This is a genomic window from Paenibacillus sp. MB22_1, from assembly GCF_047200555.1.
GTDB lineage: Bacteria > Bacillota > Bacilli > Paenibacillales > Paenibacillaceae > Fontibacillus > Fontibacillus phoenicis.
The window spans coordinates 804,177-1,034,862 of sequence record NZ_JBLADV010000001.1; the positions used below are offsets into that span (position 1 = coordinate 804,177).

A 230,686-nucleotide genomic window follows, 5' to 3' on the forward strand; every position below is an offset into this window, starting at 1 on the left:
GGTGGCGCTTCGGGCTGATATGGACGCGTTGCCAATCCAGGACGAAAAAACGTGCGAGTACGCCTCTCAGCACCCCGGCGTGATGCACGCCTGCGGTCACGACGGCCACACGGCAACGCTGCTGGCACTGGCGGAGTACTACAGCCGCACCAAAGCGAAGCTTCGCGGGGAGATCCGTCTGATCTTCCAGCCGGCGGAAGAGGTTTGCCCGGGAGGGGCCAAGTCGATGATCGAGGAAGGTGCGCTGGACGGCGTGGACGTTATTTACGGAGTGCACCTGTGGACGCCGATTCCGGTCGGCACGGTGGCGAGCGCACCGGGACCGTTGATGGCTTCGACCGACGAGTTCTTCATCGATGTGCAGGGACGCGGGGGGCATGGTGGCATGCCGCATAAAACGGTGGACAGCGTGGTGGCCGCTTCGTCGCTTGTGCTGCAGCTGCAAAGCGTGGTGAGCCGCTCGGTGGATCCGCTGGACCCGGCCGTTGTGACGATCGGCTCGATCCAGGGCGGCACGGCGCAGAACATCATCGCCGACCGCTGCAGATTGTCCGGCACGGTCCGCTGCTTCCGCGAGGAGACGCGGGAGCTCATCCGCGAGCGGATTCATGTGTTGGCCCAAAGCACGGCGGAAGCATACGGTGCGAAGGCGCAAATCAACTATATGATGGGCTACCCGAGCTTGGTGAACGATGAAGGTGAATACCATCGTTTTACGAAGGTGGCTCCGGGGGTGTTCGGACTGCGGGCCGAGCTGTCGCCGAAGATCATGCCGGCGGAGGATTTTGCCTACTATTTGCAATGGGTTCCGGGCTGTTTCATGTTTGTTGGCGCGGGAAATCCCGGCAAGGGCGCAATGTATCCGCACCATCATCCCAAATTTGATATCGACGAAGACGCCATGCTGCATGCGGCGGGGCTGCTGGCGGCGATGGCGGAATCCTATCAGGACGAACACGCATAATCGGATTCCTACTTTGGCACGCTATGTTCAAAGTCCAGCGGTATGATGTCAAGTCCTAGATTCGAGTAAATTGGAAATTTTCTATGTGAAAAGTGCTTTGAGTCTAGAAAAATGACAATATCAAACTAATCCCAGCCCAAATCAAGGATAATTCCAGATTTTTACTGGGAATGAGTAAGGACTTTGGCAAAGGGGGCGTCAATCCTTCGCAGTCGTTACCTTCTTCCGTGGCGTATAGAGTTGGCCGTTGCGTAGCAGCACATCGACCAGACGCACAAGTTTTCTTGCCGTTAAGACGAGGGCGCGTTTGTGTTGGTGCTTAGGAACTTCTTTGTACTTCTTCCGGTAATACTCACCGAATTCCTCATCGCGGTTTTTCACCGAGTTGGCAGCTTCAACCAGGTAATAGCGAAGGAATCGGTTGCCGGATTTAATGCGTTTGGTATCTTCGGCTTCAAAAGGGCCAGACTGATGTTTACGCCAGGAAAGGCCGGCATACTTGGCCACAGCCGCTTGATCACTGAAGCGATCGATGTCTCCAATCTCCGCGAGGATACCGGCGGCATACACCCGGTCAATCCCAGGGATGGAGCGCAAGCATTTGGATTCAGGCAGGCCTTCGAGAATGCGCTCTATGGCTTTGTCCAAATCTTTGAGCTGTGCCTGGATGCTTCGAATCACTTGAATGGATGTGCCAAGCACCAGGTCGATGGAGTCCTCAACCACTTTGGAAAGTCGATAAGAGGCTCTGGCAGCCTTCTGAATGCAGCGTGCGACGTTCTCCGGATCAGGGAAGCGATTGCGTCCCTTGTCCCTTAAATAGTCGGCCAATTCGGCGACATCCATCGTGGCAATGTCGTCAAGGCTGTACTTCTCGGAGAGCATCTCCATGAGCGCGTGACCGAATACCGAGCTGTCTACTTCGGTCGTAAAGGCGTTGCACTTGTAGAACAGGTTCTGCAAAAAATATTGCTTCTCACGCGCCAGGTTGTGGATCAGGTGGAATCGCATGCGCGTGAGGCGCTGGAGCGCAACATATTGCTCTTGCATGACGATGGTGGTGGTCAATCGTCCAAAGCGCAAGCGATCCGCAATCACCCAGGCATCAAGACGGTCGGTCTTGTCCATATCCGGGTAGGCTTCTCTGAATTTGCTGACCAGCTTCGGGTTGATGGTGAACACTTTGGCTTTACGGGCTTTGAGCGCCGGATCCTCATGCATGAACATGGCAGGATGCCAGCTGTAGACCGAAGTCGCTTCAAGGCCAATGTGAATCTCGGAAGACGAATGCTTGTCCGCTACAGCGACGATGCGATCTCTCAGATGAGAAGCGCCGTCGAGATTATTCTTGACGGTGAGCGTTTCCAGCTTGTCTCCGTCGGGATTCATAAAGCACGCTTCCAGTTCTTGTGAGCTGACGTCAATACCGACAAATAACTTCAAATGGAGTTCCTCCTTTCTGTTGAGGGATTCAGGGAATGGACGCTCCGGGATGCCTCCGGCGCACACGCAGATCAATCACCCTCGCCTATGAGAACACACTTCAGTCCATGAGCTGCCCCGGCACTGCTATAGCCGGGCATGGGTTGCCGAAGGGAACAGCCAGCGGGTAAGAAGTTCAGACGTGTACCGGAGAAACAGACTTTTAATGTAGACGTGGCTACAGGAGGGATACGAATTTCCCCGAATGGACCCTAAGTTCCATTGTCCAGAGACATTCCAGAAAGTCCAGTCCCCATTCAATTTTCAAAGAACGATTTGCTGGAAAATTTCAAGGAATCTCTCCAGCCCCTACGGGGCTGGAAGCTGAAAGAAAAGAGCTTTCAAAAGATACTATACGAGGAGGGATTTATGTTGAGAAAAGTTAGCGAGATTATGACCCAAAACGTCGTTACTGTGACGCCGCAGGATAATGTTTACGAAGTAGCGGTTAAAATGAAAGAACACGACACGGGTTTCATTCCGGTAGTTGAAGGCGGAGATAAGCTGATTGGCGTCATCACAGACCGGGATTTGGTGATCCGCGGTATCGCCGAGAAGCGTCCCGGCTCGACGGCAGTCTCCGAAGTGATGACCAAAGGGATCAAAACCGCTTCCCGCGACATGTCGGTGGACGAGGCCGCAGAACTGATGGCCGAGCAGCAAATCCGCCGGCTCCCGGTATGCGAAGGGGATCGCTTGATCGGGATCGTATCGCTTGGCGATTTGGCGGTACGTAATATTTTTGCCGACAATGCCGGGGAGGCTCTGTCCGAAATCTCGGAGCAGGTACATTAATGACGAAGAGAAAGTAAGCGGGAGAGGTTCGCAGCCTTGGCGGCGGACTTCTCTTTTTGCTGGTTGCAAGAGGCTGATCTAAAGGAGGGCATAACCGATGATAGAAACGGGAGCATGTATCGTTCAGCGAGATTTAACGGTGCTGCTGGAGAAGGAGCATCCCGGCTTCGAAACGGCGCGGGAACAGTTGTCCCATTATGCCGAGTTGGTGAAGAGCCCGGCTTATTATCATACATATCGAATTACTCCGCTCACATTATGGCATGCCGCTTCCTGCGGGATCGATGCGGATCGAGTGCTGGAAGAACTTCAGTCTATGGCCCGATATGGACTGCCGAGCGGCGCGGCTGAAGACATCCGCAACTGGATGGGAAGGTTCGGGCAGCTGAAGCTGCGTCCGGTTCCAGGTGAATCGGACCGATTGGAACTGGAGTACGTTGGAACCGAAGAAGAGGGTTTTCTGGAGCAGTTATCCCGACAACTGGATTTACCGGCGGGGACTTGGAGCCTGGTGGACAAGCGCCATCTCCATCTGCCGGCCGCATGGCGCGGCAGCTTAAAACGAGAACTTGCCCGGCTGGGTTATCCTGTCCTGGACGAAGCAGGCTACCACCAAGGCCGCAACCTGAAGTTTGCTCTCCGGGAGGAACTGGAAGGAGGAAGGCCGTTTCGGCTCAGACCGTACCAACAGGAAGCGATCGCTGCATTTGCCGGCAAGGCTGGTGAAGGCGGAAGCGGTGTTGTCGTACTTCCCTGCGGAGCGGGAAAGACCGTAGTTGGACTGGCCGCCATGGAACGGTTCCAGTGCGAGACGCTGATTTTAACCTCCAATGTGACCTCGGTACGTCAATGGATTTCCGAAATGATTTCGAAAACGACTTTGCCGCCGGAAGCGGTTGGAGAATATTCAGGAGAGAAAAAACAAGTCAAACCGGTGACGGTTTCGACCTATCAAATATTGACCCATCGAGCCCGCAAAGAGGAGGGCTTCAAGCATATGTCCCTGTTCCAAGAACGGGATTGGGGATTAATCATTTACGATGAAGTTCATCTTCTTCCGGCGCCGATTTTCCGGGCAACCGCCGATATTCAGGCGACCCGTCGGCTTGGGCTGACCGCCACCCTGATTCGCGAGGACGGTTGCGAGCGGGACGTCTTCTCCTTGATCGGACCCAAACGGTATGATGTCCCATGGAGAACGCTTGAAGAGAGCGGTTTTATCGCGCAGGTTGATTGCCAGGAGATCCGGGTGGCGATGCCCGAGCCACAACAGAATCAATACGCCCGGGCGGAAGGGCGGGAGAAGTTTCGAATCGCCGCGGAGAACCCGTATAAGAACGAGATCGTGCGGCGATTGCTGGACCGGCATCGGGACCGTCAGGTACTGATTATCGGGCAATATTTGGATCAGCTGCAAAGCATCGCTGCGGAACTCCACGTTCCGCTCATTACCGGGAGTACGCCGCAGGCGGAACGGAGCAGATTGTTTCAGGCGTTCCGCGAAGGGGAAATTCCGGTTCTGGCCGTGTCCAAAGTAGCCAATTTTGCGGTGGATTTGCCGGATGCGTCGGTGGCGATTCAAATCTCCGGCAGCTTTGGTTCGCGTCAAGAGGAGGCGCAGCGTCTCGGACGGATTCTGCGGCCGAAGCGAGACGGCGGCAGGGCTTATTTTTATACCCTCGTGTCGGAGAACACCCGCGAACAGGAATTTGCCCTCCGGCGGCAATTGTTTTTGCTGGAGCAGGGTTATGAGTATGCCGTGCGGCGCGAGCAGGAGGGGATCGAAGCATGAGCAGGCGGTCGGAAATGCCAGCTTACGAAGATTCTTTGATAGATGGGCCAGTTAGGGAGCCATTAAACGAAGCGGAGATGGAGGCGCTCCGGCTCCTGTTTCGGCGTTATGCAGGACAGCCGTTTCGGCTGGAACAAGCTAACGCCGCCGCGGCTGGCAGCTTGAGCGGAGCCGACATTCGCGCTGCATTGCCGGTGCTCCTGCGCTCTGGAGAAATCGCTGCGGTACGCAAGGCTTGGGGAGAGAAGCTGTTTTACATCCCGCTAGACCGCCAGCTAGAGATGTGGAAGATATGGGGGTACGCGGAGCTGCGGGAGCAGAACCCGGTGCGCGTGGAACTTGAACGGGAGGCCAAACCTGGATTGGCGTTGGATTTGTTCCGCGCTTTGACCTGGATTGCCGGCAATGGACTGCGGATGACGGCGAAAGGGACGATTCACCAGAAGGAACACAGCAAGTTGGAAGACCGAATTGCGCTGAAAGCGGAAGACATCGCAGGTCTGCAGCTCAACTATCCGCATCCGGACGTATATTCTCCCGCACTTGCGGTTGTGATGGATCTGCTGCTGGCGCTAGGGCTGATCGCCAAGGAGAGGGCGGTTTGGCGGGCGGATGTCCCGGGAATGGCGGCATGGTTGTCCTTGGATGTGCCGGCGATGAACTTCGTTCTAATGCGCGAGCTGCAGCGCTATGTTCCGGCTGACGTTGGACTGCAGCATGTCGCCTTGCGACTAACGGCACCGGATTTAAAACCCGGCGCGTGGTATTCGGTGGAGGAACTGCTGGGTTCGCTCCAAGACCAGGGGCTGCTGGGGGGGGAGAGCGGCGATCTGTCACCGGAGCGCGCCGCTTGGATCGAAGGATGGCTTGAAGCTTTGTGCGGCTGTGGCTGGATGGAGCTTGGCCGCCATCCGGAGGATGGCCGGATGTTCCGTTGGCTGATTGAACGGGACGCTTCTTCGCCGACGGCTTCCCCATCGGCGAAAGGGAAGCTGATCGTGCAGCCTGATTTCGAGCTGCTGGTTCCGCCAGACGTACCGTTTACGGTCCGGTTTGAGCTGGAGGCTTGCGCTGAACTGGCCTCGTCAGGCGTAATGAGCGTCTACCGTTTGACGCGTGCGGGCCTGGAGCAGGCATGCAAGTTGGGTCGTACGCCGCAGGAGATCCTGCAGCTGCTGGAGGAGCATTCTGCCGGTGTACCAGCGTCTGTTCGCGACGGCTTGCTCCAATGGGGGCGGGAAATCGGCCGTACCACGCTCACCGAAGTGAAGCTGCTCAGCTGTGCGGATACGGAAGCCGCGGATCGCATTGCAGATTTGCCATCGCTGGCCGGCAAGCTGGAGCGGATTGGTCCGCTTCATTTTCTCGTAACGACGGACAGCGAGGCGGAAGTGATCAAGATTCTAGAAAGTGAGCGATTGGCTCCGGTTCACCGGGGCACTCCAGCCCCCAATGAACCGATTCTTCCGAAGCTTACGGAAATGGAAATCACCTGGTCAAATGATGAGGGGCCGAGCGGGCAGAAGGGTCAAGGCTGGATTTATAAAGGAGCGGATCTGCACTTTTATGAGCCGGAAACCCGTCCGCCAGAAGTAGACGAGCTGTTCCCGGGTTTGTCGGAGATCCCCGTCATGTGGTGGAAGGAATTGCGGCGTTATCACGCCTCGACCGCCCGTGAACTGATCGAACGGGCTTTGGCCTGGTCTGCCAAGCTGATGCTGCAGATCGGAGGAGAGAGCGTTGTTTGCGTGCCGCTGGCAGTCGTGGAAAGTGAAACGGATTGGCAAGTCAGAGTGCGTAAGCTACCCTCATCTGAGGCACAGGGAAAAGAGACTCCAGGAGAGGAAGTGCTGCTGTCACCCCGAGATTGGCAGGCGATCCGCCTAATTCTCCCAACAGGCTTACGCAAATGAGAGCTTAGGAAGGATGAACCTCTTCTGCTCGCTAAAGGATTGTGGTATGATAGTGACGTCTACCTGTTGGGTGGAACAATAACCACAAAAGCGAGATGAAATTCATGAGCGTAATCGCGAAGAATACGGTCGACATGGCCGAAGTGCTGATCAACGCCTATGAATTGGGCGATATGATAAATCAATCCGCCGCCGTTTCCGAATATTTGTATTGGAAAAAGCGCGTGGAAGAAGATAGTGAGATTCAGGCATGGGTCAAGAAGCTGGAAGCTCAGAAGGAACTGTTCCGGGAAACCGAGCGCTTTGGACATTTCCATCCGAATTATCACGAGGCCAAGGATAAAGTGGCCGAGGTGGAGCGGGAATTAGAGCGCTTCGAGGCGGTTCGGAAGTTTAAAGCCGCTGAGAACGAACTCGACGATATCCTCCACCAAATGTCGGAAATGATCGCTTATGCCGTTTCCGATACGATCAAGGTGCCAAGCAATGATCCGAATCCGAAAGGCGGATGCGGCGCCGGTGGAAGTTGCAGCTGCGGCTAAGAGCATAAGCAGCCGATCATTCCGGAAGATTGGTTTCCGGAAGTTCCAGGTAGTTAAGCCACGGGAGGGGAAAGTCATGTTTCCGGAGCGTACAGGATATATCATATGGGTAAGCGACTTGAAAGCGGCAAGGAACTTAGAAAAATACGGAAGCGTGCATTATCTATCCCGCCGCATGCATTATGTGGTTATGTATGTGAATGCCGATCGGGCGGAAGAGACGATGCGGAATATCCGTAAGTTATCCTATGTTCGCAAAATTGAGCGGTCTTACCGTGGGGAAATTAAAACCGAATACAGTAAGGACGTCCCGGACAAAACCCGCTTCTACGGACTCTAACCGAAGGTTAGACCAAGCGATTCGAATGCCAAAGCCGCGCAGCGAGCTACTCGTTGCGCGGCTTTTTTGTGTTTATACTGTCTCCTATGGATTTATAGTTCTAGAGACCTTATTTTTGACAAAAAACACTTGAATCTTGTAGAAAATTAGGGAATGATGTAATATAATAGGCAAAAGAGCTTAGTTAAAAAGACCTAATTATTGGCAAATCACTTACTTATCTATTTACAAAGACCCATACAATGAGAGGTGCGGCATGAGAGACAAGGCAACGGAACGCTGGAGAACCTATGAATCCTTCTATATTCAACTAGGGGACAAGAGAGTTGCCGATATCGTAGTAACGAACCATGCCAAGCTCCGATACCAGGACAGAATTGATCGGGATAATGTCGGGGTTGAACAGATTGCCGGATGGGCTTGGGAATGTTTAAAGCAGGGACGCATAACGCCATATTATCGCAAGGAAGAGGACGTCTATTTAATTGATGACGATCTCGTGATGGTGGCTGAATTTGCGGAAATTCCCGGAGAGTTCGACCTTGCCGGACGCCCGATGCACCGCATGATCATCGTTACCTTTCTTGGACGGATGTCGGAAACCATTGAATTGCGCGATTTGAAATCTTATTATTCCTGGCTTCGCCATTCCCGGCGAATGACGCTGATGAAGAACAGCCGCAAGCACCGCTAGGAGCTGCGGGAGTAGGTCAAGACAGAAACTAAGCCGAAGCCGAAGATGAGAAAGAAGACGTAGAACGATTTGGAAAGAAGCATGCCGTTAACCGGTCTGCTTCTTTTGACATTTTAGCCTGTTGTGTCAAATCCGATTTCACTGATTTTTCTGCAACTCAAATACACCGCTCCTCCGCTCCTCCGTTCCTCGCATCCTTCCCGTCTCCTGCATCCCTGGCGTCCCTCACGTCCCTCATGGCCCTCACGTCCTTCCCAGTGCGGGGGTGGCAGTGGCAGGATAACGTAGTTTCTCCGCCCCTTTTTAACGATTATCCCGTTGCGTCAGGTCATGGAGGAAGAGAAACTGGGAACAGGAAATGCTCTGAAGTTGATAAAGTTAAAAATACGTTGCAAAAAAGCGGATCGGGTGGTTTATTGCGAAAAATATAGATATGTTGATAAGCATCTCGATTAAGCCGCATCTGCAATGGTTGAGATCCGGCGGATTACGATTAGCTGGCGGTACGAGATTGCTGGAATGGACAGGCACATCTGCAGCATGTTCTGGCGCATTTCTTCCTCGGAAAAGGACATGCGCAGGTAACGGCGTACGGTGTACTCATTCAAATACGCCTGCAAATGTGTTATTCCCAAGGCGACATACGTGCGTCTGATAGAGTCCCGTGCTTCTCTCACGACTTTCCGTAAGGGCAGATACATCCCATAAACGAAAGGGAACCACCGCTTGGTTGAGGTATGGACGTCTACATGCTTGTTGATGAACGTAGCGAGATCGTGCCGGGTAGCCCATTGCTCGCCTCCTCTTTTATGCGGTATCAGTTGAATCTTCACACGCTCGGGCTCACCAGACTCCGTGACCGTGCAGCCGGCGACGACTGCGGTGGCATAAGGTTGAGAAGCTGGATGAAAGCGGTTGGGATCCGTCCCATACTGATCGCGGTTCACCTTCACCTCTCCAGAGAGCAGCTCCCGGGCATCACATTCACCGAGGGTATGGCGGATTTTGTGCAGCATGAGCCACGCGGTCTTGTAGGTAACTTGGATCACCTGACTCAACCGCAGCGCTGAGATACCGTCGGGAAGCAGGAACAGCTCCATAGCTTGAAACCATTTCACCAAAGGCAGATGGGTTCTTTCAAAAATCGTACCCACCAAAGGCGAGGCTTGATAGCCGCATCTTCTGCACTCAAACAAAGGAAGTCGTCGGGAGGACAGACGGGTGCATTTGGTATAAGCGCAGCGCGGGCAGACGAAGCCGTCTGGCCACTTCATAGCGATGATCGCCTCGATACAGTCGGCCTCACTTTGAAAACGGCTGCTGATAGGTTGAAGCAGCTCTTTATTCATACCTAACTCCATGTCGGATCCCTCCAATGTGAATCTTCCCAACTCCAAAATTACGAACTAATGTTCTCTTTTTAAATTATACCAAACATATGTTCTGTACACAAGAAAAAACTCCCAAAAAATCAACTTACTCAATTGACCCCAATTAATCCTGAAGGGTCAGCTTTCTGGGACTGTCTCATTTAGAAAACCTCCTTCCACAATTCCTAATTTCTGAGCGAAAGGGATAATGGTGCAAAAGAGGCGCGAACAAGACCATATGCGGGCACATAAAGGGCACAGAAGTGATAAGAGCCATCGGATGTAGGGCAGGCGTTTTTTGATAGGGCAACAATTCATGGGACTAGCACTTTATGTAGTTGGCCCGGGCATGCTATTGTTAATGGAGAGCTTTGCAATGGAAAGAAAGGGGAGTGCCGGACGATGGCGTTAAACTATCACCAGCTTCATATTTTCTATACGGTGGCGCAGCGTGGCAGCTTCTCGGCTGCAGCCCAGGCACTGCACATGACTCAGCCTGCGGTTACGATGCAAATCCAATCGCTGGAAGATTACTTCGGCACGAAGCTACTGATCCGTTCTACGAAAAAGATCGAATTAACGGAAGCCGGCCAAACTTTGCTGCCGTTTGCTCGCCAGAGCGTGGAGTTAATTCGTGAAACAGAGCAGGCCATGTCGCGGCATACATCGATGCTGGAGGGGCGGCTGCAGCTCGGCTCCAGCTTGACGATCGGGGAATACGTCCTCCCTCGGCTCCTTGGGCCGTTTGGACAGCGATACCCTCATATCTCAATCGTGATGAAGGTGATCAACACGACGCAAATCATCGAGGAGATCCTGAATCACCAGCTGAGTTTCGGGTTAGTTGAAGCGCCGGTTCAACATCCGGACTTGGTATCCGAGCCTGTCATGGAGGATGAGCTCAAGCTAATTGTTCCCGCAGGCCACCCGTTGTCGGGGAGAAGGTCTGTAACGGTGGAGGAAGCGATTCATTACCCTTTTGTACTGCGGGAAAAAGGCTCTGGCACTCGTCAGGTGATGGAGGATGAACTGCGGAGATGCGGTGTTGACATCAATCAAATTCGTACTGTTATGGAACTCGGCAGCACGGGGGCGGTAAAATCGGCGGTCGAGGCCGGGATTGGCATCACGATTATTTCACCTTCTTCCGTTAAGCATGAGCAGGCGCTGGGACTGCTGGAGGTGCTGGATATTGAAGGGTTGTCTTTTAAACGGATGTTTTATTCGATCCACTTGAAATCGACGCTGTTGCCGGTCACAGCGGTGACGTTTTTGACTTTCCTGCGGGAATATCCGCAAACTACGTAAAAGACATTGCGAAAATGAAGGATGGGATAACATGGAACCACATATGGCAAACGAACGTTACGACCTTCATTCACATACCCAAGCTTCGGACGGGATGAATAAGCCGGCGGAAAACGTAAGGCTGGCCAAGGAGAAAGGGCTGACGGGCTTGGCCATCACAGATCACGATACCGTTGCCGGGATTGAGGAGGCTTTGCTGGCCGGGAAGGAGCTTGGCGTGGACGTTGTCCCCGGCATCGAAATCAGCACCCGCGCCGGGGGCAAAGACATCCATGTGTTGGGGTACTTCCTGAATTTCGAGGATGAACACCTTCTGGAGCGCTTGGCCCGGCTTCGGTCGGTTCGGGAGGAGCGAAATACCCTAATTATCGCGAAGCTGCAGCAATTAGGCCTTGAGATTACGATGGAGGAAGTGAAGGCTGGGGTGGCCCGGCCGCTGCGTCCGGGTGAAAGCTTGGGCCGGCCTCATATCGCCGATGTTCTCGTCCGCAAGGGGTACGTGTCGGATATGCGCGTGGCCTTTGATCGGTATTTGTCCGAAGGCAAACCAGGATATGCTTCTCTGCCGCGTATATCGCCGGAGGAGGCGATCACGTGGATTCATGAGGGAGGCGGCGCGGCGGTGTTAGCGCATCCGGGCTTGTACGGGGACGACGAGCTGGTGCGGTCGATCCTGGAGCGTGGGAAGCCGGACGGGATAGAAGTGTACCACTCTGACCACGGGGCGGAGGAGGAGATCCGTTATGCCGCCATGGCCGAGCAGTACGGGCTTATCGTGACCGGGGGATCCGATTATCACGGCGTGCGGCAGGGTGTTGTTTTTCACGGTGATTTGGGTGGACGCACGGCACCGCCGGGTACGGTGGAACGGTTGAAACAGGCGGCGGAGGCGGCCAGACGGGCTGAGAAAAACTGAAAAAACGGTGGTCCAAAGGGTCAATGAATCTATGATCCCTTTTGGAGCACCGTTTTTTATTGGGCAAATGTAAAAGTGCAGTCCGTTAGGCGTGAATCCGTGCAAATCCCCAGGTGAAGCTGAGAATCTACTGTACTTTTGCATCTGATTGATTCAATTCGGCGGTTTTGGATGGGGTTCAACTGCACTTTTACATTTGAGACTTTGCCAACAATCATCAGCCGTTCTTCACTGTGTTCGGCAACGATTTAATGAGCTGCTCATCTGGCGTGACGTACAACGTCCGCTGGTGATCGTAAATGACGAAGCCAGGCTTGGCGCCGTTTGGTTTGCGGACGTAGCGGATGAGGGTGCAGTCCACCGGGACGCTGCTTGATTGCTTCGCCTGGCTGAAATAGGCGGCAAGCTGCGCAGCTTCGTTTAACGTCGCATCGCCATATGAGTCGCTTCGGATTAGCACGTGTGAGCCCGGGATATCTTTCGTATGGAGCCAGGTATCGTTGGGTTTGCCGAGCCGGTTGGTGACGTATTCGTTTTGCAGATTGTTTTTGCCCACGTAAATTTCGATGCCCTCCGACGAAGTATAGACGTGCAACGTCGGACGGTCGTTCTTTTTCTTCTTCTTGCCCCGTTTGGCCCGGTCCCGCAAATATCCCTGCTGGGTCAACTCCTCGCGGATCTCGTCGATATCGCTTAACGTCGCATCGTTCAACTGCTGCAGCAAGCCATCGAGGTAAGCAATTTCCTCTTTAGCCAGCTTCATCTGTTCCTCGATGACGGCGAGGCTGTTTTTGAATTTGTTGTACTTCTTAAAGTACCGCTGGGCGTTCTCCGAAGGGGTCAGCAGCGGATCCAGCGGGATGGTCTCCATTCCCTGCGCTTCATCGTAGTAGTTGACCAACTCAACGCTGGTGTCGCCTTTGCGGATCGTATGCAGCGAAGGCAGCAGCAGCTCGCCCCAGATGCGGTAACGTTCGGCATCTTCGGCTTCGCTCAGATCTTTCTTCAGGTTAGTTAGCTTCTTTATGTTCTTGTTCCGCTCGTTTTGCAGGAAGCGCAGCAGGTCGTTCGTTTTCTGCTTGACCGTATCCCGCAGCGCTTTATCCCCGTAATAGTCCTCCATGCATTCGCTGATCGAAGGATAGGTTCGAATCTCCCCGTGGGCGCTTGTGAGCCGAATGGCGGAGAAGATGCTTTTCCCTTTGGCGTTTTCGCCGGTCATGGGGGCATACTTCTGGCTGCGAACCTCCTCCATCAATCCGTCAAAAGCTAACCATAACCGCTCCGCTTCCTCCGGATTCAGCCCGATCTCCGCTGCAACGCCGCTGACCCCGGTGCGGGCATAGATTTCGCCGGCGATCAGCGGGCTCAGCCCGGCGAAGGCATCGACCAGCCAGCCGCTGCCGGTGCCTTTGCCTTCGGCTGTTGCCGCTTGCCAGGCGGCCATAAAAGCCGCACGATCCGCTTCGAGCGGATGAAGCTTGTGCTGCTCCGGCGGCGCTGTATAGGCGAAGCCGGGCATGACGATCCGATAGCCGGAAATGGCCGGCGTCACGTGATGAATTCCGTCCAACTGGGTACCGGTGGCCGGGTCCACCAGGATGATGTTGCTGTGCCGTCCCATCAATTCGATGATGATCCGCTTGATAGACAAATCGCCGAGCTCATCGCGCGTGCGGACGTCGATATGGATGATCCGCTCCATGCTGACCTGCGTCACCGCTTCGATAGTCCCACCCTCGCAGTGCTTGCGCAGCAGCATGCAGAACATCGGCGCCTCCAGCGGATTCGGAAACGAGGCTTCCGTAAAATGAACCCGCGGGTACGTCGGATTCGCCGACAGTAGGAGCCGCTTATTGCCGGCCTGCGTGCGCAGGTGAAAGACGAGGTCGCTTTCCGCGGGCTGATGTATTTTATTGATGCGACCGCCGATGCAGGTTTGCAATTCGTGTACGATCGCTCGGGTTACGATGCCGTCGAGTGCCATTTTATGATAATCTCCTGTTCTGAAACTTTTGTATGAAAGCGGCGGCTTCACGAGAAAGCCCTCCTCTATGATGCCATACTTCGGGCAAAAACTTAAGGGCTCCCCTGTGATAATTTGGGACTGGCTAGAATACATTTACCCTAGGTGGAAAAGCCTTCACGCCGATACTGCATAATAAACGGAAGGGGAATTAAGGAGGATGGAACAAAAAAACTGGCACCAGTGGAGCAGTGATGCGCTTCTGCAACACTTCGGCGTCACGCGTGAACAGGGCCTGACCGATGAAGAAGCGCAGAAGAGACGCGAGGAATTTGGCTGGAACGAACTGCAGGAAGGAGAGCGCATCTCCCCGATTCTGCTGTTCCTGAACCAGTTCAAGGATTTTATGATGCTGGTGCTGATGGGTGCCACGCTGATTTCCGGTTTTCTCGGCGAGTATCTGGATGCCGTCACAATCATCGCCATCATCATTCTGAACGGGGTGCTTGGATTCATCCAAGAATTCCGTGCGGAGCGTTCCCTGCGGGCATTAAAAGAGCTGTCCGCGCCCCATGCCAATGTGCTGCGCCAAGGCGTCGTCAAGAACATTCCAGCCAGAGAGCTTGTTCCAGGGGATATCGTCCTGCTGGAAAGCGGGGACCGGATTCCAGCTGACATCCGGTGGTTATCTACGAACAGCCTGGACGTGGAAGAATCCGCTTTGACCGGCGAATCGCATCCGGTGGGCAAACATGCGGGGGTGCTGAGTGAAAGTGACGTTCCGCTGGGAGACCAGAAGAACATCGGCTTCATGGGCACGATGATCACCCGCGGTACGGGCCGGGGGATCGTGATCCGCACGGGCATGGACACCGAGATGGGGAAAATCGCCGATTTGATTCAAAATACCGAGGTCCAGGAAACCCCGCTGCAACGGCGTCTGGAGCAGCTCGGCAAAATTTTGATTTATATGGCGCTTGGCTTGACCGTCGTTGTGGTGCTCCTGGGGATTCTGCAAGGGCAGCCGGCCGCCAGCATGTTCTTTGCCGGAGTGAGTCTTGCCGTTGCTGCTATACCGGAAGGTCTGCCGGCCATCGTGACGATTGCGTTGGCGCTGGGTGTGCAGCGCATGATCAAACGCAAAGCAATCGTTCGCAAGCTGCCGTCGGTGGAGACGCTGGGCTGCGCTACGGTCATCTGTTCGGACAAGACCGGTACGCTAACCCAAAACAAAATGACCGTAACCCGGTTGTGGCTGGAAGGCAGATCGCTGGAAGTGACGGGCGAAGGCTACGAGCCGGTTGGCAATATTCTGGACCAAGGCGTGCCCGTCGATTTGCGCAATGACCAAAGCTTGCGCCGGATGCTGCAGATCAGCGCGTTGTGCAGCAATGCGGTCATCTATGACGACGATCCGGAGAAGCGCGGCCGCCGCAAGACGAAGGAGGACGCCGCTGCAGGCGGATCGGTCTGGAAGCTGAAGGGCGATCCAACCGAGGGGGCGCTGGTGACGCTGGCGTCCAAAATGGGCATGACGCCGGCAGCCTTAAGCGGAACGTATGTCCGCGATCTGGAGTTTCCTTTTGATTCCAAGCGGAAGCGGATGTCCGTCATCGTCTCCCATCAAGGCGGCAAAATGGCGCTCGTCAAAGGAGCACCGGATATGCTGCTCGAGCGCTGCTCCTATATCCTGTGGGATGGCAAAGTGGTGCCTTTCACGGGCACATTCCGGCAGAAAGTGCAAGCGGCCAACGAACAAATGGCCCGCAGTGCACTCCGCGTGCTTGGGTTGGCCTACCGCGACTTGAAGCCAACCGAAGGGGCGGAGCATGAAGATCAAGTGGAATCGCAGCTGATCTTCGTGGGTCTGACCGGTATGATCGACCCGCCGCGCCGCGAAGCGCGGGACGCGATTACCGTCTGCCGCCGCGCAGGCATCAAAACGGTGATGATCACCGGCGACCATGGGCTGACCGCCGAAGCGATCGCTGCCGATCTGGGGATTTTGCCGCGGGGCGGTACCTCGATGTCGGGCCAGCAGCTGGAGGCGCTGAGCGATGAGGAGCTGGAGAAGCAGGTAGACAACATCTACGTCTATTCCCGGGTGTCGCCGGAGCATAAGCTGCGGATCGTGAAGGCACTGCAGCGGAACGGGCATGTGGTGGCGATGACCGGCGATGGGGTAAACGACGCGCCGGCGATCAAAGCCGCTGATATCGGCATCGCCATGGGCATGACGGGCACGGACGTCTCCAAAGAAGCGTCCTCGCTGATCCTCAACGACGATAACTTTACGTCAATCGTTGCCGCAATCGAGGAAGGACGCAGCATTTACGAGAACATCCGTAAATTCATCCGTTATTTGCTGGCCTCCAATGTCGGCGAAATCCTGACGATGTTCTTCGCCATGCTGGCGGGCTTGCCGCTGCCGCTGCTGCCGATCCAAATTTTGTGGGTCAACCTGGTGACCGATGGTTTGCCGGCGATGGCACTGGGCGTCGATCAACCGGAAAAAGACTTGATGGAGCACAAGCCGCGCGGCGCAAACGAAAACATTTTTGCCCGCCGGTTAGGTTGGAAAATCATCAGCCGCGGAGTGCTGATCGGCGTATGCACGCTGGGCGCGTTTTGGTTGACGCTGCGCTATGCGCCATCGGATCCGGCCCAACTGGTCAAAGCGCAATCGGTCGCCTTTGCCACCCTGGTCATGGCGCAGCTGATCCATGTGTTCGATTGCCGCAGCTCGCGGTCGATTTTTCACCGTAATATTTTGCAAAATAAATATCTGGTTGCCGCTGTCCTGTCGTCGATTGTGTTGCTGCTTGGCGTAATGTACATTGAACCGCTGCAGCCGATCTTCAAAACGGTACCGCTTGGCACGCGGGAGTGGGCGATCACCCTGGTGGCCGCTGGCATTCCGACCTTCCTGATGGGCGCGGGCAGCGTCTGGTCAGGCAATCGGAAACGGCGCAGCAGCGGGCCGCGTCCCTTTGTCACCGCGAAAAGTACAAATATTCGTGCATAAAATCAATAGCTTTTGAACCTGGCAAAAGCTAGACTAACCCTATCATCCAACGATGCAGGAGTGGGGTTAGCATGGAATTTACAAAAATGCATGGACTAGGTAACGACTTTCTCGTATTTTATGGTGAACAACAGCTGCCGGATAACGTATCTGAACTGGCGATTCGGTGGTGTGACCGATATTTTGGCGTCGGCGGAGACGGATTGGTGTTTATTCTCCCGTCGGACAAAGCGGATTTCAAAATGCGGATCATTAATTCAGACGGCACGGAAGCTGAACAATGCGGCAACGCGATTCGCTGCGTAGCCAAATACGTCTACGACAACCGTCTGGTGGATAAAGACAGCGTAACGATTGAAACGTTGGGAGCAGGCGTTCAGCAAGTGACCTTGCAGGTCGAGGACGGTGTGGTCAAAACGGTGCGGGTCGACATGGGCGAACCGATCCTGGACGGCCTGACGATCCCAACGACGCTGAATCAGAATCCGGTGGTGAGCCAGCCGATTGAGACGAACGGCCAGGAATTTAAGTTTACGGCCGTCTCTATGGGCAATCCGCATTGCGTCATCTATGTGGATGATGCGCCGAATTTCGATGTGACGACATGGGGACCAAAGCTGGAGGTACATCCGTACTTCCCGCGCAAGATCAACGTAGAGTTCGCCACCGTGACGAACCGCCAGCGGGTGGAGATGCGCGTATGGGAACGCGGGGCGGGCCCAACGCTGGCTTGCGGTACTGGTGCTTGCGCCACACTGGTATCCTCCGTACTGAACGGATTGACGGATCGTGCCGCCTGGATTGGACTCAAGGGCGGAGACCTGTTTATCGAATGGGATGAACGCGACAATCATGTATACATGACGGGGCCGGCCGAAGCGGTGTACAAAGGCAGCGTCGAAATATAAGAGGTTCATTAAATTAGGATGGAACGATTGCCGGGATCCCTGATCGGGGACCCGGCTTTTTTTACGATAACTGCCAGCGATATTCGGGAACGATACCTTATCAATCGGAGCGATTTATGATAAATTAATATGATAATAGTTTGCGCCGGGATTGATTCATACAGCGATATAACATCACGGCAGTCAGGGGGCAGAAGCATGAAACCGGATTTGCGTACGACTTTGGAGCGCGAAATTATCGTCGGCGACGGGGCCATGGGGACGTATTTGTACCAGTTGGGTTTTCCGGTCGGCATTTCTTATGAAGAATTTAATTTGCTGCGCCCCGACGTGATCGGCGACATCCATCGCCGTTATCTCGATGCCGGGGCACGGCTGCTGGAAACCAATACGTTTTCGGCGAATTACTATAAATTGTCCAAATTCGGACTGGAGGCCAAGGTGGAGGACATCAACCGGGCTGCGGTACGGATCGCCAAGCAAGCGGCGGGCGAACGTGCGTATGTCGCGGGAGCGGTTGGTTCCATCCGCGGCGGCAAGCGGGCGAACGTCACCGTCCAAGAGCTCGGGAAATACTTCGAGCAGCAAATTGCTGCCTTGCTGAGCGAAGGGGTGGATGCGCTGCTGTTCGAGACGTTTTACGACCTTGGGGAAATGCGGATCGCTTTGGGACAAGCCCGCAAGCTGACGGATGTTCCGGTCATTTGCCAGTTCGCCGTCGATCAAATCGGACGCACGCTGGACGGATTTACGATTCCGCAGGCGTTTGGAGCGCTGGTTGAAGAAGGGGCAGACGTGGTTGGCTTCAACTGCCATTCCGGTCCAAAAGGAATCATGGGTGTCATGGACGACGTGGAGGGGCCGCTCAACGTGCCGATGTCCGTTTTCCCAAATGCAGGTTTGGCGGACTATATCGATGGAGAATATGTATATGGAGCGACTCCCGATTATTTTGGGGAGTGCGCCCGTGCTTTTGCCGATTTGGGGGCGAGATTGATCGGAGGCTGCTGCGGTACGACGCCGGAGCATATCGCCGCCATGGCGAAGGCCTTGGAAGGGTATGCCGCTCAGCCGCTGGCGAAGGAACGGAAGCTGCCTGAACCGCATCTATCCGCTAGCGTATCGCTCAACGAGCAGCCGAATGCGGTGCCTGCGGGCTCCAGCGAAACGGGTGCTGTTTCCGGCGGCGGGGAGAATCGCAAGCTTCCGAGCTTGACCGAGCTCGTGAAAGAGCGGCATACCGTCATCGTTGAGCTGGACCCGCCACGCGACCTGGATATCGGGAAATTCATGGAGGGCGCAGCCGCTTTGAAAGAGGCGGGCATCGATGCGCTCACGCTGGCAGATAACTCGCTGGCCGTAACGCGGATGAGCAACATGGCGCTTGGACATCTCGTCCAATCTCAGCTCGGCTTGAGACCGCTGGTGCACATCGCCTGCCGGGACCGCAATCTCATCGGCACACAATCGCATATGATGGGCTTCGATGCGCTGGGCATCGACCACGTGCTCGCTGTGACGGGCGACCCTGCCCGCTTTGGCGATCTGCCGGGAGCGAGTTCTGTGTACGACTTGACGTCGTTTGAGATCATTCGCATGATCAAGCAGCTGAACGAAGGGATTTCTTTTTCCGGGAAGCCTTTGAAGCAAAAAGCCAAATTCGTCGTAGGCGCTGCGTTTAATCCGAATGTGAAGCATTTGCACAAAGCGGTGGAGCGATTGGAGAAGAAGATCGCTTCCGGCGCCGATTACATCATGACCCAGCCAGTATACGATCCGGAGCTGATCGTGGCGATCAAGCAGGCGACGGCGCATTTGGACGTGCCGATCTTCATCGGCATTATGCCGCTGGCCAGCGGCAAAAACGCCGAATATTTGCATAATGAGGTGCCCGGAATCCAGCTGTCGGATGAAGTCCGCAAGCGGATGGAAGGACTGCAAGGCGAAGAGGGGCGGGCGATGGGCGTCGAGATCGCCAAAGAGCTGCTCGACACGGCGATGGAGCATTTTAACGGAATTTATCTCATGACGCCGTTTATGTTCTATGAAATGAATGTCGCTTTAACGAATTATATTCGCGAGAAGTCCAAACGGGACTCGGCCCACTTGTCTCGGTTGTCATAATCAATTACAATAGGGTAACGGATGTGATGCCTATGTCGCACAGTATGACTGGGTACGGTGGGGCCGTCAGATCGTATGGCGGTTACGTCGTCCAATTTGAAATCAAGTCCGTCAACCATCGGTATGCTGAGGTTGTTCTGCGGATGCCGCGGGAATGGACGTGCTACGAAGACGGACTAAGGCGCCTGGTTCAGCGCCATATCAAACGGGGACGCATTGATGTATACATCAGTAAAGAACGCGATGAATCCGGCACCCTTCCTTACGTATTAAACCGTCCGGTCGTCGAAGCGTACCTAAAGGCAGCGGGTGAGCTCGCCAAGCACTATGGTGTCGACGCGAAGCTAAGCGCCAGAGATTTGCTATCCCTGCCGGATGCCTTGACGACGCCCGAGGAAGCAGCCCCGGCCGGCAGTGCTGATCCCGGGTGGGAACAGGTGCTGACCGAAGGCTTGGAGGAAGCGCTGATTGGGCTTTTAGGTATGCGGGAACGGGAAGGGAAGCATTTGGCCGCCGATTTGGGTGAGCGACTGCAGCGGCTGGAAGCGATCCACGGCGAAATGGTTCGGTTGGCTCCGGAAGTCGTGAAAGAGTACCGGAGCCGTCTGAAAAATCGGCTAGCCGAACTGTTGGAGGGGAACTACGACGAGCAGCGATTTGCGATGGAAGTGGCCGTGTTTGCGGACCGGTCTAACATCGATGAGGAGCTGATTCGGCTGAAGAGCCACTTCGAACAGTGCCGCAGTCTGCTTCAAGCTTATGAACCGGTAGGGCGCAAGCTGGATTTTCTCATACAGGAAATGAACCGGGAAACCAATACGATTGGATCTAAAGCCAATCATTTGGCTCTAGTCAACCTGGTTGTCGAGTTGAAGGCCGAGTTAGAGAAGATCCGCGAGCAGGCGGCGAATCTCGAGTAAGCCATCTACCCGGCGCCGGGTGAGTCAAGCAAATTAGGGGGAACTACCTGAATATGGCAATTAAACTTATTAACATCGGCTTCGGTAATATCGTATCGGCCAACCGGATCATATCGATCGTCAGCCCCGAGTCTGCGCCGATCAAGCGGATCATTCAGGAGGCGAGAGATCGCCACATGCTGATCGATGCTACATACGGGCGGCGTACGCGCGCGGTGATCATCACGGACAGCGATCATGTGATATTATCGGCGGTACAGCCAGAGACCGTCGCTCATCGTTTGTCCACCAAGGAAGAAGACAACGACGAATAAAATGGAGAGAGCTATGTCTAAAGGGTTACTTATCGTATTATCCGGACCGTCTGGCGTTGGCAAAGGAACAGTATGCACTGAGCTGCGCAAGCGGATGCCGGAGCTGGTTTATTCCGTCTCGGCCACCACACGGCAACCCCGGGCGGGGGAAGAGAACGGCGTCAATTATTTTTTCAAAACCCGTGAGCAATTCCAGGAAATGATCGAGAACGATCAGCTTCTGGAGTATGCGGAGTACGTAGGCAATTTTTACGGGACTCCCCGCGATTTCGTGGAGGAGACGCTGGCTGGCGGGAAAGATATCATTTTGGAAATCGAAGTTCAGGGGGCGCTCAAGGTTAAGGAGAAATTCCCTGAGGGCGTGTTCGTGTTCCTGCTTCCCCCGTCGCTTGATGAGTTGAAAGGCCGGATTCAAGGTCGGGGAACGGAGAACCAGGCGACGATCGATCACCGCATGAGCGTGGCGGCCCATGAGATCGGACTGATGGAGAATTATGATTACGCCGTCGTCAATGACGAGATCGATTTAGCTTGCCAGAGAATACAATCCATTATCATCGCTGAGCATTGCAGAATCCGAAAGTCGTGCTAGCTAACGCTTCATATGGCGATGAGTCCAAATAAGAAGAGGTGTTTTTGAACATGCTGTATCCATCGATTGACAAGATGCTTGGAAAAGTCGGCAGCAAATACTCTTTGGTTGTTGCGGCTTCCCGGCGCGCGAGACAGCTGCGCGAAGGCGAGAAGAGCGAACTGAAGCAACCGAAGTCGCACAAGCCAGTGGGCATTGCCCTCGAAGAGATCTACGGGGACTACATTAAGCTGAAACAAGATGACGTAGTGTCGGAAGAGATCAACAAAGACTAATTCCAGACTAACTCAGAGAACAAAGCATATACGAAAGGCCTCCGGGCTTCTTTTTACGACAACCGCGAGGTTGTTATTTTTTTCGTTTGGGGAAAGCGAGGGGTAGCGATGTTAACCGGCAAGAAGGTTTTATTAGGCGTGACCGGCGGCATTGCCGCGTTTAAAGCGGCATCCTTGTGCAGCAAGCTGGTGAAGGAAGGCGCGGAGGTCCGCGTCATTATGACCCAATCTGCAACCAAATTTATCACAGAGCTGACGATGCAGGCGTTATCGAAAAATTTCGTATACACCGATACCTTTGACGAAAAACACGCCGAATCCATCGCACATATTAATTTAGCGGATTGGGCTGATCTGGTGCTGGTCGCTCCGGCCACCGCAAACATCATCGGCAAAATGGCGGCGGGGATCGCAGATGAGATGCTCTCGACGACGCTGCTGGCGACCCAGGCGCCGATTATGCTGGCACCGGCGATGAATGTGCACATGTACGAGCACCCGGCGGTTGTCCGCAATATGGCGGAGCTGACGGCGCGCGGCGTCATGATGATCGAGCCCGGCGAAGGCCTCCTGGCGTGCGGATATGTCGGGAAAGGACGGATGGAGGAGCCGGAGACGATCGTCCGGGTGGTGAAGGATTATTTTGCACGGGAAGCTCGCATCGCGCAGAAGCCTTTGGCCGGCAAAAAAGTCGTCGTCACCGCGGGAGGGACCGTGGAACGAATTGACCCGGTTCGCTATATCACCAACGATTCCTCGGGAAAAATGGGCTTCGCCATCGCCAAAGCGGCGCAGCGCCTTGGTGCCGAGGTCGTGCTGATCGCCGGGCATACGCAGGTGGAGCCTCCGGTCGGCATTCCGGTTACCCGCGTACAGTCGGCTCAAGACATGTTTGAGGCGGTGCAGGCGGCATGGGCGAATACCGACATCCTCGTTAAGGCCGCCGCCGTAGCGGATTACCGGCCGAAGGAAGCGGCCGTACAGAAGATCAAAAAAACCGGGGATTCGCTTGTGCTGGAGCTCGTAAAAAACATCGATATCCTGGAGACCCTAGGCAAGCAAAAAACAACGCAGTTCCTGATCGGCTTTGCCGCCGAAACGGAAAATGTGGAGCAGCACGCCATGGATAAGCTGAAGCGCAAAAACTGCGATCTTCTGGTTGCTAACGATGTGACCGTGCAGGGAGCGGGATTTGGTTCCGAAACCAACATCGTGAACATCTACGACGCATCCGGCTTAGTTCGATCTGTGCCGCAGATGACCAAGGATGAGGTGGCGTTGCAGATTATGGAGCTGGCTGCCGAACGGTTGGCGGGAAATGACCGATGACCTACCGTATGGCCAAAGTGATTGTTGATGTGCCGAGCCGGGAAACCGACCGGCCTTTTGACTATTTAATCCCTGAATCGATGGCCGGCTGGATCGAGGTGGGCAGCCGGGTAGGTGTTCCGTTCGGGCGCCGTACGGTTCAGGGCTTTGTCGTGTCCTTACATGAGCAGCCGGAGATGGACCCGGCGCGGATGAAGCCGATTCAGGAATTGCTTGACATGATGCCGCCGCTGCCGCCGGACCTGGTGGAATTGGCGGAGTGGATGAGCCGCAAATATGCCTGCAGTCTGATTGCAGCGCTGCAAGCGATGATTCCAGCGGCACTGAAGGGCAAGGCCGAGCGGTATATTCGTGTGGCGGATGACGCAGCTGAAGAAGGGGCATTGACCGGGGCGGATGGACGGGCAGAAGGCGAAAACCATGCCTTTACGTTCCCACATTTGCTCACGCCTAAGGAAGAGGAAATTTTACGTTTCGTCCGGGCCTCCGATACCGTCACGATGAATCAGCTTGGGGCCAAATATCCGGAGGCTGCTGGCCTCATCAAAGATATGCTGGCCCGGGGCGTGCTGACGGAAAGCCAGGCGATCAAGGACAAGGTGCGCAAGAAGACGGTCAAAACCGTTGCTGCCGCTGTCAGCGGTCAGGCGGCGCAGGAGGCGCTCGCGTCGTTTGGCCCGCAGGCGCGCCGGCAAAAGGAAGTGCTGCAATACTTGCTGGAGGTTGGGTTGCCGCAGTCGCTTCAAGATGTCCTGTCGACGCTGCAGGTGACCGCCGGTACCGTGAAGAAGCTGGCGGAGAAGGGCTTTGCCGTCATCGAGGATGTCGAGGTGTTCCGCGATCCATACCAAGGCCGGCGCTTCCAACGCAGCGAGCCGCTGCCGCGCACGCCGGAGCAGGAGCTGGTGTACCGCCGTCTCGCGGAAACGCTGGACGCCCAGCGGCATGAAGTGTTCTTGCTGCACGGCGTGACGGGCAGCGGCAAAACCGAGGTGTACTTGCAGACGATCGAACGCTGCATCGCTTCGGGTCGTCAGGCGATCGTGCTCGTGCCGGAAATTTCGCTGACCCCGCAAATGGTTGAACGGTTTAAGGGGCGCTTTGGCGCGAAGGTGGCGGTACTGCACAGCCGCCTGTCCACCGGCGAACGGTACGACGAATGGCGCAAAATCCGCGAAGGCCGCGTGGAAGTGGCGATTGGCGCGCGCTCGGCCATCTTCGCCCCGTTCAGCCGGCTTGGTCTGATTGTGATGGACGAAGAGCATGAAACCTCCTACAAGCAGGAGGAAACGCCAAAATACCATGCCCGCGATGTGGCGGTGAGACGGGCCCGCCAGCATGGGGCCGCCGTGATTCTAGGTTCGGCCACGCCGTCGCTGGAAAGCTACCACGCGGCGCGTTCCGGAGGCGGCGAGTTCGGGGAGTTTGCCCCGATCCTGCTGGAGATGAAGCAGCGTCCGGCTGGCAGCCGGCTGCCCGGCGTTCAGATCGTCGATATGCGCGAGGAGCTGAAGGAAGGCAACCGCTCGATGTTCAGCCGCGCGCTGCATCAAGGCATTGCCGCCCGCCTGGAGCGCGGCGAGCAAACCGTGTTGTTGCTGAACCGGCGTGGGTATTCGACGTTTGTGATGTGCCGGACCTGCGGATATGTGGCGAGTTGTCCGAATTGCGACATCTCGCTGACCTATCATCAGAAGTCAAACAACCTGCGTTGTCATTATTGCGGTTATGCGGAAGCCGCACCGTCTGTTTGCCCGGAATGCGGCAGCGAGCATATCCGTTATTTCGGTACTGGAACCCAGCGGGTGGAAGGGGAGCTGGCCAAGCTGTTTCCTGGCATCCGCGTTATTCGCATGGACGTTGACACGACTAGCGAAAAAGGCGCCCATGAGAAGCTGTTGCAGGCGTTCCGCGAGAAAAAAGGCGATGTACTGCTAGGCACGCAGATGGTAGCAAAGGGGCTGGATTTTCCTGACGTGACGCTGGTTGGCGTAATCGCGGCGGATACGGCGCTGAATTTCCCGGATTTCCGTTCGGCGGAGAAAACGTTCCAGCTGCTCACGCAGGTTGCCGGCCGCGCAGGGCGGCACCAGCTGCCCGGAGAGGTATTTATCCAGTCTTACATGCCGGAGCATTATTCGATCGTACACGCCAGCGGCCACGATTATATATCGTTTGTCCGCGAGGAGCTGAAGACGCGTAAGACGATGCATTATCCGCCGTACAGCCGGCTGATCATGGTTACGCTGTCGCATGAGAAGCTGCCGCTGCTGCTGCGGATGGCTGAGAATTTTGCCGGCGACCTGCGGGCGAAAGCCCAGCGCCAGGGATGGTTCGGCAGCCTGGACCGGTTCGTGCCGGCGGCGCTGGACATTCTTGGCCCGGTAGCTTCGCCGATCCCGCGTATCAAGAACCGCTATCGGATCCAGTGCATGGTGAAATACCGCGGCGACCTTGATGCGGTGAGCCTGGTCCAGGAGACAGCAGCGGCGACGCTGGACCAATGGCGCGATGCATTGCTTCAGATCAGTATCGATGTCGATCCGCAAATGCTGATGTAAGCACGGAAGAAATGATCCATTTTTCATCCGCTAGCATATATTTGGGATAAAATAGGGAAAGAGCAAAAGAAACTATGAAAGTGAAGACGGGAAAGGGAGTGCCATCATGGCGATTCGGATTATTGTTAAGGAACCGGATGAAGTGCTACATCAGGTAGCTAAAGAAGTGAAGAAGATTACGCCTAATATTCAAAAACTGTTGACGGATATGGCGGATACGATGTACGACGCGGAGGGCGTAGGTCTGGCTGCACCGCAAATCGGCATCCTCAAGCGGGTGATCGTGATTGATGTCGGCGATGAGCACGGGCTGATTGAGCTGATCAATCCCGAGATCGTGTCCAAGGAAGGCGAGCAATTCGGACCGGAAGGCTGCCTCAGCATTCCGGGGTATCGCGGAGATGTTCGCCGTGCCATGACCGTCACCGTCAAAGGGCTGGACCGCAATGGCAACGAAGTGACTTATACGGGCTCCGAGCTGCTGGCGCGCGCGTTCCAGCATGAAATCGACCATCTGAACGGCGTATTGTATACGGACATTGCGGAAAGAGTGTACGAGATTACCCCTGAGGGTGAAGAGAAGGAGTGAACAGCGCCCGATGAATATCGTATTTATGGGGACGCCAGCGTTTGCGGTGCCTTCGCTGGAAGGACTGCTGCGCGAAGGGTACAACGTCGTAGGCGTGGTCACGCAGCCGGATCGGCCGCAGGGGCGCAAAAAAGTGCTGACGCCAACGCCGGTCAAGGAAGCCGCTTTGCGTCATGGGCTTCCCGTGCTGCAGCCGGCGCGGATGCGTGCGCCGGAGGCGGTGGCCGAGGTCGCCGCTTTGCAGCCCGATTTGATCGTCACTGCGGCGTACGGGCAAATTCTGCCGAAGGGCGTGCTGGACCTGCCGAAGTACGGCTGCCTGAACGTGCACGGCTCGCTGCTGCCGAAATACCGCGGCGGGGCACCGATCCAACGGGCGATTATGGGCGGCGAGAAAGAAACGGGCATCACCTTGATGTACATGGCCGAGGGGCTTGACACCGGCGATATGATCGCCAAGACGGTGGTGCCGATCGACGATGAGGATACGTCGGGGACGTTGTTCGAGAAGCTGAGCGAAGCCGGGGCGCGGCTGCTGCTGGAGCAGCTTCCGCTGATCCTTGAGGGTAAGGCGGAGCGGATTCCGCAGAACGATGCGGAAGCGACTTATGCACCAAATCTGACACGGGAGGATGAGCGCATCGATTGGAGCGCGACCTCGCGGCAAATTTATGATCGCGTGCGGGGGCTGGTGCCTTTTGCCGGCGGGTTTACGACTTGGAACGGTGAGGTATTTAAGGTTTGGGCGGTGGCCAAGCCTGCGGAGGCAGGAACTTCTGCGGGCGGGGCCGCGTCGACGTCTGAACCAGCGCCGGGGACGGTGCTTGAGCTTTCGTCACAGGGCATCAAAGTGAAAACCGGGGACGGCGCGGTATGGCTGACTCGGGTTCAGCCCGCAGGCAAGAAGGCGATGGAGGCCAGCGATTTCATTCGCGGCGGCGTGATGCAAGTCGGGACGGTCTTGTCATGAGCGGCGCAGGAAAGCGGCCGGGTTTAGGCTCGGGCGGAGGCAAGGGACCTGGAACCGGTGCGAAAGCAGCTGGACAAGCCAGCCGCGGCCAGGGTTCGGTTCAGCCGTCTGGCACGCCTTCATCCCGCGGGGGCGGCCGAAATCAGGCGGCTGCGTCGGCCCGCAGCGTAGCGCTGCAGGTGCTGACCGCCGTTGAGCAGGAGGGCGCCTACAGCAATCTGCTGCTCAACGGGGCGCTGCAAAGGTCCGGATTAACCGGACCGGATGCAGGTCTTGCAACCGAGCTGGTCTACGGCACCATTCAGCGGCTTAACACGATCGATTATTTTCTCGAGCAGTTTGTGACGAAGGGGCTGGCGAAATTAGCGCCTTGGGTGCGAAATCTGCTCCGGCTCAGCTTCTATCAGCTGCAATATCTGGACCGGATCCCTCCGCATGCGGCCGTGAACGAAGCGGTGAACCTGGCGAAACGCAAGGGACATCAGGGGATTTCCGGCATGGTGAACGGTGTGCTTCGCAACGTGCTGCGCCGCAAAGAGGAGCTGCGTTTGCCGGAGGGGCTGGACCCTGTGCAGCGCATCGCCCTGGAGCATTCCCATCCGGAATGGATGGTCGCGCTCTGGATCCAGCAATACGGCGAATCTGCCGCAGAAGCGATTTGCCGTGCCAACAATGAGCCACCTTCGGTCAGCGTTCGGGTTAATCGCACGAGAGCGAGTCGGGACGAGGTGCTGCGCCTCATGGAAGAGCAAGGGCTGCGAGCCTCGGCCTCGCCGATCTCGCCGGACGGCATTGTGGTCCACAGCGGCGGCAATATGGCGCTGACCTCCTGGTACCGGGAAGGCTTGATTTCCGTACAGGACGAAAGCTCTATGCTCGTTGCCGAAGCGTTGGATCCGCAGCCGGGGATGAATGTACTGGACTGCTGCGCTGCGCCCGGCGGCAAGACATGCCATATCGCTGAGATCATGGAGGGCCGCGGCCGGGTGCTGGCGAACGACATCCATCCGCACAAGGCGAAGCTGATCGAGGACCATGCCAAGCGGCTAGGGCTGGACAACGTGGATACGTTATCGGGCGACGCCCTGCAACTCGCGGAGCGGCTGAAGGCAGCTTCCTTCGACCGGATTTTGCTGGACGTTCCTTGTTCCGGACTTGGCGTGATCCGCCGCAAGCCGGATTTGAAGTGGGCGAAGAAGCCGGAGGACGTGACGGAGATCGCCGGCGTCCAGCGGACTTTGCTCGACTCGGTGAGCGGGCTGCTGAAGCCGGGCGGCTTGCTCGTCTACAGCACTTGCACGATTGAACCGCGCGAAAATACCGAGATGGTCACCTCCTTCCTGAGCCGCCATCCGGAATTCGAGCTGGCGGATGAGCCGATAAGCTGGAAGGAACGCGGTGCTTTGGCAGCTGCCGCTGGGCGGGTCGAGGCTGGGCTGCAGATTTTGCCTCAGGACGCCCATTCGGACGGATTTTATATTGCTCGACTCCGCAGGAAGTTGATAGAGAAGGATTGACATGACAAGGTCAAGCAGCCGCTCGAAACGGCGGGCTTGGCCTTTTTGCGCCGCTGCGGCGGGAAGTTAGTGTAAAATCTCCGTGGGTGTAGGAATTGGAAAAAGCGGATATAGAAAAAGAGCTTCTCCCTTGGTAAAGTGATGTTTGCGTACAACACACCAAGAAGGAGGAAGCTCCTGTGAGCCACTTTACCACAACAATGCCGACGATGAAAGAGATTGAGCAATGGATTTTCCGGAAAATGCAGGAGGAATTCGCTCGTGCGATGAAGCAGGTACTGGAGGCGCTGGATCAGCAGATCCTGGAGCAACGGGACCGAGAGCGTTATCGAGTAAAGGACGAGCGTGAAACAAGCGTCAACACAGTGTTCGGGAATGTGCGCTTTAAGCGGAGATTGTACTGTGACCGTAGAAGCGGCAAACACGTGTATCTGCTGGATCAGCTGTTGCAATTCGAAGGGCGCGGGAAAGTCAGTCCGCATTTGGAAGAGACAGCAATCGCATTCGCAAGCCAAGGACCGTCGTACCGGGACAGCGCAAAGCGGCTGGAGCAGCTTTTGGGCTACAATGTGCTGAGCCACCAAGCGATCAGGGAAAAACTGATGGAGCGTGCGCAACAGCCGATGCCAGCGGTGAAACGGCGCGCTGCCCGCGTGCTGTTCGTGGAAGTGGATGGGCTGTACACGAAGCTGCAGCGGAGCAAAAAGCGCGGGATGGAGAACGCAATTGCAGTCGTACACGAAGGCTGGGAGAAGAACGGCAAGCGGGTACAGCTGAAGAACAAACAGCATTACCTGCATACGAGCGGCGGCGACTTCTGGGAAGGGTTCGGGGACTTTCTGGTGGAGCGTTACGAAATCGACGAGAACACGTGGCTTGTGGTGAACGGAGACGGCGCGGCGTGGATCGGGGAATGTACATCCTACTTTCACCAATGTCTGTACATGCTGGACCGCTTTCATGTGGCGCGTGATTTGAAACGCTTTGTTGGTCATTTGCCGCAGGTGTGGGAGACCGTGAGACGGTCTTTGGCCAAACAGGATGCAGCCGCGCTTATGGCGGTCCTGGAAGGCGTGTCGGAGCAAGAGATAGCGGAAGAGAACCGGAAGGATTGGAAGCCGTATAAAAGATTTCTAAAGCGGCATGAGAAGCATTTGGACGACTACCGAAAAACACTCCAGGCGAAGGGGATCGACACAAGCGGTATGCGCCCGATGGGAAGCGCGGAATCGCAGATGCGTATATTCGCCAAGCGGACGAAGCGTGGCGGGTACAGTTGGAGTGAGCGAGGCGTCAGGGCGATGCTGAGGACGATGATGAGGATTCAAGAAGCGGGCACGGTGGTAAGAACGGTTGAAGGACAAGCGAGTAAGCAGGCAACGCCGCAGCAGTCGATAAACATGCGGCAATTGCTCAAGAACGTGACGCAACCGGTCAAGGGTTGTATCGCTGGAATGATTCGCATGCTGCAAGGACCGAAGCAAAGCAGCACAACGGGTATGGCACTCAAAGCACTTCGCGGATAACGGCAAAAAATTCTGACAAATCACTTGTGTTTGATGAAAGAACGAAGCAAAGCGCTTACAAGGAAGAGGTTCCTTCGGGGTTCGCGTTCCAGGCATCTTAAATGACTGCCCACGCTAGCTTGACACTGACGGCGGGAAGGTCGACTTTAGTCGGAAGTCAATTTATGATAAAATGGGAAGAATGAGTGGGCAACTTTTCAAAATAGATATGGACAGGTGTGTGAAAATGAAACCTTTTATATATGATTATACGTTGGAAGAATTACAGGAATGGGCCGTATCGCAGGGAGAACCTGCGTTTCGCGGCGGACAGATCTTCGATTGGCTGTACGTGAAACGCGTCAGCTCCTTCGATGAGATGACCAACCTGTCCAAGGCGCTTCGGCAGAAGCTGGCTGACGAATTTGCGTTCGTTACGCTGCAGGAGATTACGAAGCTGGAATCCAAGGACGGAACGGTGAAGTTCCTGTTCGGGCTGCATGATGATCATGCTATTGAAACGGTCATTATGAAGCATAACTACGGCAACAGCATCTGCGTGACCACCCAGGTCGGCTGCAAGGTCGGCTGTACGTTTTGTGCCTCGACATTAGGGGGGCTGAAGCGGAATCTGACGCCGGGAGAAATCGTCGCCCAGGTCGTGCAGGCGCAAAAGATTCTGGACGCCAAAGGCGAACGCGTCAGCAGCATCGTGATCATGGGGACCGGCGAGCCATTTGAAAACTATGATGCCACGATGAAATTTTTACGGATTATGATCCATGAAAAGGGCTTGAACATCGGACAACGGCATATTACTGTATCAACGAGCGGGATTGTCCCGAACATTTACCGGTTTGCGGACGAGAACACGCAAATTAACTTGGCGATCTCGATCCATGCGCCAAATGATGCGCTCCGCTCGAAGTTGATGCCGGTCAACCGGCGCTTTCCGTTTGACGACGTGATGGAGGCGCTCCGCTACTACATCGCCAAAACCGGCCGCCGCATTACGTTCGAGTACGCGCTGATCGGCGGGGTGAATGACCAGCCGGAGCATGCGGAGGAACTGGCCGACGTGATCAAGGATATGCTTTGCCACGTCAACTTGATTCCGGTCAACTATGTGCCGGAGCGCAAATACGTGAGAACGTCGCGTAACGATATTTTTAAGTTTCAGCGCATACTGGCGGATAAAGGCATCAATGTGACGATCCGCCGGGAGCAAGGCCATGATATTGCCGCTGCCTGCGGACAACTGCGGGCGAAGCACATGGAGTCTGGTGCGAGGTGAGCGAATGTGATGAATTGTGTGTTTGTAAGTGATGTGGGACGAGTCCGTTCCGTCAATGAAGATTGTACCTGGGTGGACCAGCTGGAATCCGGATACACGCTGGCGATTGTTGCGGACGGAATGGGCGGCCATCAGGCTGGAGACATTGCCAGCCGCATGGCGGTAGATACCATTACCGAGGATTTGGTATCGCTGCCGGCAGGGTTGTCGGCGGAGGCTTGCGGGGAAGAATTGAAGAAGGCGATTCTTCACGCGAACGAAGCCGTATTCCGCAAAGCGTCAGAGCATGTGGAGTACCATAGCATGGGCACCACAGTTGTTGCGGGGATCTTCGCAGGTCGCGACGGCGTGATCGCCCATATCGGTGACAGCCGGGCCTACCATTTCCGGCAGGGCCAGCTCGTCCAACTGACGGATGACCACTCGCTGGTCAATGAGCTGCTCAAGAACAACCAGATCAGCGCGGAGGAGGCGACGGTGCATCCGCATCGGAATGTCGTAACCCGCGCGCTGGGAACCGATGAGCAAGTTGAGGTCGACTTGAACCGGGTGTCGTTGGAGCCGGGGGATATTTTGCTGCTCTGCAGCGACGGTCTCAGCAACTACGTAACACCGGAACAAATGGCTCTGACGCTAGGATCAGAAGATCTTGGGTTACAGGGCCGGGCCGACCAATTGCTCCAGCTGGCGCTGAACGCAGGAGGCGACGATAACATTAGCGTTGCTCTGCTGGAACAACATGAGGATGCCGGGTCGGGCAAAAAGGAGTGGAATTCATGATCGGACACGAATTGGGCGGTCGTTATCAAATTATCGAGAGGATCGGCGGAGGGGGCATGGCGCTTGTCTACAAAGCGCAGGACCTGCTGCTGAACCGCTACGTGGCCATCAAAGTGCTGCGTCAACAATTTGTGAACGACGAGGAATTTATCCGGCGATTCCGCCGGGAGGCGCAGTCTGCTGCATCCTTGTCGCACCCGAATATCGTCAGCGTGTATGACGTTGGACAAGAAGATGAGATTCATTACATCGTGATGGAATACGTTGAAGGGCAGAATCTCAACGAAATTATTAAGGAGCGGGCCCCGCTGCAGGTTGAAGAAGCCGTTCGCATTGCGTCGCAAATCGCCGATGCGCTGGACCATGCCCATCATAACCAAATTATTCACCGGGATATCAAACCTCATAACATATTGATTGGACGAAACGGACGCGTCAAAGTGACCGATTTCGGGATTGCCCGTGCCGTCACGTCGGCGACCATTACGCAAACCGGCTCAGTGGTGGGCTCGGTGCATTATTTCTCGCCGGAGCATGCGAAAGGCGTAGCCACTGGGGAGAAATCCGACCTGTACTCGCTGGGGATCGTGTTGTACCAGATGCTGACCGGTCGGTTGCCGTTCCTTGGTGAAAGCCCAATCAGCGTAGCATTAAAGCATTTGCAGGAGCAATTCGATGAGCCGCGTATGGTGAATCCGATGATTCCGCAAAGCGTGGAGAACATCATCTTGAAATCGATGCGGAAAAATCCGAACGAACGCTACCAGTCTGCCAAAGAGATGCTGCGCGACCTGGAAACCTGCTTGTTGCCGGAACGAAGAATGGAATCGAAATTGGCCTTTATAGATGATCATGACGAAGACAGCACGCGAATCATTCCGGCGATCCGTCCGCAGCATCAACCTCAAGGTGTGGCGGCAGGGCCGTCCAAACTGTCCCGCGACAGCGGAGCGGCGATGGTGGAGGAACGGGAGAGCGCTCCTAAGAAAAAGGCTTGGAGCAAGCCGGCGCTTTGGGTCAGCCTGACGCTGGTCGTCCTGCTTGCCTTGGCCGGCGTTGCCTGGTACGTGACGAAATTGGTGACCGTCCCAGAAGTCGCGGTGCCAAACGTGCTTAATCTGCACGAGGAACAGGCGATTCAGACCCTGACCGATAAAGGGATTGCCGTTGGGGAGATCACCCGGGAATACAAAGAAGGCGTGGACGAGGGGATCGTCTATGAGCAGAGCAAGCCGGAGGGGACGATGGTCAAGGAAGGCTCAGTCATCGACTTGAAGGTGAGCACGGAGAAGCCGCTGGCAAAAATGCCGGCATTAACGGGAAACTATGATGATGCGCTGCAGCAGCTGAAAGAGCTTGGCGTAGACGAGGCCCGCGTGCGGAAAGTGGAGGAAAACAACAGCGAGATTGAGCCAGGCATGATCATCAGCCAATCGCCGGAAGCCGGAGAGGAATTTGATCCCGAGACGGATACGATCGTGCTGAAGGTCAGCAAGGGACCGTCTGAGGTGAAAATGCCGGACCTCGTGAACAAGACGCAAGCGGAAGCGGAAAAATTGATCCGAGACGCAGGGCTGGTGCTGGCTGAAGACGGAATCAAAGAGGAATCGAGCTTTGAGGTCGAGGCGGGCAGAGTAACGAAACAGTGGCCTTATGCCCCGGACGACCTGGTGGTGCCAGGCTCGAAAGTGACGTTGTTTATCAGCACCGGTTATCCGCAGGAAGCGATCAACTATACGTTCCAAGTACCGGCTGCACCTGCACAGGAAGGCCAAATCAGCAAATATACGATCGTGTATGGGGATGCTCGTGGAGAAGGGCGCGAATGGGGCACGCAAAAGGTAGGCAAACCGCAATACCTGTCGGTTGACCTGGTTCTGGCGCCGAACAAGAACGGTTACGTGACAGTAACGCGCGACGGCGTCTTGCTGGATACTTACCCGATCTCGTACATCGATGCGAAGCAAGGAACTGTACCTGTGCCGCAATTCCCGGATCAAGGCGGTACGGAAGATGAGGACACAATGGACATGAACTCGGGTGATAATCCACCCGATACCGGCATGATCTTATCCGGTAAGCTGGCTTCGCTCCAGAATGAGCAAGGCGCAGCCCAAGGTAAAGGAAAGGCGGGTAAACGAAACAAACATGGCAATGGCAATTAAGTCAGACCGATATGAAAGCGAGGCCGGCGGATATGCCTGAAGGCTTGATTGTGAAGGCATTAAGCGGATATTACTACGTGAAGCCGGCGACGGCACAGGACGGGGCAGCGGATGCTTATATCCAGTGCCGCGGACGAGGGATTTTTAAGAAGAAAGGCATTACTCCCTTGGTAGGCGACAGGGTGGTCTATTCCCCCACCGAAAACGGGGAAGGCACCGTGGACGAAATCCTGCCAAGGGAAACCGAGCTGATCCGTCCGCCGATCGCCAACGCCAAGCTGGCGGTGCTGCTGTTCTCCCTGCGGGAGCCGGATCTCAATTTGCAGCTGCTGGACAAGTTTCTGGTGCATATCGAGCACGCTGGTCTGCAAGCATTGATCTGCCTCACCAAGGAGGATTTGCTGGAGGAGGACGGGGCGGAAGAAACTCCCGAAATCATTCGCCAGGTCAAAGCAATGTATGAATCAATCGGCTATGAGGTCATTGTCACCAGCTCCGTGACCGGCATGGGAACCGAGGAGGTAAAATCTCGTTTGGCTGGGGAGATCAGCGTCTTCTCGGGGCAGTCGGGGGTCGGAAAATCCTCGTTGCTTAACGCGATGCTCGGGTTATCGCTGGAGACAAGTGAAATCAGCCTCAAGCTGGGCCGGGGACGTCATACGACGCGGCATGTCGAGCTGATTGAGCTGGAGAACGGTGGTTACGTGGCTGACACCCCGGGCTTTAGCCAGCTGGATTTTCTCGAGTTAGGGATCGAGGAGTTATCCAGCTGCTTCCGGGAATTTGCCGATTACGCGGAGGGCTGTAAATTCCGCGGCTGCAGCCATTTGCATGAGCCGGGCTGCAAGGTCAGAGAGGCTGCGGACAATGGAGAAATCGCCGCCAGCCGTTATGAGCATTATGTACAGTTCTATGAAGAGATGAAGGACAAGAAGCGGAGGTATTGACGTCATGAGCAACAACATCTATATCGCGCCGTCGATTTTGTCGGCGAATTTCGCCAAGCTGGGCGAGGAGGTCGCTGACGTAGAGCGGGGAGGCGCTGACTGGCTGCATGTGGACGTGATGGACGGCCATTTCGTCCCGAACCTGACGTTTGGTCCGCTGGTGCTGCAAGCGATTGCTCCGCAGACCAAGCTGCCGCTGGACGTCCATCTGATGATCGAGAAGCCCGAGGAATATATCCCGGCCTTTGCCAAAGCGGGCGCGCATCTTATCACCGTACATGCGGAAGCTTGCGTGCATCTGCACCGGGTGCTGCACCTGATTAAGGAGCAAGGGGTTAAGGCGGGCGTGGCGATTAATCCAGCCACACCGGCTTCGGCCGTTCGCGAGGTGCTGGAGGACGTCGATCTCGTACTTGTGATGACGGTAAATCCCGGCTTTGGCGGACAGGCGTTTATTCCGGGAACGCTGCGCAAAATTCGGCAGCTGAAGGCCTGGAAGGATGAGCTGGGCTTAAACGATTTGCGGATTGAAGTGGACGGCGGGATCGCCGCTGCGACGGCGCCGCTGGTTGTAGAAGCGGGAGCGGATGTGCTGGTTGCCGGCAATGCGGTGTTTGGCCAAGCTGACCGGCGTGCTGCGATGGCAGAAATCCGCGAGAGCCTGGCCGGATTGGCATAGGCGCCTTAAGATGCGCATACATTGGTTACATGAGCGAAGGTTCTCATGTAGCCTTTTTTTTGTGGCGGGAATACACGGGTAAATGACATCAAACATAGAATATGGGTGAAGGCATGAGCACGATGGGGAGGGTGAACGATGAAATTTTACACATTCAAGCTGCCTAAGTTTTTGGGAGGATTCGTTAAGGCGGTACTGAACACGTTTCACAAGAACTAACGGGCGGGGCCTGAATACCCGCCCCGAGCAGCGGAAGGCGCGCCTGGCGGTTCCCGCCAACAAGGATTGCTTGGGCGCTGACTTCAAGGGAAAATGCGCAGTAAAAAAGCACCTCCATAGGAAAAGGTGCTTTTTGTCTATAATTCGTCCCGTCTGTTACACGCGGGTCACTTTACCGGATTTCAAAGCCCGAGTACTAACGTATACGCGTTTCGGTTTGCCGTCTACCAAGATCCGGACCTTCTGCACGTTTACGCCCCAAGAGCGCCGATTGCGATTGTTTGCGTGAGATACATGGTTACCGCTGCCTGGCTTCTTGCCAGTCACATAACATTTGCGAGCCATTCATTACACCTCCTGTTCCAAATACACCTGTCTTGAAAATAACACTAACACTTCAATATCACGGTTATTGACAATACTTAAATATAATATCACAGTAAAAAAAGCTCCGTCAACAGCTCGCGATCACTCAGTTAAAATGTTACTAAAGAGGCATCGGTTCACTCACATCGAAATGTTACCGAAGGGATGTGTTTTGAAACTGAGCATGAAAACACGACGTGAAGTAATCCGTACCTTGGCTGATCAATACATGAGAGCGAAATCGCGAAATGAGAAATCTGCAATCCTTGACAACGCCGTGAAGGTGCTGGGGTGCCATCGGAAGCATGCTATCCGCGCTCTCACGAACCCTCCTGCGCTGACACCAGCGAAATCGAAACGTAATCGGCCATTAGCTTACCAGGAGGCGATGCCCGTCATTGAGCGCGTTTGGGAAGCCCTGGATTATCCTTGTGCCGAGCGACTGCATCCTGTTCTGCTCGATACAGCCCAGAGCCTTGCCCGGCACGGTCACCTGCACCTTACCGACCTTATCATATCGCAGTTGCAAAAGATCAGCCGCCCGACATTGGCGCGCAGGTTATCCACACTTCGTTGTCCAAAAGCCAGACCAGCTGTCAACAAGCGAAAGCCGCTCGCCGAACTCCGTTCACAAGTGCCCATGATCGCCTACGATTGGGATGAAACGCGTCCGGGCGCGCTGGAAATCGATTTGGTCGAACACAACGGCGGATCGTCGCTCGGCCACTTCGCCTATACGCTGACTGTGACCGACGTGGTCTCCGGCTACACCCGCAGACGCGCGCTGCTCGGCAAATCCCAACTTGCCGTGCTTCGTGAGCTCAAGCACATCATCGCGGAGTGGCCCATGCAGCCTTGGGGGATCCACAGTGACAACGGCCAAGAGTTTTTAAACGCCCATTTGAAAACCTTCTGCGCTTCGAACAACATTCGTTTCACGCGCAGCCGCCCTTATCGCAAAAACGACAATGCTCACGTGGAGCAGAAAAACGGCTTTCTCGTCCGCCAGCTGGTCGGCTACGAACGCTATGACCGCACGGAACAGGTGGAGTGGCTCAACTCCATCTATGCTCTGCATGATCGGTACTTCAATTGCTGCTTGCCCACTCGCAAGCTGATCGGCAAGGAGCGTCGCGGGGCTCGTGTAAAGAAAACATTCGACACGGCCAAAACACCCGTTGCCCGGTTAATCGAATTGGGCGTGCTACGACCAGAACAAACCCAACGGTTACAGGCGTATCAGACTTCCCAAGATCCGCTTGCATTACACAATCAGTTGGAAGCGCTGCTTTCCCAACCCGTGACGCCTGCCTCCGCTACGCGCCCAGTGGAGGCTATGTAACAGCCTCCACTGGGTAACAAAATTACGTGAGTGAACCATTATCCTTCGGTAACATTTTTATATGAGTTGACACGCAGCTATTGACGTTCGACTCTTTTATTTATTTCTCTCTGCTCTTATAGTACAATATAGTTTAGTCCATAATAATTTCTATGGAAGGAGTGAGATAGGCGTGGCTGTAAATCTTACGACCGAATATGGACGAATCGATATTTCGGAGGAAGCCATTAAGGTGATCGCCGGATCGGCCGCCATGGAGTGTTATGGACTGGTTGGAATGGCAAGCCGAAAGCAGTTCAAGGACGGCATTGCCGAATTGCTGGGGCGCGAGAATTTGGCCCGGGGTGTGGAAGTGAACCTGGATAATCATCGATTAGCTATTTATCTTTATATTATAGTCAGTTATGGCACGAAAATTTCCGAGGTCGCACACAACATACAGCTCAAAGTGAAATACGTATTAAATGAAATCGTTGGACTCGAAGTGGATCAGGTGAATATCGTAGTCCAAGGTGTACGCGTATCAAGCTAGGAAGGGGAATTTTCATTGAGTAAGCGTTCTTTAACTGGAACAGATTTCACCGCTATGGTATTGGCAGGCGCGAAGCGGCTGACAGAGCATGCTGAGCACGTCAATTCCTTGAACGTATTCCCGGTACCCGATGGGGATACTGGAACGAATATGAATTTGACGATGACCGCCGGTGTAACGGAATTGAAAGATCACGGAACCGGAGGTTTGGGCAGCAGAGCAGCCACTTTATCCAAGGGCCTGTTGATGGGCGCGCGCGGGAATTCCGGCGTGATTTTGTCCCAACTGTTCCGTGGCTTTAGCCGTTCTGCTGCATCATTGGAAGAGATGAATGCAGCCCAATTTGCCGCTGCGCTGCAAAGCGGGGTAGATACCGCTTATAAAGCGGTCGTCAAACCGGTGGAGGGCACGATTCTGACGGTAGCCAAGGAAGCAGCTAAGCATGCCGTCTATTATTCGCGCAGAACAACGGATATCACGGAATTGATGAGCGAGGTGCTGGCCAAAGCGAAGGAAGCGCTCGCGAATACGCCGGAGCTGTTGCCGGTATTGAAACAGGTTGGCGTCGTGGATTCGGGCGGTCAAGGACTTGTTTATATTTATGAAGGATTTTTACAATGGCTGCAAGGCGGCGCCAGCAGTGAAGCCGCTGCGACATTGGGACAAGCCCCCGCACCCGTTGCCAAACCAGAGCTGCGTGCTCCAGCGGCCGCACCGGTGCATGCTCCAACTTCGGCACAGGCCAAGCTCGAAACAGAGGATATCGAATACCTCTATGACATGGAATTTTTCATTAATCGAAAAATCGGTGAAATCAAGGATGCTGTTTTTGACGAGGATCAGTTCCGGAAAGCGCTTTCGGTCAATGGGGATTCGATTATCGTGATCGCTGACGACGAGATTATCAAAGTCCATGTCCATTCGAAAACGCCGGGCGACGTGCTGAATCTGGCACTGCGTTACGGTGAAATTACACAAATTCATATTTTGAACATGCGTGAGCAGCACCGGGATCTGTTGATTGCAGGGATGGATGCCGCGCCGCCGATGCCGGAGCTGTTCGCCGAAATTCCGGCAGAACCGGCCCAACCGGTGGATCCGGCAGGGATTCCTGCGGATGAGCTGGCGCCTTATGGCTTTATCGCCGTTGCTTCTGGAGACGGGATTTCGGAAATTTTCAAGAGCTTAGGCGTGGATGTCGTCCTGTCCGGCGGGCAGACGATGAACCCAAGCACGGAAGATTTCGTGAAGGCGATCCGGTCGATTTCGGCTCAGCACGTGTTCGTTCTGCCGAATAACTCGAATATTATTCTGGCTGCACAGCAGGCGCGTGATTTGCTTGAAGGGGAGCGCAATGTGACAGTCATCCCAAGCAAGAGCATTCCTCAGGGGATTGCCGCAGCGTTTGCTTTCCAAGAAGAAGAAAGCGTGGAAGTCAACACGGATAACATGCAGAACGCCGTGCAACACGTAAAGACAGGTCAAGTGACGTATGCGGTCCGTGACACGATGTTTGATGATTTGGAAATTACCGCAGGTCATTATATCGGTATTGCCGATTCTAAAATTGTGGCCACTGAAGAGGGCTTGCTGGAAACGAGTCAGGGCTTATTAGCCAAGATGCTCGCTGGCGGCGATGAAATCGTTACGGTACTCGCCGGTGAAGAAGCTGACGAAGAGATGACGAATGCGCTGGTGGCCTGGATTCATCAGGAATATCCCGACGTCGAGGTAGAGGTCCATAACGGCGGGCAACCGATTTATTATTATCTGTTTTCGGTAGAGTCCTAATCCCCATGAGAGGATGAAGATACCTATGAATCAGGCTGTCATTATTGCCGACAGTACGGCGGATATCCCGCAGGCGACCGTCTCGGAATACGGAATTCACATCGTACCGATGCGGCTGGCCTTCGGAGACCAATCTTATCTTGAAGGCATCGACATCACCGCGGAAGAGTTCTACGATAAGTTGATCAAATCGAAGGAACTGCCTACCACTTCGCAGACCTCGCCGTCTCAGTATGTGGAGGTATACCGCAACTTGCTTGCCGCCTATCCCGGTTCACCGATCATTTCGATCCATATCTCCTCCGGGATGAGCGGAACTTATCAATCCGCAGTGCTGGCGAAGGAGATGCTGGAAGAAGAGCTGGGGCATCCGGTCGATGTCACGGTCATTGACTCGCTGTGTGCGACGTACGGTTTTGGCCTTCAGGTTGTGCATGCCGCGCGGATGGCGAAGCAAGGGGCTTCGGTCGAGGAAATTCGAGCTGAGGTTGAGCGGCTCGGGAAGGCGCGTCGGTTATATTTTCTCGTCGATACGCTGGAATACTTGCAAAAAGGCGGACGGATCGGTAAAGCCGCAGCCATTCTGGGCAACCTGCTGAACATTAAGCCGATCTTGTCGGTGGACCAGGAGGGCGTGATTTACGCTGTCGATAAAGTCCGAGGCCGCAAGAAGGCTATGGCCCGCGTCATCGAGTTGTTTGTGAATGATTTTGCCGGGGTGAAGGACATTAACGTGGCCGTTTGCGATTGCGTGAATCCGGAAGGCTCCGAGGAGATCCTGGCTCTGCTGCGGCAGCACTTTACGCTGCATGAGGTTGTCCGCAACAGCATCGGTGCCGTGGTTGGCACGCACGTAGGTCCGGGGACCGTGGCGACGTTTATTTGGCCGGCGAAGTGATGTTTGGAAGTTGCGGTGTGGGTGCGGCTGTGGCTGTGGTTGTGGCTGTGGTCCGTGGCCGTGGCTCTGGACGATTTTAACGGAACTGAGGGCCCTTATTTGACCATTTCCCGGCGATTTCCCGGTGTAACGGAACTCAGAGACCTTATTTGGCTCGAAAGGCTGATCATAAGCTGCTAAAGCTCCAAATAAGGTCTTTCCGTTCCGTTAGCCACAGTAATCGCTGCAAAAAGGATAAATAACGTCTCTCAGTTCCGTTAGGCTGCTGTCCGGGTTGCGTCTGAACTACGTGATCCGAAGATGCGTTTTTGAACTACCTCTATAAAGTGAGGGGATGAAGTTGGATTTACATCACATCCCCGTAAAGCAAGTCAGCGGCGTGAGCGCTCTTAAACAAGAAGAGCTTCACGCCTTTGGCATCTTTACGGTGAATGATTTGATTGAATATTATCCGTTCCGGTACGAGGATTACCGGCTGCGCTCCTTGACGGAAGTGAAGGATGGGGATAAGGTGACGGTGCAGGCCCAAATCATGGGTCTTCCGGTACTGCAACGGTACGGGCGGAAATCCCGCCTGACCTGCAAAATGATCGCCGATGACTGGATGTTTACGGCGACATGGTTCAACCGTCATTTCCTCAAGGATCAGCTGACGACGGGACGGGAGATTATCCTGACCGGCAAATGGGACATGCGCCGCAGTCAGCTGACGGTGTCGGAGTCGGAGTTCCCCGACCGCGGGACGCTCCGCAGCGGCAGTTTGCAGCCGGTCTATTCCGTAGGCGGCAAAATTACGCAGCAATGGATGCGTAAGACGATTGGACAAGCGTTGCAGCAATACGGGGAGATGATCCCGGAGATCCTGCCGCCCGAACTGCTTCGCAAATATGGGCTGATGCCCCGCAAGACGGCGATTTTGCGGCTGCACCAGCCGCAGGACAGCGAGGAGGGACAGCAGGCGCGGCGCCGCATGGTGTACGAGGAGCTGTTCTTGTTCCAACTCAAGCTGCAGGCGTATCGAGCGATGAACCACGAGCGGATGGACGGGGTAGCGCATGTGGTTGATAACGCCACGATTCGGGAATTTGTGCGTAGCCTGCCGTTTGAGCTGACCGATGCCCAGAAGAAGGTGGAGCTGGAAATTCTAAAGGATATGCGCTCACCCTATTGCATGAACCGGCTGCTGCAAGGTGACGTCGGTTCCGGCAAGACGGTAATCGCCGCCATCGCCTTGTACGCGGCGGTGAAGTCCGGGCACCAGGGCGCCTTTATGGTGCCGACGGAAATTTTGGCCGAGCAGCATATGCGCTCACTGTCCCGGCTGTTTGAGCCGTTTGGCATCACGGTCGGTCTGTTGACCGGCAGTGTGACGGGGCGCAAACGCAAGGATTTGCTTGGCTCGCTGCAAATGGGGCTCACCGACATCGTGGTTGGTACGCATGCGTTGATCCAGGAGGACGTGTTTTTTCGGTCGCTGAGCCTGGTGATTACCGATGAGCAGCACCGGTTTGGCGTGAATCAGCGCAGCATTTTGCGGCGCAAAGGCTTTAACCCGGATGTGCTGACGATGACGGCGACGCCGATTCCGCGCACGCTGGCGATTACCGCCTTTGGCGATATGGACGTATCCACCTTGTCGGAGCGTCCGAAGGGGCGCAAGCCGATCACGACCTATTGGGTGAAGCACAGCATGATGGACCGCGTGCTTGGCTTTATTGAGCGGGAGGTGTCGCAAGGCCGGCAAGCCTACGTCATCTGCCCGCTGATCGAGGAGTCGGACAAGCTGGACGTGCAGAACGCGATCGACTTGTACGTGTCGATGCAGCAGGCGTTCCCGAACATGAAGGTCGGGCTGCTGCACGGGCGGATGACGGCGGCGGAGAAGGACGAAGTGATGCGCGCGTTCTACGAGAACGAGGTGCAGCTGCTCGTCTCGACGACCGTCGTTGAGGTCGGCGTCGACGTGCCCAACGCCACGCTGATGATCGTAATGGACGCCGACCGGTTCGGCTTGTCCCAGCTCCACCAGCTGCGCGGGCGTGTAGGCCGGGGGGAGCACGCGTCGTATTGCGTGCTCATCGCCGATCCGAAGTCGGAGGTAGGTCAGGAGCGGATGAAGGTCATGACCGATACGGACGACGGCTTCGAGGTGGCCCGGCGGGACCTGGAGCTTAGGGGTCCCGGGGATTTCTTCGGCACGAAGCAAAGCGGCGTGCCGGATTTTCGCGTCGCGGACATGGTCAGCGACTACGCGGTGCTGGAGGCGGCGCGGGACGATGCCGCCCGGCTGGTTGCGGGCGAAGCGTTCTGGACTTCGCCCGAATACGGACCGCTGCGGGAATATCTGCGGCGGGAGCAGGTTTTTCAAGGTGAGCTGATCGATTAAATTGATACGGCAAGCAAGCATCAAACCGTTCGCGGGATCCGCGGACGGTTATTTTTTTGCACAAAATACATCATAAGAAAAACGTCTATCGATGTACATTCAAAGTTGACAGACCGCGTTTAAGTGGAAGTTTTTCTTGCGATATCAGGATGCCAATGCCCCGAAGTTTATACTTTCTGATAACTTAAAAAAACAGGAAGTAACACGATTTGACATATTATTTCAATAAAAAAGTAATATATTGAAATAAAATATCAAATAGATTATAATCATGTCGAAAGCACTTACAACTAGGATTGACGCAAACAAAGGAGTGTATCTTATATGCTGGAAAAACTGACAACCGAGGCGAGAAACGAGCGAACGATGCGCTTGGATGAAATGGAAGTGACCGAGCTGCTTACGGTGATGAACGAAGAGGATGCGAAAGTAGCCGGAGCGGTTAAAAAGGAAATTCCCAAAATCGCCCAGGCCGTGACTGCCATTACGGAGTCGCTCAAAAAAGGGGGCCGGCTGATTTATATGGGGGCTGGCACAAGCGGACGGATCGGTTTGCTGGATGCGGTGGAGTGTCCGCCGACATTTGGTACTTCCCCGGACCAGGTGGTTGGGCTGATCGCAGGCGGCAGCAACGCTTTTATCAAGGCCGTTGAGGGAGCGGAGGATCGGGCCGAGCTCGGTCGGACGGATCTGCAAAACCTCGGGCTTACCGCCAAGGATGCGGTCGTCGGAATCGCCGCGAGCGGTCGTACGCCTTATGTCATCGGCGGATTGGAATACGCCAAGCAAGTTGGTGCAAAGACGATTAGTATCAGCTGCAACAAGAATGCGGTGATCAGCACCATTTCTGACATCGCGATCGAGATCGAGAACGGTCCCGAGGTGCTGACTGGGTCGACGCGGCTTAAAGCGGGAACCTCGCAAAAGCTGGTCTGCAATATGCTGTCTACCGCGTCGATGATTGGCTTAGGTAAGGTTTACGGCAATTTGATGGTTGATGTTCAGCCCACCAATGAGAAGCTGGCCGATCGGGCGAAGCGGATTGTGATGGAGGCAACTGGCTGCGATGCATCAACCGCTGAGAACACCTTGCGCCTTGCCGAAGGGAAACCGAAACCAGCGATCCTGATGATTTTGACAGGATGTTCGTATGAGGTAGCCTTGGAGAAATTGGAGGAGAACCAAGGGTTTATCGGTAAGGCTGCGAAGTCTGCGTCTGCAATACGTTGAAGAAACAAGTAAGCCCATCCTATAGAGAGCAGGAGGCTTCCCAATGAGCAAATATGAAACTATGGCGAAACGGATCTTGGAATCCATCGGCGGTTCTGACAATGTGGAGCAATTTACGAACTGCATGACCCGGTTGCGGGTGTCGGTCCGGGACCGTAGCCAAATTGACGAAATCGGGCTCAAACAGATCGAGGGCGTACTTGGTGCGGTTGATGATGAGACGTATCAAGTAATCCTCGGACCGGGTGTTGTGAATAGTGTGGCGGAGGAATTTGGCAAACTTCTGAAAGCGGAGGGGCATGGCGGCCAAGGAGCAGCAGCTGGCGGCCAAACGGCGACGCTCCGCGAGGGCTCGGAGATCAAGGCAGAGCTCAAAAAGAAGAACAACACGCCTTTCAAAAATTTCTTGCGAAAAATCGGCAACATCTTTATTCCACTGATTCCCGCGTTGGTAGGGGCCGGGATTATCAACGGTATCGCCGGCTTGATCAATAACCTGATTACTTCCGGCAACGGGGCGGACTGGCTGCTTACGCTCCAACCGATTATTAGTGTCATTGGCTCGGCCTTCTTCGGGTATTTGACGATCTTTGCCGGGGTGAATGCCGCGAAAGAGTTCGGGGGAACGCCCGCGCTTGGCGGTGCCGTGGCCGCGATCATCGTTGCACCGGCGGTGGCGAATATCTCTTATACCTATCCCCTGTTTGGTGAAATTAAGCTGAATGCGGGGCAGGGCGGAATCATCGGGGCGATTTTGGCCGCAGGGCTGATCTCTGTGTTGGAAAAATGGATTCGTAAACGGATGCCGGCAGCGATTGATATCATCGTAACTCCTACCATTGCGCTGTTGCTTGCAGGCTTGGTTACCGTGTTCTTCCTGATGCCGGTCAGCGGTATTATCTCTCAAGGCATCGGACAGGTAACAACTTGGCTGTTGGCCCATGGCGGACCGCTGTCCGGCTTCGTTCTCGCTGCGCTGTTCCTGCCGCTGGTCATGTTCGGCTTGCACCAGGCGCTCATTCCGATTCATGCCGAATTGATTTCGCAGGTCGGATACACGGCGTTGCTGCCGATCCTGGCCATGGCGGGGGCGGGGCAAGTCGGCTCGGCGATCGCCATTTATATCAAGCTGAAGCATAACGCGAGAATGCGCAACATGATCAAAGGGGCGTTGCCCGTCGGATTTCTTGGCATCGGCGAACCGCTCATTTACGGGGTCAGCTTGCCTCTGGGCCGGCCGTTTGTAACCGCTTGTCTTGGCGGTGGGTTTGGCGGGGCTGTGCTTGGTTTGTTCGCGATGACGGGGAACTTCATCGGCTCGGTGGCGATTGGACCTTCCGGCCTCGTCCTGATCCCGCTGATTCAAGGCCCAATGGGAATCGGCATGACGATTCTCGGTTACTTGGCCGGGTTGATCGTCTCCTATGTCGCCGGATTCTTGCTCACGTATTTCTTTGGTTTTACAAAGCAGATGCTTATAGAGCATAATAGATAATACAAGCCAGCAGAGAAACGTTTGGCTGCCTTTAACCAGGCCGCCGCGTTTCTTTTGCGTTTTATGGGAATGGAAATAGCATCAGACGGATTGGGAATACGGAGGGGATGACCGTGACGACGGGAAGCGTACTTACGCAAATGGAGGCCATGCTGGAACAACTGCCTGAATCGGAAAGAAAGGCGGCCCAATATATTTTGACGGCTTCGGCGGAAGTCTCCGGCTTAAGTATCCATGCGGTCGCCGATAAAGCGGGGACCAGTGCGGCGGCGATTACCCGGCTATGCCGTTCGCTGGGGCTGAGCGGATTTCCTGATTTGAAAATGCGTTTGTCGGTCGATAATGCCAAACCGCAAAGACCAGGCTATTATGACATCGAACGCGGGGAGACGATTCAAAACGTCATTCAAAAGACGGTCTCCAACAGTCTCCAAGCCATTCAAGATATGATGCTTCACCTGCAGCCCGAACTGATCGAGCAGGTGGTGGACAGCTTCCGAGAGGCTTCCGTCATCCATATGTACGGGGTAGGCGCTTCGGCGATCGTCGCAGCGGATGCCGCACAAAAGTGGCTGCGCCTGGGGAAGCAAGCGTTCGCTCTGCAGGACGAGCATCTAATTGCGGCCGCGCTGGCCAGCGCTCCGCCGGGGGCCTTGTTTATGGGCATCTCTTACAGCGGGAACACCAAGGAAGTGCTGCAATTGTTCCGGGTTGCCCAAAAGTACGGCGTGCGCACCATCGGCTTGTCCCGTTTCGGCAATCATAAAGTAGCCGAGCTGGCCGATTTGATGCTGTACACGCCGCAGGCGCCGGAAGCGACCCTGCGTAGCGGGGCGTCCAGCTCGCGGTTGGCACAATTGGTCATGATCGATATTTTGTTCTTCGCGTACGCCTCGACGCAATACGAAGAGACGATCCTCAGGTTGAGTCAAACCCATGAGGCAACGGCGTTCCTCAAACAGAACTAGCGGCTTTCCCGCGTGCTTTTGGATTTTCAGGCACTATGGACAGCCTTACCGTCATATATTAGGGTTGAAGTCCGGAAATGACGGGACAGGAGGTGCTAGTCACGATGCCCAGCTATTATCAGTATGGAATCAGTCCGCAGCTGGTCGAACGGGTGAAGTTGAAAATGAAAAATCCGGCGATCAAAGAGCGGATGAAACAGGTCGTCGACGGCCTCACCCGCGCGGATTTGCAGGATCGCGTTAAGGTGCGCAGGCTCGTTAGAACGGCCGCTTCTGTGCTTGGCGAAAGATTGAGCGGCGTTCAGGAAGAGCAAATCGTCCAATTCGTCATCGATCAGCGAATCGACCCGCGGAATACGCTTCACTTGCTGCGCTTATGGGGAATGTTCCGCTAGAGCAAGCGCGCAGAGATGCGGCGGGACGGGTGATAAGGCCCTGGGGACCGGTACCCCGGCGGCCTTTTGCTATTTTCTCGGAGGGATGATCCGGGGCCAGGCGAGATAAGCTAAACGATACATGAGCGGGGCACAAAGCGCCGGGAGTCATTTCTGCTTGCCAATCTCCATGTTTTGTTTTATATTGACATGAGAGTAGGTCAAAAATAAAAGGAGGTTGTGGCGGATGACCCCGCGTACGAAGGAACAAAATGAAGAGATCAGGCTGCGCCGGCTTGCTCAAATTCGTGTCGCGGCCGCCGATGTGTTTCTTGAGAAAGGCCTGACGTTAGAGATTCGGGACGTGGCGACCAAGGCCGGGCTTGGTTACGGCACGGTCTACCACTATTACAGTAATAAAGGGGATCTGCTGCATGACGTGCTGTGGACGGCGATGGACCGGGCCGGGGAATGGATCGACCTGAGGACGGAGGAGCAGGAAGCGGCCGCCGATTCCCTTGTTGCGGCAGGTACCCGGCTGCTGAAGCTGTGGGCCAAGGATCACGGCGTTTATCTGTTGTATAAGCTGGCGGCGGATGGCTTCCAGCTGCTGCCGGAAGCCCGGGCACTGCCGCTTGCGGAGACGTTCCGCCGCGAGGTGTTGCTGCCGTTCGCCGCGGTGCTGGAGCGCGGTTTGCCGCCGGGTTCCGGAGAGACCGCTGCGACTGCGAGCTTAGCGGCGGGACAAGGCGCTGGGGGAGAGGGCGTCCGTCAGGCGGAATTGTTGCTGGCTGCGCTGGCCGGCTGCGCCGGCTCTCCGCTGCGCCAAGGCACGCTGGACCACGAAGCGGCAGACATTGCGCGTCTGCTATTGTATCGGCTGTCGGAGCGAACCCGATGGACCCTCGAAGGAGTGAGAGCTGAATGATTATATTGAAATCGCCGCGGGAAATTGAAGAGATGAAACGGGCGAATCAGATTGTTGCGGATTGTCACCGGGAGGTCGCCAAAATGATTCAACCCGGGGTCACGACAAAGGAAATTAATGATTTTGTAGTCCGGCATATTACGAAGCTGGGCGGCAAGCAGTTTACGAAAGGGTACAACGGGTTCCCGGCCGAAACCTGCGCTTCAGTAAACGATGTGGTAGCCCATGGTTTCCCTTCCGACCGGCCGCTGCAGAACGGCGATCTGCTCAAGCTGGACATCGTTGCGGAGGCGGACGGCTGGTTTGGCGATTCGTGCTGGTGTTATGCGGTAGGTCAGGTGAGTCCTGAGGCGGAAAAGCTGATGCGGGTGACGAAGGAATGTCTGGAGCTGGGGATCGCCCAAGCGATTCCAGGCAACCGGCTGGGCGATGTGACTTCGGCGATCCAGAAGCATGCGGAGGCGAACGGTTATTCCGTCGTACGCGATCTGCTCGGTCACGGGATCGGACGCAGCCTGCATGAGGAGCCCAACTACGAGCATGTCGGCGTAGCGGGTAAGGGCATTCGGCTCAAGGAAGGCATGGTGTTTACGATCGAGCCGATGATCAATGAAGGCACTTTCCGCATCGTGATCGACGATGACGGCTGGACGGCGCGTACAGCGGACGGCAAATTGTCGGCCCAATTCGAGCATACGATCGCGCTGACGGCGGACGGGCCGCTGATTTTAACAGCTCAATAAGCAGCCAACAGGAAAGGAAGGCGGATTCCCAAAGTCCGAAGGGACAAGGGATCCGCCTTTTTTGCATGCTTTCGCTCTGCCGAATTATCCAACATAAACCTGTTGCGAAAGGGAATGTTTGTTCGTATTATGAATATAATATGAACAAACGTTCTGATTGGAGGGTGAGCATATGACAGACAGCATGAAGAAGGGAGCCGCATGAGCCCTATTCCTTGGCAAACGCAGGAGGAGGCGGAGATGATCAAGCAATACGTGCTGCTTCCTCTGCTGCTTGATGTGCTGGAACGAGACCAGCGCGCGCTGGCATCCGCTTCGTTGAAGCTGCCTCAGGTATACAAGGGGCTGATCCGCTTGCTGCAGAACGCCGCAGCCGCGGATTTGGCCCGGGTGCGCCAAGGCATGCGTGAGCATGGACTGAAGGTATTCGAAGAGCGGCGGACGAACCTGGGGATTGAAGCCCGCTATTTATGCCGGGGGTATACGTATGAGTTCTCCATGCTCTGGGGATTGGTGAAGGCGGAACTGATCCGTCGACTTTGCGCCTATCTAGGGATCGATGGGACGAAAGAGGGGATGTCCTCATGAAAGGTATCCCTCCAGCGCCCTTGGAGACGGAAGAAGATCTTCAATTGGTCAAAGAATACATTCTACTCCCTCTTCTCTTGGATGTGTTGGAAAGGGATATGAGAGCATTAGGGACCGTAAAGCTAAAGATGGACGTGGTGTACGCAAGAGCCTTACACACTGCCCAAGATGTGATCACTGCAGATTTGACGTCGGTTCGGAAACAAATGCGCGACAGAGGGATCAAGGTGTTCGAGCAACAACGTACTGAATTGGGCATGGAGGCCCGCTATTTGTGCAGGGGCTATCAACATAGATTTTCCATGCTTTGGAGCTTGGTGAAAGCGGAGCTTAATCAATATTTGAGTAAGTATCTTAACGTCGACTTAAGGAGCGGCCTATGAAAAGCGATAACAAAAGCCGAGTCGTAATGCTGGCGGATTGTCAATCCTTTTACGCAAGTGTTGAGAAAGCGGCCCACCCCGAGTATGAAGACAAACCTGTTGTGGTTGCAGGAGACCCCGCCCGTCGCTCCGGGATCATTCTCGCCGCGTGTCCCCTTGCCAAGCAGCATGGGATTACTACAGCAGAAAGGCTGGGAGAGGCACTTGCAAAATGCCCGGATCTCGTGGTCATTCGTCCCCGTATGGAGGAATACATCAGGGTATCCTTGCAAATTACAGAAATTTATCAATCCTACACGGACTTGGTAGAGCCGTACAGCATAGATGAACAGTATTTGGATGTCACGGGAAGCTTACAGCTTTTTGGCGGTCCTGATAAGATTGCGAGGAGCATTCAGGATAAAGTCATGAAGGAGACGGGCGTTCGTGTACGCATTGGAATTAGTGAAAATAAGGTGCTCTCCAAAATGGCCTGCGATAATTTCGCCAAACGTAATGCTTCGGGGATTTTTCACTTGCCTGTGAAAGATCTGCAAGAAGTGCTTTGGCCGTTGCCGATTCATCAGATGTTTATGGTGGGCTCCCGGATGCGCCGGCATTTAATGAAAATGGGGATATATACCATTGGCCAGCTGGCCCAGACTCCCCTGACCAAATTAAGAGCCAAATGGGGAGTGAACGGGGAAGTTCTGTGGCTCATTGCCAACGGCAAGGATCATTCCCCGGTAACGCCAAGTACACACGATTTGCAAAAAGCCATCGGCCATCAAATGACCCTTCCCTACGATTATTGGGAGTTTGACGATATCATGGTTCCCCTATTAGAGCTCTCAGAGTTAGTATGTCAACGAGCTCGAATGAAAGGCTATATGGGCTGGGTGGTTTCGGTAGGGTGTCAAGGAGCGGATTTTGATCACCCTTCCGGCTTCTACAGACAAATGAAATTACCCGACCCGACGAACCTCACGGATGAGGTGTTCCATGCAGCGAAAAAACTATTTAAACGACATTGGGACGGTTTACCCATTCGAAAAATTGGGGTCACTTTAAGTCAGTTGGTAAGCGACCAGGAATATCAGCTTACTTTATTCAATAACCGCGAAGTAAAGTTAGCGTTGGAAAGAACCACGGACCGAATTAAAGAGAAATACGGAAGCACCGCGATTATGAGGGCCTCTTCTTTAAAAGCGTCGGGCCAAGCGCGGGATCGTGCGCAAAAAATTGGAGGACATTATAAATGAGCAAAAAATTGAAAGGAAACGGCTTGTTCGAATCGTCCAGAATGATGCTCCCAGAGCACAAGGAAGCTTATCTCATGCACCAGCAGAATTTGCGCAAGAATACACGGCCGCAATTAGATGATCAAGAGATGGAACGGATCTCCATGCTCATTGCTGAATCCATGCAGCTCAGGAAAGAGATCACTTTAGTATTATTTGGCGAATTGAATCGAGCGGAAATAACCGGAGTCGTGACGAAGATCGATCTGCAACAAAAAAACATCAGAATCACTGATGGAAATGATTTTCGTTGGATCAAGCTATCGGACATTATTGATGGTATGTGGAAATGATATGAAATAAAGAATGCCTGAAGAGCTATCCTTAAAAGTCGTCGTAGACGGCTTCCGGGATAGCTCTTTTTTACTGAAATATGCAAAGGTCTGAAAGGAGCCAATAGATACAGAGGAACAATTAGTGGATCTCGAACCTGAATATTTTAGATGCCCTTGGGAAATAATCAAATGAGTATTTGAATAATCGATGGATTTATTGTATGATGATAATCAAATATTGATTTGATTGTTGAGGTGAGGATATGAACAGGAAAGAAAAGGATTCATGTGAAATTTACTGTTACGACGAACCTAAAGTCCGAAAGGTACAAAATGCGCTCGAAAGACAAAATATTCAAGGCATGATTAAGATGTTCAAGGTTTTAGCTGACGAAACAAGAATGAAAATCGCCTTTGCCCTGTGCGAAGAGGATGAATTATGTGTTTGTGATGTGGCTAACATCATCGGCTCTTCAATGGCCACAGCCTCACACCACCTTCGCACCTTAAAACAGCTTGGCCTAGCCAAATACCGCAAGGATGGTAAATTAGTTTTTTATTCGCTGGAAGATGACCATGTTCGTCAACTGGTGCAGCTAGCTTCTACTCATTCGAGGGAGTTGATCATCAATGGAAAATAAAATTGAAAACACCGAAGATAAAAACGTCTACAGGGTTCAAGGCTTTACCTGTACGAATTGCGCAGGCATTTTCGAGAAAAATGTAAAAAATTTGCCGGGCGTAAAAGACGCGCAAGTCAATTTTGGAGCATCTAAAATCACCGTTTATGGAAGGACTACAGTTGAGGAATTGGAAAAGGCCGGCGCGTTTGAAAACCTGAAAGTTACACCTGAAAAGCAACGATCTATTGAAAAGAAAAAGCCTTTCTGGAAAGAACATTGGAACGTACTGCTTTCGGCTATCTTGCTTGTCGCAGGGTACTTATTAGGTGAGCAGTACGGTGAGGATAGCATCTTATCCGCTATTTCTTACGCGGCTTCTATTATTATCGGCGGTTATGAATTATTTAAAAAAGGAATCAAAAATCTTTTCCGGCTTCAGTTCGATATGAACACCCTAATGACGGTCGCCATCATCGGTGCCGCGGCGATCGGAGAATGGGGCGAAGGCGCGACTGTCGTTATCTTGTTTGCGATCAGTGAAGTTTTGGAACGTTACTCCATGGAAAAAGCGCGTCAATCCATTCGTTCCCTGATGGATATTGCACCGAAGGAAGCTCTGATCCGACGCGGTTCCGAAGAAATTACGGTAAACGTCGATGATATACAGGTTGGCGATGTCATGATTGTAAAGCCAGGTCAAAAACTTGCAATGGATGGTGTTGTTATTAAAGGAACATCAACCATTAACCAAGCCGCGATTACTGGCGAATCGGTTCCCGTGACGAAAACAATTGACGATGAAGTGTTCGCTGGTACATTGAACGAAGAAGGTTTGCTTGAAGTCAAAGTAACGAAGCGCGTCGAGGATACAACGATTTCTAAAATTATTCACCTTGTTGAAGAAGCTCAAGCTGAAAGAGCGCCATCTCAAGCGTTTGTTGACCGATTCGCGAAATACTATACACCTGCGATTATGATTTTGGCATTAGGTATTGCGGTTGTTCCACCTCTGTTCGTCGGTGCAGATTGGGGCGATTGGGTATATCGAGGATTAGCGTTGCTCGTCGTCGGCTGTCCTTGCGCATTGGTCATTTCGACACCTGTTTCGATTGTTACAGCCATCGGCAACGCGGCGAAAAATGGCGTTCTTATCAAAGGCGGCATTCACCTTGAGGAAGCCGGCAGACTATCCGCAATTGCGTTTGATAAAACAGGTACTCTGACGAAGGGGGTTCCAGAAGTAACAGATGTCGTTACTTTCGGAACGAAAAACGAAAATGAATTGCTTTCAATCGCGGCAGTTATCGAAAAAGGTTCGCAACATCCGCTCGCATCCGCGATTGTTCGTAAAGCGGAAAACCTCGGAGAAGACCTAACCCTAGTCGTTGAGGATTTCCAATCGATCACCGGGAAAGGTGTTAAAGCCAATGTAAACGGGGAATTGTATTACGTCGGTAGTCCGAAACTCTTTGCTGAACTTCATTCCGACATCAGCGTTGAAACGAATCAGCGCATTGAAGAATTACAAAAACAAGGGAAAACGGTTATGGTATTAGGCACAGAACAACAGATTCTTGCCTTAATAGCAGTCGCTGATGAAGTGCGTGATTCCAGTACAGTCGTAATTAAGCAATTACACGAAATTGGAATCAAGAAAACGATTATGCTTACGGGTGATAATCAAGCAACCGCCGAAGCAATCGGGCGGCGTTTGAATGTTACAGACGTTAAAGCTGATCTAATGCCCCAAGATAAATTAGATTACATCAAGCAGCTTCGTAAAGACTATGGTAAAGTTGCGATGATTGGCGACGGCGTTAACGACGCGCCTGCGCTCGCGGCTTCAACGGTTGGTATCGCTATGGGCGGCGCGGGTACGGATACTGCCCTCGAAACCGCAGATATTGCTTTGATGGCTGACGATTTAAGCAAATTACCCTATACGATTCGACTAAGCCGAAAAACCCTTGCAATCATCAAGCAGAACATTACGTTTTCACTTGGTATTAAGCTCTTAGCTTTGGCTCTAATTGTCCCTGGATGGTTGACGTTATGGTTGGCCATTTTCGCAGATATGGGGGCCACGCTTATTGTTACATTGAATAGCCTTCGTCTGTTAAAAGTCAGAGGTAATAATCGGATATGAATAACCGTTGGAATAAAGTGATTTATCGGTTATGGGCACCCTTTTATGATTCTCTTTTCAATTCCGGTCCTTTTTTAAAGGCACGGAAAAAGATCTTTGAGAACCTCGACATTAAGCCTAAAAGCAAAAGTTCTTTTTGTTTGTAGGCGTCGGGACAGGAGCAGATTTGCAGTTCATTATGGACAAAAATATTTCTGTATCTGCAATTGACTTATCATCCGAAATGCTTGATCGAGCTAGGAATAAATATGACTCCCCCAATTTTAAGTTCATAGAAATGGATGCGCAAGAATTGACCTTTTCACCGGAATCGTTCGATATGGTTATTGCAAATCTGATCTTATCCGTTGTCCCCGAGCCGAATCGATGTTTTCAAGAAATGATTCGGGTTACGCGAGCTGGGGGGCGAATAATCATTTTCGATAAATTTGCCCCTCCCTCGCAGGATTTGCCGGTAATAAAAAAATCCTTCGTCCCATCGTAGCAACGATGGGTACGGACATCGGACGACATTTCGAACAAATCATCATGCCGTATGAGAAACATATTCGAGTGGAGGAAGATGCATCAGCATTGTTTAACGGAATGTATCGAAAAATTATATTACAAAAAGTATAGAGTTACCAGTACCGCCCAGGGGTTGGGGTAGTACCAGCGAAGTTGATACTACCCGCAAAGTAGATATATATAAAGGGAATCATTTTCTGCTCTTCGAGGACTCCGCCTTGGCTTCGTCGTTCCGAAGGCTGATGATCGCCAAACAAAAAAGCGTGCCATAACGCTGCACGCCTTTTCTGTAATTTTAGCAACCTTCGGCAAGAAACTTTTCGACACGCGACTTAATCGCGTCCCGAACCGCTCGAAATTGGCTCATGATTTCTTCCTCGGTGCCGGTTGCCTTGGCTGGATCATCGAAGCCCCAATGCCATTTCACGACGTTTTTATTCGAAATCACCGGACAATGTTCGTCTGCATGGCCACATAACGTAATCACATAGTCAGCCCGATTCAAAATCTCCGGATCGATAACATCCGATGTATGACCGCTAATATCGACGCCAGCTTCCTTCATCACCTGGACGGCACGCGGATTCAGCCCATGTGCCTCCAACCCGGCGCTTTTTACTTCGTACCTATCATTACCGAGCGCCTTCAACCAACCATCCGCCATTTGGCTGCGGCAAGAGTTTCCCGTACAAAGAAAATAAACGAGTTTTTTGTTATCTGACATGATGATTCCTCCTGTTTATGTTAAGCTGCTTCCTTCGAAAAGTACTTTCGCTGAAATCGGAGCGCGACGTTGACCAAGGCAATCATCACAGGGACTTCTACAAGAGGTCCGATCACGGCCGCAAATGCAGCGCCGGAATGAATTCCAAAGACCCCAACGGCAACAGCGATTGCCAGCTCAAAGTTATTCCCCGAGGCGGTAAATGCCAGTGTAGAAGTCACCGGATAATCAGCTCCGGCTTTTTTGCCCATGAAGAACGAAATCAGGAACATAACGACAAAGTAAATCAATAGCGGAATCGCGATCCTCACGACATCCAAAGGCAATTGGATGATCATCTCGCCTTTCAGCGAGAACATGACGATAATCGTAAACAGCAATGCGATAAGTGTAATGGGACTGATTTTCGGAATAAAGACCGTTTCGTACCAGGATCGCCCTTTTGCCTTCACAAGCGAATAGCGCGAAATCATCCCGGCCAAAAACGGTATCCCTAAATAAATAAACACGCTCTTGGCGACTTCGGCCATCGTAATATCAACAACGACGCCCTCCAACCCGAACCATCCCGGCAAAATCGTAACAAAGATATAGGTGTAGACAGAGTAAAACAAAACTTGAAAGATCGAGTTGAAAGCAACGAGTCCCGCCGCGTACTCGGCATCCCCTCTGCACAAATCGTTCCAAACGATAACCATTGCAATACAACGGGCTAAACCGATCATAATCAGGCCGACCATATATTCCGGATAGCCTTGGAGAAAAATAATAGCCAAGAAAAACATTAAGATCGGACCGATAAGCCAGTTTTGAATCAATGAAATGGTTAACACTTTGCCATTTCGAAAGACACGGCCGATTTCTTCGTATCGTACTTTCGCCAGCGGCGGATACATCATTAAAATAAGGCCAAGTGCAATCGGTATCGACGTGGTTCCAACTTGAAATTCATTCAAACCGGCGACAAAGTTAGGAAATACGTAACCCAAGCCAATTCCTATCGCCATCGCAATAAAAATCCATAACGTCAAATAGCGATCCAGAAATGAGAGTCGCTTTTTCTTTTGTTTACTCAATTACTGTACACTCCCTTTACTCGCATGTAACTGTCATTCCTCGTTGCTCCAATTTCCGCAGCTCCTCGGACAGATCAGGCAAATGGGACAGAGCATAACCAATTTCCTCTAACCGCTTCTCGTTGATCGAATAGAACACCCATTGCCCCTTTCGCGTTTCGCGGACCAATTCAGCCGTTTTTAGACGGCTTACATGTTTAGAAATGGCTGGCTGGGAAATGTTAAAGATGGGAACCAGTTCACACACGCAGCAATCGCGAATACGGAGCAAAGAGAGGATTTTCAACCTTGTCGGATCGGCTAGAGCTTTCAGAATATCCGCTATCTTTTCAAATTCCATTGTCATGATTATCACCCCATATTAAAACCATATAACCATATTGTTATTTGTATTAAAAAAAGTCAATACCGAAATTTACGCCCTCCTCATAACCCATTTCCTGAGATAAAGGTAAAGTTAATACTTGCAAATTGCAAATAAATGCGGTATAACTGTTTCATGAGAGGTGAGGCACCGTGGAAAATGTGGAAAATGTACGTGAATTATTTCAAATCATGACTCGTCGCTTTGGCTTTCTGAATAAAAACTGCTGTTCTGCCGGCGGCTGTGACATCTCCGTCATTCAAAGCCATATCCTTTACGAAATTGATCGTCAGCATAAGCCTTCTATTCAGCAAGTAGCAGAGACATTAGGGACAGATATCACGACATTTAGCAGACAGGTCCAATCGTTAATCAAGATGAATTTAGTCAAGAAAACGCCCGATCCAAACGACCGGAGGGTGCATCTTCTTTCCTTAACGACGGAAGGCAAATATGTTGCGGGGGCGATTGACCAGCAAATGAATGACTATTTCAACGAAATCTTTTCACACATGAACGATTTTGAAAAAGATACGGTCATACGCTCGATCAAACTATTAAACGAAGCGATGGCGAAATCCAGCCAATGCTGTTCAGCCCCTTTTTGAGGGTGTCTTTTTTCTATAATACTTGCAATTTGCAAATATTTAAAATGAAGGAGAGAGGATTCATGAATCAATTAAAGAATGATCAAATTCGCCAAAATGTACGCAGCCGGTATAAGGAAATCGCCTTGCAAGAAGTGGAGTCAGGCTCGTGCTGTTCACCAGCTTCAAGCTGCTGCGGATCGGCTAATGGCGTATCTTCGCAGCTGGGCTATTCTACTGAAGAATTAACGGCGGTTCCGGCCGGCGCGAACCTTGGCTTAGGTTGCGGCAATCCGCAAGCCATCGCGGAGCTGAAACCGGGAGAAGTCGTATTGGATCTTGGCAGCGGCGGCGGTTTCGATTGTTTTCTGGCGTCTCGACAGGTTGGGGACACCGGCTATGTGATCGGGGTCGATATGACGCCGGAAATGGTGAGTCGCGCTCGCAGCAACGCCGTCAAAGGAGGATTCACGAACACGGATTTTCGGCTAGGGGAGATCGAGCATTTACCGGTCCCGGATCAAACGGTGGATGTGATCATTTCCAACTGCGTCATCAATCTTTCGCCGGATAAACAGCAAGTCTTTGACGAAGCATTCCGTGTCCTGCGATCCGGCGGGCGTCTGGCCATTTCCGATGTTGTCACAACGGCAGAGCTTCCGGCGGAAATCAAAAACGACCTGGATGTTTTATATTCAGGGTGCATATCCGGAGCTTCGTCGGTTGACGAACTAAAAACGATGCTTGCACAAAGTGGATTTAAGGATATCGCAGTCGAGCCAAACGAGGAATCCCGGACGTTTATTAAAGATTGGGTTCCTGAGTCGAAGGTAGAAGACTATATCGTCTCGGCAGTCATTAAAGCTGTCAAACCATAAGATTCATTGGGAATGGCAGGGGCGAGAGGTCCTAGGAACTGTGCCGAGAGTCGATCCCGGGGCACGACGGGCGCGCCTTCAGACCGAGTCTGGACCAGAAGGGATTGCGTTTGCGGATATTATTGGAGCCGACATCGATTCGCCGGATTAACGACGAGTAAATTTGTGCAAAGCTAAAGTAAAACCAATGAAGCTGCTGATCTGCCGCTGGCGGATCAGCAGCTTTTTTTGGTGTGCCACGCATGGCGATTAACTAGGTGGTGAAAGTCCACTGTGGGGGTTTGTAGTTACCAACCACTAGCCAAGAGCAAGGGTGTCCACCGCGAGGTGGAATCCAAAGGAAGCTGGAGGCAAACTTCCGGCCCAAGGAACACGAACATCATCAGGCATAGGATACGGGATGAGTCTGCTAAACAAGACGAAGTCCAATTAACTACACGGACGTACCAATGTAAATGATGTGGGTATATGGAAGGAAAGTGAATCGTCTTACCGTGGGAGGTCTCATGGACGTGAGGAGATACACTTCGAATCACGGTTGAAACAAGATTTATCATGAGAAGTCAGCAGACGCCATAGTACTGCGAACAGTCGACGGTTCGAGGGAAGGGCTGAACCTTAGGAGGTGAAGTCAATGAAAGTTACCGAAACAGGAGCCAAGGGCAGCCAACTTCCAACGGAAGACTCTCTGCAAAAGAATAGTGCGGAACACGAAGGATATGCGGGAGTGCACAGTCCTGCGAGGATAACCGAAACCGACGACACCAACGCAACCGAGTCGAAGGACCGGTTGCTTGAGAAAATCGTTAGCAGGGACAACTTGAACGAAGCATTCAAGAGAGTCAAAGCGAACAAGGGATCGCACGGAATCGACGGGATGGGAGTAGATGAACTTCTACAATATCTCAGAGACAATGGCGAGACCATCAAGCAACTGATCTTGGGCGGCAAGTACCGCCCGAATCCCGTTCGAAGGGTAGAGATTCCCAAAGAGAACGGAAAGAAGAGAAACCTTGGCATTCCAACAGTGGTTGACCGAGTCATCCAGCAGGCAATCGCCCAAGTGCTTACGCCAATTTATGAGAGGCAGTTTTCAGACAACAGCTACGGATTCCGACCCAAACGGAGCGCACACCACGCGATGAAACGAAGCCAACAATACGTGCAAGAGGGATATCGTTACGTGGTGGATATGGACTTGGAGAAATACTTTGACACCGTCAACCAAAGCAAGCTCATCGAAGTGCTTTCAAGAACGATCAAAGACGGACGAGTGATCTCGCTCATCCATAAGTATCTCCGGGCGGGAGTCGTCGTGAAGCATAAGTTTGAGGACACGGAAATCGGCGTACCGCAGGGAGGGAACCTAAGTCCGATTCTCAGCAATATCATGCTGAATGAATTGGACAAGGAACTGGAAGCAAGAGGACATCGATTCGTGCGATACGCAGACGATATGCTCATATTCTGCCGGAGCAGGAGGAGTGCGGAGCGTACCCTGACGAAAATTCTCCCTTACATCGAGAAGAAGTTGTTTCTCAAGGTAAACCGGGAGAAAACGATCGTGGACGATGCGACAAAAGTTAAATTTCTTGGCTTCTCATTCTACCAGAGCAAAGGGGAAACGCGGGTCAGAATCCATCCCAAATCCGTATCCAAGATGAAAGCTAAAGTGAAAGAGCTAACGTCGAGAAGCAACGGAATGGGCAACACCGACCGGGCGCTGAAGCTTAGGCGTTACATCATGGGATGGGTAAATTATTTCAAGCTTGCTGACATGAAACAACTACTCCAAACCACTGATAAATGGATGAGAAGGCGTATCCGAATGGTCTTCTGGAAGCAATGGAAACGAGTGAGGACGAAACTCGAAAGGCTTATATCGCTCGGAATTCATGAACAGAAGGCGTGGGAATACGCAAACACAAGAAAGGGCTATTGGAGAATCTCCAATAGCCCAATCCTCTCGAAGTCCCTCGGTAACAATAGGCTGAAGAACCTCGGATTCCTTTTCTTTTCTGATTATTATCGACAAGTTACTGCGCATTCCTAATGGAACCGCCGTATACCGAACGGTACGTACGGTGGTGTGGGAGGTCGGCTGCCCAATTAATGGGTAGCCTCCTACCCGATTTAACGGAAGGTGAAAAATGGATGGGCTGGGATCGGAAGGGAGTGGGCGGGAAAACGTCATTTTTTAGGAAGGAAGTCGCCGATCAAGTCAGGATGGCATGACGCAAAAACGTCTTCCGAGATGCTGAAAAAACGATAGTCCCAAGCTGGGACCTGGGAAGCTTTTTTTGTGAGGGGCTGTAACGGAAGCAAATCGCGAAAAACCGCAGAATGACGCGATTTTCGGACAAGACTTTGGTATCAATTTTGTAACCATTATGGAAAAGGGTGTAAAAATTGAGCGAAACCTAGATGAATTTCGCACGTCTATTATCACGAAATGAACCAACCGGACAAGGGTGCCGAAAATCCGTATCCCCCCGGAAAACAGGCCCAACTGTAAAACACTCCCAACAGCCTAGTTACACGACAGGTCCGGTTGGTTCATGATTAAAAGTGATTTTGAGAAGCGGAGGTGCGAATCGGCCATACTGCATCATCACCTGCATAGCTGCATAGAAAAGCGGCCGTACGTAAGGTTGCTGCCCTTATTGCTCATTGGAGGCCAGACACAGCAGGGGCACCGATCTTAAACGGAACGTGCACGAGAAGAAGAACAGCGAGGTGAACTAAGAGGTAAATCCGATGACGACATTAGCGAAGAAACGATTAGCGATCGGGCTCGTTCTGGCAGGCCTCTTGATCGCAGGCTGCGTGGTGCTGGTCGTATTAAACTGGCCGCCGCCCCATTACAGCTATGCGGCAGAGGACGGAACCGAGCTGAAGTTCCGCACCGAAGGGGACAAATTTCTCGCCTATGACGGCGAGAGCCGCTGGGAGGAACTGTTCGTCAAAGGCGTCAACCTGGGGGCGACGGTGCCGGGACATTTTCCTGGGGAATTTCCGATCACGGAAGACGACTACTTACGCTGGTTCCAACAAATTGACGATATGGGCGCAAACGTCATTCGTATTTATACGGTGCATAACCCGGTGTTCTACAAGGCGCTCGTCAAATACAACCGGGACAAAGGGAAGGATCCCCTCTATTTCATTCAAGGGATCTGGTCGCCGGAAGAGCAGCTCATTGAGCAGCAGGACGCTTATATTCCGGGGATCAAGGAAGCCTTTCACAAGGAAATTGAAAAAGCGGTCAAAGCTGTATACGGCGATTTGAAGGTGCCCAAGCAGCCGGGAACATCGGGCGGCAAATATACCGCCAACGCCGCTCCTTATCTCATGGCTTGGCATATCGGCACCGAATGGGACCCGGAAATGGTGGATAATACGAACCGCAAGCACGCGGATGTTACGCCGTATCAAGGACAGTATTTTGCGGCGACCGAGGAAGCAACCCCGTTTGAGAGCTGGCTCGCGGAGCTGGTGGACGACACGGCTCAGAAGGAGCGGGCTTACGGTTGGGAGCATCCGATCACGTTTACGAATTGGGTGACCACGGATGTGCTGGAGCATCCTGGTGAACCGTTGTTCGAGGAGGATCTGGCCAGTGTGGATGCCACCCATATTCGGCCGGTGAAATGGGAAGCAGGATACTTCGCTGCTTATCACGCGTATCCGTACTATCCCGACTTTTTCCATCTGGATAAGACGCTCGAGACGATTCCGGACGGAAATGGGGATTACAACACCTATAAAGCTTACTTACAGGAGCTCAAAGCTTACTATAAGGACATTCCGGTTATGATTACCGAATATGGCGTCCCGTCTTCGCTGGGCGTCTCCCACCTCGGCCGAGGGGGGCGGAACCAGGGGGGCCACAACGAACAAGAGCAAGGCGAAATCAACGTCTCCCTGACGAAGGATATTTACGATACCGGGTATGCCGGCGCGATCTTGTTCATGTGGCAGGACGAATGGTTTAAGAAGACGTGGAATACGATGCGCTTTGAGATCCCAGAGGATCGGCGCGCCTTTTGGCTGAATGTGCTCACCAACGAAAAACAATTTGGCCTGTTGGCCATGGGCCCCGGGAAAGAAGACGACCTCATCATCGATGGCAAGCTGGACGATTGGGACGCGCTGCCGGAGGGAGAGGTCCAAGCCTGGGATCAACCAGCGGCTGGAATCGACCGGCTGCAGGTAACGCACGATGAAGCTTACGTTTATGTCGGGCTGCGGCTCAGCGAGCCGTTCGCCCCTGCTAAGCGGTTGATCCGGCTGGGTGCGAATACGCAACCTGGCGGCAACCAGCCGGTGTCGGAGATGCCGGGGCTGCGGTTAAACGACGGCCTCGAGGCGATCGTAAATATCGGGAGCGATGAGGAGACCGAAGTGCGGGTGGCGCCAAGCTACGATTTCCACCGCCGGCTTTATGGGCGGTACGGGTATTGGATGCTGGACGATCCCACCGAGGAGCAAACCGTGCAGTTTCAACCCTGGAAGCTGGCGGTCAGCTTGACCATGACGCCTCCTGATACCCGATCGGCCCATCCGTTTCAGGACATGACCGTCGGTCAGCTGATTCGCGGCACAACCGACCCGGGGAGCGGTGATTTCAACTCACTTGCTTCTTGGCAGTACAGCGGCAATGAGGTAGAACTGCGCATCCCTTGGATGCTGCTGGGCTTCGCGGATCCCAGCTCGCGCCAGGTCATCGACTACCGGCCTTTGAAGGAGGACCTCGCTTTCTCGACGACCGAGACCGACGGCATCACCTTCGTGCCTTGGATTGAGGAGCGAAGTGAATCGGGCACAGATCACGGTGACAGCGGGGAGAACGTTGCTTTGGACACGTTCCCCAAATACGTATGGCAGCCTTGGGAAACCGTGCAGTACACCGAACGGCTTAAGTCCGGTTATTACGCCTTGCAGGCGTTCTACCGCACCTTGCCAGATCGCAGGACCACGGGAGAATAACCAGGCGCCGAGAGGAGGAAATGAAGATGGCGGGTCAGCATCTTGGCCTGGCAATTGCCTTTATTTATGTATGCTTGGGGCTGATCGGCATAGGCATACTGCTCTTGTTTTACTTAAAAATCCGGCATTTGCGCATTCAGCGTAAAACGAAGGAATACTTGCAGAAGCACCAAGACTATTTCATGTTCCTTCAGGCTCATTTGGGCGATGCTGAGGAGCTTCCGCTGCCGCCGGGCAAGCTGACTGAGCTGGAACGGCGGGTGATCCAACAGCGGGTAACCGAATGGATCGAACAATTTAAGGGCGATCTGCAGCAGAAGCTGATCGCATTATGTTACAACGCTGGCTTTGTCCAGCAGGACCTGAAGCTGCTCGACAGCTTGTTCTACGGCCGGCGGATCGCCGCCGCCTACCGGCTTGGCGGGATGCGGGCGGTGGAGGCGGTGCCGCGGCTGCTCACGATGCTGAAGGATCAGAAATACAGCCCGCTGAGCATCGTCATTGCCCGCTCAATTGCCAAGAGCGCGGAGCATGAGCAGCAGCTCAGAGATATGCTGGTCTATCTGTTGCGTCATGGCAAACCGATTCACCATCTCGCCGCTGACATTCTGATGGAGACGCGGCTTGACACCAGCCGGCTTCTGCTTCAGTTGATGAAGGAAGACAATCCGGATCTGGTGAAGGTGGCGATGGCTGCGATGCGCGGCCAAGAAATGCCGGGGCAAGTCCCGGCGCTGGGGCGTTATGCGTTTGCGCTTGAGAGGAGGGAGACCACTGCTTAGAGATATTTTGCTGATTTATGGTCTGTTTGCGACGTATTACGTCATGTCGGTTAACTTGATTTATTTTTCGATTATGACGTTCTCGTTCCGCCAAATTTTGACGATCTTCCGCCGGGCGGCCTATTCGAAATACAACACGCTGTCCGGTTCTGAACTGGTACCGCCGGTCTCGCTGCTGGTGCCTGCCTTTAATGAGGAACTCACGGTTATTGAGAACGTGAAATGCTTGATGACCCTGAACTATCCGACTTATGAAGTTATCGTTATTAACGACGGATCGAAGGACAACACGCTGGGCGTGCTGCGGGAAGAATTTGAGCTGATGCCGCTAGAGAATCCAGACGTTCGTCACACGATCGACTGTCAGCCGATTACGGCGGTGTACCACAATCCGAAGTACCCGCATCTGTACGTCATCGACAAACCGAACGGCGGTAAAGCCGATTCGCTGAATGCCGGCATCAACCTGGCGCATTATCCGCTCATTTCTTCGATTGATGCCGACTCGTTGCTGGAGAAGGACGCGTTGATCCGGATGGCCCGGATGTATATGGAAAATCCGGAGGAAACGGTGGCCATCGGCGGCGACGTGCGGATTGCCAACGGCTGCGTGATTGAGAACGGGGCAGTGAAAGAGGTTTCGCTGCCTCGCAAAATCTGGCCGATGTTCCAGGCCACGGAATACTTGAAGGCGTTCCTCGGCGGCCGGATCGGCTGGAGCTCCATCAATGGGCTGATCATCGTCTCGGGAGCGTTTGGCCTGTTCCGCAAGGATTACGTTATTGCCGTCGGCGGTTATCGCGGCGGGTATCCCGGCGAGGATATGAACATCATCATTAAACTTCATCGGTACATGCTGGAGAACAAGCTGAAGTACCGTATCGCCTTCTGTCCGGAAGCGGTGTGCTGGACACAAGCGCCGGACACGTACCGGATTCTGTCGAACCAGCGCAAGCGCTGGGGCCGCGGGAACCTGAAGAACATGATCGAGAACTACGACATGGCCTTTAATCCGAGATACAAGGTGATGGGGCTTCTGACGATGCCGTACAACATTATTTTTGAAGCACTGAACCCTTATTTTAAAATCACGGGGTTACTCGCCCTGATTGGGTACACGCTGATGGACATGACGCACTGGCGGATTCTTGCGATCTTCTGGCTGATCAACTTCCTCAGCGGTTACGTGCTCAGTATCGGGGCGCTCTTACTGGAGGAACTGGCGTTCAAACGCTTCGACAAGCTGTCGGATTTGTGCAAGCTGTTGTTGTTCTCGGCGCTAAAGTTTTTCGGTTACGCGCAGCTCGGGGGATTGTGGCGCATTCAGGGACATATCCAGTTCATGCGCAATAACAACTCCTGGGGGACGATGACCCGTCAAAGCTGGCAGGACAAAGGAGATTCGGCTGCCAAAACAGCCAAGCCGGCCAAGTCAGCCTAGGGATCGGGGAGCTCCCTCCCCCGCTTTGCGGCGGTTGCCGGAAAGGAGATGATAGGGCAAAGGAAGGCTTGGATCCAAGAAGTAACCAAACTTAAGGATAAACTTACGGAAGAAGAAAGGCGGGAATGAATGATGTCAAACCTGACAGCACTGCATAACCAAACGGAACAATCCGGCTTATACGCCGGCATGGGGCAACGCGTGAGGGAAACAGCCAGCGAGGTAAACGGGGTGGTATTCATTTATTCCGCAGGCGGCCCCTCTTACGTGGCATCCCAGGTGCGGGGAATTTTGGAGTCTGAACCTGGACTTCAGTTTGATGTATGGAGCGGGGATGAGCCAGGAAGCGTGGCGGTACTGCTGCCAGGCCTGACACTGGATGCCGTTCACTATCAAGGCTTGCGCCTGAAGCAGCAGCTGCAGGAGCGCATTGCCGATTACCGTCCGCGGATGGCGCTGGCCAGCTTCACTTCGCAGGCAGCGATTACCCCGCAGGTGCTGAGTCAAATCGAGGAAAAAGCCAAACAGAATTACTCCGATGATATTTATATTTTTACCAAGGCTGACATGCTGGTTGTCAAAAGCCGAGTCCTAATCGTGGAAGGGGATCCGGCGGTACGCGAATTCCTTCAAATCCGGCTGAATATGCAGGGCTATGAAACGATGACAGCCGATAACGGCTTGACCGCCCTGGACTTGATTGCCGATTGGAAGCCGGATCTGGTGCTGACGGAGCTGAACCTTTACGGGATCGATGGACTGCCGTATATCCATCAAATTCAGAAGGTCGGCAACGAGCAGATGCCTAAAATCGTTGTGTTAACGGAGCAGCGGGTCGAGAAAACGATCAGCTTATGCTTCCAAAACGGGGTAGACGATTATATCACCAAGCCGTTCTCCCCGGTTGAACTCGACGCGCGAATTCGCCGTTGCATCCAATAATATCTGATTCCAATATAGAGAACATAATGGAGGTAGAAACCTGTGAACAATCATTACCAGAAGCTGATGAATGCGATTGAATCGAAGACCGCCGTACTGGGCGTAGTGGGTTTAGGTTATGTCGGCTTGCCGCTGGCCGTGGAAATGGTGAAGCAAGGATTCCGGGTGGTGGGCATCGATCTGGATACAGCGAAAATCGAGAAAATCCACCGCGGGGAATCGTATATTCACGATATCCCGTCCGAAACTCTGGCCGAAGTGATGGCCACAGGGCGATTCCAGGCAACCACGGATTACGCGGTATTGTCCGAGATTAACGCAGTCAGCATCTGCGTGCCGACGCCGCTGAGTGAAAATCAGGATCCCGATACCTCCTATATCGTCACCGTGGTGGATCAGTTGAAGCGGTATATGAAAAAAGGCATGCTGATTACGCTGGAAAGCACAACTTATCCGGGGACGACGGAAGAGCTGATTCAGCGCGAGCTGGAGAAGCTGGACTATACGGTTGGCGAGGACTTCTTCCTCTGCTTCTCGCCGGAGCGGGTCGATCCGTCCAATCCGAAATTTAATACCTACAACACGCCGAAAGTCATCGGAGGAACCACCAAGGCTTGCTTGGATTTGGGGACGGCACTGTATTCCCAATATGTCCAAACGGTTGTTCCTGTGTCCTCGCCTAAAGTGGCGGAAATGTCCAAGCTGCTGGAGAACACGTTCCGCAGCGTGAATATCGCTTTTGTGAATGAAATGGCCATGATGTGCGATCGCATGGGCATCGACATTTGGGAAGTCATCGACGCGGCGAAGACCAAGCCGTTCGGCTTTATGCCGTTCTATCCGGGACCAGGCATCGGCGGCCACTGCATCCCGCTGGATCCGATGTACCTGAGCTGGAAAGCGAAGGGCTTCCGGTTCTACAGCCAATTCATCGAGCTGGCGCAGTCGACCAACGACAACATGCCTTATTATGTCGTGAATAAAACGTCCAAAATCATGAACGAATACGCCAAATCGATTAAGAAATCCCGCATCTTGATCCTTGGCATGGCGTACAAGCCCGATATCGCCGACCTGCGCGAATCGCCGGGATTGTCCGTGTACGAGCTGTTTAAGGACAGCGGCGCCAAGGTGGACTATTACGACCCGTATGCGACAAGCTTCCGTGAAAAATCCGGCGGCGTGGTGCACAGCGTCGAATACGATCTCGATAAATTCAAAGCCTACGACTGCATCGTCTTGGTGACGAATCACAGCAACTTCGATTATGAAGGAATCGCTCACCTCGGCGTGCCGATCGTGGATACGCGCAATGCGTTCCGCGATTATCCGCTGCCGCATGTGTATAAGATCGGCCACTCCGTTGCGCATATCAAGGAAGAGTCCCCAGCGCTGATCGTAGGTTAAGGATACGAGGATTGATGCTCAAAAAACCGATCTTCGTCCGCCTTCGGGCGTTGTCGGGAAGCAAGCGGCCGGCCCTGCTTGCGCTTGGCGGGATGCTGTTGATGGCTTTGCTTATGTTATTGGCCTTTATCCGGCCATCGGGTTCACATGCGAAGGCGACCTGGATTTGGGAGACGAAGGTTATCGAACAGCAACCGGGTGAGCTGCTGAACTTTGTCCGCGGGCAGGGTGTGGACACGATCTTCTTGCAAATTGGCAGCGGGGTGGAGCAGGACAGTTACCGCAGCTTCATCCGTGCTGCCGCCCAAGCAGGCATCCAGGTGCATGCCTTAAGCGGTCATCCGGAGTGGGCGCTGCGGGAGCACCGGGATGAAGCCGAGGCGTTTCTGAAATGGGTGATCGACTTCAACCGGGAAGGGAAGCCGGAGGAGCGGTTTGCCGGCGTCCAACTGGACGTTGAGCCCTACCTGCTGGACCGATGGCAGAAGGATCAAGAAGCCGTGGTAGAGCAGTGGATGGAGGGCGTCCGCGTCTGGACCGAAGAGGCGAGATATAACGATCTTGCGATCGGTGCGGCCGTTCCGTTCTGGCTGGATCGGATCGACCACCCGAGCGGGGCCTTGCAGCTGCCGCTGGGCGATTGGATGGTAGATCAGTTCGATTATTTGGCAATTATGGCCTACCGGGATGCCGCAGGTCGCATCTATGAAATCTCGCAGCGGACGCTGAATGAAGCGGATCGGCAAAAGAAACGGGTCTGGGTGGGCGTCGAGCTGGGCGAGAGCCGGGAAGGGCCCGGCGTTTCCTTCCATGATCAGCCGCTTGCTTCGCTAGACCGGGAGATGAAAAGGTTGGAGGAGCTGGGGAAAAGGCACGGATCGTTTGCCGGCATTGCCGTTCACAGCTATGAAGCTTGGCATCGTAAACTCAATGGGCCGTAATAACAGAAGGCTGCCCCATAGAAATAGACGGGGACAGCCTTTGTTTTGATCTTGGTTAGGACAGTCTTCTCTGTTTTTGCTATAATAAAACTAATTGGCAGTTGTGGAAATGGAGAGATTGGCATGATCCTACATAAAGGCGAAATCTTGTTCCGTCAAGGGGACGATGGTTCTTTTCTATACCATATTAAGAGCGGGCTGTTTAAGGTAACGCGTCTGCACCCGAACGGGAACATGGTTTTGTTTAATATTTTGTACCCGGGGGAAACGGTACCGCATCATTCCTTGATTACCCCGAAAGAGGTGCACGGGACGGCGATCGCTCTCATGCGCAGCGAGGTTGAAGCGATCCCTGCGCAGGTATGGTATCGCGAGCTTCAGGAGGATCCGAAGAAGCCGCTGGAGGTCGCGCAGCTGTTGCAGGAGAAGGTTCGGTTCATGCAGGAGCGGCTTGACCATTTGACGATAGGGACGCCGGCTGAACGTCTGGAGCTGCTGACGAAATGGCTGGGACAGCATGCTCATGGCGTACCTTTGACCGATTATTTGACTCAAGAAGAGATCGGACAGCTGATCGGCGTACGGCGAGAGACGGTGAACCGGTTGCTGCGCAGCCATGGTCACGACCGGTCGTAAACCGGCTTCACGAACAAAAGCGCGGATAACGGGAGGTTCCTCCTGCTGTCCGCGCTTTTTGTATGTCTCAAGGCTGATTTTCTGTTAGTTGAGCGTATCTTCCAGGCTGTCTGCCGGGCCAAAAAATTCGAAGTGAATCCGCTCGTCCGGTACGCCCCATTCCTTCAAGGCGCGGCGAACCGCCTTCATGAACGGAACCGGGCCGCAGAAGTAAAAGTCGCTGTCAGCTGTCGTAATCGTCTTCAGCCAAGGCAGATCGATATAGCCGGTTTTGTCGCAGCCTTCGCCGGCTTCTGACGTTTCATATACGGTGTAGGCACGCAGATTGTCGTTGATCCGTGCGAGCTCGGCAATATGCTCCTTCATCGCATGGTGCTTCGCGTTGCGAGCGGCGTGGACATAGACGATATCGCGTTTGGTTTCGCCTTGCAGCGCCGCTTCCAGCATGCTGACCATCGGCGTAAGACCAACGCCGCCGCTTAGCAGCACGAGCGGCAGGTTCGACGTTTGATCCAGCGTGAAATCGCCAGCCGGCGCGCTAAGTTCGAGCACGTCGCCTTCTCCGATGCGGGTATGCAGATAGGTGGAGACAATGCCTGCCGGGCGATCTTCGGCGGCATCTTCCCGCTTCACCGAAATCCGATAATGTGGCTTACCCGGTGCCGTGGACAGGCTGTAATGGCGCAGATGGGTAAACTCCTGGCCTTCCGGTTTCACACGGACAGTAATGTATTGCCCCGGTTCATAGGAGGCAATCGCTTGGCCGTCCTCCGGCTTTAGATAAAAGGAGGTGATGACCTCGCTCTCCTTAACCTTCCGGTCAACGATGAAGCGGCGGAATCCGCGCCAACCGCCTTCTTTCTGCTCGACTTCGCGGTACATCTCCGCTTCTACGCTGATAAATACGTCCGCAATGACGCCATACGCCTTGGCCCAAGCATCGAGGATTTCTTCGGTGGCGGCGTCACCCAGCACCGTCTTGATGGCGGCGAGCAGGTTCTCGCCGACAATCGGGTATTGATCCGGCTGGATTCCTAGCGCGCGGTGCTTCTGGGCAATGCCGCGAACGACAGGAAGAATCTCTTCCAGGCGGTCGATGTGCGCCGCGGCGGCATACACCGCATTGGCCAGCGCGGTAGGCTGTTTGCCTTGGCGTTGGTTGGCATGGTTAAACACGTTCAGCAGCTCGGGATGATTTTTGAACATGGTCTGATAGAAGGTTTTCGTAATCGTTTGTCCATGAACTTCGAGAACCGGCACAGTGGATTTAATGACTTCGATCGTTTTTGAATCAAGCATCGGTGAACCCTCTTTCCTTGATTTTTCGTTCCACCTCAGTATAGGAAGCCTTGAATCGTAAAAAGGTGACTTTCGTCACATCGAAAATTGCCAAAGTGTGAACTGCTACTAAAATGCAATGACATCTATCACATTGTTCGCAGAAAATAAAATAGCTTGTCGTCTGTCCCGTGGAGTCATGATTCGTTTTGTGATATAATATGAATAGAAGAAATTCTAACAGAAAGGATCAGGATACCATGTGTCCCCGAAGGACGAAATCCCAAAGGACGATTTGGAAACGTTGTGATCTCTCTTATACTTAGCTCCTTTCGTAGCTAGTCGGTATTTCGGCGACAAACCTACGAAAGAAGCGTGAAATCATGCGAAGGATGAACTCCTCATGGACTCACTCCGTAGGGTGTTGCCGGATGGTCAACCAAACTACGATAAGAGGGATTCCAAATGAGGACAAAAGCAAGATGGCAAACGTACGGTACTCGGTTATTAATGATGTTAGCAGGGTCTAGTTTATTGGCGTTTACGTATTACCACATCAATTTTCAGAACGGACTGTCGGAAGGCGGATTTGTTGGCCTGGCGTTGCTTGGCAAATACTTGTTTAACCTGCCTCCGGCCTTAACCATGATCGCACTCGATTTGCCGATCGTGGTGCTTGCTTGGTGGCTGAAGGGCCATCGGTTCGTGATGAATACGGTGGTGGCATCACTGACGTTTTCGCTGGTTTATGAGCTGTGCGAGCAATTCTCGCCGCTGACGATGAACCTGCACGGCAATCTGCCGTTGGCCGCATTATTGTCGGGTCTTCTCACCGGTTTCGGGGCGGGACTTGTACTGCGGGCCGGCGGAGCGAGCGGCGGGGACGATATCTTGTCCATGCTGCTAAGCCAGTGGTCCGGCATTAAGATCGGTACGATGTTTATTATCATGGATGCGGTCGTGCTGACGGTCTCATTGTTATATTTACCATTCAAAGAAACGATGTTTACCATATTGGCAGTGCTGATCGCCGGCAAAGTGATCACCTGGACCGTCCATTACGGTCAGGGACAGCTGTCGCCGATGCGGCTGCCTTACCACCCAATCAAAGAGAAAACGGCTCGAGCTTAAGGCTCGGGCCGTTTTTTTTAGATTTATTAGGATCTCCAGGATCCCTGCTGCCGGCGGATCAATACGATTTGTCCGGCATGATAGGCATCATGCAGCATCCAGCGGGAGAGCTCGCGTCCGAACGATTCGCCCGTATTGGCGTATGGTGCCCCTAGGGCTTCATCGGTTAAAGAAGCGATCGCCTCGCGCAATTCCTGTTGGATTCGTTTCGTTTCGGCCAGAACGTCGGCCCATGCCGCTTCATCCGAGGTCCCGCCGGTTCCGGCGAAGGTGTCTTCGTTTTTTTCTAAGGCCGGGCCCGGATTGATTCCTCTTAAGCGGCTGAGGATCCGCCCGTTATAATAATTGATGTGATTGACGGTTTGCCAGATCGTATTGCCGCCTCCCGGCGGAGCCCAAGCGGCTTGCTCGGCGGTCAAACCTTCCAATGCCGTCGACAACGGCACGATCCATTCCTCTACATCCCAAGTATTGTCCTTTTGCACGACGAGTAAATCCACGGGGTTAACGCTCATCTCATTTCCTCCTTCATCATTGTAACTGGCTAATTACGATTTAAAGGGTTACAATGGTATTGTAGCAGAAGAAATGAGAAATGTAACCATTTATTTATGAATTAGGTCGTTACAAATTTGGAGGCTTCGAAGTGGAGACATTGTGGAGCGATTTTTTGAACAGCGAGTGGCATGACTGGCGGGGAAGCGGACGCAGCGAAGATCGGCTGGAAAAGCTGAACTGGCAGCAGTGGTTCCTTAATCAATGGCAATTGACTGCTCCTGTGCCGATGCCGGCGGAAGAGGTCTTGGCCATGCGTCATTTTCGGGAACGCCTGCATGCCTTAACGGTCAAACTGGCGGGAGGCGGTAAGATGGAGGAGGCGGATTGGCAGGTGCTCAATAAACATTTGGCGCAGGATCTGGTTACCCGCAGGTTGTCCGGAGAACCGGGAGACATCCGGCTGCAATATGTTCCAGTGACGGAGGACTGGCGCCATGTGCGGGCAGAGATTGCCGCCAGCTTCGGTGAAACGCTGCTTCACGGGGAAACGTCAAGAATTCGCCTGTGTGATAACCCGGATTGCCGCTGGTTTTTTTACGATGACACGCGCAACCGGACGAAGAAATACTGCGAAGACAAGACGTGCGGCAACCTGATGAAGGTACGGCGGTTTCGCGCCCGGAAGAAGACTGGAATCGATCAAAGCGAGCAATAGCGATTCTTCTATAAATAACAAGAAACAGGCGGCCGAGAGGGGCTGCCTGTTTCTTGTTGGGGTATTTACTTTTGCGATTTTGGCGCGTCTTCAAACAGATACAGATATTCGCCGTACCCTTCCTTCTCCAGATCGGCCTTCGGCACGAAGCGGAGCGCTGCGGAATTGATGCAATAGCGGAGTCCCGTTGGTTCTGGGCCGTCCTCGAAGACGTGGCCCAGATGGGAATCACCCAGCCGGCTGCGCACTTCAGTGCGAATCATAAAATGGCTGGTATCGGTTCTCTCCTTGATGTGGTAGCTCCGGATCGGGCGGGTAAAGCTCGGCCAACCGCAGCCGGCATCGTATTTGTCACGGGAGCTGAACAACGGCTCGCCGGAAACGACATCGACGTAAATGCCTTCTTCCTCATGGTCCCAATACTCTCCGGTAAAAGGACGCTCGGTCGCATTATTTTGCGTGACCTCATATTGGATCGGCGTCAGCTTGCGCTTCAGCTCTTCCCGATCGGCAGGGCCGGACCAGTGGCGCTCCAGGAAATCCTCGCGGCCGGAGCCTTTGCGATACAGCCGGTAGTGTCCCGGATTCTTCTTATGGTATTGCTGATGATACTCCTCGGCAGGATAGAATGGGGCTGCCGGCAGAATCGGGGTGACAATCGGTTTATCGAAGCGGCCGCTTTGCGCAAGCTCTTGCTTGGAAGCTTCCGCTTCCAGACGCTGCTGCTCATCATGATAAAATATCGCGGTCCGGTACGAATCGCCGCGGTCATGGAATTGGCCGCCTTCGTCCGTTGGATCAATTTGCTGCCAATACAACTCCAGCAGCTTGCGGTAAGGAAAGATGTCCGGGTCGTACGTAATTTGCACGGCTTCGTAATGCCCGGTATTCCCGGCGCAAACCTCCTCGTACGTAGGGTTCACCGTATGACCGCCGGTATATCCAGAAATAATGCCGTGAACGCCGGGCAGTTCCTCGAATGGTGATACCATACACCAGAAGCAGCCTCCGGCAAACGTGGCTAATTTGAGATTGGAATTTGATGATGAACTCATTTGGGATCCCTCCATTTCATCACTATTATAACTTGTTTTGGCACAAAGCCAAAATGATAGCATAAAAGGCTGGTTCTCTCGTAAAGTGCGTGCTATAATATAACTCAATAAAACATGCATGGTTCCCAAAGGGGAGTAGCTGTTACAATAAAGTCGTCATTACGGGAGTTATACATACCCCGGCTTTATTGGCAACGAAGAGTTGTTAGCGAGACCTTTGCCCGTAGCGAGTATTGGGTAAAGGTCTTTTTTGATGCGTAAATGCGTCGTGCCCAATACGGACACGGCGTATTTTTTTGGAACGGTGGGATCTTCCCGTAGTCCCAGCCATATCGAACGTCCGATTGTACCGTCTCGCAGCCTTTGCAGGCCTGCGGCAATTGACGTGAATGGCGAGGCCGTTATCCAGAAAAAATAGATCCGTTGCATGGAACATTTAGAAAGGGGAGAGAACATGGACTTACTGTCACCGGAATTTTGGATGGCCTTATTATCCATCGTCCTGATCGACCTCGTCTTAGCCGGGGATAACGCGATCGTCATTGGGCTTGCCGCCCGCAATGTGCCGCAACAGGATCAGAAGAAAGTTATCGTATGGGGGACCCTGGGGGCGATTCTGATCCGGGTGATCATGACACTGCTCGTCGTGCAGCTGCTCAACATCCCGGGTTTACGACTTGCCGGGGGGCTTGCATTAGTCTGGATTGCTTATAAACTGCTGATTGAGGAGAAAAGTCATGAGATCAAGGCCGGAAACCAGATGTGGGCGGCCATCCGCACGATCATCATCGCCGATGTCATGATGGGCCTCGACAACGTGCTTGCGGTAGCTGGCGCGGCGCACGGGGACACCATGCTGGTCATTATCGGTCTGGCCGTATCCGTACCGATTATGGTTTGGGGCAGCACGATGATTTTGAAGCTGACTGAACGCTTTCCGATCGTCATTACGATTGGGGCAGCCGTGCTGGCTTGGACAGCATCCAAGATGATCGTCGAAGAACCGCTGATTCATGACTGGTTCGCCAGCCCTTGGATTAAATACGGCTTCGAGCTGCTCATCATCGCCGCTGTCGTGCTGCTGGGCAAATTCATGAAGAAGCGCAAAGCGCGGCTTCACCAAGCGAAAGCGATGCCGCAGACAAACGGAAGTTAAAGGAAAAACGCATGCAAACAACGCCGCAGGCGGCCGATCATTTGGCCCGTCGCGGCGTTGTTTTTTTGCGATTTTTTGGCTCCGGAGTTAAGTGTTGTTCTCCCGGGCAGATAAACGAAACTGCTTAGGCGACATGCCAAACCGCTTGCGGAATACTTTATGAAAGTAGTTGTAGCTGGGGAAACCGGAGCTTTCCGCAACGTGCTCCAGCGACAGAGGGCTGAAAATAATCCGCTCGCGCGCCATGTTCAGCCGCACCTCCAGCGTGTATTGAATCATGCTGGTGCCAAAGGCCTGCTTGAACAGATGCACCGCCCGCGACACGCTGATGCCGACGTGGGCTGCAGCGTCCTCCAGCTTAAATGGGGAGGAGGCGTTTTCTTCGATATAATTTTTCAGACGGTGGGCAAGATAGGTAGGATAGGTGGGCTGCGGCTGCTCGAGCAAATTCCGTTCGATCTCCAGGCACAGAATCTTCAAGTAGTACTCGGAGATTTCCGGCATCGGGTTGGAGATGCGGCGCTGCTCCAGCATAATCTGCCGGAAGGCCCCAACCATCCCTTCGGACAGGGGAACCTTCAAGCGGTGCGGAAGCGGCCGGCGGTTCCACCAGGACTCGATCCATTCCCCGGACAAAAAAATATGGTAATCTCCGCTGGAAACCACCGGTTCGCCTGTTCCGTTCGTTTCGGCTTCGATTTTCAGCTCGTAAGGGTCCCCGGGGGCAAACAGCAGCAAATCCCCAGGCTCAAGCAACTCCAGCCGCCCGTTTAACCGCGTACGGCATTTGCCTAACGTCTGCAGGCGGATCAGATAATTTTCGTGCCCGTTCGGCTGGGTCGTGTGGAACGGCTTGCGGTGCAACGAATAGCCGGCATGTAAAATTTGCAGGTTTACCTCTTTGTTCATCGGTGTCCTCCACAGGGTTCTCGAAAAAAATGACCAGATTGTTCATGTTTCAATCATATTATTCATTTTACATTGGAGCAATTTGAAATACCATGGTACATGGGTAGCGCATCAAATTGACAAACATCTGCTTGGCAGGAGTGACCAAAATGACAGACATCCAGATTGGCATTATCGGCTGCGGCAACATCAGTCCGGCTTACCTCCGTCATTTGGCGAAGAGTGACAGGCTGAAGGTTGTGGCGCTGGCCGACCAGTTTCCGGAGAAGGCGCGCGAGCGGGCCGAGGAATTCGGAATTGAAAACGTATTCACAGTTGAAGAAATGTTGCGGCATCCTAAGATCGACCTGATTCTGAATCTCACGGTGCCTTCGTCCCATGCGGCGATTAACATTGCGGCTCTGGAGCACGGCAAGCATGTCTACGTGGAGAAGCCGCTGGCCATCCACTTGGAGGATGCCAGTCGAATGCTGGAGCTGGCCGCTGCACGCCATCTTCGCGTCGGCTGTGCCCCGGATACCTTCCTTGGCGCCGGACTGGAAACGGCCCGCAAGGCGATTCAAGACGGGCTGATCGGCCGTCCGGCGGCAGCCAGCGCGTTTATGGTAAGCGGCGGGCCGGAGAGCTGGCATCCGAATCCGGAGTTCTTCTATGCAGAAGGCGGCGGGCCGATGTTCGACATGGGGCCGTACTATCTGACGGCGCTGGTCCAATTACTTGGACCGATTCGCCGGATCAGCGGTTCGGCGGGAAGCCAGATTCCGGAGCGGACGATCGGGTCCGGTCCCAAAGCGGGCACCCCGATTCCCGTTCATACGCCAACCCATTACAGCGCAACGCTGGATTTTGTGGGAGGGGCGATCGGTACGCTGGTGACCAGCTTTGACGTGCGGGGCGGCAGCATGCTGCCGCGGATTGAGATTTACGGCACCGAAGGTACGCTGGAAGTCCCTGATCCGAACTGGTTTACCGGTGAGGTGAAGCTGCGTCGGGCCGGGGAAGAGACTTGGGAGACGCTGCCGCCGGTGTTTGCCAGCGGAGATAACGAGCGGGGACGCGGTATTGAGGAAATGGTGCAAGCGATACAGGAAGGCCGGGAGCATCGAGCCAGCGGCAAACTGGCTTATCATGTCCTGGAGGCGATGCATGCGGTTGCCCGGTCCTCGAAGGAAGGTCGGCATATCCTGTTGAGCCCTGTAGAGCTCTAATCGGACTTACTATGATGAAGAGGAGAATGAAATCATGACGAAGCTTGGTTTGCAGTTGTATACGGTAAGAGATCATTTGGAACGGGATTTTGAAGGAACTTTGCGCAAAGTGGCAGAGCTTGGCTATCAAGGGGTTGAGTTTGCCGGATTTTACGGGCGCACGGCAGAGCAAGTACAGGAGATTTTGCGGGAGACGGGATTAACGGCGATTGGTGCGCATACCCCATATACCCGGTTGAAGGAAGCGATCGACGAGGAATTGGCGTTTAATAAAGCGATTGGCAGCCGCTATATCATCGTTCCTTATTTGGCAGAGGAAGACCGCAACCGTTGGTCGGAAATCATCGAAGATTTGAAAAAATTCGGTGAAAAGTGCAAAGAGGAAGATTTGGTGCTTTGCTATCATAATCATGATTTTGAGCTGACGTTACAGCACGACGGCAAGCCGGTGCTTGACGCCATCTACGAGCAAGTGCCTGAACACCTGTTGCAGGTTGAGCTTGATTCCTGCTGGGTCGCCTTTGCTGGAGCGAATCCGCTGGATTATATCGCTACATATACGGGGCGGCTTCCGCTGGTGCACTGGAAGGACGTGGTCAAGAAGGCGGACGGTTCGCCGGATACGGTTGAGCTTGGCCGCGGGGAGATTGCCATCACGGAAATCGGCGATGCTGCGATTGCTGCGGGGGTGGAATGGTTAATCGTCGAGCAGGATCATTGCGCCGGAGATTCGCTCACGAGCATTCAGACAAGCATGGAATGGGTGCGTGACTATGCGCAAAAAGGAGGTAAACTTCATGTCTAAAACGTTGAAAGTAGCCATTATCGGCTGCGGCGGGATTGCGAATGGAAAACATTTGCCAAGCCTGGCCCAGCAGCCTGAGGTGGAGATGGTCGCATTTTGCGATATTATCGAGGAGCGCGCAGCCAAAGCCGCAGCGCAATACGGCGGGGAGAACGCCAAGGTGTATACCGATTATCGCCAGCTGTTAGAGGAAAGCGATGCTGAAGTTGTGCATGTGTGCACGCCAAACGATTCCCACGCCGAAATTACGATTGATTCGTTGGAATCCGGTCGCCATGTCATGTGTGAGAAGCCGATGGCTAAGACGGCAGAGCAGGCTCGTCAAATGCTGGATGCAGCGAAGCGTACGGGCAAGAAGCTGACAATCGCCTACCAAAACCGGTTCCGCAGCGACAGCTTGTATTTGAAGGAGATTTGCGAAAAAGGTGAGCTCGGCGACATTTATCTTGGCAAGGCGCTGGCGCTTCGTCGCCGGGCAGTGCCGACATGGGGCGTCTTCCTCGACGAGGAGAAGCAAGGCGGCGGTCCGTTGATCGATATCGGGACCCATGCCCTAGACCTGACCTTGTGGCTGATGAACAACTACGAGCCGAAGAGCGTCACCGGTTCCGTCTTCCATAAACTCGGCAGCCGCGAGAATGCAGCAAATGCGTTTGGGCCTTGGAATCCGGAGGAATTTAAAGTGGAGGACTCTGCATTTGGCTTCATTACGATGAAGAACGGCGCGACGATCATTCTTGAATCGAGCTGGGCGCTGAACATCGTGGATATCGGCGAAGCGAAGACGCTGCTGTGCGGGACGGAAGGCGGCGCGGACATGACCAACGGCCTGCGCATCAACGGCGAGAAAATGAGTCGCCTGTATGAAACGAAGATTGATTTGGGTTCGGGCGGCGTTGCCTTCTTTGAGGGCAAACAGGAAACCGAGGCAACGCGTGAAGCAAGAGCTTGGGTGCAGGCGATTCTCGAGGATAAGGAACCGCTGGTGAAGCCGGAGCAAGCGCTGGTCGTCACGGAAATTTTGGAAGCGATTTACGAGTCGGCGAGAACAGGTAAGACCGTTTATTTTGATTAATCACGGGAGGGGACCGGGAATGAAATTAGGCGTATTTCTCGTATTGTTCGGAGGGCTCCCGTTGGAGCAGGCGTTGGATAAGGCAGCCGCCCAGGGGTTAAAAGCCGTAGAGATCGGGACTGGCGGTTATCCTGGCAACGCGCATTGTAATCCCGATGTACTGCTGGAGAATAAACAAGCGCGGGAGGAGTTCAAGCGGGCGGTGGAATCGCGCGGATTAACGATCAGTGCGCTGAGCTGCCACGGAAATCCTCTGCATCCGCAAAAGGCGGTGGCGCAAGAGTTCCATGACGCCTTCGTCAAGACCGTCCAATTGGCTGAACTGCTGGAGGTGCCGGTGGTAAATACGTTCTCCGGCTGTCCCGGCGATCACGAGGACGCGAAATATCCGAACTGGCCGGTTGCACCGTGGCCGAACGATTACCAGGAGATCCTCGATTGGCAGTGGAACCAGAAGGTGATTCCGTATTGGTCGGAAATGGGCCGTTATGCCGCAGAGCATCATGTGAAAATCGGTTTGGAGCTGCACGGCGGTTTCTCCGTGCATACGCCGGCCACGCTGCTTCGCCTGCGCGAAGCGGCCGGGGAAGCTATCGGCGCCAATTTGGACCCGAGCCATATGTGGTGGCAGGGGATTGATCCGGTGCAGGCGATTTCGATCCTTGGCCGGGCTGGTGCGATTCACCATTTCCACGCCAAGGACACGACGATTGATCCGGTGAACGTGAACCGTTACGGACTTACGGATATGCAGCCTTATACCATGATGCAGGACCGGGCTTGGCAGTTCCGTACGGTTGGTTATGGCCATGATTTGAAAACCTGGGCGGACATCATCAGCGCCCTTCGCTTGTACGGCTACGACTATGTCGTCAGCATCGAGCATGAAGACGGCCTGATGTCGATCGACGAAGGGTTTACGAAGGCGGTACGCAACCTTCAGCAGGTGCTGGTGGAGGATTCTGCCGCCGAAATGTGGTGGGTATAAGTTACAACCAACGTAATATACTATATTAGCGGCCGCCGCCTAGGCGGTCGTTTTTTTAAATGACCGGGCATCCCCCTTACTTTCCTCTAATAAATATGCTATTATGAAATATACTAACAAATTGTAAGCTTTTAGCCCTTAGGTCGGCGATGATAACGAGGTGAATTTTATGGATGAGCATTCCCAGGCAATGTGTCCGCGATTTGAATCGGCATTTTCGTTTTTAGGCAAACGTTGGAACGGTCTGATCATCAAAACGCTGATGGACGGTCCCAAGCGATTTAAGGATATTTCGAATCAGATTCCTTCCATGAGCGATAAAATGTTATCCGAGCGGATGAAGGATCTGGAATGTGAAGGAATCCTGGTTCGCCATGTCTATCCTGAGACGCCGGTCCGGATTGAATATGAACTAACGGAGAAAGGCCGGGCGCTTCGTCCCGTTATGGAACAAGTGCAGTCCTGGGCGGAAGAGTGGATTAAATAAACAACGAACATGCCGTTACCGGCGAGCGGGCGGCATGGAATATCATAGAAAGTAGGTGTACGTGTGGCTGATGTAATTGTTATTGGAGCAGGACCTGCAGGAGCTAGTGCAGCACTTTTCTTGGCGAAGGCAGGTAAAGAAACGCTCGTTCTGGACAGCAACTCCAGTATGACCAAACGGGCATGGATCGAGAATCATTACGGTGCGAAGGACATTTCCGGACCCGATTTGCTGAAGGTCGGCCGGGAGCAAGCGGAGAAATTCGGCGCGAAGTTCATTGAAGAGAAAGTGACTGACATCGATACGAACGGTGGTTCAACGGTTACGGTGAAGACCGAATCCGGCCGCAGTTATGAAGCGTCCCATATCATATTGGCCACCGGCGCGTTAACCGACCTTGCAAGCGCTATCGGTTTGGAGCTGAAGGAAGGCCGCGAACCTCGAATCAAAACGGTGATTGCTACGGATGGCCAAGGCCGTACGAGCATTCCGCGCATTTGGGCAGCAGGAACGGTTGCCGGGGTAAGCGTGCATACGATCATTACCGCGGGCGACGGCGCGAAGGTCGCGATTGAGTTGATCAGCGAAATGAACGGCGAACGCTACGTTGATCACGACGTACTTAAGTAAGACATCTGAACATACGACAGGCCTCCTATTTACGGGAGGTCTTTTATTTTTGCAAAATCAGGGGATGCCCGAAATTTGAGAACCTGCGCCTTGTCCGGTATGCTTAGGATGAAGGAATAGGATCATGCCGAAGTGGGGACAATGATGTGGAGAAAGGCAGGGCGGCTAAGTACATGAGATGGCGATGGTTCGTTGGATGTATGGCAGGACTGGCTATAATCATAATCGCGTCGGCGTGCGCCCGCGGCCAGATTATGGATCAACCGACACCAGCGGAGACGCAGACAACAGAAGTAGAACACCCCCACGATATCACATTAATGATTGATGGAGGCACCTTTATCCCTGATGTGACGCGTAACCTGCATTTTGATTATATCGACGGGTTAACGGTACGTCATGCCTTGGCAAGCAGCGGGATTGTCAAATTTACAGAGGACCAGTCCGCCATTCAATCGGTGGGGGAAGTGTCGCTGGATTCGGCATTGGAATGGGGAACCCGGCTGAATGATAAGGAACTCGCCCCTACGAACTGGGATCAGGAGCTGCAAATGGGCGACAAGCTGTTGGTATACGTCAAGACGGTGGACAGCTATGAAGCGATCCCTCCGCTGGCGTCTTTGCTGTTGATTATCGACGGGGGCAGTCAGAAGCAATATTTTGTCCATAAATACAGTGATAACACCACCGTTCGAGATCTCCTGAAGCACAGTGGATTGGTACAGTTTAACCCTAACCATAAATCAATTATCTCTGTCGGCGGCTATACCCCTAAGCAGGACGAGCAATGGATCCTGAAAGTGAATGGGAAGAAGCTGCTGGATAATGGCCTGGATATGAGATTAAAGCCGCAAGACTACGTGGAGATTACCTTGGCGACGCAATAGAAGTACGATGTAACTTAGAGATCCGTAATCCTGGTGATCATCCGGGAGAGCGGATTTTTTTACAGAACATTGAAAAAGTTATGACAAAAGTATGTTAAAATTTTCACAATTAATGTGAATGGAATCACAAAGCCCTCCTTATTTGAAAAGTATACTGGGAGCATGGGAGCACTTCAAATTTTAACTATCGCCAAGTTGCATGAGACCCAGGTATTTATTGGAGGAGGCATTCTAAAGATATGGGAATGGAACGAGAGAAACTAGTTGTTATCGGTAACGGAATGGCCGGAATCAGCACGGTAGAGCAAATCCTGAAGTTGACTACGAAATTTGACATTACGGTATTCGGAAGCGAGCCGCATCCGAACTACAATCGAATTATGCTGTCATATGTGCTGGAAGGCAGCAAAACGCTGGACGATATCGTGCTGAACGATTTGAACTGGTACAAAGAGAACGGGATCACCCTGCATGTCGGAACTGCAGTGGAACGGATTGATGCCGAAGCCAAAGAGGTCGTCGCCGATAATGGGTTGCGCGTCCCGTACGATAAAGTGCTGATTGCAACGGGCTCCAATTCGCTGATCTTGCCGATTCCAGGCAGCGATAAGGAAGGGGTCGTTGGCTTCCGTGACATCGCGGACTGCAAGCAAATGTTGGAGGCGGCGAAGACCTACAAGAAGGCGGCCGTCATTGGCGGTGGACTGTTGGGATTGGAAGCGGCCAAAGGCCTTGTGCAACTGGGGATGGACGTGACGGTTGTACATTTGATGGAAGATCTGATGGAACGCCAGTTAGACCATCAGGCAGCGAGCATGTTGAAAGCAGAGTTGGAGCGGCAAGGGATCAAATTTAAGATGGGCGCACAAACGACGGAGCTGTTTGGCGACCATCGGGTTCGCGGCCTGCGCTTTGCCGACGGGACGGAGCTGGAGGCGGAATTCGTCGTTATGGCTGTGGGAATCCGACCTAATGTTGCGGTTGCTAAAGCCAGCGGCATCGAAGTGAACCGTGGGATCGTCGTGAACGACTATCTGCAAACCTCGCTTGAAGGTGTGTATTCTGTGGGGGAATGTACGGAGCACCGCGGGGTTTGTTACGGTCTGGTTGCGCCTTTGTTCGAGCAGGGGATGGTGTTGGCGAAGCATATCAGCGGCGTGGATACCGCGCCTTATGAGGGTTCGGTCGTATCGACCAAGCTCAAAATTTCCGGCGTGGATGTATTCTCCACCGGTGAATTTATCGATGGACCGGAGCATACAGTGATCGTCAGCAAGGACGAGTGGAAACGCACCTATAAGAAAATTTTGCTGAAGGACGGCAAGCTGGTTGGGGCAGTGCTGTTCGGGGATATCACAGATTCGGCTGAGCTGCAGAAGCTGATTAAGCAAGGCGCGGAGATGACCGATGAGTTGTACGAATCGCTGATAGGCCGGGGCTGCTGCGGCGGCACCAAGAAGAAGGCATCGGTCGAAACGATGAGCGATGAGGAAATCGTCTGCGGCTGTAACGGGGTTACGAAAGGCGCGATCGTGGAGTGCATTGTGACTCAGGGCATGACGACGGTCGACGAGATTAAGGCCAGCACCGGAGCGACCCGTTCTTGCGGCGGTTGCAAACCGGTCGTCGAGCAAATCCTGCAATATGTGCTTGGCGACGGCTTTACCCAAACGGCGAAACAGGGGATCTGCGGCTGCACAACGCTTAGCCGGGACGAGATCGTTGCCGAGATTAAGGCGAAAGGGCTGCAGACAACGAAAGAAGTGATGAACGTGCTCGGATGGACGCAGCCGGAAGGCTGCTCGAAGTGTCGGCCGGCCATCAACTACTACCTGGGCATGATCTATCCGGATACACATGAGGATGAGAAAGCCTCGCGTTTCGTGAACGAACGGATGAATGCCAACATTCAAAAGGATGGCACGTATACCGTGGTGCCGCGGATGTACGGCGGCGTCACGACGCCGGAGGATCTGAAGAAAATCGCCGATGTTTCGTTGAAATACAATGTTAAGGTGGTCAAGGTCACGGGCGGCCAACGGCTGGACTTGATCGGCGTGAAGAAAGAGGATCTGCCGAAAGTGTGGGCGGAGCTGGATATGCCGTCGGGTTATGCCTATGCCAAATCGTTGCGCACCGTAAAAACCTGCGTTGGTTCGCAGTTCTGCCGCTTTGGCACCCAAGATTCGATGGGCATGGGCGCGCTGCTGGAGCGAAAATTCGAGCGGCTGGACTTCCCGGCGAAATTCAAGATGGCGGTAAACGGATGTCCGCGTAACTGCGCCGAGTCGTGCACCAAAGATATCGGCATCGTTGGCAATGACGGCGGTTGGGAAGTCTTCATCGGCGGCAACGGCGGGATCAAGCCGCGCTTGGCGGATTCGCTGTGCAAGGTGAAAACCGATGAGGAATTGATTGAAGTGTGCGGCGCGCTGATGCAGTACTACCGTGAAACCGGCAACTACCTGGAGAGAACGTCGGAGTGGGTGGAACGGATGGGGCTTGAGCATATCCGCTCGGTTGTCGTTGACGATGTCAAGAACCGCAAAGCGCTGATGGAACGGATTGAATTTGCTTTGAAGCAAGTATCGGATCCATGGAAAAAAGTGCTGAACGACAAGGAACAGCTTGGCAAATTGTATCACTCGTTAGAAGTGAGCAGCCAGCTTTAATACAGCGTTCATAGGGAAAGGGGTTATGGTGCATGAGTATGGAGAGTAAGGGAGAAACGTTTTATCCTGTTGGCGCCTTGGAGGATTTTCTGCCGCAAATCGGGCGTGTCGTGGAAGTGGGCGACCTGCAGATAGCGGTGTTCCGAACATCAGATGACCGGATATTTGCGGCGCTGAACCAAAATCCGCATCCGAAGGGCGGACCGCTGGCCGAGGGGATCGTATCGGGACATTATCTGTATGATCCGTTGTACGACTGGAAAATCGACCTGACTACCGGGCTCGTTCAAGCACCGGATACCGGGCAGGTCATGATATTCCCGGTTAAGGTGGAGGACGGACAGGTCTACCTTGCCGCAGCTGAGCTGCAGCGAGCGTAGTGCGGCGATCGATAGCGCGGTGATCGGAAGGTCGCCGCGCTATTTTTGAAGGATGAGGCAAGTTTGATTTGGGGGAGGAGCACAAATGTTTACGCCAAATGTAGAAGCGATTGTGGAAGCGGCGGTGAAGAAGAAGGAAAAGATGAACGAAAGCCTGCCGAGGTACCTCGTGTCGGCGATGCTGGCCGGCGCTTATGTCGGTCTAGGCATTATCTTGATCTTCAGCATCGGCGGGCCGTTGGCGGCGGCCAAGTCGCCGTATCAGACGATGCTGATGGGGATGTCCTTCGGACTCGCCCTGACGCTGGTTGTGTTTGCCGGCTCGGAGCTGTTTACCGGCAATAATATGTTTTTTACGGCAAGCACGCTGGCGAAGCGAACGACGGTCGGCGATACGGCCAAAAACTGGACCCTCGTGTTTATGGGGAACCTGGCGGGCGCGCTCATGCTTTGCCTGCTGATCGTCGGCAGCGGCTTGTTTAAGACGGCCGCACCGGAGCATCTGATCTTTGCTGCTTCAGCCAAGAAGATGGGCGCCCCGGTATCGGAGCTGTTTTTTCGCGGGATTCTGTGTAACTGGCTTGTTTGCTTGGCGCTGTGGATGGCGAACCGGGCCAAGGAGGATATCGCTAAGCTCGTTCTGATCTGGTGGTGTCTCTATGCGTTTATCGCCAGCGGCTATGAGCATAGCGTGGCCAATATGACGCTGCTCAGCTTGTCGTTGCTGCTGCCAAACCATCCGGATACGGTGACGTTCGCCGGCTGGCTGCACAACATGGTGCCGGTCACGCTGGGCAATATGGTGGGCGGCGCAGTTTTCGTCGGCATGGCTTATTGGTTCATTTCGCCCGTGCGCAAGAAAGTATAGATGCAAATTATCCCCCAACCTCAATGGGTAGCGAAGAGGATTGGGGGATTTTTTTGCACGTTGATAGAAAGCAAAAAAACCGCCCTGCACTCAAGGGACGGTTCAAATCGCTAGAACTAACGCCGAATATGGGGCGAGTACTAGGCGGTTAAATGCGGCAGATTTCGTTCGGGCACAGCTCGCAGTGGCAAATATCTTGCAGCATGACCAGATCTTTGATCACGATCATCCCGTTCTCATAGTCCAGCGCATCCTTCTTGCGCAGGTCGCTCAGCATCCGGTTGACGCTTTCGCGCGTTGCCCCGATCATGTTGGACAAGTCAGTATGGGTGATCTTCTTATTGATCAGAATGGCGTCTCCGTGCGGCTCACCGTACGTATTGCTCAAGCGAATCAAGGTCGAGCACAAAGCGCCCGGTTTGCCGTACATCATCAGATCGCGGAATTTGGTTTGCGTCAAACGGTGATGGATGCCCATCCATTTCATGAAATCGATGGCGAAATCGCAATGCTGACAGATCATGATTTCCAGGTCCTTCTGCTCGATAATGCCGATTTCACAGTCTTCGATGACTTCGGCGGTAAAGCTATGCTTCGAGCTGAAGAACGGATCGGCTTGCCCAACCATATCGCCGACACCATACATGTAGAGGATCAATTCTTTGCCCTCATCCGTCGATTTCGTCAACTTCACACGGCCGCGCTTGATGTAGAACAGTTTATCGGAATAGTCACCTTCCCAGAACAAATGTGTCCCCTCGGGATAAGATTTGTCTTTCATCGTAACGAGAAGGCGATTGAAGTTTTGCTCTGAAAAACAGCTCGTATTGCCGCGGGGCAGGGTGGCATTAACAATTTCACTCATCATCGATTTCCCCTTTGTGCTCCAAATTTTTCTGAAAATTTTAAATTAATTATAACCCGTTTTTTTTAGTTTTTGGGGGCTGTAAAGCCCGAAAAAGTGAACATTGTGAGAAATTTCACTATGTCGAATCGGATATTCACGTTATAAACGGTGCAAATTAATAAACTGGCGCTCGCAGCATTCGATAAGTATTTCAAAGAGACACTATGTACACAATGTAAAGTATATATGAAAAATTTATCGTGGCAAGCGAAAAACTTTCAACTTTTTTAAAGTATGTGAAAAAATTCACTATACAAAACAAAAATCCTGTGCTATGATCAAGACATAAAGAGAAGCACACAAGCTTCATAGGGATTCGCTTATAAGTGAATTTTTTCACAATATAAAACTTAGTCCACCATGTGCAAGCAAATCCCTAATCCAAAAATTTAGGAGGATGAGAGAGATGGCTGTTAAAAACGAAGTAGCTGCTAAGGCTCAGCCAACCGCGCAAGAGTATATTCAAACGTTGATCGACAAAGCCAAGAAAGCTTCCGAAGCATTCATGAGCATGGATCAGGAGCAGATCGATAAGATCGTGCAAGCGATGGCTTTGGCTGGGCTCGACAAGCATATGCATCTGGCGAAAATGGCGATCGAGGAAACGGGACGCGGCGTATACGAAGATAAAATCATCAAGAACATGTTTGCAACCGAGTATATCTGGAACAGCATTAAGTACCAAAAAACTGTAGGCGTCATCGAAGACAATCCTTACGAGAGCTTCCAAAAAATCGCCGAGCCGGTTGGGATCATCATGGGGATTACCCCGGTCACGAACCCAACGTCGACCACCATCTTTAAATCTCTGATCGCCATCAAAACTCGCAACCCGATCATCTTCGGCTTCCATCCATCCGCGCAAGCCTGCAGCACGGAAGCCGCTAAAATATTGCTTGAAGCCGCTGTTAAACACGGGGCACCTGCGGACTGTATCCAATGGATCGAAAATCCATCTATGGACCGCACGAACGCGCTGATGAATCACCCGGATGTCGCTTGCATTCTGGCTACCGGCGGTTCCGCGATGGTTAAAGCAGCTTATAGCTGCGGTAAGCCGGCCCTCGGCGTAGGCCCTGGTAACGTTCCTTGCTTCATTGAGAAGAGCGCCGATCTGGATCAAGCGGTCAACGACCTGATCCTGTCCAAAACGTTTGACAACGGTATGATTTGCGCATCCGAGCAAGCGGTGATTATCGAAGAACCGATCTTCGACCAAGTGAAGAAGAAAATGATCGCCAACGGCTGCTATTTTGTCAATAAAGAAGAAGCTGCCAAGCTGACCGCAGGCGCCATCAACGCGGAGAAATGTGCGGTGAACCCTGCGATCGTTGGTCAATCGGCTGTAAAAATCGCGGAAATGTGCGGCATCGACGTCCCGGCCGGAACGAAAATTCTCGTTGCCGAGATCGAAGGCGTTGGTCCGAAATTCCCATTGTCCGCAGAGAAGTTGAGTCCTGTACTTGCTTGCTACAAAGTGAAGAATGCAGAGGAAGGCATTAAACGTGCGCTGGAAGTTGTGCAATTCGGCGGCATGGGTCACTCCTCGGTAATCCACTCGAACAATGAGGAAGTGATTCAACAATTCTCCGATCGGATGCCAACTTGCCGGATCCTGGTGAACCAACCTTCTTCGCAAGGCGGTATCGGCGACATCTACAACACAAACCTGCCGTCGCTGACGCTGGGCTGCGGATCGTACGGACGCAACTCGACTTCGTCGAACGTCACGGCCGTGAATCTGATCAACGTGAAAAGGGTGAATCATCGTACCGTGAACATGCAATGGTTTAAAGTGCCTAGCAAAATTTACTTCGAGAAAAACTCGACGCAATACTTGGCGAAGATGCCGGACATCTCCCGCGTCATGATCGTTACTGACCCGATGATGGTGAAGCTCGGCTACGTGGAAAGAGTCGAACATTTCCTGCGTCAACGCCAAACGCCGGTAGCCATCGAAGTGTTCTCGGACGTTGAACCGGATCCATCGACCACGACCGTACAACGCGGTACTGAACTGATGGCGAAGTTCCAACCGGACTGCATTATCGCCCTGGGCGGCGGTTCGCCGATGGACGCGGCGAAAGGCATGTGGCTGTTCTATGAATATCCGGATACCGACTTCCACAATCTGAAGCAAAAATTCATGGATATCCGAAAACGGATCTACAAATATCCGCGTCTTGGCCAAAAAGCGAAATTCGTGGCCATTCCAACGACATCGGGTACCGGTTCCGAAGTTACCTCGTTCTCGGTTATTACCGATAAAATCAACGGCAACACGAAATACCCGTTGGCGGATTACGAGCTGACGCCGGACGTTGCGATCATTGACCCTGAGTTCGTCTACAGCTTGCCGAAAGTGGCTGTTGCAGATACCGGTATGGACGTACTGACGCATGCGATCGAAGCTTACGTCTCGGTCATGGCTAACGACTACACGGACGGTCTGGCGATCAAAGCGATCCAGCTGGTATTCCAATACCTGGAGAAATCGGCGCTGACCGGCGACAAGCTGGCCCGCGAGAAAATGCACAATGCTTCGACGCTCGCAGGGATGGCGTTCGCCAACGCATTCCTTGGCATCAACCACAGCTTGGCGCATAAATGGGGCGGTCAATACGGTACGGCCCATGGACGTACCAATGCGATTCTGATGCCGCACGTCATCCGCTACAATGCGAAGAAACCAACGAAATTCGCGGCATGGCCGAAATACAGAAACTTCGTTGCCGATGAACGTTATGCGGAAATCGCCCGCATTCTGGGTCTGCCGGCTCGCACGACGGAAGAAGGCGTGAAGAGCTTGATCAAAGCGGTGCGCGATCTGAACAAGAAGCTGGGCATTCCGGAATCGTTCCAAGCGCTTGGCTTCGATGCGAAGGATTTCGAATCGCGCGTCGATTACCTGGCGGACCGTGCCTTCGAAGACCAATGTACGACTGCGAATCCGAAGCTGCCGCTGGTCAGCGAGTTGGCTGAGATTTATCGCGACGCCTTCTATGGAAGATTTGAAGAATAAGTGAACAGGCGTGTAAAAATGGTGACAAATATCACTGAATGTGATATTTGTCACAATACTTTTGGATAGGAAGAGCTATGATTACAATATAAATGATCCCTCAGAAGTTTGTTAACGGAGTGGAACCCGGTCCTTCGGGGCCGGGCACCATAATTGTCTAAGTTGTGAAAAGTATCACAAATTTTAGGGATCATGAGGCGCGGGATAGACCTTCAACCGCGACCACATATAAAAATGGAGGGAATCAAGATGTCGGTGATCGAAAGAGAAGTAACAGAAACCAAGGCGCAAAACGCATGGAGAGGCTTCAAACCTGGGAAATGGATGAAGGAAGTGGATACGCGCGATTTTATCCAATCGAACGTGAATCCTTATGAAGGTAATGAGTCCTTCTTGAAAGGCGCTTCGGCGAACACGAAAGCGTTGTGGGATATCGTATCGCAGCTGTCCGTGAAAGAACGGGAAGCCGGCGGGGTCCTGGATGTAGACGTGAACACGCCATCCACGATCACTTCCCATGCTCCTGGATATTTGGATAAAGAGAAGGAACAAATCGTAGGCGTTCAGGGCTCAGCCCCTTTCCAACGCACGATCCATCCATTCGGCGGGATCAACATGGTCATCAATGCGTGCAAAGCTTATGGCTTTGATCTGCCAGCTGAGATCGTAAATCTGTTTACAACGATTCGCAAAACCCATAACCAAGGGGTATTTGATGCTTATACATCGGAAATGAGAGCCGCCCGTAAAGCCGGAATTATCACTGGCCTTCCTGACGCATACGGACGCGGTCGGATCATCGGGGACTATCGCCGCGTTGCCCTGTACGGCGTAGACTTCTTGATCAAGCAAAAACAACAAGAATTGAAATCTCTTGAAGTAGATGTCATCGATGAAGATGTGATCCGGCTTCGGGAAGAAATTTCTGAACAAATTCGCGCTTTAGGCGAATTGAAACAGCTCGGCGAAATGTACGGATTCGACATTTCCAGACCGGCGAACAATGCGAAGGAAGCTTTCCAATGGTTGTACTTCGGTTATCTGGCAGCGGTCAAAGAACAAGACGGTGCGGCAATGTCCCTCGGACGCGTATCTTCGTTCCTCGATATTTACATCGAACGCGATCTGGCCGAAGGAACATTAACCGAAGAAGCAGCTCAAGAATTGGTTGACCATTTCGTCATGAAGCTGCGGATCGTGAAATTCCTGAGAACGCCAGAGTACAACGAACTGTTCAGCGGCGACCCAACTTGGGTAACGGAATCGATCGGCGGGATGTCCGTAAACGGCAAGACGCTCGTAACCAAGAACAGCTTCCGCTTCCTGCATACGCTGTACAACCTGGGGCCGGCTCCAGAACCAAACCTGACCGTGCTCTGGTCGGAGCAACTGCCTGACGCCTTCAAGAAATACTGCGCGAAGGTATCGATCGAGACGAGCTCGATTCAATATGAAAACGACGATCTGATGCGTCCGATTTACGGTGACGATTACGGTATCGCATGCTGCGTCTCCGCGATGAGAATCGGGAAACAAATGCAGTTCTTCGGCGCTCGCGCAAACTTGGCGAAAGCTCTGCTGTATGCGATCAACGGCGGTAAGGATGAAAAATCCGGCGTCCAAGTTGGTCCGGAATATCCGGCCATCACTTCGGAATACCTCGACTATGACGAAGTGAAGAAACGCTTTATCCCGATGATGGAATGGCTGGCTAAGCTGTACGTGAACACCTTGAACGTGATCCACTACATGCACGATAAATACTGCTACGAACGGATCGAGATGGCGCTGCACGACCGCGACATTCTCCGCACGATGGCTTGCGGTATCGCCGGCTTGTCCGTAGCGGCTGACTCGCTCAGTGCGATCAAATATGCCAAAGTGAAACCGATCCGCAACGAAAACGGCATTGCCGTAGACTTCGAAATCGAAGGCGAGTTCCCTTGCTACGGAAACAACGACGACCGCGTTGACCAAATTGCGGTAGAGCTGGTTGAAACGTTTATGGGCATGATCCGCAAGCATAAAACGTACCGCAACTCGCTGCCAACCCAATCGGTATTGACAATTACGTCGAACGTTGTATATGGTAAGAAAACAGGCAGCACGCCGGACGGACGTAAAGCCGGCGAACCGTTCGCACCAGGGGCGAACCCGATGCACGGCCGCGACAAGAAAGGGGCGTTAGCTTCCCTGAGCTCGGTAGCGAAGCTGCCATATGAGCACAGCTTGGACGGCATCTCGAATACGTTCTCGATCGTGCCGAAGGCCTTGGGTAAAGACACGGAAACCCGAAAATCGAACCTCGTATCGATGATGGACGGATACTTCGGCAGCAAAGCGCATCACTTGAACGTAAACGTCTTTGACCGCGAACAACTGCTGGACGCAATGGAACATCCGGAAAACTATCCGCAATTAACAATCCGTGTATCGGGTTATGCGGTGAACTTCATCAAGTTGACCCGTGAACAACAACTAGATGTCATCAACCGGACCTTCCACGGCAAAATGTAATAACCTGCTGACGGGCAGCAACAATTGAAGCTGAACGATAAAATGGGGAGTTGGGCTTGGATCGCCTTTCTCCTCATTCCTTTATCGGAGGCGAATTAGGGAAAGGGTGACGAAGATGCTTAAAGGTCGCATACATTCGTTAGAAACGTTCGGAACCGTAGATGGACCGGGGATTCGTTTCGTCCTCTTTATGCAAGGCTGCTTGCTGCAGTGCCAATATTGCCATAACCCGGACACCTGGAGCTTGACGGAAGGCAAGGAGATGACCGTCGAGGAAGTTCTGGCCGAGATCGAGCCGTATTTGAACTATTACCGTACATCGGGCGGCGGACTGACGGTATCCGGCGGCGAAGCGACGCTGCAGGCGCCGTTTGTCACGGAATTGTTCCGGGAAGTGAAGAAACGCTGGAACCTTCATACGACGCTGGATACGAACGGCTATAATGAAGGGGATAAAATTCGCGATCTGCTGGATGTAACGGATCTGGTCCTGCTGGATCTGAAGCATATCGACAACGAGAAGCATATCAAGCTGACGGGCAAACCCAACGATCGAATGTTGAAGATGGCACGCTGGCTGTCGGATCATGATCGGAAAATGTGGATTCGTCACGTGTATGTGCCCGGCATCCACGACGATGAGCAGGATTTACTGGAGCTTGGGAGATTTATCGGCAGCCTGAAGGGCGTGGAGAAATTCGAAATTCTTCCTTACCACCAAATGGGCGTGTACAAATGGCAGGAGCTCGGTTGGGCTTATCCGCTGGAAGGCGTACCTTCGCCAACGGATGAAGAGATCGAACGAGCTTATCGGTTGATTCGTGAAGGCGAGCAGCAAGTACCAGCCAAACCGTGAAATCTATGTCATATATTCTCACACTAAAATCCAATATCTCAATTCCAAACGGTTAAACCTCTCGATATACGTTAGGTTTAACCGTTTTCATTTTGGTTTTTAGAGGATATTATCCCCTTAATAGAAAAATGTCCTCCTTATCAAAGGTGGTGACGCTTTCTATAATGAGGGTGTATCACATAAACGAGTTTGAGGAGGGTCTATCTAACATGAGGAAGAGTTTGGTGCTGCTGCTGTCTCTTGTGTTTGTTGCATCCGCGCTGCTCGCCGGCTGCGGCAAATCCGGCAACAACGGAAACAATGCTGCCCCTGCCCCGTCGAATGAAAGTCAGGGCACGTCAAATGCGGGGACCGAAACGGAAACGAACAACGATCCGTTTGAAATCACGATCCGCCACACCCAGGTTGGGGAATCCAAGAAGTTCCGCCTGGCGATGCTGGAGGACGTCGTCAAGAAGACGGAAGCTGCTGTACCGGGCTTAACCATCAAGCTGGATGCGGTGGACTCCGAAGTGAACCGCAAAGAGAAGCTGCGGGGCGAAATGGCCGCGGGCAAACCGCCGGAAATCTTCGACGTATTTGGCAGTCCGGATGCCCAGCTATATGCCAAGGAAGGCCTGATGCTGGATTTGACACCGATCATCGAAGAATTGGGCATTAAAGATAAATTTACGACACTGGATCCGTTTACCCTTGACGGCAAAGTATACGGCTTGCCAATCGGGGGTTCCATCGAAGGGTATTTCTATAATAAAGAGTACTTTGAATCCAAAGGGCTGAGTGTGCCGAAGACGCTTGGGGAGCTGGAGCAAATCGCTGAGAAAATCAAGGCGGACGGCAAAATCCCGTTTGCTCAGTCCTCCAAGGATGCTTGGATTCCGCTGATGACGACCAATAACCTGTGGTCCTATTTTGCCGGTCCGGAGATCACTTACGGCTTCAAGACAGGCGCAACGAAATGGACGGACGAGAATATGGTTAAGGCGATTGCCAAACATCAGGAATGGGTTCAAAAAGGTTACTTTAAGAAAGGCGAACTGGGCTTTGAATACGCGGATATGAGAAACCAGGTTATTACGGGCGAGGCTATCATGATGATGGACGGCTCCTGGGCGAACTCCGTCTTCCGCGATCCGGCTCAAGCCGGCGATATGGTGGGTAAAATCGGCTTCTTCAATATGCCGCCGTTGAATGAAGGGGATCCGGTCGTCGTCATGCAGGATGCCAACAACGGTTACGGCTTCTCCAGTGCGGTTGCTGAGGATCCGCGGAAGCTGGCGGCCGTTAAGGAGTTCATTAAGAACATGTGGACGGAAGAAATGCAGCTGCGCGGCTTGAAAGAAGACGGCGTACTTCCGGCCATGAAGATGGATTTGGAGCAAATGAAGACGGCGTCCGACGACCCGCTGATGCAGGATATTTTTAGAGCGGTAAGTGAAATCGGCACTTCCTTCCCGGCGTTTGACGCGCTCGTGCAAGCGGAAGTGAATACGGCGCTGAGCATGGGCATTCAACAAATCATCGGCGGCGAAATCGAGCCGGCGAAGATGCTGGAAAATGTGCAGGCAGCGCAAGATGCAGCCAATGCCGCAGCGGAATAATCGTTAATTCTTAAGACTGATCATCGAACAAGGGCGTCACCCGCCGGCAGCGGTTCTGGGGACGCCCTTGCTTCCAACTACGGAGGTATAGGCATGAATAAAGCGCTCAGAAGTCCTCTGATTTACAGCTTATTTGTTCTCCCGGCATTGATCTTGTTTCTTGCCTTTTTCATCTATCCAATCTTTACCGCCATCAACAACAGCTTTACCAGCTGGAACGGTATTTCCAAGCATATGACCTATATCGGTTTGGATAATTACGAGATGGCGTTTAAGGATCAAGCGTTCTGGAAATCGGTGCGGAACAATGTATATTTCATTCTGTTCTCCTGTCTGATCCAAGTTCCGCTGATCGTTTTTTTCTCCCTCTTAATCGCAAACGTCAAGAAGCTCAAGGGACTGTATAAGACCGCGGTCTTTATGCCGTCGATCATGTCCACTGCCGTGATCGGTATTTTGTGGGGGTTCATTTATAACCCGGATTTCGGGTTGATGAACCAAGTGCTTGGGATCTTTGGCATTCCCCCGGTGTACTGGCTGTCCGACAAAAATTGGGCGATGCTCTCCATCCTGATTACGAATGCTTGGCAGTGGACGGGGTTCTACATCGTAATGGTCCTGGCGGCGATCCTGGCGATCCCGCGCGAGTTGGACGAAGCGGCGGCGATTGATGGAGCGGGCGGCATCCAACGGGCGATCCGAATCACCATTCCGCTGATCATGCCGATCATTAGCGTCGTCGTGATGCTGTCGGTGGCTGGCGCCATGAAAGCGGCCGATATTGTGCTGGTCATGACCAAGGGCGGGCCGGCCGGCTCGACGGACGTCATGGCGACGTACATGATCCGTTACGCGATCACCAGCTTCCGCCACGGGTTTGGCAACGCCATCGCCGTACTGATCTTTGCCTTTACGATCATTATTACCGCCTTGTACCAAATCCTTGTCGTTCGACGCACAGAAAGGATTGAATACTGATGAGAGTGCTGAAAAAGACGATCCCGCATCTGTTCCTGATGGCGTATCTACTCATCATTTTGTATCCGTTTCTGTTCGTGTTGTTCTCTTCGGTCAAAACCGATAACCAAGCGATCGCCTCCAATCCGTTTGGGTTGCCGTCGTCGATTATTTTTGACAATTACATGAATGCTTGGGTGAACGCCAAGATCAGCACGTTTTTTTTCAATAGCTTATATATCGGTGTATTATCGGCGTGCTTGTCGATCCTGTTTGCTGCGATGCTGGCCTTTGCCGTAACGCGCATGCGGTACAATCGGATCAGCGCGGTCGTGTTCCAGCTGATCCTGCTGGGGATGCTGATCCCCAACAACTCGTTGCTGCTGCCGATCTACGGCATGATGCGCAACCTGAACGTGCTCGACACGCATATGGCGTTGATTTTGCCTTATGTGGCGAACGCGATTCCGTTTTCGGTCATCATTCTGGCGGCGTTTATGCGCTCGATCCCTGGTGAAATTGAAGAAGCAGCTGTCATGGACGGTTTAGGCTCAGCGGGGATGTTCTTTCGCGTGATGCTGCCCCTGACAGTACCGGCGATCGTGACGGTGTTTATCATCAATTTCCTCGGCAACTGGAACGAGTTTTTGCTGGCGAACTATTTTCTATCCAAAGAAGAACTTCGTACGCTCCCGGTCGGGATGGTTGGGTTCCGCGATGCGTACAACACCAACTACGCGCAGATGTCAGCTGGCATCGTGTTCAGCGTGCTGCCGGTCATGATCATCTATGCGGTGCTTCAGGAAAAAATAATTGAAGGCGTTACGGCCGGCAGCGTTAAGGGTTAGATCGTGGCGTGTTAGAATAGGGATAGTCTTACCAATTGGGAGCTGCCGCCGATGAATTTGCGCATTAAGCTGTTTACCGCCTTTTTGGGTTTAGTCATCATTCCATTGTTTGTGTTAGGCATTATCACGTTTTGGATTACGTTTAACTCGATTGAGAAGAAATACAGCCAGCAGGCGGAATATTCACTGAAGGCGATCAGCTACAGCATTAAGAACGTCTTTCAGGAGATGAATAACGTCACGGATAATGGCATCTCCAAAGGGGTGTTTCAGGCCGCTTTATCAGCCAAGGACCCGGATACCCAGGATTTGACGGCCACGACCCAACTGGAGCTGAACGCCAATCAGCGAAATTTCCGTTCCCTGCTGTATAGCCATCCGGCCATTGACTACGCGTTTTTGTACAACATCCATGGGGGCCGGCAATCCAATGTCATCGCGATATTTAATAAGGAAAATTTCGAGACGCCGCCCTACGAAAAATTCAAGGAGCATCCTTTATATAACGAAGTGATGGCCCTTAACGGCCAACCGAAATGGATCGCTCCCCACGAATATCCGGAATTAACCGGATCGGACAACGTGTTTACGCAAATCCGCCTGATTAAGGAGCTTAGCAATCTGGAGCGGGTTGGCGTGCTGGTGGTGCAGATCAAGAACTGGGAGTTCGAGAAGATTTTTCAGAACCTGAAGCTGGGCAGTCAGATGCGCGATACCCGGTTTATGCTGGTGAATGACAAAGGCCTGATTCTATACGATTATCAATTGGAGTTGGATGGACAGCAAATCGAAGCGTACCTGCCAAAGAAATTGAAATGGGAGAGCGGCGAGGGGTATCGGAGCTTTAAAGGTAAATTTAACAACCAAGAGAGCGTTATCTCCATTTATAAATTGCAGGATTATCCGTGGAGTCTAGTTTCGGTTACTTCCTGGAGCTATTTGTCGCAGGAGGTGACGACCTTTGCCAAATGGTTTGTTGCCATTATTTGTGTGTGCGTGCTGACGGCGATGTTATTTAACTTGATCTTTATGAACCGGATCACGGGAACGATTGGTGTGATTGTCAGGTTCATGCGCAAGGTGGAAAGCGGTGACCTGAAAGCTCGGGTAGATGAGAAAGGCGACGATGAGCTGCTTCTGCTGCAGAAGGGCTTCAATAACCAGATGGATAAAATCAATGAGCTGTTTGAGCAAGTGAAACGGGAGCAACGGCTGAAGGCCAACGCCGAGCTGCGCGTCCTGCAGGCTCAGATTAAGCCGCATTTCCTGTTTAATACGTTGGAATCGATTAACGTGCTTGCCGTCCAAAACGAAGGGCGCAAGGTCAGCGAAATGGTGCTGCGGCTGGCGAATATTTTGCGGATCAGTATTCAAGACAAGGAAGAGATCAAGCTGAGCCTCGAAATCGAGCATATGCGCAGCTATTTGGAAATTCAGAAGTTCCGTTTCGAGGAGTTGTTTGAGTATTCGATTGATATTCCGGACGAAATGATGAACTGTCTGCTGTTGAAATTAACGCTGCAGCCGCTCGTGGAGAACAGCATTCAGCACGGGTTTGAGGGCATCGATTATAAAGGCAGGATCACGGTCACGGGGAGAATGGAGCAAGACCGCATTCTGCTAAGGGTTGAAGATAACGGAATTGGGATGACCAATGAGCAGCTGGCGAAGATCCAATACGCGGATTTGGACGATCCGGCGTATCGTTCCATGGCGCCATATCCGAATCATGAACGCCGGGGCTTGGGGCTTCGCAGCGTGTCGGATCGGCTAAGATTTCAGTATGGCAGCAGATACGGATTGTTTATTTGCTCGCAGCCCGGGTACGGGACGACGATTCAATGTGTGATACCAAGATATGAGGCGGGGGATCACGATGAAATTAAAAGCGTTGCTGGTTGACGACGAAATTCATATACTCACGAACTTGTCGAAGGTTTTGCCTTGGGAGGAAATGGGGTTTGAAGTTGTTTTGTTGGCCAAGAACGGTAAGGAAGCGTTAGAGATGGCTTCGCAGCATCGTCCCGACTTGATCTTAAGCGATATCCGCATGCCGGTGATGGACGGCATTCAACTGCTGCAGGAGCTCCGGGAGCGGGAGATTCCTTGCGAAATTTTGCTGTTGACCGGGTATCAGGAATTTGAGTATGCTCGAACTGCAATACGTTACGGCGTGAAGGATTATATTTGCAAGCCGATCAATTATTTTGAGCTGGAGGAGACGGTTCGGGGGATCGCCAAACAGATTCGCGAGAAGCGCAAAAACCTGAACAAGGAGCAGCGGATGAACCAGGTGGTTGATCTGGCCAATGAAAACTTCCTATTACATTCCTTGCTCGGACAGGAGACAGATGCGGAAGGGCTGTTGTGGGACGACGAGGACGCCGGTGAAGCGAAGCGGCGTTACGCCATGCTGCTCTTGGATCTGGAAGGTTATTCGCACCGATCCATCGTCTGGACGCTCCATGAACGAAAAGCGTGGAATCTGCACATCAAGCATGCGCTGAAGGATGTATTTGGCGAAGTTTTGCCAGGCTTAACTGTGCTGCAGATCCGGGAGGGGGAATGGTGCCTCGTGTTCCCGTCCCCTTCAGCGGATCGGACAGTTGACGAGGAGACGCTGATGCCGGGCTTTGAGCGGATCCGACAGCTCATCCGCAGCAAGGAGGAACTTCCCGTTCGGATGTGCATGGCGGCAGGGCTACATGGTTTGCAGGAATTATCGCTTGTGTACCATCGCTTGCAGCATCGGTTGATTCTGGGAGCAGCGCAGGAAGGGTTCGTGAAGGCTGACGCGCTGCCAACAGACGATTTCGCCCCGGATAAGGACGCGGTGGAAGTGCAATGGGGCTGGATCGAGCAGCTTGGAACCGGATTGCGCAACGGGAGCACCGAGGTCTTGGATCGCATCGCCGGGGAATTGAAATCGTACATCGGCGGTCTGGATGAACGGCAGGCGTGTGCGGCGGAGAAGCTGATGCATTATTTGCTCATCCATTTGCTGCGCGAGATGCGCGAGCTGCACATGCTCCCAAGGGAGCAGGAAGAAGGGCTATGGAAGCGGCTGCGGGAGCCGATGAGCTTGAAAGAGCTGCTGTCGATCATCGTTTCGCTCATCGAGCATGCGCGCAGCTCCCTGTCCGCGAAGAAATCTACGGAGCTGCTAATGATGTCCGCGCAAAATTATATTCAGAACCATCTCGGCCGCGACTTTGGGATCGAGGACATCGCCGACTATCTCGGCATTAGCAGCAGTTATTTCTGCTTACTCTTTAAGAACCATTTTGGCGAAACGTTTGTAGAGTATTTGACCAAACAGCGAATGGAAATGGCGAAATGCCTGCTGCGTACCAGTGAGCGTTCGATCGCACAAATCGGCAGTTCAATCGGCTATCAGGAACGGCGATATTTCACGAAGGTCTTTCAGAAGTATACCGGCATGACGCCGTCGGATTACCGGCAGAAGGAATCAAACGTATCATAAAACTAATGGATAAGCGGCAAGGAGGACGGCTCGTGGATTTATCAGCATGGACGTTGGAGGAGAAGATCGGACAGTTATTTATTTGTGGGTTCCATAGCTTGGTGCCGGACGAACAGATTCGGACGCTGGTGCAGCAGTATCATGTGGGGGGTGTAGTTTATTTCCGCCGGAATATCGCTTCGGTGGAGCAGCTTGCCGAGCTGTCACGAAGCTTGCAAGGCTTGCCGCGCAGCAAACCGGAGCTTCCGTTGTTTATCTCGATTGATCAGGAAGGCGGGATGGTAGCCCGGCTGGATCATGAAGGGATGAGCCGGATTCCCGGCAATATGGCGCTGGGGGCGGCCAATGATCCGGCGTTGACGGAGGAAGTGGCGCGACTGGCGGCCAAGGAGATGCTGCAGCTGGGCATCAACTTTAACTTTGCGCCGTGCGTCGACGTCAACAACAATCCGGCCAATCCCGTGATTGGCGTCCGCTCGTTTGGGGAGCAGCCGGACCGGGTGGCCGTGCATGGAGCCGCGGCGGTTCGCGGATATCAGGCCGAAGACGTGATCGCGACGGCGAAGCATTTCCCCGGCCACGGGGATACGGCCGTGGATTCCCACCGCGGCTTAGCCAGTGTCCCGCACGGGAAGGAGCGGCTGCACCAGGTCGAGCTGGTCCCGTTCCGGGAGGCGATTGCGGCGGGCGTTGATGCAATTATGACGGCGCATGTGATCTTTCCGGCGTTTGAGCCGGAGGGGACGCCGGCAACGTTGTCGCACCGGGTGCTGACCGGCCTGCTGCGGGAAGAGCTGGGCTTCGGCGGGCTGATCGTCACCGATTGCCTGGAGATGCAGGCGATCGCGGGGCATTATGGCATCGCCGAAGGGGCGGTCCAGGCGATCGAAGCCGGCGCAGACCTCGTGCTCGTGAGCCATACGCTGGCTGACCAGCGTGCGGCGATCGAGCGGGTAGCCGAAGCGGTGCGGAGCGGCCGGATCAGCGAGGCGCGTATTGACCGCTCGCTCGAGCGCATTTTGGCGCTCAAGGCGAAGCGGATCGGCAGTGCGGCGCAGGCGGTAGCCGCCGCGACCGCGACGGCAGCGCCGCTGACGCCGGAGGCGGAGAGCGCCGCGCTGCTGCGCCATGCGGCAGAGCGCAGCGTGACGCTCGTGAAGGGAGCGGGCCGCTTGCCGCTGCAGAGCGATCAGCCGGTGCTGGTCGTCTGGCCGGAGCTGCGGCACCGCACCGAGGTCGATGAGCCGGCGGTGCATCAATATACGCTGGCGGATGCGCTGCGGCCGCTTCATGGCCAGGTCGTCATGACGGTGATTGGAACGCAGCCCAGCGACGAAGAGATTGCCGCGGTACTGGAACAAAGTCAAGAGGTCAGCCAAATCGTTGTGGCGACCTACACAGCAGAGGGGGGGATCCCTGAAGGTCAGCAGAAGCTCGTCCAGCGCCTTCAGCAGCTGTCGGGCAAACGTCTGATCGTCGTATCTACGCGGAATCCTTACGACTTAAACGCGTTTCCTGAGATCGAGACCTATCTCTGCTTATATGAAAATCGTCCGTTTTCGTTGGATGTCGCGGCCAAGGTTCTGGTCGGTGAGCTGCAGCCGCAGGGAGTATTGCCCGTCAGCTTAAACCAGGATTAATCCAAATTTCATAGGAGCGCCCGGGAGTGATTTCCGGGCGTTTTTTAAGATATCAGCGTACTATGTCAAGTAGAATTTTTAGGTTTCTGGGTAACCCAAACACACCTAACCCCCCAGATTTTCAAAAAAGTTAGCAACTGACAGAGAAGCGATGCTTGAAACCGGCCTTTCTCGGACTTGAAAGGAAATAGCCTCGTTTTTTCAATCCTGCGATGCAATCTGGCTGAGTGCAGAGTATACGCTAACGTACAATTCGCATTCACAGGGCGAGGTGGATAAAGCTGACATACGAGATCCAAGGTCTCCAAGAAAGTGATCCGATCTTCCCTCAGTCCCAGAAAGACCGGTTCCAAGATCTTGCTTAGTTAGGCCGCTGCTAGTGTCGGCATAACGCAATTGAAGTTCAACTTCTTATTGACCTCATCAAGGATGTGATAATCAGAGCACTGCGATTGAAACGGTAAACGGTCTCGCAGCATGGCGAAAGCGACTTTGAGCATCTTATTACCCATTGCAACAAAGATGGCTCGTTCATGTTTTCCTTTTTCCTTCAGACGATCATAGAAAGGCTTAAGGTCCTTATTATGCATGCAGAGACTCTTACCTGCTAGATATACCGCATAACGAAGGTGATCGTTTCCCTGTTTGGAAATCTTGCGGTAGGAGCCTTTGCCGCCACCTGTTTGCTTAACAATGGGGTTTGTGCCAGCTTTCTTAATTAACTGGTTTGCGTTCGAGTACTGAGATACATCGCCGATTTCAGCATAAAGCTCAGCCGCGGTAGTCACTCCTAAGCCCGGGACGGTAAGAAGCAGTCGTCCGTCTGTCTGAAGGAGAAGGTTCTCGATCTCTTGTTCCAAAACATTAATTTTGGCATCAAATGTTCGTAAGTCACGTAGCTTCATTTTCAGTAACATAAGCTCAGGCCGAAGTTCCTGTAAGTTTCTCGATAACGCTTGTTCAGCGACGTGCAAGAGCTTCTGGATGGTGGTGTTTCGCAATTTGAGATTATGCTGAATCGAGAGCTTCCGTAGCCCGGTCTCCCCTAGTTTCAGGACAGCAGCGGGGTGTGGATAATGCTCCATGAAGAAGAGCGAGGCTTTCCCCCAGAAGTCACTGAATACTTTGATTTTTCGAGCTCTACCGGCTGAATAATCTGCATATCCTTGGTACTCGCGCCAGATGAGGTCCATAAGTGCTCGAATCTCTGTACGCAAGGAAGCACGCTTCCGTGTCTCAGAGCGCCGTGCTCGAGTCAAGACATGGAGCTGACGCTGCACGCCATTCAAAAGCTGGTTTTCAGTGGCTTTGTTGCTTTTGATGGCATGGGCGATGGCCACAAGATCAAGATCATCTGTTTTGCACCAATTCAGTGCGCCGGCGCGTTCCTCGAAGGTGGTATACGGATTCAAGATCTGAACGTGGTACCCTCGTTTCGCCATCTCGCGGACGATGTCTTCATAGTAATGGCCTGTTGCCTCAATACCCAGGAACAAGCGAACAGCCTCTGTGGCTGTAACCGCTTGATTAATCTTCTTGCAAAGCAGCTCCATACCAGAATTATTCGCTGAGAAAAAGAAGGGTTTTTCAATGATGTCGCCGAAATAATTGCATATTAAGGCTTTTTGGTGGAGCTTGGCCGCATCGATTGCAACGATGAGGACTTGCTCCAGGTTAACGCCCCTTAGCTGTTGACTGAACTTAGTTCCCTTACGGCCTTGAATGTGCGAGGATTTCCCCATGCGACTTTAACCTCCTGTGGTTGGTAGGTAAGATTGAAGCTTCCCTGTCAGGTGCTTCTTTCTTCGATAGTCGCTGGGGATTTCCTCTTTATATTTTGATTATATTACACGCCAGAAAGTATAAACTTCGGGGCATTGGCATCCTGATATCGCAAGAAAAACTTCCGCTAAACGCGGTCTGTCTACTTTGAATGTACGTCGACAGGCGTTTTTCTTACGGAGATTTGTCAAAAAATAAGAAAAATCGGGCAACGAACGACGGAGTTTGCTAATATATTGTTTTGATTTGTCAGCAACTTTTCTTTTATACATGCGTTTAATACAGTGTGAGTTAAAGGGAGTAACACAAAATGGGAGAGTAAGGGAGTTAAGGCATGAAATTTAAGAGATTGTTGATCACCACGATGTTGGTCGCATCGCAAGTGGCTATGGTGCTTCCAGCCAGCGCGGAGGAAATCGGGCAAGGAAACGGTCTGGAACCACAGACCGGAACACAACAGTTAGAAGTGAACGGGACAACAACCGATGTGGTGCAGCCTGGCGATCTGCCTGCAGATCAAGGAACAAACGATGGAACGACAGGAGAGACGGTTCCAGAAGAGGGTCAGGAAGGGACGGAAACCGGAGATGAAACGGTACCGCCAACAAGTCCGGTGACGACGCCTGCAGACCCAAGCATGCAGAGCCAAAGCAACTCCGGCCAACTGATTCTGATGGTGAACAGCAAGAAGATGTATCAGAACGGGAAGGAATACCTTGCCGGTTATCCGATGGAAGTGAAAGACGGCGTATCTTACATATCTATCCGGGCCATTGTGGAGCGTGCAGGATTCCAGCTGTCTTTTGACAATACAACGAAAGAAACGATCATTAAACGAGGCAACGACGAGCTGCGGTTTAAGCTGAATACGACTTATTATAAGGTTAACGGTGTGACGCAGACGATGCGGGGGAAATCCTATTCTGCGCAAAACAACTTCATGGTGCCGTTAACGGCGATCACGAAGGCGTTAAACATCTCGTATTCCTATGATGCGGTTGGCAAACGGGTGATCGTGAATTTGAACACGCTGCCGGTCGCTTCGTTTAGCATCGGCAACAAAGAAGTCATCGCCGGGGAAACACAGGTTCAATATATCACCAATGCGATTTCGCCAATCGGGCTACCGATCGTGAACGAGGAATGGATTGGACGCCAGGATGTCTTCATGACGCCGGGGGATTACACCGTAACTTACCGGGTGCAGGATTCCAGCGGCCAGTGGAGTAATCCGTTTACGCTGACGATTCATGTAGACAAGCCGCATACACCGCCGGTGGCGAATTTTACGACAGACAAAGACACCTACAAAATGGGTGAATTGATCACGTATACCGACCTCAGTACGGATGAAGTGGGCATCACCGAGCGCATTTGGGAAAATAAAGAGATGGCGTTCTTCACCCCGGGCCAGATGACGATCCGCCTGAAGGTTGTCAATAAATTTGGCTTGTACTCGACCGTGGAGAAGACGATTACGATTACGAACGAGACGCTCTACACGCGGGACGAATTTAATAAGCTGTTTATTCCGGTCGGGGAAGAATATACGTTTGACGGGACCCAGGTGCCAAGCTGGGAGCGAATCCGATACGCCTTCACTTCCGATGCGGTCACGTTGATCCGCAGCAACAGCCCGGAAACGGTGTATTCCAAAGGGATTCTGTATAAGGAATCGGCGATTGGGAATACGCGCTTCATGATCCACCACGCCAATTCGACCGGGAAACCGGTGAAAATGTACGTCATCGCCACGAACAACAATAGCGAAACGACGCGTTTGACTCAAAGCAACCTTGGATTTGGCGGTCCAAGCAGTTATGCAACAGCTGCGGGGAAGGCTTCGGTCATGCGCTATTACGAATCAATGCAAACCGGCAGCAAATATAAGGATACTTGGTTTGCTCCTGGAGAAAGCAAGATTATCCTGAATGAGCTGAGCGCTACGGCGATGAAGCAAGGGGATGTCATCTCCCTGTTTGCGGATTTGTATAGCGATCATACCTTAAATTATACCGTCATGATGGTTGATCAGGATCAAGATCCATTTAAGACGTTGCCTTATCTCAGTGTCTTAAAGCCTGATATCCATAACCGCGGCACTTATATGGAAGCCACTCGCAATATTGAAGTGACCGAGCTGATCGGCAATACGCCGTCCCGGTTGCTCATCGGCGACAACTCCAGCGATCCATTCCTGATCGGATACGATGGTCCAACCGGAGAGTATCGCATGAATGCCGGAAACTTCGGTGTTCTCTACAAGGTGAAGCTGTACCGGGTTGCGCCTAACACGCTGATCACGTTTAACCCGCGCGGCGGCCATTATATGGGCGGAATTATGGTCAACGGAAATATTGTCAGCTTACCATCCTCCGGCTCACTTAGTGCGCCTAACGAGAACGCGGTATTGTTCCGCACCGGTGAGCGCGAGCAAACTGTCGATCTGGTTTTCACGGCAGCTCCGGGCAGCAACTTGTCCGTCAACCTGCTGTTCCAGCAATTGCCGGAGAAGAAGAGCGAATAAACAGAAATGTACTTTAAAGCACGGCGCGAGAGCGCCGTGCTTTTTTTGCGTCCAAAATCAGTAGATCCTCCATCAAGTTGCGCATGAAATCAATTGTGCGAATTCGCTTTCTCCTGTAAGTTGAAAGAAAGCAAGGAAAAGGAGGGGGTAATTATGAACCACCTGAAGGTGATGATTGTCGACGATGAGATTTTGGCCATCGAGCACTTGAAGCGTTTAGTCCATTGGGAAGACCTAGGGTTTACCGTAGCCGGAGAAACCGTTCATCCGCGGAAAGGGTTGGAATTGGCGGCCAAGCTGAAACCGGATCTGATTTTTGTGGATATTCGGATGCCTGGCATGGATGGCTTGATCCTGAGCGAGAGGCTGGCGGAAGCCGGGAGTCAAGCCAAGATCGTGATTCTTACCTCCTATAAGGAATTCGAATACGTAAAACGGTCACTGCGGATTGGCGTACATGATTACTGGGTCAAGCACGAATTAACGCCGGAGACCTTAACGCTGGAACTGGAGAAGCTCCGGGATACCATCGATAAGGATAAGGCAATCCAAAGAAAAATGAGCAAGACATTGCTTGAGCAGGCAAAGGCAGGAAAAGAACTTTCAAACGAAGAATTGAAAGCGCTTGCTAACTATATGGACTCGTTTGGATCCCAGTATGTGTACATCGCTTTAGAGTTCGACACCCCTTATCCGGCTGTGGGTCGACCTATGGTCACACGAGATACGGGGATTCAGATGCCATGGGAGGTCGAGGACGGAACGAAATATCGTTGGATTGAGACGTTTACCATTGCGGCGGAGGGAACCCGGATCGGCGTTTTGCTTGGATTTGACGGCATGGTCAGCCGAAGGCAGCTGCATGAGGAACTTTTTCAGTGGAGCGCGCATTTGAAACAAGCGTATTCCGAGCATGTTTCTTCTATAGGGGGAACGGTATCCGTCGCGTGCTCGTCCGTGTTTCAGGAGGCAACGGGGCTGTTCGCTGCCGCGGCCTGGGCGGATAGAGCGCTGGATCTGCGTATTTTTACTGGGATGGACAGCGTGCTGATGTATTCCGAAGAAAAGGAAGGCACCATCTCAGCAGCGGATAGCCAAGAGACAGATTGGGAAGCGTGGATCCACCGACTACGTCATTATACGGAGGAGCATCACCTTGCCGAAGTCGAAGAGGAGATCGACGCCATGTTTACCCTCGTCAAGAAAATGGCCCGACTTGAGGAATTGCGGATGCTCTGTAATGAATTGTCCAAGGAGCTGGATCGGCTTCGCATGAGCAAGGGAAGGCCTGCTTTTCGCGATGAACCGTACAGGGAGATTGAGGGTTCTGATGATTGGACTTCGGTGTCCGGCATTGCGCGTTGGTTTAAAAACCAGTTCCGAGCCGCGATGGAGGACGAGCACAGGGACGTCTATTCAGCGAAGGTCAGGAAAGCGATCCAATACATTAGCCGGCATTATGCCAAAGATTTAAGCACCGAACAAATCGCCGAGCATCTCGCAATCAGCGGCGATCATTTGCGTCATTGCTTCAAAAACGAAACCGGCCGTACGATCCTGGACTATTTAACGGAGGTTCACATGGAGAAAGCCAAGCGTTACTTGGCGACAGGGCAATACAAGTTGTATGAGGTGGCGGAAAAAGTGGGTTACCGCAATAGCCATTATTTCAGTAAAGTGTTTCAACGTGTGACCGGACAGCATCCTCTGGAGTATTCGGAAAGGAAGCAATATCACGATGAGTAACTTATCCGGATTTAAAATGCGTGCTCGGATCCGCACCAAAATTATTGCCGTATGCGCTCTGATCCTATCCTCGTCACTATTGGCCAGCAGTTGGGTCACTTATTCGTATGTCAAGGATATTATGCGGGAACAAGCCGTCCGAGACAATACGACGAAACTGGAACAGACATCTTCTTTCATCAATCGTATGCAGGAGCAATTACGTGAAACCGCGGAATATATCATCAGCGATTCCGAGGTGAATGCGTTGATGGTCAAAGATCCAAACGATACGTACGAGCAGAGCTACTTCAAGAAAAATAAGGTTAGAGAGAAGCTGAAGCTGTTTCCCGTGATGAACTCTAGCTTGTTAAACGTGATGATTATCCGGCCGGACGGCGAGGTGTTTTCCAATTACCAAGGGTATGACAGCTACTACAAAGACTATCTGAATCAGGCTTGGTTTGCCGATTACCGGATGGGACGCAGCGAATCGCGTTTTTCGGATCCGCATGATTTTATTTTTCTCAACCGTCGGCAACAGGTGATCAGTTATGTCGTAAATTACAGGAACTTTAAGGACGATGGCGACGAGCGGTATTACCTCGTGCTGGATTTCAATCAAAAAGATCTGGCGAGCTTATTTGAACAGAGCAATAAGGATTTCGAACGTCTGCTTCTACTAAATCAGGACGGCGTTCCATTGTTCGACAGCAACCCCGGAGAGACTCGTTGGACCGATACCGATTCGGAAGGGGGAAAATATATCGAAATTGTTGATGATTCCGTGGAGGAGGACTGGAGACAAGTTGCGGTGATCTCCAAATCACGCTTGTACGAGCGGGTTAACAAGCTGTTGCTCTTTTACACGCTGATTGTGGCCGTAAGCCTCATCGTGGTGATGATGATCCTGCTTCCTCTGCTCGTGCAACTGACCCGGCCGATCTCGAAGCTGGTCCGAGCGATGAAACGGGTGTCCGCAGGCGATTTGAATATCGAATTGCAGATCCGGAGCGGAGACGAAATGGAGCTGCTGGGGCTTGGATTTAACCGGATGATGAAGGATTTGAAATCGCTGATCGAATCGCTCGTGCAAGAACAGAAGGAAAAACGCAACATGCAGATCCAGCTCTTGTTGTCGCAGATGAACCCTCATTTTATTTATAACACGTTAAATACCGTAATTTATTTAGCACATGCAGGGCGGACGAAGGAGGTGGCCGACATGACCGCCTCGTTGATCCATCTCTTGCAAAACACGATCAAAATCGGCGATGATGCCTGGTTTACGACCCTGGAGGATGAAATAGAACTGGTGAATAAATACGCTGCCATCCAGGACTGCCGTTATCCCGGACGTTTTCGAATCGAATGGGACATTCAGGAGGAGCTTTTGCCCTGCATAGTCCTAAGGATGATGCTGCAGCCGCTTATTGAAAACGCGCTTTATCATGGGATATTCCCCTCCGAACGGCAAGGTTGGATTGGGATCTCTGCACGGAGATCGGATCGGTTTATCGAGGTGTCCGTCCGCGACAACGGCATCGGTATCAGCACATCCCAAACGGTACCGCCAATCCAGAATGCCTCCACGGGAATCGGACTTACAAATATTCGCGAACGCCTGAATTTTCACTATGGTGCGCAGGCAGGCCTCGAGATCAAGAGCTTTCCGGGCGAAGGAACGGAAGTAAGGATTCGCCTCCCTTTCACCATCGAGGACGGGGACTCCACCGCGGAAGACAGCCGATTTATGCGTAAAATAACCGGGTTGTGAGATTTTAACCCCATCGCTAGCGATGATAAGATCACGGTGTAAGCGGATACAAACAGACTGTGGGAGGGGTTAAATATGAAGAACAAGCGTCTGAAAAAGAGTTGGGTGACGCTCTTGGTGTTGGCGATGATGATCGCGGCGGTATTGGCTGGTTGCGCGAAGAATGATTCTGCCGCCAATCGGAACACAAGTGAGCCACCGTCGAATTCGGGTGGGACTTCGTCCAACGCCGAAGGGGAAGCTCCTTCACTCGGCGGGATTCCCACAAACATTGAAGGAGAAATCGTCGTATGGGATTGGGATGAAGCCTTCCTGACCACGATGGTGCCGGAATTCAACAAAGTCTTCCCGAATATCAAAGTGAAATACACCGTCGTCAACAATAACGATTATATGCAAAAGCTGCAAAGCGGGATTGCATCCGGCTCTGAGGTGCCTGATGTCATATTGGGCGAAATGAACTTCCGCGGGCAGTTGTTTGATCTCGATGTGCTCGACAATCTGGAGCAAGCTCCTTATCACTTCTCCAAGGACCAGCTGCTGGATTATTTGCCGCCGCTTCTCTCGAACACCAAAGGCGAGCTGGTTGGTGTCGATCAATCGATTACACCAGCCGGATTGGGGTACCGGCGAGACCTGGCCAAGGAATATCTGGGCACGGACGATCCAAGCGAATTGTCCAAGCTGTTGCCGGATTGGAATGCCTTCATCCAAAAAGGGATCGAAGTCAAACAAAAAAGCGGCGGTGCGGTTACGATGATCGCCAGTTTCGACGACGCCTACCGCGTGTTGAAAGGGCAAACCGAACAGCCATACATTAATGGATCCACGATTGAGCTGACGGAGCGAATGAAGGCGCCGTTCGAGAAGCTGTTCGCCATGCGGGACGCCGGGATTCTTGGCAAATACGAGGGGTATACCCCGGGATGGAACGCGTCGTTTGCGAAAGGCGATAATATTTTCTACCCGATGGCGCCGTGGAGTCCCAAATGGAATGTGCAGGCAAATGATCCGGACGGCATCGGGCGCTGGGGCTTGATGGCCGCGCCTGAAGGCGGCTTTACGTACGGAGGAACCTCCGTCAGCGTCTATAAGAACAGCAAGAACAAGGAAGCGGCCTGGGCTTACATTTACTTCTGTTATTTGTCCACCGAAGGGATGGAAACGAACTACAAGAAGCTGGGGAATATGCCGGGGATCAAAAGCTTCTTCGAAGAGCATCGCGATTGGCTTGAGGCAGGAACCGAGCTGGATCAGTTCTTTAATCAAAACCTGAGCTTGACGTTCTACGACGACATCGTGCCAGAAGTGACGGGATCGACCCAAACGAAATACGATTCGATTGTGCAGACGGCGTTTAATTCGCTATTCCCGCTGTGGATGAAGGATACGAGCATCGGTGTGGACGGCGCTCTGGAGCAATTCAAGGAAGCTGTCAAAAATCAGGCCCCTGAGGCAACGATTAACTAATCGGGAGGATTGCCGGGGTGAGAGCGTCTTGTTTCTCACCCCAACTGATTCCTGAAAGGGGGACCAACCATGATGAATGCCCAAACGGTCGTCAACAGCAAGCCGAGGAAGCGGCTTGGACTTCGGCTGTGGCCATACTTGTTTTCGCTTCCGTTCGTGCTTCTGTATTTGGCGTTTCAGTTTTATCCGGTCGTATATTCGTTTTTCCTCAGTTTTCACGAGTGGAACGGTGTCAGCGAGAAACGGTTTGTCGGATTCAGCAATTATGTAACGCTGTTTACAAAAGATCCGTTGTTTTACAAATCGATTTACAACACGGTCGTCATCATGCTGATGTCGTTACCGACCCTGATCTTATCCGGCATGCTTCTGGCTTATCTCATTTTTAACATGGTCAACGGGCGTATGTTTTTTCAAACGGCGAATTTTCTGCCTTATATTACTACGCCTGTCGCCATAGGCTTCATTTTCTCCTTTATGTTTGACTGGCAGACAGGGATCATCAACGCCTTATTCGTAAAGATGGGCTTGCTTAAGGACGGGATCTACTGGTTACAGGACCCCTGGCTGTCCCGGATCATCATCGCAATTATGATCGTGTGGCGGAATTTGGGCTACTTTATCGCAATCTATTTAGCGGGGATGACGGCCATTTCCCAAGATGTCTACGAGGCAGCGAAGGTGGATGGAGCAACAGCGCTTCATACCTTCACCCGCATCACGCTGCCGCTGCTTAGAAATATCTCCGTGTTCCTCATTGTTACTTCAATCATCGGAAGCCTGCAGTTGTTTGACGAGCCGAAGCTGTTGTACGGCGGCTGGACGGCTAGCCAGGTTGGCGGACCGGACAATGCGGCGCTGACGATCATCTGGAAGTTCGTCAACGATTCGTTTATGAATGTTCGTTTTGGGTATGGTGCGACGATCGCTTATGCCTTGTTCATGCTGATCGTTGTTTTCTCAATCGCCAGCTATAAGCTCTCCATGGGGAAGGGGGATCAGGAATGAAGATCGTAAAATGGGCGTTTCTCAGCCTAGTTACCCTCGCTTCGCTGTTCCCTTTTTATGTGATGTTGATGATGTCGACGTATTATTCTGAAGACATTTTCAAAGGCCTGCCGTTGATTCCTTCCGATTATTTGCTGGAAAACTTGAAAACCGTGTTTAAGACCAACTTCGTACAGGTTTACTTGAACAGTATGATCGTTTCGGTATCCGCAGTTTTTATCGGCGTTTTCACCGCTACGATGATCGGTTATGCGGTAGCTAAATACCAATTTAAGCTGAGGAGCTTTCTTCGCTATTTCATTATCATTACGATGATGGTCCCCAGCCAGGTTGGCTTGATTGGCTACGTCATCGAGATGAGAACGCTGGGGTTCGGCAATACGCTTCTCTCCGTCATTCTGGTTTGGAGCGCGTGGTCGTTTGGCGCTTTTTTCATGGTGCAGTTTATCAAGGACACGGTGCCAAATGAAGTCATCGAATGCGCGAGGATCGACGGGGCATCGGAGCCGCGAATCTTCTTTAACATCGTTATCCCGTTAATTAAGCCGGGGCTGGCCACGTTGGCGACGCTGGTGTTTCTCTGGTCATGGAACAACTACTTGCTGCCGTTAGTTACGATCAATAACAGCGATAACTATACGATCCCGCTGTTTGTTTCAACGCTGGGGTTTGTCCACCGGACCGATTATGGTGCCCGAATGGCGGCGCTGGGGTTGTCGACACTGCCTGTTCTGATCATCTTCCTGTTTGGCAGCCGCTCATTCATTAAAGGGATTACCTCAGGGGCCGTGAAGGGATAAGGGGCAAAGCGGAACCGTCGGAATCAAGCTTCTAATCTAAGAGGTGAATCGAATGTACAAGATCAGCACGCATCTTCCCCGCAAACTGACCATAACGATGTGGGATTTCTCCTGGTATACGATGACGATGCCGGGTGAGCCGTTTCACGATTTGGAGCAATGCTTCAAGGAGGCGGTGGAAAGGGGCTACAATACGATTCGCATCTGCGCGATGCCCTGCCTGTTGTTTAAGGCGGACGGCCCGCGCCATGGGCGATTGGCCTTCTCCAATCTTGGCTCAGTGGGAGTCAGGACACGCTGGTATAATTGCAAGGGTGGTGCGGAAATCGATGGTCACCAGCATTTATTAAATCTGTTCACGCTGGCAAAGCAATATGACATGTTCATCATCCTATCTTCTTGGGAGTATCAACAGAGCCCAAGCTTCCTGAAAACTCCGGAGCTATTCGAAGCGCTGCAGGCGATTCCGCCGCAGGAACGATTTATGGCTTTGGCCTTGTCGATGGATCAGTTGATCCGCTTCGTCAAAGCGGCTGGGCTTGGGGACCGCATCGCTTACGTGGAATTGCATAATGAGATCGAGTTTGGGCGGTTGAGTCAGATGGCGTTGGAGGCGGGTATCCCGTCCCGGCAGCTTGGCAAGCTGATCCGGTATACGAAGTCTTATGTGGAGGAGGCGCTTGCCTATTTACAAGAGCAGCATGCCGATCTTCGGATCACCGGCTGCTACACGCTGAACGAACCCTATTCCAAAGACAGTGTGCCGGGTAACGAGGAGGTCGCCCATTTTCATATGTATATTAACGGCGTATTGCAGCAGTTGATGGAGGAGACAGGGATCCGTAATCCGAATATTAAATTTCCTAATGCTTTGGTACGATCTCTACTAAGAGATGATGCTCCGCCGTTTGAGGACTACCGGCTGCCCGTCGGCGAGGAATGGCGAATGCATGAAAATCCGGTCGGACTAAAGCTGATGTACGTCCATGACTGGTGCGACCCGGTGAAATGGGATTTATACTTGTATGAGCATTACGGCGCACATAAGCAGGCGATGCTGCAGAAGGTGGACGAACGGTTTCAGGAAACCGCGGATTGGGCAGAGAAGCACGACATTCCGGTTGTTATAGGCGAAGGATATGTCGGCTATACGCCGCTGTTCGCCCAATTTGAGGAAGGTCCGATCGGCAAAGCTATTGCGGAATACGCCATACGAAAAGGGATGGAGCACGGCTTTTGGGGCATGGTGCTCTGCTCCAATTGCGCTCCTCATCATCCCTTTTGGTCCGACGTCGCTTGGCAGCAGAAGTGGAACCGGTTTATTTTGAACAGTTGAGATAGATGCTAACGCTCTTTTGCCTTCTTTAAGGCAAAGGGGCTTTTTTACGTTTCGCGGAGTTGGATCCCGTCGAATTGACGCTGCTGTGAATTTGGGGCATTATTAGAAGAGACGCATGGAACGAAGGTGCAGACGGGAGGAATGTCACATGCTGTCGACCGAGGAGATTATAAAAGTGATGTCCAGCCGGGGACTGCGGATTACCGACCAACGCAAAAGCTTGGCCAAACTGTTCGCTGAGCGGGACGGGTATTTGACCCCTAAGGACGTCTATGAATATATGGGTAAGGAATACAGCGGCCTTAGCTTTGATACCGTGTACCGGAACCTCCGGGTGATGGAGGAGCTGGGGGTGTTGGAGCAGGTCGTATTTGAGGACGGTTTGAAGTTCCGAGCCAGCTGCAGCAGTGAAGGGCATCATCACCATCATATGATCTGCTTGCAATGTGAGAAGACGTATCCGATTCATTTCTGCCCGATGCCGCTGACCGATGCGCCGGAGCAGTTCCAGGTTGTGAAGCATAAGTTTGAGGTATTTGGGTATTGCAAAAATTGCCGGCCGGACGGCAAGCCGCAGGATGCCGCGCCGGAGCAACACGAGGTGCACTGAGATGGGGCTCGTCCGCAAAACGTTTCAGGCGCCGATCCACGTGTACCGCAAGTTTATTTCGCCGCTCAAGCCGCCAACCTGCAGGTTTTATCCGACCTGCTCGGCATATGCTTTGGAGGCGATTGAGGTCCATGGCCCGCTGAAAGGGTCTTGGCTGGCGGCCAAACGGATCGTGAAATGCCAGCCGTTTCATCCGGGCGGTTATGATCCGGTTCCCCCTAAGGTAGAGAAGAAGCGCGGGGGAGAGCAAGGCACGCCTCCGCTGAGCGGCGGACAAGCCTAATCGCATTTGTGCGAGACCAACTCCAGCGCGGCTTGACACGGTTTGGAAATTTTTTTAATATAAAGTTTGAAATGAACAACCTCAACCTCAATACTTTCCAGTGAACGGATGAGTACAAGGATTGGATCCAGCCACAGAGAGCCGGGGGAGCTGCAAACCGGTCTGGAGCGTCTTTGGAATATGGTCCGGGAGGAACCGTCTTTGAGCCGAGCAGCGTGCGCTTTATGCGCAGCGCTTCGGTAAGGAGATGGCGTAGAGTCCGGCGTTAACGGACGGTCGAATTTCGACCAACGGAGCCCGCAGCCTGTGAAGGAGCGGGGAAATTGGGTGGTAACGCGTGAGAACTCTCCCGCCCCATATGGGGCGGGAGTTTTTTTGTTGTATTGTCATGAAATAAAAGGAGATGAATCGCGATGTCCAACAAACCAACATTTTACATTACGTCGCCGATCTATTATCCAAGCGATAAGCTGCATATCGGCCATGCCTATACGACGGTGGCGGGGGATGCCATGGCGCGGTACAAGCGGCTGCGCGGCTTTGATGTCCGCTATTTGACGGGGACGGATGAGCACGGACAGAAGATCGAGCAGAAAGCGAAGGAAAAAGGCCAAACCCCGCAGCAGTTCGTAGACGGGATCGTGGCGGGGATCAAGCAGCTGTGGGAGAAGCTGGACATTTCCTACGATGACTTTATCCGCACAACGGAGCCGCGGCATAAGCAGGTCGTGGAGGCGATTTTTGACCGTTTGCTGAAGCAAGGGGATATTTACAAAGGGGAATATGAAGGCTGGTACAGCATTCCTGACGAGACGTATTATACGGAATCGCAGCTGGTGGATGTCATCCGCAATGAAAAAGGCGAAGTGATCGGCGGGAAAAGCCCGGAGAGCGGCCATGCGGTAGAGCTGGTGAAGGAAGAGTGTTATTTCTTCCGGATGAGCAAGTATGTGGATCGTTTGCTGAAGTTCTATGAGGAAAACCCGGACTTCATTCAGCCGGAGTCCCGCAAGAATGAGATGATCAACAACTTCATCAAGCCGGGGCTGGAGGATTTGGCCGTCTCGCGCACAACGTTCGACTGGGGCGTGAAGGTCAAAGGCGATCCGAAGCATGTCGTGTACGTGTGGATCGATGCGTTGTCCAACTACATCACGGCCCTTGGTTACGGTACGGACAATCAAGAGCTGTTTGAGCGGTATTGGCCGGCAGACGTTCATCTCGTGGGGAAAGAAATCGTGCGCTTCCATACGATTTACTGGCCGATTATGCTGATGGCGCTGGGGCTGCCGCTGCCGAAGAAGGTGTTTGGCCATGGCTGGCTCTTGATGAAGGGCGGGAAAATGTCCAAATCCAAGGGCAACGTCGTGGATCCAAACGTGCTGATCGACCGTTACGGGCTTGATGCTACCCGGTATTATTTGCTGCGTGAGGTGCCGTTCGGTTCGGACGGTTCGTTTACGCCGGAAAGCTTCGTACAGCGGGTGAACTCCGATCTAGCCAACGACCTTGGCAACCTGCTGAACCGTACGGTGGCGATGATGGAGAAATATTTTGGCGGCGAGGTGCCGGCTTATGAGCCAAACGCCACGGCGTTTGATGCGGAGCTGGAGCAAGCGGCGCTGGATACGGTCCGCAAGGTAGAGGAGGTTATGGAGAACATGGGGTTCTCCGTGGCGCTCACCCATATTGGGGCGTTTATCAGCCGAACGAACAAATACATCGATGAGACGCAGCCGTGGGTGCTGGCCAAAGATGAAGCGAAGAAAGGCGAGCTCGCTTCGGTCATGGCGCATCTGGCCGAGTCGCTGCGCATCGCCTCGATCCTGTTGCAGCCGTTCCTGACACAGGCGCCGGCGAAGATCTGGGCGCAGCTCGGCATCGCTCCCGGGGAGCTGACGACCTGGGAGAGCGCCAAGACGTTTGGCCTGATCCCGGCCGGAACGAAGCTCGTCAAAGGCGAGCCGATCTTCCCGCGGCTCGACGCAGAGCAGGAAATCGAGTTTATTTCGAACTCGATGACCGGGGGTACGCCGGCGGCTGAGGCTGCCGCCCCGGCTGCCGCTTCGGCGTCGACGCCGGCACCGGCAGTGGAGAAGCCGGAGCCGAAGGACGAAATCGGCATCGACGATTTCGCCAAGGTAGAGCTGCGGGTCGCGCAGGTGCTCGCCTGCGAGCCGGTGCCGAAGGCCGACAAGCTGCTGAAGCTGCAGCTGGATCTAGGCTATGAGCAGCGCCAGGTCGTGTCGGGCATCGCCAAGTTCTACAAGCCGGAGGAGCTGGTTGGACGCAAAGTGATTTGCGTGACGAACCTGAAGCCGGTGAAGCTGCGCGGCGAGCTGTCGCAAGGCATGATCCTCGCCGCTTCGCAAGGCGATCAGCTGACGCTGGCGACGGTGCCGGATACGATGCCAAATGGCGCCATCGTGAAATAAGCAAAACGGATAAGCATGAATTGTGCAGCACGCGCAATCGATCTAGGCCGCCAGAGGAACCTTCCTCTGGCGGTTTTGTTTGTTGTGCACGACTTCAAGGAAGAATAATAGAGGTTGACATTCCAAGAGGAGGGTCCTATAATCCTTGTTGGTAATCATTACGATTAAGAGAGGGAGTTATTGATGTTTATACATAGATTCAAGCGAGGGTTCGTCTTAGCAGCCGCGGGGCTTACGTTACTGTTCGTTCTAGCAGGCTGCGGGAAGAACGCAAGCAGCGGAACGATCGTAGAAGGCAAAGTGAACGTGATCACCAGCTTTTATCCGATCTATGAATTTGCCAAGACGATTGGCGGCGAAGAAGCGAACGTCATCAATTTGCTGCCGACCGGCGTTGAGCCGCATGATTGGACACCGCGCAGCCAGGATATTTTAAATGCGTCCAAAGCTCAGCTGTTTTTGTATAACGGCGCGGGGCTGGAGGGATGGGTTCCGAACTTTCTGAAGGGCCTAGGTGCAGATGCCAAAGTCAAAACCGTGGAAGTCAGCCAAGGGATCGATTTGATCGAAGCGGAAGGCGATGACGGTCACGGGCATGGCGAAGAAGCCGGGCATGAAGCGGAAACAGACTCGGACCATGAGGAGGAAACGGCGGCCCATCAAGTGGACCCGCACACCTGGGTTAGCCCGAAATCCGCGATCATCATGGCGGAGAATATCAAGAACAGCTATATCGAGGTAGATCCGGAGCACAGGGAGGCTTATGAAGCCCGGTATCAGGAACTGCTGGGTCAACTGCAGGCATTGGATGCCAAGTTCACCGAGCAATTATCCTCGCTGCCTAAGAAGGAAATTGTGGTTTCCCACCAAGCATTTGGCTACTTGTGCCGGGATTACGGACTAACCCAACATGCGATTATGGGGCTGTCACCGGAGGCTGAGCCGCGGGCTCAGGACTTGGTGGCATTGTCGAAGCTGGTGAAGGAGAAGGGCATTCGTTATGTATTTTTCGAAGAGCTCGTTTCGGATAAACTAGCCAAGACGCTGGCTTCCGAAGCTGGTGTGGATACGCTGGTGCTCAATCCCGTGGAAGGACTGACGAAAGCCCAAGCCCAAGCTGGCGATAATTACTTTACGTTGATGGAGAAAAATTTGCAAAATCTGATCCAAGCTCTACAATAAGAAGAAACTATATGTACCGGAAGGACGCTAAGTAAATGAAATCCGACGCAACTACGGCACAGGATGCCGTTTGTCATGACAGTGTAATCGAGCTTGACCACGTTTCCTTCGCGTATCAGGAACAACAAGTGATCTCCGACTTCAGCTTTGTCGTCCGCGAGCGGGATTTTGTAGGCGTGATCGGTTCCAATGGCGCGGGGAAAACCACGCTGCTGCGGATGATGGTCGGTCTGCTGCAGCCAACCGAAGGGGAAATTCGCTTGTTCGGCGAGCCGATCCGGCGCTTCCGCGATTGGGAGCGGATCGGCTACGTGCCGCAGAAGAACGCCTTTAATCCCCTGTTTCCGGCGACGGTCCGCGAAGTGGTGTTGTCCGGCCTATACAATAACAAGAAGCTGTTCCGCCGGATCGGCCGTGAGGAACAGCGCAAGTGTGATGATGCGCTGGAAGTGATGCGGATCGGTGATATCCAGCATAAGCGCATCGGCCAGCTTTCCGGCGGCCAACAGCAGCGGGTATTTTTGGCGCGGGCGCTCGTGAGCAAACCCGATTTGCTCGTTTTGGACGAACCCACCGTCGGCATTGATGCTCAGACGCAAGCCGATTTTTTTGAATTGATTTTTCATATGCACGCCCATCATCACATGACGTTTCTGATGGTCTCCCATGATATCGGCATGATCGAAGGGAAGCTGGGCCAGGAACCCCGCAAGCAGTGTGGGGCGATCAAATTTTACGTGCGCCACTCGCACGAGCAGGACTGCGCGATCCCGGATCTGCAGCATTCGTTGGTTTAGGAGTTGTTTATTTTGGAGATATTATCCGCTGATTTTTTTCAAAGAGCGCTGGCTGGCGGCCTGTTGATCGGATTGACCGCACCCTTGATCGGGATCTTTCTGGTGCTGCGTCGTCTCTCGATGATCGGTGATACGCTGGCCCATGTTACTATCGCCGGGGTGGCTTTAGGTTTCTTGCTTGGGGTCTATCCCGTTGGGGTTGGCCTCGCTTTTGCCGTCGTCGCCTCGTTTGCCATCGAGAAGCTGCGTAAAGCGTATCGAGGCTACGCCGAGCTGTCGATTGCCATTATCATGTCCGGGGGCGTTGCGCTGGCCTCCCTGTTCTTTACGCTGGGGATGGGTTACAATACGGATGTGGTCAGCTATCTGTTTGGCAGCATTTATACGCTGGATACAACAGATTTATATGTAGCTTTTGGCGTCACCCTGGTGGTGGTGATCGTTGTCGTTGCCTTCTTCAAGGAATTTTTCCTGCTAACCTTTGAGGAAGATGCCGCTTCGGTAAGCGGGATTCCGGTGAAGCTGCTGAACCTGCTGCTGACGGTTATGACGGCATTGGTGATCAGCACCGCCATCAAAATCGTTGGCGCCTTGCTCGTTTCGGCGTTGCTGACGATTCCTGCTGCCTGTAGCCTGCTCATCGCCCGAAGCTTTAAAATGTCCGTGGTATTCTCCGTGATCATTGCGGAAATCGCGGTCATAGCCGGATTGATTGTGGCGGGTGTCTGGAATTTGGCTCCGGGCGCGACGATTGTGCTGCTTCTGATCTGCATGCTGATACTTACTTTGCTGGGCAAACGGGGATTCTCTGCCTAGCCCGCAAGGGTACATAGGGGGTACTTATGGCTGACATCCATCTCGGGATTGCCTTCGGCGCGGGGGTCGCTTCCTTTATTTCGCCTTGCTGCCTGCCTTTATATCCGTCTTACCTGTCATATATTACCGGGATGTCCGTGCAGCAATTAAAGACGGAGCAAAGCAAACGGGACGTTCGCTTCCGGACGATGACGCATACGCTGGCGTTTATCCTCGGCTTCTCCGTTGTGTTCTATACGCTGGGTTTCGGCGCCGGTCTGTTTGGTGAATTTTTTAATCAATATCGCGGATTGATCCGGCAATTATCCGCCATTTTGATCATTTGTATGGGTTTGTTTCTCATGGGGATCTTCCAGCCGCAGTTTCTGCTAAAGGAACGGAAAATGAATTTGAAATTCAAGCCGGCCGGATACATCGGTTCGTTTATTTTTGGCATTGGCTTCTCCGCGGGCTGGTCGCCTTGCGTTGGCCCGATTCTGGCGGCGATTATCGCATTAGCCGTAACGGAGCCGGGAACCTGGATTGGACTGATCACCGCCTATACGCTTGGGTTTGCCTTGCCTTTTTTTGTCCTGGCTTTCTTTATCGGTTCGACAAAATGGATTCTCCGCTATTCCGCCATCATGATGAAAATCGGCGGCGCGCTGATGCTGCTGATGGGCGTGCTGCTGTTTACGAACCGTATGGCCCAAATCACGATTTGGCTGCAGCAAATTACGCCTGAATGGTTGAAGTTCTAGGGGGAGACGAAGGAAAGTGTGCCGAGATAGTGTAAAATCTCTGTGGGTGTAGGAATTGGAAAAAGCGGATATAGAAAAAGAGCTTCTCCCTTGGTAAAGTGATGTTTGACGCACAACACACCAAGAAGGAGGAAGCTCCTGTGAGCCACTTTACCACAATAATGCCGACGATGAAAGAGATTGAGCAATGGATTTTCCGGAAAATGCAGGAGGAATTCGCTCGTGCGATGAAGCAGGTACTGGAGGCGCTGGATCAGCAGATCCTGGAGCAACGGGACCGAGAGCGTTATCGAGTAAAGGACGAGCGTGAAACAAGCGTCAACACAGTGTTCGGGAATGTGCGCTTTAAGCGGAGATTGTACTGTGACCGTAGAAGCGGCAAACACGTGTATCTGCTGGATCAGCTGTTGCAATTCGAAGGGCGCGGGAAAGTCAGTCCGCATTTGGAAGAGACAGCAATCGCATTCGCAAGCCAAGGACCGTCGTACCGGGACAGCGCAAAGCGGCTGGAGCAGCTTTTGGGCTACAATGTGCTGAGCCACCAAGCGATCAGGGAAAAACTGATGGAGCGTGCGCAACAGCCGATGCCAGCGGTGAAACGGCGCGCTGCCCGCGTGCTGTTCGTGGAAGTGGATGGGCTGTACACGAAGCTGCAGCGGAGCAAAAAGCGCGGGATGGAGAACGCAATTGCAGTCGTACACGAAGGCTGGGAGAAGAACGGCAAGCGGGTACAGCTGAAGAACAAACAGCATTACCTGCATACGAGCGGCGGCAACTTCTGGGAAGGGTTCGGGGACTTTCTGGTGGAGCGTTACGAAATCGACGAGAACACGTGGCTTGTGGTGAACGGAGACGGCGCGGCGTGGATCGGGGAATGTACATCCTACTTTCACCAATGTCTGTACATGCTGGACCGCTTTCATGTGGCGCGTGATTTGAAACGCTTTGTTGGTCATTTGCCGCAGGTGTGGGAGACCGTGAGACGGTCTTTGGCCAAACAGGATGCAGCCGCGCTTATGGCGGTCCTGGAAGGCGTGTCGGAGCAAGAGATAGCGGAAGAGAACCGGAAGGATTGGAAGCCGTATAAAAGATTTCTAAAGCGGCATGAGAAGCATTTGGACGACTACCGAAAAACACTCCAGGCGAAGGGGATCGACACAAGCGGCATGCGCCCGATGGGAAGCGCGGAATCGCAGATGCGTATATTCGCCAAGCGGACGAAGCGTGGCGGGTACAGTTGGAGTGAGCGAGGCGTCAGGGCGATGCTGAGGACGATGATGAGGATTCAAGAAGCGGGCACGGTGGTAAGAACGGTTGAAGGACAAGCGAGTAAGCAGGCAACGCCGCAGCAGTCGATAAACATGCGGCAATTGCTCAAGAACGTGACGCAACCGGTCAAGGGTTGTATCGCTGGAATGATTCGCATGCTGCAAGGACCGAAGCAAAGCAGCACAACGGGTATGGCACTCAAAGCACTTCGCGGATAACGGCAAAAAATTCTGACAAATCACTTGTGTTTGATGAAAGAACGAAGCAAAGCGCTTACAAGGAAGAGGTTCCTTCGGGGTTCGCGTTCCAGGCATCTTAAATGACTGCCCACGCTAGCTTGACACTGACGTGTGCCGATGTGCACTTGCCAACGGACAATCAGAACATGTATCATTAACAGAGTAATGTTTAACATGCGTACAGGTTTGTCCGCGTCAACTCATGGAAAAGAGGGAATCGATAGATGCCAACGCCCAGTATGGAAGATTATTTGGAGCGTATTTACAAACTGATCGACGAGAAAGGATACGCACGCGTGTCCGATATCGCGGAAGGTTTGGAGGTTCATCCTTCCTCCGTTACGAAGATGATTCAGAAATTGGACAAGGATGAATACTTGATCTACGAGAAATATCGGGGCCTTGTTTTGACCAATAAAGGGAAAAAAATCGGCAAACGGCTCGTAGACCGGCATCAGTTGCTGGAGGAGTTTCTTGGGATGATCGGCGTCGATCACGAGAATATCTATAAAGACGTCGAAGGAATTGAACATCATTTGAGCTGGGATTCCATCACGCGAATTGCGACGCTTGTGGAATATTTCAAACGGGACAGCAAACGGATACGCGACCTGGAAAAGGTCCATCAGGAACTGATCAACGAATCGTAGAAGAAGCATCTGTCTTTCGGTGAAGGCAGATGCTTCTTCTTTTTGTCCTGAAGAGCGCAACTCTTTGCCTCCGCGTGACGTTTAAGAAAGTAGCACGGTTCGTCCGTACATAACGATGATGTGGAGGATACTGATGAAATTTCGCAAATGGTTTATTCCTATCCTAGTGTTGCTCTTCCTATGGTCTTATACCGGGAATACGCCGGTGGCCGCAACCGATATTCGGATTATTTTCGACGGTGAGGTGTTGTCCACCGATGCTTCGCCGTACATTAAGCCCGGGGCGAATGTCACCATGGTCCCGCTTCGGGCCATCAGCGAGAACCTGGGAGCCCGGGTAGCCTGGTCCCAAGCCGATAAAACCGCAACGATTCAAAAAGATGGCAGTACCATCGTTCTGACGTTAGGTTCTTCTGCAGTTCAAGTCGGCGGAAGTACGATCAACCTGGAAGCTTCCGTGGAAATTAACTCCGGCCGGACGATGGTGCCGCTGCGCTTTGTCAGCGAGCAACTTGGTATTGCCGTCAATTGGAACGGGCAGACCCGTACGATCACCCTGTTGAGTGGCTCCGGAGCAACTCAGCCGGAACCAGGCGCAGGTGGGGAGGACCCGCAAAGCGATGTGCCTCAGCCGCCGGCAGTTGATACGTCGAACGGGCTGCGCGGTGTTTGGGTATCCACGGTTTCTAATCTCGACTGGCCGAGCAAGAGCTCGTACGGCAAGGTAGAGGCCCAGAAAGCCGAATACGTACAGCTGCTGGACGAAGTGCAGGCGATGGGAATGAACGCAGTGTTCGTTCAGGTGCGCCCGTCAGCGGACGCGATTTATCCGTCGTCCCAGGTGCCGTGGTCCTCTTATTTGACGGGAACCGCCGGCAAGGATCCGGGATACGACCCGCTGCAGTTCCTGATCGAAGAGACGCACCGCCGCGGCATGGAATTCCACGCCTGGTTTAATCCGTTCCGCGCCAGCACAGGCAGCGATGCGAGCAAACTTCCGGCCAATCATGTCGCAAACCAACATCCGGAATGGATCGTGAAGTTCGACGGCAAGCTGTATATTAATCCGGGGATTCCGGAAGCCCGTGAACATGTGATTAAAGCGATTATGGAAGTTGTGAACGGATACGATATTGACGGGGTTCATTTGGACGATTATTTCTATCCGACCGGGGAGACGGCCTCGAAGAAGTTCGCGGATGATGCTACATTTAAGTCTTACAACTCCAAGAAAATAGCCACGAAAGGCGACTGGCGCCGGGACAATATCAATCAGTTCGTTCAAAAATTAGGCCAACGGATTGAAGCGTCTAAGCCTTATGTTTCTTTTGGCATCAGCCCGTATGGAGTTTGGCGGAACAAGTCAAACGATTTGACCGGCTCCGATACGAAAGCTAGTGTTACGGCGTACGATAGCACTTATGCCGACGTTCGGACGTGGATTAAGAACGAGTGGATTGATTACGTCGCTCCACAACTGTATTGGAGCATGACGCGCAAGGAAGTCCGTTATGACCTGCTGGCCGACTGGTGGGCCCAAGAGGTAAGAGGGACTAACGTGAAGCTGTACATCGGCCATGCGCCGTATAAGCTAGGGACGCCGGAGATCGGCTGGTCCAGCGCACAGGAAATCATCAATCAGCTCGAATACAACCGTCAGATTCCCGAGATCAGCGGCAGCATCTTCTTTAGCGCCAAGGACCTGCGTAAGAACCCGCTGGGACTGATCCCGCTGCTGCAGTCTTATTATGGAGTGCAGCCTTGACAGGATTAGGTGTACACGACACATTCGTCTCTTGACGGATGTGTCTTTTTGTTTAGTCATACGTACAGCCTCTCCCAACATACATAAGCAGTAAGCTGAATGTGGGTTGGGAGGAAGGCGCCGGATGCTGATTAACGGAGTGTTTGAGGGCGGCGGGGTCAAAGGAATTTCGTTGGCTGGTGCGGTCCGGGCAGCAGAAAAGCACGGAGCGCAGTTTCATCGGGTGGCCGGAACCTCATCCGGTTCGATCATCGCTTCGATGATTGCTGCAGGCTACACCGCAGACGAAATGAAAGAACTGATTATGACGACGTCCTTCACGAAATTTCTGAAGAGAGCGCCCCTTTTTAATTTGGCATTGATTGGTCCGGCCCTCCGGGTCCTGCTGAAAAAAGGCTTGTATGCCGGGGAAACGTTGGAGGAGTGGATCCGCCAAATTTTACTTGCGAAGGGCATCCGGACGTTTGGCGACTTGGCGCCGGGGAAGCTGACCATTATCGCCTCGGATATCACCAGCGGTAAAATCATGGTATTGCCGGACGACTTGGAAAAGATCGGCATCGACCCGGCGATGTTTGAGGTCGCCCGGGCGGTTCGCATGAGCTGCAGCATTCCGTATTTCTTTGATCCGGTGCTGCTGCGGTTGCCGCCGAAGCTGGCCAGAGGGAAGCCGTTCACCGAGCAATTTCTGCATATTGTGGATGGCGGCTTGCTCAGCAATTTTCCGCTATGGTTGTTTGATCGGGAAGAGCCGCGGCAAGGCGGGCGTCTCATTCCAACGGTCGGCTTTCAAATGGTCGGCAAAAATACGAATAAACCGCATCGAATCACCGGACCGTTTACGATGCTGCAGGCGATCGTGGAGACGATGTTGTCCGCCCATGATGAACGGTACATCGAGCAATCCAACCGCTATCGTACCGTGAAGATTCCGACGCTGGGCATCGGCACAACGCAATTTGATATCAGCGAGGAAGAAAGCCGGCTGCTGTTTGAATCCGGGTTTCTGGCGGGAGACCGGTTTTTCGCCAATTGGAATCTGCAGCTTTACGAGGAGCAGTTTAAGAAGTACCAACAAGCGAATAGTGCGTTCTAATAAAAGCAAAGGACGGAACCGCAGCGGTTCCGTCCTTTTGCAATTTAATGATATTTAGTCAAATCGTCGTCGTTTTTGCCTTTGTTGCCTTCGATAACTTGAAACGGATAAGTCTTGCGCTTCTCCGTTCGGGTTGGCTTCCGTTCTGCGGCCACTTTGGCCATCGTACGTGCGGAAGGCTTGATTTTGGGCTGCTGTGCCTTCCGGTATTTCCGCGGCGGGTATTTATAAAGCAGGAAGACGATGCCAAAGACAGCCACCGGAACAATGATACTGCTCCACTCGATTTGATGTCTGATAAACAAACCATCAATAATGTAGAACGCGACTAGAAGGACGATGATCCAAAACATGATGCCTTGTTTTCTCATGTTACTCATCCTTTCAAGGGATCCAAAGATGTACCCACCGGCGTCTCAATAACGCCGACCTGTTCCAATTGCGCATCCAGCTCGCGCATGCGGTTAAAGGAAGCGATCGATACTTCGACCATATCGTCGGTCGGTTCCTTTGTTGTCAACAACTGCAGCCAAAGCCCCGGATATCCAAGGAACCGCAGCACCGGAATGTCGCGAACCGCGTTAGTGAACCGCAGCATTTCGAAGGAAAGTCCGATCACAAGCGGGAGCAACAGGATCCGGATGTAGATCCGTTCCCAAACCGTGTCCCAACTGAATATCGGCAGGGAATAAATGATAACGCCAACGATCACCGTTAAGATGATAAAGCTGCTGCCGCACCGGTAATGCAGGCGAGAGTATTTTTGCACATTGGCCGGGGTTAATTCTTCTCCCGCTTCATACGCGGAGATCACTTTATGTTCAGCTCCGTGGTATTGGAACAACCGTTTGATGACAGGGGTCTGGGACATGAGCCACAGATACCCGAGCAGCAGAACGATCTTAATGACACCTTCAATAAGCGAGTGCAGCGTCTGGCTGGCAAAAGCGTGCTGGAACAAGTACTGCTCCAAGAGCGCAGGCACCAATGTAAAAATGAGCTTTCCTACGATAAAGGACAAAATCCCCACGACTGCAACCCCAAGCAGCATGGTGAGAGAAAAGCCGGATTCTTCTTTTTCCTTCTGTTTGGCGCGTTCTTCGGGGTCCATCTCGTCATCGGCCATCGCCTCTGCCGAATAGTTCAGGTGTTTGGAGCCTTTGGCGCTTGCGTCAACGATGCTGACGATGCCGCGGATCAGCGGGATTTTGCGCAGCTTCTTGACCCATTCCTTATCTTCCTTGGGGACTTCCAAGAAGCTGATTTCCCCGTTTTTTCGGCGTACGGCGGTGACATTGACATATTTCCCGCCAAACATAACGCCTTCTATAACGGCTTGGCCGCCGTAAATCGTCGGTGTTGATTGTTCAGGCAAAGCTTTCACCTTCCTAATATATATAAGTTTGGTTTGGCATTAGCGGCAAGACATCAAGATTTGTAATGATTCCATTGTAACGGACTTTGCGGGCAAATTCTAGTTGGATTAGTCGTTTTGGAAATGTGCATACTAATCTTCAAAAAAACGCATGAAAATATTCCTTTGGAAAGGAAGGATGCGAATGAAAGCGGACAAGGAGAAGATGCAAAGCCGGGTTCAACCGTGGCGTCAGCAACGCCGGGAACGCACCAACATCTGGCTGTACTCGCTGGAGATCGGTTTGTTTGCCGGATTAATTTGGGGCGGCGTGAAGGGGGTATTCTTTTATATGAGCTTTACCTCGGTGCTGCCCGGCTATCTGCTGGAGCCGTTCTTCAAAAACTCGTTCTTGCATAGTCAGGCCGGGTATTACTTGGGCTGGCTGTCGTTTATCGGATTATCCATTCTGGCGACGCTGATTTATGTGCTGGCGTTCCGCAAGCTAAAGGGGCCAAGTCCGGGGATTTTATACGGCATCGTATGGTGGGGCATTTTATTTGGGGTGCTGGGTCCGTTGCTCGACCTGATTCCCCCGCTGCGCGAATTGTCGCGGACGACGATCATTAGCGAGTTTTGTTTGTATTTGCTGTGGGGACTGTTCATCGGTTATACCACGGCCGAGGAATACACGGACGAGCGCGCACGTGAACCCCAAAAAGCCCGCGAGCAGGCACTTTCTATGGAGGGCGGATCAAAAAGTTAAAGCTTCTCAAGCGACTCCTTCCTATGTTAAAATTGTTTTTGGTTATTTTTCGGAAAGGGGGAGCCGCCATGTACCGCATCTTGGTGATGAACGGACCGAATTTAAACATGCTTGGCGTGCGCGAGCCCGGCGTCTATGGTTCCGAGAAACTGGTTGATATCGAAGACAATCTGAAGGAACTGGCTGCGCCAAACGGGCTGGAGTTATCCTTCTTTCAGTCCAACCACGAGGGCGAGCTGATCGACCGGATTCATGCCGCCTACGGAAATACGGATGGAATTCTGTTGAATCCAGGTGCACTCACGCATTATAGCTATGCGCTTCGGGATGCCTTGACTTCTGTGAATATCCCCGTGATTGAAGTCCATTTGTCCAATATCCACGCCCGTGAGGCGTTCCGACACCATTCGGTCATCGCGCCGATCGCTGTCGGTCAAATCTCTGGATTCGGATCCTACGGATATGAAATGGGACTACTGGCCTTAAAACGCCACTTGGAGCGGGCAAAATAAACGGAGAGATCATAAAGAAGGTTACTACCTCTATAATAAGGGAGAGCTGGTTATGGCGAGTACACGTGTAGCCCGGCTCCGCGAGGCGATGACATCGCAGCAAATCGAAGCCGTACTCATCACCGGAGAAGTGAACCGCTGCTATTTGACGGGATTTACGGGAAGTTCCGGCTATGTCCTGATTACCCATCAGAAGGCCTGGTTGCTCACAGACTTCCGCTATTTAACCCAAGCTGCGGAACAGGCGCCCGGGTTCGAAATTGTGGATCACGGGGCTTCGGTTACCGGAACCATTCAAAGCTTGCTAAAGCAAGAGGGTATTGAACGGCTTGGTTTTGAAGAAGATCAGTTGGTGTATGCCACCTACCGGACGTATGAAAGCGAGCTGAAGCCGGTGAAGCTGGTTCCGCTCAGCGGGTTGGTCGAAGAACTGCGGATCTTCAAGGATGCCGAAGAATTGGCTATCCTGAAGGAAGCGGCTGAGTTGGCGGACCGGACCTTCTTGCATATGCTCGACGTTCTGAAGCCGGGAATGAGTGAGTGGGATGCCGCTCTGGAACTGGAAACGTTCATGAAGAAGAACGGCGCCACCGGTCCTTCGTTTGATACGATTATGGCTTCGGGAGAACGCTCCGCATTACCGCACGGGAGAGCCAGCGAACGCATTATGCAGGCGAACGAACTGGTCACGATGGATTTCGGCGCTTTGTATAAGGGGTATTGCTCTGATATTACGCGGACGGTAGCCTTGGGAACGCCAAGCGCCAAGCTGCGTGAAATTTACGATATCGTCCTGGAAGCCCAGCTGCATACGCTGGAATTCCTTCGTCCAGGGATGACCGGACGGGAAGCTGATGCTTTGGCGCGCGACGTGATTACCCGTTACGGCTACGGCGAACAGTTCGGACACAGCACCGGACACGGCCTCGGAATGGAAGTGCATGAGGCACCGCGCGTCTCCAAAGCGAGCGACACGGTGCTAAAACCGGGGATGGTCGTTACCGTTGAACCGGGGATCTATTTGCCGGGAATCGGCGGCGTCCGCATCGAGGACGATGTCGTCATCACGGAAACCGGAATCCGCCGGTTGACGGAATCGACGAAGGATTTTATTTCTCTAGGCTAAAATAGGGTTGCCGCCGGTCTTTCAGAAAGGCCGGATGCCCGGCTGTAGTAAGTGGTTTCGCAAGGACTCCAATCGTGGGGGAACAGCAGCTTACGTGAACAGCTTGAATTTTGGGTATTTTTCAATTTTAATATAGGTGTTAACCCACTTGAGGAGGTACTTTTGTGATTTCAGTAAACGATTTTAAAACAGGCTTGACCGTCGAGGTGGACGGCGACATTTATACGGTGCTGGAGTTCCAACACGTAAAACCGGGTAAAGGCGCAGCGTTCGTCCGCTCCAAGCTGAAAAATCTGCGGAACGGCAACATTGTAGAGAAAACGTTCCGTGCCGGCGAAACGATCAGCCGGGCTATGATTGAAAACCGCGACGTGTCATATCTGTATGCCAGCGGCCAAGAGCATACGTTCATGGATAATGAAACCTACGATCAATTTACGTTGACGTCGGATCAACTGAAATGGGAACTGAATTTCCTGAAAGAAAATATGAACGTAAAAATCGTCAGCTACCAAGGCGAAATTATCGGGATCAACCTGCCGAACAGCGTCGAGCTGAAGGTAATTGAAACGGAACCCGGAATCAAAGGGAACACGGCTACCGGCGCAACCAAAAACGCCAAGGTCGAAACCGGCTTGAACGTTCAAGTACCGCTCTTCATTAATGAAGGCGACGTACTCTTGATCGATACACGCGATGGTAAATATATTTCGCGGGCTTAATCTCTCAGTAGTCAAGGCTCCGCTCCAGGCGGAGTCTTGTACCAACGGGCATCCTCCACCTACCTGGGTGGAGGAATTTTTGTTAATATCGGCAAAACCATTGACGAACTTCGGGTCTTTCGTATTATACTGGTTTAAAGCGTTACTGGATTCAATGGGTTGAACGCTCCGACTTGGAGCACCATTAGGGAGGGTCTGACTTGGCTTTATACGTGATGAAATTTGGAGGCAGTTCCGTAGGCGATACGGAGCGCATACAACGCGTCGCCCGGCGTGTTGTGAACAAACAGCAGGAAGGGCATCAGGTGATGGTGGTCGTCTCCGCGATGGGCGATACGACGGACGATTTGATCGATCAGGCGAAGCTGATCAATCCAGACCCACCTTTGCGGGAAATGGATATGCTGATGACGACCGGCGAGCAAATCTCGATCGCGTTGATGGCGATGGCTATCGATGCGCTGGGCGCCAAGGCCGTTTCTTATACCGGTTGGCAAGCGGGCTTCCGCACGGAGGCGGAGCATGGCAAAGCACGCATTACCGATATTAAGCCGGAGCGGGTGCTCAAGTCGTTGGAAGAGGGATATATCGTTATCGTTGCCGGCTTCCAGGGCTTGACTGAGGACGGGGAGATTACGACGTTCGGGCGCGGCGGTTCGGATACGACGGCCGTTGCCTTGGCTGCGGCGACAAAGGCGGATTATTGCGAGATTTATACCGATGTGGACGGCGTGTATTCTACCGACCCGCGGATCGTAAAGAATGCCCGCAAACTGAACGAAATCTCATACGACGAGATGCTTGAGCTCGCGAACTTAGGCGCGGCGGTCCTGCATCCCCGTGCGGTGGAATATGCGAAGCACAATAATGTACGGCTCGTCGTCCGCTCCAGCTTTAACAATCATGAAGGTACGGTCGTGAAGGAGGAAGTCAATATGGAACAAGGTGTGGTAGTCAGCGGGATCGCGTATGATAAGAACGTGGCCCGAATCAGCATATTGGGCGTATCGCACGTGCCCGGCGTACTGGCGAAGGTGTTTGGCTCTCTGGCTGAGGCCAAGATCGACGTGGACATCATCGTCCAAAGCGGCGTAACGGATGGTAAAGCGGATTTCTCCTTTACAGTAGCTCTGTCCGATTGCGACAAGGCGGTGAAGGTGTTGGAAGGGATCCGTAACGAGCTGCCTTACGAGAAGGTCACCTCTCAGGAAGGGCTTGTGAAGGTTTCGATCGTAGGCGCAGGGATGGTCAGCCATCCGGGCGTTGCGGCACAAATGTTTGAAGTGATCTCCAAGCAAGGCGTCAATATCGAGATGGTCAGCACCTCCGAAATTAAGGTGTCCTGCGTGATTGAAGGAAGCAAGCTGAACGATGTCGTGAAGGCCTTGCATACGGCATATGGTCTGGATGCGGAGACCACCGCATTTGTTGGCGGTCCGCAGGAGCGGCGTTAATCCGCATAACAAGCAACTTAAGAACGGGAAAAAAGGAATCCCTCGAAGCGAATTGCTTCGGGGGATTTTTTTTTAATAAATAGAGATTTTCAGGCATATCGTTAAGAGAACAGATGGGACAAGAAGGAGGTATATATGCTTGATAAATTCGTGACAAGCATGGCGGCCTTGCGAATTTTTTCGGGTACGATCGAAATTCTAGCAGCGCTGCTTATGCTGAAGCTGGGCAGGGTAGATAAGGCGCTGGCCGTAAATTCGGCGTTGGCGTTCGTCGGCCCGACCATTCTGCTTGTCACCACGTCCATTGGACTTGTCGGGATGGCCGACAAATTGTCGTGGGGAAAGATGGCATGGATCGGGTGCGGGGTGACTTGTCTCTTAATCGGCATTTTGAAGAAATGATAGAGTTCCCTAGCATATTGATCAAGTACAAGCATACACATGTGATATAGCAAAAAACAATCCAAATAAGAGAAAGCAAACCAGGCGGTATGGACATGCATGAAAGTAAGAGTTTTGGGGGTAAGCCTATGAACCCGAGTTGGTTGACCGTATTTCCCGACAATCTCCGGGACTTGCTGCTGAAGCTTCCGCCTTCTATCTTTCCGGCTTTGGAAGAAATCCGCATACGCGAGGAACGACCGCTGGAGATTAATACGGGCGGCCGCTACTATTTTCTAACGCCGGACGGGGAGATGACGCGGAATCCGGACGCCGCTTACAAACCGGGCAAGCAGGACGGCAAACGGCTGCTTGACCTGATCACCAATCATTCGCTGTATACGATGGAGGAAGAGCTCCGCAAAGGGTTTATCACGATCGCCGGCGGCCATCGTATCGGACTAGCCGGGAGAACCTTGCTCAGCGGAGGAAGGGTGGAGCACTTGCGGGACATCAGCGGGTTTAACGTGCGGATTGCCCGAGAAATTAGAGGCATTGCCGATCCGATCCTGCCGAGGCTGCTCGATTTCAGGCACAAAACAGTGTATCACACCTTAATCCTGTCTCCTCCCCAGCAAGGAAAAACGACGCTGATTCGCGATTTAGCGCGCCAGATTAGCAGCGGAACCTGGGGGCATCCCGAGGCCTCCTGGCCGGGGCTAAAGGTTGCGGTCATCGACGAGCGCTCCGAAATCGCCGGCAGCAAGCGGGGAGTGCCCGGCTTTGACATGGGTCCGCGAACCGATGTGATGGACGGCTGCCCGAAGGCAGAAGGAATCATGATGATGATTCGCTCCATGTCGCCAGATGTCATCATCGTCGATGAAATCGGTCGACCGGAGGATGCCGAGGCTTTGGCTGAAGCGCTGCACGCCGGCGTCCGGGTCATCGCCACGGCGCATGGTTCAAGCGTGGACGATTTGGCTGCGCGCCCGGCATTGTCCCGGCTGGCGGAAAGCTCCTTCTTCCAAATGTATGCGGTGATCGCGCGGACGGATAAGGGACTTGCCTTTAAGCTGTGGGACGGCAAACGCCGCGGCATCCCGGCGGCCGCCCCCGGATGGAGAGGCAGGGAAGAGCATGCTTAAGATGTTTGGAGCTGCACTCGTCCTGCTGACTGCCACCATGGCAGGCTGGCTGCAAGCCAGGCAATTCGCGGCACGGCCAAGCCAAATCCGGAGGCTGATCCTCGCATTAAAGCGGCTCGAGACGGAGATCATGTACGGCTTTACACCGCTTCCGGACGCCCTCCGAAGAATCGGCGAGCAAAGCGGCGAGCCGATCCGAGCGATCTTCGTTCGTGCGGCGGACCATATGAGTTCCGCTCACCCGCTAACCGCCCAGGAGAGTCTGGAACAAGCCGTAACGAAGCTGTGGAGCTATACCGCGATGAAGGCGCCCGAGCAAGAGGTCATAAGGCAGCTTAGCTTAACGCTCGGGACAAGCGACCGGAAGGATCAACTCGGTCATATCGCCACAGCCGTACGGCAACTGGAGAGCGAGGAATCCGCAGCACGGGAAGAACAGGCCCGCTATGAGAAAATGTATCGAAGCTTGGGGCTTTTGTGCGGAGCGTTCATCGTCATTTTGTTCTACTGAATACCATTTCCCTCCACGGCTGATTGACGCCTGTGAAATCGTTAGTGAGGTGCCAAATCAATGAACATAGAAGTGAACGCCATCTTTCAGATTGCAGGCATCGGTATCATCATTGCCATGATCCATACGGTATTGAAGCAGATGGGCAAAGAGGACATGGCGCATTGGGTGACGCTGATCGGGTTTGTGGTCGTCCTGTTCATGGTCATCCGGTTGCTTGACAGTCTGTTTCAGGAAATCAAATCAATCTTTTTATTCCAGTAGGTGAGCGCTCCGTGGAAATTATCCAAGTTGTAGGGCTCGGGCTCATCGCAACCGTGCTGGTTCTGGTCGTCAAGGAACAAAAGCCGATGTTCGCTTTCCTGATTGCCGCAAGCACGGGCGTTCTGATCTTCCTGTACCTGATCGGAAAAATCGGCGGGATCATCGAGGTGCTGGAGGATCTGGCCAACAAGTCCGGCGTCCAGATGATCTATCTGAAGACGATCCTGAAAATTATCGGGATCGCCTACATCGCCGAGTTTGGAGCACAGATCGTCCGGGATGCCGGTCAGGAGAGCATCGCCAGCAAAATCGAAATGGCGGGCAAAGTGCTCATCATGGTGCTTGCCATTCCGATTATCAGCATTATTATCGAAACGGTCATCAAGCTGCTGCCGGCTTAGCAGGCGCATTGCATCAGATTGGGGAGAAAGACTTATGCCAGCAACGATTGAACGATGGCGCGCTTCTACGCTGCTCTTGATCGTCTTAGGGGTCCTGCTGTTTGGGTACATGCCCGTCATCGCCTCCGCCGAAGGGGAAGGGGAAGGGGACAACTGGATCCAACGCCAAGCCAAGGAGCTTCCCACCGATCAGGTCGAAACGTATTGGCAGCAGCTGATGAAGGAGTACGGCGGGTTTTTCCCGGATCAGAAGCTTCCTTCCTTTATGGATATGCTTCTGCAGCAGGACCAGAGCTTTAGTCTGAAGGCGGGGCTAAGCGGCCTGATGCGATATATGTGGCACGAGGTGCTGTATAACGGACACATCTTAGTGACCATCGTGCTGCTCTCCATATTCAGTATGATTCTGGAAACCTTGCAGACCGCATTCGAGCGCAAGCAGGTCAGTAAAGTTGCCTACTCCATCTGCTATATGGTGATTTTGGTGCTTGCAATCAACAGCTTTCATGTGGCGATCACCTATGCTACGAATGCGATTAGCGGAATGATCGACTTTATGATGGCGATGGTGCCGCTGCTGTTCACGCTGCTGGCTTCCTTAGGCAATGCGGTAACGGTAACGGTGACCCACCCTTTGGTTGTATTTATGGTCCATGCGGTGGGGACGGCGGTGCATACGGTCATATTCCCGCTATTGTTCTTCTCGGCGGTGCTGCACATCGTTAGCTCGTTGTCCGACAAGTATAAGCTCACCCAGCTGGCCAATTTACTGCGTACCGTGAGCATGGCTTTGCTTGGGATCCTGCTCACCGTCTTTCTCGGCGTCATCTCGGTCAAAGGGATCGCCGGATCCGTGGCGGACGGGGTCACCCTGCGAGCGGCCAAATATCTGACCGGTAACTTCGTCCCGGTTGTCGGCAAAGTGTTCGCCGATGCAACGGACACGGTCATCTCCGCTTCCCTGCTCGTCAAGAATTCGATCGGTCTGGTCGGGGTGATCATTCTGCTGTTTCTGTGCGCCTTTCCGGCGATCAAGATCATTACGCTGGCACTAATCTTCAACTTGGCTGCGGCGGTGATGCAGCCGCTTGGCGATTCGCCGGTCATCGCATGCCTGGAGACGATCGGCAAGAGCATGTTGTATGTCTTCGCAGCGCTGGCCGCGGTGGGCATGATGTTCTTCCTGGCGATAACGATCATGCTGACCGCCGGGAACATCACCGTGATGATGAGGTGAGACGTCCTAAAGGGGCCCAAACGAATTACAAGGGGTGGTGATCATGCGTGGACTGGCTGGCGGAGTGGCTGAGAGAAATCATCTTCATCGTGTTAATCGCCGTGTTTATCGTTTTGCTGCTGCCCAACCGCGCGATGGAGCGTTACGTCAGATTCGTGGTCAGCCTGCTGATCCTGCTAACGTTGATATCCCCAGTCATGCGTTTCTTCTCAGCCGATGCCAAAGACCAGCTGGAGGCAGCATTCTCGACGAGCTGGGACGGACTAGAGAGTCATTCCCAGGTTCAAAGCACGGAAGCGATCCTACAGCAGGGCGAGAAGCTGAGGGAAAAGCAGGAGTCCGAAGCGTTGGCCTGGGCAGGCGAGGAGGCGGCAAGGCAAATGAAGCAACAAATCGAGCGCTCGACAGGACGGCAAGTTGAACGGGTAACCGTCAAGCTGAAAACCAAACCCGCGGAAAAATCCGAAGCCGGCGGAATCCGTCCGCTGGCCGCAGAGCCGGTTATTTCCTCGGTAGAGGTCGTCATGGCGCAGGTGAAGTCGGAAGAGCAAACAGCAAAAGCCGATGCAGCCGGAAGAGGGCCGGAGGTATCGATCGCACCGGTAGAAAAAATAAAAATCAGCGTAAACACAAGCAATTCCGGCAAGACCGGGGACGCTGAGGAGGAATCCGAAGCGCAGAGCCAAGCGGCGATGGCCAGTTCCCCTGAAGAGTCGTTGGACGGGAACCCTTCAGGGGAAGATGGCAAAATCGGCGGCACGTCCGCAGGCGATGCCGAGCCGGCGGCAGACCGGCTGGTCTCGCAAATCGAAGAGCTGCTCCAGGAGAACTGGGGCGTTGATCGAGAGGCAATCACGGTCCTTAGGGCCGAGCATCTAAATGATTAACACGCCGGGAGGTGAAGAAAGTGCCGGGATGGCTGAAGAAACTGGAGCAATGGCTAGGCAAGGGTACGGATGGCAAAAAAACCGCAAGTACGTTTCGTTGGCTGTTGATCCTCGGGTTGGTTGGGATCGCCATCATGTTGTTTAACTCCTTCGTTAACGTGAAGCAGCTGGATAACAACGGCGAAGGGAGCCGCGAACCGCCGATGATGCAGGACCTTTCCGGATCAACCGGATCTGCGGGCGTCACGGGCGACGATGAATTCAGCAGCATCGAAACGGCGCTCGAAGGCAAAACCAAGGAGATTTTGGAGAAAATCGTGGGCGTCGGTGCGGTGGATGTGCTGGTCACCATTGATTCGACCGAGGAAATCGTGGTCCAACGAAACATCAAAGATTCGCAGGAGCTAACGGAAGAAAGCGATGCGGGTGGGGGAAAACGCCATATCACCCAATATACCCGTGACGGACAGATCGTCACCTACGAGGCTTCCGGCAGCGAGCAGCCGATCGTCACCAAGAAGATCAAGCCTAAGGTTCGTGGCGTGCTGGTCGTCGCCCGGGGAGCTGAGAACAAAACGGTGAAAAGCTTGATCGTCGATGCGGTTGAGAAGGGCTTAAACGTACCGGCTTACCGGATCTCCGTCGTCCCGCGCAAGCAATCTCAATAAGGAAGCAATCAAAATTTAAGGAAACGTTTCGTTCGAATACATTTTTTTGAGGAGGAAATCCAATATGAAATCCAAAAGACAAACGATTTGGCTGGTTTCCATGCTGAGCTTGATGGTGATTTTATCCGCTTACTACTTATTTACGGAAGAAGGACCGCAACCTGCGACAACCGCTGACGGACAACAGGTGACTGCGACAAATAACGGCATGAATGGAAGCACAGACGGCGATGATGTCATCCTTTCGGAAGTGACAACGGACGGCAGTGAAAACAGCAGCACAATCACGGACGATACAGCGATTGACGATCAAACCGAGCAATCCGCCGAAGAGGGCAAGAGCGAAAATACGGATGTGGCCAAAGACGGCGATACCGCAACCTCCACGGATACGCAAACGGCCGATGCTGGCAAGGCGTCGGAAGATACCGCAGCTGCGGACAACGGCCAGAAGGAAGCCACAACGGATGAAGATGTGCTGAGTCAGCTGGAAGCTCAAGGCGTCTCTTCTTCGGACACGCTGAACGCTTACCAATTCGCTCGTGCACAGGATAACGTGAAGAAGCAAGAAGAGCTGATGAAAACGATCAACGAAAACGAATCCCTTGAAGAAGCTGCAATGGCTCAACAAGAATTAAGCGCTTTGGAAGAGAAAGAAGCGAAAATCTATGACATCGAAGAAAGATTGAAACAGCAATATGCCAATGCCGTCGTACAAGAAGCGGACGACAAATATAAAGTCGTGGTGATCAGCGAGAAGATGGAAGCGAAAGAAGCCGTCAGCATCATGGACCTCGTGATCAAGGAACTGGGCGTATCCCAGGATAAAGTCAGCGTGCAATACGTAAAACAATAAGGTTATAGCACAGTCGAATAGCAACCGAGGAGGGAAGGGTCCGAGGCAACTTGGACTCTTTCCATTTTGATCGATTATGATATAATACATAAAGTTATGAGCCGAGAAGGCTTATGGTTGAAGGCCAAGGCTTTTCCTACAAAGCTGAAGGAGAGAGTGAAGATATGTTTAAGCTGAGTGAAATTAAAGAATTGATCGAGCTGCTGGACCAAACGTCCGTGCATGAACTAGAAATCGAAAATGAAGGCGCTCGCTTGTCCATTCGCAAGAACGGCGCGAGTGAAGTTGTTCACGTGCAGCCGCAGGTTGTTGCCGCTGTACCGCAAAATGTCCAAGCTGCCGCATCGGCTCCGGCTCCGCAAGAAACGGTATCGGCTCCTCAAGCGACAGACTCGGCCCCATCGGCTGCACCTGCTGCGAACTTACATACCATTGTTTCGCCGATGGTCGGGACGTTTTATCGTGCCTCGTCGCCGGAAGCTCAGCCTTACGTAAATATCGGCGACAAAGTCGGCGAGAAGACGACGGTCTGCATCATTGAAGCGATGAAGCTGATGAACGAGCTGGAGGCGGAAGTGAAAGGCGAAATCATCGACATCCTGGTGGAGAACGGGCAGATGGTCGAATACGGTCAGCCTCTCTTTTTGGTGAAGCCGGAGTAAACCAAGGAATACGCCCTTAACGCATCACGCATGTTGCAGCTTCAAGGGCCGTTACCCTAGCTTTCCAAAGGAGGATACGAGTATCTCATGAAATTTCATAAAATATTGATTGCTAACCGCGGCGAGATTGCTGTGCGGATCATTCGTGCTTGCCGTGAACTCGGGATTTCTACCGTAGCGGTCTATTCCGAAGCGGACAAGGATTCGCTGCACGTCCGTTTGGCCGACGAAGCTTATTGCATCGGACCTACGCCGTCCAAGGACAGCTATTTGAATCTGACCAATTTGATGAGTGTAGCGACGTTGACGGAGTGCGACGCGATTCATCCAGGGTATGGGTTCCTGGCCGAAAATGCCGACTTCGCGGAAATCTGCGGCTCCTGCAATATTACGTTTATCGGCCCTTCCCCGGAAGCGATTACCCGCATGGGGGACAAGGCGATGGCGAAGCAAACGATGAAAGAGGCCAACGTGCCCGTCATTCCGGGCTCGGACGGATTGATTGAGGACCTCGAAGAAGCCGTGATGGTTGCTCGGGACATCGGTTATCCGGTCATCATCAAAGCGACCGCCGGCGGCGGAGGCAAAGGGATTCGGATTGCCGAGGACGAGGAATCGCTGATTAAGCAAATTACAACGGCGCAGCAAGAAGCGCAAAAAGCGTTTGGGAACGCCGGTGTCTATCTCGAAAAATACTTGACCGGCATGAAGCATGTGGAGATCCAAATCATCGCCGACAAACACGGTAACGCTGTATACTTGGGTGAACGCGATTGCTCAGTTCAGCGCCGTCGGCAGAAGCTGCTCGAGGAAGCGCCATGCCCGGTGCTCTCGCCAGAGAAGCGGCAAGAGATGGGAGAAGCGGCGGTTCGGGCCGCGCTGGCGGTGAACTACTCCGGTGCGGGAACGCTGGAGTTCCTACTGGGTCCGGACGGACAGTTTTATTTCATGGAAATGAACACGCGGATTCAGGTTGAGCATCCGGTTACCGAGATGGTCACCGGCGTTGATTTGATTCAAGAGATGATCTCTGTGGCCGAAGGTAATCCGCTATCCTTCACCCAAGAGGACATTAAGCTGAACGGTTGGTCGATCGAATGCCGGATTAATGCGGAGGATCCTACCCGCAACTTTATGCCGTCTCCGGGGAAAATCGGTTTCTATCTGCCTCCGGGCGGACCGGGTGTTCGCGTCGACAGCGGAGCTTATCCAGGGTACATGATCTCGCCCCATTACGATTCGATGATCGCGAAACTGATCGTTTGGGGACCGACACGGGAGGAAGCGATCGCGAAGATGAAACGGGCATTGTCCGAATTCGTCATCGAAGGAATTCATACCACGATTCCTTTCCATCAGAAGCTGCTGGAGCATCCGACCTTTATTAAAGGTGACTTTGATATCAAATTTTTGGAAGAAAACGAGATATAGAAAGCCGCCTCGCGTTTGTCATAATGAACCCAAAATGATATAGTATGTATAATAAGTGCGCGGTATCTATCGTTAGAGCAGCGTCATACTTATTGAGAGGTGGATGAATAGAATGAGCACATTGCCAACGGAATTCGAACGTACGGATATTGGTGAAATTCAAATTGCCCCCGAAGTCATCGAAGTGATTGCTGGACTGGCTACCGTCGAGGTGAAGGGGGTTGCCGGAATGAGCGGTGGATTTGCCGGCGGGATCGCCGAACTATTGGGAAGAAAGAACCTTTCCAAGGGTGTGAAGGTGGAAGTCGGTCAACGTGAAGCTGCGGTGGACGTATCCGTTATCGTCGAATACGGCAACCGTCTCCCGGAAGTCGCCTCGGAAATCCAGCGTAATGTGAAACGCTCCATCGAAAACATGACGGGACTGAATGTCGTTGAAGTGAACGTACATATTCACGACGTCATTTTCAAAGCAGCCGAACGTGTGGAAGAAGTGGAAGCGACCCATCGCGTGAAATAACGATTTGTCATGAACCCCTTGACCGCTTCCTTGGTCAGGGGTTTACTGTAATTTTCAGCTGGGACAAGCTGAAGCAACCCTCTTTTTAAGGAGGCAATACCTGTCGTGGCCAAAATTTTAGATCGAATTTTGATGTTTATTTACAGCTTAAGCATTGCCATCCTATCCGTATTCGTTATTCTCGTGCTCACGGACGCCGTTCCTCTGGAATTGAAGGTCCTGGAGCAGCAACCGATCTATATCGGCACTTGGGTAGCGGCAATCCTGCTGCTCTTGATCAGCATTCGTGTGTTTTACATATCCGTCAGCAGAGACCGCAGCTCGGCGACCTCGATCGACCAACGCAATGAATACGGCGATATCCAGATCTCGGTGGACACCATCGAGAACTTGGCTTACAAAGCCGCTTCCCGCGTGCGTGGCATCAAGGAAGTGAAGACGCGGATTCGGATTACGGAATCCGGACTTGAAATCGTTGTGCGTGCGCTTGTGGACGGGGAGACGTCGATCCCTGCGTTGACGGAAGAAGTTCAGAAACAAGTCCATGACCGCGTCGAGGAAATTACCGGGATTCCTGTTTCCTACGTATCGGTGTACATTGCCAATCTGGTCCATTCCCCGGTTCTCAAAGGCCGGGTTGAATAGGGGTGAGCAGCGGGGTGTTCTGGAAACAATTGTGGGAGAGTCACAAAGGACGCCTGCTCGGGATAGCGGCGGCCGTGTTTTTATGCCCGATCTATCTGTTTTTCGGATTCTGGAATATGTTGTTCTGCGCCTTGCTGCTATTTATCGGGTATACGATTGGTAAGCAGAAGGACTTGGAGGGAGGCCCGCTCTTACCTTGGGGCACGATTTGGGAATGGCTGTCCACGCGTTGGCGTCCCTTTAAATGAGATTTTAATTGGGATTTTGAATTTTGAATTCCTCATTACCGCTTCCTGTGATATGCTTACTCCGGAAAAGAGCTAGGAACGTGTTCTTGCCCCTTTTGTGGAGTAAGCCTATTACGGGTCTTTTTTTGTGTTAAAGAGAGTCGTGAATTGTTAAATGTCCGGTGATGTTTGAGCCGGTTTTGGTCTATGCTTATGGGTAAGAACTGAAAGATAGGATTTGAAGCATAGCAACTTAAAGGTAAGCCATGATGGAAGAGTAAAGCGTAGAAATTGGTTAGGAGGAAGCAGATGAAACGGCGTTTGGCGAGAGAGATTGCGGTGCAGAGCATGTACCAGATGGAAATGAACGAGGTGGACGCGAACGAAGCGGTAACGATGCTGCTGACGGAAGCGATGGAAGAGAACGAAGGTGAGGTCGAGCTGTCGGATGTAGATGCGACACGGGCTTTCGCGCTGGAGCTGGTCAACGGCACCTGGAGCCGGAAGGATGCGATCGATAGCTTGCTGGAGGATTATTTGAAGGGATGGCAAATCAGCCGCTTGTCCAAGGTGGACCGGCAGGTGTTGCGTCTGGCAACTTATGAAATGATCTTCCGCGATGACGTGCCGGGGAAAGTCGCTGTAAATGAAGCGATCGAGCTGGCCAAGCATTTTGGATCCCCGGAATCCGGCAAATTCGTCAACGGCGTACTTGGGAAGATGATTCAAGACATCGATCAATTGAAGAACAAACGATAATTCCATTTTCAATTTTAATTTAAGGAAGAGGAGCGGACGAGCATGACAGCACCAATCATTAACGGTAAACAAATTTCGGAGGATATCCGCAAGGATTTGCGCGCAGAGGTAGAACAGCTGGCGAAGCAAGGCTTTACGCCGGGACTGGCGGTCGTGCTCGTCGGGGAAGATCCGGCTTCGCAGGTATATGTGCGGAACAAGGAGAAAGCCTGCCATGAGCTGGGCTACTATTCGGAGGTTCATCGCCTCCCGGCGGAAACGCCGCAAGAGGACCTGCTCGCTTTGGTGGACAAGCTGAACCATCAGGCGAATATCCATGGGATTCTGGTGCAACTGCCGTTGCCCAAGCATATTGATGAGAAAGCGGTCATCGATGCCATTTCGCCGGAGAAAGACGTTGACGGATTCCATCCGATGAATGTCGGGAATCTGATGATCGGCGACGACAGCTTGCTGCCGTGTACGCCGGCGGGGGTGATTGAACTCATCAAACGCACAGGCGTGGAGATCGCCGGGAAGCATGCGGTTGTCATTGGCCGCAGCAACATCGTCGGCAAGCCGGTTTCCTTGCTCCTGCAACGGGAGAACGCCACAGTAACGATGTGTCATTCGCGTACGGCGAACATGAAAGAGTTGACTCGCCTCGCGGATATTCTTGTGGTTGCAATCGGGCGCGCGAACTTTGTGGATGCTTCTTACGTGAAGCCAGGCGCCGTGGTCATTGATGTCGGGATGAACCGACTGGTAAACGGCAAGCTGGCCGGGGACGTGGATTTTGAGAACGTTAAAGAGATTTCCGGACCGATCACACCCGTACCTGGCGGCGTTGGCCCGATGACGATTACGATGCTGATGCAAAATACGCTGATTGCAGCCAAACGCCTGCAAGGGCTGGCTTAAGCTAAAGTTGTCGAATAACTGGGTTCAAATAAGGGAACAAAACGTTCTTATTTCGCTCTGATGATGGCATTTTGGGAAAATAGAGGACTTTTTTGGCCTTATTGCTGGGCGATAGGTGGAAAACCCCGCATATAGGGGCAACAGCGATAAAATAACGGAAAAAAGTTCCCTTATCTTCATCAGCAGCGACAACGAGAAGCAAATAAGGGTATACATTGCCCTTATTCTCGGAAAGGAGGCGGCACCTTTGGATCAGCAACGGATTTTGACGGTCAAGGAATTAAACCGCTACATCCGGATGAAGCTGGAATCGGATCAGGTGCTCACCGACGTCTGGATTCGCGGTGAAATTTCCAATTTCACGCATCATTCCAGCGGGCATATGTATTTCACGCTGAAGGATGCGGACAGCCGGATCAAAAGCATTATGTTCGCATCGTATAACCAGCGGCTGCCGTTCCGACCTAAAGAAGGCACGCGCGTGATTGCACGCGGTAATGTTTCCGTCTACGAGCGGGATGGCCAGTATCAATTCTACGTGACGCATATGCAGCCGGACGGCGTAGGCAGCCTGTATCTGGCCTTTGAGCAGCTGAAGCAGAAGCTCGAAGCGGAGGGCTTGTTCGCGCCGGGACGCAAACGGCCGTTGCCGCGGTTCCCGAAGACGATCGGCGTGGTGACCTCGCCAACCGGAGCGGCGGTCCGCGACATCTTAACGACGCTGGGGCGGCGTTATCCGCAGGCAGCAGTGATCCTGTACCCCGTGCTTGTCCAGGGCAAGGGGGCAGCGCCGTCGATCGTGAAAGCGATCCGAACGCTGAACGCGATGGGCGAGGCCGACGTGCTCATCGTCGGCCGCGGCGGCGGCTCGCTCGAGGAGCTGTGGGCGTTCAACGAGGAGCAGGTCGCGCGGGCGATCTATGAATCGGCGATTCCCGTCATCTCGGCCGTGGGCCATGAGACGGACTTCACTATCGCCGATTTCGTCGCCGACCTGCGAGCTGCCACGCCCACAGCGGCCGCCGAGCTGGCCGTGCCGCACACGGCCGAGCTGCGCGCGCTCTTGCGCCAGCGAGAACAGGTGCTGCAGCAGAGCTTGCAGCACCGCCTGCAGCAGGCGCGCGAACGGCTGCGCCGGCTGCAACGCTCGCCGGCGCTGACGCAGCCGCGGCGCAGCCTGCTCCAGCACGCGGAGCGGCTGGACCGGCTGTCCTCGCGGCTGACGGGCAACATGCAGACGCGCCTGCAATTGGCCGGCGCGGCGCAAGACCGCCTGCACCAGCGTCTGCTGCGCTTCCATCCACGGGATGCGCTGCAGTTCGCGGGACGCCGGCGGCGGGAGGCGGATCGCCTGCTGCGGCAAGCGATGCAGGGCATCCTGCGGGAGAAGTCCAGCCAGCTGGCCTCGGGCATTCGCCATCTGGATGCGCTAAGCCCGCTTAAAGTCATGGCGCGGGGCTATAGCCTCGTCTACGATGAACGAGGAGAACGGATCATCAAGTCGTTATCGGACGTCGAACTGGGCGACCGGATAACGGTGAAGGTGACGGACGGAGAACTAGATTGTCAAGTTTGGGGCATGAGGCCGGAAGGAGCGGGGGAAGATGAAGGAACAGGAAACCAAGCTTAATGCAGAGGCGCAGCAAGCGGAACTAAATTTCGAAGATGCGATGAACCAGCTGGAGGACATCGTGTCTCAGCTGGAACGCGGAGACGTGCCGTTGGAGAAAGCGATTGATCTGTTTCAGCAGGGCATGCGGCTCTCGCAAATCTGCGGTCAAAAGCTGGCACAGGTGGAACGTAAGATCGAAATGATTGTTGAAGAAGACGGGGCGGTAGAGAAGCAGCCGTTTCAGCCGCCGTTAAGCGATAGTTTGGACTTCTGAGGAGAGCGGTGATCTTGTTGCAGCAGCAATTATCGATAGAGGCATACATGAAGGAGATTGCTGAAGCCGTGTCCACACGCTTGTCCTCCAGCCTTCCGGCGGCATGGCAGGTGCCGGAAACGCTAAGCCGGGCGATGGATTATTCGCTGATGGCGGGTGGGAAACGGCTTCGGCCGCTGCTCGTCGTGGCTGCGGCGGAGGCGCTCGGCGGCAGCCGGGATGCGGCAATGCCCGTCGCCTGCGCCGTGGAAATGGTACATACGTACTCGCTGATCCATGACGATCTCCCGGCCTTGGACAACGATGACTTCCGTCGCGGGAAACCAACGAATCATAAAGTGTTTGGAGAAGCGATGGCCATCTTGGCCGGGGATGGGCTGTTGACGCATGCTTTTTACAGCGTGGTTCAAGCGAGCCGCAAGCAAGGGGTGCCGGCCGAGGCTTCCTTAGCGATCGTGGAGGAATTGTCGCGGTTTGCCGGGCCGGGCGGCATGGTGGGCGGCCAGGTGGCCGACATGCAAGGCGAGCAGGGAGTGACCGATCTCGACCAGCTGCGCTACATTCATGAGCACAAAACCGGAGATCTGATCGTATTTTCGGTCAGAGCGGGCGGACATATCGCTTCGGGAAATGCAGAGCAGCTTGAGGCTTTGGAGCGGTACGGACGGGCGCTGGGGCATGCGTTTCAAATTCAGGACGACATCCTGGATCTGATCGGGGATGAAAGCAAGCTCGGCAAAAAAACGCAAAGCGATGTCATCCAACAGAAGGTGACTTATCCTTACTTTATCGGCATCGAGGCTTCCCGGGCGGAAGTCGAACGGCTGACGAGTGAGGCGAAGCAGGCGTTACAAAACGGAGCGATTCCGAACCCGCAGCGGCTGCTGGAAATTGCCGATCTGCTGCTTCGCCGCGATCACTAGTCACTTTCCCATCGAAGGCGTTGGTCGAAATCAGGGAAAAATGACTTACCTATCCGCCGCAAGTGATTTCGACATCATGATGACATATGGTATAATGAAGGCTATTATCAACATGTGCAAGAAAAGGCCGGACTTAGATGCCGGCTTTTTGAACCATACATTTAGGAAAGCGGGGAATGGCTGTGCTGCTTTCGCAAATACATGAGCCTGCCGATCTGAAAAACTTGTCCCTGGAGCAATTGACGCCGCTCGCTGAGGAAATCCGCCAGTTCTTGATCGAGAAGCTGTCGGTTACCGGCGGGCATTTGGCTTCGAATTTGGGCGTGGTGGAATTGACGATCGCCCTGCACTATTGCTACAACAGTCCGCAGGATAAACTCATCTTTGACGTAGGACACCAAGCCTATGTACATAAAATACTAACCGGGCGGAAGGACCAGTTCGACACGCTTCGTAAACATCATGGATTATGCGGGTTTGTCAAACGGAGCGAGAGCGTGCATGACGTGTGGGAAGCAGGGCACAGCAGCACCTCCCTCTCAGCGGCTATGGGGATGGCGCTGGCCCGGGATATGAAGGGCGAATCGAACCGCGTGATTGCGATCATCGGGGACGGTGCGTTAACCGGCGGGATGGCGTTTGAAGCGCTGAACCATATCGGCCATGAGAAGAAAGATTTGATGGTGGTCTTGAACGACAATGAGATGTCGATCGCGCCAAATGTCGGAGCTTTGCATAACTACTTGACCAAAATCCGCTCAGACCGCAATTACCTGCGGGCCAAAGACGAAGTGGAGCAACTGCTGAAGAAAATCCCGGCCATTGGCGGCAAAGTCGCCAAAACCGTGGAGCGGGTGAAGGACAGCCTGAAGTATTTGATGGTATCCGGCGTCTTATTTGAAGAGCTCGGATTCAAATACCTGGGACCGGTTGACGGCCATGACTTGCCGGGCCTTATCGATGCCTTCAAGCAGGCCAATAACGTCAGCGGACCAGTTTTGGTGCACGTTCTGACCACCAAGGGCAAAGGCTATACCCCGGCAGAACAGGATTCGCATAAATGGCATGGCATCACGCCGTACAAAATCGAATCCGGCCAAGTGCTGAAGGCTGTTGGGAATCCGATGTACACGGAGGTGTTCGGACAGACCTTGATCGAGCTGGCCGAACAGGACGAACGGATTGTGGCGGTGACTCCGGCGATGCCGGGCGGTTCCGGATTGGTGAAATTCGGCGAACGTTTTCCTGGACGCATGATTGACGTCGGTATCGCCGAGCAGCATGCCGCGACGATGTGCGCCGCCATGGCGATGGAAGGCTTGAAGCCGGTCTATGCGGTGTATTCCACGTTCATGCAGCGGGCTTACGACCAGATCGTGCATGATATTTGCCGCCAGAACGCCAACGTGATGTTCGCTATCGACCGGGCTGGATTCGTAGGAGCGGACGGGGAGACCCACCAAGGGGTTTACGATATCGCTTTTATGCGTCATATTCCAAATATCGTATTAATGATGCCGAAGGATGAAAATGAATTGCGCCACATGATGAAGACGGCGCTGGAATATAACGACGGGCCGATTGCTTACCGCTATCCGCGGATCAACGTACCGGGGGTTCCGCTGGACAAAGAGCTGGTGCCCATTCCGATCGGAACGTGGGAGCTGCTGCGGGAAGGCGACAACCTGACGATCGTTGCGGTTGGCCCGATGGTGCAGGTTGCCGAAGAAGCGGCGGAAAGGCTGAAGCGGGAAGGCGTGTCCGCTGCGGTGGTGAACGCCAGATTCTTAAAACCGCTGGACGGAGAGATGCTGGTTCAACTCGCGCAAAGCAGCGGGACCATGATCGTGCTGGAGGAAGCTTCGCAGGCGGGAAGCTTGGGTAGTGCGATCTTGGAGTTCTATGCAGAGCAAGGAATCACGGGTCTGGACATCCGATTGATGGGCGTGCCCGACCGGTTTATCGAGCACGGCAGCATCAAGGAGCAATTGGAAGAAGTCGGCTTGACCGCCGAGAACGTCGTTCGTGAGGTACACAAACTACGGAGCGAACCACATTTAACGCTAGGCAAGAAAGTAAATTATTGACGGGAGATTGGCATGTCGGTTTCCAAGGAACGCGTAGACGTCCTGCTCGTCGAGCAGGGGTATTTTGACAGCAGAGAAAAGGCGAAAGCCGCGATCATGGCCGGACTGGTGTTTGGCGGACAGGAACGGATCGAGAAGGCGGGGACGAAGATTCCCCGGGATACCGTGTTGTCGGTCAAGGGAGCGATCCATCCTTATGTCAGCCGGGGCGGACTTAAGCTGGAAAAAGCGATCAAGCAGTTTAACCTGGATCTGACCGGTCGTACGATGCTAGATATCGGATCTTCGACCGGCGGATTTACGGATTGCGCCTTACAGCATGGTGCTGAGTATGTATACGCGATTGACGTCGGATACAATCAGCTGGATTGGTCGCTACGCAACGATCCGCGGGTGAACGTCAAGGAACGCACCAACTTCCGTTATATGACGCCGCAGGATTTGGACGGTCCTCCGCCGGATTTTGCCAGTATCGACGTTTCCTTCATTTCGCTAAAAATCATTTTGCCGCCGCTTCTTGCGTTGTTGAAACGGCCGGCGGACATCGCTGCGCTCATTAAGCCGCAGTTTGAGGCTGGTCGTGAAAAGGTTGGTAAATCGGGGGTCGTCCGCGATCCCAAAGTACACCAGGAAGTGTTGGATACCGTGCTGAGCTTTGCGGTGGAGCAAGGCTATGAGGTGGCCGGGTTGACCTTCTCTCCGATTACCGGCGGGGAAGGGAACATCGAATTTTTAGCTCATCTCAGATTGGAAGAAGAAGCTGCGGCTGGTACGGCAGAGGAGCAGGATGTGGATCAGCTTACACGGATCCGCGAGCTGGCGGCCAGCGTCGTTCATGAAGCATCAAACACCTTTACAGGAGGCCCATCCAAGTGATGGGTCTTTTTTCATTGCAGCATCTTGCAAATCGAACGCTTGTTCCCTATAATGGAATCAAAACCTTGATGTTGTCCTCATTCCCTTCTAAATTTTGTGCTTCTCTAGACAGGAGCTAATCGCGGAAGCGTCGAAATAAGGGATGAGGTGATATCGGTGGGAGCTTATTCGGACGGTCTTCTGATGGTAGTGATCGCGGGAATCGGCGTGTATTTGCTATACCGCGGTTTTCGTTCCTGGGTCCGCAAGCCGTTTTCTTTACGATCCGGCATCGGATTTGAGATGAATGAGGAGATTATAGAGCACCCTGCGGTGGACATGCTGGAAGAAGCAGGGTACGAAGTCGTCAGCGATAAACTGAAAGTTCCGCTCACCTTCCGTGTGGACGGAGAACTTCTGCACAGCCGTCTCTTTATTGACTATATTGCAGTCAAGAATGGGGAATTCTATCTTGTTAGAACTGCGCGGGAACGCCGCCCGGTGGAATGGACGGGTAGCGGTTTGCGCCGGGACCTGTTGCCGTTCCTGCTGTTATATCCGGAATGCGCTGGCGTGTTATACGTAGATCCGGAGCAACGGGAACTGAAGGTCATATCCCTAACGACGGACGATAATGAAGAAGATGAATCCGCCTAAACCGATAAATACTGATAAATACGACTAAATACGACTAAATACGACCATATAAGGCTAATGGAGGGCAGAATGAAGGGGCATAGACATATCAAGATAAGGGAAATCATTTCGGCCAGGGAAATCGAAACCCAGGATGAGCTGGTAGAAGCATTACGCGAGGCGGGGTATCAAGTCACTCAAGCGACGGTCTCCCGCGACATTAAGGAATTAATGCTGATTAAGGTGCCTACGGACGACGGCAGGTACAAGTACTCCATGCCGACGGCTCAGCGTTATAATCCGGTGCAGAAGCTGCAACGGGCGCTGGTCGACAGTTTCGTGCATATCGACTATACCGGCAATTTGGTTGTCATGAAGTGTCTTCCGGGGACCGCGAATTCGGTAGCCGTGCTGCTGGACAATATGGAATGGCCGGATCTGCTTGGCACAATTTGCGGTGACGACACGATCTTACTGATTTGCCGCAACGAGGACTATAGCCGGTATCTGATTGATCAGATCATGGGATACATATCTTAATTGAGTTGGGAGTAGGGGAGGATTGCCCGGATGTTGGTTCATTTATCCATTCGTAATCTGGCAGTGGTTGAAGCGGTCGATGTATCGTTTGGTTCCGGCTTTCATGTCCTGACAGGGGAGACCGGGGCGGGCAAATCAATCATCATTGATGCCCTGAGCTTGATTGCCGGCGGCAGGGGGTCAGCCGATTTAATCCGTTATGGTTGTGATAAAGCCGAGATGGAGGCTTCCTTCGATCTGCCAGCAGGACATCCGGTTTGGACAACCCTGGAAGGATTCGGCATCGCGGGAGATCCCGGAGAGCTTCTGATTATTCGCCGGGAAATCAGTGTCCAAGGCAAGAGCTCAGCCCGCATTAACGGACAGCTCGTGAATTTATCCATGCTGCGTGAGGTTGGGGAGAAGCTGATTAACCTGCATGGCCAACATGAGCACCAAACCCTGCTTCGACCGGAACGCCATTTAGAGTTGCTGGACGCCTACGGGGCAGAGGCGGTTGATCCGGTGAAGGCGGCTTACCAAGCGACCTACGCCGAATTCGTACGGATCGACAAGGAATATCACGAGCTGCGCAATACAAGCCAACAGGCGCTGCAAATGCTTGATTTATACCGTTTTCAGCTGAGTGAAATTTCTGCAGCCGAGTTAAAACCGGGTGAAGATGAATTACTCGCGGAGGAAAAGGTCAAGCTATCCCATAGCGAGAAAATGATGGAGTCCATTTCGAAAGCCTATGATTTGCTGTATGGCCCTCAGGGACTGGATGCGATTGCGAAGGCTGTCTCGAAGCTAAGTGAAGTATCCGCATATGACAGCAAAGGAATATCTCCGCTCCTGGAGCAGCTTCAATCCGCTTATTATCAACTGGAGGATGCGTCCTTTAGCCTGCGGAACTATCGCGAACGGATCGAGTTTAATCCTGAACGGCTGGAAGAAGTCGAGGAACGCCTGGACCTGATCTCGACGCTCCGCCGTAAATACGGTGATGACATTCAAGGGATCCTTGCGTATTATGAGAAGATTCGCCAGGAAGTGGATGCCTTGGAGAATAAGGATGAACGCCTGGAGCAGCTGCAGGTGCAACGGGAGAAATTAACCGAGCGGCTGATGAAGCAGGCTTTTGAGTTAAGTGCTGTACGGCAGCAGAAGGCTGTTGAGCTCGCCGCTCAGATCGAGACGGAGCTAAAGGACCTGCAAATGGGTCGAACCTCCCTCGAAGTCAAGTTAAGCCTCATAGAGGATGCCAACGGATTGGAATGGGAAGGAAAGAAGATCCGTCCCGGCAAACACGGTATCGACAATGCTGAATTCCTCATTTCGCCAAATCCCGGAGAACCGCTCCGACCGCTTAGCAAGATCGCATCCGGCGGTGAGCTGTCCCGCATAATGCTGGCACTAAAGAGCATATTTGCCCGGCATGAACAGGTTCCTGTACTGATTTTCGACGAAGTTGATACTGGCGTCAGCGGACGAGCGGCTCAGTCGATTGCCGATAAGTTGTCGCGATTGTCTGCGATGTGCCAAGTCTTCGCCATCACTCATCTGCCGCAAGTGGCTTGCATGGCGGATCGGCAGTACCTCATCGAGAAAGTCGTTGAAGACGGCCGCACCATGACACGCGTTGCTTCCTTAGATGAAGCGGGACGGGTAAATGAACTGGCCCGCATGCTCGGCGGGGTAGAAATCACGGAAAAGACCCAGCATCATGCCCAAGAAATGCTGAAGCTGGCGCAGGCACAAAAGGATGTTTTACTAAGTCTGGCACAATGATTGACAGTAATAAAACACCTGACCCGGGGTATCTTATAGGTACGCAATTGGCGACCACCGTTTCGTCAAGCGAAAGAAGCTAAGGGAGCGTGACAGCCATTGAACCCGAACCTCAGGAATCGAATGCTCGGTCTTTTTCTTGCCTTCTTCTTTTGTTTTCTCGGCACGTCTGCCGCTGAAGGGCGGCTTCCCGTACTGCCGGACGAGTTACGCCTGTTTCAGGGTCAGGGAACACAAATTTCATTTGCTTTGCCCGTACAGGCTGAAGTCAGTGTGGATCGGCCTGATGTAGTGATGGTCAACGGGCAGGCGAACCCATCCATGAAAGTATCATTAGGACATCCGCTCAAGCTTTCGTCGCTTCGGAGTGGAGAAGCCAACCTCCGCATGAAATTATTCGGTCAAATTCCTCTAAAGACCGTCAAGGTCAATGTCATTCCGGACCTTAAAGTGATTCCCGGCGGACAAACCATCGGTGTCAAGGTGAAATCCGCCGGGATCTTAGTGGTCGGGCATCATCAAGTTGTAACAGATACCAGCAAAGTTTCACCCGGCGAAGCGGCCGGAATTCAAGCCGGTGATTTGATCACCCACATTAACGGAATGAAGCTCCACGATGTCCGCGAAGTAGCTGAAATTGCCGCCGAAGCGGGCAAACATCAACGGCCCCTTAAGATCACCTATATGCGGAACGATAGGGAACTCACAACGTCCTTAAAGCCGGCATATGATCAGCAGGATCGGGCTTGGAGACTCGGTTTGTATATCCGTGATTCTGCTGCAGGGGTAGGGACCTTGACGTTTTATGCCCCGGATCACGGCGTTTATGGAGCCCTCGGCCACATCATTACCGATATGAATACCCAAACGCCGATCGTCGTCGGCAGCGGGCAAATCCTGCAATCCAGCGTCACATCCATCTCCAAGAGCGAGAGCGGTGAACCCGGGGAGAAGCGTGCTCACTTTCTAAAAGAAGGGAAAACCCTAGGCAATATCGAACGCAATACGAATTTTGGGATCTTCGGGAAGATGTCGCAAAACCCGGAGCATAGCCTCTATGAGAAACCGATTCCCGTCGCTTTTGCAGAAGAAGTGAAGGAAGGACAGGCAGAAATTCTGACCGTTGTCGAAGGTCAACGCATAGAGCGGTTTAAAGTCGAGATCGTCCATGTTTCCAAGCAAAGTGTACCGGAAACCAAAGGATTAGTTATCCGCATTACCGACCCGCGTCTCGTGGAGAAGACCGGCGGCATCGTTCAAGGCATGAGCGGTAGTCCGATTCTTCAGAACGGCAAGCTCATCGGCGCTGTGACTCATGTATTCGTCAACGACCCGAAATCAGGATATGGTTGCTTTATCGAATGGATGCTGCAGGATGCGGGTATTTTACAAAGCCCCAAAGACACGATGCAAAATCTTAAGGCGAGCTAAACGCTGCCTTAAGATTTTTTTAGATATCAGAAAGTATAAACTACGGGGATTGGCATCCTGATATCGCAAGAAAAACTTCGGCTAAACGCGGTCTGTCTACATTGAATGTACGTCGATTGACGTTTTTCTTATCTTGAGGAAGTGAAACTCCTCAAGCAAAGGTCGACAAACCCGGCTTGGAATCTGTATGCATTTGTCGAATGAATCCGAACGAGATCGTTTTATGTAAATAAATAATTTATTATATATCAATCATGCAAAAAAATAAATAAAAATAATTTTCGACAGAAGGAATTTACTTTTGCATGTCGAATCCTTATTCTGGTAAGAAGAGAAGCAATGAATAAACCTATCCAATTACCTGAAGGAGGAAGTAGGCAGTGCAGAAAATCGAAGTGTTGTTGGCAGATGATAATCGTGAATTTACGAATTTGCTCGCGGAATACATTTCGGAGCAAGACGATATGGTCGTCTCAGGAATCGCCTATAACGGGGAAGAAGTACTGGAGATGATTGATCAAGCAGCAAGAGTTCCCGATGTGTTGATCCTGGACATTATTATGCCCCATCTGGACGGACTCGGTGTGCTTGAGCGCATTCGCGACCTCAACCTGACCCCTCAGCCTAAAATCATCATGCTGACCGCCTTTGGTCAAGAGAACATCACGCAGCGTGCCGTTCAGCTTGGAGCTTCTTACTACATCTTGAAACCCTTTGACATGGAAGTGTTGGCGAACCGCATCCGTCAGCTCGTGGGTGTCCAAACCTTAAGCAACAGTGCACCTTCTACTTCGTTTGCCAAATCGAATGTGGTGCCTCTGGGCAAAGGGAAGAACCTCGATGCGAACATCACATCGATCATACATGAAATCGGAGTTCCGGCGCATATTAAAGGATATCAATATCTGCGCGAAGCGATCACGATGGTGTACAACAACATCGAAATCTTAGGCGCCATTACGAAAACACTGTATCCGGCGATCGCGGAGAAATTCAAAACGACGCCATCCCGCGTAGAGCGTGCGATTCGTCATGCGATTGAAGTCGCTTGGACCCGAGGCAACATCGATTCCATTAGCCATCTTTTTGGTTATACGATCAATATCTCCAAATCCAAACCGACCAATAGTGAGTTCATCGCCATGGTAGCGGATAAACTGCGGATCGAGCATAAGGTGTCTTGAAAGTCTGAGGACACGAATGGTGATAACGACGGGAGAAATTAAGCCGTTGGTCGTTCACTTATGCAGTGATCCAAAAGGGTTAAATGAAGGGCGGTCCCTCTCGGTGTATGCCGGGATGCGGCCGTTTTTTATTTTGCCTGAGATGGTATCTGCACTTGCCGATTGACAATAAAGTCCCTTTAGGATTATCCTGTATATGAGCATATGTTCATATACTGTTATTCGAGAGGGGAACGACCAGGTGGAAAAAAAGTTACACATCGATCTGAGCCCGGATACACTGGAGAAGGTTTCTACGATTTTTAAAGCATTGTCCGATCCGACCCGAATCAAACTTCTTCATTTGCTGTCGGAAGAAGAATGTTCCGTGACGCATATGTCGGAAGTGTTGAATTTATCGCAGTCGGCGGTTTCCCACCAACTGAGTCTGCTGCGAAATTTGCGGCTGGTGAAGTTCCGTCGGGAGGCCAATACGGTGTACTACAGCTGTGACGACGAGCATGTGATTTCGCTCTTGAAACAGGCGATTCAACACGCTTGTTGCGAATAGGAGGAAGATCCATGGGACATCATCACGCTCACCATCACCACGATCATGACCATAGCCATGCCGGCCATTTCCACGATCATCATGCGGCACGTTCGGGGAATAAGAAGGGGCTGTGGATCGCTCTACTCATTACGGCTTCGATCGCCGTTCTTGAATTTTGCGGCGGTTTGATTACAGACAGCCTCGCTTTATTGTCCGATTCCGGTCATATGCTAAGTGACGCCAGCTCGCTGCTGCTCAGCCTGATTGCCTTTTGGTTTGCCGCTCGCCCCGCCTCAAAGCGGAATACGTACGGGTACCACCGTATGGAGATCCTGGCCGCGTTGCTCAATGGGGCAGCCTTGTTCGTGATCGCCGGGTTTATCTTTTGGGAAGCCTACGGGCGTTTGCTTGATCCGCCGACCGTGTCCAGTAATACGATGATCGTGATTGCGGTGATCGGTTTGTTTGCGAATTTAGCAAGCGCGGCGGTATTGCTGAAGAAAGGCGACGTCACAGGCAACTTAAACCTGAAAAGCGCCTACCTGCATGTGCTTGGAGACGCTTTGGGGTCGATTGGCGCTATTTTCGCGGGGATATTGATGTCGTTGTTTGGTTGGTATATTTTCGACCCGATCATCAGTGTTCTCGTCGCTCTGTTGATCCTGCGCGGAGCCTGGGGCGTCATCACCCAATCGGTGCACATTTTGATGGAGGGCTCGCCGGCGTCGATCGATCAAAGTCAGGTGAAGCAGTGTCTCGAAGGGATTTCGGGGGTTGTTGAAGTCCATGATTTGCATATTTGGACCATTACTTCGGGGATGGATGCGTTAAGCTGTCATTTGACGATTGAGGATGGCAGCCAGAGCCAAATTGTGTTGCAGGAAGCGATTACCGCTTTGGAGAAGACGTTCCACATCGGCCACACCACCATTCAGGTGGAAACCTCGCACATCCGGCACCGGGAGCTTATGGTATAATTCCATCAGAAGAAAGGATGAGCGTCATATGACTAACGATCTTGAGCCGGCGGCTTACCGGGAATTGCTGGAGGGCACGGATTTGGAAGAAGATAAACGGCAGGCCCTTCTGGAGCTAATTCAACGTTATGAACAACTTCGTGCAGAAAACGTCAGATTACGCAAGGCATTGCTTCGCGCGAATTCCCAGCAAAGCTCGCGGATGTCGACCAAACTGAAGGAAGCGTTATACGAATAAGCTAAAAAACCTCTTTACGCCGAGACAAGGCGAAAGAGGTTTTTTCATAAGAACCTTGAGGTTAGTCATGCTGTACCACGGCGGGTTCTGGTTCTTTAACGGCGGCTTTGGCGGCATCGTCCTTTTTGCGAAATCTTGGCCCTACGTAATTCCGCTTGCGGTCCCGGAAGAAGATCCACCCGCCCAAAAATCCGGCGCCGGCTGCAAACAAAACAACGCCTAGCCCGAAGTTTAACCAATCAAACGTGACGCGAGTTAACGAATCGTCGCCGTGTGCTGACATATAATCAAATAAGGTGTCTTTGATTTTTATAAATCCGATCATCGCTGCAATGCCGGGGATCACCAGCAAAATAATCGCGATAAACCGGGACAGCTTGAGCTTCATGAGCTAGATCTTCCTTTCCCTCTCGAAATGGCTATGTATTGTTAAAAATATCATACCTTTTTCCTGAGGGGATGTCTATTTACGGCTTTGATTTGTAATAACGGAAAAACAAGGTAAAATAGGGGAAAGTGACTGAATTGATAGAATGGGTGGAGATCGATTATGGCAATTACTTGTGATGTAGCAGTGTTGGGCGGAGGGACTGGCGGATATATCGCAGCCATTCGCGCCGCGCAACTGGGGAAAGACGTTGTAATTATTGAGCGGGACAAGTTGGGAGGGACCTGTCTGCATCGAGGTTGTATCCCAAGCAAAGCGCTGCTGCGCAGTGCGGAGCTCTACGCGCAAATGAAAGACAGTGCAAGTTACGGCATCGAGACAAGCGGTGTGACGCTCGTATTCCCGAAAGTGCAGGAACGAAAGCAAAGCATCGTGGATCAACTGCATAAAGGGGTTCAATATTTGATGCGTAAACATAAAATCCGTGTGATTGAAGGAAATGGGCGAGTGATCGGGCCGTCGATTTTCTCTCCCAAAAGCGGAGCCGTTGCCGTGGAGCTTCCGGATGGTGAAATGGAGACGGTTGTGCCTACGAACTTGATCATCGCCACAGGCTCACGGCCGCGCATGCTGCCAGGGCTTGAGCCGGACGGGAATTATATTCTTAGCAGCGATGAAGCGCTGCAGCTATCCGAGCTTCCCGGCTCGATGCTGATTGTGGGAGGCGGCGTCATCGGGGTTGAATGGGCGTCGCTACTAAACGATTTTGGCGTGCAGGTGACCGTGGTGGAAGCAGCGGATCAGCTGCTGCCGGCGGAAGACGAGGACGTTGCCCGCGAATTGCAGAAACAGCTGCAACGCCGCGGCATTCAAGTGATCACTGGGGTTTCGGTCGATCCCGGTTCCTTAGAAATCGGCAATAACCGGGTGCAAATCTCCGCAAAACGAGGGGACGAATCGATCCGGCTCGAAGCGGACAAGCTGCTCGTATCCATAGGACGTCAGGCCAACGTGGAGAATATTGGGCTCGAAAATACCGACATCGGGTTAGAACGCGGCTTCATTCGGGTAAATGAATATATGCAAACCACGGAACCGCATATTTACGCCATTGGCGACTGCATCGGCGGGCTTCAGCTCGCACATGCCGCCAGCCATGAGGGGTTAACTGCCGTCCATCATTTAGCCGGGGAGGCTTCGCACGGTTATCAAGAAAGCCATATTCCGCGCTGTGTGTACACCCGCCCCGAGGTTGCTTCGGTTGGAATCACCGCCAAAGAAGCGAAGGCCAAAGGGCTGGAGGTTAAAATCGGCAAGGTTCCGTTCTCGGCGATCGGGAAGGCGCTGGTGCATGGCGAAACCGAAGGATTTGTGAAGATGGTGGCCGATGCCCGCACCAATGATATTCTCGGCATGCAGATGATCGGGCCGCATGTGACGGAGCTGATCAGCCAAGCGGCGCTGGCCCAGGTGCTGGATGCGACGCCTTGGGAAGTTGGACAAGTGACCTTCGCTCATCCGACGCTGGCGGAAATTATCGGGGAAGCGGCACTGGCCGTGGACGGGAACTCCTTAAACGCTTGAGGCAACGGGCGAAAAGATGAATGTTTTCTTTTTCACTGTAAAACGATTATAATAAACTTATTCCAAGTCTTAGTACCTGGTGTTAATATTAAGCTATGTAATGCCCTAATCAAAGGAGGTAACTCCCATGAATGCCAAAAGTGTAGTTCAAACCGAGCCAAAACATAAGCAACTCGGACTAACGGATGCAGAAGTCATTGAGATGTACAGATATATGGTGACCGCACGCAAATTCGACGAGCGCAACCTGTTGCTGCAGCGGGCCGGGAAAATCAATTTCCACGTTTCTGGGATCGGTCAGGAGACCACGCAGGTTGCTGCGGCCTTTGCACTGGATCGCGAGCGCGACTATTTCCTGCCTTACTACCGGGACTACGGCTTTGTGCTGGCCGTTGGCATGTCGCTGACAGAATTGATGCTTTCGGCATTTGCCAAAGCGGGTGACCCGAACAGCGGCGGCCGTCAGATGCCAGGACATTTCGGCAGCAAACGGCTGCGTATCGTGACCGGTTCCAGTCCGGTAACCACTCAAGTTCCCCATGCCGTCGGCGTCGCCTTGGCGGCGAAAATGCAAAAGAAGGACATCGTTTCTTACGTCACGTTTGGCGAAGGCTCCAGCAATCAGGGCGATTTTCACGAAGGTTTAAACTTTGCTGGGGTTCAGAAGCTGCCGGTTATCTTCCTGTGCGAAAATAACCAATATGCCATTTCCGTACCGGTGAAGAAGCAGTTAGGCGGCCGCGTGGTGGATCGGGCTCAAGGCTATGGATTCCCGGGGGTTCGCGTAGATGGCAACGATGCGCTGGAGGTATACCGAGTTGTGAAGGAAGCGCGGGAACGCGCAGTTCGCGGCGAAGGGCCAACGCTGATCGAAGCGATGATGTACCGCCTGTCTCCGCACTCGACGTCGGACAATGATCTGGCGTACCGGACGAAGGAAGAAGTGGAAGAGAATTGGAAAAAAGACGGTATCCCCAAAATGAAGTCGTACCTGATCGAAACCGGCATATGGAGCGAGGAGCAGGACGAAGCGCTGTTGCGGGATATCCAACAACAGCTGAAGGAAGCGGTGGAAGCGGCTGACAACGCGCCGTTCCCGCGGCCGGAAGACACGCTGCTGCATGTATATGCCAGCGAAGGGGAGGAGCAATAATCATGCCGGTGATGGAGTATATCGACGCGATTCGTCTGGCCATGAAGGAAGAAATGGAGCGGGACGAAAGCGTGTTTGTTCTGGGGGAAGACGTCGGCGTCAAGGGCGGCGTGTTCACGACAACGAAAGGGCTGCAGGAGCAGTTCGGTGAAATGCGCGTCATCGATACGCCACTTGCGGAATCGGCGATCGCCGGCGTTGCGATTGGCGCAGCTATGTACGGGATGAAGCCGATCGCAGAAATGCAGTATTCGGACTTTATGCTGCCTGCAACGAACCAGATTATCAACGAAGCGGCGAAAATCCGCTATCGTTCCAACAACGACTGGAACTGCCCGGTTGTAGTCCGCGCTCCAATCGGCGGCGGGATCTTTGGGGGACTTTACCATTCCCAATGTCCGGAATCGATATTCTTTGGAACACCGGGGCTGAAGATCGTTGCGCCTTATTCGGCTTATGACGCCAAGGGCTTGTTGAAAGCAGCGATTCGCGACCCTGATCCGGTGTTGTTCTTTGAGAACAAGAAATGCTACAAGCTGATCAAGGAAGACGTGCCGGAGGACGATTATATCGTCCCTATCGGCAAAGCGAAGGTGCTGCGGGAAGGCGATGACATTACGATCATCGGTTACAGCTTGCCGCTGCATTTTGCCATGCAGGCTGCGGAAGAGCTGGCGGCAGAGAAAGGGATCAGCTCCCACATTCTTGATTTGCGCACGCTGCAGCCTCTGGACCGCGAAGCCATTATTGAAGCGGCCCGCAAGACGGGCAAGGTTCTGATTATCCATGAGGATAATAAAACCGGCGGTATTGGTGCAGAAGTTTCGGCTATTATTTCTGAAGAGTGCCTGTTCGAGTTGGATGCTCCTATTGCAAGACTGTGCGGACCGGACGTTCCGGCGATGCCGATTAGCCCTCCGATGGAGAAGTTCTTTATGCTTAGCAAAGATAAAGTCAAAGAAGCAATGCTTCAATTGGCGCTTTATTGATTGGGAGTGAGGATACTAATGTCATCCATTAAAACATTGATAGACGTGCAATTACCCCAGCTCGCCGAATCGCTCGTCTCGGCTACGATCGGGAAATGGCTGAAGAAGCCGGGGGATCCAGTCGAGCAATATGAGCCGATTCTTGAGGTCATTACGGACAAAGTAAATGCGGAAATCCCTTCGACGGTCGAAGGTGTGATGGGCGAGCTGCTGGCGGAGGAAGGGCAAGAGGTTCAGGTTGGCGCGGTGATCTGCCGGATCGAGACGGCGAATGCGACTGATACGCCAGCAGGCGACCCAGCGGTAAACGAAGCTGCCCGTCCGGCTGCCGGTTCGGCAAGCGCGGGGGAACAGTCCGATCACTCGCAGCGCCACCGGTATTCGCCGGCCGTGCAGACGCTGGCCGCTCAACACGGAATTGATCTACGGCAAATTACGGGTACAGGGCTTGGCGGACGGATTACGCGGAAGGATGTGCTGGCTTACATCGAGCAAGGCGGTCGCGGGGGTGTTGCCACACCCGCAGCACCGGCAACGACGCCAGCAGCAGCACCGTCCGTGCCATCGCAGACAGCGCAAGCAGCGCCTTCGGCTGCGCCGGCGCCGCAACGCGTCATCCCGGCCGTAATCAACGATGCTCCGGGACCGGTACGCCATTCCGGCTTGCACTTGACGGAGAACCCGCCGATCCCAACCATCGAAGTGGAAGGGGGCGACCGTTCCGAGTATTTTATCGACGTAACCCCGATCCGCAACACGATCGCAACCCGGATGCGCCAAAGCGTATCGGAAATTCCGCATGGCTGGATGATGATCGAGGTCGACGTGACCAACCTGGTGCAGCTGCGCAACAAGATCAAGCAGGAATTTATGCAGAAGGAAGGCGTCAACCTGACGTACCTGGCTTTCCTGCTAAAGGCGGTTGTGGGAGCGATCAAGGATTATCCGATCATGAACTCGGTGTGGGCGGTGGACAAGATCATCGTCAAACGCGATATCAACATCTCCTTGGCGGTTGGAACCGAGGATTCGGTGCTGACGCCGGTCATCAAGAAGGCCGATCAGAAAAATATCGCCGGCCTGGCGCGGGAAATCGAGGAGCTGGCAACGAAGGTCCGCTCCGGCAAGCTGAAGCTGGATGATATGCAGGGCGGGACGTTTACGGTGAATAATACCGGTTCCTTTGGTTCGATTTTGACGCAGCCGATTATCAATTATCCGCAAGCCGCGATCCTGACGTTTGAATCGATCGTGAAGCGGCCGGTTGTGATCAACGATATGATCGCCGTCCGTTCGATGGCCAATCTCTGCTTGTCCTTGGACCACCGGATTTTGGACGGAGTGATTTGCGGCCGCTTTATGCAGCGGGTGAAGGAAAATATGGAAAGCTACAATTTGGACACGCAGGTGTATTGAACGTAACGAGAGAATCGAGGCGACAATGCGATGAACGAAGGCTTGACAGTACGCTATTATCCGATGATGGAATATGGGGAAGCCTGGGATTTGCAGAAACGGCTCATTAAAGAGATGGATGCGCAGCAGCAGGGAGAACACCTGCTGCTGTTGCAGCATCCGCCGACCTATACGATTGGCTCCCAGAACCATCCTGAGCATTTGCTTCTTAGCCCTGAGCAGCTGCAGGAGCGGGGCATTGCCGTGTTTGAAATCGATCGCGGGGGAGATATTACATATCATGGCCCCGGGCAGCTTGTTGGCTATCCGCTGCTTCGGTTAGAGGCCGGGCGTGGGCTGGATTTGCATGGTTACCTGCGCCAGCTGGAGCAGGTGATCATCGATTATTTGGCGGAGTTTGGCATCGAAGGCTCACGTAAACCGGAGTACACCGGGGTGTGGGTTGGCGACGTGAAAATTTGCGCGATTGGCGTAAAGTTCAACAAATGCAGGCATCATCGAGGTTTTATTACCAGTCACGGGTTTGCTTTTAATGTGAAGTCCGGCATTCAAGAGGAAGGCTTTCGCGGAATCATTCCTTGCGGGATTCAAGAATACGGGGTGACCTCGTTGGAAGACGTGACCGGCCGCTCATTTACGGTTGAGCAAGTCGCGAAGGAGATCGTACCGAAGTTTAACGCGGTATTTGGGCGTTTGGGGGCTTGGGTCGAGGCCTAATCCGCCCCCAAAGCGGGCTGATTAGCGAATGAAGAAGGGCTCAAGGAAAGCGATCAGCGTTGAAGCCAGCATGGCAAACAACATCAAATATACGACGAATCTCATCCGATTTTTACGCATAGTGGTAACTCCTTTGACTTAAACGTATATTATTCTCACTCTTATTATCGTATCGAAGAAAGCGGGGAAAGTCCAATGATTAACGAGGAACGCCTCATCGGACAATTTCTGGAGCTGGTGCAGATTGACAGCGAAACGAAGCATGAGCGCCAAATTGCCGATGTGTTAAAACGGAAATTCAGCGAATTGGGACTGGACGTTGTGGAGGACGGTTCGCAGGCAGTGACGGGACATGGTGCCGGGAACCTGATCGCCACGTTAAAAGCCAGTGAAGGCGTGTCCGCTGAACCCTTCCTGTTCACCTGCCACATGGATACCGTCACCCCAGGCAAGGGGATTAAACCGGTTGTTGGGGAGGACGGATGGATTCGCAGCGACGGCACGACGATCCTCGGAGCGGACGACAAAGCGGGTGTGGCGGTGCTGCTGGAGCTGATTCAAGTCCTGCAGGAGAAGCAAATTCCGCACGGTCAAATCCAGTTTGTCATCTCGGCTGGCGAGGAATCGAGCCTGCGCGGAGCGCGGGCGCTGGAGGCGCAGTATGTCGATTCGAAGTTCGGGTTCGCGATTGACACCGGCGGTGAAGTGGGCACGATTTGTGTTGGCGCACCCACGCAGGCACGGGTTGAAATCGAGATCTACGGCAAAGCGGCCCATGCCGGGGTCAATCCGGAAGACGGCATCAGTGCCATTCAGGTAGCCGGCAAGGCGCTGGCTCGTATGAAGCTCGGGCGTATTGACTCGGAGACAACCGCCAACATCGGCAAGTTTGAAGGCGGCGGCGCGACGAACATCGTTCCGGATCACGTCATTTTATATGGCGAAGCGCGTAGCATGTCCCAGGAGAAGGTCGATAAGCAGCTGCAGGACATGAAAGAAGCGGTGGAATCCGCATGCCGCGACTTTGGAGCCAAGGGGGAATTCCGCAGTGAGGTGCTGTACCGGGCGTTCCGGATCCCGGAGGAGGCTCCCGTTCTGCGGATCGCTAAGCAAGCGGCGGCTGCGCTCGGACTTGCGGGAACGACGTTTACGACGGGCGGCGGCAGCGACGCGAACATCTTTAACAGCCTGGGGATTCCAACGGTGAATCTGGCGATCAGCTATGAGGACATCCATACAACCAATGAAAGAATCAAGAAGGACGATCTCGTCAAAACTGCGCAGCTTGCGCTGGAGATCGTTCGTCAATCGGTATCCTCTTCTTGATCCCTTAAGGATGTCAGAATGCCCGGTGCGCTATTTCGCACCGGGCTTTTTTTGCAGGATGACGGCTGTTCCCCGGATTGGTTCGCATTAATGCAGTCGAGTAGACGGTTTGGCCGGGAAGTGACGAACCTGCGCAGGACTCCATTCGGTATGCCAGCCTGAAGCTTGAATTAAGTTCAAAGCTTGGTGGAAGTCGTCTAAATATTTGCAAATTTTCTCCTGCTCCGATTTAGGCGGGTGATACAGTTGGATTCGTCGCTCCAGATTGGCGATCGCCTGCTGCAAGTAACAGGAGGCTGCGCCGAAACGAGCTGCCGCGAAATCGGGATTCCGCTCGGCAAGCGCTTCAAAGATGGGAGCGGCTTCTTCGTATTGTCTCTCATCGTAACAAATTTCCGCCCAAATCAGGCTTAGCTCCAAAAAGGGGGGAGTGGGCTCGCGAAGCAACCGAGGTTCGATCTGCAGTAGTCGTTCTTTGGCTAGTGCGACATAACCTTCTTTATATAAAGATTGGATCAGCTCGCTAAGCAAATAATTGTCCATCTGCCCCGCCAGCTGTTCAGCAACGTCAATCTGACCTGTGGATACGGCGTTCTGGATCATTTCTACGAGTTTTCCCATATTTTTAGGCTGTCCGGTAGGACTGCGCATAATTCACCCCCTCCTTTTATTAACCGGATTTCCCTTAATTGAATAACTATTTTGATAGGAATGAATCAAATCGGTGATTTTTACGTCACGTCCTGATTCTTTTTTCCATTGGGACAGCAGAAGGCGAATCTGCCAAGCTTTGCCCTGAGCGCGTACACGGTCTTCCGTGAAATAGCTTTTCATAAGGGGGCTCCTTTCCGAACGGTTTGGTATAATAACACCATATGTCCGGTGCGGACAAGTTATGTATGGTTGGAACGGTTGATGACTCGATTAAGGGAGGAAAAAGAAATGGCAGCCAACGATAAATTAAAGGAAACCACGGTTTCGACAGAGCCGGTCTTTCAGGGGAGAGTGATCTCCCTGCAAATTGATACCGTCAAGCTGCCGGACGGAACGACGGCAACCCGTGAAATTGTGAAGCATCCGGGTGCGGTCGCCGTGCTGGCGGTGCATGAGGGACGATTGCTGCTGGTGGACCAATATCGCCAGGCGATGGGCCGGTGTGAATTGGAGATTCCGGCGGGCAAATTGGAACCAGGGGAAGATCCTGCGGAAGCGGCGGTCCGTGAGCTGCAGGAGGAGACCGGGTATCGCTGCGATAAATTGACGCATTTGCACTCATTCTATACTTCGCCGGGGTTCGCAGATGAAATTATCCATCTCTATTTGGCCGAGCAGTTGAGTCCAGGAGAAATGTCGCCGGATGTTGACGAATTCCTTGAGGTTCAGGAAGTGACGCTGGAGGAGGCACTTGGCCTGATTGCGGAAGGGCGGATTGCGGATGCCAAAACGATTATGGCGGTGTATATTTGGCAGCTTAAGGATGCTCGCGCACAGGCAGAGGCAAGACCATGAGTTCGAGCTCCACAACAACCTCGGCCGCGCTTACGACCGTTTTCGCCGATTTGCATATTCACATCGGACGAACCGGGCGGGGGGAGCCGGTGAAGATTAGCGGCAGCCGTGATCTGACCTTCGCTGGAATCGCCAGGGAGGCTTCGCAACGCAAGGGCATCGGGCTTGTTGGCATCATTGACTGTCATGCCCCCGGGGTACAGGAGGATATCGACCGGTGCCTGGAGCAGGGGGAGATGCAGGAACTGAAGGATGGCGGCATCACCTATCAGGGGACGACGATTTTGCTGGGCTGCGAGCTGGAAATCCGTGAACCGGGGATGGGGCCGGCGCATTTGCTTGCTTTTTTCCCGCACCTGGAGACGATTCGTGGCTTTACGGATTGGCTGAAGCCAAGGATGAAGAATGTTGGGCTAAGCTCGCAGCGCGTGTACGCTCCGGCGGTCACGCTGCAGGAGGAGGTGTATGCCCGCGGTGGTATGATCATTCCCGCACATATTTTCACGCCGCATCGCAGCATTTACGGAAGCTGTGCCCCCCGGATGTCGGATGTGTTGGATCTTTCTCTAATTAGCGCGGTGGAGCTGGGGCTCAGCGCCGATACGGAGATGGCTGGATTGATCAGCGAGCTCGATCCTTTTCCGATCTTAACCAATTCCGACGCTCACTCGCTGGGCAAAATCGGGCGGGAATACAATGAGCTGCGGCTGAAGGAAGCGAGCTATCTTGAATTCGCTAAGGCGCTGCGGCGCGAGGAGGGGCGCCTAGTGGCCGGGAATTACGGGCTGAACCCCCGCCTTGGCAAATACCACCGGACCTACTGCAGCAACTGCAACTATATCATCGATGAGGCAGAAGCCAACGTGGAGCGATGTCCTTATTGCGGCAACCCGAAGCTGGTGCGGGGTGTGCTTGACCGCATCCGCTCAATCGCAGATCGATCTGAGCCCAGCGTACCGCTTCATCGTCCGCCGTATCATTACCAGGTTCCCCTGGAGTTTATCCCCGGCCTTGGGCCGGCGAAATTAGAGCTGCTGCTGGAGCGGTTCGGCACGGAGATGAACATCCTGCATCATGTGCCGGAGGCGGAGCTGGCTGAAGCGGTGGGAGCGGAACTGGCCCAACTTATTGGCATGGCCCGCAGCGGTAGGCTCGAACTTAGCGCCGGAGGCGGCGGAATCTATGGCAAAGTGAAAAAGTCTTAATCTGCAGGTGGTGGTCCGGCAAGCGGCAGGCATAAGCGAGCAGGCTTGTTCATAGGGATAGGATAAGACCCTATAGAACAAGCTAGGAGGCAAAATTCGATGCTGCACCCCATTCGTCATACACTCAAAGACCAAACGCCGCTATATGTTTTTGTTTCCGTGCTGTTTTTAATGGGCGTCGTATTCGGCGCGCTGATGGTCAACGCATTAACGTTGGAACAACAACAGGATATCTCCCGGTATTTGGGTGATTTCTTTCTATCGATCAATGAAGGCGGGTTCGAGTTTCAGCCGATGATGTTCTGGCAAGTCGCTGCCTTGCATTTAAAATGGCTTGGCTTGATCTGGCTATTGGGATTATCCGTGATCGGACTCCCAGGGATCTTAATTCTCGATTTTCTAAAAGGAGTATTGATCGGCTTTACAGTTGGCTATCTGGTTGGCCAATATACCTGGAAGGGGCTGCTATTCGCCCTCGTGTCCGTAGCGCCGCACAATCTGATCGTGATTCCGGCCCTGCTGATCGCCAGCGTCGCAGCGGTGAGCTTCTCGCTCAACATCATTCGCTCGCGTGTGTTAATGAGCCGTCCCGGCCAAGCCACCCGGCCTTTCCTGTCGTATACAGGGCTGACGCTGGCCATGGCTGCGGTGCTACTCGCCATCTCTTCCTTCGAAACGTGGGTGACTCCGGTGATGATGAGCTGGGTTACGCCATTGATTGCTTGAATTCATGCTTGTGTAGGAAAATAAATCCCCCGCACCTGGCTGCTGGCCTAGTCGGGGGATATTCGTTTTTCCTAGCACGTTCTACTAAATTGTGACATCCTGGTGATGTGCCATCCTCAAGATTTTGCAATCTACCAAAATGTTTGACTTTGTTGAATATCTCCCCCTATAATGAAAGAAGTGGTCATGAACTTATTGGATGTGCGGCAAGGCTGGGGAGGGATAACATGGAAGCAAAGATCGAAAAAATCAAACAGCAGTTACAATCCCACGGTTACAAATTGACGCCCCAGCGGGAAGCCACGGTACGCGTTTTGCTCGAAAATGAAGACGATCATCTTAGTGCGGAAGATGTTTTCATGCTCGTCAAAGACAAGGCGCCGGAGATCGGCCTGGCCACGGTCTATCGAACATTGGAATTGCTCAGCGAGCTTCACGTTGTGGAGAAGATCAACTTCGGCGACGGTGTAGCCCGGTACGACTTGCGTACCGATACGACCAAACATCATCACCACCATTTGATCTGTGTTCAGTGTGGGGCAATGGATGAAATCCGCGAGGATTGGCTTGGACCGCTCGAGGAACGCTTGGAGAAGGAATTCAATTTTACGGTGCTGGATCACCGGTTGGATTTTCAAGGCATTTGTTACCGATGCAAGGACAAGAATAACGATTCGCCTGGAACAGACAATAAGAAATAACTTCGTTAAGCCGAGCTCTTTACGGCCCTGCCGTAGGGAGCTTTTTACGTTGCCTCGCACGAAGGGAAACGCCGCATAAGCCGCATAACCGATGAAGTCATTTCCGCATACTCCCTAGTCTCTCTCTATATACTTAATACATAGGGCGTCCTAGCAGATAATCGGGCGCCTCCACAAATGATAGAGAGGGTGGGGCTCATGGTCATCTCGCTTCGAAAATGGCTCAGAACAGGGAAATATTTGATCCTGTTTGTCGCACTTGCGTATACTTTTTATAAGGCGCTAGGACTGCTGGACGATTACCTATTTCGTGAGGACAAGTACCGCGTTCCCGAAGGCTCTGCGGTGAAAGTATTTTATGAAGGCGTACCCGGAAATAACATGATGGAGACCATGACGGAGCGGCTGAAATTATTTTTCTGGTATGGAGAGTAGTTCATTGTCAGGGGGAGCAGGGAAATTTCGCAGGGATGTGGAAATAGTAATCAAGGCGGATGGCTGAAGATATTGCATTTGATAACCAAGAAAGGAGGCGCAGTGCATGGAACGGGATGCGGCCTCTTTTATTTCGTTTTTGGCCGGGCAACGGGGATTAAGTGAAGCAACGCGGGAGTCCTATGCGCGGGATCTCAAGCAGTACATAAGCTATTTGCAATCGAAGCAGATCAGCGATTATCGCCAAGTGACCCGTGCGGGCATCTTGCTCTATTTCGCTTACTTGAAAGATCTCGGCAAGGCGCCGGCAACGATTCAACGCGTGTCTGTCACCCTTCGCGCTTTCTTTCGGTATTTACTGCAGGAACGGCGGATTGAGCAGGATCCCTTCATCATGCTGGAAATGCCCAAAGTCGAAAAAAAACCGCCGCAAACCCTCACCGTGGAGGAAACTGAACGGCTGCTGGAAGCCCCAAAGCCCGACACGCCGTTAGGCTTAAGGGACAAGGCCATGCTTGAGCTGCTCTATGCAACCGGCATCCGCGTATCCGAGCTGATCTCGCTGAACAAGGACGACGTGAACCTGGAGCTTCATTTTCTCCGCTGCACCGGGGAGCGGGGGAAGGAACGCATTCTTCCGTTTGGAGGAGTCACGGCGGAATGGCTTGATTTGTATTTAAGGGAAGGACGCAGCCATTTGATTCTGGATGAGAGGGAGAACCCGGCTCTTTTCCCGAACCGTCGGGGCGGGCGGATTAGCCGCCAAGGCTTCTGGAAGCTGATGAAGAAGTATGGCCAGGAAGCAGGGATTACGTCCGATATTACGCCGCATACGCTGCGCCATTCCTTCGCCGTTCATCTGCTGGAGCGGGGGGCGGACGTGAGATCGGTACAGGAGCTGCTGGGGCATTCTGATGCTTCCACGATTCAAATGTATATAAGCCGTTCAAGGTTCAATCTGAAGACGGTCTACGACGCTTTTCATCCGCGGGCGATGCGGGAGTCTATGGCGCCGGAAGCCGCACAAGAAGGGGACCCGAAGGATCGTCAGAATGGTTTTCCTTCTGGGAAGGGATAACTATAGCTGCATAGATTAAAGGAGTGATAGAAGATGGAAAATGGAAATCGTTTTAGAAAAATGACCGTCATCGTCCTCGACAGCGTGGGGATCGGCGAACTGCCAGACGCCAAAAAATTCGGTGACGAAGGTGCGCATACGCTGGGGCATATTTTGCAAACCGTACCGGGTACTAAGCTGCCTAACCTGCAAAAATTAGGACTGGGGAATATCGCGGAGCTGCCGAATCTGGATCCAGTGGACGAGCCGTTGGCTTACTTCGGTAAAATGGCTGAGATCTCTGCGGGCAAGGATACGATGACCGGCCACTGGGAGCTGATGGGTCTGAAGATCGAGACTCCGTTCCAAACATATCCCAATGGCTTCCCGCGTGATTTGATCGCTCGCTTCGAGCAGGAAACGGGGCGTAAAATCATCGGCAACAAGCCGGCTTCCGGTACGGAAATTTTGGTGGAGCTCGGGGAAGAGCATATGAAAACCGGAAGCTGGATCGTGTACACCTCGGCGGACAGCGTATTTCAAATTGCGGCCCATGAAGAGATTATCCCGCTGCCGGAGCTGTACCGGGCTTGCGAAATCGCTCGTCGGCTGACGCTTGAGCCGGAGCATTCCGTTGGGCGCGTAATCGCCCGTCCGTTTATCGGTCAACCGGGCAACTTCCAGCGCACGCCAAACCGCCACGATTATGCGGTAAAACCGCCGGAACCAACAGTACTAAACGCGTTGAAAAATGCCGGCAAGGAAGTGGTAGCCATCGGGAAGATTGGCGATATTTTCTCCGGGGAAGGGATTACCGCTTCGTATCCAACGAAGAGCAACCAGCATGGGATCGAAGAAACGCTGCAGCGGATCGGCCAGGATTTCACCGGCATGCTGTTCACGAACCTGGTGGATTTCGACTCCTTGTACGGCCATCGTCGCGACCCGCAGGGCTACGCCCGTGCGTTGGAGGAGTTTGATGCGGCGGTACCGGATTTGTTGAAAAATGTGGGTGAGAACGACTTGCTGATCATTACGGCCGACCACGGCAACGATCCGATTCATGCCGGAACGGACCATACCCGCGAATACGTGCCGTTGCTTGTTTACGGGCCAAGCCTGAAAAAGCCGGGCAGCCTGGGCATCCGGGCAACGTATGCCGATTTGGCCGCGACGATCGCCGACAATTTCGGGGTGCATGCAACCGAGCACGGAAAGAGCTTCTTACACGAACTCGTTTAAGAGTAGAAGTTCAACTGTCATCTATAGCTTGTGAACCAGGAGGATTTTGATATGACGACGACATTAAACATTGGCATGATCCGGGAGGCAGCGGATTATATCCGTTCCCGGTCGACGCTTACGCCAAAGGTAGGATTAATTCTGGGCTCTGGATTGGGCGTATTGGCTGATCATATTGAGGAGCCGGTCAGCATCAGCTACCGCGATATCCCGTTCTTTCCGCAGTCGACGGTAGAAGGCCACGCGGGTGAACTGTTGATCGGGACGGTGCAAGGCACGCCGGTCGTGCTGATGAAAGGCCGCTTCCACATGTACGAAGGATACGGGCCGGAAATGACTGCTTTCCCGGTACGGGTCATGAAGGAGCTGGGTGTTACAACGCTGCTGGTCACGAACGCGGCTGGTGGGGTGAACACGTCCTATGAGCCAGGGGATCTCATGCTGATCTCCGACCATCTGAATCTCACAGGCCGTAATCCGTTGGTAGGTCCAAACGACGAGGAGCTGGGACCGCGCTTCCCGGACATGTCCCAAGCGTACAGCCGCCGTCTGCGTGAGATCGCACGGAAGGTCGCTGCAAACAAAGGAGTGCCTCTGCAAGAGGGCGTCTATGCCGGCTTGCTGGGCCCAACCTATGAGACGCCTGCGGAAATCCGCATGCTGCGGACGCTTGGTGCTGACGCGGTAGGGATGTCCACCGTTTCGGAAACGATCGTCGCCCGCCATGCCGGCATCGAGGTGCTGGGGATTTCCTGCATCAGCAATATGGCGGCAGGTATTTTGGACCAGCCGTTGTCCCACCAGGAGGTTATGGAGACGACCGAGCGCGTGCGCGAGAAGTTTCTAAGCCTTGTATTGTCCATTATCCCGGAAATTGGCGAAGCTTAAGAAGAACGGAGGCAGGGAGCGATGAGAGCGGTAGATCTGATCCGTAAAAAAAGGGACGGCCAGGAGCTGACGAGCGAGGAAATTGGCTTTTTGGTCAAAGGGTACAGCGAGGGGCAGATCCCCGACTACCAAATGTCCGCATGGGCGATGGCCGTTTATTATCAAGGGATGAGCGCCCGGGAGACGGCCGACCTGACGATGGCGATGGCCGGTTCCGGGGATACGATTGACCTCGGCTCCATCCGTGGCATTAAGGTCGACAAGCATTCGACTGGCGGGGTTGGCGATAAAACAACCGTCGTATTGGGCCCGCTCGTGGCGGCTGCCGGCGTGCCGGTCGCGAAGATGTCCGGCCGGGGGCTGGGGCATACCGGCGGGACGATCGACAAGCTGGAAGCGATCTCGGGATTCTCTGTAGAGCTTACGAAGGAGCAATTTTTCCGCCAGGTGAACGAAATTGGCCTCGCGGTCGTCGGCCAAAGCGGCAATATGACACCAGCCGACAAGAAGCTGTATGCGCTGCGGGATGTCACCGCGACGGTGGATTCCATCCCGCTGATCGCCAGCAGCGTCATGAGCAAGAAGATCGCCGCCGGCGCAGATGCCATTGTGCTGGACGTCAAGACCGGCAGCGGCGCGTTCATGAAGACGCTGGAGGACTCGATCCGTCTGGCCAAGGCCATGGTTGATATCGGCACGCAGGTTGGCCGCCGCACGGTTGCCGTGATCAGCGACATGGACCAACCGCTCGGTCACGCGATCGGCAATGCGCTGGAGATCAAGGAAGCCGTCGCAACGCTGCGGGGGGAAGGCCCGGCCGATCTCGAGGAGGTCTGCCTGATCCTGGCGTCGCACATGCTGATTCTCGGCGGCAAGGCGTCGAGCGAGGAAGAGGCTAAAGCCATGCTGGTCGAACAGATCAACAGCGGGCAAGCGCTGGAGAAGCTGAAGCAAATGGTTGCGGCGCAAGGCGGAAACACGGAGCAGATCGACCATCCAGAGCTGCTGCCGGAAGCGGAGCTGAAGGTGGACGTGAAGGCGACCGCGGGCGGATTTGTTGAATCGATTCAGGCTGAGGAGATCGGCCTCGCCGCCATGATGCTTGGGGCGGGCCGGGAAACGAAGGAATCCGTCATCGACTTGGCTGCCGGCGTAGAGCTGCGCAAGAAAATCGGCGATCCGGTTGAGGCGGGCGAAACGCTGGCGGTGCTGCATCTGAACCGCAGCCATGAAGCAGGCCTCGCGGAGGCGGAGCGGCGCATTCTAAACGCTTACGGCATTTCCAGCACGAAGGTGCCGCGCCGGCCGCTGGTTTTTGCGCTGGTGACGCCGGACGGGATCAAGCGGTTCTGAGCGGTTTGGAATTTGCACCGGACAGCCGAAAGTTGCATGACGAAATAGCGGTATAAAATGGCCTTGTTTTCGCTGAACGAAGGATTTATGGAGAAATAGAGGAATGGAATGGCCTTATTTTGGGCTGCAGACGATCAAACGGGGATATTTCCGCTTCCATCCGAAGAATAAGGGTAAAAAGTTCCTCTATTTGCGAATCAACGCCTCATATCAACAAAATAAGGCCTAAAACTTCCCTTATTCAAAGGGTTGTGGCATGTAACGCCAAGAAATCAAACGCCGAAAGGCGTTTTTTCTTTTGGTGCCAGGAATATTATTCCTCTTTCATGCCGATACTAGGTTAGCAGAATCCAGACTTATGTCTAGAAGGAGGATAAACCTTGAAAAGACGGATGTTGACCTGGTTTGCCGCGTTCGTATTGGCCGTATCGGTGTGGCCGACCACCACCAGCGCAGAACATGGCGGACCGCACGTCGGGGATGATGAAATCGCATTGGCGGAAAATGCGCTGTCCGCCGTCTTGATCGATGCCGATACCGGCACGGTGATTTACGAGAAGAAGAGTCATGAGAAACTGCCTCCCGCCAGCATTACCAAGATTATGACGATGCTGCTGACGATGGAGGCGATCGATAACGGTACGCTGAAGCTGACCGATAAGGTGACTGCCAGCGAATATGCGGCATCTATGGGCGGCTCGCAGATCTTCCTGGAGCCGGGAGAAACGATGACCGTGGCTGAGCTGCTGAAGGGCGTGGCCATGGCGTCCGGGAACGATGCGTCCGTGGCGCTTGCCGAGAAAATCGCCGGCTCGGAAAAAGCGTTCGTCAAAATGATGAACGAACGGGCGCAGCAGCTCGGGTTAAAAGATACGCATTTTGCGAACTGTAACGGCTTGCCGGTGGTGGACCATTATAGCTCTGCTTACGATATCGCCATCATGAGCCGAGAGCTGCTGAAGCATGAGGAGATTACGAAGTATACCGGCGCGTACCAGGATTATTTGCGCCAAGGAACAGAGAAGCCGTTCTGGCTCGTGAACACGAACAAACTCGTGCGCTTCTACAGCGGGGCAGACGGCCTGAAGACCGGGTATACCTCGGAAGCGAAGTTCTGCCTTGCCGCTACCGCGAAACGTGACGGGCTGCGCTTAATCGCCGTAGTGCTTGGCGAGCCGAATACAAAAACGCGGAACAGCGAAGTCTCGGCGATGTTCGATTACGCCTTCTCGCAATACGCGCTGCTGCCGATTTATCAAGCGGGGGAAACGATCGGCAAAGTGAAGGTGCAGAAGGGGATGAGCGCTCAGCTGGAGCTGACCGCCGCCAAACCGCTAAACGTGTTGGTCAAAAAAGGCGTGAAGCAAGACAGTATCACACAAAAGCTGATCGCACCGAAAAAGCTTGCGGCACCGATTAAAGCCGGCCAAACGATCGGCAAGCTGGTCGTCTACCAGGATGGCCGCACGTTAACTGAGTTCGAGCTGACCGCCCCTGCGGACATTGATAAAGCGGGCTGGTGGACGTTGTTCAAGCGAACCGCCGCACACTTGTTTTTTGTAGATTCATAGGGCTTTTCTTCTAGTTTTGTCAGGCGGCAGGAATCCGGCCTGAGGTCGTAGAATTGTTGTGTTCATGTCTAGGGAGGAGAGTGAACAGGCGTGAATTTGCATGTGGAAATGGTAAGACACCGCGAGACATTAATTGTACGCTTGAGCGGGGAATTGGATCATCATACGGCGGACAACGTCCGCATGCGGATGGATGAAGAAATTGCCCGCGGAAACTGCCGCAATCTGGTGTTAAGCCTCAAAGAGCTGCAGTTTATGGATAGCTCCGGCATCGGCGTCATCCTCGGAAGATATAAGCTGATCAAGCAAAAGGGCGGGAAGATGGTCGTGTGCGACGTCAACCCGCCGGTATATCGACTGCTGGAAATGTCGGGATTGTTTAAGATTATGTCCATCTTCGAAAACGAGGATATGGCGCTGACTGAACTGGAGGTGGCCCTGTGAATACCAACGCGAATCAAGCCGGGAATTTCATGAAACTTCAGTTTGCCGCGAAGTCCGAAAACGAATCGTTTGCCCGGGTGACCGTCGCCGCCTTCGTATCCCAGCTGGATCCCACGATGGATGAGATCACCGACTTGAAGACGGTGGTTTCGGAAGCGGTCACCAACGCCATCATCCACGGATATGACGGGAACCCGGAAGGGATCGTCACCATTTCCGCCTCTATTGAGGGCGATACGGTGACTTTGATTATCGAGGATCAAGGCCGCGGTATCGAGGATGTGGAATTGGCGAAGCAGCCGCTTTATACGTCGAAGCCGGAACTGGAGCGCTCGGGGATGGGCTTTACGATCATGGAAAATTTCATGGATGAATTCGATGTGACCAGCGAGATTGGCGGGGGCACGCGCATTCGGATGAAGAAGAGGATTGTATCCAAGAAAGCTTTATACAATTAGGGGTTGGAGCTATGGATGCCGAAGTGAAGCAAATCTCGAGAGAGTTTTTGGACGACACGGAAGTGAAACGGTTGATCGCCCTGAGTCAATCCGGGGACAACGCTGCCAGAGACCGGCTGGTGAACTGCAACATTCGACTTGTCTGGTCCGTCGTGCAGCGGTTTATGAATCGGGGATACGAACCCGAGGATTTGTTTCAAATCGGCTGTATCGGCCTGCTGAAGTCGGTGGACAAGTTTGATCTCAGCTATGATGTGAAGTTTTCTACGTATGCGGTGCCGATGATCATCGGGGAAATTCAGCGTTTCCTGCGCGATGACGGGACGCTGAAGGTCAGCCGTTCGTTGAAGGAGATGGCGAACAAGGTTCGCAAGAAGAAGGATGAACTGTCCAAGCTGCTAGGCCGGCTTCCAACCGTGAAGGAAGTTGCCGATGAGCTGGGAGTTACTCCCGAGGATGTCGTGTTTGCCCAGGAGGCGAACAAACCGCCGGCATCCATTCACGAAACCGTATTTGAAAATGACGGCGATCCGATTACGCTGATGGATCAAATCGCTGATGAGACCCAGGAGCGCTGGTTTGATAAGCTGGCGCTGCATGAAGCGATCGACGGCTTAACCGACCGGGAGCGTCTAATCGTGTACCTAAGGTACTATCGCGACCAGACCCAATCGGAGGTGGCGACCCGGCTTGGGATATCCCAGGTTCAGGTGTCCAGGCTCGAGAAAAAAATATTGCAGAGCATTCGCGACCAGATCGCGCAATGAATTGGCAAGCCCTTCGGGCAGCATTTGCCTTAAACGGCACGCTGAACCGAGGGGCTTTTGCATTTATGCAGGTCGCGCTTACACGTAATGCTGGAGCACCAATCCGCCATAAATGAACGCGGCCACGATGACAAGAGCAGGATGAATTTTGCGGCGCTCCATCGCCCAGAACGCGATAGCAGCGATCGCCAGCGTCTGCCAGATGCCGATATCGTCTAAGGGCTCTTTGGCCATCCGCCAGGTAAGGGTGACCATCATGATGGCGATCACCGGCTGCACCAGCAAGGTCATCCCTTTGACGACGCTAGACTGGCGGTATTTGGCGAGCAGGCGGAGCAGCAGGATAAGGCCGGCCGCCGAGGGCAGCACGGTGCCCAGCAGCGCAAGTCCAAGGCCGATCCAACCGCCGACCTCAAAGCCTACGTAGGCGGCGATTTTGGTGGCGATGGGGCCTGGTAAGGCGTTGCCGAGGGCAAGCATATTGGAAAATTCCGCATCCGACAGCCAATGATAGTGGGGCACGATCTCCTGGTACATTAACGGAATGGAGGAGGGGCCTCCGCCATAGCCCAGCAAATTGGCGATCAGGAAGCCAAGCAGCAAGTTCAGCCAATCGATCATGGGCCATCTCCTTCCCCGTCCGGTCGCTTACGCTTGCTGCGGAAGCGCGCCATCGCTCGGTAATGTACGGCACCGTAGCCAAGGAACAGCACAATCACGAGCGCTGGATGAACTTGCAAGACCACCAGCAGCAATAGGGCCAGGAGCATGAACAGGATACCGGAGATGACGCCGAGCCCTTTGATTCCTTTTTTCGCAAATTCATAAGCCATGACTCCGAGCATAACGGCGATCACAGGCGAGACAGCCGCGATCATCCCTTTCACGACGCGAGACCCAGCTAGAAGATTCACAGCTGAGAGCAGCAGGAGCATCGCCAGGACACTGGGGAAGATGTGCATGATCACAGCATAGAACGCTCCCAGAACCCCTCTACGCTTATAGCCCAGGTAGGCGGCCATCTTCGTTGCGATGGGGCCGGGCAAGGCGTTGGCGATGGCGAGAATTTCGCCAAACTCTTCATCGCCAAGCCACTGATAACGCTTGACGGCATCGTGCCGGATCAAGGGGATGACGGAAGGTCCGCCACCGTAACCTAACACGCCGGTTCTAACCATGGATACGCCCAGGTCCAAATAATCTTTAAGATGAGGTTTCAAGCGGTTCCCTCCTTTGTTCTTAAGTTACCCGACTTCGCCCAATCCTAGAATAACCAGTCAACCCTATTATAGGGGGAAGGAGAGGGAAGCGGCGAAAAAATGTGCATCGTGAGGCAGGTGCATCAATGCATCAATACGGTTCTGCGGTGATTGCATCCATGTACGATGGTTGTCGCATCCTATATAATAAAGAGCGTTGATATCAATACCAAAATTGGAAGCAAGGGAGATACCAGAACATGAGTGTACATATCGCAGCGAAACCGGGAGAAATTGCCGAAACGATCCTGCTGCCTGGAGATCCGCTCCGGGCTAAATTTATCGCCGAGACGTATTTGAGCGACGTCATCTGTTATAACGAAGTGCGCGGCATGCTTGGCTTTACCGGAACGTATCAAGGGAAACGGATTTCGGTACAGGGTACCGGTATGGGCATCCCGTCGATTTCGATCTATGTGAATGAGCTGTTGAAGGAGTACGGTGTCCAAAATCTGATCCGTGTGGGGACTTGCGGCGGCATGCAGCCGCATGTGCACGTACGAGACGTTATTTTGGCTCAAGCTTCCTGTACCGATTCCAGCATGAACCGCCATGTCTTCAGCGGGTACGATTTTGCGCCGATCGCTAACTTTGAGTTGCTGAAGGCGGCTTATGAGCGCGGCGTGGAAAAAGGGCTGAAGCTGCATGTCGGCAACATTTTCAGCTCGGACATGTTCTATCGCGACGATACGAGTGTGACCCAGCTGCTGATGAAATACGGCGTGCTGGGAGTCGAAATGGAAACCACCGCCCTCTATACCCTGGCCGCCAAATACGGCGTGAAGGCGTTGACGATTCTGACCGTCAGCGACCATCTGCTGACTGGCGAGGAGACGTCGGCGGAGGAACGGCAAACGACGTTTAAGCAAATGATGGAAGTGGCTCTGGATACGGCAGCATCGCTGTAATCCCAGAAGAGCTCAATCGAATCAAGCATGGGAGCGGATGCGTAAGCATCGTCCCATGCTTTTTTTTGCGTGCAAGAGTAAGAGTAAAGCCCCCCCTCGCTTGGCATACTATGGGCAATACGCTAGTGGAAGGGTGGTCAGCATGGAGAATGAGTCCGCGTCCATCGTCTATTTGCGTCTGCGCAAGCAGGTCGGACTTCCCGCCGGGGTGCCGATCCGGCTGCGGGACGTAGCCCGTATGCTGGCAGAGCCGGAGCTGGAGGGCAAGCTGCTGGAGCTGGAGTTGGTCCGGCCGGAGCAACGTGACGGGAATCTGATCGTGATTGATACGCTGCAGGTCATTTCCGCGATCCAAGCGAGGTTTCCCGGGCTGCGGATTGAGCTGCTTGGCGAGCCCCATGTACTCGTGGAAATGATCAGAGCCGAGAAGAAGCCGTCTCTGCTGCTGTTTGCCTTAGTATGGCTGTTGCTCTTCTTTGGAGCGGCCTTGACCATCATGAACTTTCACGCCGACGTCAGCATGCCCGAGGTTCAGGTCCGGATCGTGGAGATGATCACGGGGGAGAAGGACGAGCATCCTTATCTATTTCAAGGGGCCTATTCCGTAGGTATCGGTTTTGGGATGATCGTATTCTTTAATCATTTGTTTAAGAAAAAATGGAACGAGGAACCCACCCCGCTCGAAGTTGAAATGTTCCTCTACCAGGAGAACCTGAACCAATACGTCGTTGCTGAAGAGTACAAAAAAATGCACCGCGCCGATTCAGCGGCGAAGCGAAGCTGATGTCACCTGTTGCTGCGGGGTTGGCGATCTTCCTTGGCCTGGCCGGCGGCATTGCTATTGGCGGAGGCGTGATCGCCTTATTTATCGTGCTCGACATGATTCCGCGCCTGGCCCAGGTGACAAATTCCTACGATAAGGTGCATTGGTATGAAGGGGCGATGATCGCCGGAGCGGTGATTGGCACGGTAGCGGACTTCTGGAACTGGAAGGTGGCCGGGCCATGGCTGATTACCGGCATCGTCGGTTTGTTTAACGGCGTTTTCGTGGGGATGCTGGCGGCGGCTTTGACCGAGGTGCTGAACGTACTTCCCATATTAGCCAAGAGGCTGCATATGCAGCGATATCTGTTTGGCTTCTTGCTCGCGATGGTGTTTGGCAAAATGGCGGGCTCCCTGTTTGAGTGGTTTATTTACAGACCGTGATTTGAAGAAACGGAGGTAAATGTGGATGGAGCAGGATACGCAGGAAACGATGCAGGACGGAATGGATCAGCCGCAGGCGATCCCGGACTTCGTGCCTGAGGAAGAAGAAAATTTTCTGCAGGAGAATTATCCGGAAGAGGAAGCGATCAGACGGAAACGCGAAGCGGAGCGGTCCGATAACGTTGAGGAGTCGATCATCTATTGGCAGCAAAGCGATGCGATCAGCCGCAGTCTGACGACAACGAAACATACGCTGAAGGAAGTCATCGGAGCGGGAGAGAGCTTTGACGTTGTGTTCCGCGACATGACCTTCGGCGGCAAACGCACCTGCCTGTTCTTCATCAATGGGTTTGCGAGAACCGACGTCATGCAGGAGATCATTAAACGGCTGACGTATTTGACGCCGGAAAATTTAACGACCGGAGCGCTTCGATCCTTCTTCGAGCTCTATATTCCTCATATTCAGGTGGAAAAAACGGAGAAGCTGAGCGACGCCATCAATAAAACGTTAACCGGCATGAGCACGCTGTTTATCGAAGGCGAGCAAACCGCGCTGATCATGGATACCCGGTTGTACCCGACGCGCAGCCCAGAGGAACCTTCGCTCGAGCGCGTCGTCCGCGGTTCGCGGGACGGATTCACGGAGACCTTGGTGACCAACATTACCTTGGTCCGCCGCCGGCTTCGTGACCCAGGACTGAAGCTGGAGATGGTCAGCGTTGGCCGTCGGACCCGCACCGATGTCTGTATCGCCTACATCGATGATATCGTGGATAAGACCCAAGTCGATTCGATCCGTGAGAAAATCAAAGCCGTTAACATCGACGGGATACCTCTGGCGGATAAGCAGTTGGAGGAAGCGATCATTCACCGAGGATGGAATCCGTATCCGTTGGTACGCTACTCGGAACGTCCGGACGTCGTTGCTTCGCATTTGCTCGAAGGACGGGTTGTCGTGTTTGTGGATACATCGCCCAGCGTGATGATATTGCCGACGACCTTTTTTGATCTATGCCAGCATGCGGAGGAGAACCGGCAGACCCCATTCATGGGGACTTACCTGCGTTGGATCCGCTTCTTTGGGATTTTCGCCTCGCTCTTCCTGCTGCCAATTTGGCTGCTGATCGTCGTTCATCCGGAGTTCAAGCCGGCGGGGCTTGCCTTTATCGGGCCTCAGGAGCAGGGCAAAATCCCTCTCATCGCCCAATTCCTGTTAGTCGAGTTCGGCGTCGATCTGATGCGGATGGCGGCTGTGCACACGCCGACGCCGCTGGCATCAGCGATGGGCTTGATCGCTGCGATCCTGATCGGTGATATCGCCGTCCAGACGGGGCTGTTCGTCAACGAGGTTGTCCTTTATATGGCGGTAGCGGCCGTCGGGATGTTTGCAACGCCGAGCTATGAGTTGGGACTGGCCAATCGCGTCGTGCGGCTCGCTTTGCTTGTGGCCGTGGCGATTTTCGGCGCCGGCGGGCTGATTGTCGGGATCACCACATTTATCGTTTTGCTGACCCTGCGCCGCTCGAATAATTCGTCTTACTTGTGGCCGTTCATACCTTTTAATGCAAAGGCGATGGCCGGGGTATTATTCCGCGTTCCGGTCATGACATCCAAGCAGAGACCGTCCTCCAACAAACCGCGCGACAACACGCGAATGCCGGGCAAAAAGTGAGGCTTAGGCTTGTTTAACAAATAACACAAATGATATTCCGAAAAATCCATTTTTCAGTTTCCCGGTTGTTTGCTATACTGGTGTAAAATTGTGAAAGTGGAGGACTGCATAGATGTATTTACACGGTACCAGCAAAATTAATGCAAAAGGCCATCTCGAAATCGGCGGCTGCGATACGGTCGAGCTGAAGCAAACCTACGGAACGCCGCTGTATATCGTAGATGAAGCCCTTGTGCGGCAAAGATGCCGTGAATATATGGGTGCTTTCCGGGCATCGGGGCTGTCTTTCCAGGTCGCCTATGCCAGCAAAGCATTCTGCGTCATGGCGATGTGCCGGCTGGCCGAGGAGGAGGGCTTGTCCCTGGATGTTGTCTCCGAAGGTGAATTGTATACGGCCCTTCAAGCGGGATTTCCTGCGCAGCGAATCCATTTTCATGGCAACAACAAGACGCCAGATGAATTGGAAATGGCGATTTCCGCCGGGATTGGCTGTTTCGTAGCGGACAACTTTACGGAGCTGCACATGCTGCAGGCGCTTGCCGCCGAGAAAGGCGTTACGGTCAATGTCCTGCTGCGCGTAACACCAGGGGTGGAAGCCCATACGCATGAATATATTTCAACCGGTCAGACGGACTCGAAGTTCGGGTTTGATATCGGCAACGGTTCGGCGTTGGAAGCCGTTGATTTGGCCAACCGCAGCCTGAATCTGCATTTGCTTGGCGTGCATTCGCATATCGGCTCGCAAATTTTTGAAGTGGAAGGGTTCCAGTTGGCGGTTGAGCGCGTCGCGGCTTTTGCTATGCAGGTGAAGGATCAGCTTGGTGTGATCTTCAAGGTGGTTAACCTGGGCGGCGGCTTTGGCATTCGTTATACGGAAGGCGACACACCGCTGAAGGTGTCCGATTATGTTGGAGCGATTACGGATGCAGTGAAACGGGAGTTCGCTGATTATCCGCAGCTTCCGGAAATCTGGGTTGAACCGGGCCGGAGCATCGTAGGTGATGCTGGCACGACGCTGTATACGGTAGGTACAAGCAAGGATATCCCTGGCGTACGTAAATACGTGGCCGTTGATGGCGGAATGACGGACAACCCACGTCCGGCGCTGTACGGGTCGAAATATGAGGCGATGCTGGCCAACCGCGCCAACGATGCCAATGAAGAGATCGTGTCGATTGCCGGTAAATGCTGCGAAAGCGGCGATATGTTGATTTGGGACGTAGAGCTGCCGAAGGTGAACAGCGGCGATCTGCTCGCCGTATCCTGCACCGGTGCGTACAACTACGCGATGGCCAGCAACTACAACCGGATCCGTCGTCCGGCGGTCGTGTTCGTGCAAGACGGCCGCAGCGATCTTGTCGTGAAGCGCGAGTCGTTGCAGGATCTGGTCGCATGTGACGTGATTCCAGAACGGATCGCGAAGCAGCCATCGCTGAAATAGGCAGGAGCGATTGAAGCAACAAGGCCTAAGAGGGAGCGTGTATTCGTTCCCTGTTTGGCCTTGTTTTGCTTGTACGCGGATTTTCTAGTAAACTGTAAGAGGTTTGTCCCAGACGTTCATATAGAAGGGTGTGTACATTGATATGAAAAAAGGTAAAATCGTTTTGGAAAAAGGCGGAGAAGTCGAAATTCAGTTCCTGCCCGAGGAAGCTCCTGGAACGGTCGCGAACTTTGAGAAGCTGGCCAACTCCGGATTTTATAACGGACTTACGTTTCATCGCGTGATTCCGGGTTTTGTCGCGCAAGGAGGTTGTCCGATCGGCAATGGTACGGGCGGTCCGGGCTATACGATCAAATGCGAAACAGATACCAACGTGACCAAGCATGAGCGCGGGGTATTGTCGATGGCCCATGCCGGCAAGGATACAGGCGGCAGCCAGTTCTTTATCGTCTATGAGCCGCAGCCGCATTTGAACGGAGTGCATACCGTTTTCGGTAAAGTGATTTCGGGTATGGAATACGTGGACCAAATTCGTCCTGGGGATAAAATGAAGGAAGTTACCGTTTGGGACGAAGCTTAATCAGCCAGTAAGTAAGAGGGCCCCGCAAATCCAAGTTGGTCTTGGCGGCGGAGCCCCTTTTCATTGAATTAAGATTTTCTTTGGTGAGCGGCTTCGTCTTTGATCTCTTCGCGTAAGCCTTCGATAGCGTGCAGTCGTTTCTCGTTCTTCTCCTCGATTTGCTTCTTCTCCTGAGGGGAGATTTCGTCAGCATGTTCGCTGAGGTAATCTTGTCCTTCACGGAAATTCTTAATCGTGTTTTGGATGCTCCGTTGCAGCTTTTCCACATTGTCGGAGCGATTATCCGGTTTTGCCACGTTCATTCCTCCTGAGAATTGAATTTGTCATACGATATCGTTCTTAAGGTTAGCTCTTTAGGCCGGTTTTTATGCACATCTGCAAGTACCCGCTAGGTGGAGGTTCGCTGGCGTTGTGACAGGTGTGCTTGATTTTTTGCAAAATTAGTGCTAACATTCGTCTTGCAGTCATGCAAATTTAATATTTGGCAATCCTTCGGGGCAGGGTGAAATTCCCTACCGACGGTGATGGCTCATTGGACGCTCGTTCGATGAAGCACAAGTCCGTGACCCGCAGCGCTTACGTAAGCATGCGGCTGAGCCGGTGAGATTCCGGGACCGACAGTATAGTCTGGATGGGAGAAGGAAAACGCGAGAGCACGTACGTTATTTTATTTGCGAAGGTGTTCATACCTAAAGAGCTTCAAACGATCAAGTTCTATTTTTCACATATATACGATGGTGAAGAGTCTTGACGTTGCCAAGCTTTCGTTTTGGTCCATTGTCGTCTTGTACGATCTCAGATCGTGTCGTGGCGACAGGGAGGAGACGAAGGTGCTCTTTTTGATATGCGTAAAACCACTCTCATTTCAACCCTGCCGGATTGCGGCAGGGTTGTTTTTGTATTCTTCGCTTCACGGATTGGTGTAAGGAGGACCGCGGATGAAGGTGATTGACGACGAATATTACATGGCTCTAGCGCTGGACATGGCGGAGCGCGCGCAGGGACAAACCGGGACCAATCCGGTCGTTGGTGCCGTTGTCGTGAAGGACGGGGCATTGGTTGGGCTGGGTACGCACTTGAAGCGGGGAACTCCGCATGCCGAGGTGCATGCCCTGAACATGGCCGGTTCCCAGGCAGAAGGCAGCACCGTTTATGTCACCTTGGAGCCCTGCAGCCATCACGGGTTAACGCCGCCTTGCGCAGAGCGCTTGATTCACGAGAAGGTGCAGCGCGTCGTAGTTGCCTGCGAAGATCCAAATCCGCTGGTCGCCGGCAAAGGCATTGAGCTGCTTCGCGCCGACGGGATTGAGGTGGAAGTTGGTGTGCTGCGTGAACGGGCTTTGAAGCTGAATCGTCGCTTTATTAAGTTCATCACGACCGGCATGCCGTATGTGACGATCAAATCCGCCAGCACGCTGGATGGGAAGCTGGCGAGTCGGACGGGGGACAGCAAGTGGATCTCCAACGAGGGAGCAAGAGAAATCGTCCATACGATGCGGCATCGCCATCAGGCCATTATGGTAGGCGCCTCGACGATCCTCGCGGATGATCCGCAGCTGACTACCCGGTTATCCGTTCCGGGATTGTCGCCCATTCGCATCATCGCGGATTCGACGCTCCGCATTCCAGAGACGGCACAAGTCCTTCGGGATGGGCAAGCTCCCACATGGATTGTGACGACGGAACAGGCTGATCCAGACAAGGCAGCACGCCTCATCCACCTTGGGGCGGAAGTTCTCCGCTGCGGCAGCGGTCCGCAGGTTGATCTACGGAACGCGCTCGTTCAACTCGGACAGCGAGGGATTTCTTCTGTACTCGTAGAAGGAGGCGGACGTCTAAACGGTTCGCTATTGGAGCAGCAGCTGGTGGATGAGATCGTGCTTTTCCTTGCTCCCAAGCTGATCGGAGGAGCTGAAGCGCCCTCGAGCTTTAGCTTTGCCGGGTATGATCTAATGCGGGATGCGGTGACCTTGCGCGACATGGAAGTCGAACAAATCGGGGATAATGTGTGCATCCGGGGAGTACCGGTCTGGGCGCAGGTGAAGGAGGGAGATCACTAATGTTTACAGGACTTGTGGAAGAAATCGGCACGATGAAATCGATCAGCCGCAAAGGGGAAGCGATGATTCTGAACATTTCGGCGAAGGTTGTGACGGAAGGCATCAAGCTAGGTGACAGCATTTCGGTGAACGGAGTCTGCTTGACAGCCACCTCGTTTGACGCTTCCTCCTTTACGGTAGACGTGATGCCGCAGACGTTCCGCAACACGAATCTAAAGGATTTGAAACCAGGCAGCCGTGTGAATCTGGAGCGGGCCATGGCGGCGAATGGACGGTTCGGCGGACATATCGTACAGGGACATGTCGACGGAGTCGGCACCATTGTTGGAACGAGCCAGGATCAGAATGCGGTCGTGTTTGAAATTCGTCCAAGTAAGCCTTCCTTATTCAAATACATTATTCCTAAAGGCTCCATCGCTGTAGACGGGATCAGCTTAACGGTGGTCGAAGCGGAAGGCGGGACGTTTACGGTATCCATCATCCCGCATACGTTAGCCGAGACGGTGCTCGCCTTCAAGCGGGCGGGAGATACGGTGAATCTGGAATGCGATGTGCTTGGAAAATACGTGGATCATCTCCTCAAGTACGGCAGAGGCGGTCAGGATACGGAAGAAGCGAGCGGCGGCGAGTCGGGAATCAACCTCCCGTTTCTGGCTGCGAACGGGTTCGTTTAAATTTGATTTTAACGGAACGGAGAGCTCTGCGCTAAATAAGACCTCCTAGTTCCGTTAGCAGTGCAAATCGCCCAATGTGTTGAGGAATAACGTCTCAGAGTTCTGTTACATCAGACGATCAACATTTACTTTAAGGAGGGGAAAGTGATGAGTGACATTGTATTAGACCGGGTCGAAGAAGCGATTTACGAACTGATGCGGGGAAAGGTCATTATCGTCGTCGACGACGAAGACCGGGAGAATGAAGGAGATTTCGTGGCACTGGCTGAAAAGGCAACGCCCGAAGTGATCAACTTCATGATCACCCAAGGCCGCGGTCTGGTCTGCCTGCCGATTACGGCGGAACGGGCAGAAGAGTTGGATTTGCAGCCGATGGTGGCGCAAAATACGGATAATCATGGGACGGCCTTTACCGTCTCCATTGACCATAAAGATACAACGACGGGAATCTCGGCATATGAGCGTTCGTTGACGGTGAAGGCGATCATGGATCCCAACGCCAAGCCATCGGACTTCCGCCGCCCAGGCCATATGTTCCCGCTGATCGCCAAGAAAGGCGGCGTGCTGCGCCGCGCTGGACATACGGAAGCCGCGGTTGATCTGGCCCGGATGTGCGGGGCCTATCCTGCTGGCGTCATTTGCGAGGTTATTAAGGAAGACGGGACGATGGCCCGGCTGCCGGATTTGGTGGAGATCGCCAAAACTTATGATCTCAAGCTGATCAGCGTCAAAGACCTGATCCATTACCGCAATGAGAAAGAGAAATTGGTGAATCGCGAAGTGGAAGTGCGCATGCCAACCGATTACGGCGAGTTCCGCGCTGTCGCTTATACAAATGATGTGGATAATAAAGAACACGTTGCGCTTGTCAAAGGAGAAATCAACGGCGATGAGCCGGTGTTGGTGCGGGTGCACTCTGAGTGCTTGACCGGGGACGTGTTCCACTCTCACCGCTGCGATTGCGGTCCGCAGTTTGAAGCCGCTTTGCGCCAGATTGAGGAAGCTGGCAGAGGCGTGCTGCTATATATGCGACAGGAGGGGCGCGGCATCGGCTTGATTAACAAGCTGAAAGCCTACAAACTGCAGGAACAAGGCTTTGATACGGTGGACGCCAACCTGAAGCTTGGATTTCCGGCAGACCTGCGCGATTACGGAATTGGGGCGCAGATTCTCAAGGATCTGGGTGTCCGCAAAATTCGCTTGATGACCAACAATCCACGTAAAATCAAAGGCCTGGAGGGCTATGGCCTGGAGGTTGTCGAACGGGTACCTATCCAAATGAAAGAGAACGAGGATAACACCAAGTACTTGCATACCAAACAAGCGAAATTAGGGCATTTGCTCAAATTTGACGATGTGGAGCAGGATGAATCCTCCACTCGCGTTTAAAGGCGAAGCAAACTCCCTCTTAGCAATGATCTAACTCTACTAATAGAAAGGTTTGATGAATCATGGCAAACGTATTTGAAGGGCATTTAGTATCGGACGGGTTAAAATATGCGATCGTGGTCAGCCGCTTTAATGAATTTATTACAAGCAAGCTGCTTTCCGGCGCCTTGGATGCATTGAAACGGCATGGAGCCAAAGAGGAAGAAATTTATGTCGCCTGGGTACCGGGGGCATTTGAAATCCCGTTTGCGGCACAGAAGCTGGCGGAGAGCGGCAAATACGATGCAGTCATTACACTGGGTACGGTCATCCGCGGTTCCACCACTCATTATGATTATGTCTGCAACGAGGTTTCCAAAGGCGTTGCTGCCGTTGGCCTTAAAACCGGCGTGCCTACGATCTTTGGCGTCGTAACGACCGAAAATATCGAGCAGGCGATCGAACGTGCCGGAACGAAAGCCGGAAATAAAGGCTGGGATGCCGCACTGGCAGCTATCGAAATGGCGAACTTGACGAAACAGCTGCAATAATGCTTATCTTAATGTAGTACCCCTGAGCCGTAGGGGTACTACATTTTTCTTTTGCAACAACCGATTTTTAAGGTAAACTTATGTACATACATGTTTGCTTACGGGTGGAGGATGTTCATTGACGACAGTAACGTATAAGCTGGAAACCTTCGAGGGGCCGCTGGATTTGCTATTGCACCTGATCGATAAAGCCGAGATTGATATCCATCAAATCTCCATCAGTGAGATTACCGATCAGTACCTCGAATATTTGCAAGACATGCAGGAGCTTGAGCTGGAGGTCACCAGCGAGTTTCTGGTCATGGCTGCGACGCTGCTGTCGATCAAGAGTAAGCAGCTGCTGCCGAAACCACCCGTCATCGAAATGGACGATGATTTCGATTACTTGTTTGAGGAGGAAGAGGATCCTCGGGACGAGCTCATCCGCAAGCTGATCGAATACCGTAAATATAAAGGGATCGCTGCGCATTTGCATGAACGCGAATGGGAGCGCAGCTTGATTTTCTCGAAAGAACCGGAGGATCTGACGCCGTTTATGCCGGAGGTGCAGGAGAACCCTGTGAAAGGGCTGCATGCTGCTGATTTGATTGCCGTCTTCCAGAAGGCGATGCGTCGGGCAGCCAAGCGCAACACGGTGGCGCGGATTCACCGCGACGAAATTTCCGTTAAGGACCGGCTGAAGGAAGTCGTGTCCGCGTTCGAGCATGTGGGGAAAGGCGGCAGGTTGCTCTTTTCCAAGCTGCTGCATACGGAGATGAGTCGGCACGAAATCGTCGTCACGTTTTTGGCCGTGTTGGAACTGATGAAGATGAAGCAAATCGTCTGCTATCAGAACCGGCTTTTCGACGATATTGTTATGGAGTGGAGAGGGGAAGGAAGTATCGATGAATTTTCAGGAATTGAAATCGATTATTGAGGGGTTGCTCTTCTTGGCAGGTGAGGAAGGCTTAAGCCTCAAACAGCTGGCCGAAGTGACGGAGCAGCGGCAAGAGGTGGTGTCCGATGCCCTGCTGGATATGAAATCGTCCTTCGAGCGAGCCGGCAGAGGACTGCAAATCGTGCAGATCGCCGGCAACTACCAGCTGGCGACGCTTCCGGAGCACGCCCCTTATTTCGAACGTCTGGCTTATTCGCCTTCGCGTTCGACCTTATCCCAGGCTGCGCTTGAAACGTTATCGATTATCGCCTATCGACAACCGATTACCCGGGTGGAAATTGAGGAAATCCGCGGGGTCAAATCCGAGCGGGCGATTCATTCCCTGGTGAACAAGGATTTGATCGAGGAGGTTGGCCGCGCTGAAGCGATCGGGCGTCCGATTCTTTATGGGACAACCAAGGCGTTTCTGGACTATTTTGGACTGGCCAGCTTAAAGGATTTGCCGGATTTGGCCGATTTCGAAAGTGCCGAGGAGCTGGAGGAGGAAACGCAACTCCTGTTCCAACGCTTAGAGGAACAACAGCTGACGTTTGATGATGTGAATCAGGATTTCGTTGCGCAGGAGGAGTCACCGGAGGAATATCCCGATGATCCGGAACCAGGGAATTTATGAGGACATCCGCAAAGAAACCGCAGGCAGAACGAACCGACGATCCCGCTCAAATTGAGACGGGATCGTTTGTTATTCGGCCCCAAAACGCATTAAGTTTGTTATCGAACACTTTGCTTAAATCGTGAAACGTATCGAATGATTTCCTTTTGGAATAGCCATACTACGATGGAGTATTTTATCTGATAGGTATGGAGGGCTTTCCCGTGTGGATTTGGCTCGGAGGCATCCTGATCCTGCTGCTGCTAATAGCTGCCTTGATTTTGCTGTCTACCATTACGTTCAATTTGACCCTGCGCAAGAAAAATCGGGATGACATGGTGTTGCTGGAAGTTACGATGCTCTATGGCTTTGTTCGCTTACGTTACCAGGTACCTACGATCCGGATTAAAAATTGGCGTGACGGTGTGCAGATCGAGAAAAATCAGCCAGAGAACGTGCTGCAAAAGGAATCCACCAGCGTCGACCACGAGGTGAACAAAGACAAGGTCGAGCAATGGATGGATCAGTTCGAACGTTTGCTTCAAGCGACCAGCGGGCTGCGGGTCTGGCTTCAATCCACACTTCGCCGCGTCTCCTTCCGCAAGCTGGAATGGTCAACGAACATCGCATTAGAGGATGCGGCCCATACCGCTACATTAACGGGGGCAATATGGGGAGTTAAAGCGACGCTTGTCGGCTGGCTTACCCGCTATATTACTTTGAAGCAAAGACCTAAATTATTTGTGGTTCCTGTATTCGGCAGCAAGCCGTTATTTTCCACGGAATTCCGCTGCATAGCGCAAATTCGCTGCGGTTATGCTATCTATGCTGGACTGCTACTTATAGTTCGCGTGCTAAAAGTGAAGGGAGGAGTTAAAAAATGGCTGACCATCCTATTCAAGGACTAATGCAAACCGCCATGGAAAACATCAAGGAAATGGTTGATGTCAACACGATCGTGGGTGAGCCGGTCGAAACGCCGGACGGCAGCGTGATTTTGCCGATCAGCCGCGTGGGCTTCGGTTTTGCTGCCGGGGGGAGCGATTTTATTGTCGATGACGAACACAATAAATCGGCCACAGGCTCGTCCGAGAACGGCAAAGCCCGTCCGTTTGGCGGCGGTAGCGGCGGCGGGGTATCGATTAATCCGATCGCGTTCCTCGTCGTTGGGAAGCCGGGGGTACACATTGTACCGCTGGATAACCAAACGCATCTTGTCGAAAAAATCATCGATACGTTGCCTGGCGTCATCGACAGAATCCAGTCCATGTTCCCGAACCAACATGCATCTGCGAATGCCTCGATGGCAACAGCACAAGCCGCTCAGATGCAGGAATCGGCCGTCCAAGCCGGCATCAATCCTTTTGCATAACCGCTTTTTGACCGTTGATCCTTTCCGGGCTGCCGGGAGGGGTCTTTTTCTTGATTTCAGGTGGGACATACTCTCTTGGAAAATTGCATATAAGTAAACAAGTACCCGCTACAGTACCTGTTACCGGAGGAATCCACTTATGAAGAAAGACTCACATGACCGCAGATTTCGCACACTTTGCCGCTTATTGGCCGCGGTTCTGCTGCTCGCTTGGGTGAATCCGCAGGCCGTACAAGCTGCTCCCGCTGCGCCATCGATCCATGCTCAGGCCGCTGCGGTCATTGACGTGACTTCGGGCCGCCTGCTGTACAGCTTGCAAGGAGATGACGAGCTGCCGATCGCCAGCTTGACCAAGATCATGACCGCCATCGTGGCTATCGAGCACGGCAAGCTGTCGGATACGGTCACGGTTGGGAAGAACGCGTACGGGAAGGAAGGCTCATCCCTATATCTCCATTTAGGGGAAGAGATGAGTCTGGAAAATATGCTCTACGGGCTGATGCTCCGTTCGGGCAACGATGCCGCGACAGCGATTGCTGAACATGTGGGCGGCTCGGAAGAAGGCTTCGTTTATTTAATGAATGAAAAGGCCAAGCTGCTCGGACTGACGCATACCCATTTTCAAAATCCGCATGGTTTAGATGCCGAAGGGCACTATTCTTCAGCCAACGATTTGGCCAAGCTGACAAGCTATGCTTTGAAAAATCCGCATTTTAAGGAGATCGTCCGAACGCCCAGCAAAACCGCGCCAAATCCCAATGATCCGTGGGATTATAAATGGCTGAACAAGAACAAGATGCTGCGCTTCTATGATGGGGCGGACGGCGTCAAAACCGGCTATACCAAGACGGCCAGACGCTGTTTGGTGAGCTCCGCGACCCGAAAAGGACAACAAATCGCCGTTGTTACATTAAACGACGGGGATGATTGGAATGATCACCGCAAGCTGTTGGACTACGGTTTTGCTAACTTTCCGCTGACGACGTTGATCGGCAAAGGGCAAGAGATTGAAAACAGCCTGGTTACCGGGGCGGAATTCAAATATGCGTTGGCACCGGAGGAAGTCGGTCAGATTGAGAGAAGGCTGAAGCTAGTAGAGGCGCGCACAGGCTCGTTTGGTTATCGCGGAAGAATCAGCGTTCGATTAAAGGGAGAAGAAATCGGCACGGTGCCGGTTTACGATAAGGTCAGCTACAACCCGTCCCTCATGGAGAGGGGAAGCGAGCCGAATGTCGGCGGAGCCTTTGGTTTTGCCTCGGACCATAAGGTAATTCAATTACCTTCCGATTGGTCCGGGGCGTTAAAGAAGGTGTTGCAAACCTTGCTGTTTGACGTTTGAGTGTAATTAAGGGAGATAGGCAGGACTGGGCCAAGGAGGAAGGAAGAATGGTCAACAAAATATGGCTTGCGCTCATTTTGATCGGGTTTCTCTTTGCAGCCATCAAAGGGGATATCGGCACGGTGACGCAAGCGGCGTTTGACGGGGCCGCGACCGGCGTAACCGTATGCTTTGGTTTGATCAGCGTATTGGTGTTTTGGCTTGGGATCATGCGGCTGGCGGAAGATTCGGGCTTGGTGAAGACGATCTCCAAGCTGCTCGGGCCGATTGTTGCTTATTTGTTCCCCGACGTGCCGAAGAACCATCCGGCCATGGGGTATATTTTATCGAATATGAGCGCGAATTTGCTTGGGCTTGGGAATGCAGCTACGCCGATGGGGATCCGCGCCATGCAGGCACTGCAAGAGCTGAATCCGGACAAACAGACGGCGTCTCCGGCCATGTGTACCCTGCTGGCACTGAACACCGCCAGCATTACGCTGATTCCAACCACGCTGATCGCGATCCGCATCAACTTCCATTCTGCGAATCCGGCAGAAATTGTGGGGTCGACGCTGCTTGCGACGGCCATCGCCACAGGGGCGGCCATCGTTGCCGATCGCTGGTATCGCAGACGGAACACTTATCGTACTCCGCCGCAGGTCTCGGCGCCACCCGATATCTCGCTGAAAGGGTGAGGCACTTTGCTCGATTGGGTGAACCTTATTTCTGCTTGGGCCGTACCGGTGATGATTGCCTTTATTCCGCTATATGCTTATTTCAAAAAAGTACCGGTCTACGAATCGTTTGTCGACGGGGCTAAGGACGGGTTCTCGACCGCCATCGGGATTATCCCGCATCTGGTTGGCATGATGGTGGCGATCAGCGTATTCCGCGCTTCCGGGGCGCTCGATTTCTTTGTCGGGTGGATGACCCCCTTTCTATCCTGGCTTCATGTTCCACCGGAAGTGTTGCCGCTTGGGTTTCTCCGGCCTTTGACCGGGACGGGCTCGCTTGCATTTACAACGGACCTGATCAAAACCTATGGTCCGGATTCGATGATCGGCCGGATTGCTTCCACCATCCAAGGAAGTACCGACACGACGCTTTACGTCTTAACGGTGTATTTCGGTGCCGTGGGGATCCGGAACGGACGTTATGCCCTAAAGGTGGGGTTATTTTCGGATGTAGTTGGCTTTATCGCAGCGATTGTCGTTTGCTTGCTCTTATTCGGTTAATATCTACATATCGTTTAGGTTTGTGAACCGCCCGCAGCCCTTCGCTGATGAGGCGGTTTTTGCGGTTTATTGGGGCCGCTATTGTGATTTTTCCATGAGGTGGGTATCATGTGTATGAGGTGACTAATGCAAATATGGAAAGATTACAGAAAATATTGGCCGCTGCCGGTGTGGCATCGCGCCGTAAATGCGAGGAATTGATTCTAAGCGGCAAGGTTCAAGTCAACGGTGAGACCGTCACGACGCTGGGCACGAAAGCTGATCCGTCTGTGGACGTCATTACCGTCGACGGCAAGCCGATCGGCGCGGAGAAGAAGCTGTACCTGATGTTCAACAAACCAAAAGGCGTCATCACAAGCGCTTCCGATCCCCAAGGCCGGAAAATCGTCACCGACTACTTAAAAGGAATCAAGGAGCGGGTGTATCCAGTAGGCCGGCTCGACTATGATACGGAAGGTTTACTGCTGCTGACCAATGACGGCGAATTTGCGCATCTGCTGACGCATCCGAAGCATCATGTACCGAAGACGTATCTCGCAACGGTCAAAGGGGTGCCGCACGGTACGGCGCTGGACAAGCTGAAGCAAGGTGTGATGTTGGAGGATGGTATGACGGCTCCAGCCGAGGTCGAGTACTATGACATCGATCCGGAGGAGAAATACGCAACCATCTCGATCACAATTCATGAGGGCCGAAACCGTCAGGTGCGCCGCATGTTTGATGCGATTTCGCACCCGGTGACACGGCTCAAGCGCATCTCCTTTGGTGATTTGGTTCTGGGTAACCTCAAACGCGGCCTGTACCGCCATTTGACCAAAGAAGAAGTCGACAGCCTCTACAAACTCGCCCGCACCACTACTCCCCCCACTCCAAAGCGCTAGAAATGCGGTGAACTGGAGGCGAAAGGCAACAGGGTGGAACGATTCTGAACAGCGAAGCGTCAAGGTCTTGCCTTGTAGATTGAACAAAAATACGGAGAATGGCAAAAGGGGAAAATGATTCTGGAGAAGCGGAGAGTTCGCCTTTGTGAGCGGAATTCTACCTTGAACTTGTTATGATTAAGAATTCCGCGAGCAACAGCGATCGTAAGAACATTTTGCCCGGTTGCCCCAGTCGTAGCTAACCTGTCGTTCAAACAACATCAAGGCCTATAAGCGATAGCAGGATCATACGAATCTTTTCACCTTACCGCCCTTTCATCGCATTTTCACCTCATTTCTAGCGCGTCACATAATATTCATATTTCCCCGGGCTGAAACTGCGGCGAATTCCGATATAATGTTCATAGAGTGTTCACGATTTGTTCAACACTTCATGATATTTTTCATAGAAAGGAAGTTAACTATGGGGAAGGCGAGACGGCCGATCCAAATCGTCATCTTGCTGTTGATCGTCATCCTAGGCGGATATGCGATCGGGACCGCAGTGTCCGGCGGCGAGGCCGATAAACCTAAACAAGGCGGGAATCCGCCGGCGTTTAAACTGCTCGGTTTGGATGGACAGGTACATACGTTAGACGACTATAAGGGCAAATCGGTGGTCTTGAACTTCTGGGCTACCTGGTGCACTTATTGCGTGAAAGAAATGCCCGCATTACAAGCCCAATGGGAAAAATGGCGCGATCAAGGCGTCGTCGTCCTGGGCATCAACACGGGCGAAGACGAGATGACCGTACAAAATTTCGTCAAGCAGACGGGCGTGGATTTTCCCATTTTATTTGATTCCGACAATACGACAACGCGCGATTACGGCATCGTGCCGATGCCAACGACGTTCTTTATCGGCAAGAACGGCAAAATTACCTCCATTCATCAAGGCGAGCTGAATTTGGATACGTTGGATGACCAAATCAAGCAGCTGGTGGGGCTTTGACGGCGAGAGGAGGACATAATCGGTGATCGAAAACACAAAATGCGAATGCGGCCACCAAAACCGGGTGGGAACCGTATTGTGCGAAGCCTGCGGCAAACCGCTGCTTGAGGAGGATCAGCAAGGCGGGCTGCTGGAGATGCGTTACGACGGGGTCGCCCGGCGGTCGCAGCGGACCAATCCCAATTTCATTGACCGGATTTGGAACTTCTTCTCCTCCGTCAAGGTAGCGATTTATCTGATCATCATCACACTGATTGGTGCGATGTTAGGCACGATATTTGAACAGGAAAGCAACTTTATTAATTTCGATCCTTCTACCTATTACAAGAACAAGTACGGAACGATCGGCGAAATTTATTACCGGCTGGGCTTGTCCCATACGTATGAGTCCTGGTGGTTTATACTGCTGCTGGTGATGATCGGAGCTTCGCTCGTGATCTGCAGTCTGGATCGCGTGCTTCCGCTTTACAAAGCGCTTTCAAAGCAAAAAGTGCGCAAACACCTGGAATTTCTCACCCGGCAGAAAATCGTTTATCAAGGGGAAATCAACGAAGATGGCGCGGAATGGGTTCAGCGAGCCGTCCAACCGTTGCGAAAGAAGCATTACCGGGTTTATACAGACGGCAGCGCCTTGCTGGCAGAGAAACAGCGGTTTAGCCGCTGGGGCCCTTACATTATTCATATCGGACTGATCGTTTTTCTCCTGGCGGTCTTGTTCCGCGGTTTGCCGGGTCTGCATCTGGACAAACATTACTGGTTCCCTGAAGGCGAAATCACGCATATTCCCGAAACGAACCTTTATTTGAAAAATGAGAAGTTTACGGTTGAATATTACAGCGAGGACGAAATGTCCGAGGAATTTAAAGCCAGAGGCAAGGTTGTGCCGAAGCTGTTTGAGACCCAAGCCGTACTGTATGAATGCACGGCGGATTGCGACGATCCTTCGAAGGAGCCGCAGCTTCGCGAAGTCAAGCGTCATGCCATTCGGGTTAACGATCCGCTCAGTTACAAAGGACTTCAAGCGTATCAGTTCGACTTTGATCTCACGCCGAAGCTAAGATCGGTGCAGCCAGCCTTAGTGGATGTTAAAACCGGGAAATCCTACGGTAAATTCAAATTGGACATGAGAAATCCCCAGCGTGAGTATGAAGTTGGCCCTTACCGGTTAACGCTGCAAAATAAATATATGGATTTTTCCCTGAACGACGAGGGAAAGCCGGTATCCATTTCCGGCGAGCCTAACGCGCCTGCCTTTTTATTTTTGATCAAAGGACCGGATCTTCCGGAGGAAGGCGCACAGTACATTTATTTTCCTAAACAGGTTGACAAGGAGCGGTTCCAGCAGGATGCGATTAACGAGCAGCTTGGGGGCGTACAATCGAAGCTGCGGCTGGATGTCCTTGGGATGGAAGACGTCGACTTTATCGAAGCGTCCAGTTATTTGAACATCCGGGTTGACCGGGCGATGCCGTTCGTTTGGCTGGGTCTTGGGATCGTGATGCTTGGACTGGTCTTAGGGTTTTACTGGCAGCATCGCCGCATATGGCTGCGTGTCGATGGCCGACAGCTGACGCTGGGCGGACATACGACCAAGAATTGGTTTGGCATGCGCCGCGAAGTTTCCGCATTCCTCCAATCGATGGGTGTAGAAGCGGATGAGAAGTCATTGGAAAATAGGGGGAAACATCCATGAACTTTTTGGAAATCAGCAGAGTCGCATTTATGACGGCCTTTTTGCTTTATTGTGCGGCTTTTATTTTTTATGTAGTGGCCGTAACAGGCAAGACGTGGCGCAACCGCGACCCGAAGCGCCATGAGAAGAATTGGGGACGCATTTCATTTGCCGTTTCCTCGCTTGGGTTGCTGTCGCATCTTGTCTATTGCGGTACCCGCTGGGCGTATAGCGGACATGTACCCGTCAGCAATATGTACGAATTCATGACGTTCTTGTCCATGATGATTATGGTGGCCTTCACTATTGTCTTTATCATTTATCGCAAAATATTGCTTGGGATGTTTGCACTCCCGCTGGCGATTATCATTATGGCTTACGCTGCTGTATTCCCGCAGGACGTTCAGCCGCTGATTCCATCGCTGCGTTCCATTTGGCTTTATATCCACGTAACGCTGGCGGCTACCGGCGAGGCGTTCTTTGCCGTTGGTTTTGTAGCAGGGTTAATGTACCTGCTAAGGGCCGTGGATTTTAAAGCGACCGATAAGGCAGGCCGCCGTCAAAAATGGTGGGTTGAATTTACGCTTTTTTCTATTATTATAGTATTGGGCTTCATTGTATCCGTCTTTGCCTTCCGGGCAGCCGGATATGAAGCTGTCTTCGTACAAAATCAGACAACGATTGACACCCAAGTGGAGCAGGATAGTACAATAGAAGATAAAGAAATTTATAATCTGCCACCGATCGTTGGTCCGCATCAAAGCGAGCCGGAGCACATTCAGCCGTTCCTCGGCATGAAGAAGCCTTTGTTTGATGCTCCTTCCTGGATGAGAGGGGAAACGGCCGGCCGCAAACTGAATACAATAATTTGGGCAATACTAACGGGTACCGTACTTTATTTGCTGCTCCGGTTAATTTTGCGCAAGCCGCTCGGCACAGCGTTATCGCCCGCACTGCGGGGAATCGACCCAGATGATTTGGATGAGATCAGTTACCGGGCGATTGCGATCGGATTTCCCATCTTTACGCTGGGAGCGCTCGTATTTGCCATGATCTGGGCGCAGCAAGCTTGGGGCAGATTCTGGGGTTGGGATCCGAAGGAAGTATGGGCGCTGATTACCTGGCTATTTTACAGTGCTTACCTCCATTTGCGCTTGTCGCGTGGCTTCCAGGGGCTCAAGTCTTCGTGGCTGGCTGTTCTGGGATTTCTCGTCGTGATGTTTACACTGGTTGGGGTAAATCTGATCATAGCGGGGCTGCACTCCTACGCGGGTACCGATTAACTCAGGCAATAATACCATATGGACTGCTCAACTGATTGGGTAAGATGATGAAGGGGTTGTTGTTAAATGTCAGATCAAACAAACCGCATTCTGGTAGTCGATGACGAGGAGCGGATTCGCCGGCTGCTAAAGATGTACTTGGAAAAAGAAGGCTACGAAATCGATGAAGCCGAAGACGGGGAGACCGCCCTGAAATTGGCGACTTCCAACGACTATGGTTTGATCTTGCTCGACGTGATGCTTCCGGGGATTGACGGCGTCGAGGTCTGCAATCGATTGAGACAAGTAAAAGCAACGCCGGTACTGATGCTGACGGCCAAAGGCGAGGAAATCAACCGCGTGCAGGGCTTTGAAGTTGGGGCGGACGATTACGTCGTGAAGCCGTTTAGCCCTCGTGAAGTCATCTACCGGGTTAAAGCGATCATGCGCCGCGCTTCCGCAACGGCTTATTTGACGAAGGAAAGCGGAACTAGCAACAATATCGTGTTCCCTCATCTCGTGATTGAGCATGATGCCCATCGGGTGACTGCAAACGGGCAGGAAGTCAGCCTGACTCCGAAGGAATATGAGCTGCTGCATTATTTGGCAGTATCGCCGGATAAGGTGTTTTCCCGGGAAGAGCTGCTGAAGGACGTATGGAACTACGAGTTTTTCGGAGATTTGCGTACGGTGGATACCCATGTGAAACGGCTTCGGGAGAAACTGAACAAGGTGTCGCCGGAGTCCGCCGCCATGATCACGACCGTGTGGGGCGTCGGATACAAGCTGGAGGTTCCAAAGTAAGTGAACTTCTGGAGAACGCTCGTTGGTAAGCTGTGGATTACGATCATTTGCTTGGTAGCCTGCGTCCTGATGTTGATGGGCCTGTTCCTGCTGCCCTATATTGATACGAACTTTACGAACTCTGGAGCGGTTAAACGATTATTTGTGATCGTCTCGATGATCGGATTTTCGCTCACAACGTTTTTTGCCTTGTTTCTGTTCACGAAGATTACGCAACCGATGCAGCAGTTGATCCGGGCTGCGGATTCGGTGCGCAAGGGCAAGTACGACACGCGTCTGTCTCTGCGTACGAGCGACGAAATTGGTGAACTGGCAAATACGTTTAACCATATGGCGGAAGAGCTTGAAAATACAATTCGCAGCTTAAAGCATGAGAAAGAACATCTTTCCAGCGTGCTAAGGAGCATGAATGATGCGGTGATCACGTTGGACCGCGAGGGCGCCGTCATTTTGACCAACCCGCCGGGCGATCGGATTTTGCAGCTCTGGGGCGATCTGACGGAGGATGGGGAGGAGGATTTACCTGCCTCTGCCGGGGAAGGGCAGATGGTTCCGCAACCGCTGCTTCCGATGTTCCGCCGTTTGCTGGTTCAAGAGAGCGACCAGAAGATGAATGTACACGTTATGAAAGGCGTATGGTCCGTACATATGGCGCCGCTGTCCTCGGACGGCGAGGTTCGCGGAGCCGTTGCCGTGCTTCGGGATGTAACCGAAGAAGTCAACTTGGAGAAGATGCGCCGCGACTTCGTGGCCAATGTGTCTCACGAAATTCGGACTCCGCTCTCGATGATGCAGGGGTACAGTGAAGCGCTGCTCGACGGTATGGCTTCTTCGCCGGAAGAGAGCGCTGAGCTCGCCCAAGTCATTTATGACGAATCCCTGCGGATGGGACGGCTGGTTCGCGATTTGTTGGACCTGGCCCGGATGGAGGCAGGTCATACGGATATGGTCATGCGCAAGATCGACTTTCGTGAATTGGCGGAGCGGGTGGACCGTAAATTTCAGGTCCGGGCCAAGGATAACGGGGTTGAGCTTGTGTTGGAGCTGGAAGACGGAGAGCTGCAGCTGCAAGCCGATGAAGACCGTTTGGAGCAGGTGCTGACCAATCTGCTGGACAATGCTTTCCGGCATACGCCGGAAGGAGGAAAGGTTACGGTCAAGGCTCATATGGAGACCGGCGAAATGGGCAAGCAGCTTCACGTAGCCGTATCGGATACCGGTGTAGGCATTCCGAGCGAAGATTTGCGATATATCTTTGATCGCTTCTATAAAGCCGATAAAGCACGGGTTCGCGGTGAGAACGGCGGGACGGGATTGGGGCTTTCGATCGTCAAAAATATCATCGCAGCCCATCACGGTTCCATTTGGGCCGATAGTGAAATCGGCAAGGGCACCGTATTTCATTTCTTGCTTCCTGTCGAATCGGAACAAACTACGTGATAACAAAAAAAACATCCTTCGCGAAGAGGGATGTTTTTTTGTTGAATGCCGCAGATAAATCTTGTTCATCGTGGAACAATGATTGATCTACGGCCTCATGAATATTCGTGTTATCTTGATTCGCGCCGTTACGCGAAAATGATATGCTGTGCTTTATTGATTTCCGGAAGCTTCGTCAACTCGTCCAGGACTTCCTTCGTTACTGCTTTATCCACAGTTAGAACCATGATCGCTTCGCCGCCGACCAGCTTACGTCCGACCTGCATGGAGGCGATGTTCACAACGTTCTTCCCGAGCAAGGTACCGACATGCCCGATGATCCCCGGTTTGTCGTTATGCGAGATGAAGATGAGATGGCCTTCCGGCGCGACATCAACCGGGAACTTGTCGATTTGGACAATGCGTGCACCGTATCCGTTCAGCAGCGTACCAGCGACCCGGCGCTCCGCTCCGTCCTGAGCCTTGAGCGTCACGGAGATCAGGTTGGTGAAGCCTTTGGTAGCCGAAGCCTGCGATACCACTACGTTAATGTCGCGGACCTTCGCCAGGTGCATCGAGTTAACGATATTCACGTCGCCACCGAAATGACGGGACAACACACCTTTGATAATGTAACGGGTCAGCGGCTGCGTATCCACTTCCGCCAGATCACCGGCATAATCGACATGAATTTCTTTGACAGCCTGATTGTTCAATTGAGACAGGAAAATACCAATTTTCTCGCCGAGCCCGAAGTAAGGCTGCAGCTTGTTCATGACGCTGGCTGCAACCGGCGGCATATTAACTGCATTCTTAAACGGTTCGTTGCGCAGGATATGGAGCACCTGCTCGGATACGTCAATAGCCACATTCTCTTGTGCTTCCACGGTAGAAGCGCCAAGGTGCGGGGTCACGATGATCTTCGGATGATGAAGGAACGGGTGGTCGGCTTCCGGCGGTTCTTTCTCGAATACGTCGAAGGCAGCCCCGGCTACGATCCCCTGATCGATCGCTTCAACCAGCGCCAATTCGTCAATGATGCCGCCGCGGGCGCAGTTGATGATGCGCATGCCTTTCTTCATCACTTCAAATTGAGGACGGGCGATCATATGCTTCGTCTCCGGTGTGAGCGGCGTATGAACGGTAATAAAGTCCGCATTCCGGATGATTTCGTCCACGGTGGCCAGCTTCACACCCAGCTTCTCCGCCCGATCTTCAGTAAGGAAAGGGTCATAGCCGAGAATATCCATGCCAAACGCTTTGGCACGCTTCGCAACCTCGCTGCCGATCCGGCCCATGCCCAGCACGCCCAACGTTTTGTTGCGCAGCTCGACGCCAAGGAATTTACGGTCCCATTCGCCTTTGATCGTCTTCGCATAGGCTTGCGGAATATGACGGGCCAGCGCCATCATCATCGCAAAGGCATGTTCACAAGTCGTAATCGTATTGCCGTCTGGAGCATTAATGACGATAATTCCGCGTTTCGTCGCCGCTTCCAGATCGATGTTGTCGACCCCAACGCCAGCGCGGCCGATGACTTTCAAGCGGGTTCCGGCTTCCATGATTTTTTCGGTGACTTTCGTTTGGCTGCGGACCAGGAGACCGTCATATTGCGGAATAATCTGCACCAATTCATCTTCGCTGAGACCTGGCTTCTTGTCGACCTCAACGTCGGCTGCATCCATCAGCTGCTGAATTCCTAAGTCGCTGATCGGATCCGATACTAAAACTTTAAACATGATGATTTGACCCTCCTAAAAGTTTTATATAGCAAGGCCTCCTTGAAAGATAGCAAGTATTGCTATCTTCGGAAGCATAAGCTGATGTGGTTGAGTTTCTTCATTGACGCTGTGTCCGATTACCGCACCAAAGAACCAAGGTGCCCAAGGACGCCTGGAAGGCAGTTGGCGTCGCTTAAACGGATTTAAATAAATCAAAAACTCTCAATCCGCACACTACTTCCGTAGTAAGGGACGAGAGTTATTCGTGGTACCACCCTAATTCGCTGCCCCTTCGCAGAAAGCAGCCTCAGTTGTCATTGCTGACAAGAACGATAACGGGTTCACCGGCTGCGCCTACTTTCATTTCAACGCAGCGACTCAGGAGCGCTAAAGCCATTCGTTCCGCTGCCGGTTTGCAGCACCACCGACTCTCTGGAAGCTTTCCGAAGGCTTCTTTCCTTCAAAGTGTTTCATGAGATGTAATTTTTCATAATGTAACACGGGCCTTGGCAAAGTGTCAACACCAACCTGAACATTTTTACAAAGTTAGGTGTTTGTCGTTCGGATTTTGCCCAAACTTGAATCCGTCCGAAATTTTGGTTATGATTTTACTAATGTCGAAAAGCGTCTGATTCCGGCGGACAGCGAAATGGCTTAATTCTCCGCAAAGAACGGCAGCTCCGGCAACGATTCGGAGGCGTAATACGTTGACTTCCATTTTACAAATTCTTTGCTCTTCACGGCATCCGTTTCAATTAAAACCTTAACAATAGAGCCGATGGAGTTCAATTTAAGCGCATCGGCTTTTCCGCTGCTGATCAACTGATCGATTTTGGCCGTGAAGTCCTGCGGCAAATAGGATACATAAAGCTGCTCGTTCACCATCATATCGGTGACGGCTTTATTTTTTACAGCAAGCGAATAACCGGACCATTCCTTAGTTCCGATGTTCTCTTTGTATGTATAGTCAGCAGAAACGCCGCTTTTGGTTTTGGCGGTCCATTTCAGCATCGAGGCATAATATTTCTTTTGCGCCTGCAGCCCATACTTTTTGGCGTTCACGGTGAACTCGTCTTGATTGATGATTTTGGCCAGCTCCATGCCTTTCTTGTTCCCTGCCTTAGATTTGATCTGGTCCATGCTTTCCTCAAACAGCTTCAGACTCTTTAAATAGTCGGTTTGGGCCTCCTTGAGCAAGGGGGAGGAGTCGGCGATGGATTGTACGGCAATTTGTTCATAGCTGGCTTTAGCCTTATCGCGGATGTCCTTCAGCTTGTCCGACGATACCGGCTTGGAGCTGTGGGTGATGTCTTCGATCAGCGTGAGGTAGTCCTCTTTAAATTGCTGATATGGCTGGAATACCACATAGTAGAACGTGACCAAATCCTGTTGCTGATAGGAGGTCTCGTTTTCCTCTCGAAACGTTATTGCTTTGAGATTCGCATATTTGGCTTCCGTCTTGTCGATCCCGAGATTGAGCCCAAGAAAGAACGTCCCAAACGCGGTAATCAACAAGGCGAGAAATCCAAGCGAGAACAGCATTTCAAATTTGGTGTTATTTTTTCGAATCATACTTATGCTCCTTACTATATTGATTTGAATGCGTTAAAATATTATAAAGGACAGGGTTTGACAAAAACTATGAAAAAGTTCAAATTGCGCGATGTAAAAATACAAAAAGTCGACCCCGGTCAGTTAAACGATCGATTGTTGCTCATTAATTTATATCTCACGCAAGGGCTTACATTACTTATCGGTCTTGTGATCTTGTTATTTCAGAAAAGAAATCCGTTTCATCTGTTCAATTTCCCGAATAGTGTCGAATTTGTGTACTGGGGAGCAGGATTTGCGGCTGTGATGTTCGGGGCGGATATGCTCTTGTCCCGGTTCATCTCGGAGGAAAGTATGGATGATGGGGGCATTAATTCCCTGCTCTTCCGTCATCGACCGATTTGGCATATCGTCGTGATCGCGGCGGTTGTTGCCGTATGCGAGGAGCTGTTGTTCCGCGGGGCGATCCAGTATGGGCTGGGTCCGTATTGGACGAGCATCCTGTTTGCAGCGATCCATGTCCGATATCTTCGGCATTGGATTCCGACGGCATGGGTGTTTGCGAGCAGCTACGGCCTCGGATTTATTTATGTACAAACGGGGACGCTTTGGGCGCCGATCTTATGTCACTTCTTGATTGATCTTGTATCAGGCCTGGTGATTAAATTTCGGAGGGAGTCATGAACGAGCATTTGAGCCGAATGGACCGTTACGGTCAGCAAAATCGAATGAAACGCAATGCTTCCATACAATCGCGGAATCTGGCCTCCGGCATGGCGACGGCTGAACTCACGCCGGAGCCTGCGGCGGTGAACGCCGAGTCGACGTATGCCGCTGTTCGACCCCGTAGCAGCCTGAAAAAGGAGCCTTTTCCCTTCTTGATCGCTGATGAGGAAACCACTCCTGTGCAGAAGAAGCCTGTCATTGGCGATGAGACGATGGTTCGGCTGCTTATTCCGCGTAAATCTGAGGCTGCAGTTTGGAAGGATAGGGATGCGCTGCAAGCTGCAACGGAGCCCGGATCTCCCAAGACGAAGGCGGCGGATGACGGTAAATTTGAATCTGCAGCTGTTGCTGCATTAGCTAAACTCAAAGAGCCGGTTCAGCGGTCATCCTTCAACTCAACGCAGGGTTCCCATCCGCTACATGGTATCGAGCATTTTGGTAATGCGCAGAGACCTTTATCTACCCTGTTGGAGGTAGAGCCCGATTTGGACAAGCTGCCAACACGCAAGGAGCTGTTTCCGTCACAACGTGTTAAAATGACCCGTTGGTTTTATAATTCACTTCTTTATGCTTTTGTCATTATTCTGATTTATTTGTTATGGTGGGGCTTAAGCGATTCGCCGTGGGGAAAAAGCCATGGTTTATAAAAAACTCAAGATTAAAACCGTCAGGTTATCTCCTGACGGTTTTTTGAATTCATTGTTATTTTGCTGCTTCGGAATCTGCATGATCAGGAGCTGGTCCGATACTCCGGGGGTCAACAAAGCTATATCCTTTCTGTTCCAGTTGGGTGAGCAATTCATCCAGCGCCTCTACGGTCCAAGGCAGCTCATGCATCAAGATGTTGCTTCCAGCGTGAAGCTGTTCCAGCACATTCGCGATGACCGCCTCAGGCTTGTTTCTGTTTTTGCTGTCCCAGTCGAGGGAACCGTTGGACCAAGTCATGTAAATGAGATCATTGTCGTCTGCGATTTGATGCGTTGTTTTGTTCCCTGAACCGAAGGGAGGACGGAAGAAACGTGGCGCTTCGCCGACGGTTTCCTTTACGATATTTTGCACATCTTCAATTTGCTTGCGCATATTCGCCGCGGACTCTTTCTTTAAGTCGATGTGATCCCAGCTGTGGTTTCCGATGATCTGCCCGCGGTCATGGATTAGCTGCAGCAGCTCGGGATGCGCTTTAACCCGGTACCCGTTAACAAAAAAGATCGCCTTAGCCTGGTGTTTATCCAGCGTATCGATCAGTCCGTCAATCATTTCCTTCTCCTTTGGCCCGTCGTCAAACGTCAGGAGAACCACCTTCTTGTCCACGGTCTCATCATTGGGCACTACGTTATACGCCTTATTAATGTGGTACATCAGGGGAGGTGCGGCCGCTTCAGAAGAGGTCTGTTCATCGGCTGATGATGACGAGTCCTCAGGCTGTTCGCCAACCTGTCCGGATTCATTGGCGCCATCATTGGCGCCATCTGGCGCGGTCGCTTCAGAAGAAGGAGCGGTGTTTTGGTTAGATGTGGCTGGTGTTATGGTTGCATCGGTTTGGCCGCATGAGCTAAGAATAAGACAAGCGGCGGCGATGGGCAGGAGCTTCTTGTGGAGCAAAGAAGTCAACTCGCTTTCCTGTATTTATGCCGCATGAGTTTAAGGGAATCCGCGAACACTACAGATGATTTTAACATAACCAAGGAGGTTTTTTACGTGAAATCTTCCTCATTTTTAGGCGGTTTACTGGTTGGCGTTTTCGCCGCGATGTGGGCTTCGCGACGGAAGCAAAGCCTGATGTCCGTGATGAGCGGTGCAGGCTCGGTCCTGAAGTTTGCGGGGATCTCCTCAAAGCGTACCGACAGCCCCACCGAAGATATTTCGGCAGCGCTGAAAACGGAAGATACGGCGTCTGCATCTGTCACAAAGGCTAAAGGGGCAGACAACGCCCAGGTGTATCCCAGTTCCGGCACGGTATCAGCGGCCGGTTCGAATCATTCGAAGGAATACAGTCTGAAGCAGCTGACCGACCTCATTAAAGGCGATCCCGATGTGCGCCGTGAAGTTGAGGCCATCCTCAAAGAGGCGAAAACCCCGGTTCCAGGTTTGTAATCCGTTTCAAAACACCACCACAAGAGTCATTTTCTGCCCCCTTGATGGGGTTACGGAAAATGATTCTTTTTTGTTCTATTTTAAAGCGTGCATTTAGGTGAAATAAGTGATAACATACATACAAAGAACCATTTTCAGCACACTTGACAGCAGGTTTCATAATCTGTTTTATAACAACGTATAGAGAGAGGAGGATCCTGTATGAAGATAGAAAGACTAGGCCAGGATAAGATACGGATTTTCCTCACGTTTGACGATTTAAGCGAACGCGGTATACAGAAAGAGGACATGTGGCAGGAAATTCCCAAAGTCCATGACCTGTTCACTGAAATGATGGATCAGGCTTATAACGAAGTGGGCTTTGACGCCACCGGGCCATTGGCTGTGGAAGTGTTCGCCCTTCCTGCACAAGGAATGGTCGTCATCGTTACGCGCGGCAAATACGATCACCATCAACATGGGATTGGCTCGCCTTATGAGGATGAACTGCCGGAAGAAGTTTATGAGATGGAAGTTACGTTGGAGCAAAGTGATACCATTCTGTATTCCTTTGACGATTTCGAGAATGTAATCGAAGCGGCACACGTGCTGAAGTCGATGCTTCACAATGCCGGCAGACTGTATAAATATAATGGAAAATGGGTTCTTCAGCTGGAGCCGGAGGAACTGGAGGAGGGCAAACATCCTGCTCTGATTGCAGTATTAGCTGAATTCGGCGAAGCGACATCGGTAACTACGGCGATGCTGGAAGAGTACGGGCAATTAATCATGGCTGATCATGCGGTGGATACGATTTGCAACCACTTCAAACGCCAGGATTGATTACGTCTCGTATGAAGGCAGACCCATGTCAATTCAGAAGAGAGAGAGACAAAGAACGGAAGCAGCCAATAAGGGGGGATAACCGTTGCTCTTTTTCTCGATTTTAAGCGCAGCGGTTGCTCCCGGTATTGCACTGCTTACGTATTTTTATCTCAGGGACAAGTATGATGCGGAACCGCTGCATATGGTCATCAAGGTGTTTTTGCTTGGCTTCTTGATCGTATTGCCGGTCCTGATCATCCAGCGAGGGTTAACCATGTGGCTGGGCGAAGGACCGTTGGTTACAGCTTTTGGCATTTCGGCCGGTGTAGAGGAAGTGCTGAAGTGGTTCGTATTATTTCATATGATTTACAACCATACCGAATTTGATGAGCCGTATGACGGGATCTTATATGCGGCGGCAATTTCATTAGGATTCGCAACGGTTGAGAATGTATTGTATGCCTTTGCGAGTCACGCTTCGATTGGCACCATGCTCGTTCGAGCCCTACTCCCCGTATCCGGCCACGCGATGTTCGGGGTGATGATGGGGTACTACCTGGGTCGGGCTAAATTCTCGAGCGGCGGGCAAACTCGAAAGTTCCTGATCTTTTCGTTAGCCTTCCCGCTGTTCTGGCATGGGGTATACGATTGGATCTTAAACAATACGACGCAGTATTGGATTTGGTTTATCGTCCCCCTTATGGCCTTCCTCTGGTACGGAGGGCTCGGGAAGATGTATCGGGCCAACAACCGTTCCCCGTTCCGTTTGACGCCGGGGGCGAAGGGGCAAGATTAATTTGCCTCAGAATAGGGCATCCTGATTCTAACAATTTGCATGTCTACGCTAAGGTAGGCTGCAGGATCGTTAGAAAGGGGTGCCTTTTTTCGTGCGCGTCAAGGTGCGAATTACTTGTAAAGCGTGCGGCGAGCGGTTTGTGTTGCGCGGCAAAAAAGAGCGCGGCCATATCGAAACCGGCTTTAAGCAATGCCTATGCAATAATCAGCATAACTTTGAGATCGAAGAAGAAGCGATTCAGTAGGGTGAAGATTATGCATAAAGTTCTTTCCTTCTTGTCACACTAATCCCAACCTAGTTGAAGAAGGGAGAGAGCTAAGCCCAATGTACAAACGATTGAGTGCGATTCTGTTTCCAGTGACCGCCGTGCTGTTGATCGGCGCCCTGGTGTGGGGGTATCAGGAGAACCAGGAGAAAAACTCGATTCTGATCAAGGCGGAAAACCAATATCAGCGGGCGTTCCATGATTTGTCTTATCACGTGGACAAGCTGCATACGGAATTGGGCAACACCTTGGCGGTAAATTCGGCCTCCACCGGTGCCCAACGTAAAGGGCTGGTGAACGTATGGCGCATCACGAGCGAGGCGCAAAACGAAATCAACCAGCTTCCGTTAACCTTGCTCCCGTTTAATAAAACGGAAGAGTTTCTGTCTCGTATCGCGAAGTTCTCGTACCAGACCGCGATTCGTGATTTGACGAAGCAGCCTTTAACCGAAAACGAGTTAAAAAATCTGAAAGAGCTGTACAAAAGCTCGGCGCAAATCGCCCAAGACCTGCAAGGCGTACAAAACAAGGTTATCGCGAATCGCCTGCGCTGGATGGACGTCGAGACGGCGCTGGCTAGCGAGAAGGAGCCGCGGGACAATACGATTATCGATGGCTTTAAAACCGTAGATAAAAAGGTTGGCGAATACCCAGAGTTGGATTGGGGGCCGTCCATCTCCAGCATGTACAATAAACGTTCGGTGAAGAAGCTGGGCGGTAGTCCGATCACCGTTGAGGAAATTAAACGTAAAACGGCGGCTTTTACGGGCGTGCAGAGCGCAGAGAACATCCAAGTCGTAGAGAACGGGAAAGGAACGGAGTGGGCCTCGTATACGGCCAACCTGAAGAACAAAAAAGGCGACGAGTCTTGGTCGCTTGATTTTACCCGGAACGGCGGCCATTTGATCTCCTATGTCTACCATCGCCCCATCGGACCGAAAGCGGTGGATGTGAGCACGGCGAAACAGCGGGCCAAAGATTTCCTGGAAAACAAAGGGTATCCGGGGCTAGCGGCCGTTTCTTATGATGAGTTCGATAATGAAGGGAACTTCACGTTCGTCAGCAAGCAAGGCGACGTGCTCATTTATCCGGAGAAAATCACGATCCGAGTTGCACTGGACAACGGGCAGGTGACCGGGATGCAGGCCAGCGACTACGTGTATGAACGTGAAAACCGGGAAAATGTCGGAAAACCTAAACTGACTTTGCAGCAAGCGCGTAAATTTCTGAATCCGGAGTACAAAGAGAAATATCATCGTCTCGCGCTCATCGAGAACGAGCAAGCAGAGAAGGTGCTCACCTACGAATTCGGCGGTTCGATTAACGGATCGCAGTACAAAATCTTCATCAACGCTGAGAACGGCAATGAAGAGATGATCGAAGAGATTCGCAGCCGCAACAATCAAGGAGAAACGAAGTCTTCCTGATTCTCTGCGCGGCAACTTCAAAGGAATGTTCCGGTTGTCCGGAAGATTCCTTTTTGATTTTTCAACGAATTATTTAAGTCCAGCCGCCTCGCGCCGTGCTATAATCAAAAGATAGAAGTACAACCATGACATAGGACGGTGGCAAGCTTGTTTCCTAAAGTGAACGATCTTGTATACATTCAAGTCGCCTCGGTGGAGAAGCCGAATGATGAGAAGGAATGTAAATCACGGATCGCGGACGTGGAAGAAGAATCGTTATTGATCGAAGTGCCGATCGAGATCGGGAGCGGACGCATCAGAAAGCTGTACATCGGGGACGAATTATCCGTGTATTTCCTGACAGAAAACGGAGTGAAAAACTACTTTAATACATATGTGCTCGGTTTTGCCGACGACGTTGTTCAATTAGTACGTATTTGCAAGCCTGAGCCGGAAACGATTACGAAAATCCAACGGCGCAATTTTTTGCGAGTGGTCGCCAAATTGGAAATCGCCGTGCTCATGAAGGACGGCGTGCGCTTTGTAACATATACGGAGGATGTTGGCGGCGGCGGGGTCTCCTTCAGCTGCAGCAGCGAATTTAAGCTGGCTCAGGGGGATCTGCTCTTTTGCTGGCTGCTCATCCCGTTCAAAAATGGTACGATCGACCATGTGCCTTTTGAAGCGGAAGTTGTTCGGATGAAGAAGCTGGAAACCGGGCGCACGATTGTCATGCTGAAATTCGTAAGCATTTCGGACCTTGAACGGCAAAAGCTGATTCGGTATTGCTTCGAGCGACAGTTTGATTTCAAAAATCGCTGATTTCATCCGCTCAATGGAGGTATTTCCGATTTCCCAATATGGATAAGCTATACATTAACGTATTGAAATCCACCCGTGTTCGTGTGGCTAACCAGGGAGGGAAATCGAAATGAAAAAAACGCAAGACGACGAAATTTATACGGAACTGTTTCTGTCTTTCTCGGACAAGGTGGAAAGATGGATAAAACGGAGTTTACTGGTTTTATTGGCAGCATTATGCCTGTTTCAACTCTTGCTACGGATTCCAGAATTGCGATATGTTCTAGCCTCTGCAGACAAATATGAAGGGGTGCCCATTCACAGAGAACAAGGGAATTAATCGGGAAAAGCAAGCGCGTTTCTTTTGCATCCCTTTGTTATCTGTGGTATAATTTTCACGTCGCAGGCAATGCCTGCTTTTTTCTTGAGGATTTGTTTTGAGGAGGAATGCCCCTTTGGCAAGCGAGACGTCTACAACCCATGAGAAAATCAACATCGCCATCGACGGTCCTGCGGGGGCAGGGAAAAGTACGATAGCTCGAATGGTTGCCGGTAGACTGCATTATGTCTACGTCGATACCGGGGCGATGTACCGGGCGGCAACTTGGTATTTTCTGCAGCTAGGGATCGGACCAGACGAAGTGGACAAAGTGCTGCAGCATTTACCTGAATTGGATATCGAATTGCTGCCTGGAGAACAGGGGCAACAGGTCCGGGTGAACGGTCGAGACGTCACGGAAGAGATTCGCTCGTTAGCCGTGAATGCCCAAGTGTCCCGATATGCGCAAATCGAGGGGCTGCGCGATCGGCTTGTCTCATTGCAGCGGCAAATGGCTTTGCGCAAAGGCGTCGTCATGGACGGACGCGATATCGGCACTTGCGTATTACCTGATGCGGAAGTGAAGGTGTTCATGACCGCGAGCGTTGAGGAACGGGCACGTCGGCGTTACAAGGAAATGAAGGAGCAGGACAAGATTTCCTTCGATGACCTCGTGCGATCGATTGAAGAGCGAGACCGGCTGGACCGGGAGCGGGAGGTTTCCCCGCTGCGGCAGGCAGAGGATGCTCAGCTGCTGGATACGACGCAGATGTCCTTGGACGAAGTGGCCGACCACATCGTAGCAATGTGCAGAACCTATGGAAGTGAGAGTTGAGCCTGGATGATCTATCGTTTTTGTCGAAGTGTGCTTCGCATCCTCTATAAGCTGTTGTATCGCTTTGAGGTAAGCGGCTTGGAGCATATCCCCAAAGAAGGCGGAGTGCTCTTGTGCTCCAACCATTTAACTTTGCTTGATCCGCCGACCATCGGCATCATGGTGGAACGCAAGGTGCATTTTATGGCCAAGCAGGAATTGTTCAACATTTTCGGCTTCAGTTGGCTGATTCGGCAGCTAGGCGCTTTCCCTGTAAAGCGGGGGGGCGTAAGCAAAGAATCGATCAAAACCGCGCTGACCTTGCTCCGTAACGGTCACGTCATCGGGATTTTCCCGGAAGGCCGTCGGGTGAAAGACGCCGAAGCGAATATGATCGGCAAGAAAGGTGCGGCGACGTTCGCGCTTCGCAGTGACGCAGCGGTGATTCCGGTTGCGATTATTGGCACTTATAAATTGTTTCGGAAATTGCGCGTCGTTTACGGACCGCCGGTTGATCTGACGGAGTTCAAGGAGAATGGCGGACCTGACGCAGCCGAGCGAGCTACGGAGAAAATCATGGCCAGCATCGCCGAGCTGAAGAAGCGTTAATTTTTTCATGCCTTTGCCAGATGGGATGCATGAAGGCTGATAACATTTGGGAAGCTATACCTTAATGGATTGTTTTGAACTTCGCTACAAGTGGAAGCTCAAAAAGTCAATTTTTTACTTTGTGATCGAAAGCTGGCTTTTTGAACAACCTTTAGAGCGGGTTTAAATAAATGGGTTTTTGAATTGAGGAGGTTATTGACATGTCGGAAGAAACAAAAAATGTTCAAGAGGCTGCGGAAGTCGCTAGCCAGGATGAGATGGAGCAAATCGTCTCTTTGAAAAAAGGGGACACCGTCAAAGGAACGATCGTCAAAATCGAAGATAACCAAGCTTATGTAAGCATTGGATATAAATACGACGGTGTTATTCCTATTCGCGAGCTGTCCTCCGTACATCTCGACAATGCGGCGGATGCTGTGCAAGTAGGCCAAGAGGTAGAAACGAAAGTGGTCAGCATCGACGACGAGAAGGAACGCCTGGTGCTATCCAAACGTGCGATTGACAGCGAAAACGCTTGGGAAGAGCTGGAGAAGAAGTTCCAAAACGGCGAAGTCTTCGAAGTTACGGTTGCCGACGTCGTCAAAGGCGGGATTGTCGCTGACGTAGGCGTTCGCGGCTTCATTCCGGCATCGATGGTAGAACGTCACTTCGTTGAAGATTTCAGCGACTACAAAGGCCGCACGCTGCGCGTCAAAGTGAAAGAACTTGACCGTGAGAACAACAAAGTGATCCTTTCCCAAAAGGATGTGCTTGATGAAGAGTTTGAAGCGAACAAACAAAAAGTGATGGCTGAATTGAAAGAAGGCCAAGTGCTGGAAGGTACGGTTCAACGCTTGACTCAATTTGGTGCATTTGTTGACGTAGGCGGCGTAGACGGATTGGTACACGTATCCGAAATCGCATGGAACCATGTTGACAAACCTGCTGACGTCCTGTCCGAAGGCGACAAAGTGAAGGTGAAAGTGCTCAAAGTTGATCCGGAAAAAGGCAAAATCAGCCTTTCGATCAAAGCAGCACAACCAGGTCCTTGGGATACAGCGGCTGAGAAATTCCACACCGGTGACATTGTAACAGGCGAAGTTAAACGACTGGTGAACTTTGGTGCCTTCGTGGAAATCGCACCGGGGGTAGAAGGACTCGTTCATATCTCTCAAATTTCGCATAAGCATATCGGAACTCCGCATGAAGTGCTGAAAGAAGGACAAACGGTACAGGTGAAAGTGCTGGACGTGAACCCTAGCGAGAAACGGGTAAGCCTCAGCATTAAGGAAACGGAAGAAGCTCCGGCTCCTGCACCGAAGAGCGAAAGACCTTCCAAAGGCAGCAGCGTGAGAAAAGAAGACCTGGGCGACAACCCTAACGTATCGCTGAGCAACCAAGGCTTAAGCATCACGCTGGGCGAACGCTTCGGCGATAAACTCAGCAAACTGAAATAATCAGGTTTTAGTGGCTCGAACATCGGCGGACCCTGAAGAAGCGGGTTCGCCGTTTTTGTTGTTGACCGTTAGCCAAGCCATCTTTTTTTTGCTATGATGATTTACGTGTATCCGTAAATAAACGTGTGAAGCCTATATAGAGAATCAACTCCATTTTGAGGATCCAAAAATAAGTATTAGGAGGGATGTCAATGGCAAGACCCGTTGTGGCTATCGTCGGGCGGCCGAATGTGGGGAAATCCACGATATTTAACCGGATTATCGGTGACCGCCTGGCAATCGTGGAAGATAAGCCCGGGATTACGCGCGACCGGATTTACGGTGCGTCGGAATGGAACGGGAAACCGTTCAGCATCATCGATACAGGAGGGATTGAACTCGACGACGAGGAGCCGATCCTCAAATCGATCCGTATGCAGGCCGAACTCGCGATCGAGGAAGCCGATGTGATTGTTTTTATGTGTGACGCCAAGGCTGGCGTGACTACTTCGGACGAGGAGGTCGCCAATTTGTTGTACCGGTCAGGCAAGCCGGTCATTGTCGCGGTGAATAAGGTGGATAACATCGGCCGGATCGACAATATTTATGAGTTTTATAACCTCGGCTTTGGTGAGCCGATTGGGGTATCGGGCAGCCATGGCACGGGCATCGGCGATTTGCTGGATGCGATTGCGGATAATCTGCCGGAGCTCGCGGATGACGAATACGATGATGACGTGATCCGGGTCGCTTTGATTGGTCGTCCAAACGTGGGGAAATCCTCGCTGGTGAACGCGATCCTCGGTGAAGAGCGAGTCATCGTCAGCGATATCGCCGGAACAACCCGTGATGCGATTGATACGCCGTTCGAGAAAGACGGTCAACGGTACGTCCTGATCGATACCGCAGGGATGCGCAAACGCGGTAAGGTCTATGAAACGACGGAGAAGTACAGCGTTATGCGCGCCATGAAAGCGATCGAGCGGGCGGATGTGGTACTGGTTCTGATCAACGGCGAAGAAGGGATCATCGAACAGGATAAGCATATCGCGGGATACGCTTATGAAGCCGGTAAAGCTTCCATTTTCGTCGTGAACAAATGGGATGTGGTTGAGAAGGACGATAAAACCATGCACCAATTTGAGCAAAGAATCCGCGACCACTTCCTGTTTATGACGTATGCCCCGATTGTTTTCCTGTCAGCTAAAACGAAGCAGCGTTTACATAAACTGTTGCCGGTGGTTCAGCACGTCGCAGATCAGCATGCGAAGCGCGTGCAGACCCATCTGCTAAACGATGTTGTGTCGGATGCAATCGCCATCAATCCTCCGCCAACGGACAAAGGGCGGCGCCTGCGAATTAATTACGTCACGCAGGTTGCGGTGAAACCGCCGACCATCGTGGTATTTGTCAACGATCCGGAGCTGATGCATTTCTCTTATGAACGGTACCTGGAGAACAAAATCCGGGCAGCATTTGATTTTGAGGGAACGCCAATCCGGCTGTTTACGCGGCGCAAGTCTGATGAAGGTTAGGGGAGAATAAGGTGATTTTACCCGTAATAGCTGTAATTGTTTGTTATTTGCTTGGCTCGGTTAGCTTCAGCGTCGTGTTGGCGAAAGCCTTGAAAGGCATCGATATTCGCCAGCACGGCAGCGGAAACGCGGGAGCCACCAACACACTGCGCGTACTGGGGAAAGGCCCGGCGATTCTCGTTCTGGCCCTGGATGTGCTTAAGGGGATTGCCGCAGTATGGATCGGCCGCTGGCTAGGCGACGGCGTCGAATGGATCGCCTCGCTGTGCGGCATCGCAGCAATCGTCGGCCATAACTGGCCGCTTTATTTCCGCTTTCGCGGCGGAAAAGGGATTGCCACCACGATTGGCGTGATGGCGACCTTGTTTTTCTTCCCTGCGTTGTACGCGGGGATCATTGCGATATTATCGATCGTTATTACCCGGTACGTCTCGCTTGGTTCGCTTATCTTCGTCTTCTTGACGCCGATTTTTCTGGCGGTCTCCGGCGAATTCGGCCCTTATTTCTGGGCGAGTCTGGTCATCTGCGTGTTCGCCTTCTGGAGACATCGCACGAATATCGTGAAGATCGTGCACGGCAAGGAAAATAAGCTGGGATCCAAAGGAGGAGATCGCGTTGTCTAATAAAGCCGCCGTGCTGGTGGCGGGCAGTTGGGGAACGGCACTCGCCAGTGTGCTCGCCGACAAAGACATGGAAGTTGCCTTGTGGACACGTAGCGAAGCGCAACAGGATGAAATCAATACGAAACATCGCAATGAACGTTTTTTGCCTGGCGTGGACTTGTCGCCTCGCCTTACGGCAACCACTGATTTGGAAGCCGCAGTGACCGGTGCGAAAGCGGTCGTGATGGTTGCGCCGTCCTCGGCGGTTCGTGAGGTTGCTCGATCACTAAAGCCTTTCTGGCATGAGGATATGCTGCTGGTGCATGCCACCAAGGGCTTTGAGATTGAGAGCATGAAGCGGATGTCGACGGTGATCGCGGAGGAACTCGGCTGTGAAGAGGGGCGTATTGTTGTATTGTCCGGTCCTAGCCATGCGGAGGAAGTTGTGAAACGCTGCCCGACCACTGTGGTTGTCGCTGCACAGGACGCGGCCCAGGCTGAATTGGCTCAGGACCTGTTCATGAACCCGTATTTCCGCGTCTACACCAACCGGGATATGGTAGGCGTGGAGCTTGCCGGGGCTTTAAAAAATATCATCGCGCTGGGCGCCGGAATGTCCGATGGACTGGGCTACGGGGACAACGCCAAGGCGGCACTGCTTACCCGCGGTCTTGCGGAGATTACGCGGGTCGGCGTTGAAATGGGAGCCAACCCGCTGACCTTTGCCGGTTTGGCCGGGGTCGGCGACCTGGTCGTGACGGCAACCAGCCGGCACAGCCGGAACTGGCGAGCTGGGTTTATGCTGGGCGAAGGCAAACCGCTGGAGGAAGTATTAACCCAGATGGGCATGGTTGTAGAAGGCATTCGCACAACGAAAGCGGCCCATGCCATCTCTGAGAAGTATCAGGTGCAGATGCCGATTGCGGCTCAGCTTTACCACGTCCTATTCGAGGGGCTGGACCCGCGCACCGCTGTAGAGGCGCTGATGGGACGCGACCGGAAAACGGAGATGGAAGTGATGTCCCTAGAAACCTGGGAACAATGGCACACTTGAGCGGAAGTTCAAAAATTCGTCTTTTGATCACGAAGCATCTTCAAAGTAGTGGATTCGACATCGAATCTTGAATTCAGCAGGGCCTTCCGTTGCTCACGTAGGTCTGCCTACGCTCCGCTACTCAGTCCCAGCTTCATCCAACCTTCTCGGTGCTGAAAAGCCGCCTTTTTGAACCTTTATTGAAATTGGAGTTACCAGACACGGCTTTTGATATCGCCGTTAGAGCCCGTTTTGCTGGGGAATATCACCTTTACCTCCGCCCTCTCATACATTGGTTGAAGAGGACAACGGAGGAGGCGAAAGCGTGAGCAAGATATCCAAAGAGGCCTTGAATGCCATCAACAAGAAGACGGGTAAAGCGATCTCGGAAAGTTCGGTCAAAAAGCTGGCCAGCACCGTAAAGCCATCAACCATTCAAAATGAAGCCGAACTACGTAAGCTGATCAAGCAAGTATCGGCGATGGCGAAAGTTCCCGTGTCGGAAAGCACGATTCACGAGATCGTGAACGCCGTGAAAAAAAGCGGCATGAATCCGTCCAATATGGAAGCCTTAATGAAGTTAATGCTTAAAAAATAAATAAAGGTGATCCTTATTGCCCTTAAGCTCTGCGGCCGTATGCCGCGGGGCTTTGTTTAGTTTTGGCCAGCGCGTAGCCTGAAAGACCGCATAATGCTATAATATGGATCATATTAAAGCAAAAAATAGTAGGTGAAATAAACAGATGGATGCAATGACGAAGATGTGGCTATCGATCGCCGCCGTATTGATCATGGGGGTCTCGGTCTTTTTGATCACATTTGCACGGACGAAAACCAAAGGGTGGATTAAGGGAATCTTATCGCTCCTTGCCTTTTTTATTATGCTGGTGGGCTTTTTGACCGGGCTTGTGTCGATTACTTGACAGAACCTCTACATCACTGAACCCAAGAGAAGAGGAAGAGATATGCAACAACAAGATAGCAAAGCCTATGCCGATTTAACCGAAGAATTATGCAAGCTGGCCGAAAGCTGTGGAATGGAGGGCAAGTGGCTGCTAGGGGGAAGCTGCGGATTGTGGCTCCAGGGGGTTGAGCTTGCGACGGTTCCGCGGGATATCGACGTCTATGCGGATCTGGCGACCGCCGACCGGCTGCACGAGCGGCTCCGGCAGTTTGCGACGGACCAGCCGCGTCATGACCGGAGCGGAATCTATACCTCCCGGTTAAGCCATTACCGTATTGGCGAGTCGACAATTGAGCTGGTAGGCGGATTTGAAGTCCATACCGCCGGGGCGTTCTATCGGACGGAGATAGAAGCGTTGCTAGCGCCGGCCGCGCAGCGTGTGAAATTGCGTGATAGCGCTTTATGGGTCATGCCGTTAGCCCATGAATTGGTGTTTAACCTCCTGCGCGAGCGTCCGGATCGCTATTTGCCGATTGCGGGGATGATCCGTAAAGAGCCGGATCGACATCTGCCCCTGTTGGACGAGCTGTTGAAACGGAACGAATGGTCGGCGGATTGGGTTGGACGGATGGCTGAGTTGTTGGATCGCCCGCTGCTCTCTCGGCCATGGCGCGAATATCGCGGCAGGAAGGCTTAAGGAGCGGATCGTGGAAGGACGTATTACGTTTCTGCCGTCCGGGAAAACCGTTCAAGTCCGGCCGGGCACTTCGGTTCTGAGGGCTGCCCGTGGAGCTAGAATTCATTTAGCGACGCGATGCGGTGGGAATGCCGGCTGTCTGATGTGCAAAGTTCAGGTCGATCCGGAGCACGCTGCCGCGTTAACTCCTCCGAGCGATGCGGAGCGCCGCAAGCTTGGCCCGCTGTTGGACCAGGGGATGCGCCTGGCCTGTCAGGCGAAGATCCGGGGGGATGTGGTGGTTCAGCTGCCGAAGGACCCGCTCAAGGCGGCGATTCGCAAACAGCTGGAACGGCAGCGGGAAGAGGAGGAATTATGGTAACGGCAAGTACGGAAGGGGATAAGGTGAGATTTTCAACATGACGAAGTTACGTTATTTGAAGCATACCTGCTTGAGATCAGCGGCGCTGGTTGTCTTATTGGCGTTAACGACCTCGCTGCTGTCAGGCTGTTTGTACCGCGGGGAGAGGCAGCAGGGCGGCCCGGTTTCCTATATGGAGAGCGTGGACCGGGTTCAACGGGCTTTGGATCGTTTTCAGGAAGATAAGGGGATCCTGCCGATCATTACTGCCGGGGAGGATACTCCGCGATACGAGAAATACAAGATCGATTTGAACCAATTGAAGCGGGAAGGTTATTTGGATGAGCTTCCGGCGGCAGCCTTTGAGCAGGGCGGAAGCGTCTATTTTCTCGTTATCGATGAGGAAACCGACCCTACGGTTAAAGTAATGGATTTAAACACGATTCAGAAGGTGAACGACGTCCAGCACAAAGTGCTGAGCTACCGTACAAGCCACGGAGATGCTCTCCCGGGCGAGGCCAATGGTGAGGTCTATCCGGGTCTGTATACGGTTGATCTCCCGTTGCTTAAGGCCGACAGCTTGGCATTGACCAGTGTCTATTCCGGGGAGACCCTTTCCTACCTGATGGACAAGCAGGGCAATGTGTACGTGGATTACGCTTTTGATATTATGCAGGCGATCGATCAGTCTGGGAAAACGCCGCAAGGCGACGAAGATCTGCGCACCTGGTTGACGGACCGCTCCGCGTTCGTTCCGGTGAAGTCGCCGCCTTACCGTTGGAACGGAAGCGAACCCGTACCATATCTCAATTAAGAAGAAACCTCTCGAATGATTTCGGGAGGTTTTTCTTTTCTCTCTTCTCCTATCCCTGAGGCGTCATACTTTTTCCGATAGAGTCATACAAATGGGAGTATGGCGGTTAAGTGCCCGCCTTGTTCGGGTTGAATGAGCGGCCCCGCAAAAAAAACGGGCTTGGACGGTTTTAACCGTCATATTCTCGCATCTGGTACATAAGATGTTACTAGTCCAAATGCATGTACGAGTTTACGCCGCTTCGTTCAGGTTCTTTCCACAGGTTTGCGGCGGCGGACACGGGCAAGAGGGGCTGCCGCTCCTGCCGCAGCAGCGAGGCCCAAAATCATGACGAATCACGAAGCGGATGCTCTCGGGGCATTTTTCCTTCGGCGAAATTTGAGGAGGGGATATCATTGGTATTGGAGAAAGTGGACATTTTTAAGGACATTGCCGAACGAACTGGAGGCGACATCTATCTAGGGGTCGTCGGTGCCGTCCGTACCGGGAAGTCGACCTTTATTAAGCGATTCATGGAAACTGTCGTACTCCCGAACATCGCAAATGAAGCAGATCGAGTCCGCGCGGTAGATGAACTTCCGCAAAGCGCCGCCGGCAAAACTATTATGACGACCGAACCGAAGTTTGTCCCGAACAATGCGGTGCAAATCAAGGTGGCTGAAGGACTCGAGGTAAACGTAAGACTCGTCGATTGCGTCGGATACGCCGTGGAAGGCGCAAAAGGCTACGAGGACGAAAATGGGCCGCGAATGATCTCCACCCCATGGTTTGAAGAACCGATTCCGTTCCAAGAGGCTGCGGAAATCGGAACGCGCAAAGTCATCCAGGAACATTCCACGTTAGGGGTTGTAGTGACGACGGATGGAACGATCGCCGATATTCCGCGTTATTCTTACGTGGAATCTGAGGAGCGGGTGGTTGCCGAACTGAAGGAGGTCGGCAAGCCATTTGTGCTGGTGATCAACTCGACGCGTCCAAACAGTGAGGAAACACAGCAACTCCGCGGTGAGTTGGCCGCAAAATATGACATTCCGGTCCTTGCGCTCAGCGCAGCGACAATGACGGAAGAAGACGTGACCGGTGTCCTCCGGGAAGTTCTGTATGAGTTCCCGGTACATGAGGTCAACGTCAACCTGCCTAGCTGGGTGATGGTACTGAACGAGAACCACTGGCTGCGCACCAATTTTGAGAACTCCGTCCGTGACACGGTTAAGGATATTCGCCGTCTGCGCGATGTCGACCGGGTTGTCGGAAATTTCATGGAATACGATTTTATCGATCGAGCTGGTCTGAGCGGACTGAATATGGGTCAAGGTGTAGCGGAGATCGATCTGTATGCGCCGGATGATCTGTATGATCGCATCCTGATGGAAGTGGTGGGTGTAGAAATTCGCGGCAAAGACCATTTGCTGCAGCTGATGCAGGAATTCACGCACGCGAAACGGGAATACGACCGGTTCGCCGAGGCGCTGGAAATGGTCAAAACGACCGGTTACGGTATCGCTGCGCCGACGCTTGCGGAAATGGCGTTGGATGAGCCAGAGCTGATCCGTCAAGGCTCCCGCTTCGGGGTAAGGCTGAAGGCGACGGCACCATCGATCCATATGATCCGCGTCGATGTCGAGTCGGAATTTGCGCCGATCATCGGGACCGAGAAGCAAAGCGAAGAGCTTGTCCGCTACCTGATGCAGGATTTCGAGAACGATCCGATCAAGATTTGGGAATCCGACATCTTCGGCAGATCCCTGCACTCGATCGTACGCGAAGGCATTCAAGGCAAAATTGCCATGATGCCGGATAACGCACGTTACAAGCTGCAGGAAACGCTGGGGCGGATTATCAACGAAGGCTCCGGCGGCCTCATCGCCATCATTCTATAGGTAATTAAAAATTCGGCTTTTGATCACGAAGCTAACCTGAGGAAGCGGAGTCGGCGTCGAATCTTGAATTCAGCCGGGCCTTCCGTTGCTCACGTACCTCTATGTACGCTCCGCTACTCAGTCCCTAGCTTCATCCAACCTTCTCGGTGCTGAAAAGCCGAATTTTTAATCTTTACTAATTGCAATTCCTCCTCAATGACCGCGCGTATGCTGTATTTTGGCTGCGTGCGGTTGTTTTGTTATTTGGGGGGCGGAAAGGTCCAATTTGTAGGGCGAATTGAGGAAATATCGCCGGGAAGCCTTGAAATAGCTTGAAATTATGCATGGGCTGTATTACTATAAATTTGTTCCGCGTCCCCGAAAGCGCGATTTCATCACGTTTTTCGGGAACTTGTACGTAATGAATTGCATAAATCACGTATATTCTGCGGTAAAACGGAAACACAAATAGCAAGTGGTATTATTTTCCTTGGTGGGAGGTGAAATACACATGAACAAATCCGATTTGATTGCTCAAGTTGCAGAAAGTACTGAGCTGTCCAAGAAAGACGCGACTAAAGCGGTTGACGCCGTTTTTGATGCGATTTCCACAGCGCTGCAGAACGGAGATAAAGTTCAACTGGTTGGCTTCGGTAACTTTGAAGTCCGCGAGCGTTCCGCCCGTAAAGGCCGCAACCCGCAAACCGGAGAGGAAATCGAAATCCCTGCGAGCAAAATTCCTGCTTTCAAACCAGGTAAAGCGCTCAAAGACGGAATTAAATAAAGATTTCTACGTATCTTCCGTGCAAAAGACCGTGGGCTTCTCGTTCACGGCTTTTTCTTTTCATGGAGGCTTAAAAAAGAAGCAGTCTGTCAAAAATGTGAAGGGGGAGGCGCTGCCACATGGATAACCAGCAACACGGTAACGATCCATCTGCCGCGGGCGGAGACTATTTCGTGGTTAAGGCCAAAGAACAAGGCGTTACGGTCATCGGGCTGACCCGGGGGAAGGATACGCGGTTTCACCACACCGAGAAGTTGGACAAGGGTGAGGTGCTCATCGCCCAATTTACCGATCACACCTCCGCCGTCAAGATTCGCGGCAAAGCGCTCGTCTATACGAAGCACGGCTTGATCGATACGGAAGAATGATTTTCAAATCTGCAGGCATAGCCTGCTTTTTTTCTATGTAGAATGGGGTATAAGAACCGTATGGACAAAGGCAGATTTGCGCTGTCCGAGTGTACCAGAAGGGAGAATGCCCCATGAAACGGAACATAGCCGTTCGGGCCATCCTGTTAACGTTCGTCTGCGCGCTGGCGATGGCGGGCGCAGCTTGGCTTGGCGAGCATCCTGCCCGTCAGCGGCAGGTAGCAGCGGTGTTTGCGGGTACGTCCCCAGCGGAGCTCACCGAGGAGAACCTTGTGGATGCTTTGGCCCCGTTGCAGCTTCCGGTGCCCATCGCGAAAGTGGAGCTGAACCGAGATATTTTGTCCGTTGACCTGAAGGTTGAGGGCGACCAGGTTCGTGCAGCAGACGTGTACCGGGGAATGGCGGAAATGATCTCGTTTGCGTTCGAACGCACCAACAATATCGATCAGCTGCTGCTGAGATTGATGGCGGAGGACCGTTGGCTTGGCACCAAATATCTGCTGCTGGCTGCCGATGTTCGGCGTACCGAATTTTCGGCCGAGGAGCTGGACCTTCTTCGGCATGTCGGGAGCGGTGAGATGCCCGAAGAGTTGCGGTTGCGCATGCGGATGACGGAAACAAAGCTGTGGCAGTCTCGTTTTCTACAGGAGTAACCGGTGAATTGACCGATGAGTTGATTTCGCGTATAGCCTCTGTGCGCAGTGAAAAAACATATGCTATAATAGACAAGATTGTGACATCTTTATTACTGAAAGATCAGCGGCTCGGAGGCAAAGGATGAAACCTTATCGCATAACAGAATTGGCAAATAAATATGTCAGTTACGACATGATTACCGCATACACGGCGCTTCCGGAGTTTCCGGTGCCCCGTGTTCGTTTGCTTTATACGTTTTTAACCGAGCGGGAGGGGCTGTCGCTGGAGTCAGCTGAGACCTGTGCGCTGGCCGCGTTCCTCGTGCAGCTTGGCATGGACACCCATGATCGCATCGATCTGGAGTCCGGACTGGGGGAAGCAACCCGGGCCATGCGTTCGCGCCAGCTCAAGGTGCTGGCCGGTGACTATTTCAGCGGCGTGTTTTATCATCTGCTAGCTGGAGCCGGGGAGATCGGCATGGTCCCGTTGATGAGCTCGGCCATCTGTGAGGTGAACCGCTTGAAGGTCCAGCTGTACAGCAAGTTGAAGCAGATGTTATTGCCTGCGGAAGACTATCTGAAGGAATGCGTCCATGTCAAAATGGGGCTTTTTCTTTCTTTTACGGAGATCCTGGACAAGTCGGTCCAAAGCTTATGGCAGAAGCTGCTGGCGGAGTTAAGCCGCTGCGAAGTCATGCTGGAAGAAATCCGGTCTACTTCTGAGCTGCCGCACGAACGTAAAGGTTACGCCTATTTGCGCATCATGGAAACCGGATCCTCCGAGGATAAAACTGCGCTCTCCACCCGCAAAGTCGGCGAGCGGGACTGGTCGCTGATGCTTGTGAAATACAATATCAAGGAACAACTGCTGTCTATGCTGCACCAATCGGTGGATCACGTCCAATCGCTGCTGCATGAATGCAAGAAGGAAACCGCGCGAACGGAGCTCAAGTCGATTCTTGAGCCGTTTATCGCTGTGCTTTCACCGTCACGCCGTTCCGTGCAAGAAGGGTAGGGGGATTAGTAAATGAGCCAAACATCTTCATCCGAGACCAAAGAGCAGTTCGTGCATTCTGTATTCGAGAGCATCGCTCCGAAATACGACATGATGAACGACTTGCTTAGCTTCAGGCGTCACAAAGCGTGGCGGAAATTCACGATGGCCAAAATGAACATGTCCCCCGGGGAGACCGCGCTTGACCTGTGCTGCGGTACCTGTGATTGGACGATCAGCATGGCGGAAGCCAGCGGGGGGCAGATCATCGGCCTGGATTTTAGTGAACGGATGCTGGAATACGGACGCCTCAAAGTAAAGGAGCGCGGGCTGGAGTCGCGGATCACCTTGGTTCAAGGGAATGCGATGGAGCTGCCGTTTGAAGACAACCGGTTTGATTACGTGACGATCGGTTTTGGTCTGCGTAATGTACCTGATCTCCGCCAGGTGCTGCGGGAAATGCGGCGCGTCGTAAAACCTGGAGGAAAGGTGGTTTGCCTGGAATTGTCCAAGCCAACCTGGCAGCCGTTCAAAGGACTTTATTATTTTTATTTTCAAAATGTGCTTCCGATGCTTGGCAAACTGGTGGCAAAACGATATGAACAGTACAAATGGCTTCCCGATTCCCTCGTCCAGTTTCCTGGCCGTGCGGAGCTGGCGGAGATTTTCCGGGAGACGGGACTTACCCGGGTTGAAGCGTATCCTTTAACCGGCGGAATTGCCGCCTTGCACATCGGAACGAAGGAGACGCAACATGTTTAAGAAAATGGTAATTTTCCTGCAAATGATCAAGTTTGAACATACGGTATTCGCTTTACCGTTCGCTTTCATGGGCGCGCTGCTCGGGTCTGAAATGATTAACCATGAGCTGCCGTCCTGGGCACAGATCGGGTGGGTGCTGTTGGCGATGTTTGGCGCACGAAGTGCGGCGATGGGGCTGAACCGTCTTATTGACCGGGTCATCGATGCGAAGAACCCTCGTACCGCAAACCGCGCAATCCCGGCGGGACTTTTAAAAATAGGCGAAGTCGTGTTGTTCATCATTCTCTCTTTTGCCTTGTTGTTCTGGGCCGCTGCCGAGCTAGACCCCTTAGCATTAAAGCTGTTGCCTATCGCCGTCATCATGTTGGTTTTGTACTCCTACACGAAACGTTTTACTTGGCTCTGCCACGTCATACTGGGTCTGACGATCGGCTTAGCTCCTCTCGGCGGCTGGGCGGCTGTAACTGGACAAGTTGATTGGACAGCAATGGTATTTTATGTAACGATTACCTTTTGGATTGCCGGCTTCGATATCATTTACGCCTGCCAGGACGTTGATTTCGATACGAAGGAAGGTCTTTATTCCATTCCTGTTCGGTTTGGTGTCGCTAAATCGCTGAAGATTGCTCAAGCGTTTCATATCATCACCGCGCTGGGCTTTATCGCTTTGCTGCTGTTGACGGATTTGGGCTGGTGGTATGTCGTGGGCATGATTATTGCGTATGCTATTTTGTTTTACGAGCACCATATCGTTTCTCCGAGCGATCTCAGCCGGCTGCAAACCGCGTTCTTCACCATGAACGGCGTGCTGAGCATCGTTGTGTTTTCCTTCACATTGATTGATTTGGTGGTGCGACATTTCTAATGGATAAAGGGAAATCGATTGTTGTCGGCATAACTGGGGCCAGTGGTTCGATCTATGGAGTGAAGCTGATTGAAACGCTGTTAGGTATGAACTTCCTCGTGCATCTCGTTGTATCCAATGCAGGGTGGCGAGTGATCAAGGAGGAGCTCGGTTGGAACACGAGCGATCGGGAGGCGACGTTGGAGGAACATTTCGGTCAGCTTCCCGGGAAGCTGGTATACCATCCGATCGCGGATATTGGGGCTTCGATCGCCAGCGGTTCTTTCCTCACGCACGGGATGATCGTTATGCCTTGTTCGATGGGAACCCTGTCTTCGATCGCAAACGGAACGTCCGACAATCTGATGGCTCGGGCAGCCGATGTCATGCTGAAGGAAGGCCGGCCGCTTGTGCTGGTGCCACGCGAAACGCCACTGCATGCGATCCATTTGGAGAACATGCTGAAGCTGGCTCGACTTGGCGTGCGCATCATCCCGGCGATGCCGGCATTTTATTTCGGACCGCAGACCATTGATGATCTGGTCCGGTTTTTAGTTGGTAAAGTGCTCGACAATCTGGGCATCGAGCATGCGTTATTCAAGAGATGGGGGGATCAGAATGAACAATCGGGAGAATGAAAACATCCTCATCGGCCAAATCAAATACAGCAACGTCTGGCCCGTTTTTCATTATTTTGATGTGACGCGCCTGTCCCAAGTGAGCCAACTCGTCACCGAGGTCCCTTCGAAGCTGAACCGCCGGATGCTTGGCGGGATGCTGGATATTTCCCCGGTGTCTTCTTTTGCCTACGGGTACGGCTCGGAGCGGTTCCTGCTGCTGCCGGATCTTTCCGTCAGCTCCGATGGGCCGGTGGGTTCGATTCTGCTGTTCTCGCGGAAGCCGCCGGAGGAAATTGCGAACGGCAAGATTGCGCTAACGAATACGTCGGCAACTTCGGTCAATTTGCTGAAGATCATTATGGAAAAAGCTTACGGTGGCAAACCTGAGTATTGGGACAGTGAGCCTGATTTGGATCTGATGATGGCAGAAAGCGACGGCGCGCTGTTGATCGGCGATCACGCGATTCAGGCATCCTGGCGGGATCACGATTATATCGTTACCGATTTGGGGGAAGTTTGGAAATCATGGACCGGCTATGGTATGACCTTTGCGGTCTGGGCCGTTCAGAAGTCGTTTGCCGAAGCCCACGGCGACTATTTGGCTGAAGTGACGGAAGCCTTTGTGGAAAGCAAACGTAAGAGCTTAAGTGATGTATCCCCGCTCGTGGCCAAGGCTTGCGCCGAAATTGGCGGTACGGCGGATTATTGGCGGCATTATTTTACTCAGAACATCCGCTATGATTTTAATGAATCGCACCGCCAAGGACTTTCGTTGTATTTTGACTATGCCTATGAAATGGGGCTGCTGGATCATCGAGTAGAGCTGGAGATATGGAGTGACAATTTGCTGACACGGGTGAAAGAATGAAACTACTGGATATTTTCGGTGCGTTAAAAAAAGATATGGATTTTATCGAACGCCAGCTGTACCGCAGCATCGACGGCGATGACGAACTGCTCAGCAAGACGTCCCTGCACTTGTTGAAGGCAGGCGGGAAGCGGCTGCGGCCGGTCTTCGTATTGCTTGGCGGGAAGTTTGGGAACTACGATCTGCAGAAGCTGCAGTATATCGCTGTGCCGCTGGAGCTCATCCATTCGGCGTCACTCGTTCACGATGACGTGATCGACGATGCCGACACGCGGCGGGGCAAAGCGACGGTAAAGTCGAAGTGGGATAATCGGATCGCCATGTATACCGGCGACTACATCTACGCCAAGGCCCTGATGCAGGTATCCGAGCTCGCAAATCCATACATACACCGCATACTGGCCAAAGCGATGGTGCAGATGTCGATCGGGGAAATGGAGCAGATCCGCGATTTTTTCAACACGGAGCAAAGCGTACGCAACTATTTGCTGCGCATCCGGCGGAAAACCGCTTTGCTCATCGCCATCAGCTGTCAGCTGGGAGCCATGGCGGCAGATGCTCCGGCCAAAGTGAGTGCGCTGCTGTACCGGTACGGGTACAACGTGGGCATGGCCTTCCAGATTCGCGACGATCTGCTTGATTTATTTGGTACTGAGAAGACGATCGGTAAACCGCCGGGCAGCGATATGCGCCAGGGCAACATCACGCTTCCTGTGCTTTACGCTCTGCAGGAGCCTGATTTAAGAGAGCCGCTGCTTCGGGAAATTCGCGGCATCCAGGCCGGAGACGGCAGCGGGGATGTGTCCCGTGCGATCGAAATGATTCGGACAAGCCCGGGCATTGGCAAAGCGGAGGCGCTGGCCGACCGCTATATTGCAAAAGCGCTGGCGGCGTTGCAGCAGCTGCCGGATACAGCGGCGCGCTCCCATTTACAGGACATTGCAGAATTTGTTAACAAACGCTCCTATTAATCTTATCGCTTTACCTGTTTCGCAAGTTTCTGGTAAAATGCAGGTGAAACCGCCTTCCTGGAGGAAGGTGGGAATGAGGTTTGAATCGCAAATGATGCTGTTAAATTCGGGAGGGGAACCATGGAAAGAACGTTTTTAATGGTTAAGCCGGACGGCGTACAGCGCGGGCTGATCGGCAGAATTATCAGCCGGTTCGAGGATAAGGGATTTCAACTCGTCGCAGGCAAGCTGGTTCAAGTGACAGAAGAGCAGGCGAAGAGACATTATGCGGAGCATGAGGGCAAGCCTTTCTTTGACGAACTGGTGGGCTTCATTACTTCTGGGCAGGTATTTGCCATGGTATGGGAAGGGGATGACATCATTAACTTGTCCCGCATGGTAATCGGCAAGACGAAAGTCACCGAGGCGCTTCCCGGCACGATTCGGGGGGATTTTGCCGCCCATACGCCGTTTAATCTGATTCATGGTTCCGACGGAGTAGAGAGTGCGGAGCGAGAAATCGCCAACTTCTTTGAGCCTCATGAGCTACTACAGTATACGAGAAGCGTGAGCCCATGGATTTGAACCGGATTTTTCCCGACATCCCTCGGGTAGACAACACAGAGACGGCACCGGATCCGGATTATCTCGGCTTTATCCAGAACATTAAAAAAAGCACGGGCATCGATTTGGCCCAATACAAGGAAGCGCAAATGAAGCGGCGTTTGACGACGCTGCGCAATAAGAACGGCTATTCGAAGTTTGCTGATTTTTATACGGCGATGCTGAGCAACAAGCAGTTATTTTATGAATTTTTGGACAAGATGACGA

Annotated in this window: 229 protein-coding genes, 1 riboswitch and 1 other annotated feature (2 of these 231 only partly in view); of the genes, 204 read left to right on the plus strand and 25 right to left on the minus strand. The window is 52.8% G+C overall.

The genetic code is table 11. The features are described 5' to 3' along the window. Positions 1 to 964: the 3' portion of a M20 family metallopeptidase gene (locus tag ACL02P_RS03600; protein ID WP_260071660.1), read on the plus strand. 206 nt of this gene lie to the left of the window's left edge; only the last 964 of its 1,170 coding nucleotides appear in the window; its start codon lies off the left edge, out of view; its stop codon occupies positions 962 to 964. A 198-nt stretch (positions 965 to 1,162) separates the two neighbouring features. Here the strand turns inward: ACL02P_RS03600 and ACL02P_RS03605 are convergent, their stop codons facing one another. Next, positions 1,163 to 2,407 carry an IS110 family transposase gene (locus tag ACL02P_RS03605; RefSeq protein ID WP_090728280.1) on the minus strand — a complete coding sequence of 415 codons (1,245 nt, stop codon included), beginning with the start codon at positions 2,405 to 2,407 and terminating at the stop codon, positions 1,163 to 1,165. Between the two features lie 411 nt (positions 2,408 to 2,818). Between ACL02P_RS03605 and ACL02P_RS03610 the strand changes: the two genes are divergently transcribed. From ACL02P_RS03610 to ACL02P_RS03635, 6 genes are all read left to right on the plus strand, one after another. After that, positions 2,819 to 3,241 carry a CBS domain-containing protein gene (locus tag ACL02P_RS03610; protein ID WP_036645298.1) on the plus strand — a complete coding sequence of 141 codons (423 nt, stop codon included), beginning with the start codon at positions 2,819 to 2,821 and terminating at the stop codon, positions 3,239 to 3,241. Between the two features lie 97 nt (positions 3,242 to 3,338). Beyond that, positions 3,339 to 5,033 carry a DNA repair helicase XPB gene (locus ACL02P_RS03615; protein ID WP_412836840.1) on the plus strand — a complete coding sequence of 565 codons (1,695 nt, stop codon included), beginning with the start codon at positions 3,339 to 3,341 and terminating at the stop codon, positions 5,031 to 5,033. Then, positions 5,030 to 6,946 (plus strand): helicase-associated domain-containing protein, encoded by a 1,917-nt coding sequence (locus ACL02P_RS03620; RefSeq protein ID WP_339299374.1) that lies wholly within the window; start codon positions 5,030 to 5,032, stop codon positions 6,944 to 6,946. The genes ACL02P_RS03615 and ACL02P_RS03620 overlap by 4 nt, the downstream gene beginning before the upstream one ends. Before the next feature lie 104 nt (positions 6,947 to 7,050). Next, complete coding sequence (locus ACL02P_RS03625) at positions 7,051 to 7,488, plus strand: YlbF family regulator (RefSeq protein ID WP_036645300.1); 438 nt, start codon at positions 7,051 to 7,053, stop codon at positions 7,486 to 7,488. A 76-nt stretch (positions 7,489 to 7,564) separates the two neighbouring features. Then, positions 7,565 to 7,828, plus strand: coding sequence for a YlbG family protein (locus ACL02P_RS03630; RefSeq protein WP_009225236.1), 264 nt, complete (start codon positions 7,565 to 7,567; stop codon positions 7,826 to 7,828). A 256-nt stretch (positions 7,829 to 8,084) separates the two neighbouring features. Beyond that, positions 8,085 to 8,522, plus strand: a complete 438-nt coding sequence (locus tag ACL02P_RS03635; RefSeq protein WP_009225237.1) for a hypothetical protein — start codon at positions 8,085 to 8,087, stop codon at positions 8,520 to 8,522. Between the two features lie 452 nt (positions 8,523 to 8,974). Here ACL02P_RS03635 and ACL02P_RS03640 read toward each other — a convergent pair whose 3' ends face one another. Beyond that, entirely contained in the window at positions 8,975 to 9,883 is a 909-nt protein-coding gene (locus tag ACL02P_RS03640) for a transposase (RefSeq protein ID WP_412836841.1), read from the minus strand. 411 nt (positions 9,884 to 10,294) lie between these two features. Here ACL02P_RS03640 and ACL02P_RS03645 point away from each other — a divergent pair, with 411 nt between their 5' ends. Both ACL02P_RS03645 and ACL02P_RS03650 read left to right on the plus strand, forming a co-directional pair. Next, positions 10,295 to 11,200: a selenium metabolism-associated LysR family transcriptional regulator gene (locus ACL02P_RS03645; protein ID WP_009225239.1), complete on the plus strand. Its 906-nt coding sequence runs from the start codon at positions 10,295 to 10,297 to the stop codon at positions 11,198 to 11,200. Positions 11,201 to 11,231: 31 nt separating this feature from the next. Further along, entirely contained in the window at positions 11,232 to 12,116 is an 885-nt protein-coding gene (locus ACL02P_RS03650; protein ID WP_339299369.1) for a PHP domain-containing protein, read from the plus strand. 217 nt (positions 12,117 to 12,333) lie between these two features. Here the strand turns inward: ACL02P_RS03650 and ACL02P_RS03655 are convergent, their stop codons facing one another. Next, a complete protein-coding gene (locus ACL02P_RS03655) occupies positions 12,334 to 14,103 on the minus strand; it encodes an NFACT family protein (protein ID WP_260071665.1) in 1,770 nt (589 codons plus the stop codon). Between the two features lie 199 nt (positions 14,104 to 14,302). Here ACL02P_RS03655 and ACL02P_RS03660 point away from each other — a divergent pair, with 199 nt between their 5' ends. The 19 genes from ACL02P_RS03660 (at position 14,303) to spoVM (ending at position 36,795) form a co-directional block, all read left to right on the plus strand. Further along, on the plus strand, positions 14,303 to 17,107 hold the full coding sequence (locus ACL02P_RS03660; protein ID WP_260071666.1) for a calcium-translocating P-type ATPase, SERCA-type: 2,805 nt from the start codon (positions 14,303 to 14,305) through the stop codon (positions 17,105 to 17,107). 71 nt (positions 17,108 to 17,178) lie between these two features. Beyond that, positions 17,179 to 18,015, plus strand: a complete 837-nt coding sequence (gene dapF, locus ACL02P_RS03665; RefSeq protein ID WP_009225243.1) for a diaminopimelate epimerase — start codon at positions 17,179 to 17,181, stop codon at positions 18,013 to 18,015. 198 nt (positions 18,016 to 18,213) lie between these two features. Next, positions 18,214 to 20,139: a bifunctional homocysteine S-methyltransferase/methylenetetrahydrofolate reductase gene (locus tag ACL02P_RS03670; protein ID WP_009225244.1), complete on the plus strand. Its 1,926-nt coding sequence runs from the start codon at positions 18,214 to 18,216 to the stop codon at positions 20,137 to 20,139. A gap of 32 nt (positions 20,140 to 20,171) precedes the next feature. After that, positions 20,172 to 21,059: a YicC/YloC family endoribonuclease gene (locus tag ACL02P_RS03675; RefSeq protein ID WP_009225245.1), complete on the plus strand. Its 888-nt coding sequence runs from the start codon at positions 20,172 to 20,174 to the stop codon at positions 21,057 to 21,059. A gap of 53 nt (positions 21,060 to 21,112) precedes the next feature. Beyond that, positions 21,113 to 21,373 (plus strand): extracellular matrix/biofilm regulator RemA, encoded by a 261-nt coding sequence (gene remA, locus ACL02P_RS03680; RefSeq protein WP_009225246.1) that lies wholly within the window; start codon positions 21,113 to 21,115, stop codon positions 21,371 to 21,373. A gap of 13 nt (positions 21,374 to 21,386) precedes the next feature. Beyond that, positions 21,387 to 21,965: a guanylate kinase gene (gene gmk, locus ACL02P_RS03685; protein WP_016311614.1), complete on the plus strand. Its 579-nt coding sequence runs from the start codon at positions 21,387 to 21,389 to the stop codon at positions 21,963 to 21,965. Positions 21,966 to 22,015: 50 nt separating this feature from the next. Next, entirely contained in the window at positions 22,016 to 22,240 is a 225-nt protein-coding gene (rpoZ, locus tag ACL02P_RS03690; protein ID WP_036645258.1) for a DNA-directed RNA polymerase subunit omega, read from the plus strand. 108 nt (positions 22,241 to 22,348) lie between these two features. Continuing rightward, a complete protein-coding gene (gene coaBC, locus ACL02P_RS03695; protein WP_260070893.1) occupies positions 22,349 to 23,569 on the plus strand; it encodes a bifunctional phosphopantothenoylcysteine decarboxylase/phosphopantothenate--cysteine ligase CoaBC in 1,221 nt (406 codons plus the stop codon). Then, positions 23,566 to 26,130 (plus strand): primosomal protein N', encoded by a 2,565-nt coding sequence (gene priA / locus ACL02P_RS03700; RefSeq protein ID WP_412836842.1) that lies wholly within the window; start codon positions 23,566 to 23,568, stop codon positions 26,128 to 26,130. Before coaBC ends, priA begins: the two co-directional genes overlap by 4 nt. Before the next feature lie 106 nt (positions 26,131 to 26,236). After that, positions 26,237 to 26,719, plus strand: coding sequence for a peptide deformylase (gene def / locus ACL02P_RS03705; RefSeq protein ID WP_412836843.1), 483 nt, complete (start codon positions 26,237 to 26,239; stop codon positions 26,717 to 26,719). 10 nt (positions 26,720 to 26,729) lie between these two features. Then, the gene (gene fmt, locus ACL02P_RS03710; protein WP_036645260.1) at positions 26,730 to 27,689 is read left to right on the plus strand and encodes a methionyl-tRNA formyltransferase; all 960 of its coding nucleotides are present in this window, start codon (positions 26,730 to 26,732) and stop codon (positions 27,687 to 27,689) included. After that, on the plus strand, positions 27,686 to 29,206 hold the full coding sequence (rsmB, locus tag ACL02P_RS03715; RefSeq protein ID WP_412836844.1) for a 16S rRNA (cytosine(967)-C(5))-methyltransferase RsmB: 1,521 nt from the start codon (positions 27,686 to 27,688) through the stop codon (positions 29,204 to 29,206). Before fmt ends, rsmB begins: the two co-directional genes overlap by 4 nt. Positions 29,207 to 29,385: 179 nt before the next feature. Then, a complete protein-coding gene (locus ACL02P_RS03720; RefSeq protein WP_080836672.1) occupies positions 29,386 to 30,732 on the plus strand; it encodes an ISLre2-like element ISTco1 family transposase in 1,347 nt (448 codons plus the stop codon). 226 nt (positions 30,733 to 30,958) lie between these two features. Beyond that, entirely contained in the window at positions 30,959 to 32,005 is a 1,047-nt protein-coding gene (gene rlmN, locus ACL02P_RS03725) for a 23S rRNA (adenine(2503)-C(2))-methyltransferase RlmN (protein ID WP_009225254.1), read from the plus strand. A gap of 6 nt (positions 32,006 to 32,011) precedes the next feature. Next, positions 32,012 to 32,785 (plus strand): Stp1/IreP family PP2C-type Ser/Thr phosphatase, encoded by a 774-nt coding sequence (locus tag ACL02P_RS03730; RefSeq protein ID WP_016311622.1) that lies wholly within the window; start codon positions 32,012 to 32,014, stop codon positions 32,783 to 32,785. Then, positions 32,782 to 34,950, plus strand: a complete 2,169-nt coding sequence (gene pknB / locus ACL02P_RS03735) for a Stk1 family PASTA domain-containing Ser/Thr kinase (RefSeq protein WP_009225256.1) — start codon at positions 32,782 to 32,784, stop codon at positions 34,948 to 34,950. Before ACL02P_RS03730 ends, pknB begins: the two co-directional genes overlap by 4 nt. 32 nt (positions 34,951 to 34,982) lie before the next feature. After that, positions 34,983 to 35,897 (plus strand): ribosome small subunit-dependent GTPase A, encoded by a 915-nt coding sequence (gene rsgA, locus ACL02P_RS03740; RefSeq protein WP_009225257.1) that lies wholly within the window; start codon positions 34,983 to 34,985, stop codon positions 35,895 to 35,897. Between the two features lie 4 nt (positions 35,898 to 35,901). Next, the gene (gene rpe / locus ACL02P_RS03745; RefSeq protein ID WP_009225258.1) at positions 35,902 to 36,576 is read left to right on the plus strand and encodes a ribulose-phosphate 3-epimerase; all 675 of its coding nucleotides are present in this window, start codon (positions 35,902 to 35,904) and stop codon (positions 36,574 to 36,576) included. Positions 36,577 to 36,714: 138 nt separating this feature from the next. Further along, positions 36,715 to 36,795: a stage V sporulation protein SpoVM gene (gene spoVM / locus ACL02P_RS03750; RefSeq protein WP_036621610.1), complete on the plus strand. Its 81-nt coding sequence runs from the start codon at positions 36,715 to 36,717 to the stop codon at positions 36,793 to 36,795. Between the two features lie 156 nt (positions 36,796 to 36,951). Here the strand turns inward: spoVM and rpmB are convergent, their stop codons facing one another. After that, complete coding sequence (gene rpmB / locus ACL02P_RS03755) at positions 36,952 to 37,140, minus strand: 50S ribosomal protein L28 (RefSeq protein ID WP_009225259.1); 189 nt, start codon at positions 37,138 to 37,140, stop codon at positions 36,952 to 36,954. A 193-nt stretch (positions 37,141 to 37,333) separates the two neighbouring features. Here rpmB and ACL02P_RS03760 point away from each other — a divergent pair, with 193 nt between their 5' ends. The 18 genes from ACL02P_RS03760 to ACL02P_RS03845 all read left to right on the plus strand — a co-directional run bounded on the left by ACL02P_RS03760 (position 37,334) and on the right by ACL02P_RS03845 (position 55,627). Continuing rightward, on the plus strand, positions 37,334 to 38,503 hold the full coding sequence (locus ACL02P_RS03760; protein ID WP_198136244.1) for a DDE-type integrase/transposase/recombinase: 1,170 nt from the start codon (positions 37,334 to 37,336) through the stop codon (positions 38,501 to 38,503). Positions 38,504 to 38,675: 172 nt separating this feature from the next. Then, the gene (locus tag ACL02P_RS03765; RefSeq protein ID WP_016311626.1) at positions 38,676 to 39,035 is read left to right on the plus strand and encodes an Asp23/Gls24 family envelope stress response protein; all 360 of its coding nucleotides are present in this window, start codon (positions 38,676 to 38,678) and stop codon (positions 39,033 to 39,035) included. A 15-nt stretch (positions 39,036 to 39,050) separates the two neighbouring features. Beyond that, positions 39,051 to 40,826 (plus strand): DAK2 domain-containing protein, encoded by a 1,776-nt coding sequence (locus ACL02P_RS03770; protein WP_316011389.1) that lies wholly within the window; start codon positions 39,051 to 39,053, stop codon positions 40,824 to 40,826. A 25-nt stretch (positions 40,827 to 40,851) separates the two neighbouring features. Then, entirely contained in the window at positions 40,852 to 41,724 is an 873-nt protein-coding gene (locus tag ACL02P_RS03775) for a DegV family protein (protein ID WP_009225262.1), read from the plus strand. A gap of 334 nt (positions 41,725 to 42,058) precedes the next feature. After that, a complete protein-coding gene (recG, locus tag ACL02P_RS03780) occupies positions 42,059 to 44,110 on the plus strand; it encodes an ATP-dependent DNA helicase RecG (RefSeq protein ID WP_260070899.1) in 2,052 nt (683 codons plus the stop codon). Between the two features lie 324 nt (positions 44,111 to 44,434). Beyond that, positions 44,435 to 45,340, plus strand: coding sequence for an N-acetylmuramic acid 6-phosphate etherase (gene murQ / locus ACL02P_RS03785; protein ID WP_323076867.1), 906 nt, complete (start codon positions 44,435 to 44,437; stop codon positions 45,338 to 45,340). A gap of 43 nt (positions 45,341 to 45,383) precedes the next feature. Beyond that, complete coding sequence (locus tag ACL02P_RS03790) at positions 45,384 to 46,835, plus strand: PTS transporter subunit EIIC (RefSeq protein WP_323076866.1); 1,452 nt, start codon at positions 45,384 to 45,386, stop codon at positions 46,833 to 46,835. Between the two features lie 107 nt (positions 46,836 to 46,942). After that, entirely contained in the window at positions 46,943 to 47,803 is an 861-nt protein-coding gene (locus ACL02P_RS03795) for a MurR/RpiR family transcriptional regulator (RefSeq protein WP_036645262.1), read from the plus strand. A gap of 104 nt (positions 47,804 to 47,907) precedes the next feature. Next, positions 47,908 to 48,198 carry a stage VI sporulation protein F gene (locus ACL02P_RS03800; protein ID WP_009225267.1) on the plus strand — a complete coding sequence of 97 codons (291 nt, stop codon included), beginning with the start codon at positions 47,908 to 47,910 and terminating at the stop codon, positions 48,196 to 48,198. A gap of 226 nt (positions 48,199 to 48,424) precedes the next feature. Further along, the gene (locus ACL02P_RS03805; RefSeq protein ID WP_009225268.1) at positions 48,425 to 49,105 is read left to right on the plus strand and encodes a TetR/AcrR family transcriptional regulator; all 681 of its coding nucleotides are present in this window, start codon (positions 48,425 to 48,427) and stop codon (positions 49,103 to 49,105) included. Beyond that, positions 49,102 to 49,848 (plus strand): type I methionyl aminopeptidase, encoded by a 747-nt coding sequence (gene map / locus ACL02P_RS03810; RefSeq protein ID WP_085170456.1) that lies wholly within the window; start codon positions 49,102 to 49,104, stop codon positions 49,846 to 49,848. The genes ACL02P_RS03805 and map overlap by 4 nt, the downstream gene beginning before the upstream one ends. A 201-nt stretch (positions 49,849 to 50,049) precedes the next feature. Beyond that, positions 50,050 to 50,436, plus strand: a complete 387-nt coding sequence (locus ACL02P_RS03815) for a hypothetical protein (RefSeq protein WP_016311635.1) — start codon at positions 50,050 to 50,052, stop codon at positions 50,434 to 50,436. After that, a complete protein-coding gene (locus ACL02P_RS03820; protein ID WP_412836845.1) occupies positions 50,433 to 50,819 on the plus strand; it encodes a hypothetical protein in 387 nt (128 codons plus the stop codon). The genes ACL02P_RS03815 and ACL02P_RS03820 overlap by 4 nt, the downstream gene beginning before the upstream one ends. After that, positions 50,816 to 52,060, plus strand: a complete 1,245-nt coding sequence (locus ACL02P_RS03825) for a DNA polymerase IV (protein ID WP_412836846.1) — start codon at positions 50,816 to 50,818, stop codon at positions 52,058 to 52,060. Before ACL02P_RS03820 ends, ACL02P_RS03825 begins: the two co-directional genes overlap by 4 nt. Then, entirely contained in the window at positions 52,057 to 52,392 is a 336-nt protein-coding gene (locus ACL02P_RS03830) for a YolD-like family protein (protein WP_323076858.1), read from the plus strand. The genes ACL02P_RS03825 and ACL02P_RS03830 overlap by 4 nt, the downstream gene beginning before the upstream one ends. Positions 52,393 to 52,637: 245 nt before the next feature. Further along, positions 52,638 to 53,015 carry an ArsR/SmtB family transcription factor gene (locus ACL02P_RS03835; RefSeq protein WP_009225274.1) on the plus strand — a complete coding sequence of 126 codons (378 nt, stop codon included), beginning with the start codon at positions 52,638 to 52,640 and terminating at the stop codon, positions 53,013 to 53,015. Continuing rightward, positions 53,005 to 55,143: a heavy metal translocating P-type ATPase gene (locus tag ACL02P_RS03840; protein WP_412836847.1), complete on the plus strand. Its 2,139-nt coding sequence runs from the start codon at positions 53,005 to 53,007 to the stop codon at positions 55,141 to 55,143. The genes ACL02P_RS03835 and ACL02P_RS03840 overlap by 11 nt, the downstream gene beginning before the upstream one ends. Positions 55,144 to 55,321: 178 nt before the next feature. Then, on the plus strand, positions 55,322 to 55,627 hold the full coding sequence (locus ACL02P_RS03845; RefSeq protein ID WP_311202271.1) for a class I SAM-dependent methyltransferase: 306 nt from the start codon (positions 55,322 to 55,324) through the stop codon (positions 55,625 to 55,627). Between the two features lie 318 nt (positions 55,628 to 55,945). Here ACL02P_RS03845 and arsC read toward each other — a convergent pair whose 3' ends face one another. From arsC to ACL02P_RS03860, 3 genes are read right to left on the minus strand one after another with little or no spacing between them, the layout of a single operon-like run. Next, positions 55,946 to 56,374, minus strand: a complete 429-nt coding sequence (arsC, locus tag ACL02P_RS03850) for an arsenate reductase (thioredoxin) (RefSeq protein ID WP_009225278.1) — start codon at positions 56,372 to 56,374, stop codon at positions 55,946 to 55,948. A gap of 20 nt (positions 56,375 to 56,394) precedes the next feature. Then, positions 56,395 to 57,450 carry an ACR3 family arsenite efflux transporter gene (gene arsB, locus ACL02P_RS03855; RefSeq protein WP_260070906.1) on the minus strand — a complete coding sequence of 352 codons (1,056 nt, stop codon included), beginning with the start codon at positions 57,448 to 57,450 and terminating at the stop codon, positions 56,395 to 56,397. 16 nt (positions 57,451 to 57,466) lie between these two features. Beyond that, positions 57,467 to 57,790 carry an ArsR/SmtB family transcription factor gene (locus tag ACL02P_RS03860; RefSeq protein WP_016311641.1) on the minus strand — a complete coding sequence of 108 codons (324 nt, stop codon included), beginning with the start codon at positions 57,788 to 57,790 and terminating at the stop codon, positions 57,467 to 57,469. A gap of 185 nt (positions 57,791 to 57,975) precedes the next feature. Between ACL02P_RS03860 and ACL02P_RS03865 the strand changes: the two genes are divergently transcribed. The 10 genes from ACL02P_RS03865 (at position 57,976) to ACL02P_RS03910 (ending at position 70,417) form a co-directional block, all read left to right on the plus strand. Continuing rightward, positions 57,976 to 58,422, plus strand: a complete 447-nt coding sequence (locus ACL02P_RS03865) for a MarR family winged helix-turn-helix transcriptional regulator (RefSeq protein ID WP_260070927.1) — start codon at positions 57,976 to 57,978, stop codon at positions 58,420 to 58,422. A 62-nt stretch (positions 58,423 to 58,484) separates the two neighbouring features. Then, positions 58,485 to 59,279 carry an arsenite methyltransferase gene (locus ACL02P_RS03870; protein WP_323076856.1) on the plus strand — a complete coding sequence of 265 codons (795 nt, stop codon included), beginning with the start codon at positions 58,485 to 58,487 and terminating at the stop codon, positions 59,277 to 59,279. 634 nt (positions 59,280 to 59,913) lie between these two features. Beyond that, entirely contained in the window at positions 59,914 to 61,332 is a 1,419-nt protein-coding gene (ltrA, locus tag ACL02P_RS03875; protein ID WP_036646752.1) for a group II intron reverse transcriptase/maturase, read from the plus strand. 704 nt (positions 61,333 to 62,036) lie between these two features. Further along, positions 62,037 to 64,268, plus strand: coding sequence for a hypothetical protein (locus ACL02P_RS03880; protein ID WP_260070908.1), 2,232 nt, complete (start codon positions 62,037 to 62,039; stop codon positions 64,266 to 64,268). A gap of 26 nt (positions 64,269 to 64,294) precedes the next feature. After that, positions 64,295 to 65,050, plus strand: a complete 756-nt coding sequence (locus ACL02P_RS03885; RefSeq protein WP_127575100.1) for a hypothetical protein — start codon at positions 64,295 to 64,297, stop codon at positions 65,048 to 65,050. A gap of 43 nt (positions 65,051 to 65,093) precedes the next feature. Further along, the gene (locus ACL02P_RS03890; RefSeq protein WP_036624697.1) at positions 65,094 to 66,491 is read left to right on the plus strand and encodes a glycosyltransferase family 2 protein; all 1,398 of its coding nucleotides are present in this window, start codon (positions 65,094 to 65,096) and stop codon (positions 66,489 to 66,491) included. 129 nt (positions 66,492 to 66,620) lie between these two features. Beyond that, a complete protein-coding gene (locus ACL02P_RS03895) occupies positions 66,621 to 67,433 on the plus strand; it encodes a response regulator transcription factor (protein ID WP_009225286.1) in 813 nt (270 codons plus the stop codon). A gap of 66 nt (positions 67,434 to 67,499) precedes the next feature. After that, positions 67,500 to 68,840 (plus strand): nucleotide sugar dehydrogenase, encoded by a 1,341-nt coding sequence (locus tag ACL02P_RS03900; RefSeq protein ID WP_407673974.1) that lies wholly within the window; start codon positions 67,500 to 67,502, stop codon positions 68,838 to 68,840. 14 nt (positions 68,841 to 68,854) lie between these two features. Further along, positions 68,855 to 69,781, plus strand: a complete 927-nt coding sequence (locus ACL02P_RS03905) for a hypothetical protein (RefSeq protein WP_412836848.1) — start codon at positions 68,855 to 68,857, stop codon at positions 69,779 to 69,781. Positions 69,782 to 69,904: 123 nt separating this feature from the next. Then, positions 69,905 to 70,417 carry a Crp/Fnr family transcriptional regulator gene (locus ACL02P_RS03910; protein ID WP_412836849.1) on the plus strand — a complete coding sequence of 171 codons (513 nt, stop codon included), beginning with the start codon at positions 69,905 to 69,907 and terminating at the stop codon, positions 70,415 to 70,417. An 84-nt stretch (positions 70,418 to 70,501) separates the two neighbouring features. Here ACL02P_RS03910 and hmpA read toward each other — a convergent pair whose 3' ends face one another. Next, positions 70,502 to 71,716, minus strand: a complete 1,215-nt coding sequence (gene hmpA / locus ACL02P_RS03915) for an NO-inducible flavohemoprotein (protein WP_412836850.1) — start codon at positions 71,714 to 71,716, stop codon at positions 70,502 to 70,504. 444 nt (positions 71,717 to 72,160) lie between these two features. Here hmpA and ACL02P_RS03920 point away from each other — a divergent pair, with 444 nt between their 5' ends. Then, positions 72,161 to 72,826 carry a YitT family protein gene (locus tag ACL02P_RS03920; RefSeq protein WP_323076849.1) on the plus strand — a complete coding sequence of 222 codons (666 nt, stop codon included), beginning with the start codon at positions 72,161 to 72,163 and terminating at the stop codon, positions 72,824 to 72,826. Positions 72,827 to 72,852: 26 nt separating this feature from the next. Here the strand turns inward: ACL02P_RS03920 and ACL02P_RS03925 are convergent, their stop codons facing one another. Further along, positions 72,853 to 73,341 (minus strand): DinB family protein, encoded by a 489-nt coding sequence (locus ACL02P_RS03925; RefSeq protein ID WP_412836851.1) that lies wholly within the window; start codon positions 73,339 to 73,341, stop codon positions 72,853 to 72,855. 131 nt (positions 73,342 to 73,472) lie between these two features. On the opposite strand from ACL02P_RS03925, the gene ACL02P_RS03930 reads away from it, so the two are divergent. Beyond that, a complete protein-coding gene (locus ACL02P_RS03930; RefSeq protein WP_260070914.1) occupies positions 73,473 to 74,039 on the plus strand; it encodes a CGNR zinc finger domain-containing protein in 567 nt (188 codons plus the stop codon). 65 nt (positions 74,040 to 74,104) lie between these two features. Here ACL02P_RS03930 and msrB read toward each other — a convergent pair whose 3' ends face one another. After that, positions 74,105 to 75,094, minus strand: coding sequence for a peptide-methionine (R)-S-oxide reductase MsrB (gene msrB, locus ACL02P_RS03935; protein WP_412836852.1), 990 nt, complete (start codon positions 75,092 to 75,094; stop codon positions 74,105 to 74,107). Positions 75,095 to 75,548: 454 nt separating this feature from the next. On the opposite strand from msrB, the gene ACL02P_RS03940 reads away from it, so the two are divergent. After that, complete coding sequence (locus tag ACL02P_RS03940; RefSeq protein WP_009225295.1) at positions 75,549 to 76,250, plus strand: TerC family protein; 702 nt, start codon at positions 75,549 to 75,551, stop codon at positions 76,248 to 76,250. A gap of 87 nt (positions 76,251 to 76,337) precedes the next feature. Here the strand turns inward: ACL02P_RS03940 and ACL02P_RS03945 are convergent, their stop codons facing one another. Continuing rightward, the gene (locus tag ACL02P_RS03945) at positions 76,338 to 77,159 is read right to left on the minus strand and encodes an AraC family transcriptional regulator (protein ID WP_009225296.1); all 822 of its coding nucleotides are present in this window, start codon (positions 77,157 to 77,159) and stop codon (positions 76,338 to 76,340) included. 149 nt (positions 77,160 to 77,308) lie between these two features. Between ACL02P_RS03945 and ACL02P_RS03950 the strand changes: the two genes are divergently transcribed. From ACL02P_RS03950 to ACL02P_RS03995, 10 genes are all read left to right on the plus strand, one after another. After that, positions 77,309 to 78,367 (plus strand): Gfo/Idh/MocA family protein, encoded by a 1,059-nt coding sequence (locus tag ACL02P_RS03950; protein ID WP_036645265.1) that lies wholly within the window; start codon positions 77,309 to 77,311, stop codon positions 78,365 to 78,367. A 34-nt stretch (positions 78,368 to 78,401) separates the two neighbouring features. Further along, positions 78,402 to 79,172, plus strand: coding sequence for a sugar phosphate isomerase/epimerase family protein (locus tag ACL02P_RS03955; protein WP_009225298.1), 771 nt, complete (start codon positions 78,402 to 78,404; stop codon positions 79,170 to 79,172). Then, positions 79,165 to 80,247, plus strand: coding sequence for a Gfo/Idh/MocA family protein (locus tag ACL02P_RS03960; RefSeq protein ID WP_009225299.1), 1,083 nt, complete (start codon positions 79,165 to 79,167; stop codon positions 80,245 to 80,247). The genes ACL02P_RS03955 and ACL02P_RS03960 overlap by 8 nt, the downstream gene beginning before the upstream one ends. A 19-nt stretch (positions 80,248 to 80,266) precedes the next feature. After that, positions 80,267 to 81,235, plus strand: a complete 969-nt coding sequence (locus ACL02P_RS03965) for a sugar phosphate isomerase/epimerase family protein (protein WP_009225300.1) — start codon at positions 80,267 to 80,269, stop codon at positions 81,233 to 81,235. 169 nt (positions 81,236 to 81,404) lie between these two features. Beyond that, a complete protein-coding gene (locus ACL02P_RS03970) occupies positions 81,405 to 81,722 on the plus strand; it encodes a winged helix-turn-helix transcriptional regulator (protein WP_009225301.1) in 318 nt (105 codons plus the stop codon). Positions 81,723 to 81,785: 63 nt separating this feature from the next. After that, complete coding sequence (locus tag ACL02P_RS03975) at positions 81,786 to 82,352, plus strand: FAD-dependent oxidoreductase (protein ID WP_009225302.1); 567 nt, start codon at positions 81,786 to 81,788, stop codon at positions 82,350 to 82,352. A 173-nt stretch (positions 82,353 to 82,525) separates the two neighbouring features. Further along, on the plus strand, positions 82,526 to 83,239 hold the full coding sequence (locus ACL02P_RS03980; RefSeq protein WP_412836853.1) for a hypothetical protein: 714 nt from the start codon (positions 82,526 to 82,528) through the stop codon (positions 83,237 to 83,239). 239 nt (positions 83,240 to 83,478) lie between these two features. Continuing rightward, positions 83,479 to 85,911 (plus strand): nitrite reductase large subunit NirB, encoded by a 2,433-nt coding sequence (gene nirB, locus ACL02P_RS03985; protein WP_009225304.1) that lies wholly within the window; start codon positions 83,479 to 83,481, stop codon positions 85,909 to 85,911. A gap of 32 nt (positions 85,912 to 85,943) precedes the next feature. Then, positions 85,944 to 86,291 carry a nitrite reductase small subunit NirD gene (gene nirD, locus ACL02P_RS03990; protein ID WP_009225305.1) on the plus strand — a complete coding sequence of 116 codons (348 nt, stop codon included), beginning with the start codon at positions 85,944 to 85,946 and terminating at the stop codon, positions 86,289 to 86,291. 85 nt (positions 86,292 to 86,376) lie between these two features. After that, positions 86,377 to 87,159 (plus strand): formate/nitrite transporter family protein, encoded by a 783-nt coding sequence (locus ACL02P_RS03995; RefSeq protein ID WP_009225306.1) that lies wholly within the window; start codon positions 86,377 to 86,379, stop codon positions 87,157 to 87,159. A gap of 148 nt (positions 87,160 to 87,307) precedes the next feature. On the opposite strand, the gene ACL02P_RS04000 is transcribed toward ACL02P_RS03995, so the two are convergent. Beyond that, complete coding sequence (locus tag ACL02P_RS04000) at positions 87,308 to 88,024, minus strand: Crp/Fnr family transcriptional regulator (RefSeq protein ID WP_036645269.1); 717 nt, start codon at positions 88,022 to 88,024, stop codon at positions 87,308 to 87,310. A 448-nt stretch (positions 88,025 to 88,472) separates the two neighbouring features. Between ACL02P_RS04000 and adhE the strand changes: the two genes are divergently transcribed. The 9 genes from adhE to nagZ all read left to right on the plus strand — a co-directional run bounded on the left by adhE (position 88,473) and on the right by nagZ (position 102,991). Beyond that, positions 88,473 to 91,088, plus strand: a complete 2,616-nt coding sequence (gene adhE, locus ACL02P_RS04005) for a bifunctional acetaldehyde-CoA/alcohol dehydrogenase (protein ID WP_260070919.1) — start codon at positions 88,473 to 88,475, stop codon at positions 91,086 to 91,088. Positions 91,089 to 91,337: 249 nt separating this feature from the next. Then, positions 91,338 to 93,605, plus strand: a complete 2,268-nt coding sequence (gene pflB / locus ACL02P_RS04010; protein WP_260070920.1) for a formate C-acetyltransferase — start codon at positions 91,338 to 91,340, stop codon at positions 93,603 to 93,605. 115 nt (positions 93,606 to 93,720) lie between these two features. Further along, positions 93,721 to 94,461, plus strand: coding sequence for a pyruvate formate-lyase-activating protein (gene pflA / locus ACL02P_RS04015; RefSeq protein ID WP_260070921.1), 741 nt, complete (start codon positions 93,721 to 93,723; stop codon positions 94,459 to 94,461). A 209-nt stretch (positions 94,462 to 94,670) separates the two neighbouring features. Next, positions 94,671 to 96,062: an ABC transporter substrate-binding protein gene (locus ACL02P_RS04020; RefSeq protein ID WP_323076837.1), complete on the plus strand. Its 1,392-nt coding sequence runs from the start codon at positions 94,671 to 94,673 to the stop codon at positions 96,060 to 96,062. A gap of 93 nt (positions 96,063 to 96,155) precedes the next feature. Next, positions 96,156 to 97,040 carry a carbohydrate ABC transporter permease gene (locus tag ACL02P_RS04025; RefSeq protein ID WP_260070923.1) on the plus strand — a complete coding sequence of 295 codons (885 nt, stop codon included), beginning with the start codon at positions 96,156 to 96,158 and terminating at the stop codon, positions 97,038 to 97,040. Next, the gene (locus tag ACL02P_RS04030; protein ID WP_260070924.1) at positions 97,040 to 97,867 is read left to right on the plus strand and encodes a carbohydrate ABC transporter permease; all 828 of its coding nucleotides are present in this window, start codon (positions 97,040 to 97,042) and stop codon (positions 97,865 to 97,867) included. The genes ACL02P_RS04025 and ACL02P_RS04030 overlap by 1 nt, the downstream gene beginning before the upstream one ends. Positions 97,868 to 97,918: 51 nt before the next feature. Continuing rightward, entirely contained in the window at positions 97,919 to 99,769 is a 1,851-nt protein-coding gene (locus tag ACL02P_RS04035; protein ID WP_412836854.1) for a cache domain-containing sensor histidine kinase, read from the plus strand. Continuing rightward, the gene (locus ACL02P_RS04040; protein WP_311202273.1) at positions 99,744 to 101,351 is read left to right on the plus strand and encodes a response regulator; all 1,608 of its coding nucleotides are present in this window, start codon (positions 99,744 to 99,746) and stop codon (positions 101,349 to 101,351) included. The genes ACL02P_RS04035 and ACL02P_RS04040 overlap by 26 nt, the downstream gene beginning before the upstream one ends. A gap of 5 nt (positions 101,352 to 101,356) precedes the next feature. After that, positions 101,357 to 102,991 carry a beta-N-acetylhexosaminidase gene (gene nagZ, locus ACL02P_RS04045; RefSeq protein WP_412836855.1) on the plus strand — a complete coding sequence of 545 codons (1,635 nt, stop codon included), beginning with the start codon at positions 101,357 to 101,359 and terminating at the stop codon, positions 102,989 to 102,991. Positions 102,992 to 103,356: 365 nt separating this feature from the next. On the opposite strand, the gene ACL02P_RS04050 is transcribed toward nagZ, so the two are convergent. Continuing rightward, on the minus strand, positions 103,357 to 104,733 hold the full coding sequence (locus ACL02P_RS04050; protein ID WP_412836856.1) for an IS110 family transposase: 1,377 nt from the start codon (positions 104,731 to 104,733) through the stop codon (positions 103,357 to 103,359). Positions 104,734 to 105,107: 374 nt separating this feature from the next. On the opposite strand from ACL02P_RS04050, the gene ACL02P_RS04055 reads away from it, so the two are divergent. The 18 genes from ACL02P_RS04055 to ACL02P_RS04140 all read left to right on the plus strand — a co-directional run bounded on the left by ACL02P_RS04055 (position 105,108) and on the right by ACL02P_RS04140 (position 127,301). Beyond that, on the plus strand, positions 105,108 to 107,300 hold the full coding sequence (locus ACL02P_RS04055; protein WP_412836857.1) for a stalk domain-containing protein: 2,193 nt from the start codon (positions 105,108 to 105,110) through the stop codon (positions 107,298 to 107,300). A gap of 153 nt (positions 107,301 to 107,453) precedes the next feature. Continuing rightward, entirely contained in the window at positions 107,454 to 109,046 is a 1,593-nt protein-coding gene (locus tag ACL02P_RS04060; RefSeq protein WP_412836858.1) for a response regulator transcription factor, read from the plus strand. Further along, a complete protein-coding gene (locus ACL02P_RS04065; RefSeq protein WP_412836859.1) occupies positions 109,039 to 110,802 on the plus strand; it encodes a sensor histidine kinase in 1,764 nt (587 codons plus the stop codon). Before ACL02P_RS04060 ends, ACL02P_RS04065 begins: the two co-directional genes overlap by 8 nt. Positions 110,803 to 110,877: 75 nt before the next feature. Next, on the plus strand, positions 110,878 to 112,272 hold the full coding sequence (locus tag ACL02P_RS04070; protein WP_339299306.1) for an ABC transporter substrate-binding protein: 1,395 nt from the start codon (positions 110,878 to 110,880) through the stop codon (positions 112,270 to 112,272). A 69-nt stretch (positions 112,273 to 112,341) separates the two neighbouring features. Then, the gene (locus ACL02P_RS04075) at positions 112,342 to 113,280 is read left to right on the plus strand and encodes a sugar ABC transporter permease (protein ID WP_323076828.1); all 939 of its coding nucleotides are present in this window, start codon (positions 112,342 to 112,344) and stop codon (positions 113,278 to 113,280) included. Further along, positions 113,277 to 114,080 (plus strand): carbohydrate ABC transporter permease, encoded by an 804-nt coding sequence (locus ACL02P_RS04080; RefSeq protein WP_009225322.1) that lies wholly within the window; start codon positions 113,277 to 113,279, stop codon positions 114,078 to 114,080. Before ACL02P_RS04075 ends, ACL02P_RS04080 begins: the two co-directional genes overlap by 4 nt. A gap of 52 nt (positions 114,081 to 114,132) precedes the next feature. Then, entirely contained in the window at positions 114,133 to 115,416 is a 1,284-nt protein-coding gene (locus ACL02P_RS04085; protein ID WP_036645275.1) for a cellulase-like family protein, read from the plus strand. A 151-nt stretch (positions 115,417 to 115,567) separates the two neighbouring features. Beyond that, the gene (locus ACL02P_RS04090) at positions 115,568 to 116,029 is read left to right on the plus strand and encodes a Fur family transcriptional regulator (protein WP_016311681.1); all 462 of its coding nucleotides are present in this window, start codon (positions 115,568 to 115,570) and stop codon (positions 116,027 to 116,029) included. A 1-nt stretch (position 116,030) separates the two neighbouring features. Beyond that, complete coding sequence (yidD, locus tag ACL02P_RS04095) at positions 116,031 to 116,312, plus strand: membrane protein insertion efficiency factor YidD (RefSeq protein WP_028538267.1); 282 nt, start codon at positions 116,031 to 116,033, stop codon at positions 116,310 to 116,312. A gap of 413 nt (positions 116,313 to 116,725) precedes the next feature. Next, complete coding sequence (metG, locus tag ACL02P_RS04100; RefSeq protein ID WP_260070610.1) at positions 116,726 to 118,747, plus strand: methionine--tRNA ligase; 2,022 nt, start codon at positions 116,726 to 116,728, stop codon at positions 118,745 to 118,747. A 183-nt stretch (positions 118,748 to 118,930) separates the two neighbouring features. Next, the gene (locus ACL02P_RS04105; protein ID WP_412836860.1) at positions 118,931 to 119,929 is read left to right on the plus strand and encodes a metal ABC transporter substrate-binding protein; all 999 of its coding nucleotides are present in this window, start codon (positions 118,931 to 118,933) and stop codon (positions 119,927 to 119,929) included. A gap of 35 nt (positions 119,930 to 119,964) precedes the next feature. After that, a complete protein-coding gene (locus ACL02P_RS04110; RefSeq protein ID WP_412836861.1) occupies positions 119,965 to 120,726 on the plus strand; it encodes a metal ABC transporter ATP-binding protein in 762 nt (253 codons plus the stop codon). A gap of 12 nt (positions 120,727 to 120,738) precedes the next feature. Next, entirely contained in the window at positions 120,739 to 121,542 is an 804-nt protein-coding gene (locus tag ACL02P_RS04115) for a metal ABC transporter permease (protein WP_009225759.1), read from the plus strand. A gap of 26 nt (positions 121,543 to 121,568) precedes the next feature. Next, positions 121,569 to 122,282: a cytochrome c biogenesis CcdA family protein gene (locus ACL02P_RS04120; protein WP_009225760.1), complete on the plus strand. Its 714-nt coding sequence runs from the start codon at positions 121,569 to 121,571 to the stop codon at positions 122,280 to 122,282. Between the two features lie 140 nt (positions 122,283 to 122,422). Next, the gene (locus ACL02P_RS04125; RefSeq protein ID WP_412836575.1) at positions 122,423 to 123,769 is read left to right on the plus strand and encodes an ISLre2-like element ISTco1 family transposase; all 1,347 of its coding nucleotides are present in this window, start codon (positions 122,423 to 122,425) and stop codon (positions 123,767 to 123,769) included. Positions 123,770 to 124,014: 245 nt separating this feature from the next. Next, a complete protein-coding gene (mntR, locus tag ACL02P_RS04130; RefSeq protein ID WP_323076811.1) occupies positions 124,015 to 124,440 on the plus strand; it encodes a transcriptional regulator MntR in 426 nt (141 codons plus the stop codon). 133 nt (positions 124,441 to 124,573) lie between these two features. Then, positions 124,574 to 126,205, plus strand: coding sequence for a family 10 glycosylhydrolase (locus tag ACL02P_RS04135; protein ID WP_412836862.1), 1,632 nt, complete (start codon positions 124,574 to 124,576; stop codon positions 126,203 to 126,205). 124 nt (positions 126,206 to 126,329) lie between these two features. Then, positions 126,330 to 127,301: a patatin-like phospholipase family protein gene (locus ACL02P_RS04140; protein ID WP_260070615.1), complete on the plus strand. Its 972-nt coding sequence runs from the start codon at positions 126,330 to 126,332 to the stop codon at positions 127,299 to 127,301. A 44-nt stretch (positions 127,302 to 127,345) separates the two neighbouring features. Here the strand turns inward: ACL02P_RS04140 and ACL02P_RS04145 are convergent, their stop codons facing one another. Together ACL02P_RS04145 and ACL02P_RS04150 are read right to left on the minus strand one after the other, a co-directional pair. Continuing rightward, positions 127,346 to 127,672, minus strand: coding sequence for a hypothetical protein (locus tag ACL02P_RS04145; RefSeq protein ID WP_036645769.1), 327 nt, complete (start codon positions 127,670 to 127,672; stop codon positions 127,346 to 127,348). A gap of 5 nt (positions 127,673 to 127,677) precedes the next feature. Next, the gene (locus tag ACL02P_RS04150) at positions 127,678 to 128,676 is read right to left on the minus strand and encodes a DUF1385 domain-containing protein (RefSeq protein ID WP_009225766.1); all 999 of its coding nucleotides are present in this window, start codon (positions 128,674 to 128,676) and stop codon (positions 127,678 to 127,680) included. Positions 128,677 to 128,860: 184 nt separating this feature from the next. Here ACL02P_RS04150 and ACL02P_RS04155 point away from each other — a divergent pair, with 184 nt between their 5' ends. The 34 genes from ACL02P_RS04155 (at position 128,861) to ACL02P_RS04320 (ending at position 157,791) form a co-directional block, all read left to right on the plus strand. After that, on the plus strand, positions 128,861 to 129,421 hold the full coding sequence (locus ACL02P_RS04155) for a YqhR family membrane protein (RefSeq protein WP_009225767.1): 561 nt from the start codon (positions 128,861 to 128,863) through the stop codon (positions 129,419 to 129,421). Between the two features lie 68 nt (positions 129,422 to 129,489). Beyond that, on the plus strand, positions 129,490 to 129,933 hold the full coding sequence (gene aroQ, locus ACL02P_RS04160; RefSeq protein ID WP_036645771.1) for a type II 3-dehydroquinate dehydratase: 444 nt from the start codon (positions 129,490 to 129,492) through the stop codon (positions 129,931 to 129,933). Positions 129,934 to 129,985: 52 nt separating this feature from the next. After that, the gene (locus ACL02P_RS04165; protein WP_036645773.1) at positions 129,986 to 131,059 is read left to right on the plus strand and encodes a M24 family metallopeptidase; all 1,074 of its coding nucleotides are present in this window, start codon (positions 129,986 to 129,988) and stop codon (positions 131,057 to 131,059) included. A 164-nt stretch (positions 131,060 to 131,223) separates the two neighbouring features. Beyond that, a complete protein-coding gene (gene efp / locus ACL02P_RS04170; protein WP_260070616.1) occupies positions 131,224 to 131,781 on the plus strand; it encodes an elongation factor P in 558 nt (185 codons plus the stop codon). A 200-nt stretch (positions 131,782 to 131,981) separates the two neighbouring features. Continuing rightward, positions 131,982 to 133,235 (plus strand): aspartate kinase, encoded by a 1,254-nt coding sequence (locus ACL02P_RS04175; RefSeq protein WP_260070617.1) that lies wholly within the window; start codon positions 131,982 to 131,984, stop codon positions 133,233 to 133,235. Between the two features lie 135 nt (positions 133,236 to 133,370). Beyond that, positions 133,371 to 133,637: a YqhV family protein gene (locus ACL02P_RS04180; protein WP_260070618.1), complete on the plus strand. Its 267-nt coding sequence runs from the start codon at positions 133,371 to 133,373 to the stop codon at positions 133,635 to 133,637. A gap of 128 nt (positions 133,638 to 133,765) precedes the next feature. After that, positions 133,766 to 134,764, plus strand: a complete 999-nt coding sequence (gene spoIIIAA / locus ACL02P_RS04185) for a stage III sporulation protein AA (RefSeq protein WP_036645775.1) — start codon at positions 133,766 to 133,768, stop codon at positions 134,762 to 134,764. Further along, on the plus strand, positions 134,757 to 135,275 hold the full coding sequence (spoIIIAB, locus tag ACL02P_RS04190) for a stage III sporulation protein SpoIIIAB (RefSeq protein ID WP_009225774.1): 519 nt from the start codon (positions 134,757 to 134,759) through the stop codon (positions 135,273 to 135,275). Before spoIIIAA ends, spoIIIAB begins: the two co-directional genes overlap by 8 nt. A gap of 60 nt (positions 135,276 to 135,335) precedes the next feature. Beyond that, positions 135,336 to 135,539: a stage III sporulation protein AC gene (spoIIIAC, locus tag ACL02P_RS04195; RefSeq protein ID WP_009225775.1), complete on the plus strand. Its 204-nt coding sequence runs from the start codon at positions 135,336 to 135,338 to the stop codon at positions 135,537 to 135,539. An 11-nt stretch (positions 135,540 to 135,550) separates the two neighbouring features. Next, positions 135,551 to 135,940 (plus strand): stage III sporulation protein AD, encoded by a 390-nt coding sequence (gene spoIIIAD, locus ACL02P_RS04200; protein ID WP_009225776.1) that lies wholly within the window; start codon positions 135,551 to 135,553, stop codon positions 135,938 to 135,940. Positions 135,941 to 135,974: 34 nt separating this feature from the next. Continuing rightward, positions 135,975 to 137,177, plus strand: a complete 1,203-nt coding sequence (gene spoIIIAE, locus ACL02P_RS04205; RefSeq protein WP_412836863.1) for a stage III sporulation protein AE — start codon at positions 135,975 to 135,977, stop codon at positions 137,175 to 137,177. Between the two features lie 47 nt (positions 137,178 to 137,224). After that, positions 137,225 to 138,064, plus strand: coding sequence for a stage III sporulation protein AF (gene spoIIIAF, locus ACL02P_RS04210; RefSeq protein WP_412836864.1), 840 nt, complete (start codon positions 137,225 to 137,227; stop codon positions 138,062 to 138,064). Positions 138,065 to 138,084: 20 nt separating this feature from the next. Then, positions 138,085 to 138,732 carry a stage III sporulation protein AG gene (spoIIIAG, locus tag ACL02P_RS04215; RefSeq protein ID WP_009225779.1) on the plus strand — a complete coding sequence of 216 codons (648 nt, stop codon included), beginning with the start codon at positions 138,085 to 138,087 and terminating at the stop codon, positions 138,730 to 138,732. A 64-nt stretch (positions 138,733 to 138,796) separates the two neighbouring features. After that, positions 138,797 to 139,588 carry a SpoIIIAH-like family protein gene (locus ACL02P_RS04220; RefSeq protein WP_009225780.1) on the plus strand — a complete coding sequence of 264 codons (792 nt, stop codon included), beginning with the start codon at positions 138,797 to 138,799 and terminating at the stop codon, positions 139,586 to 139,588. A 164-nt stretch (positions 139,589 to 139,752) separates the two neighbouring features. Then, positions 139,753 to 140,250 carry an acetyl-CoA carboxylase biotin carboxyl carrier protein gene (gene accB / locus ACL02P_RS04225; RefSeq protein WP_016311706.1) on the plus strand — a complete coding sequence of 166 codons (498 nt, stop codon included), beginning with the start codon at positions 139,753 to 139,755 and terminating at the stop codon, positions 140,248 to 140,250. Positions 140,251 to 140,337: 87 nt separating this feature from the next. Beyond that, positions 140,338 to 141,681, plus strand: coding sequence for an acetyl-CoA carboxylase biotin carboxylase subunit (accC, locus tag ACL02P_RS04230; RefSeq protein ID WP_009225782.1), 1,344 nt, complete (start codon positions 140,338 to 140,340; stop codon positions 141,679 to 141,681). A gap of 112 nt (positions 141,682 to 141,793) precedes the next feature. Beyond that, positions 141,794 to 142,201 carry an Asp23/Gls24 family envelope stress response protein gene (locus tag ACL02P_RS04235; protein ID WP_009225783.1) on the plus strand — a complete coding sequence of 136 codons (408 nt, stop codon included), beginning with the start codon at positions 141,794 to 141,796 and terminating at the stop codon, positions 142,199 to 142,201. 105 nt (positions 142,202 to 142,306) lie between these two features. Beyond that, on the plus strand, positions 142,307 to 142,846 hold the full coding sequence (amaP, locus tag ACL02P_RS04240) for an alkaline shock response membrane anchor protein AmaP (RefSeq protein ID WP_009225784.1): 540 nt from the start codon (positions 142,307 to 142,309) through the stop codon (positions 142,844 to 142,846). A gap of 14 nt (positions 142,847 to 142,860) precedes the next feature. Further along, positions 142,861 to 143,094 carry a DUF2273 domain-containing protein gene (locus ACL02P_RS04245; protein ID WP_009225785.1) on the plus strand — a complete coding sequence of 78 codons (234 nt, stop codon included), beginning with the start codon at positions 142,861 to 142,863 and terminating at the stop codon, positions 143,092 to 143,094. Positions 143,095 to 143,382: 288 nt separating this feature from the next. Then, on the plus strand, positions 143,383 to 143,832 hold the full coding sequence (gene nusB, locus ACL02P_RS04250) for a transcription antitermination factor NusB (protein WP_009225786.1): 450 nt from the start codon (positions 143,383 to 143,385) through the stop codon (positions 143,830 to 143,832). A 42-nt stretch (positions 143,833 to 143,874) separates the two neighbouring features. After that, positions 143,875 to 144,732, plus strand: a complete 858-nt coding sequence (folD, locus tag ACL02P_RS04255; protein ID WP_009225787.1) for a bifunctional methylenetetrahydrofolate dehydrogenase/methenyltetrahydrofolate cyclohydrolase FolD — start codon at positions 143,875 to 143,877, stop codon at positions 144,730 to 144,732. Between the two features lie 247 nt (positions 144,733 to 144,979). Further along, the gene (xseA, locus tag ACL02P_RS04260; protein WP_412837316.1) at positions 144,980 to 146,362 is read left to right on the plus strand and encodes an exodeoxyribonuclease VII large subunit; all 1,383 of its coding nucleotides are present in this window, start codon (positions 144,980 to 144,982) and stop codon (positions 146,360 to 146,362) included. Further along, positions 146,337 to 146,618, plus strand: coding sequence for an exodeoxyribonuclease VII small subunit (xseB, locus tag ACL02P_RS04265; RefSeq protein WP_009225790.1), 282 nt, complete (start codon positions 146,337 to 146,339; stop codon positions 146,616 to 146,618). Before xseA ends, xseB begins: the two co-directional genes overlap by 26 nt. Before the next feature lie 47 nt (positions 146,619 to 146,665). Then, complete coding sequence (locus ACL02P_RS04270; protein WP_036645822.1) at positions 146,666 to 147,541, plus strand: polyprenyl synthetase family protein; 876 nt, start codon at positions 146,666 to 146,668, stop codon at positions 147,539 to 147,541. Between the two features lie 176 nt (positions 147,542 to 147,717). Then, a complete protein-coding gene (gene dxs / locus ACL02P_RS04275; protein WP_009225792.1) occupies positions 147,718 to 149,628 on the plus strand; it encodes a 1-deoxy-D-xylulose-5-phosphate synthase in 1,911 nt (636 codons plus the stop codon). Positions 149,629 to 149,640: 12 nt separating this feature from the next. Then, positions 149,641 to 150,504, plus strand: a complete 864-nt coding sequence (locus ACL02P_RS04280) for a TlyA family RNA methyltransferase (RefSeq protein ID WP_412836865.1) — start codon at positions 149,641 to 149,643, stop codon at positions 150,502 to 150,504. Between the two features lie 156 nt (positions 150,505 to 150,660). Then, positions 150,661 to 151,140 (plus strand): hypothetical protein, encoded by a 480-nt coding sequence (locus ACL02P_RS04285; RefSeq protein WP_009225794.1) that lies wholly within the window; start codon positions 150,661 to 150,663, stop codon positions 151,138 to 151,140. 69 nt (positions 151,141 to 151,209) lie between these two features. Then, positions 151,210 to 151,659 carry a transcriptional regulator AhrC/ArgR gene (ahrC, locus tag ACL02P_RS04290; RefSeq protein WP_009225795.1) on the plus strand — a complete coding sequence of 150 codons (450 nt, stop codon included), beginning with the start codon at positions 151,210 to 151,212 and terminating at the stop codon, positions 151,657 to 151,659. A gap of 30 nt (positions 151,660 to 151,689) precedes the next feature. Next, positions 151,690 to 153,429 (plus strand): DNA repair protein RecN, encoded by a 1,740-nt coding sequence (gene recN, locus ACL02P_RS04295; protein WP_323076786.1) that lies wholly within the window; start codon positions 151,690 to 151,692, stop codon positions 153,427 to 153,429. Positions 153,430 to 153,528: 99 nt separating this feature from the next. Next, positions 153,529 to 154,860 (plus strand): SpoIVB peptidase, encoded by a 1,332-nt coding sequence (spoIVB, locus tag ACL02P_RS04300; RefSeq protein ID WP_412836866.1) that lies wholly within the window; start codon positions 153,529 to 153,531, stop codon positions 154,858 to 154,860. Positions 154,861 to 155,240: 380 nt separating this feature from the next. Continuing rightward, on the plus strand, positions 155,241 to 156,044 hold the full coding sequence (spo0A, locus tag ACL02P_RS04305) for a sporulation transcription factor Spo0A (protein ID WP_009225798.1): 804 nt from the start codon (positions 155,241 to 155,243) through the stop codon (positions 156,042 to 156,044). Between the two features lie 241 nt (positions 156,045 to 156,285). Further along, a complete protein-coding gene (locus ACL02P_RS04310) occupies positions 156,286 to 156,594 on the plus strand; it encodes an ArsR/SmtB family transcription factor (RefSeq protein ID WP_009225799.1) in 309 nt (102 codons plus the stop codon). 11 nt (positions 156,595 to 156,605) lie between these two features. Continuing rightward, a complete protein-coding gene (locus ACL02P_RS04315; RefSeq protein WP_260070646.1) occupies positions 156,606 to 157,553 on the plus strand; it encodes a cation diffusion facilitator family transporter in 948 nt (315 codons plus the stop codon). 28 nt (positions 157,554 to 157,581) lie between these two features. Then, positions 157,582 to 157,791: a hypothetical protein gene (locus ACL02P_RS04320; protein WP_009225801.1), complete on the plus strand. Its 210-nt coding sequence runs from the start codon at positions 157,582 to 157,584 to the stop codon at positions 157,789 to 157,791. Between the two features lie 61 nt (positions 157,792 to 157,852). Here the strand turns inward: ACL02P_RS04320 and ACL02P_RS04325 are convergent, their stop codons facing one another. Then, on the minus strand, positions 157,853 to 158,179 hold the full coding sequence (locus ACL02P_RS04325; RefSeq protein WP_009225802.1) for a DUF2627 domain-containing protein: 327 nt from the start codon (positions 158,177 to 158,179) through the stop codon (positions 157,853 to 157,855). Between the two features lie 162 nt (positions 158,180 to 158,341). On the opposite strand from ACL02P_RS04325, the gene lpdA reads away from it, so the two are divergent. The 5 genes from lpdA to lipB all read left to right on the plus strand — a co-directional run bounded on the left by lpdA (position 158,342) and on the right by lipB (position 164,038). Beyond that, entirely contained in the window at positions 158,342 to 159,763 is a 1,422-nt protein-coding gene (lpdA, locus tag ACL02P_RS04330; RefSeq protein WP_412836867.1) for a dihydrolipoyl dehydrogenase, read from the plus strand. 127 nt (positions 159,764 to 159,890) lie between these two features. Beyond that, positions 159,891 to 160,916, plus strand: coding sequence for a thiamine pyrophosphate-dependent dehydrogenase E1 component subunit alpha (locus ACL02P_RS04335; protein WP_412836868.1), 1,026 nt, complete (start codon positions 159,891 to 159,893; stop codon positions 160,914 to 160,916). A 2-nt stretch (positions 160,917 to 160,918) separates the two neighbouring features. Then, entirely contained in the window at positions 160,919 to 161,905 is a 987-nt protein-coding gene (locus tag ACL02P_RS04340) for an alpha-ketoacid dehydrogenase subunit beta (RefSeq protein WP_260070648.1), read from the plus strand. Positions 161,906 to 161,923: 18 nt separating this feature from the next. Continuing rightward, positions 161,924 to 163,321 (plus strand): dihydrolipoamide acetyltransferase family protein, encoded by a 1,398-nt coding sequence (locus tag ACL02P_RS04345; protein ID WP_412836869.1) that lies wholly within the window; start codon positions 161,924 to 161,926, stop codon positions 163,319 to 163,321. A gap of 30 nt (positions 163,322 to 163,351) precedes the next feature. Further along, positions 163,352 to 164,038 carry a lipoyl(octanoyl) transferase LipB gene (gene lipB, locus ACL02P_RS04350; protein WP_260070649.1) on the plus strand — a complete coding sequence of 229 codons (687 nt, stop codon included), beginning with the start codon at positions 163,352 to 163,354 and terminating at the stop codon, positions 164,036 to 164,038. 21 nt (positions 164,039 to 164,059) lie between these two features. Here the strand turns inward: lipB and prli42 are convergent, their stop codons facing one another. Then, complete coding sequence (gene prli42, locus ACL02P_RS04355; RefSeq protein WP_085982549.1) at positions 164,060 to 164,158, minus strand: stressosome-associated protein Prli42; 99 nt, start codon at positions 164,156 to 164,158, stop codon at positions 164,060 to 164,062. 75 nt (positions 164,159 to 164,233) lie between these two features. On the opposite strand from prli42, the gene ACL02P_RS04360 reads away from it, so the two are divergent. Further along, positions 164,234 to 165,364, plus strand: coding sequence for a M20/M25/M40 family metallo-hydrolase (locus tag ACL02P_RS04360; protein ID WP_412836870.1), 1,131 nt, complete (start codon positions 164,234 to 164,236; stop codon positions 165,362 to 165,364). 87 nt (positions 165,365 to 165,451) lie between these two features. On the opposite strand, the gene ACL02P_RS04365 is transcribed toward ACL02P_RS04360, so the two are convergent. Together ACL02P_RS04365 and mciZ are read right to left on the minus strand one after the other, a co-directional pair. Next, entirely contained in the window at positions 165,452 to 166,015 is a 564-nt protein-coding gene (locus tag ACL02P_RS04365; RefSeq protein WP_009225809.1) for a tetratricopeptide repeat protein, read from the minus strand. Positions 166,016 to 166,018: 3 nt separating this feature from the next. After that, positions 166,019 to 166,198 carry a Z-ring formation inhibitor MciZ gene (mciZ, locus tag ACL02P_RS04370; protein ID WP_009225810.1) on the minus strand — a complete coding sequence of 60 codons (180 nt, stop codon included), beginning with the start codon at positions 166,196 to 166,198 and terminating at the stop codon, positions 166,019 to 166,021. 108 nt (positions 166,199 to 166,306) lie between these two features. Between mciZ and ACL02P_RS04375 the strand changes: the two genes are divergently transcribed. From ACL02P_RS04375 to sigF, 13 genes are all read left to right on the plus strand, one after another. Next, positions 166,307 to 166,873: an NUDIX hydrolase gene (locus tag ACL02P_RS04375; RefSeq protein WP_260070653.1), complete on the plus strand. Its 567-nt coding sequence runs from the start codon at positions 166,307 to 166,309 to the stop codon at positions 166,871 to 166,873. Continuing rightward, positions 166,870 to 168,078 carry an endonuclease Q family protein gene (locus tag ACL02P_RS04380; RefSeq protein WP_412836871.1) on the plus strand — a complete coding sequence of 403 codons (1,209 nt, stop codon included), beginning with the start codon at positions 166,870 to 166,872 and terminating at the stop codon, positions 168,076 to 168,078. The genes ACL02P_RS04375 and ACL02P_RS04380 overlap by 4 nt, the downstream gene beginning before the upstream one ends. A 99-nt stretch (positions 168,079 to 168,177) precedes the next feature. Further along, complete coding sequence (gene spoIIM / locus ACL02P_RS04385; RefSeq protein WP_009225813.1) at positions 168,178 to 168,804, plus strand: stage II sporulation protein M; 627 nt, start codon at positions 168,178 to 168,180, stop codon at positions 168,802 to 168,804. A gap of 227 nt (positions 168,805 to 169,031) precedes the next feature. After that, positions 169,032 to 169,505, plus strand: coding sequence for a Fur family transcriptional regulator (locus tag ACL02P_RS04390; protein ID WP_009225814.1), 474 nt, complete (start codon positions 169,032 to 169,034; stop codon positions 169,503 to 169,505). A 198-nt stretch (positions 169,506 to 169,703) separates the two neighbouring features. Then, the gene (locus ACL02P_RS04395; protein ID WP_036645787.1) at positions 169,704 to 169,940 is read left to right on the plus strand and encodes a DUF4227 family protein; all 237 of its coding nucleotides are present in this window, start codon (positions 169,704 to 169,706) and stop codon (positions 169,938 to 169,940) included. A 106-nt stretch (positions 169,941 to 170,046) separates the two neighbouring features. Next, positions 170,047 to 171,018 carry a site-specific tyrosine recombinase XerD gene (gene xerD / locus ACL02P_RS04400; protein ID WP_412836872.1) on the plus strand — a complete coding sequence of 324 codons (972 nt, stop codon included), beginning with the start codon at positions 170,047 to 170,049 and terminating at the stop codon, positions 171,016 to 171,018. Between the two features lie 33 nt (positions 171,019 to 171,051). After that, positions 171,052 to 172,239: a phosphopentomutase gene (gene deoB, locus ACL02P_RS04405; RefSeq protein ID WP_260070656.1), complete on the plus strand. Its 1,188-nt coding sequence runs from the start codon at positions 171,052 to 171,054 to the stop codon at positions 172,237 to 172,239. Positions 172,240 to 172,290: 51 nt separating this feature from the next. Next, a complete protein-coding gene (locus ACL02P_RS04410) occupies positions 172,291 to 173,127 on the plus strand; it encodes a purine-nucleoside phosphorylase (protein ID WP_009225818.1) in 837 nt (278 codons plus the stop codon). A 21-nt stretch (positions 173,128 to 173,148) separates the two neighbouring features. Beyond that, complete coding sequence (locus ACL02P_RS04415; RefSeq protein WP_009225819.1) at positions 173,149 to 174,480, plus strand: pyrimidine-nucleoside phosphorylase; 1,332 nt, start codon at positions 173,149 to 173,151, stop codon at positions 174,478 to 174,480. A 380-nt stretch (positions 174,481 to 174,860) separates the two neighbouring features. Further along, positions 174,861 to 176,051, plus strand: coding sequence for a D-alanyl-D-alanine carboxypeptidase family protein (locus ACL02P_RS04420; RefSeq protein WP_412836873.1), 1,191 nt, complete (start codon positions 174,861 to 174,863; stop codon positions 176,049 to 176,051). 90 nt (positions 176,052 to 176,141) lie between these two features. After that, positions 176,142 to 176,495 carry an anti-sigma F factor antagonist gene (spoIIAA, locus tag ACL02P_RS04425; RefSeq protein ID WP_260071271.1) on the plus strand — a complete coding sequence of 118 codons (354 nt, stop codon included), beginning with the start codon at positions 176,142 to 176,144 and terminating at the stop codon, positions 176,493 to 176,495. Positions 176,496 to 176,524: 29 nt separating this feature from the next. Continuing rightward, positions 176,525 to 176,953 (plus strand): anti-sigma F factor, encoded by a 429-nt coding sequence (spoIIAB, locus tag ACL02P_RS04430; protein ID WP_260071275.1) that lies wholly within the window; start codon positions 176,525 to 176,527, stop codon positions 176,951 to 176,953. 11 nt (positions 176,954 to 176,964) lie between these two features. Continuing rightward, complete coding sequence (gene sigF / locus ACL02P_RS04435; protein WP_016311742.1) at positions 176,965 to 177,720, plus strand: RNA polymerase sporulation sigma factor SigF; 756 nt, start codon at positions 176,965 to 176,967, stop codon at positions 177,718 to 177,720. A gap of 78 nt (positions 177,721 to 177,798) precedes the next feature. On the opposite strand, the gene ACL02P_RS04440 is transcribed toward sigF, so the two are convergent. Both ACL02P_RS04440 and ACL02P_RS04445 read right to left on the minus strand, forming a co-directional pair. Further along, positions 177,799 to 178,341 carry a chromate transporter gene (locus ACL02P_RS04440; RefSeq protein WP_323076772.1) on the minus strand — a complete coding sequence of 181 codons (543 nt, stop codon included), beginning with the start codon at positions 178,339 to 178,341 and terminating at the stop codon, positions 177,799 to 177,801. After that, positions 178,338 to 178,940 carry a chromate transporter gene (locus ACL02P_RS04445; protein WP_009225825.1) on the minus strand — a complete coding sequence of 201 codons (603 nt, stop codon included), beginning with the start codon at positions 178,938 to 178,940 and terminating at the stop codon, positions 178,338 to 178,340. The genes ACL02P_RS04440 and ACL02P_RS04445 overlap by 4 nt, the downstream gene beginning before the upstream one ends. Positions 178,941 to 179,179: 239 nt before the next feature. On the opposite strand from ACL02P_RS04445, the gene deoD reads away from it, so the two are divergent. From deoD to ACL02P_RS04475, 6 genes are all read left to right on the plus strand, one after another. Next, positions 179,180 to 179,887, plus strand: a complete 708-nt coding sequence (gene deoD, locus ACL02P_RS04450; protein WP_260071269.1) for a purine-nucleoside phosphorylase — start codon at positions 179,180 to 179,182, stop codon at positions 179,885 to 179,887. A 142-nt stretch (positions 179,888 to 180,029) separates the two neighbouring features. Next, a complete protein-coding gene (locus ACL02P_RS04455) occupies positions 180,030 to 180,671 on the plus strand; it encodes a stage V sporulation protein AA (protein ID WP_339299246.1) in 642 nt (213 codons plus the stop codon). Continuing rightward, a complete protein-coding gene (locus ACL02P_RS04460; protein WP_260071267.1) occupies positions 180,671 to 181,093 on the plus strand; it encodes a stage V sporulation protein AB in 423 nt (140 codons plus the stop codon). Before ACL02P_RS04455 ends, ACL02P_RS04460 begins: the two co-directional genes overlap by 1 nt. Positions 181,094 to 181,142: 49 nt before the next feature. Continuing rightward, complete coding sequence (locus tag ACL02P_RS04465) at positions 181,143 to 182,765, plus strand: spore germination protein (protein WP_412837317.1); 1,623 nt, start codon at positions 181,143 to 181,145, stop codon at positions 182,763 to 182,765. Positions 182,766 to 182,877: 112 nt separating this feature from the next. Further along, positions 182,878 to 184,206, plus strand: coding sequence for a diaminopimelate decarboxylase (gene lysA, locus ACL02P_RS04470; protein ID WP_260071265.1), 1,329 nt, complete (start codon positions 182,878 to 182,880; stop codon positions 184,204 to 184,206). A 142-nt stretch (positions 184,207 to 184,348) separates the two neighbouring features. Further along, the gene (locus tag ACL02P_RS04475; RefSeq protein ID WP_009225831.1) at positions 184,349 to 184,786 is read left to right on the plus strand and encodes a peptidylprolyl isomerase; all 438 of its coding nucleotides are present in this window, start codon (positions 184,349 to 184,351) and stop codon (positions 184,784 to 184,786) included. A 68-nt stretch (positions 184,787 to 184,854) separates the two neighbouring features. Here ACL02P_RS04475 and tlp read toward each other — a convergent pair whose 3' ends face one another. Continuing rightward, on the minus strand, positions 184,855 to 185,082 hold the full coding sequence (gene tlp, locus ACL02P_RS04480) for a small acid-soluble spore protein Tlp (protein WP_009225832.1): 228 nt from the start codon (positions 185,080 to 185,082) through the stop codon (positions 184,855 to 184,857). 188 nt (positions 185,083 to 185,270) lie between these two features. Beyond that, a riboswitch (FMN riboswitch) is annotated at positions 185,271 to 185,433 on the plus strand. 291 nt (positions 185,434 to 185,724) lie between these two features. Here tlp and ribD point away from each other — a divergent pair. From ribD to ACL02P_RS04565, 17 genes are all read left to right on the plus strand, one after another. Beyond that, on the plus strand, positions 185,725 to 186,846 hold the full coding sequence (gene ribD / locus ACL02P_RS04485; protein WP_412836874.1) for a bifunctional diaminohydroxyphosphoribosylaminopyrimidine deaminase/5-amino-6-(5-phosphoribosylamino)uracil reductase RibD: 1,122 nt from the start codon (positions 185,725 to 185,727) through the stop codon (positions 186,844 to 186,846). Beyond that, positions 186,846 to 187,520 carry a riboflavin synthase gene (gene ribE, locus ACL02P_RS04490; protein WP_260071264.1) on the plus strand — a complete coding sequence of 225 codons (675 nt, stop codon included), beginning with the start codon at positions 186,846 to 186,848 and terminating at the stop codon, positions 187,518 to 187,520. The genes ribD and ribE (ACL02P_RS04490) overlap by 1 nt, the downstream gene beginning before the upstream one ends. Positions 187,521 to 187,667: 147 nt before the next feature. Next, positions 187,668 to 188,909, plus strand: a complete 1,242-nt coding sequence (locus ACL02P_RS04495) for a bifunctional 3,4-dihydroxy-2-butanone-4-phosphate synthase/GTP cyclohydrolase II (protein WP_016311753.1) — start codon at positions 187,668 to 187,670, stop codon at positions 188,907 to 188,909. Positions 188,910 to 188,971: 62 nt separating this feature from the next. Continuing rightward, the gene (gene ribE / locus ACL02P_RS04500) at positions 188,972 to 189,439 is read left to right on the plus strand and encodes a 6,7-dimethyl-8-ribityllumazine synthase (protein WP_009225836.1); all 468 of its coding nucleotides are present in this window, start codon (positions 188,972 to 188,974) and stop codon (positions 189,437 to 189,439) included. 118 nt (positions 189,440 to 189,557) lie between these two features. Next, complete coding sequence (locus ACL02P_RS04505; protein ID WP_016311754.1) at positions 189,558 to 190,355, plus strand: segregation and condensation protein A; 798 nt, start codon at positions 189,558 to 189,560, stop codon at positions 190,353 to 190,355. Continuing rightward, entirely contained in the window at positions 190,324 to 190,989 is a 666-nt protein-coding gene (scpB, locus tag ACL02P_RS04510; protein WP_323076758.1) for an SMC-Scp complex subunit ScpB, read from the plus strand. The genes ACL02P_RS04505 and scpB overlap by 32 nt, the downstream gene beginning before the upstream one ends. A gap of 203 nt (positions 190,990 to 191,192) precedes the next feature. Further along, the gene (locus tag ACL02P_RS04515) at positions 191,193 to 191,876 is read left to right on the plus strand and encodes a DUF2953 domain-containing protein (protein ID WP_412836875.1); all 684 of its coding nucleotides are present in this window, start codon (positions 191,193 to 191,195) and stop codon (positions 191,874 to 191,876) included. Next, positions 191,849 to 192,340 (plus strand): GerW family sporulation protein, encoded by a 492-nt coding sequence (ytfJ, locus tag ACL02P_RS04520; protein ID WP_339299232.1) that lies wholly within the window; start codon positions 191,849 to 191,851, stop codon positions 192,338 to 192,340. The genes ACL02P_RS04515 and ytfJ overlap by 28 nt, the downstream gene beginning before the upstream one ends. Before the next feature lie 139 nt (positions 192,341 to 192,479). Beyond that, the gene (locus ACL02P_RS04525; protein WP_323076753.1) at positions 192,480 to 193,679 is read left to right on the plus strand and encodes a D-alanyl-D-alanine carboxypeptidase family protein; all 1,200 of its coding nucleotides are present in this window, start codon (positions 192,480 to 192,482) and stop codon (positions 193,677 to 193,679) included. A 47-nt stretch (positions 193,680 to 193,726) separates the two neighbouring features. After that, positions 193,727 to 194,356, plus strand: coding sequence for a nucleoside recognition domain-containing protein (locus ACL02P_RS04530; protein WP_260071260.1), 630 nt, complete (start codon positions 193,727 to 193,729; stop codon positions 194,354 to 194,356). Positions 194,357 to 194,362: 6 nt separating this feature from the next. Then, the gene (locus ACL02P_RS04535; RefSeq protein ID WP_009225843.1) at positions 194,363 to 194,896 is read left to right on the plus strand and encodes a spore maturation protein; all 534 of its coding nucleotides are present in this window, start codon (positions 194,363 to 194,365) and stop codon (positions 194,894 to 194,896) included. Between the two features lie 134 nt (positions 194,897 to 195,030). After that, positions 195,031 to 195,777: a pseudouridine synthase gene (locus tag ACL02P_RS04540; RefSeq protein ID WP_260071259.1), complete on the plus strand. Its 747-nt coding sequence runs from the start codon at positions 195,031 to 195,033 to the stop codon at positions 195,775 to 195,777. 463 nt (positions 195,778 to 196,240) lie between these two features. After that, entirely contained in the window at positions 196,241 to 196,768 is a 528-nt protein-coding gene (locus ACL02P_RS04545) for a peroxiredoxin family protein (RefSeq protein WP_260071258.1), read from the plus strand. A 22-nt stretch (positions 196,769 to 196,790) separates the two neighbouring features. Beyond that, positions 196,791 to 198,461 carry a cytochrome c biogenesis protein ResB gene (locus tag ACL02P_RS04550; protein ID WP_009225846.1) on the plus strand — a complete coding sequence of 557 codons (1,671 nt, stop codon included), beginning with the start codon at positions 196,791 to 196,793 and terminating at the stop codon, positions 198,459 to 198,461. Then, positions 198,458 to 199,723, plus strand: a complete 1,266-nt coding sequence (gene ccsA / locus ACL02P_RS04555) for a cytochrome c biogenesis protein CcsA (protein WP_412836876.1) — start codon at positions 198,458 to 198,460, stop codon at positions 199,721 to 199,723. Before ACL02P_RS04550 ends, ccsA begins: the two co-directional genes overlap by 4 nt. A gap of 66 nt (positions 199,724 to 199,789) precedes the next feature. Then, positions 199,790 to 200,506: a response regulator transcription factor gene (locus ACL02P_RS04560; protein ID WP_323076748.1), complete on the plus strand. Its 717-nt coding sequence runs from the start codon at positions 199,790 to 199,792 to the stop codon at positions 200,504 to 200,506. After that, on the plus strand, positions 200,507 to 201,946 hold the full coding sequence (locus ACL02P_RS04565) for an ATP-binding protein (RefSeq protein WP_412836877.1): 1,440 nt from the start codon (positions 200,507 to 200,509) through the stop codon (positions 201,944 to 201,946). A gap of 128 nt (positions 201,947 to 202,074) precedes the next feature. Here the strand turns inward: ACL02P_RS04565 and serA are convergent, their stop codons facing one another. Then, positions 202,075 to 203,664 (minus strand): phosphoglycerate dehydrogenase, encoded by a 1,590-nt coding sequence (gene serA / locus ACL02P_RS04570; RefSeq protein WP_009225850.1) that lies wholly within the window; start codon positions 203,662 to 203,664, stop codon positions 202,075 to 202,077. 227 nt (positions 203,665 to 203,891) lie between these two features. Beyond that, positions 203,892 to 204,119 (minus strand) — a binding site (T-box leader). 181 nt (positions 204,120 to 204,300) lie between these two features. Then, entirely contained in the window at positions 204,301 to 205,218 is a 918-nt protein-coding gene (locus ACL02P_RS04575) for a hypothetical protein (RefSeq protein ID WP_009225851.1), read from the minus strand. A gap of 69 nt (positions 205,219 to 205,287) precedes the next feature. Here ACL02P_RS04575 and ACL02P_RS04580 point away from each other — a divergent pair, with 69 nt between their 5' ends. Both ACL02P_RS04580 and ACL02P_RS04585 read left to right on the plus strand, forming a co-directional pair. Next, complete coding sequence (locus ACL02P_RS04580) at positions 205,288 to 205,881, plus strand: CPBP family intramembrane glutamic endopeptidase (protein ID WP_036645804.1); 594 nt, start codon at positions 205,288 to 205,290, stop codon at positions 205,879 to 205,881. Beyond that, entirely contained in the window at positions 205,878 to 206,570 is a 693-nt protein-coding gene (locus tag ACL02P_RS04585; protein ID WP_412836878.1) for a hypothetical protein, read from the plus strand. The genes ACL02P_RS04580 and ACL02P_RS04585 overlap by 4 nt, the downstream gene beginning before the upstream one ends. Before the next feature lie 55 nt (positions 206,571 to 206,625). On the opposite strand, the gene ACL02P_RS04590 is transcribed toward ACL02P_RS04585, so the two are convergent. Continuing rightward, positions 206,626 to 207,534 carry a polysaccharide deacetylase family protein gene (locus ACL02P_RS04590; protein ID WP_407673903.1) on the minus strand — a complete coding sequence of 303 codons (909 nt, stop codon included), beginning with the start codon at positions 207,532 to 207,534 and terminating at the stop codon, positions 206,626 to 206,628. 87 nt (positions 207,535 to 207,621) lie between these two features. On the opposite strand from ACL02P_RS04590, the gene ACL02P_RS04595 reads away from it, so the two are divergent. The 30 genes from ACL02P_RS04595 to ACL02P_RS04740 form a co-directional block, all read left to right on the plus strand. Next, the gene (locus ACL02P_RS04595; RefSeq protein WP_036645806.1) at positions 207,622 to 208,017 is read left to right on the plus strand and encodes a hypothetical protein; all 396 of its coding nucleotides are present in this window, start codon (positions 207,622 to 207,624) and stop codon (positions 208,015 to 208,017) included. A 201-nt stretch (positions 208,018 to 208,218) separates the two neighbouring features. After that, the gene (locus ACL02P_RS04600; protein ID WP_009225856.1) at positions 208,219 to 208,839 is read left to right on the plus strand and encodes a genetic competence negative regulator; all 621 of its coding nucleotides are present in this window, start codon (positions 208,219 to 208,221) and stop codon (positions 208,837 to 208,839) included. 85 nt (positions 208,840 to 208,924) lie between these two features. After that, complete coding sequence (gene prsW / locus ACL02P_RS04605; RefSeq protein WP_260071252.1) at positions 208,925 to 209,617, plus strand: glutamic-type intramembrane protease PrsW; 693 nt, start codon at positions 208,925 to 208,927, stop codon at positions 209,615 to 209,617. Positions 209,618 to 209,708: 91 nt separating this feature from the next. Next, a complete protein-coding gene (locus tag ACL02P_RS04610; protein ID WP_260071251.1) occupies positions 209,709 to 209,861 on the plus strand; it encodes a hypothetical protein in 153 nt (50 codons plus the stop codon). An 80-nt stretch (positions 209,862 to 209,941) separates the two neighbouring features. Beyond that, the gene (gene ypeB / locus ACL02P_RS04615; protein WP_323076743.1) at positions 209,942 to 211,309 is read left to right on the plus strand and encodes a germination protein YpeB; all 1,368 of its coding nucleotides are present in this window, start codon (positions 209,942 to 209,944) and stop codon (positions 211,307 to 211,309) included. 147 nt (positions 211,310 to 211,456) lie between these two features. Further along, positions 211,457 to 212,110, plus strand: a complete 654-nt coding sequence (locus ACL02P_RS04620) for a flagellar brake protein (protein ID WP_323076741.1) — start codon at positions 211,457 to 211,459, stop codon at positions 212,108 to 212,110. A 109-nt stretch (positions 212,111 to 212,219) separates the two neighbouring features. Next, positions 212,220 to 212,429, plus strand: coding sequence for a hypothetical protein (locus tag ACL02P_RS04625; RefSeq protein WP_323076740.1), 210 nt, complete (start codon positions 212,220 to 212,222; stop codon positions 212,427 to 212,429). Between the two features lie 115 nt (positions 212,430 to 212,544). Next, complete coding sequence (gene cmk / locus ACL02P_RS04630) at positions 212,545 to 213,243, plus strand: (d)CMP kinase (RefSeq protein WP_009225862.1); 699 nt, start codon at positions 212,545 to 212,547, stop codon at positions 213,241 to 213,243. Positions 213,244 to 213,249: 6 nt separating this feature from the next. Beyond that, positions 213,250 to 213,831 (plus strand): lysophospholipid acyltransferase family protein, encoded by a 582-nt coding sequence (locus ACL02P_RS04635; RefSeq protein WP_009225863.1) that lies wholly within the window; start codon positions 213,250 to 213,252, stop codon positions 213,829 to 213,831. A gap of 200 nt (positions 213,832 to 214,031) precedes the next feature. Beyond that, a complete protein-coding gene (gene rpsA / locus ACL02P_RS04640) occupies positions 214,032 to 215,267 on the plus strand; it encodes a 30S ribosomal protein S1 (protein WP_016311778.1) in 1,236 nt (411 codons plus the stop codon). A gap of 191 nt (positions 215,268 to 215,458) precedes the next feature. After that, the gene (gene der / locus ACL02P_RS04645; RefSeq protein WP_036645810.1) at positions 215,459 to 216,781 is read left to right on the plus strand and encodes a ribosome biogenesis GTPase Der; all 1,323 of its coding nucleotides are present in this window, start codon (positions 215,459 to 215,461) and stop codon (positions 216,779 to 216,781) included. An 11-nt stretch (positions 216,782 to 216,792) separates the two neighbouring features. Next, a complete protein-coding gene (gene plsY, locus ACL02P_RS04650; RefSeq protein WP_009225866.1) occupies positions 216,793 to 217,404 on the plus strand; it encodes a glycerol-3-phosphate 1-O-acyltransferase PlsY in 612 nt (203 codons plus the stop codon). Then, positions 217,397 to 218,437, plus strand: a complete 1,041-nt coding sequence (locus tag ACL02P_RS04655; RefSeq protein WP_009225867.1) for an NAD(P)H-dependent glycerol-3-phosphate dehydrogenase — start codon at positions 217,397 to 217,399, stop codon at positions 218,435 to 218,437. The genes plsY and ACL02P_RS04655 overlap by 8 nt, the downstream gene beginning before the upstream one ends. 304 nt (positions 218,438 to 218,741) lie before the next feature. Then, entirely contained in the window at positions 218,742 to 219,014 is a 273-nt protein-coding gene (locus ACL02P_RS04660; protein ID WP_009225868.1) for a stage VI sporulation protein F, read from the plus strand. A gap of 145 nt (positions 219,015 to 219,159) precedes the next feature. Continuing rightward, positions 219,160 to 219,339, plus strand: a complete 180-nt coding sequence (locus ACL02P_RS04665; protein ID WP_009225869.1) for a DUF2768 family protein — start codon at positions 219,160 to 219,162, stop codon at positions 219,337 to 219,339. A gap of 42 nt (positions 219,340 to 219,381) precedes the next feature. Then, positions 219,382 to 220,017, plus strand: a complete 636-nt coding sequence (locus ACL02P_RS04670; RefSeq protein WP_009225870.1) for a hypothetical protein — start codon at positions 219,382 to 219,384, stop codon at positions 220,015 to 220,017. Between the two features lie 10 nt (positions 220,018 to 220,027). Beyond that, complete coding sequence (locus ACL02P_RS04675) at positions 220,028 to 220,378, plus strand: 2Fe-2S iron-sulfur cluster-binding protein (protein WP_009225871.1); 351 nt, start codon at positions 220,028 to 220,030, stop codon at positions 220,376 to 220,378. A gap of 37 nt (positions 220,379 to 220,415) precedes the next feature. Continuing rightward, positions 220,416 to 221,171 carry a DUF3939 domain-containing protein gene (locus ACL02P_RS04680; RefSeq protein WP_009225872.1) on the plus strand — a complete coding sequence of 252 codons (756 nt, stop codon included), beginning with the start codon at positions 220,416 to 220,418 and terminating at the stop codon, positions 221,169 to 221,171. Between the two features lie 401 nt (positions 221,172 to 221,572). Beyond that, complete coding sequence (spoIVA, locus tag ACL02P_RS04685) at positions 221,573 to 223,051, plus strand: stage IV sporulation protein A (RefSeq protein ID WP_260071273.1); 1,479 nt, start codon at positions 221,573 to 221,575, stop codon at positions 223,049 to 223,051. Positions 223,052 to 223,541: 490 nt separating this feature from the next. After that, on the plus strand, positions 223,542 to 223,814 hold the full coding sequence (locus tag ACL02P_RS04690) for an HU family DNA-binding protein (RefSeq protein ID WP_009225874.1): 273 nt from the start codon (positions 223,542 to 223,544) through the stop codon (positions 223,812 to 223,814). Positions 223,815 to 223,933: 119 nt separating this feature from the next. After that, positions 223,934 to 224,182 (plus strand): trp RNA-binding attenuation protein MtrB, encoded by a 249-nt coding sequence (gene mtrB / locus ACL02P_RS04695; RefSeq protein ID WP_009225875.1) that lies wholly within the window; start codon positions 223,934 to 223,936, stop codon positions 224,180 to 224,182. A 113-nt stretch (positions 224,183 to 224,295) separates the two neighbouring features. Then, positions 224,296 to 224,835 carry a hypothetical protein gene (locus ACL02P_RS04700; RefSeq protein ID WP_412836879.1) on the plus strand — a complete coding sequence of 180 codons (540 nt, stop codon included), beginning with the start codon at positions 224,296 to 224,298 and terminating at the stop codon, positions 224,833 to 224,835. Positions 224,836 to 224,959: 124 nt separating this feature from the next. Beyond that, the gene (locus tag ACL02P_RS04705) at positions 224,960 to 225,832 is read left to right on the plus strand and encodes a heptaprenyl diphosphate synthase component 1 (protein WP_009225877.1); all 873 of its coding nucleotides are present in this window, start codon (positions 224,960 to 224,962) and stop codon (positions 225,830 to 225,832) included. A gap of 12 nt (positions 225,833 to 225,844) precedes the next feature. Continuing rightward, a complete protein-coding gene (locus ACL02P_RS04710) occupies positions 225,845 to 226,573 on the plus strand; it encodes a demethylmenaquinone methyltransferase (RefSeq protein ID WP_009225878.1) in 729 nt (242 codons plus the stop codon). Beyond that, positions 226,566 to 227,438, plus strand: a complete 873-nt coding sequence (locus ACL02P_RS04715) for a UbiA-like polyprenyltransferase (RefSeq protein WP_009225879.1) — start codon at positions 226,566 to 226,568, stop codon at positions 227,436 to 227,438. The genes ACL02P_RS04710 and ACL02P_RS04715 overlap by 8 nt, the downstream gene beginning before the upstream one ends. Beyond that, positions 227,438 to 228,055 (plus strand): UbiX family flavin prenyltransferase, encoded by a 618-nt coding sequence (locus ACL02P_RS04720; RefSeq protein WP_009225880.1) that lies wholly within the window; start codon positions 227,438 to 227,440, stop codon positions 228,053 to 228,055. Before ACL02P_RS04715 ends, ACL02P_RS04720 begins: the two co-directional genes overlap by 1 nt. Then, entirely contained in the window at positions 228,036 to 228,905 is an 870-nt protein-coding gene (locus ACL02P_RS04725) for a menaquinone biosynthesis protein (RefSeq protein WP_323076728.1), read from the plus strand. The genes ACL02P_RS04720 and ACL02P_RS04725 overlap by 20 nt, the downstream gene beginning before the upstream one ends. After that, positions 228,902 to 229,876, plus strand: coding sequence for a polyprenyl synthetase family protein (locus ACL02P_RS04730; RefSeq protein WP_412836880.1), 975 nt, complete (start codon positions 228,902 to 228,904; stop codon positions 229,874 to 229,876). The genes ACL02P_RS04725 and ACL02P_RS04730 overlap by 4 nt, the downstream gene beginning before the upstream one ends. A gap of 120 nt (positions 229,877 to 229,996) precedes the next feature. Next, positions 229,997 to 230,440 (plus strand): nucleoside-diphosphate kinase, encoded by a 444-nt coding sequence (ndk, locus tag ACL02P_RS04735; protein WP_412836881.1) that lies wholly within the window; start codon positions 229,997 to 229,999, stop codon positions 230,438 to 230,440. Continuing rightward, positions 230,431 to 230,686: the 5' end (the start) of a protein-glutamate O-methyltransferase CheR gene (locus ACL02P_RS04740; RefSeq protein ID WP_323076727.1), read on the plus strand. The gene runs 602 nt beyond the window's last position; 256 of the gene's 858 nt are visible here — the first part of the coding sequence; it begins with the start codon at positions 230,431 to 230,433; the stop codon falls past the right edge of the window. Before ndk ends, ACL02P_RS04740 begins: the two co-directional genes overlap by 10 nt.

What these genes read in the sequence shown, in the direction of transcription:
- ACL02P_RS04415 (WP_009225819.1), top strand. Translation starts at nt 173,149, where the DNA reads ATGAGAGCGGTAGATCTGATCCGTAAAAAAAGGGACGGCCAGGAGCTG.
- ACL02P_RS03970 (WP_009225301.1), top strand. Translation starts at nt 81,405, where the DNA reads ATGGATGAGCATTCCCAGGCAATGTGTCCGCGATTTGAATCGGCATTT.
- rpe (WP_009225258.1), top strand. Translation starts at nt 35,902, where the DNA reads ATGAGCAACAACATCTATATCGCGCCGTCGATTTTGTCGGCGAATTTC.
- ACL02P_RS03965 (WP_009225300.1), top strand. Translation starts at nt 80,267, where the DNA reads ATGAAATTAGGCGTATTTCTCGTATTGTTCGGAGGGCTCCCGTTGGAG.
- rpoZ (WP_036645258.1), top strand. Translation starts at nt 22,016, where the DNA reads ATGCTGTATCCATCGATTGACAAGATGCTTGGAAAAGTCGGCAGCAAA.
- ACL02P_RS03940 (WP_009225295.1), top strand. Translation starts at nt 75,549, where the DNA reads ATGGACTTACTGTCACCGGAATTTTGGATGGCCTTATTATCCATCGTC.
- spoIIIAA (WP_036645775.1), top strand. Translation starts at nt 133,766, where the DNA reads ATGAACCCGAGTTGGTTGACCGTATTTCCCGACAATCTCCGGGACTTG.
- dapF (WP_009225243.1), top strand. Translation starts at nt 17,179, where the DNA reads ATGGAATTTACAAAAATGCATGGACTAGGTAACGACTTTCTCGTATTT.
- yidD (WP_028538267.1), top strand. Translation starts at nt 116,031, where the DNA reads ATGGGGCTCGTCCGCAAAACGTTTCAGGCGCCGATCCACGTGTACCGC.
- ACL02P_RS03795 (WP_036645262.1), top strand. Translation starts at nt 46,943, where the DNA reads ATGACCGTGACGACGGGAAGCGTACTTACGCAAATGGAGGCCATGCTG.
- ACL02P_RS03955 (WP_009225298.1), top strand. Translation starts at nt 78,402, where the DNA reads ATGACGAAGCTTGGTTTGCAGTTGTATACGGTAAGAGATCATTTGGAA.
- ACL02P_RS03820 (WP_412836845.1), top strand. Translation starts at nt 50,433, where the DNA reads ATGAAAGGTATCCCTCCAGCGCCCTTGGAGACGGAAGAAGATCTTCAA.
- spoIIIAB (WP_009225774.1), top strand. Translation starts at nt 134,757, where the DNA reads ATGCTTAAGATGTTTGGAGCTGCACTCGTCCTGCTGACTGCCACCATG.
- ACL02P_RS04135 (WP_412836862.1), top strand. Translation starts at nt 124,574, where the DNA reads ATGAAATTTCGCAAATGGTTTATTCCTATCCTAGTGTTGCTCTTCCTA.
- spoVM (WP_036621610.1), top strand. Translation starts at nt 36,715, where the DNA reads ATGAAATTTTACACATTCAAGCTGCCTAAGTTTTTGGGAGGATTCGTT.
- aroQ (WP_036645771.1), top strand. Translation starts at nt 129,490, where the DNA reads ATGTACCGCATCTTGGTGATGAACGGACCGAATTTAAACATGCTTGGC.
- metG (WP_260070610.1), top strand. Translation starts at nt 116,726, where the DNA reads ATGTCCAACAAACCAACATTTTACATTACGTCGCCGATCTATTATCCA.
- ACL02P_RS04625 (WP_323076740.1), top strand. Translation starts at nt 212,220, where the DNA reads ATGAAAAAAACGCAAGACGACGAAATTTATACGGAACTGTTTCTGTCT.
- ACL02P_RS04070 (WP_339299306.1), top strand. Translation starts at nt 110,878, where the DNA reads ATGAAGAACAAGCGTCTGAAAAAGAGTTGGGTGACGCTCTTGGTGTTG.
- ACL02P_RS04090 (WP_016311681.1), top strand. Translation starts at nt 115,568, where the DNA reads ATGCTGTCGACCGAGGAGATTATAAAAGTGATGTCCAGCCGGGGACTG.
- map (WP_085170456.1), top strand. Translation starts at nt 49,102, where the DNA reads ATGATTATATTGAAATCGCCGCGGGAAATTGAAGAGATGAAACGGGCG.
- ACL02P_RS04345 (WP_412836869.1), top strand. Translation starts at nt 161,924, where the DNA reads ATGTCATCCATTAAAACATTGATAGACGTGCAATTACCCCAGCTCGCC.
- deoD (WP_260071269.1), top strand. Translation starts at nt 179,180, where the DNA reads ATGAGTGTACATATCGCAGCGAAACCGGGAGAAATTGCCGAAACGATC.
- ACL02P_RS04530 (WP_260071260.1), top strand. Translation starts at nt 193,727, where the DNA reads ATGGTCAACAAAATATGGCTTGCGCTCATTTTGATCGGGTTTCTCTTT.
- ACL02P_RS03840 (WP_412836847.1), top strand. Translation starts at nt 53,005, where the DNA reads ATGGAAAATAAAATTGAAAACACCGAAGATAAAAACGTCTACAGGGTT.
- lipB (WP_260070649.1), top strand. Translation starts at nt 163,352, where the DNA reads ATGAACGAAGGCTTGACAGTACGCTATTATCCGATGATGGAATATGGG.
- arsC (WP_009225278.1), bottom strand. Translation starts at nt 56,374, where the DNA reads ATGTCAGATAACAAAAAACTCGTTTATTTTCTTTGTACGGGAAACTCT.
- sigF (WP_016311742.1), top strand. Translation starts at nt 176,965, where the DNA reads ATGGATGCCGAAGTGAAGCAAATCTCGAGAGAGTTTTTGGACGACACG.
- ACL02P_RS04360 (WP_412836870.1), top strand. Translation starts at nt 164,234, where the DNA reads ATGATTAACGAGGAACGCCTCATCGGACAATTTCTGGAGCTGGTGCAG.
- ACL02P_RS03870 (WP_323076856.1), top strand. Translation starts at nt 58,485, where the DNA reads ATGAATCAATTAAAGAATGATCAAATTCGCCAAAATGTACGCAGCCGG.
- ndk (WP_412836881.1), top strand. Translation starts at nt 229,997, where the DNA reads ATGGAAAGAACGTTTTTAATGGTTAAGCCGGACGGCGTACAGCGCGGG.
- ACL02P_RS04145 (WP_036645769.1), bottom strand. Translation starts at nt 127,672, where the DNA reads ATGAGAAAACAAGGCATCATGTTTTGGATCATCGTCCTTCTAGTCGCG.
- ACL02P_RS04390 (WP_009225814.1), top strand. Translation starts at nt 169,032, where the DNA reads ATGGAAGCAAAGATCGAAAAAATCAAACAGCAGTTACAATCCCACGGT.
- ACL02P_RS04700 (WP_412836879.1), top strand. Translation starts at nt 224,296, where the DNA reads ATGAAACGGAACATAGCCGTTCGGGCCATCCTGTTAACGTTCGTCTGC.
- ACL02P_RS04575 (WP_009225851.1), bottom strand. Translation starts at nt 205,218, where the DNA reads ATGATTCGAAAAAATAACACCAAATTTGAAATGCTGTTCTCGCTTGGA.
- ACL02P_RS03950 (WP_036645265.1), top strand. Translation starts at nt 77,309, where the DNA reads ATGACAGACATCCAGATTGGCATTATCGGCTGCGGCAACATCAGTCCG.
- ACL02P_RS04220 (WP_009225780.1), top strand. Translation starts at nt 138,797, where the DNA reads ATGAAATCCAAAAGACAAACGATTTGGCTGGTTTCCATGCTGAGCTTG.
- lpdA (WP_412836867.1), top strand. Translation starts at nt 158,342, where the DNA reads ATGGCAATTACTTGTGATGTAGCAGTGTTGGGCGGAGGGACTGGCGGA.
- ribE (WP_260071264.1), top strand. Translation starts at nt 186,846, where the DNA reads ATGTTTACAGGACTTGTGGAAGAAATCGGCACGATGAAATCGATCAGC.
- ACL02P_RS04080 (WP_009225322.1), top strand. Translation starts at nt 113,277, where the DNA reads ATGAAGATCGTAAAATGGGCGTTTCTCAGCCTAGTTACCCTCGCTTCG.
- ACL02P_RS03675 (WP_009225245.1), top strand. Translation starts at nt 20,172, where the DNA reads ATGTCGCACAGTATGACTGGGTACGGTGGGGCCGTCAGATCGTATGGC.
- ACL02P_RS03650 (WP_339299369.1), top strand. Translation starts at nt 11,232, where the DNA reads ATGGAACCACATATGGCAAACGAACGTTACGACCTTCATTCACATACC.
- gmk (WP_016311614.1), top strand. Translation starts at nt 21,387, where the DNA reads ATGTCTAAAGGGTTACTTATCGTATTATCCGGACCGTCTGGCGTTGGC.
- ACL02P_RS04475 (WP_009225831.1), top strand. Translation starts at nt 184,349, where the DNA reads ATGAAAAAAGGTAAAATCGTTTTGGAAAAAGGCGGAGAAGTCGAAATT.
- ACL02P_RS04465 (WP_412837317.1), top strand. Translation starts at nt 181,143, where the DNA reads ATGCAGGACGGAATGGATCAGCCGCAGGCGATCCCGGACTTCGTGCCT.
- ACL02P_RS03815 (WP_016311635.1), top strand. Translation starts at nt 50,050, where the DNA reads ATGAGCCCTATTCCTTGGCAAACGCAGGAGGAGGCGGAGATGATCAAG.
- ytfJ (WP_339299232.1), top strand. Translation starts at nt 191,849, where the DNA reads ATGGCTGACCATCCTATTCAAGGACTAATGCAAACCGCCATGGAAAAC.
- ACL02P_RS04315 (WP_260070646.1), top strand. Translation starts at nt 156,606, where the DNA reads ATGGGACATCATCACGCTCACCATCACCACGATCATGACCATAGCCAT.
- spoIIAB (WP_260071275.1), top strand. Translation starts at nt 176,525, where the DNA reads ATGAAACTTCAGTTTGCCGCGAAGTCCGAAAACGAATCGTTTGCCCGG.
- ACL02P_RS04270 (WP_036645822.1), top strand. Translation starts at nt 146,666, where the DNA reads ATGAAGGAGATTGCTGAAGCCGTGTCCACACGCTTGTCCTCCAGCCTT.
- ACL02P_RS04065 (WP_412836859.1), top strand. Translation starts at nt 109,039, where the DNA reads ATGAGTAACTTATCCGGATTTAAAATGCGTGCTCGGATCCGCACCAAA.
- ACL02P_RS03890 (WP_036624697.1), top strand. Translation starts at nt 65,094, where the DNA reads ATGTCGGTTAACTTGATTTATTTTTCGATTATGACGTTCTCGTTCCGC.
- msrB (WP_412836852.1), bottom strand. Translation starts at nt 75,094, where the DNA reads ATGAGTTCATCATCAAATTCCAATCTCAAATTAGCCACGTTTGCCGGA.
- ribD (WP_412836874.1), top strand. Translation starts at nt 185,725, where the DNA reads ATGAAGGTGATTGACGACGAATATTACATGGCTCTAGCGCTGGACATG.
- adhE (WP_260070919.1), top strand. Translation starts at nt 88,473, where the DNA reads ATGGCTGTTAAAAACGAAGTAGCTGCTAAGGCTCAGCCAACCGCGCAA.
- ACL02P_RS04665 (WP_009225869.1), top strand. Translation starts at nt 219,160, where the DNA reads ATGGATGCAATGACGAAGATGTGGCTATCGATCGCCGCCGTATTGATC.
- coaBC (WP_260070893.1), top strand. Translation starts at nt 22,349, where the DNA reads ATGTTAACCGGCAAGAAGGTTTTATTAGGCGTGACCGGCGGCATTGCC.
- ACL02P_RS04525 (WP_323076753.1), top strand. Translation starts at nt 192,480, where the DNA reads ATGAAGAAAGACTCACATGACCGCAGATTTCGCACACTTTGCCGCTTA.
- ACL02P_RS04340 (WP_260070648.1), top strand. Translation starts at nt 160,919, where the DNA reads ATGCCGGTGATGGAGTATATCGACGCGATTCGTCTGGCCATGAAGGAA.
- ACL02P_RS04635 (WP_009225863.1), top strand. Translation starts at nt 213,250, where the DNA reads ATGATCTATCGTTTTTGTCGAAGTGTGCTTCGCATCCTCTATAAGCTG.
- serA (WP_009225850.1), bottom strand. Translation starts at nt 203,664, where the DNA reads ATGTTTAAAGTTTTAGTATCGGATCCGATCAGCGACTTAGGAATTCAG.
- ACL02P_RS03615 (WP_412836840.1), top strand. Translation starts at nt 3,339, where the DNA reads ATGATAGAAACGGGAGCATGTATCGTTCAGCGAGATTTAACGGTGCTG.
- rsgA (WP_009225257.1), top strand. Translation starts at nt 34,983, where the DNA reads ATGCCTGAAGGCTTGATTGTGAAGGCATTAAGCGGATATTACTACGTG.
- ACL02P_RS03620 (WP_339299374.1), top strand. Translation starts at nt 5,030, where the DNA reads ATGAGCAGGCGGTCGGAAATGCCAGCTTACGAAGATTCTTTGATAGAT.
- xerD (WP_412836872.1), top strand. Translation starts at nt 170,047, where the DNA reads ATGGAACGGGATGCGGCCTCTTTTATTTCGTTTTTGGCCGGGCAACGG.
- accC (WP_009225782.1), top strand. Translation starts at nt 140,338, where the DNA reads ATGAAATTTCATAAAATATTGATTGCTAACCGCGGCGAGATTGCTGTG.
- spoIIIAE (WP_412836863.1), top strand. Translation starts at nt 135,975, where the DNA reads ATGCCAGCAACGATTGAACGATGGCGCGCTTCTACGCTGCTCTTGATC.
- ACL02P_RS03630 (WP_009225236.1), top strand. Translation starts at nt 7,565, where the DNA reads ATGTTTCCGGAGCGTACAGGATATATCATATGGGTAAGCGACTTGAAA.
- ACL02P_RS04580 (WP_036645804.1), top strand. Translation starts at nt 205,288, where the DNA reads ATGAAAAAGTTCAAATTGCGCGATGTAAAAATACAAAAAGTCGACCCC.
- nirD (WP_009225305.1), top strand. Translation starts at nt 85,944, where the DNA reads ATGAGTATGGAGAGTAAGGGAGAAACGTTTTATCCTGTTGGCGCCTTG.
- ACL02P_RS03880 (WP_260070908.1), top strand. Translation starts at nt 62,037, where the DNA reads ATGACGACATTAGCGAAGAAACGATTAGCGATCGGGCTCGTTCTGGCA.
- pflA (WP_260070921.1), top strand. Translation starts at nt 93,721, where the DNA reads ATGCTTAAAGGTCGCATACATTCGTTAGAAACGTTCGGAACCGTAGAT.
- ACL02P_RS04705 (WP_009225877.1), top strand. Translation starts at nt 224,960, where the DNA reads ATGAAACCTTATCGCATAACAGAATTGGCAAATAAATATGTCAGTTAC.
- ACL02P_RS04710 (WP_009225878.1), top strand. Translation starts at nt 225,845, where the DNA reads ATGAGCCAAACATCTTCATCCGAGACCAAAGAGCAGTTCGTGCATTCT.
- mciZ (WP_009225810.1), bottom strand. Translation starts at nt 166,198, where the DNA reads ATGAAAAGCTATTTCACGGAAGACCGTGTACGCGCTCAGGGCAAAGCT.
- recG (WP_260070899.1), top strand. Translation starts at nt 42,059, where the DNA reads ATGAAGTTGGATTTACATCACATCCCCGTAAAGCAAGTCAGCGGCGTG.
- ACL02P_RS04165 (WP_036645773.1), top strand. Translation starts at nt 129,986, where the DNA reads ATGGCGAGTACACGTGTAGCCCGGCTCCGCGAGGCGATGACATCGCAG.
- ACL02P_RS04155 (WP_009225767.1), top strand. Translation starts at nt 128,861, where the DNA reads ATGAAAGCGGACAAGGAGAAGATGCAAAGCCGGGTTCAACCGTGGCGT.
- ACL02P_RS04000 (WP_036645269.1), bottom strand. Translation starts at nt 88,024, where the DNA reads ATGAGTGAAATTGTTAATGCCACCCTGCCCCGCGGCAATACGAGCTGT.
- ACL02P_RS03670 (WP_009225244.1), top strand. Translation starts at nt 18,214, where the DNA reads ATGAAACCGGATTTGCGTACGACTTTGGAGCGCGAAATTATCGTCGGC.
- ACL02P_RS04410 (WP_009225818.1), top strand. Translation starts at nt 172,291, where the DNA reads ATGACGACGACATTAAACATTGGCATGATCCGGGAGGCAGCGGATTAT.
- ACL02P_RS03830 (WP_323076858.1), top strand. Translation starts at nt 52,057, where the DNA reads ATGAGCAAAAAATTGAAAGGAAACGGCTTGTTCGAATCGTCCAGAATG.
- ACL02P_RS04075 (WP_323076828.1), top strand. Translation starts at nt 112,342, where the DNA reads ATGATGAATGCCCAAACGGTCGTCAACAGCAAGCCGAGGAAGCGGCTT.
- ACL02P_RS04085 (WP_036645275.1), top strand. Translation starts at nt 114,133, where the DNA reads ATGTACAAGATCAGCACGCATCTTCCCCGCAAACTGACCATAACGATG.
- ACL02P_RS04110 (WP_412836861.1), top strand. Translation starts at nt 119,965, where the DNA reads ATGAAATCCGACGCAACTACGGCACAGGATGCCGTTTGTCATGACAGT.
- ACL02P_RS03845 (WP_311202271.1), top strand. Translation starts at nt 55,322, where the DNA reads ATGGACAAAAATATTTCTGTATCTGCAATTGACTTATCATCCGAAATG.
- ACL02P_RS04050 (WP_412836856.1), bottom strand. Translation starts at nt 104,733, where the DNA reads ATGGGGAAATCCTCGCACATTCAAGGCCGTAAGGGAACTAAGTTCAGT.
- ACL02P_RS04545 (WP_260071258.1), top strand. Translation starts at nt 196,241, where the DNA reads ATGGGGAAGGCGAGACGGCCGATCCAAATCGTCATCTTGCTGTTGATC.
- murQ (WP_323076867.1), top strand. Translation starts at nt 44,435, where the DNA reads ATGCTGGAAAAACTGACAACCGAGGCGAGAAACGAGCGAACGATGCGC.
- ACL02P_RS04140 (WP_260070615.1), top strand. Translation starts at nt 126,330, where the DNA reads ATGCTGATTAACGGAGTGTTTGAGGGCGGCGGGGTCAAAGGAATTTCG.
- priA (WP_412836842.1), top strand. Translation starts at nt 23,566, where the DNA reads ATGACCTACCGTATGGCCAAAGTGATTGTTGATGTGCCGAGCCGGGAA.
- ACL02P_RS04280 (WP_412836865.1), top strand. Translation starts at nt 149,641, where the DNA reads ATGTCGGTTTCCAAGGAACGCGTAGACGTCCTGCTCGTCGAGCAGGGG.
- ACL02P_RS04105 (WP_412836860.1), top strand. Translation starts at nt 118,931, where the DNA reads ATGTTTATACATAGATTCAAGCGAGGGTTCGTCTTAGCAGCCGCGGGG.
- ACL02P_RS04375 (WP_260070653.1), top strand. Translation starts at nt 166,307, where the DNA reads ATGGCAGCCAACGATAAATTAAAGGAAACCACGGTTTCGACAGAGCCG.
- hmpA (WP_412836850.1), bottom strand. Translation starts at nt 71,716, where the DNA reads ATGCTTGATTCAAAAACGATCGAAGTCATTAAATCCACTGTGCCGGTT.
- lysA (WP_260071265.1), top strand. Translation starts at nt 182,878, where the DNA reads ATGTATTTACACGGTACCAGCAAAATTAATGCAAAAGGCCATCTCGAA.
- ACL02P_RS04725 (WP_323076728.1), top strand. Translation starts at nt 228,036, where the DNA reads ATGAACAATCGGGAGAATGAAAACATCCTCATCGGCCAAATCAAATAC.
- scpB (WP_323076758.1), top strand. Translation starts at nt 190,324, where the DNA reads ATGAATTTTCAGGAATTGAAATCGATTATTGAGGGGTTGCTCTTCTTG.
- ACL02P_RS03625 (WP_036645300.1), top strand. Translation starts at nt 7,051, where the DNA reads ATGAGCGTAATCGCGAAGAATACGGTCGACATGGCCGAAGTGCTGATC.
- ACL02P_RS04325 (WP_009225802.1), bottom strand. Translation starts at nt 158,179, where the DNA reads ATGAAGCTCAAGCTGTCCCGGTTTATCGCGATTATTTTGCTGGTGATC.
- ACL02P_RS04455 (WP_339299246.1), top strand. Translation starts at nt 180,030, where the DNA reads ATGGAGAATGAGTCCGCGTCCATCGTCTATTTGCGTCTGCGCAAGCAG.
- def (WP_412836843.1), top strand. Translation starts at nt 26,237, where the DNA reads ATGGCGATTCGGATTATTGTTAAGGAACCGGATGAAGTGCTACATCAG.
- ACL02P_RS04585 (WP_412836878.1), top strand. Translation starts at nt 205,878, where the DNA reads ATGAACGAGCATTTGAGCCGAATGGACCGTTACGGTCAGCAAAATCGA.
- ACL02P_RS04365 (WP_009225809.1), bottom strand. Translation starts at nt 166,015, where the DNA reads ATGCGCAGTCCTACCGGACAGCCTAAAAATATGGGAAAACTCGTAGAA.
- ypeB (WP_323076743.1), top strand. Translation starts at nt 209,942, where the DNA reads ATGTACAAACGATTGAGTGCGATTCTGTTTCCAGTGACCGCCGTGCTG.
- ACL02P_RS04680 (WP_009225872.1), top strand. Translation starts at nt 220,416, where the DNA reads ATGACGAAGTTACGTTATTTGAAGCATACCTGCTTGAGATCAGCGGCG.
- ACL02P_RS03655 (WP_260071665.1), bottom strand. Translation starts at nt 14,103, where the DNA reads ATGGCACTCGACGGCATCGTAACCCGAGCGATCGTACACGAATTGCAA.
- rpmB (WP_009225259.1), bottom strand. Translation starts at nt 37,140, where the DNA reads ATGGCTCGCAAATGTTATGTGACTGGCAAGAAGCCAGGCAGCGGTAAC.
- ACL02P_RS03635 (WP_009225237.1), top strand. Translation starts at nt 8,085, where the DNA reads ATGAGAGACAAGGCAACGGAACGCTGGAGAACCTATGAATCCTTCTAT.
- pflB (WP_260070920.1), top strand. Translation starts at nt 91,338, where the DNA reads ATGTCGGTGATCGAAAGAGAAGTAACAGAAACCAAGGCGCAAAACGCA.
- xseB (WP_009225790.1), top strand. Translation starts at nt 146,337, where the DNA reads ATGAAGGAACAGGAAACCAAGCTTAATGCAGAGGCGCAGCAAGCGGAA.
- ACL02P_RS04120 (WP_009225760.1), top strand. Translation starts at nt 121,569, where the DNA reads ATGGCTGACATCCATCTCGGGATTGCCTTCGGCGCGGGGGTCGCTTCC.
- ACL02P_RS03995 (WP_009225306.1), top strand. Translation starts at nt 86,377, where the DNA reads ATGTTTACGCCAAATGTAGAAGCGATTGTGGAAGCGGCGGTGAAGAAG.
- ACL02P_RS03895 (WP_009225286.1), top strand. Translation starts at nt 66,621, where the DNA reads ATGATGTCAAACCTGACAGCACTGCATAACCAAACGGAACAATCCGGC.
- ACL02P_RS04495 (WP_016311753.1), top strand. Translation starts at nt 187,668, where the DNA reads ATGAGTGACATTGTATTAGACCGGGTCGAAGAAGCGATTTACGAACTG.
- ACL02P_RS04440 (WP_323076772.1), bottom strand. Translation starts at nt 178,341, where the DNA reads ATGATCGATTGGCTGAACTTGCTGCTTGGCTTCCTGATCGCCAATTTG.
- ACL02P_RS03900 (WP_407673974.1), top strand. Translation starts at nt 67,500, where the DNA reads ATGAATGCGATTGAATCGAAGACCGCCGTACTGGGCGTAGTGGGTTTA.
- mtrB (WP_009225875.1), top strand. Translation starts at nt 223,934, where the DNA reads ATGGATAACCAGCAACACGGTAACGATCCATCTGCCGCGGGCGGAGAC.
- prli42 (WP_085982549.1), bottom strand. Translation starts at nt 164,158, where the DNA reads ATGCGTAAAAATCGGATGAGATTCGTCGTATATTTGATGTTGTTTGCC.
- ACL02P_RS03800 (WP_009225267.1), top strand. Translation starts at nt 47,908, where the DNA reads ATGCCCAGCTATTATCAGTATGGAATCAGTCCGCAGCTGGTCGAACGG.
- ACL02P_RS03980 (WP_412836853.1), top strand. Translation starts at nt 82,526, where the DNA reads ATGAGATGGCGATGGTTCGTTGGATGTATGGCAGGACTGGCTATAATC.
- remA (WP_009225246.1), top strand. Translation starts at nt 21,113, where the DNA reads ATGGCAATTAAACTTATTAACATCGGCTTCGGTAATATCGTATCGGCC.
- ACL02P_RS03925 (WP_412836851.1), bottom strand. Translation starts at nt 73,341, where the DNA reads ATGAGCGTTAACCCCGTGGATTTACTCGTCGTGCAAAAGGACAATACT.
- ACL02P_RS04040 (WP_311202273.1), top strand. Translation starts at nt 99,744, where the DNA reads ATGAAATTAAAAGCGTTGCTGGTTGACGACGAAATTCATATACTCACG.
- ACL02P_RS04715 (WP_009225879.1), top strand. Translation starts at nt 226,566, where the DNA reads ATGTTTAAGAAAATGGTAATTTTCCTGCAAATGATCAAGTTTGAACAT.
- accB (WP_016311706.1), top strand. Translation starts at nt 139,753, where the DNA reads ATGTTTAAGCTGAGTGAAATTAAAGAATTGATCGAGCTGCTGGACCAA.
- rpsA (WP_016311778.1), top strand. Translation starts at nt 214,032, where the DNA reads ATGTCGGAAGAAACAAAAAATGTTCAAGAGGCTGCGGAAGTCGCTAGC.
- ACL02P_RS03910 (WP_412836849.1), top strand. Translation starts at nt 69,905, where the DNA reads ATGATCCTACATAAAGGCGAAATCTTGTTCCGTCAAGGGGACGATGGT.
- ACL02P_RS04320 (WP_009225801.1), top strand. Translation starts at nt 157,582, where the DNA reads ATGACTAACGATCTTGAGCCGGCGGCTTACCGGGAATTGCTGGAGGGC.
- mntR (WP_323076811.1), top strand. Translation starts at nt 124,015, where the DNA reads ATGCCAACGCCCAGTATGGAAGATTATTTGGAGCGTATTTACAAACTG.
- ACL02P_RS03960 (WP_009225299.1), top strand. Translation starts at nt 79,165, where the DNA reads ATGTCTAAAACGTTGAAAGTAGCCATTATCGGCTGCGGCGGGATTGCG.
- spoIIIAC (WP_009225775.1), top strand. Translation starts at nt 135,336, where the DNA reads ATGAACATAGAAGTGAACGCCATCTTTCAGATTGCAGGCATCGGTATC.
- pknB (WP_009225256.1), top strand. Translation starts at nt 32,782, where the DNA reads ATGATCGGACACGAATTGGGCGGTCGTTATCAAATTATCGAGAGGATC.
- ACL02P_RS04540 (WP_260071259.1), top strand. Translation starts at nt 195,031, where the DNA reads ATGGAAAGATTACAGAAAATATTGGCCGCTGCCGGTGTGGCATCGCGC.
- ACL02P_RS04600 (WP_009225856.1), top strand. Translation starts at nt 208,219, where the DNA reads ATGAAGATAGAAAGACTAGGCCAGGATAAGATACGGATTTTCCTCACG.
- ACL02P_RS03805 (WP_009225268.1), top strand. Translation starts at nt 48,425, where the DNA reads ATGACCCCGCGTACGAAGGAACAAAATGAAGAGATCAGGCTGCGCCGG.
- ACL02P_RS04690 (WP_009225874.1), top strand. Translation starts at nt 223,542, where the DNA reads ATGAACAAATCCGATTTGATTGCTCAAGTTGCAGAAAGTACTGAGCTG.
- ACL02P_RS03790 (WP_323076866.1), top strand. Translation starts at nt 45,384, where the DNA reads ATGAGCAAATATGAAACTATGGCGAAACGGATCTTGGAATCCATCGGC.
- ACL02P_RS03885 (WP_127575100.1), top strand. Translation starts at nt 64,295, where the DNA reads ATGGCGGGTCAGCATCTTGGCCTGGCAATTGCCTTTATTTATGTATGC.
- ACL02P_RS03860 (WP_016311641.1), bottom strand. Translation starts at nt 57,790, where the DNA reads ATGGAATTTGAAAAGATAGCGGATATTCTGAAAGCTCTAGCCGATCCG.
- folD (WP_009225787.1), top strand. Translation starts at nt 143,875, where the DNA reads ATGACAGCACCAATCATTAACGGTAAACAAATTTCGGAGGATATCCGC.
- ltrA (WP_036646752.1), top strand. Translation starts at nt 59,914, where the DNA reads ATGAAAGTTACCGAAACAGGAGCCAAGGGCAGCCAACTTCCAACGGAA.
- nusB (WP_009225786.1), top strand. Translation starts at nt 143,383, where the DNA reads ATGAAACGGCGTTTGGCGAGAGAGATTGCGGTGCAGAGCATGTACCAG.
- ACL02P_RS04180 (WP_260070618.1), top strand. Translation starts at nt 133,371, where the DNA reads ATGCTTGATAAATTCGTGACAAGCATGGCGGCCTTGCGAATTTTTTCG.
- ACL02P_RS03905 (WP_412836848.1), top strand. Translation starts at nt 68,855, where the DNA reads ATGCTCAAAAAACCGATCTTCGTCCGCCTTCGGGCGTTGTCGGGAAGC.
- fmt (WP_036645260.1), top strand. Translation starts at nt 26,730, where the DNA reads ATGAATATCGTATTTATGGGGACGCCAGCGTTTGCGGTGCCTTCGCTG.
- ACL02P_RS03825 (WP_412836846.1), top strand. Translation starts at nt 50,816, where the DNA reads ATGAAAAGCGATAACAAAAGCCGAGTCGTAATGCTGGCGGATTGTCAA.
- ACL02P_RS04025 (WP_260070923.1), top strand. Translation starts at nt 96,156, where the DNA reads ATGAATAAAGCGCTCAGAAGTCCTCTGATTTACAGCTTATTTGTTCTC.
- der (WP_036645810.1), top strand. Translation starts at nt 215,459, where the DNA reads ATGGCAAGACCCGTTGTGGCTATCGTCGGGCGGCCGAATGTGGGGAAA.
- ACL02P_RS04730 (WP_412836880.1), top strand. Translation starts at nt 228,902, where the DNA reads ATGAAACTACTGGATATTTTCGGTGCGTTAAAAAAAGATATGGATTTT.
- nirB (WP_009225304.1), top strand. Translation starts at nt 83,479, where the DNA reads ATGGGAATGGAACGAGAGAAACTAGTTGTTATCGGTAACGGAATGGCC.
- ACL02P_RS04380 (WP_412836871.1), top strand. Translation starts at nt 166,870, where the DNA reads ATGAGTTCGAGCTCCACAACAACCTCGGCCGCGCTTACGACCGTTTTC.
- ribE (WP_009225836.1), top strand. Translation starts at nt 188,972, where the DNA reads ATGGCAAACGTATTTGAAGGGCATTTAGTATCGGACGGGTTAAAATAT.
- ACL02P_RS04235 (WP_009225783.1), top strand. Translation starts at nt 141,794, where the DNA reads ATGAGCACATTGCCAACGGAATTCGAACGTACGGATATTGGTGAAATT.
- deoB (WP_260070656.1), top strand. Translation starts at nt 171,052, where the DNA reads ATGGAAAATGGAAATCGTTTTAGAAAAATGACCGTCATCGTCCTCGAC.
- rsmB (WP_412836844.1), top strand. Translation starts at nt 27,686, where the DNA reads ATGAGCGGCGCAGGAAAGCGGCCGGGTTTAGGCTCGGGCGGAGGCAAG.
- ACL02P_RS03920 (WP_323076849.1), top strand. Translation starts at nt 72,161, where the DNA reads ATGAGGACAAAAGCAAGATGGCAAACGTACGGTACTCGGTTATTAATG.
- ACL02P_RS03645 (WP_009225239.1), top strand. Translation starts at nt 10,295, where the DNA reads ATGGCGTTAAACTATCACCAGCTTCATATTTTCTATACGGTGGCGCAG.
- ACL02P_RS04030 (WP_260070924.1), top strand. Translation starts at nt 97,040, where the DNA reads ATGAGAGTGCTGAAAAAGACGATCCCGCATCTGTTCCTGATGGCGTAT.
- rlmN (WP_009225254.1), top strand. Translation starts at nt 30,959, where the DNA reads ATGAAACCTTTTATATATGATTATACGTTGGAAGAATTACAGGAATGG.
- dxs (WP_009225792.1), top strand. Translation starts at nt 147,718, where the DNA reads ATGGCTGTGCTGCTTTCGCAAATACATGAGCCTGCCGATCTGAAAAAC.
- ACL02P_RS04020 (WP_323076837.1), top strand. Translation starts at nt 94,671, where the DNA reads ATGAGGAAGAGTTTGGTGCTGCTGCTGTCTCTTGTGTTTGTTGCATCC.
- ACL02P_RS04670 (WP_009225870.1), top strand. Translation starts at nt 219,382, where the DNA reads ATGCAACAACAAGATAGCAAAGCCTATGCCGATTTAACCGAAGAATTA.
- ahrC (WP_009225795.1), top strand. Translation starts at nt 151,210, where the DNA reads ATGAAGGGGCATAGACATATCAAGATAAGGGAAATCATTTCGGCCAGG.
- ACL02P_RS04460 (WP_260071267.1), top strand. Translation starts at nt 180,671, where the DNA reads ATGTCACCTGTTGCTGCGGGGTTGGCGATCTTCCTTGGCCTGGCCGGC.
- ACL02P_RS03835 (WP_009225274.1), top strand. Translation starts at nt 52,638, where the DNA reads ATGAACAGGAAAGAAAAGGATTCATGTGAAATTTACTGTTACGACGAA.
- ACL02P_RS03945 (WP_009225296.1), bottom strand. Translation starts at nt 77,159, where the DNA reads ATGAACAAAGAGGTAAACCTGCAAATTTTACATGCCGGCTATTCGTTG.
- ACL02P_RS04720 (WP_009225880.1), top strand. Translation starts at nt 227,438, where the DNA reads ATGGATAAAGGGAAATCGATTGTTGTCGGCATAACTGGGGCCAGTGGT.
- ACL02P_RS04055 (WP_412836857.1), top strand. Translation starts at nt 105,108, where the DNA reads ATGAAATTTAAGAGATTGTTGATCACCACGATGTTGGTCGCATCGCAA.
- ACL02P_RS04035 (WP_412836854.1), top strand. Translation starts at nt 97,919, where the DNA reads ATGAATTTGCGCATTAAGCTGTTTACCGCCTTTTTGGGTTTAGTCATC.
- nagZ (WP_412836855.1), top strand. Translation starts at nt 101,357, where the DNA reads ATGGATAAGCGGCAAGGAGGACGGCTCGTGGATTTATCAGCATGGACG.
- spoIIM (WP_009225813.1), top strand. Translation starts at nt 168,178, where the DNA reads ATGCTGCACCCCATTCGTCATACACTCAAAGACCAAACGCCGCTATAT.
- ACL02P_RS04335 (WP_412836868.1), top strand. Translation starts at nt 159,891, where the DNA reads ATGAATGCCAAAAGTGTAGTTCAAACCGAGCCAAAACATAAGCAACTC.
- ACL02P_RS04560 (WP_323076748.1), top strand. Translation starts at nt 199,790, where the DNA reads ATGTCAGATCAAACAAACCGCATTCTGGTAGTCGATGACGAGGAGCGG.
- ACL02P_RS03640 (WP_412836841.1), bottom strand. Translation starts at nt 9,883, where the DNA reads ATGGAGTTAGGTATGAATAAAGAGCTGCTTCAACCTATCAGCAGCCGT.
- ACL02P_RS03660 (WP_260071666.1), top strand. Translation starts at nt 14,303, where the DNA reads ATGGAACAAAAAAACTGGCACCAGTGGAGCAGTGATGCGCTTCTGCAA.
- ACL02P_RS04060 (WP_412836858.1), top strand. Translation starts at nt 107,454, where the DNA reads ATGAACCACCTGAAGGTGATGATTGTCGACGATGAGATTTTGGCCATC.
- recN (WP_323076786.1), top strand. Translation starts at nt 151,690, where the DNA reads ATGTTGGTTCATTTATCCATTCGTAATCTGGCAGTGGTTGAAGCGGTC.
- ACL02P_RS03775 (WP_009225262.1), top strand. Translation starts at nt 40,852, where the DNA reads ATGAATCAGGCTGTCATTATTGCCGACAGTACGGCGGATATCCCGCAG.
- ccsA (WP_412836876.1), top strand. Translation starts at nt 198,458, where the DNA reads ATGAACTTTTTGGAAATCAGCAGAGTCGCATTTATGACGGCCTTTTTG.
- ACL02P_RS04395 (WP_036645787.1), top strand. Translation starts at nt 169,704, where the DNA reads ATGGTCATCTCGCTTCGAAAATGGCTCAGAACAGGGAAATATTTGATC.